Consider the following 225,926-nt stretch of genomic DNA (forward strand, 5'->3'; position numbering starts at 1 on the left):
AGCTCGACCCGCCCGCCCTCGACGACGCGCGGCACAACCTCGAGCAGGCCGCTGCCGAGATGGAGTGGAGCCCGTCCACCTCCTCCGACCGGGCGCAGGTGCTGCTCGGACTCGCGCGGGCCGCGTACCTCTCCGGCGACGTCCCCGCAAGCCGCGACCTCGTCGCCCAGGTGCACAGCGTCGCCAACGGTCACCTACCGCTCGCCGAGGCTGAGGCCTGGGCGCTGCTCGGCAGCACCTACGCGGCCGAGGGCGACGTGCCCGAGGCGAGCTCGTGCTTCCAGCGAGCCGTGCTCACTCTCTCGGCCATCGGTGCCGACCGGTCAGCGGCCCAGCTGTGGTTCGACCTGGCCGACCTCCTCGAGGGCGTCGGTCTGACTGAGGCCGCGTCGGACGCCTACCGCCGCGCGGCGGCGTCGACCGGGCTGCGGGCGCGCGTGGCGTCCTCCACGTACGCCCGCAGCTGAGTCGGCGACTGCTCAGGCGGTCAGCAGCACCAGCCCGTACGGACCTGCTTGACCGGGCCCGCCTCGGCGGGCGCGGCGAAGCCGGCCAGGCTGACGAGTGCGACGGTGGCGACGAAGAGGCGGGTGGCCTTGCGGTTCATGGTGGACTCCAGGGTGAGTGCTGGTGTGGGGTTGGGCAGGCTCCCGAGCGTCTGCTGAAGAAATCTTGTCAAAACTAGTGCCGAGTGTCGCGGTGTTTGGCAAACTTGGGCAAGTACCACTGGCAAATACCCCCTGACAGCCAGTGTGCACCTCCTCGCGACTCCCCCTCGCGAGACACGCACCGGTCCCCACCCGGTTGCCGCCCGGACCCCCCGCTCCCCGCGGGGGGTCCTCGCACGTCAGCGGGGGATCGAGACGCGGACGGTGGTGCCGTGGCCGGGGGCGCTGTCGATCGCCACCTGCCCGCCGTGGGCCTCGACGATGGTGCGCACGACGGTGAGCCCCAGGCCCGTGCCGGGCACGTGGAGCCGGCGCGCATTGGCGCCGCGGAAGAACCGGCCGAAGACCTCGTCGAGGTCGTCGGCCTCGATGCCGACGCCCCCGTCGGCGACGACCAGCTCGAGCCCGCTGTCGCCCTCGTCCCCGACCTCACTGAGCTCGACGGTGACCACGCCGCCGGCCCGGCTGTAGGCGATCGCGTTGTCGAGCAGGTTGTCGACGACCTGGCGCAGCCGCAGCCCGTCGGCGACCACGACCAGCGACGCTGGGTGCCGGCTCTCGAGGCGTACGCCCGCGACCTCCGCGTCGAGGCCCGCCGTGTCGACGGCCTCGGCGAGCAACCGCGCCACGTCGACGCGGTACCGGTCGACGACCGCACCCGACGACATCCGCGTGGCGAGGAGCAGGTCGGCGACCAGGTGGGAGAGCCGCCGCAGGTTGCGGCGCGCCGCGACGACCTGCCGGTGACCCTCGGCGCCCACGCCGACCGAGTCGTCGAGCAGCTCGAGGTGGGCCAGCGCGGCGGCGAGGGGCGTACGGAGCTCGTGCGACACCGTCGCCACGAACTCGTCCGCCGTGCGGCGCTCGGCCTCCGCGGCGGCCTCGGCCGCGTCGAGCCGCTCGACGAAGGCGTGGCGCTCGGTGAGGTCGGCGACCTGGGAGATGAAGTGGATCGGGGCGCCGCACGGGTCGCGCAGGAGCGTTACCGACAGGTCGCCCATGACCACGACGCCGTCGGAGCGTACGAACCGCCGGGTCGTGCGGTAGGAGTCGATCTCGCCGGCCAGCGCGCGGGAGACGAGGCGTCGCTCGTCGGCGCGGTCGTCGGGGTGGGTGAGGTCCTCGACGGCGAGCGTGGCGAGCACGTCGGGGTCGTGGCCGAGCATGTCGCACAGAGCGATGTTGGCGGTAAGGACGTGCCCGGAGGGCGACACGAGCGCCATCCCCACCGGCGAGTGCTCCATGGTCAGTCGCCAGAGGTCGTCGGTGCCCTGAGCGGGAACCAGCTCTGCGACCACCGCTGCTCCCTCGACGACACGTCCCGGACACCGCCACCGTAGGGGCACGCGTGTCGCGCGAGACGGACTATGGGAGAACCGGACCCAAAATGAGGAGATCACCCCGCGCAGGAGCGCGGGGTGATCTCGTCTGTCCAGACCAGTGCCGGATCAGGCGCTGACGAGCACCTGCACCTCGGCCACCGAGCCGGTGGCGGCGACGACGCGGGTGTCGACCGGCTGCGCCTTGGGCGCGAGCGTGCGCAGGGTCCACTCGCCGTCACCGGCGAAGAAGCGGAAGTGCCCGGTCGCCGAGGTCGGGACCTCGGCGGTGAACTCGCCGCTGCGGTCGAGCAGCCGGACGTACGCGTTGGGAACCGGCTCCTCACCGCGCAGGACCTGGCCCTGGATCACGGCCTCCTTGGCGACGTTGACGCCGTCGAGCGACAGGCCGCCTTCCTTGGCTCCGCACATGTCAGGCCTCCCCGGGCTCGTCGCCGAGGGTGATCGGCACGCCGACGAGCGAGCCGTACTCGGTCCACGAGCCGTCGTAGTTCTTGACGTTCTGGTGCCCGAGCAGCTCCTTGAGCACGAACCAGGTGAGCGAGGAGCGCTCGCCGATCCGGCACAGCGCGATGGTGTCCTTGGAGTCGTCGATACCGACCTCGGCGTAGAGCGCCTTGAGCTCGTCGTCGGACTTGAAGGTGCCGTCGTCGTTGCAGTTCTTGCTCCACGGGACGTTGAGCGACGTCGGGACGTGACCGGCGCGCTGCGACTGCTCCTGCGGGAGGTGGGCCGGGGCGAGCAGGCGGCCGGCGTACTCGTCGGGGCTCCGCACGTCGATCAGGTTCTTCACGCCGATGGCGGCAACCGTCTCGTCACGGAACGCACGGATGGAGTGGTCCTGCTCGGTCGCGGTGTAGCTGGTCTTCTCGCGCGTGGGCAGCGCGTCGGTCAGCTCGCGGGAGTCGAGCTCCCACTTCTTGCGGCCGCCGTCGAGGAGCTTGACGTCGGAGTGGCCGTAGAGCTTGAAGTACCAGTAGGCGTAGGCGGCGAACCAGTTGTTGTTGCCGCCGTAGAGCACGACGGTGTCGTCGTTGGACACCCCGCGCTCGGACAGCAGCGCCTCGAACTGCTCCTTGTCGACGAAGTCGCGGCGGACCTGGTCCTGGAGGTCGGTGGTCCAGTCGAGCTTGATGGCGCCACGGATGTGGCCCTTGTCGTAGGCGGTGGTGTCCTCGTCGACCTCGATGAGGACGATGCCGTCGGTGTCGAGGTTGTCCTCGACCCACTGGGCGGTGACGAGCGAGTTCTCGCGGCTCATGGTGGATGTGCTCCTAGTTCTTGGTGGATCTTCGGTGTCAGGGACTGGTTTCGAGGCTCGCTGCGCTCGCACCTCAACCAGCGGAAAGGGTCAGACGGTGGCGATGAAGCGGCGGACGAGCAGGTAGACCTCGCATCCCAGGCAGAAGGCGAAGGCCGCGTTGAGCAGGGCGGCGAGCAGGGCGAAGCCGACCGCGACCTGACCGACGACGGTCGCGCCGGACAGCAGCGCGACCAGGCCGACGAGCGCGAAGGCCAGGCCGACGGCCTGCGCGAAGCGGGGCGGCTCCGGGGCCTCCCACTCGACGGGCGGGCCCAGTCGCGGGCGCACGAGCGTGCGGAACAGCCAGGCGTGGGGCGTGGCCTGCACCCCGCGTACGGCGCCGATCGCGAACAGCACCGCCTGCACGGCGAGCAGCGCCACCCCGTACGGAGCGGGCAGCAGCAGCACGGCCACGAGCACGACCGCCGTGAGGGCGGCTGCGAGCTGGGGGCCGCGCGGGTCGATGGCCCCGTCCGGGCGGACGCCGGACGCGGCGCGGGGGGTGGTGATGGTGGACATGTCTCTCCTGAGGTCGGTCGGCACAGCACGGGGCCGGACGCACCGGGACGTGACCCGGCGCAGGGTCCCAACCGAGGAGCACGCCTCCAGCGGGTCGCTGGAGGGCAGGGGCTCAGGCGAGCGGTGGGACCGCTACGACATTCGACACAGCGCCGAGCGCACGCGGCAGTGGTCGACTGCGCGGCGCTTGGTGAGCATGGTCGAGGACATGACGACGACAGTAGGCCGTCGGCGTCGGACGCTGCTCATCAGTCTCACGATGTGGGCCATGCATCCATATCCTGAGATCAGACCGACGCCAGCGCCGTCAGGACCTGGTCGCGGGTCGGGGCGCCGCTCGCGCGGGTGACCTCGGCGCCGCGGGCGTCCAGGACGATCGTGGTGGGGGTGCGCAGCACGCCGAAGGTGCGCGTCGCGTCGAGGTGGTGCTCGGCGTCGACCTCGACGTGGGCCACCCCCTCGACGAGGCCGGTCACCTCGCCGAGGACCCGGCGGGTCGCACGGCACGGCGCGCAGAAGGCGCTGGAGAACTGCAGGAGCGTGGCGCGCTCGCCCAGCGTGGCGCCGACGGCCGCGACGAGCTCGGCGCCGGGGGGTCTCGTGACGGGCGCTGGGGCGCCCTCCTCGACCAGCGACCGAGGGGCGCCCTCCTCGACCCGCGGTCCGACCTGCCCCCGTACGGCGTGGGTGCCGCGGAAGCGGCCGTCGGTCGCGGCCCGCCACAGGCCGAAGGCCAGGGCGAGCACGACGGCGGCGAGGGCGATCCAGGCTCCGGTGCTCACACCCGGCCAACGACCGCGGTCGGCGGATTTGTTCCGGGTCGCCCGGGACGGAGCGAGGCCCCAGGAGGGATCCTGGGGCCTCGCGTGGTGCTGGCGGAACGGTGACGCAGGGGTCAGCGCTTGAGCTTGACCTTCTTCATGATGTCGCCGGAGCCGACCTTGCCCTTGCCCTTGATGCGCAGCACGAGCTTGTGCTTGCCCTTGCCGAGGGGCTTCTTGAGGGTGGCGGTGCCGGCACCGTCCTTGACCTTGCCCTTGCCGATCTTCTTCAGCTTGAGCTCGCCGTCGGCGCGCTTGCCCCTGACCTCGTAGACCACGACCGTGGCGTCGGTCTTCTTGGCCTTGAGCGGCTTGGCCTTGATGGTGAGACGGATCTTCTTGCCCGCGACCGTCGCCTTGACCTTCGGCTTGTAGCCGACCTTGGCCGTGGTCTTGGTGATCGCCTGGCCCTGGGCGAAGCCGGCGTCGTTGGTGACGCGGCCGGTGACCTTCTTGCCCCGGTAGGACTTGGTGAGCTTGAGCGACGGCCCGGTCGCGACGACCGTGTTGCCGACGAGCCACTCGTAGGTGAACCGCGAGGAGTCCTCGGTGTTCCACGCGCCCTTGTCGAGGCGGACGGTCTTGCCGACCCAGGCGTTGCCCTTCACCTCGGGACGCTCGACGGCCTTGACCTCCTTGCCCAGTGCGGCGGAGATGCCGGTGACGACCTGGCCCGGCTTCACCGTGATGGTGACGGCCTTGTCGGGAGTGGCGTTCTTCCACCACTCGGCGACGTGGTCGACGGCCGAGAAGCGCACCGTGTAGGTGCCGGCCCACAGCGAGCGCTGGTCATAGCTGCCGTCGGCGAGCACCTCGTCGGCAGCGCCGAACCGCTCCTTGCCCGAGCCGTAGAACGTCACGCCCGCGCCGTCGGGGCGACCGCCGGCCTCGCTGGTGACCGCGCCGCTCACGCCACCCGCGACGGGCAGGTTGACGTCGAGCGTGCGCGGGGCCGCGGTGATCGCGGCAGCCGTGGCGTAGCCGTGCTTGTCGCCCGACCACGTCGTACGACGGGCGAAGTCGCCGTCCTCGCGCGGACCCTCGCCCACGACCTGGATCTTGAACTCGGTCTCACCGGGGATCCGGTCGAGCTGCGAGAAGTGGTACGCGCCGGCGCGGTTGCTGAAGGTCGAGGCGATGGGCTTGGCGGCCTTCGGGTCGGCCGGCGTGTCCCAGAGCCTGATCTCGTAGCCGATGCCGACGTTGCCGAGCTCGTCGCGCACGGTGCCGCTCACGTCGACGCCGGTGGGGGCGGCGGCCGGAGCGGCGGCGAGCGCGGCGTCGATCCCGGTCACGGCCTGGCCCGGAGCGACCGTCACGAGGTTGGCGGGCGTGCCGGAGCTCAGCGGCACGTTGTTCCAGCGCTCGCCGACGAACTCGCCGATCGGGTCGGTGAAGGTGACGGTGTTCTCACCCGTGCGGACGCTCTCGATCGTGTACGCGCCGTTGGCGTCGGTGTAGTCACAGGTGTAGTCGGTGACACACGCCTTGGCCCGCTGGATCGGGGCTCCGGCCTCGGTGGTGACGCGACCGGAGATGGACCCGGCGGGCGCGAGGGCCACGGTGCCGATGTCGGCGCCGGCCGCCGTGGGCGTCACGACGTCCGCGGCGGCGTACGTCGCCTTGTCGTTGAACCACTCCCCGGCGAGGGGCTTGCCGGTCGAGGGGTCGTTGCCCGAGACGAAGACCTTGACCGACGCGGCGGACGTGGCGACGCGGAAGTTGCCCGACGTCTCGATCTCGCCATAGGCGACGGCGTAGCCGGTGGAGGTGTCGCGGACCTCGACGGAGCCGTAGCGCACCACGCGCCCGTCGGCGGTGCGGACGGCGCCGACCACGCTCGGGAGGCGGTCGATGGTCCAGGGCGCCAGCGTCTGCGCGGTCCCGGCGACGGTGACGACGTCGGCGGTCGCGAGGTCGGGCTTGTCCCGGTAGTACTCGGGCGTGAGCTCCTCGTAGAAGTCGTCGTCGGAGTTGGTGAACCCGAGCTTGTAGGCGCCGTCGTCGAGCGGGATGTCGAACGTCCCCGCCTGGGTGTCGTAGGAGCCGACCTCGGCGCCCGCGGCCGTGTAGACGGTGATGGTGCCGTCGACGTAGTTGCCGGCAGCGTCGATCGTGCTCCCGCTGACCATCACGGCGGCGTTGGCGGGCGTGGCCGAGACCACGCCCAGTGCTGCCGCGGCGAGCGCGCCCGCTGCCACGACCGAAGTGAGGCGCCTGCGCGCCCCAGACCCAGCTTGCATCCTGGTTCCCCCTAGGTATTCGTCATCTGCATGGAGCCGCGCGAACCCACCGGCGACACGACTGTGTCGCCGACCGGCACGTCCCCCGTGCGGAGCCATGGGACTCCGAACAGGTGCATCATGTCCCGCTCGCGGCCCGCGCAAACCAGCGGGCTCAGCCACCCGCGAAGGGCGGCAGCAGCTCGACGACGGCTCCCGGGCGTACGACGACCGACGCGGGGTCCTGCGAGCGGACCGGCTGGTCGCCGAGCAGCACCGAGCAGACGGCGACCGTACGGGCCATCTGATCGCCCGGGTGGCGCTCGAGGACCCGCTCGACGACCTCGGCGAGGGTCAGCTCGCCGGCCGCGTCGAAGACGTCCTCCGCCGTGCCGGCCGCGGCCCGGGCGCCCGCCCAGTAGCGCACGGTGACCGTCTCACCCTCGTGATCGCGACCAGTGTCGACACCCATGCGGGATATCCTTCCTCATCCCCGGTGGACGAGGAGGCCAGCCCCATGAGCGCACTGCTGCTGCTCACGAGCGCGCTGCAGCCCTCGGCCGAGGTGCTGCCCGGCCTCGCGCTGCTGTCCCACTCGGTCAAGATCGTGCCCGCCCAGGGCAGCGCGCTGCTCGACGCCCCCGACTCCGACCTGGTCCTCGTCGACGGCCGCCAGGACCTCGCCGCCGCGCGCGACCTGTGCCGGCTGATCCGCACCACCGGCACCGACGCCCCGGTGCTGCTGATCGTCACCGAGGGCGGCCTGGCCGTCGTCGCGCACGACTGGGGCATGGACGACGTGGTCCTGCACACCTGCGGGCCCGCCGAGCTCGACGCCCGGATCCGGCTCGCGATCGGACGCGCCGGCGCGGCTTCCCCGGACGACCCCTCCGCGCACGTCATCCACCGCGGGGAGGTGGTGGTCGACGACGCGACCTACACCGCACGCATCGGCGGGCGCCCGCTCGACCTGACCTACAAGGAGTTCGAGCTCCTCAAGTACCTCGCCCAGCACCCCGGCCGGGTCTTCAGCCGCGAGCAGCTGCTGCAGGAGGTCTGGGGCTACGACTACTTCGGCGGCACCCGCACCGTCGACGTCCACGTGCGCCGGCTGCGCGCCAAGCTCGGCACCGAGCACGAGCACCACATCGGCACCGTCCGCAACGTCGGCTACCGCTTCGTGGTGCCCTCGCGCGACAAGGACGCCGAGGCGCCGACCCGTACGACCAGCGACGCCTGAGCCCGCCCACGCCAGGGCTAGGGTCCTCGCCATGAGCGCCACCACCGACCTCGTCGAGCAGGTCGCCGCCGAGGCGACGGTCGCCGACGGAGCCGACCCCCTCGACGAGGCGACCCGGATCGCCCTGGCCGACGGGGCCGCCGAGGTGGTGGCCGAGGACGACGCCTTCGCGCTCCTGCACGACGGGGACCTGTCGCTCGTCGTACGCCCCTCCGCGCGGCGCCGCGGCCTCGGCTCCGCCCTGCTCGGCAGGGTCGAGGAGTCGTACGCCGGGCAGCTGGTCGCCTGGTCGCACGGCAACCACCCGGCGGCCGCGCGCCTCGCCGCCACCCACGGCTGGGAGCGGGTGCGCGACCTGTGGGTGATGCGCCGCCCGGCCGCCCGCGAGCTGCCGCCGCTGGAGCCGCCGGCCGGGGTGACGATCCGCGGCTACCGCGACGGCGACGCCGCCGACGTCGTGGCGATCAACGCCGCCGCGTTCGCCGACCACCCCGAGCAGGGCGCGATGGACCTCGACAACCTCGCCCGCCGGATGGCCGAGCCGTGGTTCGACCCCGCCGGGCTGCTGGTCGCGGAGGACGCCTCGGGGATCCTCGGCTTCCACTGGACCAAGCAGCACGACGCGCGGCTCGGCGAGGTCTACGTCGTGGGGGTCTCCCCCGCCGCGCAGGGGCGCGGCCTCGGGAAGGTGCTCACCCTCGCGGGCCTCCACCACCTCGCCGGGCTCGGCGTGGACGAGGTGCTGCTCTACGTCGAGTCCGACAACGCCCCGGCGGTCGCGGTCTACTCCCGCCTCGGGTTCGAGCACGCCGACGCCGACACGCACGTCCAGTACCGCCGCGGCTGACCGTCCGCCGGCCGGGAGGAGGTCCTCGTCCCGCCCCCCGCGGTAGTTAGGGACGTTCTGGTAGGCGAACCGGCCGGATCCCCTACCAAAACGTCCCTAACTACGCCTGATCCGGGCGGGCGGCCGCCCGCGGTCCTCGCGAAGTCGGCCGTCAGCGCAGGGGGCGTACGTGCAGCCCGACCTCGGGGTCGACCACGACCTCCTGGGCGGCCGGCATCTCGTCGACGGTGAGGGTGGCGTCCACCGGCACGTTGCGCTTGACCAGCGCGAGGGCGATGGGGCCGAGCTCGTGGTGGCGCGCGCTCGAGCCGACGAAGCCGACGTCGCGCCCCTCGTACGACACGGGGGAGCCGGCGGGCGGGAGCCGGTTCTCCGAGCCGTCGAGGTGCAGCAGCACCAGCCGGCGCGGTGGTCGGCCGAGGGTGTGCACCCGGGCGACGGTCTCCTGGCCGCGGTAGCAGCCCTTGTCGAGGTGGACTGCCGAGCCGATCCAGCCGACCTCGTTGGGGATGGTGCGGTGGTCGGTGTCGATCCCGAGCCGCGGCTCGCCGCGTTCGATGCGCAGCGCCTCGAACGCCCAGAGCCCGCAGGCGGGACCGGCCGCCTCGGCGTACGCCTCCAGCCGGTCGCGGGGCACGAGGTCGTAGCGGCCGGCGCCCTCCCCCGGTCGCCACATCACGGCGAGGTCGTCGACGAGCGAGATCTCGACGCGGGTCATGAACTTCATCCGCTCCAGCCACTCGACCAGCGCGGCACCGGCGCCGGGTTCGGTGTGCGCGGTGAAGGCCTCCCCGTCGTCGACACCGGCGAACGCGTGCTCGACGTGGCCCTGCGGGCTCAGCACCAGCGCCTGCGTCCACGTGCCGGGGGCGAGACCCTCGAAGAACTGGGTGGTGAGGCTGTGCAGCCACGACAGCCGGTCGGGACCGGCGATCCGCAGCACGTCGCGGTGCGACAGGTCGACGAATCCGTCGCCGCCGGCGAGGCTGCGCTGCTCGGTGTTGAACGAGCCGTAGTGGGCGGCCACCGGGGCGTCGATGCCGTCGCCGGCGACGGCCCCGGGAAGGGTGAGGAGGGGGCTGGCCATGCCTCGAGTCTAGGTCGGTTGCCCGCGCCTGCCGGTTTCCCGGATACCCGGGGATCGCGACGACGAGGCGGCGCAGTCGGCGCACGTGCCGAAGACCGCCAGGTGGCCCACGTCGACGGAGAACCCGTCCTCGCCCAGCGCCGCGACGAGGGGCGCGACGAGGTCGGGGTCGTAGGAGCGTACGGAGTGGCAGCGGCGGCACACGACGTGGACGTGCTCGTGCTCGAGGGTGGAGTGGTACGTCGGCGCGCGGTCGCTGAGGTGGGTGTGGCGCACCAGCCCGAGCTCCTCGAGGACCTCGAGCGTGCGGTAGACCGTCGAGGCGTTGACCGAGCTCGCCTGCGCGCGCACGTGGACGAGGACCTCGTCGGGCGTGGCGTGGCGCAGCTCCTCGACGGCGCGCAGGATCAGCTCGCGCTGCGGGGTCAGCCGCAGGCCCTTCTCGCGCAGCCGGCTCGCCAGGTCGTCGCTCATCGGCCCTCCGGGTCAGGCGCGCTTGAGCCGCGCCCAGGTGTGGGGCTGGAGCTCCTGGCCGACGGCGGCCATGTCGTAGGCGTAGAGCAGGTCGCCCTCGACGTTGCCGTACATCCGGGAGCCGGCCGTGACCTCCTTGGCGGTCTCGGTGAAGGAGACGCCGGCGGTGTGCATCTCGAGCTTGCCGCCCTCGGCCGCGCCGTACCAGACCTCCGAGAAGCCGATGTTGTGGGCGAGCAGCAGCTCGACCTTGCCGGGCTCGGGGCAGCGCAGGAACCCGGTCTCCATCGCGGCGTCGCGGACGAACTCGCCGTCCTCGTCCTCGATCCAGGCGCGCGACATGTAGTGGAAGAACGGCCGCCCGTCGTGGGTGAAGATCAGCTCCTGGCCGAAGTGGAACTTCTCGATCGTCGGGTAGTCACCGTGGCCGTTGCCGCGCCAGGTGCCGAGCAGCCACGCGACGGGGCCGCAGTTGGGGTGCAGGTTGTCGGGCAGCTCGAAGGGCATGGGCCCACTCTAGTGTTGGGGCATGGCTCGCCCACTGGTCCTCAAGGTCACCTGCGGCGCCGAGGACGCCGAGCGCTGCAACCAGGGCTTCACGGTCGCCGCCGCTGCCGCCGCCTCCGGCGCCGACGTCTCCCTCTGGCTGACCGGTGAGGCCGCGTGGTTCGGCGTCCCGGGGCGCGCGGAGGAGTTCGCGCTCGACCTCGCCACGCCGCTCGAGGCGCTGATGGCCGCGGTCCTCACCAGCGGGACGATCACCGTGTGCTCGCAGTGCGCGGCCCGTCGCGGGATCGTCGCGGACGACCTGCGCGAGGGCGTAAGGATCGCGGGCGCGGCCGTGTTCGCCGAGCAGGTCCTCGGTGAGGGCGTCCAGGCGCTCGTGTACTGATCCGGGTTTGGCGGGGCCTGTCACGGGGCACGGTGGAGCCATGGGGGGCACGCTGACGATCGACTGGGACAACCTCGACTCGCTGCTGGGCGCGATGGTCGAGGTGGGTCTGCAGTCGAAGGAGATCGACACCTACTTCCAGGAGCACGTCGTCAACACGGTGGGGCTCGACTACCCCTCGTGCGCGCTCAAGCCGATCGGCGACGTGCTGCCCGAGCTGGGCACGGCGTTCAAGGACGCCCGGCGCTACTACCAGCGCCGCTGGGTGGAGGTCATCCACGCCCTGGCCACCAGCGCCAACGACCTGAACCGGGTCGACCGCGAGATCGACCTCGATCTGCGTGCGTACGCCAGCGGGCTGGACGCGATGCCCGACACCACGATCTCGGTCAAGCTCTTCGAGCCGAGCGCCCTGACCCTCGACGACCCGGCCGAGGGCGAGCCGCAGCTCAAGCACAACCAGGCGTGGGAGACGACCTCCGACGGGTACGACGCGACGCGCGACGCCATCAACGCGGGCATCGACTTCATCAACGGTCTCGGCGCGCCCGGCGTCGACCTCCCGCGTCTGCCGGAGAAGTCGCTCGAGGACTACATCGTCTACCCGCTCGCCGGGAACTACCGCCTCCTCGGGACCAACGCGGACTCCTGCCTGAACGCCGCCACGGCGTTCCGCGACTGGTCGCTCAACTTCGGCCGGCTGGCACTCAAGACGCAGTACTGCCTGACCGGTTCGACCGCCGACTCCTTCACCGCGCACGTCGGGCTGTACGGCGTGGTGATGCGTGCCGTGGGCGAGGCGGTCGGCCAGGGCGCCTCGGTGTTCCAGGCGATCAGCATGACGTCGGAGAAGATCGCCGTCGCAGTGGAGAACGCGCTGGTCAAGATGGCCACCAAGCTGTCCAAGCTGGCCGCCAAGCTGAGCAGCAAGCTCAGCCCGATCGGGTGGTTGGTGTTCGCCAAGGAGGTCGTGGAGAAGGGCTTCGGCGCGGTCTCCGACATCTACGACGACATCATGGACTGCAAGCAGATCATCGAGGCCTGCTTCGACCTGGTCGACACGATCGAGGCGTGGGCCCGGGCGATGCGCGACTCCCTCGCCGTCATGGAGAAGGTCCGCGACATGGTGCGGCAGCTCCCCACGACCGACCCCGACGGCGGGCTCGGCGGCATGCCGCCTGTCGACCTCCCCGACGTGGAGAAGAACCTCGGCGAGATCACCGTGGAGATCACCGACTCGAGCGAGCAGGACTCCGCCCTCGACGACAAGCTCGAGGACCTCGAGGGACAGGCCGAGGAGCACACGGACGACGAGGACGAGGAGGAGGACGACGATGGACCGGTCATCATGGCCCCTGGACCCATCGGGGAGCCACCCTACGGAGGCGACCCGAGCACGACCCCGATGATGGCGTGACCCCTTCCCCTCTCGATCCCTGGAGGCCCCTGGTGCCCCGACAGCTGCTCGCCCTCCTGACGACCGCCGTCCTGCTCTCCGGGTGCGGCGCCGAGGACGACGACCCGGCACGGCCCTCCCCCGAGTCCGCGTCCGAGTCCGCGTCCGAATCCCCCTGCCTGGTCACGGCCGAGCAGCTCACCGAGATCACCGGCGTGGAGCAGACGCTGTCGGAGACGGGTGCCCCACCGCTCGACCCGGACGACGACCCCGTGGAGGAGGTCTCCTGCGGCACCACGCTCGACGAGCGCGAGGTGAAGATCAGCTGGCAGGTCGGTGGTGCTGACCTCACCGTCGGAGGCCCGATCACCCATGACGAGCTGCGCATCTACGTCGAGCAGGGCGACGCGGAGGTCACGGAGGCCGAGGTCGGGGCAGCCGAGCCCGCCTGGGTCGGCACACGGAGCGAGCTGGGCTTCTCCTGGGCGACCGCGGCGGCCGTCGCGGGCGACTCGCGCCTGGTCGTCGAGGTGGTGGGCGACGACGAGACCACCGACGTCAGCCAGGCTCGCGCGGAGGTCGTGGCGGTCACCGAAGCCCTCGTCGAGGCCGTGGGAGACCGAGCGTGACCCCGCTGGAGTTCTTCGACGCCTCCGCCCCGGCGGTGGACCCGCCGAGCACGACCGAGGTGCTCACCGAGCTCGGCTCGCGCACCGCGGAGCAGGAGCTCCTCGCGGCGCTCGACCACCTCGACGACCTCGTCACGGCCGCGTCCGAGCGCGACCGCGCCGACCCGGTCCCCGAGGAGCTCGTGGCCGTCCTGCACGAGCTGACCGGCGCCGACTGCGCGCCCCTCACGTGGCGCTCGCTCAACCGCAGGGTCCGCGACGGGCTCACCACCTGGCAGGCGTTCTGGGCCGAACCGGGTGCCGAGCCGGACGGCGTACGTCTCGCGCACGAGGTGCTGCGTCGATCCGGCACCGCCCTGGGGTCCGCGCTGGACACCCGCGCCCGCTGAGACCGGCGCGCCCGGAGGTCACCCGGCGTTCACCTTCCGGTGCCAGACTTGGGTCATGAACGACCCGGCCACCCTCACCAGCGCTGTCTCGCCGTCGGTCGACGAGGGCCCGGTGTCCGAGCCGTTCGGCCATCCGAGCGACACCTTCGACGTCGAGCCGCCGTACACGCCTGACGCCGCGGCGATCGAGGCGGTGCAGAAGTTCGAGGACCGGTTCATCGACCGGGAGATCTCCTGGGTGCGCTTCAACCAGCGCGTCCTCGAGCTCGCCGAGGACCCCGCGCTGCCGCTGCTCGAGCGGGTCCGCTTCCTGGCCATCTTCGCCAGCAACCTCGACGAGTTCTTCATGGTGCGGGTGGCGGGCCTCAAGCGCCGGATCGCGGCGGGAGTCGCCGTACGCGCGGCCAGCGGCCTGATGCCGCGCGAGCAGCTCGAGCAGCTGTGGGCCGCCAGCCGCGACCTGATGGAGCGCCACGCGCGGGCGCTGGTCGACCTGCTGCCCGAGCTCGGCGACCACGGCATCCAGATCGTGCGGTGGGAGGGCCTCGACCGCGAGGAGCAGAAGGTCTGCAAGAAGCTCTTCAAGGAGCGGATCTTCCCCGTCCTCACGCCGCTGGCCGTCGACCCGGCGCACCCGTTCCCCTACATCTCCGGGCTCTCGCTCAACCTCGCCGTCGTCGTGCGCCACCCCAAGACCGGCACCGAGCACTTCGCGCGGGTCAAGGTGCCGCCGACCTTCGGTCGCTTCGTCGGCCTGGGCAACCAGCGCTTCGTCCCCATCGAGGACGTCATCGGCGAGCACCTCAAGAAGCTCTTCCCCGGCATGGACGTCCTCGGCGCGCACACCTTCCGGGTCACCCGCAACGAGGACCTCGAGGTCGAGGAGGACGACGCCGAGAACCTCCTCAAGGCGCTCGAGAAGGAGCTGCTGCGGCGCCGCTTCGGCCCGCCCGTACGCCTCGAGGTCGAGCAGTCGATGGACCCCAAGGTCCTCGAGCTGCTGGTCTCCGAGCTGGGCGTGGGCCGCGACGAGGTGGTCTCGCTGCCCGGCCCGCTCGACCTCACCGGCCTGCACTCGATCGCCGACCTGCCGCGCGACGACCTCAAGTACGCCGCGTTCCTGCCGACCACGCACCCGAGCCTCGCCGAGGTCGAGTCGTCGTCGCCCGTCGACGTCTTCGACTCGGTCGCGCGCCACGACGTGCTGCTGCACCACCCGTACGACTCGTTCGCCACGTCGGTGCAGCGCTTCCTCGAGCAGGCGGCCGCCGACCCGCACGTGCTCGCGATCAAGCAGACCCTCTACCGCACGTCCGGCGACAGCCCGATCATCGAGGCGCTCATCGACGCCGCCGAGGCCGGCAAGCAGGTCCTGGTCGTGGTGGAGATCAAGGCGCGCTTCGACGAGCAGGCCAACATCCGCTGGGCCCGCAAGCTCGAGCAGGCCGGCTGCCACGTCGTCTACGGCCTGGTCGGGCTCAAGACCCACTGCAAGCTCTCGATGGTGGTGCGCGACGAGCCCGAGGGCATCCGCCGCTACGTCCACCTCGGCACCGGCAACTACAACCCCAAGACCGCCCGGGTCTACGAGGACCTCGGCCTGCTGACGTCCAACCCGGAGATCGGCGAGGACGTCGCGCTGCTCTTCAACAACCTCTCCGGCATCAGCCGCAACCGCACGTACGACCACCTGCTCGTCGCCCCGCACAGCGTGCGCGACGGGCTGGTCGCGCAGATCCACCAGGAGATCGCCCACCACCAGGCCGGCCGGCCGGCGGGGATCCGGATCAAGGCCAACTCGGTGGTCGACGAGGCGGTCATCGACGCGCTCTACCTCGCCTCGCAGGAAGGGGTGCGGGTCGAGCTGCTGATCCGCGGCATCTGCGCCCTGCGCCCCGGCGTGCCCGGCCTGTCCGAGACGGTGCGGGTGCGCTCGATCCTGGGCCGCTTCCTCGAGCACAGCCGGATCTTCTGGTTCGACAACGGCGGCGAGCCCGCGGCGTGGATCGGCTCGGCCGACATGATGCACCGCAACCTCGACCGCCGCGTCGAGGTGCTCGTACGTCTCGGCGACCCGCAGGTCGTGGCGCAGGTGGCGGCGCTGCTCGACCTCGCGCTCGACCCCGCCACCACCGCGTGGGAGCTCGACTCGGCCGCCGACTGGCACCTGCACCACGGCGAGCGGCACCTGCACGACGAGCTCATCGCCCGTCAGCGCACGCGCCGGCGCTGAGCCGCGCGTCACGCCCCGCGCGCGACACGCTGGGCGACGTACGCGACAACTTGCGCCGTCGGGCGGCTTGCCCCCACCATGAACCACGGTTCATCCGCCCCCCGTTCGGAGTTCACCGTGCGTTTGAAGTTCCGCCCCGTCGACAGCTCGTTCTACGACCTCTTCAGCGAGGCAGCCAACCACCTCGTCGTCGGCTCCCAGCTGCTGAGCGAGATGCTGTCCACCGGCAGCTCCAAGGCAGAGATCGCCCAGCGCATGCGCGAGGCCGAGCACGCCGCCGACGAGACCACCCACTCGATCATCCGGCGGGTGAACAGCACGTTCGTCACGCCGTTCGACCGCGAGGACATCTACCACCTCGCCTCGGCGCTCGACGACGTCATGGACATGATGGACGAGGCCGTCGACCTCGTCCTGCTCTACGAGGTCACCACGCTGCCCGCCGAGACCACCCACCAGGTGGAGGTGCTGCAGCGCTGCGCCGAGCTCACCGCCGCGGCCATGCCGTCGCTGGAGTCCATGGGCAAGCTCGACGAGTACTGGATCGAGATCAACCGTCTCGAGAACACCGGTGACAAGTCCTACCGGCGGATCCTGGCCAACTTGTTCAGCGGTGACTACGAGGCCCTCGAGGTCCTGAAGCTCAAGGACATCGTCGAGTCCCTCGAGGGGGCGATCGATGCCTTCGAGAAGGTCGCCAACATCGTGGAGCAGATCGCCGTCAAGGAGTCGTAAGACTGATGGAGATCGGCATCGTCATTGCCGTCGTCGTCGTTGCCCTGGTGTTCGACTACACCAACGGCTTCCACGACGCGGCCAACGCAATCGCCACGTCCGTCTCGACGGGCGCGCTCAAGCCGCGCGTCGCACTCGCGATGGCGGCGATCATGAACTTCGTCGGCGCGTTCCTCGGGCAGAAGGTCGCCCAGACCGTGTCCGAGACGATCGACCCCGGGACCGGCACCCATGCGCTCGTGATCGTGATGGCCGGCCTCCTCGGGGCCATCACGTGGAACATGATCACCTGGTACTACGGCCTGCCCTCGTCGTCCTCGCACGCCCTCATCGGCGGGCTGGTCGGCGCCGCGGTCGCCGCCGGCGCCACCGCCAACTGGGACGTCGTGCTGGAGAAGGTCGTCATCCCGATGTTCGTCTCCCCGATCGTCGCCTTCTCGCTCGGCTTCGGGCTGATGGTCGTCATCATGTGGGTCTTCCGCAACGCCAACCCGGGCCGCGCCAACCGCGGCTTCAAGATCGCGCAGACGATCTCCGCCGCCGCGATGGCGCTCGGCCACGGCCTGCAGGACGCCCAGAAGACGATGGGCGTGATCTTCCTGGCGCTGCTCGCGGGCGGCTACGTCACCGCCTCGGACCCGCTCCCGCTGTGGGTGATCATCGCCGCCGCGGCCGCCATCTCGGCCGGCACCTACTCCGGCGGCTGGCGCATCATGCGTACGCTCGGCCGACGGATCATCCACCTCGACCCGCCGCGCGGCTTCGCCGCCGAGGCCGTCGCCGCGTCCGTGCTCTACACCACGGCGTACGGCTTCAGCGCGCCGATCTCGACCACCCACACCATCACCTCCGCGGTCATGGGCGTGGGCGCCACCAAGCGGCTCTCCGCCGTGCGCTGGGGCGTCGCGAAGTCGATCCTCACCGCGTGGGTGCTGACCTTCCCGGCCGCGGCCCTCGCCGCCGCGATCTGCTACTGGATCGCGCACATCTTCCTGCCCTGACCGTCGCGGCTCGGCCCGGGCTCCTCCCGCCGCCCGTCCTATCGCTCGGTAGTTAGGGACGTTCTGGTAGGTGGACCCGGCGTCCGGCCTACCGAAACGTCCCTAACTACCGCGCGCACCGGGAAGACGCCCAAAGGTCGGCGGTCACGCCGCCGGCCGGTACCCGAGCAGTCGGGTCCGCTGTGCCGCTGTGAGCTGCCGCCGCTGCTCCACCGTGAAGGTGGGGGTCCACCACGACGGCGGTTCCGTCCGCCACCGCCGTTGCCCCGGCGCTCGCCGCCCCGCGCGGGCGTACGCCTCATCCAGCCGCGCCACGAACGGGCCACGGTCCCCCAGGTCACCCGCCATCATGGTCACGCCCTCGAGACCGAGCGCGCGGTAGGCAGCCTCCTTGGCGACGTCCTCGTGCCGGACCGTCCCCGTCAGGTGGAGCGCGCCGTCGTACATGCCGTAGACGCCGGCTTCTGGATCGACGAGATCGGGAGTGCCGACGAAGCGACCGTCCAGGGTGAACACCGGACGATTGGCGAGGGGTCGGGGATGTCCGGCGCGACACCAGGTCAGGCGCATGAGGGGCTCGGTGGGCGACCAGCTGTTCTCCTCGAGGTGCGGGAGGAGCGCGCGCACCCTCGGCACGCCTTGGCGAACCCAGAGCGTCGAGTCGACGAACTCGGCGAGCTCTGCGATGGACACCAGGTCGTGCAGCGCCGCGAGCTCGAAGGCGACCGCGGCCGCTTCGTCGCTGGGCGCCTTCCTCATCTCGTGGGCGACGCTCCACAGCGGGGACGTCACCCGGATGCCGCGGACGCGTCGGATCGTGCCGGGCGGGAGGATCTCCTGGCTCACGCTGAGCCCGGCCCGGGGGCGCACCGCATGGCGGTCGCCGACCGCGATCGACACGGGGAGGGGCTGCAGGTCACGCCCCGTACCCTCGAACCACGAAGCGCCCTGCCAGCGCAGTGCAGCCCATCCCGTCACCGCGCCGTACGCCGGCAGGCATGCGGCGGCCTCGACGATGCGCTGCTCCGGGCTGGCCGGCACGTCGGCGGGTACCCACAGGCCCCGCGCCGTACGCCGGAACGCGCCCGACCGCGTCTGCCATGCCGTCGGCCCGTCCGCGTCGCCGCGCCGCGACGGCCACACCAATCCGGCAGGCACCCCCTCACGCGGGCCGAGACCTCGCAGGGGCCCTGCTCCCGGGACGTACTCCTCGTTCATCACCGCACGATCGCGGAGCGAGAGCATGTCGTCCTGCGGTCATCCACAGGACGTCGTGAAGCCCTTCGTCAGGCGCCTCCTGTGGACGGAAATTGGCTGTCGGCTAAGCGCCTCCGTACGGGCGTAGTTAGGGACGTTCTGGTAGGTCGAACCCCCACTTCACCTACCGGAACGTCCCTAACTACCCAGCTTCCCCAGGGCGAGCCAGGGCGAGAGGCTCACCCGAAGCGGCCGGAGATGTACGCCTCGGTCGACTCGTTGTCGGGGTTGGCGAACATCTTCTGCGTCGAGTTGAACTCCACGAGGTGGCCGGGCTGCCCGGCGGCCTTGAGGTTGAAGAAGCCGGTCTCGTCGGAGACGCGGGCGGCCTGCTGCATGTTGTGGGTGACGATGACGATCGTGTAGTCGGACTTCAGCTCGTGGATGAGGTCCTCGATCGCCGAGGTCGAGATCGGGTCGAGCGCCGAGCACGGCTCGTCCATCAGCAGCACCTGCGGCTCGACCGCGATCGCGCGGGCGATGCAGAGGCGCTGCTGCTGGCCGCCGGAGAGGCCCATGCCGGGCTTGCCGAGGCGGTCCTTGACCTCGTTCCAGAGGTTCGCGCCCTTGAGCGAGCGCTCGACGATGTCGTCGGCCTCGGACTTCTTCATCTTCTTGGCGTTCAGGCGGTTGCCGGCGAGGACGTTCTCGTAGATCGACATCGTCGGGAACGGGTTGGGTCGCTGGAAGACCATGCCGATCTGGCGGCGGACCTCGACCGGGTCGACCTGGTCGCCGTAGAGGTCCTGCCCCTCGACCACGACCTTGCCCTCCACGCGAGCCCCGGGGATGACCTCGTGCATCCGGTTCAGCGAGCGCAGGAAGGTCGACTTGCCGCAGCCCGAGGGACCGATGAAGGCGGTCACCGAGCGGGCGCGGATGGTCATGCTGACGTCCTCGACGGCCTTGAAGTCGCCGTAGTAGATGTCGAGGTTGGACACGTCGATGCTCTTGGCCATAACAGATTCTCTCGTCTTTCAGCGGTCTCGGGTCAGCGGCCGGTCTTGGGCGCGAAGTAGCGGCTGATGAAGCGCGCCAGGATGTTGAGCGCCATCACGATGGCGATCAGGACCAGGGCGGCGCCCCACGCGCGCTCCTGCCCGAACTCCGGCGGGATGCCCGGCTGCATGTAGGAGTAGTAGATGTAGACCGGCAGGGTCGCCATGCGCTCGGCGAAGGCGTTGAAGTTCACCGAGTCGGTGTCGCCGGCGATGATCAGCAGGGGCGCGGTCTCGCCAGCCACCCGGGCGACGGCGAGCGTCACGCCGGTGACGATGCCGGCCATCGCGGTGGGCAGCACCACCTTGGTGATGGTGCGCCACTTCGGCACGCCCAGTGCGTACGACGCCTCGCGCAGCTCGTCGGGCACGAGCTTGAGCATCTCCTCGGTCGAGCGCACCACGATCGGGATCATCAGCACCGACAGCGCCACCGCGCCGCCGATGCCCATCCGGACGCCCGGCCCGAAGAACAGCACGAACAGCGCGTACGCGAAGAGCCCCGCGACGATCGAGGGGATGCCGGTCATGACGTCGACGAGGAAGGTGACGACGCGTGCGATGCGGCTGCCGGCGCCGTACTCGATGAGGTAGACGCCGGCCATCACGCCGATCGGCACCGAGATGAGCGCGGCGCACGCGGTGACGATGACCGTGCCGATGATGGCGTGGTAGATGCCGCCACCCTCGCCGACGACGTTGCGCATGGAGTAGGTGAAGAACTCGGCCGACAGCACGGGCACGCCGTTGCTGATCACCTGCCACATGAGGGTGCCGAGCGGGATCATCGCGAGCCCGAAGCCGGCCCACACGAGCGCGGCGGCGAGCCGGTCCTGCGCCTTGCGCGAGCCCTCGACCGCGGACGACCAGGTCGGCAGGGCCACCACGAAGATCACCACGGCGATCAGCACCATGGGCGCCAGGCCCCAGCCGAGCAGCAACCCGGGGAGTGCGGCGGCCGCGACGGCGACGACGGCCACGAGGAGCGGCGCCCACGAGGGCAGCTGCGGTCGGGTGAGCGGGATGCTCGCGGGGGCGGCCGCGACCCGGTCCTGGGTGGATGTCATGTCAGCGCCCCTCCTTGATCTGGCCGCGGGCCGCGATGAGGCGACCGAGGAAGTTGACGACGAAGGTGATGAGGAACAGCACCAGGCCGCTGAAGATGAGCACGTTGACCTTGATCCCCGACGCCTCCGGGAAGCCGAGCGCGATGTTGGCGGCGATCGTCGAGGGGTTGACCGAGGAGATCAGGTTGAAGGTGACGACGCCGGTGGCCGAGAGCACCATGGCCACGGCCATCGTCTCGCCCAGCGCGCGACCGAGGCCGAGCATGACCGCCGAGATCATCCCGGAGCGGCCGTAGGGAAAGACCGTCATCCGGATCATCTCCCAGCGCGTCGCGCCGAGCGCGAGCGCGGCCTCCTGGTGGAGGGTCGGCGTCTGGGAGAAGATCTCGCGGCAGATCGCCGTGATGATCGGCAGCGCCATCACGGCGAGGACCACGCTCGCGGTCAGGATCGTACGCCCGGAGCCGGACGCGGGGCCCTCGAAGAACGGCAGGAAGCCCAGGTTGTCCTCGAGCCACCCGTACGACGTGCCGAGGCGCGGACCGAGGAACTCGATGCCCCACAGGCCGTAGACGACCGACGGCACCGCGGCCAGCAGGTCGATGAGGTAGCCGATCGGCTTGGCCAGCCGGCGGGGCGCGTAGTGGGAGATCACCAGCGCCAGCCCGATCGACAGCGGCGCCGCCATCAGGATCGCCAGGAAGGCCGCGAGCAGCGTGCCGAAGACCAGCGGCCAGACGTAGAGGACGATGTTGTCCTTGCCGCCGAGGGCTCCCGGCTCGGCCTGGAGGGCCGGCATCCCCTCGAGGGTGAGGAAGACGGCCACGCCCGCCAGGGCGACGAGGATCAGCACCGCCGCTGCGGTCGCGAGTGCCTTGAAGACGGCGTCGCCACGTCGGCTCGTCGTCGGACGCTCGAGCTGTACGGCTGTCACGCAGGTGTTCCTTCCGGTGTGGGGCCACGATCGGCCCCGGGTGTCACGCAAGGGGATCCCGTCGACGGACGTCGACGGGATCCCCCGGCAGTCAGTGCTGGTCTATCACTCCGCCGAGATGGCGTCGACGATCGCGATGGCCTCCTCCGCGAGGCTCGGGGCGAGCGGGGCGGAGCCGGCCTGCTCGGCCGCCACCTGCTGGCCCTCGTCGCTGACGATGTAGCTCAGGTAGCCCTTGACCAGGTCGGCGGTCTCCTGGTCCTCGTAGGTCTGGCAGGCGATCAGGTAGGACGTCAGGACGATCGGGTAGACGCCGGCTTCGTCGGTCTCGTAGTCGAGGTCGAACGCCATGTCGACGTCGGGACGGCCCTCGACCCGCGGGGAGACCTCGAGGATCTTGGCCGCGGCCTCGGGGGTGGGCGCCACGAACTCGTCGCCGACCTGGACCGAGGCGACGCCGAGGTCGCCGGCCTGGCTGGCGTCGGCGTAGCCGATCGTGTTGGTGCCGTTGGTCACCGCCGCCACGACGCCCGAGGTGCCGTTGCCGCCCTCACCGGCGTCGATCGGCCACTCGCCGACCTCGCCGTGCGGCCAGGCGTCGGGCACGACGGTGCCGAGGAAGTTGGTGAAGTTCTCCGTGGTGCCCGACTCGTCGGAGCGGTGCACGGCGGTGATCGACTCGTCGGGGAGCTCGACGCCCTCGTTGAGCTCGGCGATGGCCGGGTCGCTCCAGTTGGTGATCTCGTCGTTGAAGATCTGGGCGATGACCTCGGGGCTCAGGTTGAGCTCGTCGACGCCCTCGACGTTGTAGATGACGGCGATGGGCGAGACGTAGTTGGGGATCTCGATCGGGTCGCCGCCGCACTGCTCGGCCGCGGCGGAGAGCTCGCCCTCGTCGTCGGTGAGGTAGGAGTCGGAGCCCGCGAAGGGGAAGCCGCCGGCGGTGAACTGCTCGCGGCCGCCGCCGGAGCCGATCGGGTCGTAGTTGACCGTCACGTCGGGGTTGGCCTCCTGGAAGCCGGCGCGCCAGGCGTTCTGCGCGGCCTCCTGCGAGGAGGCGCCGCCGCCGGAGAGGGTGCCGGACAGGCCGCTGGACTCGCCGTCGCCCGAGGCGGCCGAGCCGGTCTCGTTGGCCGCACCACAGGCGGAGAGCGTCACGGCGAGGGCGAGGGCAGCGGCGCCCGGGACGATGGCCGCGCGGAAGGAAGTGCGATTCACTTCAGGTGCTCCTGAGGATGTCTGGATGGACGTCTGATGAATGCTGACGACGATGAAGGTAGGCACGTCAGGAGAACGAGCACGGCGCCGTCGGTGAACGGGCGGTGAACTCGGCCGGACCGGTTGGCATCACCCGTCCGGGCGTGAGACGACGATCACATGAACTCGGCCGGGCGCCCTTGACGCGTGGGCCCGGCGAGCCCTACAAGCCCGGCGGGTCAGGGCTGGAGCACCTCGGAGGCGAGGACGCGACCCTTGCGGTGGTGGACCACCAGCATGCCGGCGGGCTCCAGCTTGACCTCGGGCACGCCGATCGCGTCGAGGACCGTCGGCAGAACGGGCCTGTGGGTGCAGAGCACGGCCCCCTCCCCGGCCTCGAGCAGCGCGTCGACGAGGTCGACCACGCCCTCGGTCGTCGCCCCCTCCTCGCTGAGCTCGTCGTAGAGCTTCATCGGCCAGCCGGTCACGTCGACGTAGGGCGTCACCGTCTGCACGCACCGGGTGCTGGACGAGGAGTGCACGGCCGTCACGTCGAAGGCGGCCAGCAGCGGCACCAACCGCTGGGCCTGCGCCTCGCCGAGCTGCACGAGCGGACGCAGGCGGTCGTCCTTCCGCCACCCGCCCCGCGAGCGCGCCTTGCCGTGGCGCAGCACCACCAGCGCTCGCGACCGCCGCCGTACGGGTCGCGCCTCGGCCAGCGTGTCGCGGTCGTAGTCGTAGGTGAGCCGGCGCGCCGCGTCCTTCCACGGCACCCACTCGACGGCGTCGATCTCGGCGTTGGGGCGGTAGCCCGAGACGTCGTCGCTGCCGACGACGCGGGCGGTCCAGTAGTCGACGGCCTTCCAGCGGCCGTTGGACTGCCGGTAGCGCTGGGTGTCCAGCGCAGGTCCCAGGCGTACGTCGAGACCGGTCTCCTCGGCCACCTCGCGCACCGCCGCGGTGACGGTGTGCTCGCCCGGGTCGAGCTTGCCCTTGGGGAAGGACCAGTCGTCGTACTTGGGCCGGTGCACGAGCAGCACCTCGCCGCCCTTGCGGGTCACCACGGCACCGGCAGCGCGCACGTCGCGGGGCTCCATGGAAGTAGTGTCACACCCACCCCGACCGGCGAGGAGCCCCGTGCCAGATCGTGTCGTCCCCCGCGTGGACACCCGTGCTCTGCCGGCGCTCGCGGCCGTCCTGCTGCTGCTCGCCGGTGGTGCCGTCGGCGTCCGGTTGCTCCAGTCCGGGACGCCGCTCGAGGAGGCCGTGTCCCTGGTCCCCGCCGACACCACGCGCCTGTCGTGGACCGACTGGTCGGGTGTACGCCGCGAGCTCGGGGCCGACATGGGGCCTGCGTCGTCGGCCGAGGAGGTGGAGGCCTTCATGGACGCCGCCTTCGAGGCCGACCTCTCGCCGATGTCAGCGCTCGGCACCTCCGCCGCAGAGATGCACGAGAAGATGGGCTTCTCCCCCGCGACCGTGTCGTGGGAGCTGTTCGCCCAGTCGGGCGCGGGAGCGGTCGAGGTGCTCGGGGTGGGCGACGAGGTCGACCTCGACGTGGTGGCGGACCGGCTGGCCGACCTCGGCTGGTCCGAGCCCGAGGACGCCGACGGCGTGTGGGTCGGCGGCCCGGACGTGCTGGCAGGCGTCGGCTCGATGCTGACCCCCGAGCTCCAGCACGTCGCGCTGCTCGCCGACGAGGGACTCGTCCTGACCTCCGACCAGGCGCCCTACCTCGAGCAGGTCCTGGAGGACCTGGGTCAAGGACCCGAGGAGCTCGCGGACCTCGCCGCCTCCCTGGAGGAGCCGCTCGCGGCGGCCGTGTACGACGGGGCGTACGCCTGCGAGCACCTCGCGATGGCGCAGGCCGACGCCGACGCGCAGGCCGAGGGCGACCAGCTCGTCGACGCAGCCGGCGAGGTGCACCCGCTCACCGGCTACGCCCTGGGCAGGCTCCCGGGCGACGACCTGCGTGCCGTGCTCCAGGTCGAGGACGCCGACGACGCCGTGACGGACGCCGAGACCCGTGCCCGGCTCGCCGCCGGCCCGGCGCCCGGGCAGGGCGGGGACTTCACCGACCGGTTCACCGTCGACCAAGCGGGGGCGGCGGGTCGTGAGGTGGTGCTGGACCTGCGTGCGGCCGAGGGGGCGTACGTGCTCTCCGAGCTGACCAGCGGGCCAGTGCTGTTCGCGACCTGCTGAGCGATCGCGCCGGGCGCGACGATCAGTCCTGGGGCTTGCGCGGGGTGACGCCGAGGAGACGGTCGATCTCCTCCTGGGACAGGTGGTCCTCGGACTCGCTGGCCGCGATGATCAGCGTCGTGGTGAGCTCGACCTCGCCGAGGAGGTCGCCGTCCTCGAGGGTCACGTCGAACTGGTCGTGCACGTCGCCCTCCTCACGTCCTGGATCATCCGATGCTAGGTGCTCAGGCCAAGTCTGACCGACCTCCCCGGTCGGGCGAAATGACCCGAACGAGTCAAGTGTGCCCCGGAAACGAGTCCGGCCCTACCCCACATGGGGTAGGGCCGGAGCCGCGATCAGGTCTGGACCAGGTCCAGCGTCAGCCGATCAGAGCGGACGGACGTTCTCCGCCTGCGGGCCCTTGGGGCCCTGCGTGACGTCGAACTCGACCTTCTGGTTCTCGTCCAGCGACTTGTAGCCGTTGGTCTGGATGGCCGAGTAGTGCACGAAGACGTCGTCGCCGCCGTCCTCCTGCGCGATGAAGCCGAAACCCTTCTCGGCGTTGAACCACTTAACGGTGCCCTGAGCCATGATGCTCGTTACTCCTCTGTTGGGGCGTGAGCCGCCACCTCGGCGACCCGCTCCAGATGCGGTGACACGCCGCTTGAGACTCACGAGCTGGCAGGGCCCGAAGAACAAACGCCGTTGGATCACAAACTCCGCGGGCGTCTACCTGCTGGAACTTGCACCTGTTGCACGACAAACCCTACCAACAAATCGCGCGTCGTCACCGGTCGAGATCCACACGTCGGTGAACTCTGGACGAACGCCCGCGTCCGGCCTCGTGGGCACCCCCTCAGGCGTGGAGCGCGCGCAGCACCCGGTGGAAGGCGGCCTTGCCCTCGAGACCGATGCCGGGGCGGTCGTCGAGCCGTACGCGGCCACCCTCGACGACGGCGTCGTCGGCGAACCCGCCGGCGGGCTGGAACTCGCCGGGGTAGGACTCGTTGCCGCCGAGCCGGAGGGCCGCGGCGATGTGCAGGGAGAACTGGTGGCCGCCGTGCGGGATGCAGCGGCGCGAGGACCAGCCGTGCTGGGCCAGCATGTCCTGGATGCGGCAGTACTCCACCAGGCCGTAGCTCAGCGCGGGGTCGACCTGGATCCAGTCGCGGTCGGGTCGCAGGCCGCCGTGGCGCACGAGGTTGCGGGCGTCCTGCAGGGAGAAGAGGTTCTCCCCCGTGGCGATCGGGCCGCGGTAGTGCTCGGCGAGCGTGGCGTTGAGGCGGTAGTCCAGCGGGTCGCCGACCTCCTCGTACCAGAACAGGCCGTAGGGCTCGATCGCGCGCCCGTAGGCCAATGCGGTGTCGAGGTCGAAGCGTCCGTTGACGTCCACCGCGAGCCGCGAGCCGTCGCCACCGAGGACCTCGAGCACCGCCTCGATGCGGCGCAGGTCCTCGTCGAGCGCGGCGCCGCCGATCTTCATCTTCACCACCTCGTAGCCCGCGTCGAGGAAGCCGCGCATCTCGTCCTGGAGGTCGGCGAGGGTCTTGCCGGGGGCGTAGTAGCCGCCGGCGGCGTAGACGAAGACGGACTCGTCAGAGCCGCCGTCGCCGTAGTGGTCGGCGATCCAGCGGTGCAGCGGGACGCCGGCGAGCTTCGCGGCGAGGTCGTGCAGTGCCATGTCGACGACGCCGACCGCGACGGACCGCTCGCCGTGACCGCCGGGCTTCTCGTTGCGCATCATCACGTCCCACGCGGCAGCCGGCGACAGCCCGCCGTCGGCGTCGAGGAGGCTGTCCGGGTCGGCCTCCAGCAGCCGCGGCAGGACCCGGCGACGCAGGATCTCGCCGGCCGAGTAGCGGCCGTTGGAGCTGAACCCGTAGCCGACCACCGGCTCCCCGTCGACGACCACATCGCTGACCAGCGCCAGCACCGAGCAGTCCATGGTCGAGAAGTCGATGAAGGCGTTGCTCATCGACGAGCTGATCGCGATGGCGTCCTCGTGGGCGGAGACGATCCTCATCCTGCACTCCCGGTTCTTATAAGATGCGAGATCTGGACCGTACAGCCGGCTGCAGCCCCGCGCCAAACCGACTTATAAGATCCGGCCATGGCCGAGCCCGTGTTCACCAGCAAGGCGGACGTGGCGTACGCCTTGATCCGTCAGCGGATCCTCGACGGGACCCTGGCCGCAGGGTCCCCGCTCGCGCAGTACGAGCTCGCCGCCGACCTGGGCATCAGCATCACGCCGCTGCGCGAGGCCGTACGCCGGCTCAGCGGGGAGGGCTGGGTCCTGCTCGACACCCACCGCAACGCCCGCGTCGCCGGGCTCGACCTCGCCGGTGCGCGCCAGCTGCTGGAGGCCCGGCGCGCGCTCGAGCCCGCCGCCGTGGCGCTCGCAGCCGAGCGGCGTACGGACGACGACGTCGCGCAGATGCAGGCCGCGCTCGGACGGCTGCGGCCCGTCACCCGCCGGTGGGGCGAGGCGGCCCTCGCCGCGCACCGCGAGGTCCACCGCACGCTCTACGGCGCCTCGCACAACGAGGTGATGGTGCGGATGCTCGACGACCTGTGGGACAAGTCCGACCGCTACCGCCGGGTCGGGCTGCAGCTCCCGCCGGGCGGCGAGGAGCGCACCCGCGACTTCGAGGAGCACCACGAGCTGGTCCGGCTCGTCGTCGACCGCGAGGCCGACGCGGCGGCCGCGCTGATGGCCTCGCACGTCGACCACAGCCTGGCGGCGGCCGTGCTCGCCGCCGAGGAGGCCGAGGGAGAGTCGGAGGCGGTCGCCGTCCCGTGAGGCAGGTCCACACGGGGTCGTCCGCGTCGTGCGTGACCCCGACCGGAGCGGGCCATCACTGGCCTATCCCAAACAGGTCAAAGACCTGCAGGCTCGGTGAGTCGGCCGCCGAACGGCGTAACGTCGGTCCATGCCGCCACCGCGCGCGTCAGGCGCGCCCGCCGACCAGGCGTCGAGGCGCCGCCACCCGCGCCGCCTCGCAGCAGCCGTGCTCGTGGTCATCGCCGCGTTGCTCCCCGCCCTGCCTGCCGCGGCCGACTACGCCTCCCAGCCGGCGCGGGCGACCTGGGTCCCCAACGCTGCGGTGTACGCCGTCGCCGTCCGGGGCGACCACGTCTACCTCGGGGGCGCGTTCACCTCCCTGCGCGATGCGCGTACCGGCGAGACGGTCGGGCGTACGAGACTGGCGCGGATCAGCCTGGCGACCGGCGAGCTCGACCGCTCGTGGTCGGCCACCGCCAACGGCACCGTGCGCGCCATGGCGGTGTCGACCGATGGAGCTCGCCTGTTCGTCGGCGGTGAGTTCTCGTCGGTGAACTCGCAGGCGCGCGGCCGGATCGCCGCCCTCACCACCTCGACGGGCGGCCTCGTGACGGCGTGGGCCGCGTCCGCCAACAACACGGTCCGAGCGATGGTGGTGCACAACGGGTCGCTCTACGTGGCGGGCTTCTTCACCGCGATCAACGGCGTGACGCGCCCACGGGCCGCAGCGGTCTCGGAGGCGTCCGGGGCGGTGACGTCGTTCAACCCGCGGGCCGACAGCCCGGTGTGGGCGCTCACACCCTCGCCGGACGGCGCCTCGATGCTCCTCGGCGGCCGCTTCACCCGCATCGGCGACGCGCCACGCACCTATCTGGCCTCAGTCGATGCTGCCAGTGGCGCCGTGACGGGGTGGGCACCACCGCCGGCCTGCACCAGCACGACCCAGCCGTGCTTCGTGCTCGACCTGGCGGTGCGAGGAGGGCGTGTGTTCGCCGCCATCGCCGGTCCCGGCGGTCGGGTCACCGCCTTCGACGCAGCGAGCGGCGCCATCCGCTGGCACGCGCGGGGGGACGGCGACGTCCAGGCGGTGGCCGTCGACGACCGCCTGGTATACGCCGGGGGGCACTACGGCCCCACGTTCGGCGGTGCGACGCGCTACAACCTGGCCGCCGTCGACCAGGTCACCGGGGTGCTGGATCCCCAGTTCGCCCCGTCGGTGTCGACGCTCTACCCCGGCGTGTGGGACCTCGTGACCACCCCGTCGCACCTCGTGGCGGGCGGCGGCTTCACGAACATCGGAGGCACGGGCCAGTCACGCATCGCGCTCCTCCCGGTGATCGCCGTGGAGACGGCCGTCACCCGGGGCGCCACGTGGCGCTGGACGACGGAGCCGCAGACGGCCGGGTGGCAGGCTCCGAACCTCGACGACTCGGGGTGGCAGAGCGGTCCTGCCCAGATCGGGTACGGCGACGGAGACGAGGCGACCGTGGTGCCGCGGGCCTTCACCGTGTACGCGCGGCGCTCGTTCGACGTGACCTCCGCCAGCTCGGTCACCCGTGCCACGCTCCACCTGCTGCGTGACGACGGCGCAGTGGTCTACCTCAACGGCACCGAGGTCCTCCGGTCCAACATGCCGACCGGCGCGATCGGTCCATCCACACCGGGGAGCTACACGGTTGCCGGCACGGCGGAGTCGACGTACTACACCTTCGCGCTCCCGGCGTCGCTTCTGGACGAGGGGACGAACGTCCTCGCCGTCGAGGTGCACCAGGAGTCCACCGGGAGCAGCGACGTGTCGTTCGACGCCCAGCTCGACCTGACCCGCTGACGGCACCGGCGGTCAGCCGCATCCGTGCAGGTGCTGTCTTCTCGCGTAGGGGTGCGCCGACCGCCGTGTCGCCGGCGAGCACGCAGGTGATGCCGGACCCCCGCCCCGAGTCCGCTCCTTCGACCTCGCGCAGCGGTACCGTGCTCACGCCCACCTACGCCAAGGCGATCGCAACGGAGAGTGGCGTGACTGATCAGCGACACCCGGACAGGCCGGCCGTCGACGGCACCCCCACGACAGGGTCCGGCGCGACGGCGTCGCCGCTCGACCAGACCGTCAAGCGGCTCGAGAGCTGGCAGCTGCTGCGCAGCGCAGTTCCGCTCATCGCCGCCGGACTCGGCGTCGCTGGTCTCTACGCCTACTTCGCCACCGCGAGCGACCTCCCCGAGTTCTGGATCGGAGTCCCACTCGGCCTCGTCGGCAGTTCACTCGCCGCCGTCGGCTACCGCGGCCGACTGCGCGAGATCCGCAGCCCGGTCCCATCCACCGGCCGTCACTACCCCTGGCTGTTCCTCGGCTGGGTCTGCGTCATCGCCGGGCTGCTCGTGCCGCCCTACGCGCTTGCCTGATGACCGCCCGTCTAGACTCCTGACCGCCCGGGCCTCTAGCTCAATTGGCAGAGCGTCGGACTTTTAATCCGCTGGTTCAGGGTTCGAGTCCCTGGAGGCCTACCGCATGCCGACCCCCGACACTGGAGGCCCCGTGGCGACCATCGTCCCCTTCGGCGAGCACGTCCCCGACCTCGCGCCGACGAGCTGGCTGGCGCCCACGGCGACCGTCATCGGAGACGCGGTCGTCGAGGACGGCGTGAGCATCTGGTTCGGGGCTGTCGTGCGCGCCGACGGCGCCCGGATCACCGTCGGGGCGGGCAGCAACGTCCAGGACAACTGCGTCTTCCACGCCGACCCCGGCTTCCCGCTCACCCTCGTCGGAGACGTCGCGGTGGGGCACGGCGCGGTCCTGCACGGCTGCACGATCGAGCCGGGAGTGCTGGTGGGCATGGGCGCCGTCGTGATGAACGGCGCGCACATCGGCTCCGGGTCGATCATCGCCGCGGGAGCGGTCGTGCTGGAGGGCACGCGGGTCCCGGAGCGGTCCCTCGTCGCGGGCGTGCCGGCCAAGGTGCGCCGCGAGACCACCGACGAGGAGGTCGCGGGCATCGCCCGCAACGTCGCGGGCTACCGCGAGCGGGCGCAGGCGTACGCCTCGCAGGGCTGAGGCCCGCGCCTGCTCATCAGAGCTCCGCGACGTCCAGGAGCACCTTGCCGACGGCGCCGGCCTCTACCGCCGCGTGGGCGTCCGCCGCCCGCTCGAGCGGGTAGTGGTGGAGCGGGAGCCCGTGCTCCTCGCCGACGCCGTACGCCCCGTCCGCGACCGCCGCCGTGACGTCCTCGGCCGCTGCGCGCAGCGCCTCCTCCCCCACGGTGTAGAGCAGGATCCACTGGAAGCGCGCGTTGGTCGCGAACGTCTCGCGCACCCCGAGGGTGACCTCGTCGCCGCCGTTGTTGGCGTAGATCGCGATCGTGCCCCGCGGCCGGACCAGCGCGACGTCGTGGCGCAGGTTCTGCGCGGGTGCCACCTCGACGACGATGTCCACCCCGTCGGGCGCGAGCCCGCGTACGGCCTCGAGGAGGCCGTCCGACCGCCGGTCCACGACGTGGTGGGCGCCGGCGGCGGTCGCGAGGGCGGCCTTCTCCTCGCTGCTCACGGTGGCGATGACCGTCGCGCCCGCCCACCGGGCGAGCTGGACGGCCGCGTTGCCGACCGCGCCCGCGCCGCCGGCGACGAGCACGGTCCGGCCGGCGAGCGCGCCGGGCGCCAGCCGGTCCGGTCCGTCCTCGGAGGTGGTCAGCGCGCGGTGCGCGGTCACCGCCGGGACGCCGAGCGACGCGCCCAGGTCGAACGACGCGCCGTCGGGCAACCGGGTCAGGTGGGCGACGGGCAGGACGACCTGCTCCTGCGCCGTGCCACCGGGGCGGGTGTGCTGGGCCAGCATCGTCCAGACGCGGTCGTCGACCGCGAGCTCGGTGACCCCTGGCCCGACGGCGTCGACCACGCCTGACCCGTCCTGACCGGGCACGATCTCGGGGAAGGCGAGCCTGCCCATGCCGCCGGCACGGAACTTCCAGTCGGTCGGGTTGACGCCGGCGCGCACGATCCGCACCCGCACCTCGCCGGGCCCCGGCTCGGCGGGCTCCCGGTCGACCAGGTGGAGCACGGAGGCGTCGCCGCTCTCGGTGTAGACCACAGCTCGCATGTCGTCATCCTCTCGTGGCCTCCTGGCCACCTCGGGGACGTCGATTGTCCATGTTTGGCCACAGCGGCGAAAATGTCCCCCTCGCCCCTGCCCCTGCACGACCGGAGTCCGATGCCCACGCCCACCCCCCTTGTCACCGACGCGCCGGCAGGGCGACTGACCGGCCCGGGTGACACGCCGACCCGCCACCCGTACGCCTTCCTGGTGGGCAACGCCGTCCTCATCGGCATGGTCACCTTCGTGGCCAGCGCGGTGCTCGACCGGCCCGTGGCCGACCCCGAGGGCAGCTTCCTCGGTCCGTCGTGGGTGCGGCTGCCGGTGCTCTGCGCCGCCGCCATCGTCATCGACCTGCTGCCGCGCGCGCTGTGGCTCGGCCGCCTGCACCCGCGCCGTACGGCCGACGCGGTGCGCGAGCGCCTGCGCAGCCACTGGACCCGCGCCCGGCTCCAGCTGGTCGTCATCGGCATCTCGGGCTTCTACGTCGTCTACGTCTCCTACCGCAACCTCAAGTCCCTCCTGCCCCTGCTGCGCGAGGAGAAGTACGACGCCGAGCTGCGGATGCTCGACCGGCTGCTCCTGCTCGGCAACGACCCGGCGACCCTCCTGCAAGACCTGCTCGGCACCGAGCTCACCGCGCACGTGCTGTCGGCGGTCTACCTCACCTACATCCCGCTCGTCGCGATCCTCGTGACCGTGTGGCTCGTGTGGTCCAACAACATCGGCTACGGGTGGTGGTTCGTCACCGCGCAGGGCATCGCCTGGACGCTCGGCACCGTCTCCTACTACCTGCTGCCCACGCTCGGCCCGGGGATCATGTACCCGTGGCTGACCAGCGACCTGACGCCCACCGGCACGTCCGCCCTGATGGACTCGCTGGTCTACTCACGCCAGGGCTTCCTGTGGGGTGAGGGCGACTACCAGGGCGTCGCCGGCTTCGCGAGCCTGCACACCGCCATCGCGCTGCTCTGGGCCCTGATGGCGCAGCACACCGTCCGCAGCCCGCTGGTGCGGCGCATCTTCTGGGTCAACTTCGCGCTCACCGTCATCGCCACCCTCTACTTCGGGTGGCACCACATCTCCGACGACGTGGCCGGCGCCGCGATCGCGTGGGTGGCGTTCTGGCTGGGCGGCCGGGTGACGGGGCACCGGCTGGTGTCCCGCCGGCGTCACCGCTCGGCCGGCACGCCCCGTACGCCGGAGTCGGTGAGCTCGGCCTCGCGCTCGGCGGCGGCCTCGAGCTCCTGACGGCGGGTCTCCTCCATCATCGAGCGCGCCGCGTCGTAGATGCCGGGGTCCGACACCAGGTCGGCGGCACCGCGGCGCAGCCGGGCGAGCGCGGCGCGGGCGAAGATCTGCTGCTCGGTCGTGGTGCGCTCGGACCGGTCGTTGCTGACGAACGTGATGGCCCAGCGCATCAGCGCGGAGACCTGGTTCTTGAAGCCGGTGAGGTAGACGAGGTGGACGGCGAGCCACATCAGCCACGCCACGATGCCGGTGAGCCGGAGCTTCCCGACCATCGCGACCGCGCGGAACCGGCTGATGATCGCCATCGAGCCCTTGTCGAAGTACTTGAAGGGCGGCTGCGGCGCCTTGCCCCGGAGCCGGTTGTCGATCTCCTTGGCGGCGTACTTGGCGCCCTGGATGGCGACCTGCGCGACACCGGGGAGGTTGTCGAGGGCGATCATGTCGCCGACGACGAAGACCTCCGGGTGGCCGGGGAGCGTGAGGTCGGGGTTGACCGCGATGCGGCCGGCGCGGTCGAGCGGGGCGCCCGTCTGCTCCGAGAGGGTCTTGCCCAGCGGGTTGGCCTGGACGCCGGCGGCCCAGATCTTGGCGACCGAGTTGATCCGCTCGACGCGTCCGTCCTTGAACTTCACCTCGAGGCCGCGCTCGTCGACCTCCGTGACCATGCCGCCGAGCATCACCTCGACGCCGAGCTTCTCGAGCTCGACCTTGGCCTTCTCGCCGAGCTTGTGGCCGAAGGGCGGCAGCACCTGCGGAGCGGCGTCGACGAGGACGACGCGTGCGTGGCGGGTGTTGATGGCGCGGAAGTCCTTGCGCAGCGTGTGGTGGGCCAGCTCGGCGATCTGGCCGGCCATCTCGACGCCGGTGGGGCCGGCGCCCACCACGACGAAGGTGAGCAGGTGGTCGACGTCGTCGCCGCGGGTCGCGCCCAGCTCGGCCAGCTCGAAGGCGCCGAAGATGCGGCCGCGCAGCTCGAGGGCGTCGTCGATGCTCTTCATGCCCGGGGCGAACTCGGCGAAGTGGTCGTTGCCGAAGTAGGACTGGCTCGCGCCCGCGGCCACGATGAGGGAGTCGTACGACGTCACGGTGTCGCGGCCGAGCACCTGCGAGGTCACGGTCCTGGCCGTCAGGTCGATCTCGGTGACCTCGCCGAGGAGGACCTGGGCGTTGTCCTGGCCGCTGAGCACCTCACGGGTCGGCGGGGCGATCTCGCCCTCGGACAGGATGCCGGTCGCGACCTGGTAGAGCAGCGGCTGGAAGAGGTGGTGGGTGGTCTTCGCGACGACGGTCACGTCGACGTCGGCGCGACGCAGCGCCTTGGTGCCGAACAGGCCGCCGAACCCGGACCCGATCACGACGACCTTGTGACGGGCTGCCTGCGTCGACGTCATGGATGCTCCTGGGGGTCGGGGGTGTCATCGGTGCGTCGTGCTCCGCTCCCGGCCATTGTCCTCGGCGGTCGGGCGGGGCGCGAAACGCCGAGGGCGTCTGCTTGCTCACACCACTACCCACACTTCCGAGAAACTATGGTGATTGTCGAGGTTTGAACCATCTCCACCCGGGCAATCATCGCCCCACTGGACTGTCCACCCCCCTCGAAAAGAGTCCCAGTGCCGCTGAGCTCCGAGTTGACGCTGGCGTCGTCGCCGCGCGCCGCGGCCGACGCGCGCCGCTGGGTCAGCGACATCTGCCGCCGGCTCGAGCGCACGGACCTCGTCGAGTGCGCCGAGCTCGGCGTCTCCGAGCTCGTGGCCAACGCGATCCTCCACGCCACGGCTCCCTACAAGGTCCGGGTCCGCGGGACCGCCTCCCACCCGCGCATCGAGGTCGTCGACGGCTCGACCCGCCCGCCCGAGCCGCCGAGCCGGCTGGAGACCGACGAGCTCGACCTGCTGCTGACCTTCGGTCGCGGCCTGTCGATCGTCGCCCAGTGCGCCCTGGCGCTGGGCGCCACGATCGAGTCCGACGGCAAGATCGTGTGGTTCGAGCCGGCGCCCGAGATGAGCGACGCCGACTCGGCCGAGTGGGTCATCGACCGCCTCGACCAACCCACGGCCGCACCTCCGCGGTCCTCCGGCGTGGAGACGACGGTCGAGGTCCACCTCGCCGGGATCGACGTCCCCCTCTACACCTCGCTCGCCCGTCAGTACAGCGAGCTGCGCCGTGAGCTGCGGCTGCTGTCACTCTCGCACCAGTCCGACTACCCCCTCGCCGGCGACCTCACCTCGATGTTCGCCACGTTCGAGAGCCAGTTCCCCGAGTCCTTCCACGAGCAGGTCGGCGACGCCGCGACGCGCGGGCTGCCGCGCGTCGACGTGACGTTCCCGATGGCGCGCGAGGCCGGCCCGATCTTCGTGACCATGACCGAGATGTTCGACGTCGCCGACGCGTTCTGCCGCGCCGAGCGGCTGCTGTCGCTCGCCCGTACGCCTCGCCAGCGCGCGCTGCACAACTGGATGCTCGGCGAGCTGGTCCACCAGCTCGACGGCGCCCGGTCCCAGCCCTGGAAGGGCAGTCCGCGCTCCACGACGTCGTCGACGAGCCAGGTGGGCTAGTCCGGTCGACCCGAGTCCGTCGCCTCCGGAGCTAGCCCCAGCCCAGCTCGTGCAGGCGCCGGTCGTCGAGACCGAAGTGGTGCGCCACCTCGTGCACGACGGTGATCCGCACCTCGTCCTCGAGCTCCTCGACGGTGTCAGCCATGTCGAGCAGCGGACCGCGGAACAGCAGGATCCGGTCCGGCAGCATGCCCGCGTGGTTGGCCGGGCGCTCGGTGAGCGCGAGCCCGTCGTACAGGCCGAGCAGGTCGGGGTCGTCGGCCGGCGCCTCGGGCTCGACCAGCACGACGACGTTGTCCACGAGCCTGGCCAGCTCGTCGGGCAGGCCGTCGAGGGCGCGCCCCACCATCGCGTCGAACTCGGCGGGGTCCAGGTCGATGGGCATGCGGCCAGCCTAGGAGCGAGGCCGAAGGCGGCCCACAGGTGCGAAATGACGAACAGGGCGAGCCCGGAGGCTCACCCTGTTGTCATCATGCTGCTGCGACCCCGACGGGACTCGAACCCGCGGCCTCCGCCGTGACAGGGCGGCGCGCTAACCAACTGCGCTACGGGGCCAGGTTGAACTGGTGAAGCGGGTGGAACTCTAACCCATGGTCTCCGGTGTCTCCCAATCGGCGTCGACACCGGGCCGGATCGCACCCCCAACCGGATTCGAACCGGCGCTACCGCCGTGAAAGGGCGGGGTCCTGGGCCGCTAGACGATGGGGGCCAGCTCGTCGCGGGCGGACCCGCGCCGAGCAGCGCCAAGCATAGGGCCAGCACGCGCCTGCCTCCCAACCCCGCGCTCCTGCGGACCACGGACCACCGTTGCGCGAGCGACAAATCCGCAAGACGCCAGCGAGTTGCCACCCTCTTTGACTACTGTTGCCCCTGTGAGCAGCGAAGGGCGTCACCTGCGCTTCCTCGTCGTCGACGACAACGAGGACATCCGCGATGTCTTCTGCCGTCTCATCGAGCGGGCCGGCCACGACGCCGCCACCGCCGTGGACGGGCAGGAGGCGGTCGAGACGCTGCAGGGCGAGACCTTCGACGTGATGCTCCTCGACCTGACGATGCCGCGCATGACGGGCGTCGACGTGGTCCGCTGGTTGCGTGCGCGCCCCGACGTCGCGCCGGACCTGCGGATCGTGGTCATCAGCGCATGGGCCGGCGAGCACCGGGCGGTCCTCCAAGAACTCGGCATCACGACGGTCATGCAGAAGCCGCTGCGCATCCAGCAGCTGACCGACCTGATCGCCGAGACACTTCGCGACATGGAGTCCTGAGCCCGGTTCCCTGAATGCTCCACCCGGGTGCAGATCTCCGCGAGGTGCCACCTGTACGCCTACCTGGCGTCCAGACAACTCACCCCTGGAGAAGCCCAATGATGAATCGCATCCGCACCGCCATCGAGCGCAAGCGCACCGTCAGCCAGATGCCGTACGCCTGGCGTCCGGCGCCGCCGCGCCGCTGACGCGACCGGCAGACCTCGAGACGTGACCACGTCGTCGTGAGTCCCATGGACGGCGTCGAGTCGGCCGGCGGCCAGCTCGGCGCCGTCCTCGCGGCGCCCCGCGACGGCGGCGCGGTCGCGCTCGCGCCGGGCGGTCCGTGGCTGGCCACCAGCCTCGAGCAGGCGCGCCAGGTCCTGACCGACCCGGCCGCCTTCGACTTCCCCGGCAACGTCAACCGCACCGGTGACCTGTCGGGCAGCCGGGGCGACACCCGCTCGGGCCACACCGTGTTCGCCCCCGTCTCGCCCGAGGACGTCGCTCGTGGCGTGGAGGTGTTCGACACCGAGTGGGCCGCGGCCCTGCGCGACCATGTCCCCGGCGGAGGCGACGAGCCGTACGACGCCATGGTGCTGCTGCGGCGGCCCGTGGCGCGCTCGACCACGGCCGCCGTCCTCGCCGGCCTCGACGACGCGCGCCGCGACGTCGTGGCCGATCGCGTGCTCGCGTGGATCGACGCCCTCGGGCCGGTGATCGCGGCCCCCCGGAGGCCACGCCGCTGGAGCGGCATCCGCCGAGCCGAGGAGCGCACGCGCGGCGCGCTCGAGGACACCCTCGACGAGGCACGCGCCGGCCTGCCGGGCGAGCGACGCACGACCCAGGAGGTGGCCACCATCCTCGCCGCCGGGATCCAGGTGCCGATCGCGGCCGGCGCCTTCCTCCTGGCCTGGCTGGCGCAGCACCCGAGCGCGGGGACGGACCCAGCCCACGTCGTGTGGGAGACCCTGCGTCTCACGCCGCCCACCTGGCTCACGGCGCGGGTCACCACCCGGGAGGTCGACCTCGGCGGCACGCGGATCCCGGAGGGCCGGGTGGTCTTCGTCAGCCCCCTGCTCCTCGGTCGGCTCGACACGCTCGTGCCCGGTGGTTCAGGCACGCTCGCCCACTTCGACCCGGACCGCTGGCGCGACCAGGCACGTCGTCCGGGCGCCTGGCTGCCGTTCGGCGCAGGGCCGCACGCCTGTCCGGGGCGTAATCTCGGCCTGGCGGTGCTGGGCAGCCTCGCCCGTTGGGGCGGGGCCCACGAATTGACGTTGAGCGAGGACGTTCGAGTCGACCAGAGTCGGGGCATATCTCCGGCACCGTGCCGGTTCACCGCCACCGCCCGATCGGAGACATCGCCGTGATCGACCACCACGCGCTGCAGGACACGTCGGGCACCGGTCCCACGTCGCCCGAGGCGGCGGGGCTGGCCGTGGCGGTGCTCGCCGGCGAGACCGGCATCGACGAGGCGGTCGACCTCGTCGCCCGGCACCTGCTGACCTACGACCGGGTCGAGGTGGTCACCTCGGTGCTCACGCGGTTCCGCCCCGAGGACACGCGGGGCTGGATCGGACTGGGCGGTCGGGCCTGGATCCGGGAGTGGGCCGCGCCGGGGGCGGGGGTGAGCGTCGCGCCGCCGCCCGGCGCCGGCCCGGAGGCAGCGCTCACGATGCCGTGGCTGTCCAAGATCGCGCGCACGGGCCAGCTCGTCGCCATCGTGGATCGGGACCACCTGCCCGACGAGGCCGAGCAGGACCGGCGCGAGCTGGCTGGGAACGAGATCGGGAGTCTCGTCGCCTCGGCGTACACCTCGGGCGGCGACATGTACGGCAGCCTGTCCGCCGTCAGCAGCCGCACCGGGGCCTGGCCGGACACGCTCGTGCAGGACTTCAAGCTCCTCAACGCCGCTATCGTCTCGCGCCTGACCCTCGAGCAGTCCCGCCGCTCCCTCGCGGAGGCGATCGAGGCAGGCACCGAGGCGCAGGAGGCCTACCAGCACTTCTTCGGCTCGGTCGGCCACGAGCTGCGCACACCGCTGTCGGCGATCCTGGGCTACACCGAGGTGCTGCTCGACGAGGCGAGCCAGTGCCAGGAGACCCCGGTCGCCAAGGCGGTCCTGCGCGACGCCCCGGTGATGATGCGGGCCTGCGAGCGGGTGCTCGACGTGGTCGACAGCCTCCTCGGGGCCGGGCGGACGCTCTCCAGCGACGACGAGCGCCAGGACGTCCTCGTCGCCGACGCCGTCGCCGACGTCGTGCACTGGCACCGCACGCCCGCCCAGACCGCCGCGGTGGAGATGTTCATCGACGTGGACCCCGTGGCGACCGTGCGCGCGCACCCCTCGGGCGTACGCCAGGTGCTGACCGCCCTGCTCGGCAACGCCATCGCCCACCACCATCCGGACGGTGGCACCGTCGACCTGACGACGCGACGCCTGCTCGGCGAGAGCGGCCAGGAGATGGTGCGGATCATCGTGCGCGACAACGGCCCCGGACTGACCCAGGAGCAGCTGGAGCACGCCTTCGAGCCCTTCGTCCGATACGCCGGGCCCTCGGTCCCGGGCAGTGGCCTCGGCCTGTCGATGGCGCGCACGATCGCCGAGCGCGACGGCGGCGCGGTCCGGGGCGAGTCCACGCCGGGGGTGGGATCGTCGTTCTGGGTCGAGCTGCCGGTGCGCGACCTGTCCTGAGCCGATTCCACCCCTGCCCCGGCCTCATGTATCCTCGACCCCGCTTGGGCAGGTAGCTCAGTTGGTACGAGCGATCGCCTGAAAAGTGATAGGTCGGCGGTTCGACCCCGCCCCTGCCCACAAGCACAGAAGGGCCCCGATCACGTCCCGATCGGGGCCCTTCTGCATGCCTCGGTGACCGCGTCCGCGCCGGTGGGGCACCATGTCCGACGTGCTCCCCCGCCTCGAGGTCGTACGCCGGCTGCGACCCATCGACCTCGTGGCACCGGGCGACCGGAGGGCCGATGCTGCTGCGGGCGGCATCGTGCCGCTGCCCGCACTCGCGCCGTACGTCGCCGCGACGGCCGAGGTGCGCGAGCGATCCTGGCTCGCGCTGCACCTGGCGGGGCACCGCATCGGTGCGGAGGTGCGGGACGGGTCCGTCTCCATGACCCTCACGCGTGGACACGGCACCCGCGAGCTGCGGAGCCGTCGCTTCCACCGGGCCGCCGACCCGACCGAGCTGGGCATCTCGCTCACCGGGACCCATGTGACCGCCTGGACCCGCGAGGCCGGCCGGTGGGTCGCCCGGGCCCGGCACGACCTGCGCGAGGTGGTCGACACCCGCGACGAGGAGGCTCTGGCCGGGCTCAGGGTCGAGCTGCCCGCCTGGGGCGGGGTCGCCGGCCCCTTCGGCCAGCTGGGGCTGCGCGACGTCCGGTTCGTCACCCGCGAGGACGGCACGCCGCTGCGCACCGACGGTCTGGTGTGGCTCACCGCCACCTCGGCCGGGCCGGGATTCTTCGACACCGCCCACACGAGCGTGTGGCGCCTCGACCCCGCCAGCCTGGACGTCGCGCACTCGGCCGACCTGTTCTTCAGACGACCCGACCGGGCGGGCGTCTTCGGCGACCATGCCACCCACCTCGTCCACACCGGCGACGGATGGCTCGTGGCGACCAGCACCTGGGGCGACTTCGAGCAGCCGACGACGCGCGCCGGTCGTCGTACGCCGGCGGGGTTGCGGGTCACCCTCGCCGAGACCGACACCGACGTGCTGCGCGGCACCCACGTCCTCGACACGCGCGAGCTGCCGCTGCCCACCGACGGTCTCGACTCGATCGCCACCTGGGACCCCCACCTCGTGCGGCGCGACGGGGAGTGGCTGGTCGGCTTCGTCAGCGCCCGGCGGTTCTTCGACTTCCACCCGGCGCTGGCCGGCGGGACGATGCTGGCAGACCTGCGCCTGCTGGGGGCGGCGACCGACCGTACGGCCACCGAGGGCACGACGCTGGTCGACGTCGACGGGCGCCTCGTCGTGCTGGCCAGCGACGGTCGCGACTCCCGGCGCGGGCAGCGGGCGCGCTTCCCGGCGTACGACCGGACGATGACCGACATCGGCACGCTCGACGCGCCCTACCCCACCAACCTCCCGTGGCCCACGCTCGCGCGCCTCGACGACGGGTGGCTCATGGTCACCTTCGACGGCCGGCCGGCGGGCGGCAAGCTGCTCGGATACGGCACCCACGGCGACCTGGTGGTGATGCGGTCGGTGTGAGCGCGCGGGTCTACGCTGGGAGTGACGGCGGTCACCACCCCTCGACCGCACCGACCAGGTCCGCACACCCCGCGGCCGCGCCCACCAGAAAAGGACCACAGCATGTCTGGAGCAACCAGCTCAGGAGTCGACGTCTTCGAGCTCGGCAGCGAGCACGAGCAGGTCGTGTTCTGCAACGACCGCGCGACCGGCCTCAGGGCCATCATCGCGATCCACTCCACGGCACTCGGCCCGGCCCTCGGTGGCACGCGGTTCTACCCCTACGCCAGCACCGACGACGCGATCGTCGACGTGCTCAACCTCTCGCGCGGCATGTCCTACAAGAACGCCCTCGCCGGCCTCGACCTGGGCGGCGGCAAGGCCGTCATCATCGGCGACCCCGCCACGCTCAAGACCGAGGCGCTGCTGCGGGCCTACGGCCGCTTCGTGCAGTCGCTCGACGGCCGCTACTTCACCGCCTGCGACGTGGGCACGTTCTCGGAGGACATGGACCACGTCGCCCGCGAGTGCGACTTCGTCACCGGCCGCACCGTCGCCCACGGCGGCGCCGGCGACAGCTCGGTGCTGACCGCGTTCGGCACCTTCCAGGGCATGCGCGCCGCCGCCGAGCAGGTCTGGGGCGAGCCGACGCTGGCCGGCCGCACCGTCGGCGTCGCCGGCGTGGGCAAGGTGGGTCGCCACCTCGTACGCCACCTCATCGAGGACGGTGCCACGGTGGTCGTCACCGACGTGCACGCCCCTTCGGTCGAGGCGATCCGCGCCGAGTACCCGCAGGTGCAGGCCGTCGGCTCCACCGACGAGCTGGTCGCGACCGAGCTCGACGTCTACGCCCCGTGCGCCCTGGGCGGCGCGCTCACCGACGAGGTCGTCGAGACGCTGTCGGCCCGCATCGTCTGCGGCGCGGCCAACAACCAGCTCGCCCACCCGGGCATCGAGAAGAAGCTCGACGAGCGCGGCATCCTCTACGCGCCGGACTACTGCGTGAACTCCGGCGGCGTCATCCAGGTCGCCGACGAGCTCGAGGGCTTCTCCTTCGAGCGCGCCGAGCAGCGCGCCACCGGCATCTTCGACACCACCCGCAAGGTCTTCGAGCTCGCCAAGACCGACGGCGTCACCACCGCCGAGGCCGCTGACCGCCTGGCCGAGCGCCGGATGCGCGAGGTCGGCCGCCTGCGCGGCATCCACCTCGGCTGACGCCACTACACGTGACCGGGCACTTCGTGCCCGTCCCCAACGCCGACCGGGCACTTCCTGCCCGTCCGTGCGGTCGGACGGTCGAGAAGTGCCCGGTCACGTCGTCAGACAGGCATGAGTAGCCCGGTCACGTCGTGTGACGGGCAGGAACTGCCCGGTCACCTGAGGGCGCGCTGATACGCCGCACCGCCCGGTCACCCGGGCGGCATGATCAGGTGCGTCCAGTCAGTCTGCGCGACGACGGGGGTCGGCATAGTCCGACCACTCGTCCTCGACAGGATCGACCTCACTCGTGGAGTGAGAGTCCTCTCCGTGCAGCTCCTTCGCCAGCGCGCCGAAGTCCGTCTCGTGAGTACGGTACTTCAGGTCGCGGGCAACCTTCGTCTGCTTCGCCTTCGCTCGGCCGCGCCCCATAGGGTCGACCCCCTCGCACACTTGGCCGGGGCTGTCGGAGAGCTGCCCGACGCACCCGGTCTGATCGGTTACATATCGTGGGGGCAACGCTACCTGAGGGGTGGGTGTTCCCGCACACCAAGACCCGGCTTTTCCGTGGTCGTTGTGCGGCAGACCTCACCAGCCGGGGTGCTGGCCCTCCAGCAGGACCCGCCCGCCGTCGACGTCGTCGGTCCGCACCTCGCCCGCGACCCACGCCCGTACGCCGTGACCGGCCAGGAGGGAGATGGCGGCGTCGACGGACTCGGGCGCGGTCAGCGAGACCATGCCGACCCCGCAGTTGAGGGTGGCCTCGAGGTCGGCCTGGGCGACGTCACCGACCCGGCGCACGACGTCGAACACCGGCTGCGGGGTCCAGGTCGAGCGGTCGATGCGCACCGACAGCTCCTCGGGGATGACGCGCTCGAGGTTGGCGGCGAGCCCACCGCCGGTGATGTGCGACATCGCGTGGGTCTCGGTGCGGTCAGCGAGGTCGAGGCAGGCCTTGGCATAGATCCGGGTCGGCTCGAGGAGCTCCTCGCCGAGCGTGCGGCCGAGCTCGTCCACCTGGCGCTCGACGCTCCAGCCGGCCTGCTGGAGCAGGACGTGGCGCACGAGGGAGTAGCCGTTGGAGTGCAGGCCGCTGGCCTCCATCGCGATGACGACGTCCCCGGGCCGTACGCGGCCGGGACCCAGCAGCCTGCTGGCCTCGACGACGCCGGTCGTGGCGCCGGCGACGTCGTAGTCGTCGGGGTCGAGCAGGCCGGGGTGCTCGGCGGTCTCGCCGCCGATGAGCGCGCAGCCGGCGACCACGCACGCCTCGGCGATGCCCTTGACGATCGCGGCGATGCGCTCGGGGACCACGCGGCCGCACGCGATGTAGTCGGTCATGAAGAGCGGCTCGGCGCCGCACACGACGAGGTCGTCGACGACCATGCCGACGAGGTCGAAGCCGATCGTGTCGTGGACGTCCATCAGCTGGGCGATCGCGACCTTGGTGCCGACGCCGTCGGTCGAGGTGGCCAGCAGCGGCCGCTCGTAGCGGGTGAGCGCCGAGGCGTCGAAGAGCCCGGCGAAGCCGCCGAGCCCGCCGATCATCTCGGGGCGGCGGGCCTTCTCGACCCACCCCTTCATCAGGTCGATCGCCCGGTCGGCCGCCTCGATCGAGACCCCGGCGGCGGCGTAGGCGCCTTCGGTGCGGGCACTGTGGTCGGTCACGGGGCTCCTCGTGGGCTGCGTACGGGGCGGGTCAGGGGTTGTTGAGGACCGGCAGCGCCCGGCCCATCGTCGGCGACTGCAGCGTCGCCTCGAGCAGGTGCTTGCCGAGCAGGCTCTCGTCGGGCAGCTCCACGGGGTACTCGCCGGTGAAGCAGGCCTGGCACAGCCGCTCAGCCGGCTGCCCGGTGGCCTCGACCATGCCCTCGAGGGAGATGTAGCCGAGGCTGTCGGCGCCGACGCTGGAGGCGATCTCATCGACGTCGAGGCCGTTGGCGATCAGCTCGGCGCGGGTGGCGAAGTCGATGCCGTAGAAGCACGGCCACTTCACCGGCGGGCTCGAGATGCGTACGTGCACCTCGAGCGCGCCCGCCTCGCGGAGCATCCGGACCTGGGCACGCTGGGTGTTCCCGCGCACGATCGAGTCGTCGACCACCACGATGCGCTTGCCGCGGATCATGTGCTCGAGCGCGTTGAGCTTGAGGCGGATGCCGAGCTGGCGCAGCGTCTGGCTGGGCTGGATGAAGGTGCGCCCGACGTAGGCGTTCTTGACGAACCCCTGCCCGAACGGGATGCCGGACTCGGCGGCGTAGCCGGAGGCCGCGGGCGTGCCGGACTCCGGCACGGGCATGACGAGGTCGGCGTCGACGGGGAACTCGCGGGCCAGGCGGCGGCCCATCTCGACGCGCGCCTCGTGGACGTTGCGGCCGCTGATGGTGGCGTCGGGGCGGGCGAGGTAGACGTACTCGAAGACGCAGCCCTTGCGGTCGGGCTCGGCGAAGGTGTGGGAGCGAAGGCCGTTCTCGTCGATGACGATCATCTCGCCGGGCTCGACCTCGCGGACCCTGCTGGCGCCGATCGTGGCCAGGGCGGCGTCCTCGCTGGCGACGACCCAGCCGCGGTCGAGGCGGCCGAGCACCAGCGGACGGATGCCCTGCGGGTCGCGCGCGGCGTAGAGGGTGTGCTCGTTCATCCAGACGAAGCAGAAGGCCCCCCGCAGCAGCGGCAGGACCTCCAGGGCACGCTGCTCGAGGGTCGTGTCGGGGTGGTGCGCGAGGAGCGCCGTGACGAGGCTGGTGTCGTTGGTCGCGCCCTCGACGCCCTTGATCTCGAGCTCGCCGGCCGGACCGGGGAGCTCGCCGACCATCTCGCGCAGCTCGTGGGTGTTGATCAGGTTGCCGTTGTGGCCGAGCGCGATCGACCCGTCGCCGGTCGGGCGGAAGGTCGGCTGCGCGTTCTGCCAGGTCGAGGCGCCGGTCGTGGAGTAGCGCGAGTGACCGATCGCGAGGTGGCCCTTGAGCGACTCGAGCGTCGACTCGTCGAAGACCTGCGAGACCAGGCCCATGTCCTTGTAGACCAGGATCTGGCGACCGTTGCTGACCGCGATGCCGGCCGACTCCTGGCCGCGGTGCTGCAGCGCGTAGAGGCCGAAGTAGGTCAGCTTGGCGACGTCCTCGCCGGGGGCCCAGACGCCGAAGACGCCACAGGCGTCCTGCGGGCCCTGGTCCTGGGGGTCGAGTGCCGTGGTCAGGCGGCCGTCGCCGCCCGTCCGCCTGCTCGTCTGGTAGGGCACGACCCGCAGTCTACGGCCGCGCGGCGCGATCGCAGCACCCGCGCCCGCACGCCGATATCTGAGGACGAGATGAACGGCTCAGCACCCGAACGATGACGACCACGTCCTCAGTTGTCCGTCAGGTCCCCGGCAGCAGCGCCCGCACGCGGTGCAGCGCGAGCCGGGCGGCCGTACGCCCCGAGGCCGGGAGCGGCAGCACGTCGAGCAGCGGGTTGCCCCGGGCCCACGCGGGGTCGGACGGCAGCGCGCCCTCGGGGCCGGCGTACATCGGGGTGAGCGCGCGGCGCACGGCCTCCTCCACGCCGAGGAGCGGTCCGCCGGCGCGCGGCGCCCACGTGTGCTCGGGCCGGCAGACCATGTCGTGGTGCAGCGACTCGATCAGCGCGGTGACGGTGTGGAAGGGCGCGGTGGTCGCCAGCGCCGTGCCCAGGCCGACCAGCCCGGCCGGCGCGACCGGCGCCGGGACGCGGACCCGGGAGAGCCCTGCCTGGTCGCCGACCACCCGCATCAGGTCGGGGTAGGCGAGCACGTCGGGGCTGCCGACGTCGACCGCGCCCCGCGGACCGTCGTCGGTGAGGGCGTCGTCGACCGCGCGCAGGACGTCGGAGACCGCCACCGGCTGGACGCTGCTGTCCATCCAGGTGGGCACGGGCTGCACGAGGAACAGCGTCGCGACCTGCCGGATGATCTCGAAGGACGTCGACCCCGCACCGATCACCACCCCGGCGCGCAGCGCGACGGCATCGTCGGCGCAGGCGAGGAGGATCCGCTCCACCTCGAGCCGTGAGGAGATGTGGGCGGACAGGTCTGCCTCGGGCACGTCGGGCACCAGTCCCGAGAGGTAGACGACGCGGCGGACCCCCGCCGCGGCCACGACGTCGGCCACGGTCTGCGCGCCGAGGCGGTCACGGTCGGAGAAGTCGCTGCGGTCGAGCGAGTGCACCAGGTAGACGACGGCGTCGACGCCGGTGACCGCCTCGAGGACGGCGGCGGGGTCGGTGACGTCGCACCGGATCGCGCGGACGCGGTCGTCCCAGCCGAATCGGTCCGGGCGCGGCGCGGACGACGATGCCGCCACCACGTCGTGCCCGTGCTCGAGCAGGTGGGGCACCAGGCGCGAGCCGACGTAGCCGGTGGCGCCGAGGACGAGGACCCTCATGCGGGGGTCTCGCCGAGGTGGCGGAGCAGGTTGCGGGAGAACACCGAGCCCATGTGCTTGACGACGCCGGCCATCACCAGCTCGACCGCGGGCCGGGCCAGGCCGGGCAGCGGCAGCCTGGTGCTGATCTCCAGGTCGATGCTCACCTCGGTGCCGCCGTCGGGGTGGTCGGCCAGCTCGTACGTGCCCTCGACGGCCGTCGTCTCGTGCGTGCGCGCCGGGTCGTGGCTGAACGTGATCCGCTCTTCCGGCTCGAACGCCATGACCTCGGTGAAGTGCGGCGCGACGGAGAGGTGCAGCACCGGGATGGTGCCCATCCGCCACGTCCACCGGTCGCCGTCGACGTCGATCGAGGTGACGTACGGAGTGATCTCGGCGATCAGGTCCGCGTCGGTCAGGGCCGCCCAGACCTCGCTGCGCGGCGAGGTCAGCACCGCCGAGGAGCGGTCGCGGGCACGGAAGGTCGCCATGGGAGCCACGCTACCGACGGCGCCCACACGCGCGGACCACCCGCGGAGCGGTGTGTGAGACATGTGCGATCGGCCAAGAACCTGCGTCACTCACCGCTCGCGTGAGGCCGCCGGGCCGGAGGTGTGTGAGGCATGTTCCGTCGGGCCAGAACGTGCCTCACTCACCGCCCGGCGGTGGTCAGCCGCGCGGCAGCTCGCCGAGGTTGCGCAGCAGCAGCGCCTCGGCCTTGACGACCTTCTCGAACTCGGCGAGGTGCAGGCCCTCGTTGGCGCCGTGGGCGCGGGTGTCGGGGTCCTCCACACCGGTGACGAGCACGCTGGCCCGGGGGAACGCCTCGAGGAACTCGGCGATGAACGGGATCGACCCGCCGACGCCCATGTCGACCGGGGCGGTGCCGTCCCAGGCCTCGGCGAAGGCAGCACGCGCGGCGTCGTACGCCGGGCCGCTGGCGTCGATCTGGGTGGCCTCGCCCGTGTCGACGACGGTCGTGGTCAGCGTCGCGCCCCACGGGGTGTGCTTCTCGAGGTGGGCCTGGAGGCACTGCACGGCGTTGGCCGTGGTGTCCCCGGGAGCGATGCGCATGCTGATGCGGCAGCGAGCGGCGGGCACGAGCGTGTTGGAGGCGCCCTCCACCTTGGGCGCGTCGAGGCCGGTGATGCTGATCGACGGCTTGGTCCACAGGCGCTCGACGACGGAGCCGGAGCCGATCCACTGGATGCCCTCCGCCGCACCGGACTCGGCACGCAGGCGGGCCTCGGGGTACTCGACGTCGGCAGCCGGGCCGGCGTGCAGGCCCTCGACGGCGACGTTGCCCTCGTCGTCGTTGAGGCTGGCGATGACGCGGCTCAGGGTCATGATCGAGTCGGGGACGAGGCCGCCCCACATGCCGCTGTGCACGGCGTGGGTGAGGGTACGGATCTCGACGTCCATCCGGACCAGGCCGCGCAGGCTGGTGGTGAGGGCCGGCTCGCCGATGTCCCAGTTGCCGGAGTCGGCGATGACGATGACGTCGGCCTCGAGGCGGTCCTTGTAGGTCTCGAGCAGCTCGACGAGGGTGTCCGAGCCGACCTCCTCCTCGCCCTCGATGAACATCACCAGGTTGACCGGGAGGTCGTCGCCGAAGATCCGGACCGCACCCAGGTGCGCGGCGATGCCGGCCTTGTCGTCGGCCGCGCCGCGGCCGTAGAGGCGGTCTCCGCGCTCGGTCGGCTCCCACGGAGGGGAGTCCCAGTCGGCGTGGTCGTTCTCGGGCTGCACGTCGTGGTGGGCGTACAGCAGGACGGTGGGGGCACCCGCGGGCCCGGCCTTCTTCGCGATCACGGCCGGCGGGGCGCCGTCGTACGCGCGGACGATCTCGCAGTCGAAGCCCTCGGCGGCGAACAGGTCGCGCGTGGCCTCGGCGCTGCGCTCGACCTCGCCGGCGCGAGCCGGGTCGGCGGAGACGGACTCGATGCGGACGAGGTCCTCGAGGTCGCGGCGGATGCCGGGCATGACCTCGGCGAGGCGAGCGGAGATGTCGACAGTCATGTCGGTCACCCTAGGACCCGCCCCGACGCTCCTCGCCCGGGGCCCAGTCGCCGCTGCGCCGCTCCAGCATCAGCTGCCGCTCGACGTCGGCGAAGCCGAGCCGGCGATAGACCCCGATCGCCTCGCCGTCGGTGTCGGCCACGATCACGAGCGTACGGACACCCAGCCGGTCGAGGGCGTGCTGACCGGCCGCGTGCACGACGGCTGCGGCCAGGCCCTTGCGGCGGTGGTCGGGGTGGGTCTCGACGCTCTGGAAGCGGGCGACGCCCTCCTCGGTGACGAAGACGCCCGCAGTGGAGACCACCTCGCCGTCGACGAAGGCACCGAACCGCCGGCCGCGCCCGGCGTCGACGAGCCGGCGCTCCTGCGCGTTCTTGCGCCGCGCGAACGTCATGAACACCTCCTCGGCGGTCCGACCGTCGACGTGGCGGCTGAGCCGGGCGCGCGACTCCCAGTCCTCGTCGGACTCGAGCGCGCGGACCTCCGCCTCGACCTCGCGGGCGGCCTCGAGCCGCTCGGCGGTCAGCACGCTCGCGACGTCGACCGTCATGCCCGCGGCCTCGAAGGCGGCCCGCGCCTCGTCGGACAGATCAGCGGTGTCGATGCCGATGCTGACGTGGTCGGCCGTCGGGAACTCGGTGTGGAACGCGCCCACGACCTCCTTCTCACCGCCGGGCACGGGCGGCTGCGCGAGCAGCAGGAAGTTGCCCCAGAAGTAGGTCGGGTTCTCCGGTGACCGCACGACGAGGTGGGTGCCGCGGTCCTCCACGAGGCTGCCCGAGGCGGTCAGCAGCGCGAGGTCGGTCCGGAAGCCGAGGGAGCTGACGTTCATGGGGCGGAGAGTAACGGCAGGTACGGCGACAGGTCCGTGCGCTCCCCGCTCGCGACCACGGCGCCGGAGTCGAGTGCCTCGGCCCAGGTCGTGTGCCCGGTGGCGAGCCCCAGCCACGTGTCGGCGTCGGTCTCGACGACCGCCGGCGGGGTGCCGCGGGTGTGGCGCACGCCCGGCACGGCCTGCACCGCGGCGTACGGAGGCACCCGGACCTCGACCGAGCGACCGGGTGCGCGCGTCTCGAGGACCGCGAGGTAGTGCTTGACCAACGCTTTGGTGTCGGTCGCGGCGAGCGCCGTCTCGAGCTGCGCGGGGGTGAGGACCTTCAGTCGTGCGGGCACAGCCTGAGGCTAGACCCGCACCATGAAGGCAGTTCGCGCCAGGTCAGGGGCCGCTGAGCGTAGAGGAACGGGCCCGACCGGCGAACTGCCTTCATGGTGCTCAGGCGATCTCGTCGAGGATGCCGATGATGGTCGCCCATGCGTCGCTCGTCGGGTCGATGACCCCGAAGTGGCCGCCGGTGACGGGCACCAGGGTGGCCTCCGCGCCGGCGGCGGTCGCGGCCTCGACGTAGCGGGCGGACTGCTCGAAGGGGACGATGTCGTCGTCACCGGCGTGGACCGCCCACAACGGCACGTCGAGCGGGATCTGTCGTTGCGGGTCGGCCAGGTCGTACGACTCGTCGTCGGGGCCGGCGCCCATGAGCGCCTGCACGGCGCCGCCGCCGAGGCCCTGCTCGAAGGCGCTCGTCAGGTCGAGCACACCGGCCTGCGAGATCACGTGGGTGACCTCGATGCCGGCCGGCCACTCCGTGCGACCGCGCGCGGCGGCCCAGGCGGCGAGGTGCCCGCCTGCGGAGTGCCCCAGGGTGATGACAGGGCCGGTGTGGGTGCTCGTCATCACGGCCAGACCGCGGTCGATGTCGTCGAAGGTCTCGGGGAAGCCGCCCCCGTTGCCGACGCGGCGGTACTCCAGGTTGACGGTGGTCCAGCCGCGCGCGGTGAGGTCCTCGGCGAGCGGGGTGCCGAGCGAGGCGTCGTACTGCGCCTTCCAGAAGCCGCCGTGGATGATTGCCACGAGCCCGCGGCTCTCCCCCTCGGGGTCGCGCACCTCGACCCACTGGCTGGGGTCGTCGCCGTAGTGGATGCGGTCAGGAGGTGGTGCGCCCGGGTTTCCGGTAGGGCTGGACACGATGGACTCCTCGGAGCAGGCGCTCAGCAGCGCAGACGGGACGATCCCGAGTACGGGCAGCGCGAGGAGCGTACGACGGCGCATGCCGGATGTTCGGAGCCGCTCGTCGGATCGCTGGGTGACGATCGCCGGTGTGGGTCGTCGACATCGGATCGTGGAGTCCGTGTTCCGGACAGTGGCTCGCCGACTCCACGCTCTCGTTGCGATCCCCGGGCAACCGGTGATCGCAACGACGGGGCTCGACCCCGGCCCTCAAGAGCCGAGGACGGCGGGCATCGTCGCCCGCCAGGCGGCCTTGGCCTCCGCGACCGGGAGGTCGAAGACGCCCTCGACGGAGATCACGTCGCCGCCGGTGTGCCCGAGGGCGGTGATCGGCACGCCGTGGCGCCCGGCGAGCGCGAGCAGCGCATCGGCCTGCTCGTCGGTCGTCGTCACGAGCGCGCGGGCGGTGGACTCGGAGAAGAGCGCGACGAAGGGGTCGCCGCCAGCGACGGAGCCCAGCGACACCGAGACGCCGATGTCGCGGGCGAAGGTCGACTCGGTGAGGGCCTGAGCCAGGCCGCCGTCGGAGAGATCGTGGGCGCTGGTGAGGAGGCCGTCGCGGGCCGCGTCGTGCAGCAGGGCCGCGAGGGCCTGCTCGGCCGCGAGGTCCAGGCGCGGCGGCAGGCCGCCGAGGTGGCCGTGCACGACGTGGGCCCACTCCGAGCCGGAGAGCTCCTCGTGGGTCTCACCCAGGAGGAGGACCCGCTCCCCCTCTGCGGCGAATCCGGTGGGCGTACGCCGGGTGACGTCGTCGATCACGCCGAGGACGGCGACCACCGGGGTCGGCAGGATCGCCGTCTCGCCGGTCTGGTTGTAGAGGCTGACGTTGCCGCCGGTGACCGGGATCCCGAGCTCGAGGCAGGCGTCCTTGAGGCCGCGGCACGCCTCGGCGAACTGCCACATCACGTCGGGGTCCTCGGGCGAGCCGAAGTTGAGGCAGTCCGAGACGGCCAGCGGCCGGGCGCCGCCGGTCGCGACGTTGCGGTAGGACTCCGCCAGCGCGAGCCGCGCGCCGGCGTAGGGGTCGAGCTTGGCGAAGCGACCGTTGCAGTCGGTGGAGACCGATACGCCGAGGTTGGTCTCGGCGTCGACGCGCACCATGCCGGAGTCCGACGGCTGCGCGAGCACGGTGTTGCCCTGGACGTAGCGGTCGTACTGGTCGGTGATCCACGACTTGTCGCACAGGTTGGGCGAGGCGACGAGACGCAGCAGCGTCTCGCGCAGCTCCTCGCCGGTCGAGGGCCGGGCGAGCGCCTCGGCGCGGTCGGCCTGGAGGTCGTCCTGCCAGTCGGGCCGGGCGTACGGGCGGTGGTAGACCGGACCGTCGTGGGCCACCGACCGCGGGGGGACGTCGACGACGCGCTCGCCGTGCCAGTCGATCTCGAGGCGACCGGTGTCGGTCACCTCGCCGATGACGACGGCCTCGACGTCCCACCTGGCGCAGATCGCCATGAACGCCTCGACGTCGCCGGGCTCGACGACGGCCATCATCCGCTCCTGCGACTCGCTCATGAGGATCTCCTCGGGAGCGAGCGTGGAGTCGCGCAGCGGCACGCGGTCGAGCTCGACGTGCATGCCGCCGTCACCGGCCGAGGCCAGCTCGGAGGTGGCACACGAGAGCCCGGCGCCGCCGAGGTCCTGGATGCCGGCCACGACACCGGCGGCGAACAGCTCGAGCGTGCACTCGATGAGCAGCTTCTCCATGAAGGGGTCGCCGACCTGGACGCTGGGCCGCTTGGCCGGGCCCGTCTCGTCGAAGGTCTCGGAGGCGAGGACGGAGACGCCGCCGATGCCGTCGCCGCCCGTGCGCGCGCCGTAGAGGACCACCTGGTTGCCGGCGCCGGACGCCTTGGCGAGGTGCAGGTCCTCGTGCCGGAGGACGCCGACGCACAGCGCGTTGACCAGCGGGTTGCCGGCGTACGTCTCGTCGAAGACGGCCTCACCGCCGATGTTGGGCAGGCCGAGGCAGTTGCCGTAGCCGCCGACGCCGGCCACGATCCCGGGCAGCACCCGGGCGGTGTCGGGTGCGTCGAGCGGGCCGAAGCGCAGCGGGTCCATCACCGCGACCGGGCGCGCGCCCATCGCGAGGATGTCGCGCACGATGCCGCCGACGCCGGTGGCCGCGCCCTGGTAGGGCTCGACGAACGACGGGTGGTTGTGGCTCTCGACCTTGAAGGTCACCGCGTAGCCCTGGCCGATGTCGAGGACCCCGGCGTTCTCGCCGATCCCGGCGAGCATCTTGCCGACGGGCGTCTCCTGCGGGATCTCCCCGAACTGCTTGAGGTGCACCTTGGTGGACTTGTACGAGCAGTGCTCGCTCCACATCACGCTGTACATCGCCAGCTCCGAGCTCGTCGGGCGACGGCCGAGGATCTCGCGGATCCGGGCGTACTCGTCGGCCTTGAGGCCGAGGTCGGCCCATGGCTGCTCGCGCTCGGCGTCGGCGGCCGCGAGGGCCACCGTGTCGAGCGTGCCGGTCGCGCCGGACGTCGTCAGGCCGGGGGCGGTGCGGGCGGGGGACTGCGGGGCGCTCGTCTCGGGCACGACCCCAATCTACCGGCGGCGGCCCCCCTGGTCCGCGTCGGGCGCCGGCTCGTGGACGACCTCGACGAGCGAGCGCCGCCCGGCCTCCTCCACGCCCTCCTCCGGGTCCTCCTCCGGGTCCTCCTCCGCGCGCTCGCGCCGCGACTCCCTCGCCCGCCCGTTCTCGCGCGCGGCCTCACGCTCGGCCCTGCGCGCGGCCCGCTCGGCTCGCTTCTCCTCGAGAGCGGCGCGCTTGGCCTCCTTGACGACCTCCTTGTCGCGGGCGACCCGCGCGGCGGCCTCGTCGGCCGTGCTGCGCTCGAGGCGGGGTACGCCGGTCCGCGCGGCAGCGCTGCGTCCACCCGCCGCGCCTCGCGCCATCGTGCCTGCCCGCGCCGCCATGGCCCCGGCGCCCATGCCCCCGATGGGCGGGGCGGCCTGGCCCGACGAGCGCCTGGCCGCCGCGCCGCGCAGGGCCGCCGCCGCGCCCGCCCCGGCCGCGAGCGGGCCCGGGCCGCCCGACGAGATCCCGGTCAGGTCGGGTGTCGACACCGAGACGGGGGCGATCGGCGGCAGCGCGCCCACCCCTGCCTGGGCGGCGCCCCGTACGGAGGTCGACGCGCCCGGCACGGAGCCGACGCCGGACACCTCGCGGGCCGGGCCGAGGACCCCGGGGAACCGCCCGCTGGTCAGGGTCATCAGCTCGATGCGCACGGTGACGAGCTCGGCGCGCGCCGCGCGGAGCCGGGCGGCCTCCCCGTCGAGGGAGACGGTGAGGCGGCGACGGATCTCCTCGGTCTCGGCCTGTCCACGCACGACCTTGCCCCGGTCATCGTCCTCCGAGGGCCTGAAGACGAGGTGGCGCGCCTCGCCGACCGTCTCGTGCGGCACCATCGCCACGGTCGTCCAGGCACGGTCGAGCTCCTTCTGCGACGAGGTGAGGATCGTGCTGACCGCCCGCAGCGACCCGGCGACCTGCTCGGCGAGAGCGGTGAAGCGGTCGAGGTTGGCCAGCACCTCGCGGCGGTGCTCGGCGAAGCTCTCCGCGGCTGCGGCGTCCCAACCCTCGGTGGCGCGACGGGCCGCCTCGACGAGCTCGTCGCCGCGACGCGCCACGAGGACGGCGAGCTCGCTCCAGCGCTCCGCCGCGGCCTCCAGCGGACGCACGTCGGCGCGGAGCTGCCACGGGTTGGCGGGCACGGTCAGCGCCCCCCGCAGCCCGGGACCGAGCCGAACGGCCCCCCGTCCAGCGAGCGGGAGGTCCGGTCGAGCTCCGCGGCGACGGCGTCGTCGGCGCGTACGGCGTCCTGGGCGGCGTCGACGAGGCCGGCGATGCCCATGGCGAGGGCGTCGACCAGCGACGACACGACCTCGTCCGCGTCGGCGAGCGCGTCGGCGTACGAGGCGGACAGGTTGACGGTGCCGGGGTTGTCGCCGAGCGCCACGCACGCCCCGGCCAGCTCGTCGAGCGCGAGGCCCCAGTCGTGGCGCATCGCCTCCAGGACGTGCTCGGACGAGGCCGCCAGCTCGACCAGCCTGGCCGGCTCGACCTGCATCAGGGATCGCTTCGCGTGTCCGCCCACCTGAGCCGGATACCCGCACGGGCGCGCCCCAAACACCCCGGTGCGCACCCTGTGGGCACAGACGACGAACGCGAGGGTTTCGGCCGGCGGGCTTCGGGGAAGTCAGCCTTCGACGCCCCGTCTCTCGGACCACCAGGAGCCCGCGATGAACGCTGTGATGACTGTCGACCTGTCCGAGCTGGACGCATGGGCCGCCCAGGTCCAGCGTGCCAGCGACGACCTCAGCGGCATCGCCCGCAACGGCGGCCACGGCCTCGTCCAGACCGACTTCGGCCCCATCCTCGAGACGATGATGGGCGCCTACCACTCGCTGCTCCCCACGGTGCACCAGTCGCTCGAGGACAACGGCACCGGCCTGCGCGACCACGCGGAGGCGCTGCGCGCCACCGCCCGCGACTTCACCCTCACCGAGGACGGCATCGTCCGTCGCCACCAGGCCACGGGGGTCGACGCGCGCGACGGCTCGACGGGCTTCTGGGACGTCGCGGACACCACGATCCGGCGTGCCACCCCCACGGAGACCAACCTGCCGCAGGTCAGCCTCGGCTTCCCCTACGACACCGTGTGCGACCTCGTGCGGATGCTCACCGGCTTCGACATCCGCGCCGAGCTCGCGGAGCGGATCGGCGGCGACGTGGTCACCGCCTCCACGCAGGGCTCGTGCTTCGGTGCCCTCGGCACCTCGATGAAGGGCGTGGCGGCCAACCTGCAGGGCGGCAGCCAGACCATCACCCGCACGTGGCAGGGCTCGACCGCCGACGCCGCCATCGGCCAGATCGGCACCTGGGTCGGCTCGCTCGACAGGCAGGCCGGCCAGCTCGTCCAGATGGGCCGGAACATCGTCCAGATCTGCCGCGACGCCTGGCAGACCGCCCTGTCGGTCGTCCAGTGCGTGAAGGCGGCGGTGCAGACCGTGTCGGCGGCGCTCGCCACGATGAGCATCCCCGGCGTCGGCTGGGCCCGGGTCGTGCAGGCGGTCTACCAAGCCTTCCAGGCGGTGATGAAGGCCTACAAGGCCCTCATGAAGCTCATCGACATCCTCCAGCAGGTCAGGTCCTTCATCGAGACCGTGAAGAACTTCTTCGACGGTGACAAGCCTCCGGTCTCCACGCCGACCGCCCCGGTCTCGACCGGCACGCCCAGCAGCGTGACGCGCGACCCGTCGACGATCACCTCTCCGACGGTCGGCCAGCGCCCCGCTCCGGTCGCACCGGTGGCCCCGTCCCCCGCATAGCCTGCTGCCATGAGCGACCCCCGCAGCCAGGCCGAGATCCTGGCCGCCATCAGCGCAGCGCGCGAGGACCTGACCGCCAGCCTCGCCGACCTCCGGGCGACCGTCGACCAGATGAACGCCCGCCCCCTCCTCACCGACGAGGAGAGGGAGGCCCTCGAGGAGCAGGCCGAGGCGGGTGAGCTCGGCGAGGACATGAAGGCGCTCGTCGGCAAGATCAAGGGCGGCGAGGACACGTGGGAGGCCGTCTTCTCCGGCGAGTCCCCGAACGGCAGCCTGCTCCAGGGACACCTGACGACGATGCTCGAGGAGCACCAGGAGGACCTCGCGCTCGCCTTCGAGGAGCTCATCGAGGCCGAGGAGGCCCAGGGCAACTTCCTCCTCGACGAGGTGCCGACCGCTGGCGACCTTGGTGGCGGTGGAACTACAGGTCTGTAGTTCGACCGAACCCCTGTGACGGGTGTGACTGGTGTGGTTCCCTGATGCCCCGTCTGCTGCTCGTCCCGCTTGGAGCCACCGTGCGCCTCGTCCTCGCTGCCCTCTCGCTCGTCCTCGTCGTGCCGTCGTTCGCCTCGGCGCCGGCCGCCGCCGCCGACGACGCACCGGGCGCGAGCAGCGCCCGCACGCTCGCCTCCCAACGGCAGATCGCGCTGGCCACTCCCGGCGACTTCACCGGCTACGGCTTCGACCAGTGCCTGGCCCCGACCCAGGCGGCGATGGACGCCTGGTGGAAGAAGTCCCCGTTTTCGGCCGTCGGCATCTACATCTCCGGCGACTCACGCGCGTGCCGCTCGCAGCCCAACCTCAGCCCCACCTGGGTCGCCGCCCAGGTAGCCCGCGGCTGGCGGCTGCTGCCGATCGCCCTCGGCCCGCAGGCCTCCTGCCAGCCGCGCTTCCCGCGCTACCAGGACGACTTCAGGATCAGCCCCAAGCCCGCCGGCGACTACGCCGTGGCCGCGGCCCAGGGCGCGGCCGAGGCCGAGAAGAACGCGGCGGACGCGACGGCGTACGGCATCGGGCCGGGCAGCACGATCTGGTACGACCTGGAGGGCTTCGACCTCGGCGACACGCACTGCCGCGAGTCGGCCCTGAGGTTCACCAGCAGCTGGGTGACGCGGATCAGGGAGCTGGGCTACGTGGCCGGCTTCTACTCCAGCGCGAGCTCGGGCATCAAGATGCTCGACGACGCGCGCCGGCTGCGCCCCGGCCAGTTCGCCCTCCCCGACCGCATCTGGATCGCCCGCTGGGACGGCGTCGCCAACACCTCGACGACCTACATCCCCGAGGACGGCTGGCGCCCGGGCGGCCGGATGAAGCAGTACCGCGGCGGCCACAACGAGACGTGGGGCGGCGTCACGATCAACATCGACAGCAACTTCATCGACCTCGGCGCGGGCTCGGTGCCGCGTCCCGAGGGCCGGTGCCCAGGCACCCGGCTCGGCTTCTGGAAGTACCCCGCGCTCTCCCCCGGCGCCGCGAAGCCGACCCGCGTCAGGGTCCTGCAGTGCCTGCTCACCGAGCAGGGCACCTACAGCGGCCCGGTCGACGGGACGTACGACGCCGCGACGATCGCGGCGGCGCGGGCCTGGCAGGCGGCGCGGAGGTTCACGCCGACCGACTCGTTCGAGAAGCGGCACTGGGTCGCGCTGCTCGCCGCCGGCGCGCGTACGACCGTCAAGCGCGGGTCCGTCGACGAGTCGGTGCACCGGCTGCAGCGGGCGCTCAACGCCGCCGGCGCCGGACGCTTCCGGGCGACGGGTGTCTTCGACGCGAAGACCGAGAAGGCGCTGCGCGCCTACCAGTCGCGACTGCGGATCGCGGCGTCCGGGGTGGCCACGCGACAGACCTGGAACAAGCTGCAGCGCGGCCTCTGAGTCCCTGCGCGGGCCGTCAGACCGGCGGGCCGACGAGCAGCGCGACGCCGGTCAGGCCGAGCACGGCCACCACGCCGACGGCCGCGCCCTGCGCGGGACGGCGCACCAGCCAGGCGGTGAGCCCCTCGAGCAGCCCCGTCGGGGCCTCGGTGCGCAGCCGCCAGGTGTCACCGAGCAGGCCGGACCGCTCGGCCCAGCGCTCGAACGGAACGGTCGCGAACGGCGGGATCGCCGCCCCGAGACCGAGGGCGAGGCGACTGACCGGCCACCGCTGGTCGACCCAGAGCAGACCGGTGGCGAGGCAGTAGGCGATGAAGACGACGCCGTGGACCATGCCGAAGACCTGCACGCCGAGCTCTGTCGTACGGGTGACGTACTTGAGGAACATGCCGGTCAGCAGCAGCGCCCAGGTGATCGCCTCGGCGACCGCCGCCCAGCGGTAGACCGTGCGGGGGCTCGTGCGGGGACTCATGCGAAGGCGTGCTCGGCGAGCGAGGTGAAGAAGCCGAGGCCGTCGGTGCCCGGACCGGTGAGGTCCTCGACCGCGTGCTCGGGGTGGGGCATCAGGCCGACGACGTTGCCGCGCTCGTTGGAGATGCCGGCGATGTCGCGCAGCGAGCCGTTGGGGTTGCCGTCGAGGTAGCGGGCGACGACGCGGCCCTCCCCCTCGAGCAGGTCGAGGGTCGCCTCGTCGGCGACGAACCCGCCCTCGCCGTTCTTGAGCACGATCGTGACCTCGGCGCCGGCGGCGTAGGCCGACGTCCACGGGGTGTCCACCCGCTCGATCCGCAGCCGCTGGTCGCGACAGACGAACTTGCGGTGGTCGTTGCGGATGAGCGCGCCGGGCAGCAGGTGCGACTCGCACAGGATCTGGAAGCCGTTGCAGATGCCGAGCACCGGCATCCCCTTGCCAGCGGCCTCGATCACCGAGGTCATGACCGGCGCGAACCGCGAGATGGCGCCGCAGCGGAGGTAGTCGCCGTAGGAGAACCCGCCCGGCAGCACGACCGCGTCGACGCCGCGGAGGTCGTCGTCGCCGTGCCAGAGCGGGACCGCCTCGTTGCCGCCGATGGAGACGGCACGACGGGCGTCGACGTCGTCGAGCGAGCCGGGGAAGGTGACGACCCCGACCTTCATCGGCCGGCCTCGTGCGCGACCTCGGCCACGGAGCGGTCCTCGACGTGGACCTCGAAGTCCTCGATCACGGGGTTGGACAGCAGTGTCTCCGCCACCTTCTCGATCTCGGCGAGGACCTCGTCGGTGATCTCGCCGTCGACCTGCAGCTCGAACCGCTTGCCCTGGCGGACGTCGGTGACGAGGTCGAAGCCGAGGCGGGGCAGTGCGCCGAGCACCGCCTTGCCCTGGGGGTCGAGGATCTCGGGCTTGGGCATGACGTCGACGACGACTCGGGCCACGGGGTGCTCCTGGGGACAGGGTGGGTCGGGCGCCCCCGAGTCTAGTGAGGAGCTCGGAGCACCCCCGCGTCGGGCGTGCATGCGTGGACAGCACGCCGGGTACCGTGCCGGGATGATCCGCGTCGGCATCTCGGGCTGGCGCTACGTCCCGTGGCGCGGCACCTTCTACCCCGCCGGCCTCCAGCAGCGCCGCGAGCTGGAGTACGTCGCGCAGCGGTTGACCTCGGTCGAGGTCAACGGGTCCTTCTACTCCCTGCAACGGCCGTCGAGCTGGCAGGCCTGGGCCGGGCAGGTCCCCGACGACTTCCTCTTCGCCGTGAAGGGCCCGCGGTTCGTGACGCACATGAAGAAGCTGGTCGACGTCGAGACCCCGCTGGCGAACTTCTTCGCCAGCGGCCCGCTCTCGCTCGGCGAGAAGCTCGGGCCGCTGCTGTGGCAGCTGCCGCCCAACCTCGGCTTCCACCCCGACCGGCTCGCCGCGTTCTTCGACCTCCTCCCACGACGTACGACACACGCGGCCGCCCTTGCCGAGCACCACGAGCCGGAGCGCCTGAAGGAGCCGGGGGTGACCGTCGCGTCCGTCGACCTGCCGCTGCGGCACGTTCTCGAGGTGCGGCACGCCTCGTTCCGTACGCCGGAGTTCTGCGAGCTGCTCCGCGCCCACGACATCGGGATGGTCGTCGCCGACTCCGCAGGGACGTGGCCGATGTTCGACGAGGTGACCAGCGACCTCGCGTACGTCCGGCTGCACGGCGACACCGAGCTCTACGCCAGCGGCTACGGCGACGCGGCGCTCGACCGGTGGGCGGAGAAGATCCGGGCGTGGGCCGCCGACGGCCTCGACGTCCTCGTCTACTTCGACAACGACGCCAAGGTGCACGCGCCCTTCGACGCGATGGCCCTCCAGGAGCGGCTGGGCATCGTGCCGAGGGGCACGTGAGCCCCGGCGTGCGTCAGCGGGTGACGCGGAACCTCCGCACCGACGGGGTCGGGTCGACGACACCCGCGAGCACGGCCCGCACCCGCACCGTGTGCTTGCCGGGCTTCAGCTTCTTCGTGGCGACCTTGTAGGGCGACGAGCAGGACTTCCACCGGCCCTTGTCGACCTTGCACTGGAAGGTCGCGCCGGCGTTCGGCGAGGAGAAGGTGAACTTCGCCTTCGCCGGCTTGGCGACCCGCTTCTTGCCCTTGACCGCGCTGGTCTCCGGCACGACGGGGGCCGGCGGCGGCGGGGTGACGACGGCGGGCAGCTGGACGCTCTCGCAGCCGCTGACGACGTCGGCCGCGTCGGCGACGACGGTGTCCGTGCCGTCGCCGCAGGAGATGGTGTCGACCTCGCCGTCGCGGGCGTTGACGACGTCGTTGCCGGCGCCGGCGTGCAGCGCGTCGGACCCGGCGCCGCCGGTGAGCGTGTCGTCACCGGCCCCACCGGAGAGCGCGTCCGCAAACGCTCCGCCGACGACGACCTGCGGGCCGGAGAAGGCGCGCACGGCCTGGGTCCCTGGGAAGGTGGCGCCGTCCCAGGTGCTGGGGAGCACCCGCGGGACTGTCGCCTCGACGTGCTCCAGCCCGCTGATGGGCACGGCCTGGCTGATCGGCGTGCCGGGCACGCTCAGCGTCAGGGCCGATGCGGTCACGGCGAAGGCGAGCGAGTCGTACGGGGGTGCGAGGGTGTCGAGGTCGAAGTCGATCTCCCAGGTGTCGTGCCCCTCCCCGCCGTCGACGCCGCCCGTCGGTGCCGTCTGGACGATGCGGTCGTCACCCGGCCCGCCGGACGCGAAATCGGTGACGTCGGTGATGACGTCGTCGCCGAACCCGCCGACCGCCGTCCGGGCGCCGTCGATGCGGTCGTCACCACCAGCGGTGTTGACGGTGTCGCCGCTGCCCCCGGTGACGCGGTCCGACAAGGGCGAACCGCTGTAGGTGTCGGCGAAGGAGTCGTCGAGATAGGCGTCGACGACCTCCAGGAGGGGGAAGTCCGCAGCCGTGACCAGGGCCGTCGAGACGGTGTCGGCCCCGTCCCCGGGCCCCACGTAGAGCGAGTCGACGGTGGCGCAGTCCTCTCCCGCCGTGACGCCGCTCGCATAGAGGACCCCGCCCGCACAGGACACGACGATGTCGTCGGCCGCGGCGTCGCCGGACACGGTGCCGCCGGCGAAGACGGTGACCACGGCCGACGCGGGAGCCGCGTGGCCGAGGACGAGCGCGGTGACCGCGGCAAGGGCGAGGGCTGGCTGCTTCAGCGGGAGCGTCATGGCCCGCATCGTGTCGACCGCGCGCACCACCGTCATCGGTGGAAGCACGCATGTCCAGACCACCGGTGGCAGCCCGTACGTCACTCCCGCCGGCGCGCCGCCACGATCACGAGGGCGACGCCGAACCCGGCCAGCACGGGGCCGATGGTGGCCCAGATGGTCTAACCGGTCATCGGGCTGCCCTCGAGGTAGCCGAGGCCCTGGAACGTCCAGATGCCGCCCGTGATCACCATCAGCACGCCGAGGGCGATGCCGAGCGCGCGCATCAGCCGAGCTCGCGCTTGAGGATCTTGCCGGTGGCGGTCATCGGGAGCGCGTCGACGAACTGGACGATGCGGGGGTACTTGTAGCCAGCCATCTGCTCCTTGGCCCACGCGACGAGCTCGTCCTCGGTCACGGTGGCGCCGTCCTTGCGGATCACCACCGCCTTGACCTCCTCGCCGTGGCTCTCGTCGGGAACGCCGATGACGGCGGCGAGCGAGACGTCGGGGTGGGTGAGCAGGACCTCCTCGACCTCGCGCGGGTACACGTTGTAGCCGCCGCGGATGATCATGTCCTTGGACCGGTCGACGATGTAGTACCACCCGTCGGCGTCCTTGCGGGCCAGGTCGCCGGAGCGGAACCAGCCGTCGACGATCGCCTCGGCGGTGGCGTCGGGACGCCCGTAGTAGCCCTTCATGATGTTGGGGCCCTTGATGGCGATCTCGCCGACCACGTCCTCGCCGTCGGCGAGGTCCTCGCGCACGCCGGGCTCGGGGTTGATCAGCTTCATCTCCACCCCGGGGATCGGCTTGCCGATGGAGCCGACGCGCACGGGCTCGCCCCACACGGAGAAGCTCGCCACCGGGGAGGTCTCGGAGAGGCCGTAGCCCTCGAGGATGGTCACGCCGAAGCGGCGCTCGAACTCCTTGTGCACCTCCACCGGCAGCGCGGAGCCGCCGGCGACAGCGACCCGCACGGTCTCGGCGACCTTCTTCACGTCGACCCCCGAGTCGTCGAGCGCGCCGAGCAGCCCCCAGTACATCGTCGGGACGCCGGCGAAGAACGTGACTCCCTCGGCCTCCATGAGCTGCAGCGCGGGGCCGGCCTCGAAGCGCGGCAGCATGACCACGGTGCCGCCGAAGGCGAAGCCGGCGTTCATGATCACCGTCTGGCCGAAGGAGTGGAACAGCGGCAACACGCACAGCAGCGTGTCGGGGTTGTCGGCGTCGGCGCCGAACAGCTCCTCGCTGACCATCGCGTTGGAGATCATGTTGCGGTGCATCAGCTCCGCGCCCTTGGGCTGCCCGGTGGTGCCCGAGGTGTAGAGGATGACCGCGGTGTCGTCGTCGCCGACCTCGCGCGACTCGAAGCTCGGCGCCTGGCCGGCCATCGCCCGGCCCAGCGTCTCGGTGCCCGGGATGGGCGACTCGGCGGCCGGGTCGGCGGTGATCACGAAGAAGTGCTCGCACCGCTCGGCCTGCTCGAAGCCGGCGTGGCCCTCGGCGCCGATCGGGAGCTCCGGCGTGCCCTGGAAGCAGAAGTAGGCCTTCGCGTCCGAGTCGTCGAGGTGGTAGGCGACCTCGCGGCCCTTGAGCAGCACGTTGAGCGGGACGACCGTCGCGCCGGCCTTGAGGATGCCGTAGTAGACGATCGGGAAGTACGGGAGGTTGGGGCAGCTCAGCGCCACCTTGTCGCCCGGCTCGATGCCCCGCGAGACCAGCAGGTTGGCGACCTGGTTGGCCGCGGCGTCGACCTGGGCGTACGTCAGGCGGGTGGCGCCGAGCACCACAGCCGTACGGTCGGGGTGGGCCGCGGCGGAGCGCTCGAGCAGCGAGGAGAGGTTCGACATGACGCCAACCTACTCACGGGTCGTGACGCCCGTCACCCGCCGTCTCGCCGGCCACCCGCCCCGCCCTCGCGACCGGCGAGGATCCGCCCGGCCTTGCGCAGGTCGGCCGCGATCGCCGGTGAGGCCAGGAGCCCCGCGACGAGCGCGGGCACGGCCCAGGCGCCACGTCCCTCGACCACGGCGTCGGCGCGCACGCGGCAACCGCCCGTGACATCGGTGAAGTGAAGGGTGAGCGTGGCGCTGAACCCGCGCCAGCGGCCGCGCTCGGTCCACACCCGGAACGGGACCAGCTCGGTGGTCTCCATGTGCGGGCGGACCCCCACCGACGTGTTGTCGCACCAGGTCTGCCCGACGTGCGGCTCCTCGTCGGCGGGGACCTCGACCGAGCGCAGGGACGACTGCCACTCGGGCCGGTTGCGCGGGTCGCACAGGTAGCGGAAGGCCGCCTCGGCCGAGACCGGCAGCTCGACGGTGACGGAGATCGCCCGGGCGCTCAGAACGACTCCCCGGTCAGCAGCTCGTACGCCTCGACGTAGCGCGCGCGGGTGCGCTCGACGACGGCGTCGGGCAGCGGCGGCGGGGCGTCGCCGGAGGTGCGGTCCCAGCCGGACTCGTGCGTGAGCCAGTCGCGCACGATCTGCTTGTCGTACGACGCCTGGGCCCGGCCGGGCTGCCAGTCGGCGGCCGGCCAGAAGCGGCTGGAGTCGGGGGTCAGGACCTCGTCGGCGAGGACAGTCGTGCCGTCGGGCCGGCGGCCGAACTCGAGCTTGGTGTCGGCCAGGAGGATGCCCCGCTCGCGGGCGAGGTCGTGGGCCTTGTCGTAGACCTCCATGGTCAGCATCCGTAGCTCGGCGGCCGCGTCGTCGCCGACGGTCTCGACGACGGCCTCGTAGGAGACGTTCTCGTCGTGGTCGCCGAGGTCGGCCTTCGTGGCGGGGGTGAAGATCGGCTCGGGCAGGCGGCTGCCGTCCTGGAGACCGGCGGGCAGCGCGATGCCGCACACCTCCCCCGTACGCCGGTAGTCGAGCAGCCCCGATCCCGTGAGGTAGCCGCGCGCCACGCACTCGACGGGGAACATCTCGAGGCGCTCGCAGATCACCGCGCGCCCAGCGACGGCGGCGGGGACGTCGGTCGACACGACGTGGTTGCCGACGAGCCCGGCGAGCTGGTCGAACCACCACAGCGACATCCGGGTGAGGATCTCGCCCTTGCCCGGGATCGGGGTGTCGAGGACGAAGTCGTAGGCCGAGATGCGGTCGCTGGCGACCATCAGCAGCCGGCCCTCGTGCTCACCGGAGTCGATGAGGTAGAGGTCGCGGACCTTCCCGGAGTGGATGTGGGTCGTGCCCTCGATCGCAGGGGCGGTGGGGATGTTGAGATCGGCCACGCGCCGAGCCTAGCGGCGTGGGGACCACCAGCGGCGCCGGCGCTCGCCGTCCGGTGCGGCGAGGCCGGCGATCGCGTCACGCAGGCCGTCGCGCACCGGCACCGCGAGGTCCGGCGTGGTGAAGGTGTCACCGGGGTCGAGGTCGAGGCCCTCGACCGTGTCCGCGAACAGCCCGAGGGGGCGGCGTACGGCGTCGTGGGCGGGCGCGAGGTGCTCGTCGAGGAAGCGCGAACCCGGCCGTGTCGCCCGTCGGACCGCCGCCAGCTCGCGCGAGCGCTGGTCGAGCAGGTCCCACGGGGAGGGCTCGCCGGCGGCGAGGGCGGTGGCGACCTCGACCATCGCGACCGCGGCGGCGTCGATCGCCTCCTCCTGCCACTCCGCCCCGGCGAGGGCCTCGGTGACGCAGCGGTCGAAGCGCGCGTCGAAGACGCTCTGGAAGCTCTGGGCGACGGGATCCACCCACCCATCCAAGCAAGACCCCACCCGACCAGGCGCACACGACCTGTCCTCTGCCGTCGACTGGTTTCGGGAACGTCCCGCGGGGTAGATCCGGACAGACAGTTCTTCAGGGGGTATCGGCACCGTGTTGCGCATCTCGTTCCCGACGCTCGGCAGCGCCGCCGCACTCTGCGGTGGGCAGGCCGACCACGTCGCCACCATCAAGACCTACGTCAGCGACGTCTGCGACCGCCCGTCGGCGTTCCGCGGCGTCCTCAACCTCTTCGAGGGGTCCTACAACTCCGGCGTCAACGCCGCGCTGACCGGACTCCAGAACTCCGTCCAGATCGGCGACAAGATGCGCGTCGAGCTCCGCGCGACGCGCGACGACTTCATCGAGGCCGACCTCGCCTCCTACAAGCGGATGCGCGACGCGCTCGGCGACCTCGCGGCGATCGCGCCCTACCAGCTCCCGACCGGTGGCGACGACTACCACCACGGTGGCACCCCTCCGCCGGTGACGCCCGGGGAGCACGAGGAGGACCAGGACGGCCTCGGCTGGGGGGACTACGGCGACGCCGCACGGGACCTGGGCCTGCGCGACACCCAGCGCGAGACCGACCAGCCCGACTGGGCCAAGAGCCACAAGGACCGCTACTCCGACTGGTGGGACCGCCAGACCGACAAGGCCGGCGACGAGCGGCGAGTCGACGAGAACGCCCGCGACCGCCAGCGCGACGACGCCCGCGCCGCCGGTGAGCGGGCGCGCGACGAGGCGAAAGCCGACGGCGCGAGCCGGGCCGAGGCCCGCGACGCCGGCAAGGAGGAGCGGCGCGACACCAACCGCGATCACCGCGACTTCAACGCCGGGCGCGATCTCGGCGGACGCACCGGCGCCCACGCCAACGACCTCTGGAACGAGGGCAACGACCTCCACCAGAACGTCAACGACCTCGGCGACCACGCCGGCAACATCGCGGAGAACCACGAGCAGGCCGAGGACCTCGACGAGTTCCGCGACCGCGACGAGGACAAGGATCTCCAGGACTGGGGTGCACGATGACCGTCAGCGAGCGCTACGACGCCAGCCAGGCCGTCAGCGGCGGCCGCCCCGACGGCGGCATGGGCGACTACATCGACAGCCTGCGCGACGACTGCGGCCTGATCATCGGCGCGATCCTGTGGGCGGTGAAGAAGTTCGCCCACCGCGACCTCCTCGCCGAGCTCCTCGAGCCGATCGCCGGCGACTTCAACGCGATCTCCTCGATGCAGAAGGGCTGGCTCCAGGTCGCCAGCGCCAGCGGCGCGGTCGGCGACAACTACGCCTCGCTGCGCTCCCAGCTCGGCCCGGTGCTCGACGGACAGTCCGCCGACGCCATCGACGCGATCCTCGACCGCATCGCCGAGGCCCACCAGGGCCAGGAGGACGCGGCCGAGCTCATCTCCGAGCAGCTCGGCAACATGCTCGAGGTCGCCCAGGCGACCGCGGAGTGCGTGTGCGCGGCGCTCGAGTTCATCGACTCCTGCATCCAGGAGATCCTCGCCGACGCCGCCGTGCCGTTCGCCGGGTGGGTCAAGGCCGGCGTCTCGGCACCGGGCAAGGTCCGCAGGGTCGTCCAGCTGATCACCCAGGGCAAGGACGCCATCGAGAACCTGCTGCGCTTCGCCAAGGTCGCGATCACGGCGATGAAGTACCTCAACGCGCTCTTCGACACCGCCAACCTGGTGCTCAACGCGATCGAGCTCGGCGGCGACGCCGGCAACTCGACGAACGTCGACGACACCGCCGACGCCGGCTTCTAGAGTGGGGACCACCATGGACCGCAACGACCCGCAGCTGCGCGCCGCCGTACGCCGCTCCAACGAGGCCAAGAAGGCGGCCGTCGCCGACATCCGCGCCCTGACGGCGTCGATCAAGCGCAGCCACGCCCAGTTCAAGGCCGAGGCCGCGGGCCGGCGTACCGAGCGCGAGGAAGCCAACCGCCGTGGCGACAACGGCCCCGACGTGCAGCGCGTGCAGCAGCGCGTCGACCGCGGCGAGACCACGTGGGACGCCGTGCGCAACGGCTCCGACGACCACCCGAGCAGCATCCGGGTGCGCCAGATGATCACCGCGAACCTCGACCAGCTCGGCGAGGTGATGGCCCGCGATCCCGAGATGGCCGAGCAGCAGCGCGACCTCGACCTGCGCAACGCCGAGCTCGAGCGGCTGCGGGACCCCGACGGTCGATGAGCCCGAACCGCCGCTCCGACCGGCTCGTCATCTGGGTGTGCTCGCTGGCCGTGCTGGCCGGGGCCGGTGTGCTCCTCGGGTTCACGGTGCGCGACGTCGTGCGTCACGTGAGCGCTGACGACCAGCCCGCGACCATCACCGCGATCGGTGGCACGGGGTCGAGGGTCAGCACCAACGACCGCCGACGCTCGCGCAGCATCAGTTTCCGCCTCGAGGACGGCTCCGAGCATGCGGACGCGGCGGAGGGCCGGTGGTTCTGGTGGCCCGACGAGGGCGACACCATCCACGTGCACCAGGTCGCTCCAGGCGACTGGGAGATCAGCGAGGAGTTCTCCTGGCTGCGCACGCTGGGCTTCGCCGCCCTGTTCCTGCTGCCGTGGGTCGTCGCACTCCTCAAGGTGTGGGAGTGGGGCCAGAAGCGCCGGCACCCCGAGCGGTGGGCGGCCAAGGAGCGTGAGTCGCGCGACCGGGTCAGGCAGCGGCTCGACCGGAAGCGGCAGTCGCGCGGGACGTGATGCACCTGCGGTGACCCGTCAGCGGTGCAACCACCAGCCCATCCGGCGCGTGACCCACGGCAGGAAGACGTAGGTCATCAGGGGCGTCATGATCGTGGTCACCAGCACCACCCGCGGGACGATCGCCCAGTCCGCGATGCTGCGCGAGGCGACGAGGTTGGCCGTGAGGCTCAGCGGCAGGAACACCATGTAGATGACGATCATCTGCTTCCACCGCGGCGGGGCGGCGGGTGCGGCGCTGAGCAGCTCGACCGACGCCGGCTCGTCGAACCACCCCTCGATGCCGGTGCGCCGCTCGCGGCGCGACTCCACGACGTCGCCGGCAGCGGCCTCCAGCCACCAGGCGCGCTGGGGTGAGGCCTCCCAGGCTGCGAGGGACTCGGCGTCGGCGAAGCGGTAGAGCATGTGCCAGTCGGCCGAGTCGGTGCTGGGACGCACCCAGCCCGAGCCGAGGAAGCCGTCGAACTTCTCCGCCATCGACGTGCCCGCCTGCATCCACGCCAGCATCTGCGCAGTGTGGGACGGGTCGACGTGGCGGGTGACGGACACGGTGACGGGGGCGGACATACCGCCCAGTGTCGGGCTCGCGGGCCCGCGCGGTGAAGCCGGCGGCGACGAGATCCCGGCCACGTACGGACGGCATCCGGTCCCCGCCCCTCAGCCGGTGACCTCGAAGCGCGAGGCACCCGTGACGGCGGCATCGCGCGCGGCCACGCCGCTCACCCGCGCCGACGGAGGTCCCTGGCGACACCACTCCACCAGGGCGTCGACCGCGTCGTCCTCGCCCTCGGCGTGGAGGAGCACCGTGCCGTCGACCTCGTTGCGCACCCAGCCGGTCACCCCGAGCTGCTGCGCGCGCTGCTGGGCGTACCAGCGGAACGCGACGCCCTGCACCCGACCGCTGACCCGCGCCTGGACCGCCTTCATGGGTCGATCATGCCCCGGGTGCAAGGCTGTGCGGGTGAGCCAGCAGGAACGTGCCGACGCAGCGCCCCGCGCAGACGACGCGTACGAGCCCGATCCCCGCCGCTGGCGGGTGCTCGCGGTCTCGCTGGTGGTCGGCTTCATGTCGCTGCTCGACGTCACGATCGTCAACGTCGCCGTGCCCTCGATCCGCGCCGGGCTCGACACGAGCGCCGCGACGATCCAGTGGGTCGTCTCCGGCTACGCGCTGGCCTTCGGGATGACGCTCGTCGCCGGAGGCCGGCTCGGCGACGCGCACGGCCGGCGCCGGATGATGACGATCGGCCTCGTCGGCTTCGTGGTGTCGAGCGCCGCGGTCGGGCTGGCCCCGAACGCCGCCTCGATCGTCGTGGCCCGACTGGCGCAGGGCGCCAGCGCGGGCCTGCTGACGCCGCAGAACTCGGGTCTCATCCAGCAGCTCTTCCGCGGCGAGGAGCGCGGACGGGCCTTCGGGATGTTCGGCTTCACCGTCGCGGTCGCCTCCGCCGCGGGTCCCCTGATCGGCGGGGCGCTGATCGCGCTGCTCGGGGAGGAGGACGGCTGGCGCTCGCTGTTCCTCATCAACGTGCCGATCGGGCTCGTCGCGCTGGTGCTGATCCGCCGGCTCGTGCCTGACAACGACGTGGGCGCCGAGGCTGAGAAGGACCCCCGGGTCGACGTCGTCGGCGCGCTGCTGCTCGGGCTCGCGGTGCTCTCGGTGCTCTACCCGCTGATCAGCCTCGAGGGCGGGGCCGGCCTCCCTTTGGTGGTCCTCGTCGCGTTCCCGGCGCTGGCGTGGGCGTTCGTGCGGTGGGAGCGCCGGACCGTACGCGACGACCGGCCGCCGCTGCTCGACGTGTCGCTCCTGCGCGGGCTGCCCGGCTATGCCAACGGATTGGCCGTCGGCACCCTCTACTTCACCGGGTTCACCGGAATCTTCCTCGTGCTGTCGGTGCACCTGCAGGAGGGCGAGGGCTTCTCACCGCTGGGGGCGGCGCTGCTGATGACGCCCTTCGCGGTGGGGGCCGCGACGACGTCGCCGCTGGCGGGCAAGCTGGTCGGGCGGATCGGGCGCCGGGTCACCCTGGTCGCGCTCGGCGTGATGATGACCGGCACCGCCCTCGCCGCCCTGCTCGTGACCCAGCCGACCGACCGGCTGTGGTGGACCCTCGCGCCGGCGATGCTGCTCGCGGGGATCGGCGGCGGCGGGGTCATCTCCCCCAACTTCACCCTCACTCTCGCTGAGGTCCCGCCCCAGATGGGCGGCGCGGCCGGCGGCGCGCTCCAGACCGGCCAGCGCATCGGCTCCGCGCTGGGCGCGGCGCTGCTGATGACCGTCTACCAGGCGGTCAGCTCGGTGACCTCCGCACCCGTCGCGGCGCGGACGGCCCTCCTCACGGCGCTGGTCGTGCTGGCTGCGGCCTTCGCCGCCGCCGTACGGTCCTGGCGGCGCGGGGACTGAGGCTCGGGGGTCCTACCTCGCCGTCGGAACCACCGGTGAACCGGTGGTTGCTGAACTTCCAGCCCGTTGCAACGGGCGAGAAGCGCGCAGAAAGGACTGGAAGTCGGCCGGCCGTCAGAGGATGGCGCCCGGGGTGTACGTCGCCGCGTCGGGGAAGCGGGCGGCGAGCGCCTCGACGCGGGCGACGACCGCACGGGTCTGGGCCACCGCGGCGCCGGTGAACTCGATCGGGTCGGCGACGAGCGCGTCGATCTGGTCCCGCGTGAGCCCGAGGCGAGGATCGGCGGCCAGCTTGGCGAACACGTCGTTGTCCGCCTGGCCGGCGCGCATCGCCAGCGCCGTGCCGACGGCGGCCTCCTTGATCGCCTCGTGCGCCGCCTCGCGGCCGACCCCGTTGCGTACGGCTGCCATCAGCACCTTGGTCGTGGTGAGGAACGGCAGGTAGCGGTCGAGCTCGCGCTGGATGACCGCCGGGAAGGCACCGAACTCGTCGAGCACGGTGAGGAAGGTCTGGAAGAGGCCGTCGGTGGCGAAGAAGGCGTCCGGTAGCGCGACCCGGCGGACCACGGAGCAGGAGACGTCGCCCTCGTTCCACTGGTCGCCGGCGAGCTCGCTGACCATCGACAGGTGCCCGCGCAGGATCACCGCGAGGCCGTTGACCCGCTCGCAGGAGCGGGTGTTCATCTTGTGCGGCATCGCCGAGGAGCCGACCTGCCCCTCCTTGAAGCCCTCGGTCACCAGCTCGTGCCCGGCCATCAGGCGTACGGTCGTGGCGAGGTTGGACGGGCCGCTGACCAGCTGCACCAGCGCGGCGACGACGTCGAAGTCGAGCGAGCGGGGATAGACCTGGCCGACGCTGGTCAGCACCTCCTCGAAGCCGAGGTGGGTGGCGACCCGCTCCTCCAGATCGTCGAGGCGCGACGCGTCGCCGTCGAGCAGGTCGAGCATGTCCTGGGCGGTGCCCATCGGGCCCTTGATCCCGCGCAGGGGATAGCGCGCGAGCAGCTCCTCGATCCGCTGGACGGCGATGAGCATCTCGTCGGCGATCGTCGCGAAGCGCTTGCCGAGCGTGGTGGCCTGGGCAGCCACGTTGTGGGAACGGCCGGCCATCACGGTGGCCTCGTGCTCGGCAGCGAGGCGACCGAGGCGTACGAGCGCGGCGACGGCACGGTCGCGCACGACCTCGAGCGAACGGCGCACCTGCAGCTGCTCGACGTTCTCGGTGAGGTCGCGCGAGGTCATGCCCTTGTGGATGTGCTCGTGCCCGGCCAGCGCGGAGAACTCCTCGATGCGCGCCTTGACGTCGTGGCGGGTGACCCGCTCGCGCGCGGCTATCGAGTCAAGGTCGACGCGGTCGATCACCGACTCGTACGCCTCGACGACACCGTCGGGCACGTCGATGCCGAGGTCGCGTTGGGCCTTCAGCACCGCGACCCACAGCCGGCGCTCGAGGACGATCTTGTGCTCGGGCGACCAGATCTCGGCGAGGTCGGCGCCGGCGTAGCGGGTGGCCAGGACGTTGGGGACGCTCACGGCTCAGATCATCCCATCCGCCGAGGTCCTCACCCGGCCTCGGGTAGTCCAGTGAGAATCGGTCGTGATTCGGGTGGTCGGACAGCAGTTCGTCACTGGACTACCCCGCACCGACAGCAGTTCGCCACTGGACTACGCAGCGAGGGGTGGAGGGGCGGGGGCGTACTGCTCAGCCACGGGACGCGGCACCCTCGACCACGCCAAGCGGCTCGGCGGCGATGTCGCGGCGCCACTGCGCGCCGGGGAAGCTGATGGAGGAGATGCCCTCGTACGCCTTGGCGCGGGCGTCGGCCACGTCGGTGCCGGTCGCGCGGACGGCGAGGACCCGACCGCCGGCGGTGACCAGCCCCGCGTCGGTTCGGGCGGTGCCGGCGTGGATGACGTCGACGTCGTCCTCGACCGCGAGCGTCTCGGTCCCGATGATCACGTCGCCCGACGACGAGGACCCCGGATAGCCGGCGCTCGCCATCACCACCGACACCGACGCACCGTCGGCGAAGCTCGGCGCCGGGACGCTCGCCAGGTCGCCGTCGGCGGCGGCGCGCAGCAGCGTGCCCAGCGGCGAGGTGAGCAGGGCGAGCACCGGCTGGATGTCGGGGTCGCCGAAGCGACAGTTGAACTCGATGACCTTCGGACCGGCATCGGTCAGCGCGAGCCCGACGTAGAGGCACCCGACGAACGGCGCGCCCCGCCGCTGCATCTCGGCCAGCGTCGGCGCGACGACCTCGGTCATCACGGTGTCGACCACCCCCTCGGGCAGCCACGTCAGGGGGGCGTACGACCCCATCCCGCCGGTGTTGGGCCCGCGGCCGCCGTCGAGGATGCGCTTGAAGTCCTGCGCCGGCAGCAGCGGCCGGCCGGTCCTCCCGTCGCAGACCACGAACAGCGAGAACTCGGGACCGTCGAGGAACTCCTCGACGACGACCCGGTCGCACCCGGCCGCGTGCGTCAGCGCCTCGTCGCGGTCGGCCGTCACGACCACGCCCTTGCCGGCCGCGAGGGCGTCGTCCTTGACGACGTACGGCGCACCGAAGGCGTCGAGCGCCGCCGCCACCTCCTCGGGGGTCGTGCAGGTCCGGGACCCGGCGGTCGGCACCCCGGCCGCCGCCATCACGTCCTTGGAGAAGGCCTTCGAGCCCTCGAGGCGGGCCGCGGCGAGCGACGGGCCGAAGCAGGCTATGCCCGCACCGCGCACGGCGTCCGCCACGCCGGCGACCAGCGGGGCCTCGGGGCCGACGACCACCAGGTCCGCCCCGATCGACGTCGCGAGCTCGGCGACCGCCGCGCCGTCCATCGGGTCGACGGGGTGCAGGGTGGCGACCTCGCCGATGCCCGGGTTGCCCGGCGCGGCGTGCACCTCGCTCACCGCCGGGTCCCGCGAGAGGGCGAGGGCCAGGGCGTGCTCGCGGCCGCCGGTGCCGATGACGAGGGTCCTCACCCGGGCACCACCAGGGTCTGCTCGCGACCGGGACCCACGCCGACACCCCAGATCCTCGCGCCCGACATCTCCTCGAGCGCCCGGACGTAGGCCTGGGCGTTGGCGGGCAGCTCGTCGAAGGACCGGCAGCCGGAGATGTCGCTGTTCCAGCCGTCGAAGAACTCGTAGACCGGCGTGGCGTGGTGGAACTCGGTCTGCGTCATCGGCATCTCGTCGACCCGCTGGCCGTCGACCTCGTAGGCCACGCACACCGGGATCCGGTCCCACGCGCCGAGGATGTCGAGCTTGGTCAGGAAGAGCTCGGTGAGGCCGTTGACCCGGCTCGCGTAGCGCGCGACGACCGCGTCGTACCAGCCGCAGCGACGCGTACGGCCGGTCGAGACGCCGATCTCGCCGCCGAGCTGCTGCAGCTGGATGCCGTCCTCGTCGAACAGCTCGGTGGGGAACGGGCCGGCGCCGACGCGGGTCGTGTAGGCCTTGATCACACCGATCACCCGGTCGATGCGGGTCGGCCCGACGCCGGCGCCCACGCACACGCCGCCCGCGACCGGGTTGGACGAGGTGACGAACGGGTAGGTGCCGTGGTCGACGTCGAGCATGGTGGCCTGCGCGCCCTCGAAGAGCACGGTCTCGCCGGCGTCGAGCGCGGTGTTGAGCAGCAGCGAGGTGTCGCACACCATCGGCCGCAGCCGCTCGGTGTAGGACAGCAGCTCCTCGACGACCGCGTCGACCTCGATCGCACGCCGGTTGTAGACCTTGCTGAGGAGGTGGTTGCGCACGTCGAGCGCAGCCTCGACCTTCTGCGTGAGGATCTTCTCGTCGAAGAGGTCGGCGATGCGGACGCCGACGCGGTTGATCTTGTCGGCGTACGCCGGGCCGATGCCGCGTCCGGTGGTGCCGATCTGGTTCTTGCCGAGGAAGCGCTCGGTGACCTTGTCGATCGTCGCGTGATAGCTGGCGATGACGTGCGCGTTGGCACTGACCTTGAGGTCGGCCACCTCCACCCCGCGCGCGACGAGGCCGTCGAGCTCGCGGAAGAGCGCCTCCGGCGAGACCACGACGCCGTTGGCGATGACCGAGGTGGCGCCCGGCGTGAGGATGCCGCTGGGCAGCAGGTGCGTGGCGTACTTCTCGCCGTTGACCACGATGGTGTGGCCGGCGTTGTGGCCGCCGCTCGTGCGCACGACGTAGTCGATGGTGTCGGTGGTGGCCAGCAGGTCGGTGGCCTTGCCCTTGCCCTCGTCGCCCCACTGGGCGCCGAGCACGACGATCGCGGGCATCTCAGCCCTCCTAGTCACGTCAGCAGAAATGGTCGGTGCAGAAATGCGAAGGGCCCCGGCACAAGGCACCGGGGCTCTTGCGGCGCCACGCTACCGCACCCGGCGCCCACGACCCGGTGCGCGCGTCCCCAGGGGTGGACGCGGCCGTGACCGCGTCGGCTAGCGTTCGGCCCGTGCGCTCCCTGCTCGTCATCACCAACGCCGAGGCCGGCACCTCCGACGAGGAGCGGCTGGCCGAGGCGCTCGCCGTCCTCCGCGAGCAGGCCTCGGTCGAGGTCGAGAAGACCTCCAACCCCGGCGAGCTCGACGGCGTCCTGCACCGCGCGGGCGGCCGTACGGTCGTGGTGGCAGGCGGCGACGGCAGCCTGCACGCGGTCGTCACCGCACTGCACAAGCGCCAGGAGCTGGCCGACACGACGCTGGGCCTCCTGCCGATGGGCACCGGCAACGACTTCGCCCGCGGCAACGACATCCCGCTCGAGGTCGCGGACGCTGCCCGCCTGGTCCTCGAGGGCGAGGCCCGCGGTGTCGACCTGCTCGTCGACGAGGTCGGCAACGTCGTGGTCAACAACGTGCACGTCGGCGTCGGTGCGCAGGCCAGCCGCAAGGGCGCGAAGTGGAAGGCCCGCCTGGGATCGGTCGGGGTGGGCAAGGTCAACCTGGGCAAGCTCGGCTATCCGATCGGCGCCGCGCTGTCGGCCTTCCACCCGCCGAGCTGGCGCCTGCGTGTCGAGGTCGACGGCCGCGTCGTCAACGACGTGGACCGCCCGGTCCTCATGGTCGCCATCGGCAACGGTGGCAACGTCGGCGGCGGCACCGAGCTCAACCCCGACGCCGACACCGAGGACGGTCTGCTCGACGTGATGATCAGCCGCGCCGTGCGCCCGATGGCCAAGCTGGGCTACGTCGCCCGGCTGCGCAAGGGCGAGCACGAGGACCGCGACGACGTCGTCACGCTGCGCGGCACGTCGGTGAAGGTCAGCGGCGACGAGTTCTGGCTCTCCGCCGACGGGGAGATCTCCGGCCCCGAGCGCAGCCGCAGCTGGCGCCTCGAGCGCGCGGCGTACTCGATGATCCTGCCCTGACGCCGCACAGCCGGCCTCACAGCCAGCCGCGACGCACCGCCTCGGCCCCTGCCTGGAAGCGCGTGTCGACGCCGAGCTCGGTCATCAGCGCGGCGACCCGGCGCCGTACGGTGCGCAGGCCGATGCCCAGCTTGCGGGCGATGACCTCGTCCGTCGCGCCCGCCATCAGCTGCTCGAGGAGGAACTGGCGCCCGTCCGGGTCGGCGTCCCCGGACTCCAGCTCGGGCACCGGGGCCGCGCGCGACCACAGCGACTCGAACCACAGCGTCAGCGCCGCGACGATCGAGCGCTGCCGCACGTGGACCCGCGGCTGGTCGGCGAAGCCGATCGGCTCGGGCAGCACCGCGTGGGTCTCGCCGAGGATGAACATGCGCGTGGGGAGCTCGGAGATCACCCGCACCTGCTCGCCCGCCCGGGCACGGGCGCGCAGCGCGTCGGGCGCCTCGGTGAGCGCGCGCACGGGGTAGATCGCCCGCGATCGGCGCCCGGTCGCGATCGCCTCGGCCAGGACCTCGCCGACGAGCGACTCGCGGGGCACCGCCCACGCGTCGGGCCGCAGCCACAGCATGTCGCCGCGGCTGGTGCGGAGCATGAGGCGCAGCAGGTCGAGCGGGTTCCCGCCGGAGCTCAGCTCGCCGTCGAGGGGACGCACCTCGCTGACGTCGGCGCGATCGGGGCGCGTCGTGGCGGCGACGAGATGGGGCACGGCGCCGGCGAGCCCGGCCAGGACGCTCGCCGACGACGCGGCCGTCCGGGCCTGGCGCAGGACGAGCTGGGAGACCGCCTCCGCCAGCGGCGGCACCACGATCCGGTCCTCGCTGACGTGCACCAACCCGCGCTCGAGGAGCGGGGCGATGTCGCGCAGCAGCTGCTCGGGGCGGGCGTGCACGAGCTGCGCCACCCCCGCCACCGTGTGGCCGGACACCGGCGCGAGCTGGAAGTAGAGTCGCTCGGCCCTGCGATCGAGGCCGAGGGCCGACAGCGCGGACGACGGGTCACCGGACATGCTGGCAGTTTAGTGCCACCGGCACTCGCGACCCGCGTGGCAGCGAACGGCCATCGGATACTGGGGCGCCAGTGCCGCCGCGGGGGTGTGCGGCCGGGCCGCTCCACTGGAGCAACAGGCGTCGGAGCCGCCACGGGGGACGGCTCCGGCGCCGGTCATCGTGGCCGGTCGTGCCACCGATAGCCTTGCGCGCATGGCACGAGGTGGACGACAGGGACAGGGCGATCCGGTCGACTGGGTGACGCGGGCGGCGGACGACGCCGTACGCCACGCGGGCGAGGGCAACCTCGTGACGGTGGCCTCCGGCGCCTCCCCGAGCGGACCGATCCACCTCGGCAACCTGCGCGAGTTCATCACGCCCCACTTCGTCGCCGAGGAGCTCCGCCGGCGCGGGGTGCCGGTGCGCCACCTGCACTCGTGGGACGACTTCGACCGCTTCCGCAAGGTCCCGGCCGGCGTGCCGGCCGAGTGGGCCGACCACATCGGCCGCCCGCTGAGCGCCGTGCCCGACCCCTGGGAGTGCCACCCCAGCTGGGCCGAGCACTTCAAGGCGCCGCTGCAGGAGGCCCTGCGCGAGCTCGGCGTGGAGATGGAGGAGATCTCCCAGACCGAGATGTACACGTCCGGCGCCTACCGCGACCAGGTGCTGCTCGCGGTCTCGCGCCGCGACGAGATCGAGGCCGTGCTCGCCAAGCACCGCACCAAGAAGGTCACCGCGGGCGAGGACGCCTCGGCCCAGGAGGCCGCCGACCTCGCCGACTCGGTCGCCAACGAGGACGACGAGGAGGGCGACCCGGGCGCCGCGACGTCCAGCGACGCGATCGCGCGCTTCCCCTACCGGCCCTACTGCCGCGAGTGCGGTCGCGACACCGTCGCCACCACGGCGTACGACGAGGCCACCACCACGCTGTCCTACACCTGCTCCTCCTGCGGCCACGAGGGCACCACCGACCTGTCGAGCGACACCGACGGCAAGCTCGTGTGGAAGGTCGACTGGCCGATGCGCTGGGCCTACGAGTCGGTCAACTTCGAGCCCGCCGGCCGCGACCACATGACGCCGGGCTCGTCCTACACCGTCGGCACCGAGATCGTGTCGTCGATCTTCGACTGGCGGGCCCCGGCGCGGGTGATCTACGCGTTCGTCGGGTTCGCGGGCGTGCAGAAGATGTCCTCCTCGGCCGGCGGCGTCCCCACCGCGACCGACGCGCTGCGGATCCTCGAGTCGCCGATGCTGCGCTGGCTCTACGTCCGGCGCGCGCCGACGCAGGCCTTCGACATCGACTTCGGCCCGGCTGTGGTGCGGCTCTACGACGAGTGGGACGCGCTGGGCCGCAAGGCCGCCGACCCGGCGAAGTCCGACGTCGCCACGCTGGCCTGGCACCGCGCGTCGGAGACCGCGGCGGCCGGCCGACTTCCGACGCCGGCCGTGCCCGTCCCGTTCCGCACGCTCTCCTCGGTCGCCGACGTGACCGCCGGGTCCGCCGAGCTGATCTCGCGCGTCGTCGAGTCCTCGGGCTTCGCGCACGACTCCGTCGCCGACCTCGAGCCGCGGTTGTCCAAGGCCATGCAGTGGACGGCCGAGCACGTGCCCGCCGCCGAGCGCACCACCGTGCGCGAGGAGCCGGACGCCGAGCGCCTCGGCTCACTGGGCGAGGACGAGGAGCTCTGGCTGCGGATCTTCCTCGACCGCCTGCCCGACGACCTCGACCTCGACGCCGCCACCAGCCTCGTCTACGGGGTGCCCAAGGTCGCCCGCGGCCTCGGCCTCGACGACCCGCCGACCGACCAGGTCAAGGCGGACCAGAAGGACTTCTTCCGGCTGCTCTACCACCTGCTCGTCTCCGCCGAGCGCGGCCCGCGACTGCCCACCCTCGTGGTGGCACTCGGCCCGGAGAAGGTGCGGCGCCTCCTGACGCCGACCGCCGGCGGATCGTGAGCACGGCGGTCGTGTGCGGCGCGCTGCTCGCGACCGTCCTCCTGGGCTGATCGTCCAGGAGCCAGTCAGCGGCGGAACGCCACCGGCTCCCCGGCGTACGCCTCGAGGTCGGCCCGGACGCCGTCGCTGATCCTCCATGCCGTCTGGGCGTGGTGGTCCCACAGCACGTTGACGCACTCCCAGACCGCGGCCGGGCCGCCGCCCTCCTCCACCCGGAGCTCGGCGGCGACGGTGAACGACGACCGGCCGACCCGGGACACCCACAGCGAGGCGAGGAACGGCTGGTAGGGCACGAAGCGCATCTCCGCGTGGTACTCGATGGTCTGCGAGGCGACGAGCTCGGACACGCCGGCGTCCGTCCCGTGCAGCAGCCCCGTCGCCCCCTCCGGAAGCCCCGGCAGCCGCGCGAACCGCAGGAACTCGTACCGCGCCTCGTCGAGCACGCGTACGGCCTCGACGTTGTCGACGTGCCCGGCGAGGTTGATGTCGCGGTAGCGCGCCTGGATCTCGGTCGTGAAGGTCTGGCCCATGGGCGAAGTGTGTCGGACGCCCGCCTAGGGTTGGACCATGACCTCCGGACCTTTCGGCGGCGACCTGATGGCCGGTCCCCCGCCCACCCACCTGCCCGCCGACCCCGCCGACGCCGAGCTCGCCGGCGGTGAGGCCCCCGCCGCGGTCGTACGCCGTCACCCGGAGTCGCCGGCCGCGTGGGCCGCGCTCGCGCTGCAGGCTCAGGAGGCCGGCGCGGACGACGTGACCGTCTACGCCTACGCCCGCGTCGGCTACCACCGCTCGCTCGACCAGCTGCGCCGCAACGGGTGGAAGGGCCACGGACCGGTGCCGTGGGACCACGAGCCCAACCGCGGCTTCCTGCGCTCGCTCGCCCTCCTCGCCCTCGCCGCCCGCGCGATCGGGGAGACCGCGGAGTGGGAGCGGTGCTCGACCTTCCTGCGGGACTCGAGCCCGGCCGCGGCCGACGAGCTGCTCTGAGGGCCTGACCGCTCGTCGCGTCAGATCGACCACTGGTCGCGTCGACGCGTCCCGGCGTTGCCGACCCCGGCTGCGTGAGTAGTGTCGCGCGAATGAGTCTCGGAGACAGCCCTCAGTCGCGCCCTGAAGACCCGGGCGTACCCCCGACGCACAAGGGCAAGATGGCACTCGCGGCCGTCCTGCTCGTGATCCCGGTCGTGGCCCTCATGTGGGTGCCGCACTACGCCAAGGTCGAGCCGGAGCTCCTCGGGTTCCCGTTCTTCTTCTGGTACCAGTTCCTCTGGGTGTTCATCTGCGCCGCCCTGACCTGGACGGCCTACAAGCTCACCCTCTCGGCTCGCGGTCTCACCACCCACAAGGTGGGTGAGGACCGATGAGCCCGCAGGTCGCGGTGCTGGCCGCGGAGGACACCAGCGGCATCAACGGGGTCGCACTGTCGGTGCTGATCGCGCTCTTCGCGCTCGTCACCGTCGCGGGCTTCATGGCGACCCGCTTCAAGCAGGCCGACTCGCTGGAGTCGCTCGAGGAGTGGGGCCTGGGCGGGCGCAAGTTCGGCACCTGGATCACGTGGTTCCTGCTCGGCGGCGACCTCTACACGGCGTACACGTTCGTCGCGGTGCCCGCGGCGATGTTCGCCCTCGGCTCGGTGGCCGGATTCTTCGCCGTGCCCTACACGATCGTGCTCTACCCGATCATCTTCATCTTCATGGCGCGGCTGTGGTCGGTCAGCCACCGCCACGGCTACGTCACGACCGCCGACTTCGTGCGCGGCCGCTACGACGACCGCGGGCTGTCGCTCGCGGTCGCGGTCACCGGCTTCGTGGCCACCATGCCCTACATCGCCCTCCAGCTCGTCGGCATCCAGGCGGTGCTCGAGGTGGCCGGGCTCGGCGGCGGCGACAACATCGTCGCCAAGGACGCGCCGCTGTTCATCGCGTTCGCGCTGCTCGCGGCCTACACCTACTCCAGCGGCCTGCGGGCCCCGGCGGTGATCGCGTTCGTCAAGGACATCCTCATCTACCTCGTGATCATCGTCGCGATCGTCTACCTGCCCGGCCAGGTCGGCGGCTGGGAAGCGATCTTCGGCGCGGCCGAGGACAAGATGGCGGCGACCAACGAGGCCACCGGCAAGCCGAACGGTGCGTTCATCCCCGGCACGGGCCAGGGGTGGGCGTACGCCACCCTCGCGCTCGGCTCGGCGCTCGCACTGTTCATGTACCCCCACTCGATCACCGCCTCGCTGTCGTCGAGCTCGCGCAACACGATCCGCCGCAACGCCGCGATCCTGCCGGCCTACTCCTTCGTGCTCGGCCTGCTGGCCCTGCTCGGCTGGGTCGCCATCGCCGCGGGCACCCAGCCGATCGGCCTCGACGGCGAGCCCAACGCGCAGCTGGTGATCCCCCAGCTCTTCGAGGACATGTTCCCGGCGTGGTTCGCCGGGGTGGCGTTCGCCGCGATCGCGATCGGCGCGCTCGTGCCGGCCGCGATCATGTCGATCGCCGCGGCCAACACGTTCAGCCGCAACATCTACAAGGAGTGGCTCAAGAAGGACGCCACACCGGCCCAGGAGGCGAAGGTCTCCAAGCTGATGTCGCTGCTCGTGAAGGCCTTCGCGCTGATCTTCGTGCTGACGCTCGACAAGCAGAACGCGATCAACTTCCAGCTCCTCGGCGGGATCTGGATGCTCCAGACGTTCCCCGTGATCGTGTTCAGCCTGTTCACGCGCTGGTTCCACCGCCACGGCCTGCTCGTGGGCTGGGCGGTCGGCATGGTCTACGGCACCGTCGGGGCGTACAACGTGAAGAACCCCGTCACCGGCAAGGCGTTCGGCGGCTCGCTCGACAACATCCCGGGCATCGGGGAGATGGGCTACATCGCGCTGACCGCGTTCGTCATCAACGTGGTCATCGCCGCGGCGCTCACGGTCGCCCTCAACGCACTGAAGGTCTCCAACGGGCGCGACGAGACGATCCCGTTCGACTACTTCGCCGACGCCGACGACCCGCGCGTGCAGAAGGACCTCGCCGACCACGCGCACCACGGCGACCCGTACGGCGACCCGGACGACATCCCGGGCAACGCGCCGGCGCGCTAGCTAGCCGGCGTACGGCCACGGACGACGCACGAGCGGTGGCCCACCCACATTCCGCGCAAGGCGGAGGTGGATGGGCCACCGCTCGTGTGGTGCGGTGCGGTGACGCGCGGGCGGGCGGCGGTCAGCGACCGAGCGACGTCCCGGCGGAGCGCAGGTTCTGGCAGGCCTCGACGATGCGGGCGGCCATGCCGGCCTCGGCGGCCTTGCCCCATGCGCGGGGGTCGTACTGCTTCTTGTTGCCGACCTCGCCGTCGATCTTCAGCACACCGTCGTAGTGGGTGAACATGTGCGCCGCGACGGGGCGGCTGAAGGCGTACTGGGTGTCGGTGTCGACGTTCATCTTGACCACGCCGAAGTCGACGGCGTCGCTGATCTCCTGCGCGGTCGAGCCCGACCCCCCGTGGAAGACGAGGTCGAACGGGCGCGCGTCGGAGCCCAGGCCCAGCGCGGCGGCGGCGGCCTCCTGCGCGGTCTTGAGGATCTCGGGGCGCAGCTTGACGTTGCCCGGCTTGTAGACGCCGTGCACGTTGCCGAAGGTCAGCGCGGTCATGTAGCGACCGTTCTCGCCGGCGCCGAGCGCCTTCACCGTGGCGACGGCGTCCTCGGGCGTGGTGTAGAGCTGGTCGTTGATCTCGTTGGCGACACCGTCCTCCTCGCCGCCGACGACACCGACCTCGATCTCGAGGATGATGTTGGCCGCGGCGCACTTGGCGAGCAGCTCCTCGGCGATCTGGAGGTTCTCGTCGAGCGGTACGGCCGAGCCGTCCCACATGTGCGACTGGAACAGCGGCGCCTCGCCGCGCGCCACGCGCTCGGCGGAGATGTCGAGCAGCGGGCGGACGAAGCCGTCGAGCTTGTCCTTGGGGCAGTGGTCGGTGTGCAGCGCGATGTTGACGGGGTAGTTCTTCGCGACCTCGGCGGCGTACGCGGCGAAGGCGACGGATCCGGTGACCATGTCCTTCACGGACGGGCCGGAGAGGTACTCCGCACCGCCGGTGGACACCTGGATGATGCCGTCGGAGCCGGCGTCGGCGAAGCCCTGGAGCGCGGCGTTGAGCGTCTGGGAGGACGACACGTTGATGGCGGGATAGGCGAAGGACTTCGACTTCGCCGCGTCGAGCATCTGCGCGTACACCTCGGGGGTGGCGATGGGCATCGGGAGATCTCCTCTGAAGCGGTCAGGCAGGCGCTGCCAACCCTAGTGGCTACCGGCGAGTCACCCCTCCGGGCCGTCCACCGGGTCGGACGCGGGCTCGGAGTCGGGGTGCACGGATCCACCCACGAGGGGCTGGCGATCACCCCGCGGCAGGCCTACCTTGACGTCGAGGCCGTCGCCAGGAGGCCGGCACCGCCAGACCTCGGGGGCCGGGTCCGGGGTGCACGAGGGGACATCCCGGGCCCGTGGGCGACCCTGGGCGCTACCCGCGCCAGGCGTCGTCGGCGGTCAGGTCGGCATGCGCGCGCACCCAGCTGTGCATCGCGATCGCCGCGGCCGAGCTGGCGTTGATCGAGCGCGTCGAGCCGAACTGCGCGATCGAGAAGGTGCCGTCGCAGACCTCGCGGGCCGCCTCGGAGAGGCCGGGCCCCTCCTGGCCGAACAGGAAGCACACCCGCCGGGGCAGCTCCATCGTCTCAAGGTGCAGCGACCCGGGCAGGTTGTCGATGCCGAGGAGCCGCACCGGCCCTCCCCCGTCCGGACCGAGGGAGCGGAGGTACGCCGCCAGGCTCGCCGCGTCGGGGTGGTGGCGCACGTGCTGGTAGCGGTCGGTCACCATCGCGCCGCGGCGGTTCCAGCGTCGGTTGCCGACGATGTGCACCTCGGCGGCCAGGAACGCGTTGGCCGTGCGCACGATGGTGCCGATGTTGAAGTCGTGCTGCCAGTTCTCGATCGCGACGTGGAAGTCGTGGCGCCGGGTGTCGAGGTCGGCGACGATCGCCTCCATCGTCCAGTAGCGGTAGCGGTCGACGACGTTGCGGCGGTCGCCCTCGCGGAGCAGGTCGGCGTCCCACTGCGGGCCCTCGGGCCACGGGCCCTGCCACGGGCCGACCCCCACCTCGGGTGGGCCGTGGGGCATGGGGTCGTACGGAGCCCGCTGCTGCTCCTCGCCCACGCCCGCGCTCACTCGATCGGCGGGGCGGGCCGGCGGCGCACCGACCGGACCCGCAGGAGCACCCACCACGCCGCGGCCGACACGACCGTGACGATGACGGCCTTCTGGAAGGTGCCGGCGTAGGTCTCGACGACGTGCCACTGCTCGCCGAGGTGGTAGCCGGCCAGCACGAAGATCGTGTTCCAGATGGCGCTGCCGGCCAGCGTCAGGCCCAGGAACTGCAGCATCGGCATCCGCTCGATCCCCGCCGGCACCGAGATCAGGCTGCGGAAGATCGGCACCATCCGGCCGAAGAAGACGGCCTTGCGCCCGTGCTTGGCGAACCACTCCTCGGTGCGCTCGAGGTCGGAGGTCTTGGTGAGCGGCAGCCGGTCCCAGATCCAGTACATGCGGTCCCGGCCGAACAGCACCCCGAGCTGGTAGAGCGCGAACGCCCCCACCACCGAGCCGATGGTCGTCCACACCAGCGCCTCGACCAGCGAGAAGGAGCCCTGGCTCGCGGTGAACCCGGCGAGCGGCAGGATGACCTCGCTCGGGAGCGGCGGGAACAGGTTCTCCAGGGCGATGACCAGCGCCGCCCCGACCGGCCCGAGCCGCTCCATGAGGTCGACCGCCCACCCGGCGACGCCGTCGAGCTCGGCATCGGGCTGGGCGGTGAGGAGGTGGAGAAGCACGCAGAGACCCTAGATCACCGGCGGCAGAGGTCAGCCATCTGCGCGTACGGCGTCCAGGTCGGCGCGGGTGAGCACCGACCGGACCTCCAGGCCCACGTCGGCCAACGGGTCCTCCCCGGCCGGGGACCGGTCGATCGCGCACACGACGACCTCGACCGTCGCGCCGGCCGCCCGCAGCTCGCGCGTGGCGTCGCGCACGGCACCGCCGGTGGTGATGACGTCCTCGATGATCGTGATCCGCCGGCCGGCGACGTCGGGCCCCTCAGCGAGCTTGCAGGTGCCGTACTCCTTGGCCTTCTTGCGCACGAACAGGGCGGGCAGACCCGTCTTCGCCGAGACCATCGTGGCGATCGGGATGCCGCCGAGCTCGAGGCCGCCGAGCAGCTCGGTGCCCTCGGGCAGCAGGTCGAGCATCCGGGTCGCGACCCGGTCCAGCAGCTCGGGCCGGGCCTCGAAGAGGTACTTGTCGAAGTAGGTGTCGGCGACCTGCCCGGACCGCAGGGTGAACTCCCCGGTCAGGCGGCAGGCCGCGTCGATGTCGCGTGCGAGCGTCTCGTCAACCACGCCTTGCAGCCTAGGGGGTGGCGGGCCGGCGCGGCGGAGGGCCGATCCCGCCGGACGGTGACCGCACTAACCTCGAGGGCATGTCCGCGACCGCCCCTCCCCTCGCCCGCCGCCTCGCCCACGTCCCGCCGACCGTCTTCAGCGAGATGTCGGCGCTCGCGCTGCGCACCGGTGCGATCAACCTCGGCCAGGGCTTCCCGGACGTCGACGGTCCGGCATCGGTGGTCGCGGCGGCCGAGGCCGCGCTCGAGTCGGGTGCCAACCAGTACGCCCCGGGCATCGGGGTGCCCGCCCTGCGCGCGGCGATCGCGCGCCACCAGCAGCGCAACTACGGCCTGGAGGTCGACCCCGACCGGGAGGTCGTGGTGACTACCGGGTGCACCGAGGCGGTCGCGGCCGCGCTGCTCGGGCTGGTCGACCCGGGCGACGAGGTGGTCGTCCTGGAGCCCTACTACGACTCCTACGTCGCCATGCTCGAGATGTGCGGTGCGCAGCGCCGCCCGGTCACGCTGCGGGCGCCTGCCTTCCGGCCCGACCCCGACGAGCTCCGTGCAGCCATCACCGACCGGACGAAGCTGGTGCTGCTGAACACGCCGCACAACCCGACGGGGACGGTGCTGACGGGCGAAGAGCTGCAGCTGATCGCGGACCTCGCCGTCGAGCACGACGTCCTGGTCGTGACCGACGAGGTCTACGAGCACCTCGTCTTCGACGGCCGCGCGCACGTGCCGATCGCGACGCTGCCGGGCATGTGGGAGCGCACCCTCACCCTGTCGAGCGCCGGGAAGTCGTACTCCTTCACCGGCTGGAAGGTCGGCTGGGCCACCGGACCCGCGCCGCTGGTGCAGGCGGTCCTCGCGGCCAAGCAGTGGCTGACCTTCACCTCCGGCTCACCACTCCAGCCCGCCGTCGCGCACGCCCTCGACCACGAGCCCGACTGGCCGCGCGCGCTCGCCCGCGACCTGCAGGGTCGCCGCGACCTGCTGTGCGACGGCCTCGCCGCGGCGGGGCTCACGCCGCGCGTGCCGGAGGGCACCTACTTCGTGACGACCGACGTGTCCCACCTCGGCTGGGCCGACGGCCGCGAGCTGTGCCTCGCCCTGCCCGAGCGGGCCGGGGTCGTCGCGATCCCGACGCAAGGCTTCTACGACGACGTCGACGCCGGCCGGCACCTGGTGCGCTGGGCGTTCTGCAAGCAGCCCGAGGTGATCAGCGAGGGACTGCGACGCCTGGCCGAGGCCGACCTCCACCGCTGAGCGCGGACCAGCACGGCGTCCGATTCAGCGGCCCGGGTAGTCCTTCGGCGGGTAGTCCGAACCGCTCGAGCCGCCGTCGGCCGGCGGCTGCTGGCCGTACGGGTTGTCGCTGCGGCCGTAGGGGTTGTCCTGGCCGTAGGGGTTGTCGCTGCGGCCGTAGGGGTCCTGCTGGGCACCGTAGGGGTTCGATCCCGGGTAGCCCTGGCCGTACGGCGTGGGCGTCCCGACAGCCGCGGAGGTGCCCCTGAACCACTCGCTCGCACCGCCGACGAACAGCAGCACGATCGTGGCCACGGCGCCGACGAGCGACACCACGGAGATCCCGCTCCCGATGCCGATGAGGGACAGGAGCGCGACGACGCCGCTGGAGATGACGAGCAGGATGCGCGCGACGTTGGAGCGGCGCAGCACGAAGACCGCCAGCACGAGGGCGACCAACGCCCACACGAGGAGCACCAGGATCACGGCGACCAGGACGCCGACGATCGACTCCGGGTCGATCTGCACGTCGGTGCCGACCGCGCCGGACTCCATCTCCCGCTCGATCTGGTCCACCAGGTCGCCGCGCGCGACCACGAGGCCGAGGGCGCCCAGGCCGAGGAACAACGCGGTGATGCCGGAGAGGACGATCGTGATCCAGGCCGCGGCGGTCACGGTGCCGGGGCGGCGGTCGCCGGCCGGCTGGCCGTACTGCTGGCCGTACTGCTGGCCGTACGGCTGCTGACCGGGGGGCGGCTGGCCGTAGGGGTTCCCCTGCGGAGGGGGACCGTAGGGGTCCTGGCCGTACGGCGTGTGCGTCGGGCCGGGGTCGCTGGGCTCGCTCATGGGGCTATCTCACCACGCCCGGCCAACGGCGACCCACCGCGCCGGTGGGCGGCGGTCAGCGCGCGTCGAAGGAGAACCAGCGGCGCACCTCGACGCGTCGCAGGCACACCAGCGTGGCGACCGCGGCGGCCGCCGGGACGAGCACCAGCGGGGCGTTGAGCACGAGCGCGAAGCACGCGACGGCGCTGAAGGCCGCGTTGACCATCAGGCCGCGGCGCGCCCACGCACGGCGGGCCATCGCGAACCCGGCGAGCGTCAGCGCGACCACGCACCACACGATGAAGGCGCCGGCCACGGCGAACACGGTCGTCCGCAGGTCCTGCAGCGTGAGGCCGTCGGCGACGAGCTCCGGCTGCTGCTGCTCCATGATGCTCATCAGGAACTCGGGCGAGAGCCCGGCGATCGCGAGCCACAGCACCGAGAGGCCGAGCAGCCCGCCGGCCGTGACGACCGTGATGACGAAGGCCGCCACCATCGCGCCGGGACGCGCAGGGACGGGCGCGTGCTGCGGCCAGCTGCCCGTCGGGGCGGCGTACGGCTGGGGCTGGGGCTGGGGCTGGGGCTGGGACGGAGCGGAGGGCTGGGGGTAGGGCTGGCCGTACGGCGACTCGGCCGGGCGCGGGCCGGGCTGCTGGGCGGACGGCGGCTCGCCGAAGGGACGGGTGGCCGGCGGCGGGGGGCCGGGCGCGTCGGGGGTCCCGCCGGCGGGGGGCTCGGGCGGCTGGGGCGGGCGGCCCCACGGGTCGGGACGGTCGGTCGACCTGCCGAGGTCCTTCTCCTTGGTCCCGGACGGCTCGGGCGGGGTCCAGCGCCCAGTAGCGAACCACTCGCGCCCGGGCTGCATCCACAGCATCGCGGCGCCCGCGGCGACGAACGAGCCGGCGAGGCCGCCGGCGGGCAGGCCGGTGAGGAAGACCAGCACGGCGAAGACCGTCAGCCCGAGCCGCGCGGAGCGGTCGGGCTTGCGGACGTACCAGCCGAGGATCGCGGTGGCGCAGGCGCAGACGGCGGCGACCATGCAGGCGATCCGCAACAGGTCGGTCGTGCTGGACACCGTCAGGTCGAGGGAGGAGAAGGGCGACTCGGCCAGCACCTCCCGGATCGCCTCCTGGGTCTCGAGCGAGCCGAGGGAGGTGACGCGCTCCCACACGGTCAGCAGCACCACCACCGACGAGAAGATGACGATGCCCGAGGCCAGGGTGACCTGGGGCGGACGCTGCGTGGTGGGCTGGCTCACCCGGCCATTGTCCCAAGGGGGCCACAACCTCGAACCTGCCGCCCCGGTAGTCAGGGACGTTCCGGTAGGTCCGAGGGCCGGATCGCCTACCAGTTCGTCCCGAACTACCGACTGGTGGCTGGGGGTCATCTCAGGGTCGTCCTCAGGGGGCTGAGGGGCCCTGTCCCCGATGCGCGGGACACCGTGCCGCGGTGAGGCTGGGACCATGATCAGCGTCGAGCACCTCACCAGGCAGTACGGCCGGTTCACGGCCGTCGACAACGTGTCCTTCACGGCCGCCACCGGTCGCGTCACGGGCTTCCTCGGCCCCAACGGCGCCGGCAAGTCCACCACCATGCGCATCATGGTCGGCCTGACCCGGCCGACCTCGGGCCGCGTCACGATCACCGGCCGCGACTACCGCGAGATGGTCAACCCCGGTCTCGAGGTCGGGGTGCTGCTGGACGCGTCCGCGCAGCACGCGGGACGCACCGGCCGCGAGATCCTGGCGGTCGCGGCGCAGACGATGGGCCTGCCCCGGTCCCGCGTCGCCGAGACCCTCGCCCGCGTCGGCCTCACCGAGGACGAGGCGGGGCGCCGGGTGCGCAACTACTCCCTCGGCATGCGCCAGCGCCTCGGCATCGCGACCGCCCTGATCGGCGACCCCCAGGTGCTGGTCCTCGACGAGCCCGCCAACGGCCTCGACCCCGCCGGCATCCGCTGGATGCGCGACCTGTTGCGTGGCTTCGCCGACGACGGCGGCACCGTCCTGCTCTCCTCGCACCTGTTGCACGAGATCGAGGTCATCGCCGACGACATCGTGGTCATCGGCCAGGGCCGCATCGTGGCGCAGGGCAGCAAGGCCGAACTCCTCGCCGCGGCGGGCACCCTCGTCCGCACCGCCGACCCCTCCCAGCAGGACCGGCTGGCCCGTGCCCTGCACGAGTCGGCGGTCGTCACCACCCCGATCGACGGCGGCCTGCGGGCCGACGCCGATCCCGAGCTCGTCGGCGAGACCGCGCACCGCGCCGGTGTCGCCCTGCGCGAGCTGCGCGCCGCCGACGGCGCCGGGCTGGAGGAGATGTTCCTCGAGCTCACCGCCCAGACCTCCCGCGAAGGAGCAGCAGCATGACCACCACGTTCCCGCCCGCCGCCCCGACCCGTACGAGCGACGGCCCGCCGCCGGCGACCCGCGCCGTACGCCCCATCCCGACGACCCGACTGGTGGGGGTCGAGCTGCGCAAGATGTTCGACACGCGCGCGGGCTTCTGGCTGATGGCCAGCGTCGGCATCGTCTCGGTGCTCGCCAGCGCCGCGGTGATCATCTGGGCCCCGGACACCGCGATCACGCAGGAGACCTTCTCGACCGCGATCGGCATGCCGCTGTCGGTGGTGCTGCCGATCATCGCGATCCTGTCCGTGACCGGCGAGTACAGCCAGCGCACCGGCCTGACGACCTACACGCTCGTGCCGTGGCGCGGCCGGGTGATGACCGCCAAGGTCGTGGCGACCCTGCTCGTCGGCGTCGCGGCGATGTTCGTCGCGCTCGTGGTCGGCGCGCTCGGCAACGTCGTCGGCACCGCGGTGACCGGCCTCGACGCGACCTGGGACATCACGCTCGCCCAGTTCGGCAACATCGTGCTGGCCAACGTGCTCGGGATGCTGATGGGTCTGATGCTCGGCGTGCTGTTCCGCAGCTCGGCCGGCGCGATCGTGGGCTACTTCGTCTACTCGTTCGTCCTGCCGGTGGCGTTCGGGACGCTGGCGGCGTTCCAGGAGTGGTTCCGCGACCTGCAGCCGTGGGTCGACGTGAACTTCGCGGTCACCCGGCTCTTCGACCAGACGATGACCGCGGAGTACTGGCAGCAGCTCGGCGTCTCGACCCTGGTGTGGCTCTGGATCCCGCTGGCCGTCGGCCTGCGCGTGATCCTGCGTGCCGAGGTGAAGTAGGTCCTTCCCTCGTGCCCACCAGCGGCTGCCGGTCGGGGGACCGGCGGCCGCTGGTGTCCTTCCCGGAGGTGGGGCTCTGACAGGCGCCTCTGACAGGGTGGCGGCATGCACCCCGACGCCTGGCTGGTCGTCATCGACCCGCAGCGGATCTTCGCCTCGCCGGACAGCGCGTGGGGCTCGCCGATGTTCCCGGACATCGTGCAGCCCGTACGCCGCCTCGCCGCCGTCGCCGGTGAGCGCACCGTGGTCACCCGCTGGGTCCCGGCGCGCGACCCGCAGGGCAGCTGGGCGGCGTACCTCGCGGCGTGGCCGTTCGCCGACGTCACGGCCGACGACCCGCTGCTCGCGCTCGTGCCCGAGGCGCGGGACCTGGGCACGACGACGGTCTCGCTGCCCACCTTCGGCAAGTGGGGGCCGGAGCTGGCGGCGGTGACCGGGCCGACCCCCCGCCTGGTGCTCACCGGGGTGAGCACCGACTGCTGCGTCATCTCGACCGCGCTCGCCGCCGCCGACGCGGGCGCGACGATCACGGTCGTCACCGACGCGTGCGCGGGCTCGACGCCGCAGAACCACCGCGCCGCGATGGACGTGATGGCCCTCTACCCGCCCCAGATCACCCTCGCCACGAGCGACGAGGTCCTCGCGGAGGACGCCCGGTGAGCCGGGTGATCCACACCGGCCAGGCGCTGGTCGACGTCGTCGTCGAGGTGCCGGACCTCCCCGACCGCGGCCAGAACGTGATGGCCTCGTCCGCGACCGACTACGCCGGGGGCGCGGTGACCGTGCTGCTGGCGGCCGCCCGGTTCGGCGCCGACTGCGTGCACGCCGGCGCGCACGGCACCGGCCCCCACGGCGACCTCGTCCGCGAGGCCCTGGGCCGCGACGGCATCACGGTCTCCGCTCCCCCGGTCGACGACCTCGACACCGGGATCTGCGTGGTCATGCTCGAGCCGAGCGCCGAGCGGACGTTCGTGACCACGCTCGGTGCCGAGCGCCGGATCTCCGTCGACTCGCTGGGCACGTCCGGGCCGCGGCCCGGCGACCTGGTCTGCGTCACCGGCTTCTCCCTCGCCCTCGACAGCACCCGCGACCCGCTCCTGGCGTGGCTGCCGGCGCTGCCACCCGAGGTGGTCGTCGTGCTCGACCCCGGCGCCGCGTTCGCCGGGCTGCCCGAGGACGTACGCCTCGCGATGCTCGAGGTCACCGACGTCTGGTCGAGCAACGCCGAGGAGGCCGAGGAGCTCCTGCGCGCCCTCGGGCACGAGCCGCCCAGCGACCTCGCCGCCCTCACCACCGCCGTCGCGCCCCTGCTCCGCGGTGACGCCGTCGCGATCGTGCGCGACGGCCCCGAGGGCTGCGCGGTGCACGTGGCGGGCGAGACGTCGTACGTCCCCGGCTTCCCGCAGGCGCCGGTCGACACCAACGGCGCCGGCGACACCCACACGGGCGCGCTGCTGGCAGAGGTCGCGGCAGGCACCGCGTGGGTCGAGGCCTGCCGGCGCGCCAACGCGGCGGCGGCCATCAAGGTCACCCGGCGCGGTCCGGAGTCGGCCCCCACCGCGGCGGAGGTCGACGCGTTCCTCGCCGGGGACGACCGGGCGCGAGCCTAGGAGCGCCCGCGCGACTCGCGCAGCCGCCGGCCCCGCTCGACGTCCTCGCGCTCCTTCTTCGCCGCCTTCTCCGACTTGCGGGTGTCGCGCGGCGGCAGCTGGAGCTCCTCCTCGGCGGCGATCCCGGCCTGGAGCTGGCGCCCGCGCTCGATCTCGGCGTCGAGCTCTGCGCCGAAGAGCAGCGCGAGGTTCGTGATCCACAGCCAGAGCAGGAAGGCGATCACGCCCGCCAGCGAGCCGTACGTCTTGTCGTAGCTGGAGAAGTTCGCGACGTAGAAGCCGAACGCCGCCGACGCGAGCACCCACACCACGATCGCGACGAGGGCGCCGATGCTGATCCAGCGGAACTTCGGCTGCTTGACGTTGGGCGTGGCGTAGTAGAGGAGCGCGACGATGACCACGACGACGCCGAGCAGGACCGGCCACTTCGCGATGCCCCAGACCGTCACGGCCACGGTCTCGAGGCCGATCGCCCGGCCGACCGCCTCGGCGGCGGGACCGGTCAGGACGAGGCCGAGCGCGACGGCCGCGGCGAGCAGCACCGTGACGAGGGTGACGAGCAGCATCACCGGCCGCAGCTTCCATATCGGCCGGCCCTCGTCGATCTCGTAGATGCGGTTCATCCCGCGACCGAAGGCGTTGACGTAGCCCGAGGCCGACCACAGCGCCACGGCGAGGCCGATGACGAGAGCGAGACCGGCGCTCTCGTTGGACGCGAGCGCGACCAGCGTCGGCTCGAGGGTGTCGGCCGCGGACGTGGCGCCCACGTCACGCAGGATGTCGAGCAGCGTGTCGACCGTCTGCCGGCGGTCGCCGACCAGCCCGACGAGCGAGAGCAGGGCGATCGCGCCCGGGAAGAGCGCGAGGACCGAGTAGTAGGTGAGCGCCGCGGCGAGGTCGGTGCACTGGTCGTCGCCGAACTCGCGCACGGTCTTGCGCAGGGCGTACCCCCACGTCGGCTTCACCAGGTCGTCGGGCGAGTCGGGCTTGTGCGCGGCGTCGGCCGGCGGGGCGGTCCGCTCCCGCTCGGCGCTCGTGGACTCCGCGGCGGTGCCCACGGCTGCGGCGTCGTCCCGCGAGTCGTCCCGCGAGTCGGCCCTCGAGTCGGCGGTCGGGTCTGCTCGATGCGTCATGCGCGTCCAGTGCCCGGGGCCCGACCCCTCCATGCGCGTCCGTGCGCACTCGTCCACGGGGGCCGTCTCGCTACGGTGGCCGCGTGACTGCAGACGTCCTCCTCGTCGGAGCCGGCGACCTCGGCGCCGCGGTGGGCCTGCGCCTCGCCGACCTCGGCCACGACGTGCTCGCCCTGCGCCGCGACGCCGCGCGGGTGCCGGCGCCGCTCGTCGGCAGGTCGGTGGACCTCACGGCTGCGGCCCCGGACCTGTCGGACGTACGCCCGCGCCTCGTCGTCGTCGCGCTAACTGCACGACCGCGGACCGAGGAGGCCTACCGGGCGACGTACGTCGACGGGATGGTGCGAGCGCTCGACGCCCTCGTCGAGCCGCCGGAGCGGGCGGTAATGGTCTCCTCGACCGCGGTCCACGGCAGCCGCGAGCAGCCCGAGCCGGAGGACGAGACCGCCCCCACCGCGCCGACCGACGGGCCGGGCCGGATGCTCGTCGCGGCGGAGGAAGCCTTCCACGAGCGGGTGCCGCACGGCATCGTGCTCCGCCTCTCCGGCCTGTACGGCGGCAGCAGCACGCGGATGGTCGACCAGGTCCGCGAGGGGCGGGTCACCGATCCGCACCGCTGGACCAACCGGATCCACCGCACCGACGCGGCCGCCGCCGTCGTGCACCTGCTCACCATGGCCGCGCTGCCCGAGCGGCTCTACCTCGGCACCGACGACGAGCCGGCGCAGATGGGGGACGTGGCGGCGTACCTCGCGTCCCGACTCGATGCCCCGCCTCCCCCGCCCGCCGACCCCACGCAGGGGCACGGCAAGCGGCTCTCCAACGCTCGGCTGCGCGCGACGGGCTGGACCCCCGCCTACCCGTCCTACCGGGAGGGCTACGCCGCGGTCCGGTGACGTGACAGCGCGTGGCTACATCGTCACCGGCATGCCACCGGTGACGGCGAGGACCTCGCCGGTGACGTAGCTCGCCTCGGCCGAGGCGAGGAAGACCTACGCCGGCGCCACCTCCGCCGGCTGGCCGGCGCGCCCCAGCGGCGTGTGCTCGCCGAACCCGTCGACCTTCTCCGGCGGCATGGTCGCGGGGATGAGCGGCGTCCAGATCGGCCCCGGCGCGACCGCGTTGACGCGGACCCCCTTCTCGGCGACCGACCCGGCGAGGCCCCGCGTGAAGTTCACGATGGCCGCCTTGGTGGAGGCGTAGTCGAGCAGCTCCGGCGACGGCGAGCTCGACTGCACCGACGAGGTGTTGATGATCGACGAGCCCGGGCGCATGTGCGGCAGCGCCATGCGGCTCAGCCAGAACATCGCGTAGACGTTGGTCCTCATCACCCGGTCGAGCTGCTCGGTGGTGATGTCGGGCAGCCCGCCGGGCTGCGCCATCTGGTAGGCCGCGTTGTTGACGAGGACGTCGATGCGACCGAGCTCCTCGACCGCCCGGTCGACCAGCGCCTGGCACGCCTCCTCCCGCACGAGGTCGGTCGGCACGAGCACCGCGCGGCGCCCCGCCTCCTCGACGAGCCGCCCGGTCTCGCGGGCGTCGTCGTCCTCGCCCTCGAGGTAGGCGATCACCACGTCGGCCCCCTCGCGGGCGAAGGCCAGCGCGACCGCCCGGCCGATGCCGGAGTCGCCGCCCGTGATCACCGCGACCTGGTCGAGGAGCCGGTCGTGGCCCACGTACGACTCCTCGCCGTGGTCCGGGCTGTCGCCCATCTCCCGGGTCACGGAGTCCTCGTCACCGGGCTTCGGCAGCTGCTCGCCCTCGGTGTCGGGCTGCTGGTGCAAGTCGGTGGGGTCCTGGGGCGTCTGGTCGGCGTGTCGATCGCTCATGACCCCGAGTACCCGACCCGGCCGTGTCGATACGGCGCGGCCGCTGCCACCGACGTCGCCCGCGCCCGGCACAATCACCGCGTGCAGATCTCCCGGGCCGACTTCGCCGACCCACGGCTGGCGGCGTTCCTCCAGGCGCACCTCGACGACATGGAGCCCACCGCGCCGCCCGAGAGCCGGCACGCGCTCGACCTCGCCGCGCTGCAGGGCCACGGCGTACGGCTCTGGGTGGGCACCGAGGGCGGCGACCTCGTCGGCACCGCCGCCCTGGCGGCACTGGAGGGGAGGCACGAGGAGCTCAAGAGCATGCGTACGGCCCCGCAGGTCCGCGGGCGCGGGGTCGCGACGCGGATGCTGGACCACGTCCTCGCCGACGCTCGCTCCCGCGGGGTGGAGCGCGTGTCGCTGGAGACGGGCAGCATGGCCTTCTTCGAGCCGGCCCGGAGGTTCTACGCCCGGGCCGGGTTCGTCGTGTGCCCGCCGTTCGGGGCGTACGCCGACGACCCGCTGTCGACCTTCATGACGCTGGACCTCAGGCGGGGTTGACGACGTCCTCGGCGAGCGCGCCGGTCCAGGCCGGGAACCGCACCGTCACGGTGGTGCCGCGACCGCGCTCGGAGTCGAGGTCCACGGTGGCGGCGTGCCGGCTGGCGATCCGGGAGACGATGGCGAGCCCGAGGCCGGTGCCCGGGCGCGAGAGCGCCGCCGGGTTGGTGGAGCGGAAGAACTCGCGGAAGAGTCCCGCGCGGTCGGACTCCGAGATCCCGATCCCGGTGTCGGTGACGGTGGCCACGACCGTGTCGCCCTCGGTGTCGAGGTGGACGGTGACCTTGCCGCCGGGGTCGGTGTACTTGACGGCGTTGGACGCGAGGTTCACGAAGAGCCGGTAGAGCTCCTCGGGGTCGCCGGGCACCAGCATCGGGCGGTCCGGCAGCTCGACGTCGCAGGTGACCTCCCCGGCCCGAGCGGTCGCCTGGCACTCGTCGTGGATGTCGTGGACGATCCGTCGCAGGTCGACCGCCATCGGGTCGAACTCGCGGTTGGGGTCGGAGACCTGCGCCATGGTCAGCATGTCGTCGATCACGGCGCGCATCCGCATCGCTCCGCGGGTCGCTGCGGCGACGGTGCGCTGCGCGTCCTCGTCGAGATCGTGGGTGCCGAGCAGCTCGAGGTTGGCGCTCATCGAGAAGAGCGGGTTGCGGAGCTCGTGGCCGAGGGTGTTGACCACCTCGACGCGATAGCTGTCGAGCCGGCGCAGCCGGTCGACGACCGCCCGCTCGAGCTCGAGCTGGCGCGCGTTGGCGACCGCGCGACCGAGGTCGCGACCGATGTCGAGGGCGGCGTCGATCTCGACGTCGGTCCAGCGGCGGGAGTCCGAGACGCGGGTCAGCACGAGGAACCCCAGGCACTCCGGGCCCACCCCCAGCGGCACGAAGAGCACAGAGCCGATGCCGATGCGGTCGAGGAACCGCAGCAGCCGCTCGGCGTCCTCGGGCGGCAGCCCGGGCTGGTCGGGTCGACTGCGGGAGAACGGGGCGACGTACTGGTCGGCCCAGTAGCGGTGCGCGAGGCGGACGACGTCGTCGTCGATCTCCGCGAACGGGGGCACGACGTAGTCGTCGCCCATCACGAAGGACGTGGTCCGCGCCGGGCCGCCGTCGACATCGAAGGCCGTGAGCCACATCCCGACGGCGTCGAAGCACGTGACGACAGCCGATCGGCACGCCTCCAGGACCAGGTCCAGCGTCGGCTCGCCCAGCGCCCGGCGGACGATCTGGCGCGCCTCGGCCGCCATCCGGACCTTCTCGCTCAGCTCGTCGCGCTCGAGGGCGAGGAGCACGAGGGTGCGGGCGACGTCGGCGTACTGGGTGAGGACGGCCATCTTCTCCGCCGACGGCAGCCTGCCGTCGCGCGGGCTGTCAACCGACAGCAGGCCGCGCAGGCGACCCTGGTCGTCGTGCAGCGGCGCGGCGAGCAGGTCGAGGGGGTGCCAGGCGTCGTCGCCCTCGAGCGGGGTGACGTCGGGGATGTGGCTGTAGGCCAGGGCCTCGGCGCTGGCGCGGTGGTGGGGGACGAATCGCCACACGCCCCACTCGTCCGCGCCGGCCAGCTCGTCCTCGATCGACGCGGACGGCACCCGGGTGCCGACGAAGCCGTCCTCGACGCCGGCTGCGGCGACGACCTCGAAGTGACCGTCTCGTCGCAGCGTGAGGGACGACTGCTCGAACCCGGCGAGGGTGGCCAAACCCTCGACGAGCACCTGCAGGTGCCGGCGGGTCTGCTCGTCGGCCCACGGCTGGGCAGGCTCGCGGAACGGGCCTCGTGACTGGCCTCGCGAGTCGTCCTGCATCCGCACCCCCTGCCGTCGTCGCGGCGGTTGGGTCGACCTTATGCCCAGGCGCCGAAGGGCGCAGGGAAACCCTGACACCGTCTCACCCCACGGGGGTCACCAGGACGCCGCGCTCGAGGAAGGAGTCGACGTTGTCGAGGACCAAGCGGCCCATCGCCTCGCGCGTCTCGGTGGTCGCGCTGCCGACGTGCGGGAGCAGGACCACGTCGTCACGACCGAGCAGCGCGGCCGGGACGTGGGGCTCGTCGGCGAAGACGTCGAGCCCCGCCCCGGCGATGCGCCCCTCCTCCAGCGCGGCGACGAGCGCGTCCTCGTCGACGACCGACCCGCGGGCGACGTTGACGAGGTGACCCTCGGGCCCGAGCGCCTCCAGCACGGCCGTGCCGACGAGGCCGTCGGTCCCGGCGCCGCCCGGCACCAGCACCACCAGCACGTCGCTCGCGGCAGCCAGCCCGACCGGGCTCGAGTGGTAGGTCCACGCGACGTCCTTCGGGCTGCGCGAGTGGTAGTGCACGACCGCCCCGAAGGCCTCGAGCCGCTCCGCCGCCGCGGTGCCGATCCGCCCCAGCCCGAGGACGCCGACGGCTGCCCCGCGCACGTCCCGGGTGAGCGGCGGCTGCTGACCCCTCGCCCACGCACCGCTGCGTACGAACCGGTCGGCGGCGGTGAACCCGCGCAGCACGTCGACCACGAGGAACGCCGCCAGGTCGGCCACCGCGTCCGTCAGGACGTCGGGCGTGTTGGACACGACGATGCCGCGCCGGCGCGCCTCCTCGACGTCGACGTTGTCGTAGCCGACGCCGAAGTTCACGATCGCGCGCAGGTCGGGCAGGGCGTCCATCTCGTCCGCGCCCGCCGGTGCGCCTCCGCCCACCACGGCGACCTCGACCCCCGCCGGGTCGACGAGGTCCGCGAGCACGGGCGCGGCGTAGCGCTCCGCGAGCCACTGGCGCACGAACGGCATCAGCCCTCCGAGCTGGACGACACGGACCGGGTGCTGCGCTGGGCTGCTCACCGGGCCATCCTCGCCGGGCGAGCGCCGACGTCAACCCGGCGTCAGGGAGGATGTGGCGCAGGAGCCGACCGCTGCCCCCGAACGATGGAGGACCACTCGTGACCGACCTGCTCGCACGGCTGCGCACGGCCGTCGGCGACACCCACGTCCTGACCGAGCCCGCCGACGTCGCCCCCTACGTCGTCGACTGGACCGGCACCCACGAGGGCCGCGCCCTCGCGGTGGTACGCCCCGGGTCCACGGCGGAGGTCGCCGAGGTGGTGCGCGCGTGCGCCGAGACCCGTACGCCGATCGTCCCGCAGGGCGGCAACACCGGTCTCGTCGGCGGCGGGGTCCCCGACCCCTCCGGCACCGCGGTCGTCCTCTCGCTCGGCCGGATGCGGAGCGTGCGCGAGGTCGACCCGGTCGCCGGCACGATCACCGTCGACGCCGGCGTCGTCCTCGCCGACGTGCAGGCCGCGGCCGAGCAGGCCGGACGGCTGTTCCCGATGTCGCTGGGGTCCGAGGGCAGCTGCACCATCGGCGGCAACCTCGCCACCAACGCCGGCGGCACCGCTGTGCTGCGCTACGGCATGACCCGCGAGCTGGTGCTCGGCCTCGAGGTGGTGCTGCCCGACGGCCGCGTCTGGGACGGGCTGCGGGGGCTCCGCAAGGACAACACCGGCTACGACCTGACCCAGCTCTTCGTCGGCTCCGAGGGCACGCTAGGCGTGATCACCGGCGCGATCCTGCGCCTGTTCCCCGCGACGCCCCGGCACGCGACCGCCTGGGTCGCGGTGCCGTCGGTCGCGGCGGCGGTCTCGCTGCTGGGCATCGCGCAGCAGCACGGGGGCGTGCACCTCTCGACCTTCGAGATCGCCAACCGGCAGGCGCTCGACCTCGTCCTCGCCCACCTGCCGGGAGCGGTCGACCCGCTGTCGGAGCCGAGCGACTGGTACGTCCTGGTCGAGCTCGCTGGCTCTCCCTCCGACGACGGCCTCGACCCGACGCTCGAGGAGCTGCTCGGCGAGGCGGTCGAGGACGGCACGGCGACCGACGCGGCGATCGCGGGGAGCCCGGCGCAGCGGTCCGCCCTTTGGGCGCTGCGCGAGGGCATCTCGGAGGTGCAGAAGGTCGAGGGCGCGACCCTCAAGCACGACGTCACGCTGCCGATCGCCGACCTCGCGGCCTGGACCGACGCGATGGGCCCACGCCTGCAGGAGATCCTGCCGGGCGTGCGTCCGGTGACCTACGGCCACGTCGGCGACGGCAACCTCCACTACAACCTCAACGCGCCCGTGGGCCGCGACGACGACCTCCGGGCCGCGGCTCGCGAGCTCACCGCGGCGATCTACGACGCGGTCGCGGCCACCCAGGGCTCCATCAGCGCCGAGCACGGCCTCGGTCGTACGAAGGCCGTGGCCGCCGCGTCCTACAAGTCGGACGTCGAGGTCGACCTGATGCGCGCGGTCAAGCAGGCCCTCGACCCGGCCGGCCTGATGAACCCCGGGGCCGTCGTACCCGTCGCGGAGGTGGGCGCATGAAGGCGCAGACCGTCGGCCGCGTGGTGCTCGGCGGCTTCATGGTCACCGCCGGCGTGCTGCACCTGACCACCCAGCGCGAGGAGTTCCGGGCCCAGGTGCCCGAGTGGTTCCCCGTCGACGAGGACCTCACCGTGCTCGGGTCCGGTGTCGTCGAGATCGCGCTCGGCAGCGCGTTCGTCGCCCTGCCGCGGCACCGGCGCACCGTCGGCGCGCTGCTCGCGGCGTTCTTCGTCGCGATCTTCCCGGGCAACATCGCCCAGTACGTCGAGGGCACCGACGCGTTCGGCCTCGACACCGACCGCGCCCGCCTCGTGCGGCTGTTCTTCCAGCCCGTGCTCGTGCTGTGGGCGCTGTGGGCGGGGGGCTGGCTCGGCCGCCGTCGCACGGCCGCCGACGAGCAGCAGGCGCGCGAGGAGGTCGAGACCGGGGAGTAGTCGCGCGATCCGGGTTTGGGGTCGTCCGGGCGGGGCACGAAGGGGTCCGAGAAGAAAGCAGGGGGACCCCATGACCACCACCCGCACCACGATGACCGGCGTCGCCGGCCTGTGCGCCATCGCGCTCGCGGTCAGCACCGCGCCGGCGCCCGTCGCGACGGCGACGGCATCCGAGAAGCCCCGGACCGTCGAGTTGCTGAGCGCCGCCCCGACCACCCGCGGCGCGGAGGCGGCCGACGGAGCCCGCACCCGCCCCGTGCGCCTCGACACGGCAGCACTGCGCGACGTACGCGCCGGCGACCGCGTCAGCCTCACGCTGTTCGACGACACGACGGTGACCGTCGCCGTCGACGGTCGCACGTCCGTCGCCGGCGCCACGTCGTGGACCGGCGCGCTCGTCGGCACGATGGGCACCTTCAGCGCCGCCGAGGTCGACGGCGTGGCCCACCTGAGCGTCACGTCTGCCACCGACGGCGTCTTCGAGGTCAGCACCACCCGCGGCGGCGGCTACGAGGTCGCCGAGGTGCCGCCGCGCACGGAGTCCGTCGACGACGTCGTGCCCGCCGGCCGCGCCGAGCGCTCCGGCGCCGGCCCGCAGGCGGAATCCCGGACCGCCCCGGCACCCGCCGACGCCCCGGTCGAGGCACCCGTCGCAGCGGACGCCGCGTCGGTGATCGACCTGGCCATCGTCTACACCGCGTCGCTCCCGTCGTCGGTGGGCGAGGACGCCATGCGGGCGCAGTTCGCCCTCGGCGTGGCGCAGGTCAACCAGGCGCTGGCGGCCTCGGGCATCGGGACCCAGGTCCGGCTGGTCGGGACGCGCCAGGTCGCGGCGCCCGGGTCGGGCGACATCTTCGCCGACTACAGGTCCCTGAGGACTCCTGGCGACGGAGCCTTCGACGAGGCACAGGCACTGCGCGAGGAGACCCACGCCGACCTCGTCAGCCTCTGGCTCGGCGGTCCAGCCCCCTCGACCGGGGCCTGCGGCCTGGGCGGGCTCGGGGGCCTCCAGCCGCAGTACGACCCCGAGATCGCGGCGTTCACCGCTGTCTGGGCCGACCAGTGCGCGACCGGCACCCTCACCTTCGCCCACGAGGTCGGGCACAACCTGAGCGCCCAGCACGACGAGGGCGCGTCGTCACCGCCGTCGGACGGCAAGGCGTACGCCCGCGGCTACGTCGACGCCGCCGGCGGCTTCCGGACCGTCATGGCCTACCTGACCACCTGCCCCGACTGCGTGCGCGTCGGCCACTACTCCAACCCCGGCGTCAGCTTCAACGGCCGGGTCACCGGCACGCCCGCGACCCTGAACGCCCTCGCGATCAGCGAGCAGGCGCCCGCCGTCGCCAACTACCGCCAGTCGCAGATCTACCCGGGCGCGGTCTCCATCGGCGGCGAGGCGCGTTCGGGGCGGACGGCCACGGCCACCACCACGCCGTGGGCCCCGGTGGTGCAGCTCGGCTACCAGTGGTTCCTCGACGGCGTCGCCGTCCCCAATGCCACCGCACCGTTCTACCGGCTGTCGCGATCGGACATCGGGCGCACGCTGAGCCTCCAGGTCACCGGGTCCGCGCCCTTCTACCAGGCCGTGGCGGCCTCCTCGGCCCCGGTCGTCGTCGGCAAGGCGCTCTTCCGGACGTCGCGTCCCAAGCTGCGCGGCACGCCGCGGGCCGGACGCGTGCTGTCGGTGAAGGTCAAGGGCTGGAAGCCCAAGCCGTCGAAGAAGAGCGTCAAGGTCCGCTACCAGTGGCTCAAGAACGGGAAGAAGATCAAGGGGGCCAAGAAGGCCACCTACCGCCTGCGCGCCAAGGACCGCGGCAAGAAGATCTCGGTCCGGGTCACCACGAAGAAGAAGGGCTACGAGAAGGCGACGCGGACCTCGAAGAAGGTCAAGGTCCGCCGCTGACCGTCGCTCGCCGGGCGGGTCACAAGGTCGGCAGCCAGTCGACCCGCCCGGCGAGCACGGCGTACCCCACGAAGGCGCCCACGTCGAGCAGCGTGTGCGCCACCACGAACGGCATCACGCGCCCCCACCGGCGGAAGAGCCAGCCGAAGAGCAGGCCCATCACGAGGTTGCCGACGAAGCCACCGAGGCCCTGATAGAGGTGGTAGCTCCCGCGCAGCAGCGCCGCCAGGCCGATCGCCGCCGTGTCGCCGAAGCCGATCTGCCGCAGCCGCACCTGCACGAAGCCGAGCACGAGGAACTCCTCCAGCACGGCGTTCTCCGCGGCCGCCAGGACCAGCACCGGCACCTGCCACCACTCCCCCGGCAGCGACTGCGCCACGACGGTGAGGTTGGTCCCCAGCGCGAAGGTCGCGAGGTAGAACACCACCCCGACCGACCCGACGCCCGCCGCGAGCCACGCGCCGCGGCCCCAGTCACCCCAGGTGCTCCACCCGCCGTCGCGGGCCCACACCTCGCGCAACCGGGTCCCTGAGCGGACCAGGAGGTACGCCGCCAGAACGACCGGCACGAGCGCGAAGGCGATCCGCAGCAGCTGGTAGGTCAGGTCGAGCCACGGCCGGTCGGGGGCGAGCGAGTTGTTGAGGTTGGCGGCCTGCGCGGACAGCGGCCCCGGCGCCGTCAGCGCGGAGACGATGCTGACGACCGAGTAGACCGCCGACCGGCCGAGCGATACGAGCAGCACGAGCGCCAGCTCGGTCCACAGCAGCGCCTTCGCCAGGTCCGGGACACCGCCTGGCACCGGCGTGTCCCGCAGCCTCCACCACGGGCGTACGTCGTCGGTCGTCGTCGTCACGCGCCCAGCATCCCCGACTGCTGGTCGAGGAGGGCGCAGACCGCTGGTCGAGCACCGGTCAGCTGAGCACGAGCCCACCCTCACCCGCGTCGACGGTGACGGTGCCGCCGTCGGTCACCTCGCCGGCGATCAGCCTGCGAGCGAGCGGGTCGCCGATGGCCGACTGGATGAGCCGCCGCAGCGGTCGCGCGCCGTACGCCGGGTCGTAGCCGGTCTCGGCGAGCCAGGCGCGTGCCGCGTCGGTCACCGAGATCGTGATCCGCCGGACCGCGAGCCGCTTCTCCAGCAGCGCGAGCTGCAGGTCGACGATGTGGGCGAGGTCGTCCTTGGACAGCGCGTCGAACATCACGACCTCGTCGAGCCGGTTGAGGAACTCGGGCTTGAAGTGCGAGCGCACGACGTTCATCACCGACATCTTCTTGGTGTCCGGCATGAGGTTCGGATCGACCAGGAAGTTGGAGCCGAGGTTGGAGGTGAGGATCAGCAGCGTGTTGCGGAAGTCGACCGTGCGGCCCTGGCCGTCGGTGAGCCGGCCGTCGTCGAGCACCTGCAGCAGGATGTCGAAGACCTCCGGGTGCGCCTTCTCGACCTCGTCGAGCAGCACCACGCTGTAGGGCCGACGGCGCACGGCCTCGGTCAGCTGGCCGCCCTCGTCGTAGCCCACGTAGCCGGGAGGGGCGCCGACGAGCCGCGAGACCGAGTGCTTCTCGCTGTACTCGCTCATGTCGATGCGCACGATCGCCCGCTCGTCGTCGAAGAGGAAGTCGGCCAGCGCCTTGGCGAGCTCGGTCTTGCCCGTGCCGGTGGGTCCGAGGAAGAGGAACGAGCCGGTCGGCCGGTTGGGGTCGGAGATGCCCGCGCGCGAGCGGCGTACGGCGTCGCTGACTGCGGTGACGGCCTCGCGCTGGCCGATGAGGCGCTGGCCGATGACCGACTCCATCTCCAGCAGCTTGGCCGTCTCGCCCTGCAGCATCTTGCCGGTGGGGATCCCGGTCCACGCCTCGACGACGTCGGCGATCTGCTCGGCGCCGACCTCCTCGCCGACCAGCGGCTCGATGTCGGCGGCCTCGGCCTTCTCGACCTCGGCGATCTGCTTCTCCAGCGCCGGGATCTGGCCGTACTGGATCTCCGAGGCACCGGCGAGGTCGCCCTCGCGCAGCTTCTTCTCGGCCTCGATCTTGAGCTGGTCGAGCTGGCGGCGCAGCTCGCCCTCACCCTGCAGCTGGTCCTTCTCCCGCTCCCAGCGCGTCTCGAGGCCGCGCAGCTCCTCCTCCTTGTCGGCGAGGTCCTTGCGCAGCACCTCGAGCCGCTCGGCGGAGGCGGGGTCGGTCTCCTTGGCGAGCGCGAACTCCTCCATCTTGAGCCGTTCGACCTGGCGGCGCAGCACGTCGATCTCCTCCGGCGAGGACTCGTGCTCCATGCGCAGCCGCGACGACGCCTCGTCGATCAGGTCGATGGCCTTGTCGGGCAGCTGGCGGCCGGTGATGTAGCGGTCGGACAGCGTGGCGGCGGCGACGAGCGCGGCGTCGGTGATGCGTACACCGTGGTGCGCCTCGTACTTCTCCTGGATGCCGCGCAGGATCTGGATCGTGTCCTCGACGCTCGGCTCGCCGACGAAGACCTGCTGGAAGCGGCGCTCGAGCGCAGGGTCCTTCTCGATCCGCTCGCGGTACTCGTCGAGCGTGGTGGCACCGATCATGTGCAGCTCGCCGCGCGCGAGCATCGGCTTGAGCATGTTGCCGGCGTCCATCGCGGAGTCGCCGCCAGCACCCGCGCCGACGACCGTGTGGAGCTCGTCGATGAAGGTGATGACCTGGCCGCCGGCGTCCTTGATCTCCTCGAGAACGGCCTTGAGCCGCTCCTCGAACTCGCCGCGGTACTTCGCGCCCGCGACCATCGCCGCGAGGTCGAGCGACAGCACGCGGCGGCCCTTGAGCGAGTCGGGGACGTCGCCGGCGACGACGCGCTGGGCGAGGCCCTCGACGACGGCGGTCTTGCCGACGCCGGGCTCGCCGATGAGGACGGGGTTGTTCTTGGTGCGGCGCGACAGGACCTGGATGACGCGGCGGATCTCGGCGTCACGGCCGATGACGGGGTCGAGCCGGCCGTCCTCGGCCGCCTTGGTCAGGTCGACGGAGAACTTCTCCAGCGACTCGTACGACGCCTCCGCCGCCTCGCTGGTGACCCGCCGGTTGCCGCGGACGGCGGTGATCGCCTCGCGCAGGCCGTCGGCGCTGAGGCCGGCGTCGGTGAGCACCTTCTGGGCGGGCGACTCGACGGTCGCGGTCGCGACGAACAGGTGGTCGGTGGCGACGTAGTCGTCCTTCATCGACGAGGCGAGGTCGAGGGAGGAGGCGAGGACGCGGGTCAGCGACGCCGACGCGCTGGGCTGCTGCACGGTGGAGCCCGTGGCGCGGGGCAGCTGCTGCTGCACGCGCTCGGCCTGGGCCAGGAGCGTGGCCGGATCGACGCCGGCCTTCTGCACCAGGCTGCGGCTGGTGCCGTCGTCCTGCTTGAGCAGGGCGACGAGCAGGTGGATGGGCTCGGTGTGGGTGTTGCCGCCGGTCGTGGCGGCCAGCTGGGCAGCCTCGACGACCTCGCGGCTGCGGGTGGTGAACTTCTCGGCACCGAACGCGCTCAACTCGACTCCTCCGTGGGTTCGCTGGGACCACTGTGGTCCGTACTGGGTGAACGCGCCAGAAGTTGAGTCGATTCCCCTCAAGTTCGGGATCTTTCCACGCTCGGGAATTCCCGGACCGGGCCTTGACCGGTCGGTCAATCAAGGCGCACCCTGAGGGTGAGTGATCCGCCTTGGTAGCGACGGGTCCGAGCGCAGAGAGCGAGGAACCACTCATGGAGAGGTGGACGCGATGGCAGCTCTGGGCGGCGGCCGTGGCCGGCGCCGCCGCAGCGCTGTCGCCGCTCGTCATCGAGATGGACGACACCGCGACCTGGACGATGGTGATCCTGGGGATCGTCACGGCCGTGGTCGCGCTGGGCGCGATGGCGGCGGCCGAGGAGAAGATGACGGGGTACGCCCTGGTGCTCCTCGGCGCGCTGTTCGTCGGGTCCCCATGGGCGATGGACGTCGCCAGCACCGACAACGACATCGCCGTGACGGCCTGGATCGTCGGTGCCGTCGCAGTGATCGCCGGGTTGCTGACCGTGCCCCAGGTCGAGGAGAGGATGCATCAACGCGCGATCCCGCACTAGAAAGTGCCGGCGGTCGACGACGGGCAGGTTGCGGAGGGCGGCCTGCCCGTGCCTCGCACACCTCCTGACCACGACACCCCGAGGAGCAGCCATGGCCGACGACCGTCGCACACGCATCCTCGACGCGGCCGAGGAGCTCTTCGCCGAGGACGGCTTCGACGCGACGCCCACGGCCCGCGTGGCCGAGGCGGCCCGGGTGCCCAAGGGCCTGGTCTTCTACTACTTCCCGCGCAAGATCGACCTCCTGCTGACCCTGCTGCAGGAGCGGCTGCCCGTGCCGACCACGGACGCGGTGACCGACGTCGTACGCCGTGGCGACCCCGCCGGCTCCCTGATGGCCCTGCACCACCGCCTCGGCCTCGACAGTCACGACTCGCTCGTGCTGCGGACCATCGTCTTCCGCGAGAGCGGCACCCACGAGCAGGTCCGCGACCACCTGCACCGGCTGCGCCGCACGCTCGTGGAGCTGACGGAGTCAGCGCTGGACCAGGCGGTCGGGTGGACCCTGACCAAGACCCTGCGCCGCCAGGCCGCGGAGACCTTCGTGTCGGTCATGCTCGACCATGCCAACGCGCGCCGCGCCGGCGGCGCGACACCCGACGTGCAGGGTGCGGCAGCCGTCGTGGCACTGGCCGTGGGGGCGGCCGGTCCCGGCTAGGCGTCGCGGCCGGCTCAGGCGAACGGGTCGGGCAGCGCGCCCGGCAGCCCGGCGAGCAGCTCGCGCGCCCGCGCGGCCTCCTTGTGCTCGACGAGCACCTCGTACTTCGTGGCCACGACCTGCGTGATCGAGGAGAAGTCGCGCTGGCCGCGGGTGAACGCATAGCCGATGAGCGCCCAGACGAGGCCGAAGGTCGCGCCGATGAAAGCCGTGCCGAGGAGCACCTGCCACAGGTTCTCCTCGGTGAACAGGGCGAAGACCAAGCCGATGAAGATGCCGAGCCACAGGCCGGAGAGGATGCCGCCGACCGCGATCTTCGACCACGTCAGCCGACCGGTCACGCGCTCGATGCGCTTGAGGTCGGTGCCGACGATCATCAGCTGCTCGACGGGGAACTCGGCGTCGGCGAGGAAGTCCACGCTCTTCTGCGCCTGGGCGTAGTCGTCGTAGACCGCGAGCGACTGCGGGAACTGGAGCTTGAGCGGCGAGGCGGGGTTCAGGCCCGGGGTCGACATGCCCTCACGATACGACCGAGGACGACACGACCCACGCCAGCGCCGCGGCGGCGTCCGGGACGGTCTGCACGCCGTCGACCTCGGCGCGGCGGCGTACGACCACGACCGGCACGCCGAGCTGGCCGGCGGCCGCCATCTTGGGCCACGTGCGGGAGCCGCCGGAGTCCCTGGTGACCAGCACGTCGACGGCGTGCTCGGCGAGCAGCTCGAGCTCGCCGGCGAGGTCGTACGGTCCGCGGTCGAGCATCACCAGCCACGGAGCGGGCACCTCGGTCTCGGGCAGGTCGACGACGCGCACCACCGCCCGGTGGCCGGCCAGCGGCGCGGTGTAGTGGCCGAGCGGCTGGCGCCCGACCGTCAGCAGCGGGCGTCGGCCGAGCGACGCGGCCAGCGCGGCGGCCGCGGCGTGGTCGTCGACCCAGTGCCACCCTTTCGCTCCGGGCGCACCGCCCCAGCCGGGACGGGCCAGCCGCAGCAGCGGCACACCCGACGCGGCGCAGGCCGCGGCCGCGTTGGCCGACATCCCCTCGGAGAAGGGGTGCGTAGCATCCACGACGGCGGTCGCTCCGTGCTCGGCGAGCCACGCGCGCAGCCCCTCCACGCCACCGAAGCCACCCGTGCGCACCTCGCCCACCGGCAGCCGCGGGCGCTCGACCCGACCGGCGAGCGAGGCCACGAACTCCACCCCCGCCTCGTCCAGGAGCGTCGCCAGCTCGCGCGCCTCGCCGGTCCCGGCGAGCAGCAGTACGGTCACGCAACCAGCCTAGGGAGCGGGACCCCGGGGAAATCTTTACCCTTCAACTGTTTGATTCCGCGAACAGCGCGGCATGCTGGATGCTATGGGCAAGCTGATCTTCGACAACCGGTTCATCGCCGTGCTGTTCATCGCGCTGCTCTTCGTCAACGCCTTCGCCATCCAGGCCGGCTGGTACGGAGCCTGACCCAGGCCTCCACCGCGGCCGTCCAACGCCCGCGTGCGACGATCCCCGGGTGGCATCCCCCGAGCTGACGTCTGACTGCTCCCGCTGCTTCGGCCTGTGCTGCGTGCTGCTCCCCTTCTCGGCCGCGTCCGGCTTCGGCGTCGACAAGCCCAGCGGCACCCCGTGCCTCCACCTCCTCACCGACGACCGGTGCGGCATCCACGACACCCTGCGCCAGGACGGCTGGCCCGGTTGCACGGTCTTCGAGTGCTTCGGCGCCGGCCAGCAGGTCTCGCAGGTCACCTACGGCGGGGTCTCCTGGCGCGAGCAGGACAACCTCGGCGAGATGGCCGCGGTCCTGTCGGTGATGCGCCAGCTCCACGAGATGCTCGTCCACCTGGGCGAGGCCGAGCGCCGCTCCCCCGACCCGGCCACCGGCCCGGTCCGCAAGGAGATCGAGATCCTCACGACCGCCGAGCCCGAGCCGCTGCTCCACGTCGACGTCGACGACCTGCACGAGCGCGTCGGGGACCTGCTCGCCGCAGCCAGCGACCGCGTACGCCGTCGGTGGCCGGCAGCCGCGGACCGCACCCGCGCCGACCTCGCCGGCCGGCACCTCCTGGGCGACCTGCGCGGCTGGACCTTCCGCGGCGCCGTGCTGATCGCCGCCGACCTCCGCGGTGCCGACCTCGACGACGTCGACCTGCTCGGCGCCGACCTCCGCGACGCCGACGTACGCGGCTGCGACCTCTCCTCCGCGCTGTTCCTCACCCAGCCCCAGGTCAACGCCGCCCGCGGCGACGCGACGACCACCCTTCCCTCGCGGCTGTCGCGTCCCGGTCACTGGTGACCTGAGTGCCCGTACGGGCGCCAACCGCTCGCCCGATCCTCGAGACTCGGCGCATGGACACCTCGTGGCAGCGCCCCGGTCTGCGGGCCGCGCTCCTCTACGCCATCGCTGCCGGCCTGCTCGGCACCGTCGTCTCCGCCGTCAGCCGCTTGGAGCTGACCCGCCGCTCGCTGCCGCAGCAGCGGCTCCCGGACGGTCCCGTGATCGTGGTCGCCAACCACACCAGCTTCGCCGACGGCATCCTGCTCGCCCTCGTGGGCCGGCGCCTGGGCCGGTCGCTGCGACTGATGGCGACCGGTGGCGTCTTCCGCTCCGGCCTCGTCGGACCGTTCGTCCGGCGGCTCGGCTTCATCCCCGTGCAGCGCGGCACCTCCGCCGCCGCGGCGTCACTCGACGCCGCGGCCACGGCACTGGAGGCGGGCGAGGCCGTCGGGCTGTTCCCCGAGGGCCGCATCACCCGCGACGCGCGACACTGGCCCGAACGCGCGAAGACCGGCGCCGTACGCCTCGCGCTGCGCACCGGCGCCCCGGTCGTGCCGGTCGCCCTCGTCGGCGCCCAGCACGTCGTCGGCACCCGGGGCATCGCCGCCCGGCTCCTGCGTAACACGCTGCTGCGCCCGCGGGTGGTCGTGGCCGTGGGCGAGCCGATCGACGTACGCCGCCTCGCGGGCGTCGCCGGGGACGGGGCGGCCGACGTGGCGGTCGACGACGCGACCGTGCGGCGGGTGGCGGACGAGGTGATGGCCGCGCTGGTCGCGCAGGTGGCCGAGCTGCGCGGGGAGCCGGCGCCGCACCCGACCGGCGTGCCGGAGGATGCGCTTCCGGCCTGAGCGCTGCCGCGACCCGCCTCACCCCCTGCGATCCGGTGAGTGAAGCTCTCACCCACGCGGGAGGGGCTCAGGAGTAGCGGTGGCTCTTCTGCGGGTGGCCGCTCTCCCGGGTGCAGGTGCGACCGCTCATGTTGCGGTGCCCGCACAGGCCGTCGGCGGCGGTGGCGTCCGCGGCGCGCTCGGCGACTCGCTTCGACGCGGCAGGGGCCACCGGGGCCTTGGGGCGCGTGGGCGTCGACGCGGCCCGCTTCTGCGCCTCGGCGTAGCGCGCCTCGCGCATGGCCCGCAGGTTGTCCATCTTGCTCATCGCTCACTCACGCGGTGAACCTACGTGGCCCCACCGACAGGCGTCCGGGTGGGGTGATCCCAGGGCCCCGTCCTCGGTAGTCCAGTGGCCACCTGCTGTCCAGGTAGTCCAGTGGCCAGATGTCGCCCCGAGCGCCCTGGGTCAGCAGCTCGCCACTGGACTACCCCCGCGCCCCAGCATCTGGCCACTGGACTACTACGGGGGCCGTACGGGGGCGCCGGGGTCGCCGGGACCGGAGGCCGGGGGTCAGCGCGGCCGGCGCCAGACGACGACGGACTGGCCCGGCCCCCGGTGGAGGACGGGCAGCTTGTTGGCCGGCTGGTTCACCGCCGCGCGGGCGGCCAGCCCGTGGCGTACGGCCTCGAGCTCGGCGAGCAGCTCCTCGTTGCGGGCGCGCAGGGCGTCGACCTGGAGCTCGAGCTCCATGATGCGCCGTACGCCCTCGATGCCGATGCCGGCCCGGGTGAGGTCGGCGATCTCGCGCAGCCGCTCGAGGTCGCGGTGGGAGTAGCGACGGCCGCCACCCCCGGTGCGACCCGGCTGGATGAGGCCCATCCGTTCGTAGGCGCGCAGCGTCTGGGGGTGCAGGCCGGTCAGCTCCGCGGCCACGGAGATGACGTAGACAGCGGCGTCCGGGGACGGGGCGCCGAAGCCGCCGCTCATGCGAAGAGCCCCTCCCGCAGCGGCCGGCCGGCGGTCGCCGCGCGGTAGGCCTCGAGGGCCTCGCGCGCGGTCGGGTCGAGCGAGGCCGGCACCTGGACCTCGACGGTCGCGAGCAGGTCGCCCTTCGAGCCGTCGCGGCGGGTCGCGCCCTTGCCACGCACCCGGAAGGTGCGTCCGTTGGGGGTGCCTGGGGGCAGCTTGAGCGTCACCGGGGCGCCGCCCAGGGTCGGGATCTTCACCTCGGCGCCGAGCGCGGCCTCGTCGAAGGACACCGGCACCTCGATGGTGAGGTTGTCGTCCTTGCGCCCGAAGATGCGGTGCGGCGTGACCTTGACCTTGACGAACAGGTCACCGGCCGGGCCACCGTTCTCGCCGGGGGCGCCCTTGCCCTTCAGCCGGATCCGCGCACCGTCCTTGACCCCGGCCGGGATGCGGGCCTGGATCGAGCGCGCCGACGTGCCGCGACCCGAGCCGTGGCAGGTCGGGCACGCCTCGTCGTACACCAGCTGGCGACCCCCGCAGGCCGGGCAGGTCTCGTTGATCGAGAACGCACCGCCGGTGCCGGCCACGACGAATCCCGCGCCCTCGCACTCCGGGCAGATGTGCGGCCGGGTGCCGGGCTTGCCGCCCGTGCCGTGGCAGGTCGCGCACGCCGTGTCGGAGGTCAGCCGCAGCGACACTGTGACGCCGTCGAGGGCGTCGGTGAAGCCGATGGTCGCAGTGCTCTCGACGTCGGCGCCGCGGCGCGGGCGCGGCTGCTGCGTACGGGTGCGCTGGCCACCGCCGAAGAGGTCGCCGAACATGTCGCCGAACCCTCCGGCGGCGCCGCCGCGGTCGCGCAGCAGGTCGTCGAGGTTGAACCCGCCGCCGAAGCCGCCCGGACCGCCCGTGCCCCCGCCCATGCCCGGGCCGAAGCCGCCGCGCGCCTGCAGCGAGCGGAACTCGTCGTACTTGGCGCGCTTGGCCTCGTCGCCGACCACGTCGTACGCCTCGGCGACGGCCTTGAACTTCTCGTGCTTGACCTCGTCGCCGGGGTTGGAGTCGGGGTGGTTCTCCCGGGCCAGCTTGCGGTAGGCCTTCTTGACGTCGGCGGCAGAGGCGTCCTTCGCAACGCCGAGGACCTGGTAGAAGTCCTTGGTCGCCCAGTCGTTGCGGAAGCCTTCGTTGTCAGCCATGGGTGAACCTCCTCTCCGTCGGCTCGGTCATCAGGTGGGTGGGTGTCAGGACTCGACGGGGTCGACCACGAGGACCTGGGCGGCTCGCACCACCCGGTCACCGATCTTGTAGCCGGCCTTGGCGATGTGCTTGCACGTCACGACGGTGACCTCCGGGTCGGTGCCCAGGTGGCTGAGCGCCTCGTGGAGGTTGGGGTCGAACTCGTCGCCGACCTGGCCGAACTTCGTCAGGCCCAGGTTCGCCACGACGCCCTCGAGCTGGTCGGCCACGGCCTTGAAGCCGCCCTCGACCTCCTCGTGCTCGCGGGCCCGGTCGATGGTGTCGAGCACCTCGATGATCGGGGCGAGCACGCGGTAGGTCGCGTTCTCGGCGATCAGCTGGCGGTCGCGGTCGACGCGCTTGCGGTAGTTGGCGTACTCGGCCTGCAGGCGCTGCAGGTCGGCGGTGCGCTCCGCGAGCTGGACGTCCGTCGACGGGGCGACACCCTCGGTCTCGATGACGTCCTGGGGCTCGAGCGGTCCGCCCTCCTCCAGCCAGTTGTCCACGCCACTGATCTCCTCGGCGTGGGGGTCGACGTGGTGCTCGGCCTGCGGGTCGGGGTGGCCGGCCGAGGCCGAGGCGCCCTCCTGGGGCACCTCGACCTCGGTCTCGTCAGCCATCTCGCCGGCCGCGTCACCGAAGGATCCGCTGCCGGGCTCGGTCACTTGGACTCACCCTCCGCGGTGTCGCCCTCGGTGGGCTCGTCGACGATCTCGGCGTCGACCACGTCGTCGTCGGACTCGCCGGTCGCCCCGGTGGCACCGCCCGCGGCGGCCTGGTCGGCCTCCGCCGCGGCGTACATCGCGGCACCCATCTTCTGGCTGGACTCACCGAGCTTGGTGATGCCCGCGGTGATCTCCTCGGACGAGGCGTCCTCCTTGGCGAGGGTCGCCTTGAGGGCGTCGACGTCGGCCTGGACCTCGGTCTTCACGTCGTCGGGGAGCTTCTCGGCGTTGTCGGCGAGGAACTTCTCCGTGGTGTAGACGAGCTGGTCGCCCTGGTTGCGGGCCTCCACGGCCTCGCGACGCTTGGCGTCCTCCTCGGCGTACTGCTCGGCCTCCTTGACCATGCGGTCGATCTCGTCCTTGCTGAGCGCCGAGCCACCCGAGATGGTCATCGACTGCTCGCGCCCGGACGCCTGGTCCTTGGCGGAGACGTGCACGATGCCGTTGGCGTCGATGTCGAAGGTGACCTCGATCTTCGGCACCCCGCGCGGGGCCGGCGGGAGGCCGGTCAGCTCGAAGTTGCCGAGGGGCTGGTTCTGGCTCCACATCTGGCGCTCGCCCTGGGCGACCTTGATCTCCACCGACGGCTGGTTGTCGTCGGCGGTGGTGAAGATCTCCGAGCGCTTGGTCGGGATCGTGGTGTTGCGCTCGATCAGCGTGGTCATCACGCCGCCCTTGGTCTCGATGCCGAGGGACAGCGGGGTGACGTCGAGGAGCAGCACGTCCTTGACCTCGCCCTTGAGGACGCCGGCCTGGAGCGCGGCGCCGACGGCGACGACCTCGTCGGGGTTGACGCCCTTGTTGGGCTCCTTGCCGCCGAGCAGCTCCTTGACGACCTCGGTCACGGCCGGCATGCGGGTCGAGCCGCCGACGAGGACCACGTGGTCGATGTTGGCGACGGCGACGCCGCCGTCCTTGAGCACCGACTGGAACGGCGCCTTGGTGCGCTCGAGCAGGTCGGCGGTGAGCTTCTGGAACTCGCTGCGGGTCAGCTTCTCCTCGAAGTGGAGCGGGCCGCCCTCGCCGTGGGTGATGTAGGGCAGGTGGATCGTGGTCTCGGAGCTCGAGGACAGCTCGATCTTCGCCTTCTCGGCAGCCTCCTGGAGGCGCTGCTTGGCGATCTTGTCGGCGCCGAGGTCGACACCGTTGTTGTCCTTGAACTTCTTGACCATCCACTCCACGACGCGGTTGTCCCAGTCGTCGCCACCGAGGTGGTTGTCACCGGAGGTCGCCTTGACCTCGACGACGCCCTCGCCGATCTCGAGCAGGGACACGTCGAAGGTGCCGCCACCGAGGTCGAAGACCAGGATCGTCTGGTCCTCGCCCTTGTCGAGGCCGTACGCCAGGGCGGCCGCGGTGGGCTCGTTGACGATGCGGCTGACGTTGAGGCCCGCGATCTCGCCGGCCTCCTTGGTGGCCTGGCGCTGGGCGTCGGAGAAGTAGGCCGGGACGGTGATGACCGCATCGGTCACCGTCTCGCCGAGGTAGGCCTCGGCGTCGCGCTTGAGCTTCTGCAGCACGAAGGCGCTGATCTGCTGGGGGGTGAAGGTCTTGTCGTCGATCTCGACCTTCCAGTCCTCGCCCATGTGGCGCTTGACGGACCGGATGGTGCGGTCGACGTTGGTGACCGCCTGACGCTTGGCGACCTCGCCGACGAGGACCTCGCCGGACTTGGTGAACGCGACGACGGACGGAGTGGTCCGGGCGCCCTCGGCGTTCGCGATGACGGTGGGCTCGCCACCCTCAAGAACGGACACGACGGAGTTCGTCGTGCCCAGGTCGATGCCGACCGCTCGAGCCATGGTGTGTTCCTCCTGCGTGTGGATGACGTGAGTCTGATGCCATCCTGCCGCGCTTCAACGGAGGAGGCAAAACAGTTGAGTCGATCTGACTCAAGTCTGTTCATGAGGTGTAACGCAGGTGGGCGACGGATGTTCCCGGATCCGCCCGGGTCTTCCGTGTGACGTGGCTCGCGCCGCAGCAGGACTTGGAGGGGGATCCTTGCTCCTGGAGGGGGTTGCAACGGCCTCCAGGAGTCGGATTCCCCGCTCGAGCGGGGAATCCGACCGCCCTGAGGACGGACGTCAGCGGGTCCAGACGTACGGCGTGGTGGTGGTGACCGCGCGGAGCCCGGAGCGCTCGAGGATCGGACGGGACATGTCGGTGCAGTCGGAGTGGATCAGGCGGATGCCGCGGGCCACGGCGGAGCGCGCGCGGGCCGCGACCAGCGCGCGGTAGATGCCGCGGCCGCGGAACTCCGGCAGCGTCGAGCCGCCCCAGATCCCGGCGAAGTCGGTGCCCTCGACGGGGGTGAGGCGCCCGCCGCACACGACCCGGTCCCCGACCTCGGCGATCCAGAACTCCGAGCCGCCCTCCTCGAGCTCGCGCAGCGCCGACCCGACCGACGGCCCCCGCCCGCCGCCGAAGACCGACTCCTGGGCCTCCAGCATCCGGGTCAGGTCGGACACCGCCGCGGGGCCGGGCTCGATCCGGCGTACGACGACCGGGCCATGCGGCGTGTCGGCGAGAGGCACGTCGACCGCGAGCAGCGACGCCTCGCCGACCATGACGGTCTCGTCGGGCTCGGCGACGAGACCGTGCGCGACGAGCCGCTCGGCCAGGTCGGCCGGCTCGTCGTGCCCGCGCGACTTCCACTCGAACGACTCCACCGCCGTCTCGTCGCGGAAGTGCGCGACCGTACGCTCGATCGCCTCGTCGAGGGACGCCCCTGCGAGGCCGCCGAGGTCGCGGTAGGACACGAAGCCCCCGTGGTCGAAGACGCCCCACCACAGCGGCCCGTCGCGCTGCACGTCGTGGGCGCGGGCCATCTCGGCTTCGGTACGCAGCTGCTCGTCGTAGGCCGCGAGGAGGGCGGCGTCAGGTGCCTCGGAGGTCATGGACGCACACACTAGGTGCCGAGATCAGGGGAATCTCAGGGGTTTTCGGCCACGCGGAGCGCACCGCAGGCGGCACACTTCTCTCGTGCTCCACCGGGGGATCCTGCGCCGCGTCACCGGCGCCTCAGTCGTCGTGCTGCTGCTCGCTGCCTTCGTGGCCTTCTACGTCGCCGACCGCGCAGGCGCCGGCGCGGCTCGCTGCCAGCAGCACCGCGTCGATGCGCGCGAACGCGCCGCGACCGTCACCGGGGACGGCGAGCGCGTGCTCGTCGTCGGCGACTCGTGGTCGGTCGGCCTCGGCCAGGACGACCTGCGCCGGTCGTGGGCGGCCGAGCTGTCCGGCGAGGTCCACGTCCGCGGGTTCTCCGGGTCGGGCTTCAGCGCCGGCGCGAGCCACTGCGGCCGCGTGTCGTTCCACGACCGTGCCGCGACGGCTCTCGGCGTACGTCCCGCGCTCGTCGTCGTCCAGGGCGGGCTCAACGACTTCGACCAGCCCACCCGCGCCGTCGACCAGGGCTTCCGGGACCTGATGGCCGACCTCGCCGGACACCGCGTCGTGGTCGTCGGCCCGGCGGACGCGCCGCTGCGCAGCTGGGCGGTGCCGCGGGTGGATGACCGGCTCGAGGTGCTCTCCGAGCGGTACGGCGTGCCGTACGTCCGCACCAGCGACCTCGACCTCGACTACCTCGACGACCGCCTGCACCTCACCGAGGACGGGCACCGCGAGTTCGGGGAGGCGGTCGCCGAGCGGATCGCGGACGTCGAGCCGGCCCGACCGGCGGTCCTCAGGCGCTGACCGGCGCCGCCGAGGCCTCCTCGGCGTCGGGGTGGCGGCACATCGCAGCCCCAGCCACCCCGTACGCGCAATCTGCCGCCACCCCCACCGACACGCGCCGCAGCGTGGCGGCACATCACCGGGACTACTCGGCCAGCCAGGCGGTCCAGCTGTCGAAGGAGTAGGGGCGACCGAGGAAGTCGGCGACGAGGTCGGCGGCGTCCTTGCGCCCACCCATGGCGAGCACCTTGTCGCGGTAGGCCGTGGCGACCTCGGGGGCGAACAGGTCGTCGCGGTCGAAGGCCGAGAACAGGTCCTTGGCGATGACCAGCGACCACATGTAGGTGTAGTAGCCCGAGGAGTAGCCGTCGAGGTGGCCGAAGGCGCAGTGCATGTGCGCGCCCTCGAGCGGCGGGAACACCGAGTAGCGGCTCTGGAGCTCGTCGCCGAAGGCGGTGAGGTCGTCGTGCTGCCGGGCGTGGAACCAGTAGGACCGGGCGGCGTAGGACATCTGCTGCATGGCGTAGAGGCCCTTGCCGAACTGCTCGGCCCGGTGCATGGCGGCGACCAGCTCGCGCGGGATCGTCTCGCCCTCGGAGTTGCGGGCGAAGGTGGCGAGGACGTCGGCGTCCCACGCCCACTCCTCCAGCATCTGGCTCGGCGCCTCCACGAAGTCCCACTCGGTCGCGACGCCGGAGAAGCGCACCCACGGGGTCTGCCCGCCCAGCACGTGGTGGACCAGGTGGCCGAACTCGTGGAACAGGGTGACGACCTCGTCGTGCTCCATCAGGCCCCGGGCGAAGTTGCAGACCAGAACCCCCTCGGGGAGCTGCTCGCCGGCGACGCCCCGGACCAGGTCGAACTGCGCGGCGTGCTTGAACTTGCCGTCGCGCGGGTGCAGGTCGAGGTGGATGCGGCCGATGCGGACGCCGTCGAGGCGTACGTCGTAGCTGGCCACCTCGTCGTGCCAGGTGCCGGCGTCCTCGCGGGGCACGGGGATCCACTCGAGGCCGAAGAGGCGCCCGGTCACCTCGAGCAACCCCTCCCGGACCTGCTCGAACGGGAAGTAGGTGCGCACGACCTGGCCGTCGACGTCGTACTGCTCGCGGCGCACGAGCTCGGAGTAGTAGCGGGAGTCGTAGGTCGCGACGGAGTCGGCGGACGGGTCGTCCACGCGCTTGCGCTCGAGCAGGACGGCGAGCTCCTCGCCCGCCCGCTCCCGGGCGGCCTCGCCGACGCGGTCGATGAAGTCGGCGACCGCCTGGCCGCTGCCGATCATCTTGACCTCGGTGTCGTAGTCGGGCCACGAGTCGTGGCCGAGCAGGGCGGCGGTCTCGCGGCGCACCGCGAGCAGGTCCTGCAGGACCTGGTCGTTGGCCGGCCAGGCGACGGTGTTCTGGGCGAGCGCCAGCTCGTGGCGGGCCTGCGCATCGGCACTGAAGGTGATGAACGGGACGAGGTCGGGGTAGTCGGTGGTGATGGTGACGAGCCCGTCGGCGTCGGGCGCGTGGGCCTCGCGGTAGTCGTCGGGCAGCCCGGCCAGCCGCTCGGGAGCGACCCGGATCGAGCGGACGTCGTCACGGATGTTGCGGCCGAAGTCCTGGGAGAGCTTGACGCCCTGCTCGCTGAGCTCGCGGAGCCGGTCGCGGGTGGCCTCGTCGCGGTCGACGCCGGCGCGCCGGAAGTCGCGCAATGTGTGGTCGAGCACCCGCCGGCCGTCGTCGTCGAGCCCGTCGGGGGTGAGGGCGGCGAACACGGCGTACAGGTCGCGGTCCAGGCCGAGCTCGGTGACGTACTTGTGGACCCGCTGGCTGAGCTCGTCGGCGCGGTCGCGCACGCCGGCGTCGGGGTGGACCTCGGCCCACAGCGAGACGGCCTCGGCATTGGCGAGCGCGGTCTCGGCCTTGTTCCACGCGAGCAGCACGACGGGGGCGTCGGACGAGCCCGCCTTGACCAGCCCCACCTGGCGCTCGGCCTCGGCGAGCTGGTCCTCGCAGCGCTGCGTCACCCAGGCGAGCCAGTCGCCGGGGCCGGGGAGGTCGAGGGGGGCGGGAGTAGTCGCGGTGTCGTCGCTGTCGGGCACGTGGCGGAGCCTACGGGCGAGCCCCGACAACCTCCACCGACGTCGCCCGTCGGGAGGCGTACTGGAATAGGACGACCCCGCGATGCGTAGGGACAGGCATGACTGTTCCGACCCTCGCACTCCACGACGGCACGTCCATCCCCCAGCTCGGCTTCGGCGTCTTCCAGGTCCCGCCGCCGGAGGCCGCCGCGACCGTGACCGCGGCCCTCGAGGCGGGCTACCGCCACATCGACACCGCCCAGATGTACGGCAACGAGGCGGGTGTCGGCGAGGCGATCAGGGCTTCGGGCCTCGACCGTGACGACCTCTACGTCACCACCAAGCTCAACAACGGCTTCCACCGACCCGACGACGCGCGCCGCGAGATCGACGCCTCGCTGCAGCGCCTCGGCCTCGACCAGGTCGACCTGTTCCTCATCCACTGGCCGCTGCCGACCCGCTACGACGGCGACTTCGTGCAGACCTGGCGCGCGCTCATCGAGGCGCAGGAGGCTGGGAAGACCCGGAGCATCGGCGTCTCGAACTTCCAGCCCGCCCACCTCGACAGGATCGTCGAGGAGACCGGCGTCGTCCCGGTCGTCAACCAGGTCGAGGTCCACCCGTTCTTCACCAACGAGGAGGTCCGCGCCGCCAACCGGCGCCACGGCGTGCTCACCGAGGCGTGGTCACCGATCGCCAAGGGCAAGGTCGTCGACGACCCGACCATCGGCGAGATCGCCTCGCGCGTGGGTCGTACGCCCGCGCAGGTCACGCTCCGCTGGCACGTGCAGCGCGGCGACATCGTGTTCCCGAAGTCGATGAACCCCGAGCGCATGCGGCAGAACCTCGAGATCTTCGACTTCGAGCTCGACGCGGCCCAGGTGTCCGCCCTCGCCGGGCTCGACCAGGGCGAGGCCGGGCGTACGGGCCCCAACCCCGACACGTTCGACTGGATCCCCTGACCGGACCTGACGCTGGTCGAGGAAGGCGCCCTGGCGCCTGTCACGAGACCTTTGGTCTCGTGACAGTCGCTGCGCGACCTCCTCAACCAGCGGCGCGGGCGGATGACAGGATGGGCCGGTGAGCTCGGGGACCGCGCAGGAGTTCCGCTTCCGCGACATCTGGCTCGTGGCCTACGGACCCTCGATCGTCTCGGCGGTCGGGCACGGCGCGATCATGCCGGTGCTCGCCCTGCGGGCACGCGACCTCGGCGCCGACGTCAGCACCGCCGCCGCGATCGTCGCGCTCACCGGCGTCGGCATGCTGCTGGCGAGCCTGCCCGCGGGCGCGCTGGTCGCCCGGATCGGCGAGCGGCGCGCGCTGGTGGCGACGGGCTTCGTCGACGCTGCCGCGATGGCGTTCGCCGCGCTCACCGACACCGTCCTCGGGTTGGCGTTCGGCGTGCTGCTGAGCGGCGTGTGCTGGACGCTGTTCCTCATCGCCCGGCAGGGCTTCATGATCGACGTCGTCCCGGCCACCCACCGGGCGCGGGCTATGTCGCTGCTCGGCGGGTCCTACCGCGTCGGCGTGCTCGTCGGCCCCCTCATCGGCGCCGGGCTCATCGCACTGACCGACCTCACGAGCGTCTTCTGGCTCGGCGCGGCGATGTCGGTCCTCGCCTCGCTCCTGGCCGCCACCATGCCCGACCTCGGCCACGAGAAGCGGGCGGCGGCACGGGCGAGCGGCCACCTGGGGGTCTGGACGGTCATCGCCTCGCATCGCCGGCTGCTGGCGACGCTCGGCACCGCGGTGGTCATCCTCGGCATGAGCCGCTCGTTGCGGCTGAGCCTGCTCCCGCTGTGGGCCGACCACATCGGCCTGTCGGCCTCCACCACGTCACTGATCTTCGCGGGCGCCGCCGCCCTCGACGTGGCGTTCATGTGGCCGGGCGGCTGGCTGATGGACACCCGCGGCCGGATGGTCGTCGCCGTCCCGGTGGTGCTGTCGATGGCCGTGGCGTGCCTGCTGCTGCCGCTCGCGACCAGCGCGTGGTCGGTCGCGCTGGTCATGGCGCTCATCGCCTGCGGCAACGGCCTCGGATCGGGCATCGTGATGACGCTCGGAGCGGACGCGGCCCCCGAGGAGGGACGACCGCAGTTCCTCGGCGCCTGGCGCCTGTGCGGCGACATCGGCAACACCGGCGGCCCACTGCTGGTCAGCGCGATCGCCGCGACCGCACCACTGGCCACGGCGTGCCTGATCGTCGGCGGGCTCGGTCTCGCCGGCGCCGGCTGGGTCGGGTTCTGGACGCGCCGGGTGGACCGGGCGCGGCTCGCGCTCAGCCGACCGTCACCGTGATCTCGTTGGAGATCATCTCCGAGTCGGTGTCGACCACGCGGAACTTGTTGGGCCCGATGCGGCCGGTGTTGATGTACGTGGCGAACGTGCCGCCGCTGACCGACATGGTCACCGGGAAGTCCGACCAGGCACCGTTCTCGAAGCGCTGCACCTGCAGGACCGCGCCCTCGCCGCCCTGATAGGTCCCGGTCAGGTCGATCTGCTGCATCGGGCTGACCGACTGCTGCGTCGCGGAGAGCGAGATGGCCGTCGCGGGGGCCTCCGACGTCGTCTCCGTGCCGGGCTCCGGCTGCACCGGCTCCTCCGGGGCCGCCTCGGTGGCGGTGTCGGTCGGCTTCGGCAGCCGGAAGGTCGCCTCGGCGGTGGTGTCGCCGCCGTCCGAGGACGTCTCGCCGATCCCGGTGGCCCTGACTCCCGCGAGGACGCCGAGACCACCCAGCAGGCCGATCGCCACGGCGACGCCGACCAGCGCGACGAGGCCGGTCAGCACGGGACGGTTCTCGGTGTCCATGTCGGGGAGGGACCTTTCGGCGGCGAGCAGGGCGCAGCCATTGTCCAAGACGGGCGCGCGGGGGCCAAGTCACCCGACCGGCGGCGGTGCGTCCCACCCCGCGTCAGACAGGATGGGCGCATGCAGTCACCGTTGCGACACGGCAGGGCAGCCATCGGCACCACGATTGCCGGAGGTGCGCTCGCCGCGCTGTCCCAGGCGCCCGAGCGCGCCTCCCGACTCCTGCGCCACCGCTACCCGACGGTGGCGGTGACCGGCATGACCGGTGTCGGCAAGACCCGCCTCGCCGACCGGCTGTCCCGCCGCGCGAGCGCCGAGGCCGCCGCCGAGGCGCCCGAGGTGGGCTCGGCGGTGATGGAGCGGCGTACGCGTCGCAACGCCCGGCTCCGCGGCTACCGCTTCCGCGTCGTCCCCGGCGAGAACGCCGCCACGCGCCTCGGCGCGCTCGACGAGGTCTTCCACGACGAGCCGGTCGACGGCGTGCTGCACGTGGTGGCCAACGGCTACGCCACCCCACGTCGTACGGGCGGCACCAGCGGCGCCGGGGTCGCCTCCCGCGAGGAACAGCTCGCCGCCGAGCTCGAGGACTGGGCGATCACCGCCCACCGCATCGCGAGCATGGCCGTACGCCGCGACCGCCCGACGTGGCTGGTCGTCGCTGTGACCAAGGCCGACCTCTTCGCCGACGACATCGACGCGGCCGTTCGCTACTACTCCCCCGGCAGCGGCTCGCCGTTCGGCGACAAGCTCGACGAGCTCCGCGCGCTCGCCGGCGGCGCCCGGCTCTCGATCGACGTGCTCCCGGTGTGCGCGCAGGGCGGAGGCAGGAAGGCCGCCGACGGCCGGCTGTCCGACAGGGCCTGCACCGACCTGCTCAACAAGCTCGAGCTGCGGATGGCGCAGCTCAGCGGCCACGTCTGAGCACCGTCCCCCCGCGCCCCGTCGGCCCCCGGCGGTAGTTAGGGACGTTCTGGTAGGCCTGCGGGGGTCCCGACCTACCAGAACGTCCCTAACTAGCCCATCCCCGCGCGGGCCGGGCGCAGTGTCCACAGGCCCGCCGCCGGCGGTTTCGGCCCTCCTGCCGCGGGCATGAGGTCGCCATGAGGCCGATCACGATCAACCAGCGGGCGCTGCGGGCCGCCCGGGACGAGCTCGACGCCGCACGCGAGGAGCTGCGGGCCGCGCTCGGCGAGGTCGACCACCCCGCCGACGACTTCCCGTGGCGCGACCTGCTGGTCGAGGGCGTGCGCGGCCTCGTCGACGACGCCGAGCTGGTCGCCCGCCGGTGCCGCGCCGTGGCAGGCGCCGTCGACGACTCGGTCCTCGACTTCGACGAGCTCGACCTCATGGTCGGCCGTGCTGCCGCGGCGGTCGCCCGGTTGGACGGGGTGGCACGGTGACCCGGGTCGCGATCGACCACGTCGAGGCACGGGAGGACGGGCTGCGGTTCGGTGACCCGATCGGCTGTCGCTACCACTGGGTCGAGCCGGGCGAGGTCGACGCCTACGGCGACTCCGTACGCCGCCTCGCCGCCAGGGTCGAGCTCGCGGTCGACGCGTTCGAGCGGACCTCCACCCTGTCCGAGGAGGTCTTCGCCGGGGAGGCCGCCGACACGCTGCGCGAGCGGGCCGCCCGCCGCCACGAGGAGTCGGCGACCGTCTGCGACGACCTGCGCGGTCTCGGTCGCGCGATCAACGACTGGTCCGACGTCCTGCGCCGCCACCGCGACGGCCTCGAGCAGCTCCACGCCTTCGCGACGAGCACGGACCTCGACGTCCGCGACCACCGCATCTGGCCGCCCGTGGAGACACTGCCCCGCGACGCCACCGCGCGGCAGGCCGACGCGTGGCAGGCGGACTGGCGGGCCTACCGTGCCTGCTTCGAGGCGCGGGTCGAGCTGCGCGACGCCCGCCGCGACGGCAGCCGCGCGCTGCTCGCGGCGCTCGCCGACCACGCCGGCGTGCAGCCCGACGAGGACCGGCAGAAGCACGTCGCCGCCACCGCCGACCAGGTGAGGTTCGGCGACCTGCGACGCGAGGCGGCCGAGGAGGCGATGGAGGCCGTCGAGGCCGGCGCCGCCGCGGAGGCCGCGCGCAGCACCGTCGCGGCGCTCGAGCGCCGCGAGCAGGGCGCGCTCGACAGCCTCGAGGAGCTCGTCCTGGCCGAGGCCCCCCACGAGGAGATCGCGGCACAGTCCGCCAAGGTGCAGGCGCTGCTCCGCGAGCTCACCGAGGCCCGGGTCGAGGCGCGCGAGGCCGAGTCGGTCGCGGACCGCGAGCAGGCCCAGGCCGACCGCGCCGCCCGCAGCCTCGAGGCAGGCGCCATCAGGAGCCGGCTGGGCTGACCTCGACCACCTCGTGCCGCGGGATCGTGCTCGCGCGGCGCGCGGAGCAGGTCAGCTGGTGGGCGTCCTCGCCGGGCACCCGGCGCACGACGACGTCGCACGCGCCGAGCCCGCTCACCTCGCACCGCACCGTGGTCAGGTCGCCGTCCGTGCGTACGCGTCGGACCAGCACGTCGTCGAGGCCCGTCAGCCCGTGCTGGCGGCGCAGCGCGATGTCGGCGGCCTGCGCGGCCATCGGCAGGTCGGAGCGACCGCGGAAGTGCTCGAGCAGCAGCTCCCCCGCCGCCGTCGCGTCGGCGACCGCGCGTGCGGACTCGGGGCCGAGGCCGCCGTGGTAGAGCCCGCGCGGCAGCACGACGAGGTTGCCGGCGAACCGGTCGCCGCCGACATGGGAGCTCTCCCACGTCGCGTCGGCGTGGGACCCGTCGGCGAGCGCCAGCGCCACTGGGCGCCCGAGCTCGGCGCAGCAGGCGTCGTGCCGCCCGTGGGTGCACACGGCGAGCAGCGGGTCGGTCGAGGGCTCGAGTCCCATGCTGCGCCCGGCACCGAGGCCGGCGAGGTCGAGCGAGCGCACGTCCTCGACGTCGTCGAGCAGTGTCGTCTCCAGCCACGACGCGGGACCTGCGGCGCGGGCGGCGACCACACGTACGGGTCCCGCGCCGGCGTGACGTCCGGGGCGCCGGACCAGCAGCACCCGCACCCGGTGCCGGCGCGCCTGCTCCCGCAGGTGCTCGCCGAGCCCGTCGGGCAGGCGGGCGTCGCGCAGCGCGTCGACACCCCACGGCCCGGCGTGCTCGACGAGGAGGAAGCTGCGGACCGTCGAGGCCGTGCCGGCGAGCTCGTCGCCGCGCTCACGACTCGCGACCGCGCAGCGGAACCCGGTCACCGCACGACCTCGAGCAGCCCCTCCCGGACGAGGCGCCGACACAGGACCAGCGCGCTCTCCAGGTCGAACGCGGCGTCGAGCAGGGCGAGGTCGGCAGGTGTCAGCTCGAGGTGGTCCGCCACGTGCTCGAGCGCCGGGCGGACCCTCGCCGGGACCCGGAGGGCGCGGTCGCCGATCAGCACGCGGACGGTGTCCCCGTCGTCGACCAGCTCGCACGGGTGGCCGCGACGGCGTCGGAGCCGGGTGTCGGGCGCGATGCCGGTCGCCAGCGCGTCCCGGTCGAGCAGGGCCCCGGCCAGGCGCGGTGGCCGTCCGGCGAGGAACGCTTGCGCCTGCGCGGTCGCGAGGACCGCGGGGTCGAGGCGGCGTACGGCGTCGGCGACCCCGACCAGGTGCTCGCCCAGACCCTCGGCGAGCCGGAGGGGGTCGGCGAGGTAGCCGGCGGGGAGGTGCTCGTCGGGCACCTCCGCGAGCAACCGGCCGACCTCGCGGGTCAGCAGGCTGCGCCAGGTGAGCTGGTTGACCCCGATCGTCAGGTGCAGCGAGACCGACTCCTGTGCGCGAGCCGCGTGGGGAGTGCCGGTCGGGAGGTAGGCGACGACGCCGGGCTCGAGGAGCAGGTCGCCGGGGCCGCCCTCGCCGTGGACCTCCCACATCTTGGTGCCGTGGGTCTGCAGGACGAAGACGTCGTGCGAGTCGGAGTGGACCGCGAAGCCCTGGGCGCCGGGCGGCGTCAGGTAGGCGTTGGCCTGGCAGGGGTGGCCGAGCTCGAGCTCGAGCTCGGCGACCAGGTGGCCGACGGGCGACCAGTAGCGCTGCAGGCCCTGGAGCACGATCGTGGCCCCCTCGTCGTGGAGCCGCAGGAGCTTGACCGGGTCGACCAGCCCGGTGAGCGGCTTGCCGGCGAGGCTGCCGCCACGGGTGAACGAGGACTCCGGCAGCACCGCGCCGTCGCGGGCGACGCGCACCGCGGGCGTACGGATCGCGGTCTCGGTCAGCAGGTGGTCGACGTGCGCCAGCGACAGGACCTCCGCGCCGAGGGCGGGGTCGGTGCGGTGCACGTGGACCGACGACGCCCAGACCTTGTCGACGAAGGCCTGGGCGTCACCGGTGAGCCGGTCGAGAGCGCTCAGAGCGCGGTCCCGTCGGTGCCGTCGGCGTCCGTGGAGTCGCCGTCGGTGGCGTCGGTCGAGTCACCGTCGGTGCCGTCCGCGTCCGCGCCGTCCGCGCCGTCCGCGTCGGTGCCGTCGGCGTCCGTGGAGTCGCCGTCGGTGGCGTCGGTCGAGTCACCGTCGCTGCCGTCCGCGTCCGCCCCGTCGGCCGGGGGCCCGCCGCCACGCCGGTCGGGTCGACGCCCTCGGTCGTCATCTCGTCGTCGCCGAGCGGGTTGCCGGGAGTCGTCATGGTTCCTCCTCGCTGTGCCGCGACGGACGGTCCGCCCCGGGAAGTGGTGTCGAGTCTGGTGTCGCCGGCACCACGCTCCCACACCCCTGGGGACGGGGACAGGGTCGCCTCGGTCCCGGTCGGGCATCGTCCTCTCAGCGCGCGGGGCGCACCTCGTAGCGGGTGGTCGCCTTGACCTTGTCGTCGCCGCAGGACTGGCGGCGGGCCGGGCCTGGCACGGCGACGACCTCGTCGTCCATGTCGCCCCCCGTGAGGACGTACAGCTCGCGCACCTGCTCGACGCCCGGGCGACCGGCTCGCCCGCGGGTCACCTCGACCGGCACCTCGCCGCGCGCCACGGCCGCGCAGGCGGCGAGGGCGTTGGTCGTGCCGAGGCGGCCCAGCGTCAGCCCGCTGGGCAGCGCGAGCAGCGTGCCGGAGAACCGGTGACCACCGAGGTGGGTCGTCTCCCAGGTCGCATCGGGCCACTCCTCCGCGATCAACCGCGCGACCGGACGACCGATCTCGGCGCAGCACCGGTCGCGCTTGCCGTTGGTGCACACCAGCCAGAGCGGGCCGTCGTACGCCGACAGGGCCCCGGGGTCGGTGAGGTCGAGGTCGAGGAGGTCCTCGGGCCGGTCCAGCACGGTGCCGCGCACGACGTACCCGTCCGGGGTCGCGGTGGCGCGGAAGACCCGGGTGCCGGGTCCGGCGCTGCCGTCGCAGCGGCGCAGCAGGAGCACCTTGAGGTCGAGGGAGGCGAGGTGCGCGCGGACGACGTCGGGCAGCCGGTTGTCGGCGACGGCGTCGCGTCCCCACGGCCCCGGGCACTCGACGAGCAGGAGCTCGGGGTCGGTGGGCGCCGTGCCGGCGATCGGCTCGTCGTCGGTGAGGCTGGCGAGGGAGCAGCGGAAGCCGGGAGCGGGGTCGGTCACCCTGGAAGTCTGACGGACGAGCAGCTGCGGCTCAGAGCAGCCCGCGCCGGCGCGCCACGGCGACGGCCTCGGTGCGCGAGGCGGCGTCGAGCTTGGCGAGGACGTTGGAGACGTGGACCGAGACGGTCTTCGTGCTGATGAACAGCTGCTTGCCGATCTCACCGTTGGTGCGGCCCTCGGCGACCAGGGCGAGGACCTCGGACTCGCGCGGGGTCAGCACGACCTCGTCACCGGCCGAGGGCGGCGACGGCGCGGACCCCTGCGCGGTGAGCTCGGCGAGCATCGGTCGGGCGCCGATCGCGTGCGCCGCCTCGCGGGCCAGGTCGGCCACCTTGCGCGCAACAGCTGCGGCGTCACCGGTGGCGCGCAGGACGCCGGCGAGGCGTACGCGGACCTGGGCGAGCTCGGGGACGCTGCCGTAGGCGACGGCCGTCTCCTCGGCGGCACGCCAGGCGTCGACGAGCTCGTCGGCACGGGGCGGCTCGACCTGCGCGAGCCACCGCCAGCGGAGGTGCTCGGCCGTGCGTCGTGCCACCCACATGCGGTACTCCGGGCCGTGGCTCCCGTCGTAGGGGGCGTAGAAGTCGATCACCCGGGCGCCGTCGGCCATCATCCGGTCGACGCCTGCGGCGGCCGCGGCCCGCTCGTCCGACGACTGGCGGGGCGCCGCCGCGGCGAAGGCGCCGACCACGAGCGTGGACAGCCGGAGCCGCGCCTGGAACCACTCGTGCCAGAGGGGCACGACGCTGGCGACCACGTCGTCGTAGACCTTCCTCGCACCGGCGGCGTCGCCCGCGGCGGTGGCGCGCATCAGCTCGGCGCTGCCGGACACGATGGCGGTCAGGCCGTCGGTGCCCCAGTAGTCGCGCAGCCGCTCCAGTGCCCGGCTGTGGGTGTCGCCGCGGATGCCGATCGTGATGAGCATCTGCTGGGCGAAGAAGAGCCACTCGAACACCATGGGCGGGTTCTGCCCGGTCACGTCGAGGAGCTCCCAGGCCTCGTCGAGCCGCCCCTGGTGGGTGAGCGCGACCGCGAGCAGCAGGCGGGCCTCGGCCGCGTAGGGCGACCAGGTCATGCCACCGACCTCGCTGCGCGCGAGCACCTCGCCATAGACCTCGATGGCCGCGTCGAGGTCGCCGTCGTCCTGGTGCAGGCGGCCGAGGAGGTAGAGGGCGCGCAGCTCGGGCTCGATCAGGCCGGCCCGGCGCGCCCGGTCGGCGGCCGCCCGCCAGCCGGCCGCTGGGCTGGTGCCCGCGGACGGGTCGAGCCCGGCGATCGTGGCGTGCAGCTCGACCGCCAGGCTGGTGAGGTCGTGGCGCTCGGCGAGCTCCAGCGCCTGCAGCGCGATGCTCCGCGCCTCGTCGGCGTGCCAGCCGCTCAGGCTCCGCGCCTGGACGAGCAGGGCGCGGGCGAGCAGCTTGGGTGGTGCGTCGCGCAGCAGCTCCACAGCCTCGGCGGCGGTCTCCGTCGGCGACTCGGTGGTGTCGGTGAGCATCAGCGCCGAGGCGAGGGCGGTCAGGAGCTGCCCGCGGTCGGTCCGGGGGGCGTCGGCCGGCAGCGTCGCCAGGCGGGCCCGCAGCACCTTGACCGCCTTGGGCACGCGGCCAGAGGCCACCAGCGCGTCCGCGCACCGGCGGGCGAGCGCGTGCGAGTCGATGTCGGCGACCGGCGTGCGCGTGGTGTCGAGGAGCTCGAGCGCGTCGAGGAAGTGGGTGGCCGCCTCGGACGGTCCGCCGACAGCGAGCGCCTCCTCACCGGCTTCGATCGAGGCACGGATCGCGACGGGTCGGTCGTCGGCGCGGCGGGCGTGCTGGGCGAGCTCGGCAGCGGTGCCGACCGCACGTCCCTCCGCCAGCGCCGCGACGAAGTCGGCGTGCAGCCGCATCCGCTCGCCCGGGAGCAGGTCGTCGTAGACCGCCTCCCCCAGCAACGCGTGGCGGAAGGCGTACGTCCCGCCGCGGGAGGCGACGAGGACGTGCGCGTCGACGGCGGTGCGCAGGGCGGCCTCGAGCTCGGCGGCACCGAGGTGGGACACCGCCGCGAGCAGGGCGTGGCTCACCTGCCGGCCGGCGACCGAGACGATCCGCACGACCTGCCGGGTGGTCTCGTCGAGGCGGTCGAGGTGCACGAGGAGGACGTCGGCGAGCTCACCCGGGACCTGACCCGACCAGGCCGCACCGACGAGCTCCTCGACGAAGAACGGGTTGCCCTCGGCCCGGTCGACGATCGAGACGTACTCCGCCTCGGACATCGTCGTCGGGTGCAGCGCGCGGACGAGGCGGCGCACGGCGTCGTCGGTCAACGGCTCGAGCTGGAGGCGGTCGACGCCCCGCAGGCGCATCCACTCCGCGACCTGGCGGCGCAGCGGATGGCGCCGGTGGAGGTCGTCGACGCGGTAGGACACGACGAGCGAGACCCCCGGCACCGGGCGGGAGAACAGGAAGCTCAGCATGTCGCGGGTCGACTCGTCGGCCCAGTGGGCGTCCTCGACCACAAGGAGCAGCGGCGCCTGCTCGGCGACGGCGGAGAGGAGGTCGCCGAACGCGTCGTAGACGTTGCCCCGGTCGAGGGCCTGGTCGCCGGAGGTGGTCTCGCTGCTGAGGATGCGACGCCCGGGCTGCAGCCGCGCGAGCGTGGGGTGCTGCTCGAGCACGCGGGCCGCGACGTCGGGGTGGTCGGCCACCACCCGACCGAGGACCTCGGAGAAGGGGAGGTAGGGCAGCGAGGAGTCAGCGAGGTCGAGGCAGTGGCCCACGACGACCTGCCAGCCGGCCCCGAGCGCGGCGTCGCACAGCGCCGTCAGCACCCGGGTCTTGCCGACGCCGGCGTCGCCGGCGAGGAGCATCGCGCGCGCGGTCGGCTCGCCGTCGCGGTCACCCCCGGACGTGCGAATGCCGAGCTGGGCGGTCAGCTGCTCCAGCTCGGCATCGCGTCCGATGAGATCGGTGGTCCGCAGGGCCGGCACGGACGACATTGTGTCCTGCCGGTCCGACATGTGCGGGCCGATCGCGGTGCGGGTCACTTCCGGGTGTCGCCGGCGCGGACACGGGTCCAGCGGCGGGTGCCGTAGTCCTTCCGGATCCTGTCCTGTCGGTAGGCGATCTCGGCACCCAGGAAGCTGTCGGTGGTGAACATGTGCTTCTCCTCTTCTCCACGGTCCTCCGTGGACCGTGGGTAGAGAGTCCGTCCATGAGGTAGGCCGGGACATCGGGCGCGTGCCCTATCTGCCGGTGCCCGGCTACCTCAGATCGGCGGGTGGGCGGCGTACGGCTGGCGTCTGAGGTAGGTCGGGGGCGGTTGGTCCGCCGGGACCGTCCCCTTGGCGGGGGTAGTCCAGTGAGCTCCTGCTGCCGGCGGCGGGTAGTCCAGTGGCGAGATGTCGTACGTAAGCCTCCGCGGCAGCATTTCGACACTGGACTACCCCAGCCGGGTCGGCGGCGGCGGCGGGCGGTCCACCGGGGGACGGCGGCCCGGCGGGGTCCTGACGACCCTTTGCCGGTGGACTACGCCCGGGCGCCGACGACCGGACGGCCGGCCTGCCACACCCCGGCGACCAGGGGGACGCCGGGGCGGTAGGCCAGGTGGACGTACGACGGCGCGTCGAGGAGGACGAGGTCGGCGGCCTTGCCGGGCGCGAGGACGCCGATGTCGTCGCGGTCGAGGGCGGCGGCACCGGTCGCGGTGGCGGCGTGCAGCGCCTCGGCGGGGCTCATCCGCATCTCGCGCACCGCCAGGGCGATGCACAGCGCCATCGATGAGGTGAAGCACGAGCCGGGGTTGCAGTCGCTGGCCAGCGCTATCCGTACGCCCGCGTCGAGCAGGCCACGCGCGTCGGGGTAGGGCTGCCGGGTGGAGAACTCCACCCCGGGCAGCAGGGTCGCGACGGTGCCGCTGGAGGCGAGCGCGTCCACGTCGGCGTCGGTGAGGTAGGTGCAGTGGTCGACCGCGACGAGGCCGAGCTCGCAGGCCAGCCGCACGCCCCCGCCGTACGTCAGCTGGTTGGCGTGGAGCCGTCCGCGCAGGCCGCTGTCGGTGCCCGCCTGCAGGATGGTGCGCGCCTGGTCGACGTCGAAGGCGCCGTCCTCGCAGAACACGTCGATCCACCGGGCGTGCGGCGCTGCCGCCGCGAGCATGGGGCCGGTGACCAGGGCGACGTAGTCCTCGGGGGTCGTGCCGTCGGGGACGACGTGGGCGCCGAGGAACGTGGTCTCGTCGGTGAACTGAGCGGCCACCGCGAGACTGCGTGCCTCGTCGTGGACCGACAACCCGTAGCCGCTCTTGATCTCGACGGAGGTGGTGCCCTGGGCCCGCATCTCGGAGACGAGCCGGGCGACGTGGGAGGTGAGCTGCTCGTCGGTGGCGGCCCGCGTGGCGGCGACCGTGGTGCGGATGCCGCCGGCGGTGTAGGGCCGGCCGGTCATCCGCGCCTCGAACTCGGTCGACCGGTCGCCGGCGAAGACGAGGTGGCTGTGGGAGTCGACGAATCCCGGGACGACCGCACGCCCGCCAGCGTCGACCTGGACGTCGGCGGCGGGGGCGTCGGCGGCGGGGCCGACCCAGGCAATCCGGCGGCCCTCGACCACGACGGCCGCGTCGGCGACCAGCCCGAGGAGTCCGCCCCGCTCGGCGCGAGCGGGGTCGTTGGTCACCAGCTCGCCGATGCCCGTGATGACAGTGGTGCTCACACGTCCTCCCAGATGCGGCTCAGCACGTCGTCCAGCTCGCGCCCGATCGCGGTGCGGTCGTCGTCCTCGACGACCCACCTGCCGTCGGCCATGACGCGGCGTACGTCCTCGGCGGCGGCGGCGAACACGACGGTGTTCTCGTCGCGCCCGGTCCCGGCCGTGCGCGCGGACGCCGGGTCGAGGACGACCAGGTCGGCACGCTGCCCAACGGCGATCGCTCCGGCGTCGTCCCAGCCGAGCGAGGCGTGCCCGTCGGTCGTGGCGGCGGTGAGCAGCTCGGTCGCCGACCAGTGCCCGCGCTGCCGGGTGGCGAGCCGCTCGTCGAGCTCGACGGCGCGCATCTCCTCGTAGGGGTCGATGACCGCGTGGCTGTCGGAGCCCAGCGTGAGCCGCGCGCCGGCGTCGTGGAGCGCGCGCGACGGGCCGATGCCGTCGCCCAGGTCGCGCTCGGTCGTCGGGCAGAACGAGGCGTACGCGCCGGCGCCGCCGATGAGGGCGACGTCGTCGTCGGTCAGGTGCGTGGCGTGCACGAGCGTCGTCGAGCCGCGCAGCAGGCCGTGGTCGGCGACGAGCCGCGCAGGCGTGACGCCGTACGCCTCGAGGCAGGCGGCGTTCTCGGCGACCTGCTCCGAGAGGTGCGCGTGGAACGGGCGGTCGCCGACCCACGGCGCCACGGCGCCAAGGTCGTCGGCGGGCACGGCCCTCACGGAGTGCACCGCGGCTCCGACCTGCGCGTGGGGCGCGACGCGGAGACCGTCCACCCGCTCGATCCACTTCTCGACCGACCCGTCGCTGTAGCGCACCTGCGCGCCCTCGGGCGCCGCGCCGAAGCCGGAGGAGAGGTAGAGCGTGTCGAGCAGCGTGATCCGGATCCCGGCCTGCCGGGCGGCCTCGAGGAGCACCTCGCCCATCTCGTTGGCGTCCGCGTATGGCGTCCCGTCGGGCTGGTGGTGGAGGTAGTGGAACTCGCCGACGCAGGTGATCCCGGCCGCGGCCATCTCACGGTAGGTCGCCCGCGCGAGGGCCAGGTAGGTGTCGGGGTCGAGCCGCGCGGCGACCGCGTACATCTGGTCGCGCCACGTCCAGAAGGTGCCGCGCCCGCGCTGGGTGCGGCCGCGCAGCGCACGGTGGAAGGCGTGGCTGTGGGTGTTGGCGAGGCCCGGCACGACCAGGCCCCGGACCGGGATCGCGCGCGGCGGGTCGCTGTCGGGGGTCACCGAGGTGAACCGACCGTCCTCGACCTCGACGAGCACGTCGTCGGCGAACCAGTCGCCCAGCCAGGCCCGTTCGAGGAGGTAGGCGGTCATGCGCCCGCCAGCTCGGCCAGCACGTCGGCGAGGGCGTCGACACCGGCCAGGCAGTCGGCAGTCTCGGCGTGCTCGTCGGGCGAGTGGGAGACGCCGGTCGGGTTGCGGACGAAGACCATCGCGGTCGGGATGCCTGCGTCGGACAGGATGCCGGCGTCGTGGCCCGCCTGGGTCGGGATGACGGGCCAGTCGCCGAGCGCGGCCAGCCGCGCTGCCAGGTCGGGGTCGAAGGCGACCGACCCGGAGACGGACTCCGCGGTGACGGTGAGCGCGGTGCCGTCGCGACCCGCGCGGTCGTCGGCCTGCCGCTCGATCGCCGCGACCAGCTCGGCGAGGGCGTCGTCGGACGAGGCGCGGGCGTCGAGCCAGGCGGTGACGAGGGAGGGGACGGCGTTGGTGCCGTTGGGCTCGACCGCGATCCGCCCGAAGGTGGCCCGCTGCCCGGACAGCCGGGCCTGCTTGTTGGCGGCGAGGGCGGTCATCGCGTAGGTCAGCATCGGGTCGCGCCGGTCCTCCATGCGCGTGGTGCCCGCGTGGTTGGCCTCACCGGCGAAGTCGAAGCGCCAGCGCCCGTGCGGCCAGATCTCGCTGGCCAGCCCGACGGCGACCTCACGGTCGACGAGGTCGCGCCCCTGCTCGACGTGCAGCTCGACGAAGGTGCCGACCCGGTCGAGGGACAGCAGCCCGGCCGACGGGTCGAGCCCGGCCGCCTCGACGGCGTCGGCGAGGAAGACCCCGTCGCGGTCGCGCAGCTCGCGGGCGGCGTCCCAGGTCGTCGCGCCGGTGGCCAGCCGGGAGCCGAGGCACGCGCGACCGAACCGAGAGCCCTCCTCCTCGACGAAGACGCCGATCCCGAGCGGCCGCACCGGCTCGAAGCCACGCTCGCGCAGCCGGTCGACCGCGGCCAGCGCCGACACCACGCCCAACGGCCCGTCGTACGCCCCGCCGTCGAGGACGGAGTCGAGGTGGGAGCCGGTCAGCACACCCGAGCCGCCCGAGGTGCCCGCGGGCTCCCACCAGGCGACCTGGTTGCCGATGCCGTCCGTCTCGACCGCCAGCCCGCGTGCGGCGCACTCCTCCATGAACCAGTGCCGCAGCTCGGTCTCGGCCGACGTCCACGGCTGGCGGTGGTAGCCGCCCGACGTCGCCGACCGGCCGACCGGTGCGAGGTCGCGCCACATCTGCTCGAAGTCGTGGGTCGCGGCCATGCGACCAGTCCACCGGGACCGGCCGGCGGGGTCAACGAGCGCACAGGGCGAGTCGTCTCGGATCCGAGACCGCCATGATGGGGCCATGGAGTTCCGCGAGGTCGTCCGCCGCCGCCGCATGGTGCGCCGCTACGCCGACACCCCGGTGGACCCGGCCGTCGTAGACCGGATGCTCGAGCACGCCCAGCGCGCCCCCAACGCCGGCTTCACGCAGGGGTGGGCGTTCCTGGTGCTCGACACTGCTGCCGACGTCGCGCTGTTCTGGGAGTCCACCGGAGCCGCCCCCGGCGCCCGCAACGCCTGGGTCGACGGGATGCGCACGGCACCGGTGGTGATCGTCCCGCTGGCGAGCAGGGACGCCTACCTCGACCGCTACGCGCAGCCGGACAAGGGCTGGACCGACCGCAGCGAGGACCGCTGGCCCGTCCCCTACTGGTTCGTCGACGCCGGCATGGCGTCCCTGCTCATCCTCCAGACGTCCGTCGACGAGGGCCTCGGGGCCTGCTTCTTCGGCATCCCGGGCGAGCACGTCGAGACCTTCCGGCAGGCGTTCGGCGTCCCCGACACCCACGCGCCGGTCGGTGCGATCACCGTCGGCCACCGCGTCGCCGACACGGGTGCGCCGGGGTCACCGTCGCGGCGCGAGCGGCGTACGGACGTCGTGCACCGCGGGCGCTGGTGAGCGCAGCGGCTCGAGCGCGGCACGCACCTGGTGGAGCGGCGGTCAGGCCGTCGGCCCTCGCCGACGCAGCTTTCGGCGACCGCCCGACGGGGTCGTCGTAGGCCACCCCTTTTGGTGGCGGCACATCGCACGCAACCAGCGTCCCAAGTCGCAATCTGCCGCCACCCCGGAAGCGCGGACACTGTGGTGCCAGCCTGGGGTGCCGGGGCGGGGTACGCCCGACCCTCAGCGCATCGGACGAGGGGCGTGGGACGCGGCGATGACGCTGTCGTCGCTCGGCATCAGGAACCACAGCACCGGGTAGACCAGGAACTGGCTGCCCGGCAGCACCATCAGGAGCACGAGGAAGAACAGCCGCGAGACCCATGGCCCGAGGCCGAAGCGGCGCCCGATGCCGGCGCAGACACCGCCCAGGATGCCCCGGTCCGAGGAGCGTACGAAGCCCTGCCGGGCGAGGGCGGCGCGGACGTTGTCCATGGGTGGTCCTCCGTGTCGGGTCCGATCGTCAGGTGCGGTCGGTGCTGCCTCCAGCGTGCCTCGCCCCCGGTCTCCGCGCCATGGGGATCTCCCCCGGTCCCACCCCGAGGTGTGGCCCGGCCTCCGGGCCCGACCTAGGCTGGGAGCACGGAGGTGATCGTGATGCCGGAGCACGAGCGCGACGAACGCACCGGGCGCTCCGCCGCGGCCGCCCGGATCGCCCAACAGGCCAGCTGGGTCGACCTGCAGGTGCGCCAGGCGATGGAGCGCGGTGATTTCGACGACCTGCCCGGACAGGGCAAGCCGATCGAGGACCTCGGCGCCGAGCACGACCCCGACTGGTGGGTGAAGAAGCTCGTCGAGCGGGAGAACATCGCCCTCCTGCCGCCCGCCATCGCGCTGCGCAAGGAGGACGCCGAGCTCGACGACCGGCTCGACGCGATCACCGTCGAGCGCGAGGTGCGCCGCGAGCTCGAGGACTTCAACAAGCGCGTCGTGGAGACCCGGCGCCAGCTGCAGGGCGGTCCGCCGGTGATCACGCCGACGCGCGACGTGGACGCCGAGGTCGAGGCCTGGACGCGCCGGCGTACGACCCGGATCGAGGCGCAGCGCGCGGCTCGCGCCGCTGCCGAGCCGGCACCACGCACCCGGTCCGGGTGGTGGCGCAGGCGTGCGCGCTGAGCGTACGGGCCGGTGGTGGCGCGAGACATGCGTCATATCCACCCCCGCCTGCGCGGCGGTAGTTTGCGCACCATGACGAGACCCGCCAAGGACTTCTTCGCGCCCCTCGCCGTCGGTGCTCCTGCTCCGCCGCGTGAGATCCCGGCCCGCCCCAGCCGCGCCATCCACTTCTTCGATCCGGGCAACGAGAAGATGGCGGCCAAGGTCCCCGACATGGTCGGCACCGTCGACGTCCTGCTCGGGAACCTCGAGGACGCCGTCAAGGCGGAGAACAAGGAGAAGTCGCGCCAGGGCCTGGTCGACATCGGGAAGGCGACCGACTTCGGGCCCACCCAGTTCTGGACGCGGATCAACTCGCTCGACAGCCCGTGGGTCCTCGACGACCTCACCACGCTCGTCCCCGCCATCGGCGACAAGCTCGACGTGATCATGGTGCCGAAGGTCCAAGGCGCCGAGGACATCCACTACGTCGACCGCCTGCTCGCCCAGCTCGAGGCCAAGGCCGGCCTCACCCGGCCGATCCTCGTTCACGCGATCCTCGAGACCGCCCGCGGCGTGGCCAACATCGAGGAGATCTGCGCGGCCAGCCCGCGCATGCAGGGCCTCTCGCTCGGCCCGGCCGACCTCGCCGCCGACCGCCGCATGAAGACCACCCGCGTGGGCGGCGGCCACCCCGGCTACCTCGTCCGCCAGGACCCGCAGCGCGACGACCTCGGCGTGCCGCAGTACGACGCCCAGCGCACGACGTACCAGCAGGACCTGTGGCACTACACGATCGCCCGCATGGTCGACGCGTGCGCGATGCACGGGATCTACCCCTACTACGGGCCGTTCGGCGACATCAAGGACACGGTCGCGTGCGAGGACCAGTTCCGCAACGCGTTCCTCCTCGGCTGCGTCGGGGCGTGGAGCCTGCACCCGGTTCAGATCAAGATCGCCAACAAGGTCTTCTCCCCCAGCGTCGAGGACGTCGCGCACGCCCGGCGGGTCATCGCCGCCATGGGCGACGGCACCGGCGCGGTGATGATCGACGGCAAGATGGAGGACGACGCCTCGGTCAAGCAGTGCCAGGTGATGGTCGCCCTCGCCGACGAGCTCGCCGCGATCGATCCGGAGCTCAAGGAGCAGTACGACGCGATCGAGGTGTCCGATGTCTGAGTTCACCCCCCTCCGCTCCGTCCTCTACATGCCCAGCTCCAACGAGCGGGCGCTGGAGAAGGCGAAGTCCATCGCCTGCGACGGCCTGATCCTCGACCTCGAGGACGCCGTCGCCCCCGACGCCAAGCCCGCCGCTCGCGAGGCGGCGGCCGCCGCGGCCGCCGGCGGCGAGTACGGCCGGCGTACGGTCACCATCCGCGTCAACGGCATCGGCACCGAGTGGCACGACGCCGACATCGTCGCCGCGAGCCAGGCCGGGCCGGCCGCGATCGTGGTGCCCAAGGTCGACAGCGCCGAGCAGGTCGGGCAGCTCGTGACCGCGATGGAGAAGGCCGGCGCCCCCGACCACACGATGCTGTGGGCGATGGTCGAGACGCCCGTCGCGATCCTGTCCGCGCTCGAGATCGCCCGCGCCTCGCAGCGCCTCGGCGCCTTCGTCATCGGCACGAACGACCTCGTCAAGGAGCTGTACGCCGAGCACGTCCCCGGCCGCGCCCCGATCCTGCCCAGCCTGCACACCGCCCTCCTCGCCGGCCGCGCCGCCGGCATCGCGGTGATCGACGGCGTCTACAACGACGTCAAGGACACCGAGGGCTTCCTCGCCGAGTGCGAGCAGGGACGCCAGATGGGCTTCGACGGCAAGACCCTCATCCACCCCGGCCAGGTCGAGGGCGCCAACGCGGCCTTCGCCCCGAGCGAGCAGGCCGTCGAGGACGCGCGCGGCCTCGTCGCGGCCTGGGAGGAGGGCAAGGGCGCCGGAGTCGTGACCCACAACGGCAAGATGGTGGAGAACCTGCACGTCGAGTCGGCGCGCCGGACCCTCCAGATCCACGAGGCGATCCTGGCGCTGGGCAGCGACTGACCGCTGCCGTCCCACCCCCTTGGACAGAGGATGGACAAATCTTCACCCGCAGGGGGGATCCCGGCTTTCCAAAGCCCCCCGCGGGCGGCAGAGTGAGGCGACCGCAGCCCACCGTGGGCCGGCCGCATCACCTAGGAGGCACACCCCATGATTGTCCTCGGACTGATCCTGCTCATCCTCGGGCTCCTGCTGCCCCAGAGCATCCTGACCACCATCGGCATCATCCTGATCGTCGTCGGCCTGGTCCTCAACTTCGTCCCGATCGGGGGCTCCAGCCGTCGGGTCTGGTAGCACTGAGTGCCTGCATCGGGCCCCGGACACCGCTGGTGTCCGGGGCCCGACTGCGTGACGGGAGCGGGTCAGGCGCTCTCGCTCCCGCGGCGGAATCGGTCGTTGAGCCAGGTGCTGGCCGTCCCCATCCACCCGGCCAGGTCGTGGACCAGCCGGCCGAGGGTGTCCTGGGTCCGCTCGAAGGCCAGCGCATAGCTCGCGGCAGCCTCCTGCGCGGCGTCGCTCACCGAGGCGCTGTCGTCGTCGGCGCGGCGCGGGTAGTCGCCGCCGAGGATCGCGGTGTAGGCGCCGGAGTCAGTCCAGCGCCGCAGCTCGGTGGCGCGCACCACGGCGAAGGGGTGGCTCTGCTGCTGGAGCAGCGAGAGCTTGATGAGCGACTCGCGCACGTCGCCGCCCTCGTCGTACTCCGCCCCCTGCGAGAGGAACGAGGTGACGTCGAGCTCCTCGAGGGTCCCGCCGCTGGCGAGCTTCATGTGCGTGCGCAGCGCCGCCGTCGGGTCCTGGCTGGCCAGCAGTCCGGCGCGGTCGGCCGACAGCTCGGCCTTGCGCGACCACTCCAACAGTCCGACGGTGACCATCCGGATGCCGATGGCGCCGCCGGGGATCGCGTTGAGCAGGCCCCCGAGCCCGAGCAGGCGCATCAAGAGCGTGCGATAGATGGCGTGGCCGCTGATGGCGTGGCCGAGCTCGTGACCGATGACGAAGCGCAGCTCGTCGTCGTCGAGGTGGTGCACGAGGCCCGACGACAGCACGATGACCGGCCGGTCCATCCCGATCGTCATCGCACCGAGCGTGGGGTCGGCCTGGACGTACATCTCCGGCAGGTCGGTGGCGTCGAGGCTCTGCCCGACCTCGGCAAGCAGCCGGTGCAGCCGTGCGAACTGCCGCTCGTCGACGCGTACGGCCGACCCGAGCAGCGTGAGGCGCCACGCCCGCTCCCGGAAGACCCCCGACATGGTCTTCAGCAGCACGTCGAAGCCCTTGAGCTTGCGCAGCGCGACCAGCGCGCCCTTGTCGGCGGGGTGCTCCCACGCCCGCGAGCTGATGTCCGTCAGCACGACGCGCGAGCGCGCCGGCCTCTTCTCCCCCGATGCCATGGGGGGATCCTGACGCATGCGACCACCGGCTGTCGCCGGTTCGGGCCCACGACGGCGAATTCGGGTGCCGATCAGTCGCCCCGCGACCATCATTCTCGGCATGGCCGGCCCGCAGCGCACCCACCACGTCGCCCTCGTCCGCGACGACGCCGTCCTGCTGGCCGCTGACGGGTCGCTGCCGCGCTTCGTGCAGGACCTCGAGGACGACGACGGGCCCGACCCCACGGCGTACGCCACCACCCTGGCCGGGCCCGGGGTGCACCTGGCGCCGGTCGTGACGCTGCCTCCGGAGGACTCCGACGACCGGCCCGACCGGCTGCACGTCCTCGCCCTGCGTGGCGCTGCACCCGCGGGTGCCGTGTGGCGACGGGCCGACGACCTGCCCGAGCCGTGGCGCTCGCCGGTCCGGCTGGCTCTCGAGCAGTACGCCGGCGTGGCCCCTCCGCGACGTCCGGACTGGTTCCGCCCGGGCTGGCACGACCGCGTCGAGGCGTGGGTGGACCGGCAGCTGTCCGCGACCGGTCGCCGGCGCACCGGTCCGCTCCGTACGCACCGGGTCTGGAGCATCTCGGCGGTCCTCGAGGTCCCGACGGACCGCGGGGCGCTGTGGTTCAAGGCGTGCTGCGACCACTTCGTCGCCGAGGCGGCCATCGTGCACCGCCTCGCCCGGCGCATCGGCGAGCTCGTGCCCGGGCTGGTCGCGACCGACGACGAGGCCGGCTGGCTGCTCATGGAGCCTCTGCGTGGCGCGGCCGACAGCGACCGGGCCGAGGGCGCGGTCGACGCGGCCGCACCTGCGTGGGCGCGGGCCCAGGTGGCGGCACTCGACTGGCTCGACGAGCTGCGCGCTGCGGGCTGCCCCGAGCGGGGACTGGAGGCGACGCTCGAGGGGTGGCGCGCCGTCCTGGCCACCAGTCCCGAGCTGGCCCGGCTCACCGACGCCGAGCGGCAGGAGCTGCCGGCCGCCACCGCGCGCGCCGAGGCGCTGGTGCGCGAGCTGTCGGCCTGCGGGATCCCCGACACCCTCTCCCACGGCGACCTGCACCCCGGCAACGTCGCCTACGACGGGAGCGAGGTGCGGATCTTCGACTGGACGGACGGCTGCGTGAGCCACCCGTTCCTCGACGGCAGCCACCTGGCGCGCGTGCTCGACTGGTACGGCACCGGCGAGGGCGAGGCGGAACGGGTGCTGCAGGCGTACGCCGGTCCGTGGCGCGACGCGTTCCCGGACGCCGACGTCGACCGCGCGCTCGAGCTCGCGCCGCTGGCCGACCTGGTCTTCCAGAGCGTCACCTTCGCCCAGATCGCGGCGGCGGCCGAGGACGGCGTCGGCGACTTCGAGGGGGTCGTGCTGCGGTTCACGCGCGAGGTGATCGCACGGGTGCGGTGACCGCTCGCGCGTGTCGGACGACCACAACCTGACCTTGGGCCACGTGGTCACACGTGGCTCCGGCCGCAACGCCTGCTTCTGGTCGTCCGGCGCGCCGGAAGCCCCGATCGGGGGCCAGATGCGCCCCACGTGCGGCGGCGAGCTGGCCGTCAGCCCTCGCGCATCGGCACCCGTACGCCGCGCTCCTCCGCGACCTCGATCGCGCGCTCGTAGCCCGCGTCGACGTGGCGGATCACGCCCATGCCCGGGTCGTTGGTCAGCACCCGCTCGATCTTCTCCGCGGCGAGCTCGGTGCCGTCGGCGACCGTCACCTGGCCGGCGTGGAGCGAGCGGCCGATGCCGACGCCGCCGCCGTGGTGGAACGACACCCACGTCGCGCCCGACGCCGTGTTGACCAGGGCGTTGAGGATGGCCCAGTCGGCGATGGCGTCGGAGCCGTCGAGCATGGCCTCGGTCTCCCGGTAGGGCGAGGCGACCGATCCGCAGTCGAGGTGGTCGCGCCCGATCACGATCGGCGCCGACAGCTCGCCACTGGCGACCATCTCGTTGAACCGGGCGCCCGCCTTCGCGCGGTCGCCGTAGCCCAGCCAGCAGATGCGCGCCGGCAGGCCCTGGAACTGCACGCGCTCGGCCGCCATGTCGAGCCACGTGTGGAGGCGGGCGTACTCCGGCTTCTCGTCGGCCGGGAAGAGCTCCTTGATCGCCCGGTCGGTCGCGGCGATGTCGGCGGGGTCGCCGGACAGCGCGGCCCAGCGGAAGGGGCCCTTGCCCTCGCAGAAGAGCGGGCGGATGTAGGCGGGGACGAAGCCGGGGAACTCGAACGCGCGGTCGTAGCCGCCCTTTCGGGCCTCGTCACGGATGGAGTTGCCGTAGTCGAAGACCTCGGCGCCGGCGTCCTGGAGCTCGACCATCGCGCGGACGTGGGTCGCCATCGACTCCTGGGCGCGCTTGGTGAAGCCGCGGGGGTCCTGCGTGCGCTCGCGGTCCCAGTCCTCGAACGCCGTGTCGGCAGGCAGGTAGTAGAGCGGGTCGTGCGCCGACGTCTGGTCGGTGACGATGTCGACGAGGGGACCGTCACCGGCGTCGACCCGCGCGAGGTGGCGCTCGAGCAGCTCGGGCAGCACCACGGCGGCGTTGCCCAGCAGGCCGATCGAGAGGCCCCGTCGCTCGTCGCGCGCCTGCAGCGCCAGCTCGACCGCGTGGTCGAGGTCGCGGGCCTGGACGTCGAGGTAGCGGGTCTCGAGGCGACGGTCGATGCGGTGCTGGTCGCACTCGACGCAGATCGCGACGCCGTCGTTCATGGTGACCGCCAGCGGCTGCGCGCCGCCCATCCCGCCGAGCCCGGCGGTGACCGTGATCGTGCCGGCCAGCGTCCCGCCGAACTTCTTGTCCGCGACCGCGGCGAAGGTCTCGAAGGTGCCCTGGAGGATGCCCTGGGTGCCGATGTAGATCCACGAGCCGGCGGTCATCTGGCCGTACATCGTCAGGCCGAGGTCCTCGAGCCGGCGGAACTCCTCCCAGTCGGCCCAGTCGCCGACGAGGTTGGAGTTGGCGATCAGCACCCGCGGCGCCCACTGGTGGGTGCGCATGATGCCGACCGGCTTGCCGGACTGCACGAGCAGCGTCTCGTCGTCCTCGAGGTCGCGCAGGGAGCGGACGATGGCGTCGTACGCCTCCCAGCTGCGCGCCGCCTTGCCGGTGCCGCCGTAGACGACGAGGTCGGCGGGGTTCTCGGCGTTGTCGGGGTCGAGGTTGTTCATCAGCATCCGCAGCGGCGCCTCGGTCTGCCACGACTTCGCGGTCAGCGCGGTGCCGGTGGCGGCGTGGATGGGCAGGCGGGGGTTGGTCTCGGCGTTCACTTCAGTTCTCCGATCACGGACTCGGCGGCGGCGAGGACCGCGCCGGACTGGACGAGGCCGACGGCGGCCTCGATCTCGGGCGAGAGATGGCGGTCGGGGCCGGGGCCTGCGACGCCGTTGCTGCGGAGCAGGTCGACGACCGCACCGGTGGCGGGCGACGGCGTGAGCGGCGCCCGCAGGTCGAGGGCGCGGGCCGCGGTGAGGACCTCCACGGCCACGACGCGGGACAGGCCGTCGACGGAGCGGCGCAGCTTGCGAGCGGCGCTCCACCCCATCGACACGTGGTCCTCCTGCATGGCGCTGGAGGGGATCGAGTCCACGGACGCCGGGACGGCGAGACGCTTGAGCTCGGACACGATCGCGGCCTGGGTGTACTGGGCGATCATGTGTCCACTGTCGACACCGGGGTCGTCGGCCAGGAACGGGGGCAGCCCGTGGTTGCGGGCCTTGTCGAGGAACCGGTCGGTGCGCCGCTCGCTGATCGAGGCCACGTCGGCAGCGACGATCGCGAGGAAGTCGAGGACGTAGGCGACCGGCGCCCCGTGGAAGTTGCCGTTGGACTCGACGCTGTCGCCCATCACGACCGGGTTGTCGACCGCACTGGCCAGTTCGCGGCCCGCGACGGTCGCGGCGTGCTCGACGGTGTCGCGGGCGGCGCCGTGCACCTGCGGCGAGCAGCGCAGGGAGTAGGCGTCCTGCACGCGGTTGCAGTCGCCGGTGCGGTGCGAGGCCACGATCGCCGAGCCGGCCATGAGGGCGGTCAGGTTCGCCGCCGACAGCGCCTGGCCGGGGTGCGGCCGGATGGCCTGCAGCTCGGGGGCGAAGACCCGGTCGGTGCCGAGCTGGCCCTCGACGCTCATCGCGGCCGCGACGTCGGCGGTGCGCAGCAGCATCCGCAGGTCGGCGATCGCCATGACGAGCATGCCGAGCATCCCGTCGGTGCCGTTGATCAGGGCGAGGCCCTCCTTGGCACCGAGCTCGACCGGGGCGAGGCCGGCCGCGGCGAGCGCCTCTGATGCGGGGAGGAGCCGGCCGGAGGCGTCGCGTACGTCGCCCTCACCCATCAGCGCGAGCGCGCAGTGCGACAGCGGCGCGAGGTCACCGGAGCAGCCGAGCGAGCCGTACTCGTGCACCACGGGCGTGATGCCGTGGGAGAGCAGGTCGGCCATCAGCTGCGCGGTCTCGCGGCGGATGCCGGTGCGTCCGGTCGCCAGGGTCGAGAGTCGCAGCAGCATGAGCGCGCGGACCACCTCGCGCTCGACCTCGGGCCCCGAGCCGGCGGCGTGCGAGCGTACGAGAGAGCGCTGGAGCTGGGCACGCATCTCGGTCGGGATGTGCCGTGTGGCGAGTGCACCGAAGCCGGTGCTGACGCCGTAGGTCGGGGTCTCGCCCGCGGCCAGCGCCTCGACGACGCCGCGCGCCCGGTCGATGGCCGTCAACGCCTCGGGCGTCAGCTCGACCGGTGCGCCGCCGCGGGCGACCCGGACGACGTCGTCGAACGAGACGGGGCCGACGCCCACGCCGACCTCGGTGCGGATGGACTGGATGCTCTGCATGACTTCATGAAACTCCCGCGGCCCGACGTCCCACCAGACGCTCCCGCCTCCTTCGGTCTGGAATACGAGACTTCCCCCGTTCGGGTGAAGACGCTGGACAGCACCGACAGTGGTGCCAGACTGGGCACTCCCCTGTCGTAGGAGACCCACGTGACCACGCTCATCATCGTCATCGTCATCGCCGCCGTCGTGCTCGGCGGTGCCGCGTTCTTCGCCCAGCGCAAGAAGCGCGAGTCCGAGATCGCGCAGGCAGAGGCCGTCCGCGCCCAGGCCGCCAGCCAGGCACAGAGCACCCTGCCCGAGGCGCAGGACCGGGCCGCCGAGGCCGAGGCCCGCGCCGCGGAGGCCCGCGCGGCCGCCGAGCGCGCCGAGGCCGAGGCCCGGGCCGCGGAGGTGGAGGCCTCGCACGCCGAGGCCGAGCACGAGGCGCAGGTGCGTGACGCCGACCGCCTCGACCCGCGCGTGGACCACAAGGCCGACGACTACGAGCCCCAGGTCGCCGGCACCGCCGACCAGCAGCCCACCCCGCCCTCGGAGGTCAACACCGAGCCGGAGCCGGCTGCCGCAGCGCCCGCGCAGACCGACACACCCACCGACACCCCCACCGGGACCGACGCGCCGACAGCCACGCGTGCGACCGACCAGAGCCCGCAGCTGCCCCGTCGCACGCCGGGCGCCCAGGAGATGCCGGGCAGGCCGATCGAGCGCACGGACGACGGCGGCGGGTGGTTCAGCAAGGACTCCGACAAGTCCTGACGGGTCCACACCGGTGAGCCAGGTCCCGGCGGCGACCCGCACGCTGCGGGTGCTCCGGTTCCTCGCGACACAGGCCGACCCGGTCCCGCTCGACCGGATCGTGCGGGCGTGCGAGCTGCCGCGCAGCACGGCCTACCACCTGCTCAACACGATGATCGACGAGGGCTTCGTCGTGCACCTGCCCGACGAGCACCGCTACGGCCTCGGCGTCGCCGCCTTCGAGGTGGGCAGCGGCTTCACGCGCCAGGAGCCGCTCGCCCGCCTCGCCCGCAGGCCCCTCGCCGAGCTCGTCGACCGTACGGGGCACGGCGCGCACCTGGCGGTGCTGCACGGGCGCGACGTGCTCTACGTGGTCGAGGAACGCGCCCCGGGGCGACCGCCGCTGGTCACCGACGTCGGCGTACGCCTGCCGGCCCACCTCACCGCGTCGGGGCGCGCCATCCTGGCCGCGCTGCCGGCGAGCCAGGTGCGCGCGCTCTATCCCGACCGGTCCGCGTTCGTCGACCGCCACGGCAAGGGGCCCACCTCCCTCAGCGCCCTGCGTACGGTCCTGTCCGCCACGCGGCAGCGCGGCCACGCCACCGAGGAGGGCGAGGTGACGCCCGGGCTGCGCAGCGTCGCCGCGGCGGTGCTCGACCACAACGGGCACCCGGTGGCCGGCGTCGCGGTGACGTTCCCGGGCGAGGTCGGGACCGCCGACGCGCGCGTGGTGGCGGAGGTGAAGGCCACCGCCGAGCGGCTGACGCGCCGGGTCAGCGGCGGCGCACGAGTCGTGCGTTGACGATGATGCGGGTGCGGTAGACGCCGGTCAGGTCGTTGCGGTCCCCGCAGGTGATGAGCACGAGCCGGGGCTTGCCGCGGTCGCTGAAGAGACCGGCGACGGCCTGGCGCGACATCCCCGTCACCTTGCGGACGCGGGTCACCTCGAAGCGGTTCTCACCCACGACGACGATGTTGCCCGGGCGCAGCCTGCCGAGGTTGTCGAAGACGCCGGGGCCCTTGGACCAGGTGTGGCCGGCGAGCACGGCGCTTCCCTGCTGGCCGGGGAGGACGCCGTGCTTCCAGCGGTAGACGTCACGGACGCTGCGGCCGATCGCGAGGTGTCCCGCCTTCGTCACCCCGACGGGGATGATCCCCGCGTTGACGCCGATCGCCGGGATCGAGAGGCGTCCGAGCGCGGCCTCGCGCTCGACGGTCGTCACCGGGCCGGCACCGGCCGGCGCGGACCCCAGACCGACGGCCACGACGAGAGCGGCCAGGACGGCCACGACCAACCTGCGCATCCGACACCCCTCGATCCGCACTCCAGCACGGGCCCCACGCCCGTGCTCGGAGGCTACGCCGGTGCGCGCGCTCCGGCACGGTTCTTCGACGAACGTGGGAGAAGCCTTGACGCGCCCTTGGGCCGCGTGACCCGCCACGGGTGGTCGTCGTTCCCGCGCGCTGATGCGCCGCGTGGGCCAGCCGTGGCAGCGGCTCGGACGCGAGCTCACCTACTGCGCGAAGGCACCGGGGAAGAAGCGAGTGCTGATCAACGTCGAGCTGTCGCGCGGCGGGAGGGTGAGCGACGTACGACGGGGCTGAGCCGCGAGGCACGCCGTCGCGCCGTGCGTCACGCGATGACGACGTGGAGAGCGGGGACGGTGAAGTTCTCGGTCGCCACCGCCACGGACCGTGACGTGGCGGTGAGCTCCCGGGTGACGACCACCTGGCCCTCGCCGCCGAACTCCGACCCCAGGGTGCGCCCCCGGAAGGTGACGCCGCGGTGAGGCGGCAGCTTGCCCAGTGCGGACAGGAGGACGGCGACCTTCTGGTCGGAGTCCACGGTCAGCGCCACACGAAGGTGAAGTTCCAGGCCAGCGCGTCGACGGCCTCCGGTGACAGCTCCGGGTGTCGGGCCTGCATCTCGGCGGCCACCCGTCGCCCGGCATCGCCCAGCGAGGTGGAGTCCCAGTCGATGCTGATCGCCAACGACTCCTCGACGAGGCCCTTCACCTCCATGACCAGGAGGACCGGCTCGCGCCCGACCGCCGCGGCGGCGCACGCCTCCTCGTCGGCACGGGGCGAGGCGGCCCGCCCCTTCTGCAGGTAGGTCAGCACGCCGGCGCTCAGCTCATCGTCGGTCATCGCTCCCACAACACTTCCGTCTCTCCGGTCCTCGGATCGACCCTCACGATCCGGGTCACCTCAGGATTGTCCTTCAGCGCGTCGAGCTCGCGGGGCTCCCACACGTTGCCCGGCCGGAGATCCTCCCCGAGCCGTCCGGCCACCTCGGCGCCGCCGACGTTGTCGGTGCGACCCGACCAGAAGAACGCCGAGTCGGGGTCGGTGCGGAGGTGCGCGGGGTTGATCGATCCGTCGGGATGGAATCCCGGCGTGTGCGTCGCGATCGTGAACTGAGGCACGACGCCTCACCGATCCAAGTTACCTGCGGGTAGGATCCATCTCACGCCGCAGAGCCCTGCCGCCGGCACGATCGGCGGACCTAGGCTGCGGGCTTGTACGCCCCGACCGAGGAGCACCCCCACATGCAGATCTTCGCGATCGTCGTCTCGTTCGCCCTGACCGCCGTTGCCATCGCCATGCTGGTGCCGGCCGTACGGCGGATGCTGGGCGTGATCCGGTCCGGCCAGCCGGACGCCGGACGCACCGGCAACCCCGGCGGTCGAGCGGCGACGATGCTCAAGGAGACCTTCCTCCACACCCGGATGCTGCAGTGGCACTGGGTCGGCATCATGCACTGGTTCGTCTACGCGGCGTTCCTCTTCCTCAGCACGGCCGTGCTGGCGGCGTACTTCCAGCTCTTCGAACCGTCCTTCGCGTGGCCGCTCATCGGCCACTGGTACCCGTACGAGTGGTTCAGCGAGCTGATCGGCCTGCTCAGCACCGTCGGCATCGTCTACCTGATCGTCTACCGCCAGAAGCACCACCCGCGCTCCGAGGGGCGCCGCTCGCGCTTCTTCGGCTCGAACTTCTGGCAGGCCTACTTCGTCGAGGCGCTCGCGCTGCTCGAGGGCGCCGCGATCCTCTTCGTGCGGGCCGCCGAGTGGAAGCTCGACGAGGACGCCGGGCGCAGCCACTACCCGATCGCCTCGTGGATCGGCGACGCGTTCTACTCCAACGACACCGCGACGCTCGAGAACACGATCTACGCCATCGCCGCGTTCAAGATCTCGCTGGCGATGATCTGGCTGATGGTGATCGCCCGCAACATCACGATGGGCATCGCGTGGCACCGCTTCACCGCCTGGTTCAACATCTACTTCAAGCGTGAGGACGACGGCTCCACCGCCCTCGGTGCGATGAAGCCGCTGACCTCGGCCGGCAAGCCCGTCACGCTCGACGACCTCGACGACCTCGACGAGGACTCGGTCCTCGGCGCGGGCAAGGTCGAGGACTTCTCGTGGAAGGGCATCCTCGACTTCACCACCTGCACCGAGTGCGGCCGCTGCCAGTCGCAGTGCCCCGCGTGGAACACCGAGAAGCCGCTGTCGCCCAAGCTGCTGATCACCAGCCTGCGCGACCACGCGTACGCCAAGGCGGACGGTGTCGAGGCCCACGCCGAGCGCGAGCTCGTCGGCGTCGGCTCCAAGGGCGAGAGCGCCGGGTCGGGAACGGACGTCCTCGACTACTTCTACAACCCCGCCGACGGCGACTTCGTGATCGACGAGGACGTGCTCTGGAGCTGCACGTCGTGCGGCGCCTGCGTCCAGCAGTGCCCCGTCGACATCGAGCACGTCGACCACATCATGGACATGCGGCGCTACCAGCTGCTCGTCGAGTCCAACTTCCCCGCCGAGCTGAACCAGCTCTTCAAGGGCCTCGAGAACAAGGGCAACCCGTGGAACATGTCGGCCTCGGCCCGCATGGACTGGGCCAAGGGCCTCGACTTCGAGGTGCCCGTCGTCGGCGAGGACCTCGAGTCCCTCGAGTCGGTCGACTGGCTCTTCTGGGTCGGCTGCGCCGGGGCGTACGAGGACCGCGCCAAGAAGACGACGCGCGCGGTCGCCGAGCTGCTCGACATGGCCGGCGTGACCTTCGGCGTGCTCGGCAACGGCGAGACCTGCACGGGTGACCCCGCCCGCCGCGCCGGCAACGAGTTCGTCTTCCAGGGCCTCGCCCAGCAGAACGTGGAGACCTTCCAGGAGTACAAGGTCAAGAAGGTCGTCTCGACCTGCGCCCACTGCTTCAACACGCTCAAGAACGAGTACAAGGACTTCGGCATCGAGCTCGAGGTCGTCCACCACACCCAGCTGCTCAACCGCCTCGTGCGCGAGGGCAGGCTGACGCCCGTCAAGGACGGCGCGGGTGCGGCGAAGCGCTCGATCACCTACCACGACCCGTGCTACCTCGGTCGCCACAACCAGGTGTACGAGCCCCCGCGCGAGCTGCTGCAGGTGCTGCCGGGCGCCGACTTCGTCGAGATGGAGCGCAACTCCGAGAAGTCCTTCTGCTGCGGCGCCGGTGGCGCACGCATGTGGATGGAGGAGAACCTCGGTGAGCGGATCAACATGAACCGCACCAAGGAGGCCGTCGGCACCGGCGCCGACCAGATCGCCGTCGGCTGCCCCTTCTGCCGCGTGATGCTCTCCGACGGTCTCACGATGCAGCAGAGCAAGGGCGAGGCCCGCGAGGAGGTCGAGGTCCTCGACGTCGCGCAGATGCTGCTCGCGTCGGTCAAGGGCGAGCAGGCGACCAAGGCCGCGCCGGGGTCGTCGCCCGCCGCAGCCCCGGCCGCCGCCGCTGCGTCAACTGCCACCGCCACCGCAACCGCCACGGACGTCGCCACCAAGGACGAGCCGGAGGCCGGTGACGTCACCGTCACCGAGGACACGGTCACCGAGACCGCCGACGTCGGCCCGGCCGCGAAGGCCTCCGGAGGCTCGTCGCTGTTCGACACCCCCGCGCCCGAGGAGGCTCCCGCTCCTGCCAAGCCGGCAGAGTCGGGCTCGCTCTTCGACACCCCGGCGCCCGAGGAGGCCTCTGCCCCTGCCAAGCCAGCCGAGTCGGGCTCGCTCTTCGACACCCCGGCTCCGGAGGCGGCGCCGGCGCCCGAGCCGGCTGCTCCGGCTGCTCCGGCCGCGTCTGAGGACAAGCCGGCGGGGTCGACCGACCTCGGCGGCGGCGGCTCGCTCTTCGACCTCGGGACGCCCGAGCCGGAGCCGGCTCCGTCAACCGCGGCCAAGGCGCCCGCCCCCGCAGCAGACGCGCCGGCCCCGGCGCCCGCCACCGACCTCGGCGGTGGGTCGCTGTTCGACATCGCGGCGCCCGAGCCGGCTGCTGCGGCCAAGCCTGCTGCGCCGCCCGCTTCCGAGCCCGTCGCCGAGCCTGTCGCGCAGGCCGAGCCCGAGACCGCGTCCCCCGCGCCGGCCGCCGAAGCACCCTCCGAGGCGCCGGCGTCCACTGGCACGACCTCGACCCCGGCGACCGACGCCGACCTGTCGAGCCTGGGATCGCTGTTCGACCTGGAGGCACCGGCCGAGGAGCCGGCGCCCGTTCCGGACGTGACGCTCGAGCCCGAGCCTGCGACCGAGCCCGCATCGGAGGAAGCTGCGGCGCCGACGCCCGCGCCTGCCGTCGAGCCGGAGCCGCAGGCCGCGGACGAGGCGCCGTCCGCAGGCGGCGCGGCGTCCACGCCGAGCACGGACGTCGACATCAGCGCCATGGGTTCGCTCTTCGACATCGAGGCCCCTGCGGCCACGGCTGCTCCGGCAGCTCCCGCCGCACCGGCAGTCGAGCGGGAGGCCGAGCAGGAGTCCGCCGCCGAGCCGGAGGCCGCACCCGAGCCGGAGGCCGAGGTCGCGGCGGCACCGCCGAGCGGCGCCGACCTGAGCCAGGCCGCGACGTTCGGTGAGCCGTCGGAGACCGAGGACCCCGACACCATCCTCGACGCGGACGACGCGCCCGCCGAGGAAGAGCGGGAGGCGACGAGAGAGCAGGAGGCAGGGGAGAAGACCGCCCCGGCACCGGCCGCCTCCGACGCCCCCGCGCACACCCCGCGTACGGACGCCGACATCGACGGCTCGGGCTCGCTCTTCGACCTCTGACAGGCGACAGCGTCAGACGAACCCGCACCGATCGGTGCGGGTTCGTCTGACCATGGTGACGTCACGGCGACACCAGATGACATCACGTCGGCGTTGACATGACATCACAGTGGTGTCACGATGGTGCACATGGACATCACTCCGTACGTCGACAGCCTCCGCCGGGACTTGGTGGCCGCTGCCGAGGCCGGCAGCGACGAGCTCAAGCAGGCGGCCGAGCGGCTGGCGTACGCACTGGACCCGAGCGCCCGGCTGGCGCTGATGGAGGCGATCTCCCACGCGGCGGCCGAGATCACGGCAGAGCTGCCGGAGGGCAGCGTGGACGTCCGGCTGGTCGGCCGCGAGCTCGACTTCGTCGTCGAGGTGGCGCCGCCCGCGGCGATCCCCGCCGCTCCCCCGCCGCCGGCGCCGCCCGCACCCCCCGAGGACGAGGACGGCGACCTGGCCCGCATCACCCTGCGGATCCCGGAGGCCGTCAAGGCGCGAGCCGAGGAGCGGGCCGCGGCAGCCGGGCAGAGCCTCAACACCTGGCTGGTCGGCGTGGTCCGGGCCGCGACCAGCGAGCACGCGATCACCGTCGACCTCGACCTGAGCAGCGTCCCCTTCGTGGGCTACGACCCGTTCGCGGGCCAGCGCACGCAGGGGAAGGGCAGCCGCCGGATGACCGGCTGGCAGTAGCCACCCACCGAGCACCACCTCACCCATCCACCGCACGCAGCGGACCGGTACCGGCCGGCCCGTCGGACGAGCACACCCCGGACCCGACTGGAGACCATCGTGAACAGCCAGCTCGACCTCAGCTTCGACACCCCCGAGCCGATCGACCTCTATGTCGAGAACGGTCGCGGCCTCGTCGACGTGACGGCCACCGACACCACGGAGACGACCGTCCGGATCACCGGCGACCGCGCCGAGGAGTTCGACGTCCGCGACCTGGGCGACCGGATCGCGATCATCGCCCCGCCACGCTCCGGCGGCTTCCTCGGCCGGGACCCGCGCGCCGAGGTCGTCGTCGAGGTGCCCGTCGCCAGCGGCCTGCAGGTCAAGGTCGGCAGCAGCGACGTCGCCGTCCACGGCCGGACCTCCGACATCCGCGTCGACAGCGGCTCGGGCGACGTCAGCCTCGACGTGGTCGAGGGCGACGCGGTCGTGCAGACCGGGTCCGGCGACGTCGTCGCCGAGCACCTCGTCGGCGAGGCCCACCTCAAGTCCGGCTCCGGCGACGTCGTCGTCCGCCGCGCCGAGTCCGCCCTGGTCGTCACCACGGGCAGCGGCGACGTACGCGTCGAGTCCGCGCGCGACGACCTCGCGGTCAAGACCGGCTCGGGCGACGCCCGGGTGCTGTCACTCGGCAGCGAGGCGGTCTTCACCACCGGATCCGGCGACCTGGTGGTCGACGAGGTCGCGGCCGGTCGCATCACCGCCAAGACCGCCAGCGGCGACGTACGGATCGGGGTGGTGCCCGGCACCCCCGTGTGGACCGACGTCCGCACCGCCAGCGGACGGCTCACCTCGACCCTCGCCGGCACCGGCGAGCCTGCCCCCGACCAGCCCTACCTCGAGGTGCGCGCCACCACCGCCTCCGGCGACGTCACCCTCCACCAGAGCTGACCGACCACTCCACGAGAAGACGAGAGGAGCACCCACCATGTACGACTCGTTCACCGACATCGAGCTGATCGCCCGTCACCGCATCGCCGAGCGCGTGCGCTACTCCCCCCGCGCCCCCCGGCGCCGCTGAGCCGCCCGGGCTCCGGTGGCCGTTGCCCGCAGAGGATCTCAGGACTTCATCGCCACGCCGCGACGCCAGTAGCCCATGAAGGCCACCTGCCGCCGGTCGAAGCCCAGCTCGTTGACCAGGTGCCGGCGCAGGCCGGTGACGACCTTCGACTCGCCGGCGATCCAGGCGTACGTCCCGCCCGCCCCGGCCACGTCGCCGGGCACCTCCTCGCCGGAGGAGGAGTAGTACGGCGTCTCCCACAGGTCCGGGTCCACCTCGTCGGGCGCGACCTCGACGGCGTCGGCCGGCAGGCCGAGGTGGGCCAGGACCGCGTCGTGCAGCGCGACGCCGAGCTCGCGGCCGTCGCGGGGAAGCCACACGACCTCGACGCCCGCCGGTCCGCGTACGGACTGGACGTCACCGGCCACCGGCACCTCCAGGAACGCCGTGCCGACGGCGTCCGCGGGCAGCTGCTCGAGCACCGTGCAGATCGCCGGCACCGCCGTCTCGTCGCCGACGAGCAGCAGGTTGGCGCCCGGGGCCGGGGTGAACTCGATCCCGCCGTAGGGGAACCCGCGCCGCGGGGCGAGCAGCACGATGCGGTCGCCCACCGTGGCCCGCGACGCCCAGGTCGAGCCGGGCCCGACGAGGTCCCCCTCGAGGTGCAGGACCATGTCGACGACGAGGGTGGTGGCGGCGCCGGCGCCCCGTACGTCGCGGATCGTGTACGTCCGCATGTGGCCGCGCTCGGCCGCGGAGCGCTCCATCCACGTCGAGAACCACGTGTCGTCGGCACCCTCGGTCGAGGTGATGCCGCCGGTCTCCGGGTCGGGGAAGACGAGCTTGATGCGCTGGTCCCAGCGCGTGCCGTCGACGCCGTAGTCGGCGAGCTCGGGACTGCCGAGCTCGACCCGGACGAAGGTCGGGGTCAGCCGCTCGACGGACACCACCTCGACCTCGGTGAAGAGCATGGGCAGGACGGCCTTCTTCGAGCTGGCGGTCACGGTCATCGGTTCTCCTGGCTGGTGGCGGTGGCCTGGTCGGCCTGGGGGTCGGGTGCGACGGGGCGCCGCGGGCGGTGGCGCCCGACCGGAACGACGAGGGGGGTGTGCGAGACGGGGTCCTGCACGACCCGGTTGTCGAGGCCGAACACGGTGCGCACGACCTCCTCGGTGACGACCTCGTCCGGGGTGCCCTCGGCGACGATCCGCCCGTCGTGCAGGGCGACGAGGTGGTCGGCGTAGCGGGCCGACAGGTTGAGGTCGTGGAGCACCATCGCGATCGTGGTGCCGCGACGGGTGTTGAGCTCGGCGAGCAGGTCGAGCATCTCGACCTGGTGGGCGACGTCGAGGTAGGTGGTCGGCTCGTCGAGCAGGAGCAGGTCGGCGCCCTGGGCGAGTGCCATCGCGATCCACACGCGCTGGCGCTGGCCGCCCGAGAGCTCGTCGACCGCGCGGTCGGCGAGGTCGTAGGTGTCGGTGAGGACCATCGCCTCCTCCACGGCGGCGCGGTCCTCCGCGGTCCAGCGGGTGAAGACGCCCTGGTGCGGGTGCCGGCCGCGGCCGACGAGGTCCGCGACGACGACGCCCTCGGGGGCGATCGGGTTCTGCGGGAGGAGGCCGAGGACCTTGGCGACCTCCTTGGTCGGCCGGCGGTGGATCTGCTCGCCGTCGAGCAGGACGGTGCCGCCCTGGGGGCGTACGAGTCGCGCCAGTCCCTTGAGCAACGTGGACTTGCCGCACGCGTTGGGGCCGACGACGACGGTGATCGCGCCGTCGGGGATCGCGACGCTGACCTCGCGGACGACCCGGCGCTCGCCGTAGCCGAGGGTCAGGTCCTGGGTGAGCAGCCTGCTCGTGTGGTGGGTCATCCGGTCCTCCCGGTGGCGGCGCCGCGTGCCAGCAGCCAGAGCAGGAACGGTCCGCCGACCGCTCCGGTGACGATCCCGACGGGCAGCACCACGTCGGGGACGAGGTACGCCGCGGTGTGGTCGGCGAGCAGCATCAGCACGGCGCCGACGAGGGCGCCGGCGAGCAGGCTGTGCCGTCCGCCCATCAGGGCGCGGGCGATCGGGCCCGCCATGAAGGCGACGAAGGCGACAGGGCCGGCGGCGGCCACCCCCACCGCGGTGAGCAGCACGCCCACGAGGAGTAGGGCGTCGGTGCGGTGACGTCCGGTGCCCAGGCCTGCCGCGGCGTCGGCGCCGAGCTCGAGGGCCTCGAGCGAGCGGGCCATCACGGCCAGCGTCGGCAGCAGCACGAGCAGGGCGACCGCGAGCAGCCCGATGGTGGACCAGGGGACGTTGTTGAGGCTGCCGACGAGCCACCGCAGCGCGAGCTGGACGTCCCAGGTGTTGGAGCGGGCGAGGAGGTACTGCACGACCGAGACCATGGCCGCGGCCACGCCGACACCCACGAGGACGAGCCGGTAGCCGCCGGTGGTGCCGGCCACCCAGCGCACGACGCCGGAGATGAGCACCGCGCCGATGACGGCGAAGAGCGAGACTGCGCCGTCGCGCAGGCCGAGGGTGAGCAGGGCGAAGATGCCCGCGGCGCTCGCGCCGAGGCTGACGCCAACGATGTCGGGGCTGGCCAGCGGGTTGCGCAGCAGCATCTGGAAGAGCGAGCCGGCAGCGCCGAACGCGAGTCCGACGAGGACGGCGAGCACCGCGCGCGGCAGCTTCGTCTCCATCAGGATGAACGTGGACACCGGGATCTGCTCGCCGAACAGGATCCGGAAGAAGTCGGGGATGGTGAAGGTGTAGTCACCGAGCAGCACGCGGACGGCGAACGCCGCGACCAGGGCCAGCGCCAGCCCGACGAGGACGAGCCGGCGGCGACGGCGCGGGCGTCGCGTGGCCGTACGCAGGTCCGGACGGACCTTCGGCGGCTCGGGCTGCTCGGCACGGGCGGTGGCCACCGGCATCGTGGGGGCGCTCACGTCACAGTCCCATCCGGCCGCGGCGGACCAGGAGCAGGAAGAACGGCACGCCGACGACCGCGGTCATGATCCCGACCTGCACCTCCGAGGGCGGCAGCACGACGCGGCCCACGGTGTCGGCCACCAGCACCAGCACCGCGCCGTAGCCCGCGCTCAGCGGCAGCAGGTGGCGGTGGTCGGAGCCGGTGCGGGTACGGACGAGGTGCGGCACGATCAGGCCGACGAAGGCGATAGGGCCCGCGGCGGCGGTGGCGGTGCCGGCGAGCAGCGCGATCGCGATCCCGACGAAGACCCGGTCGCGGGTGGTGTGGCGCCCCAGACCCGTTGCCATCTCCTCGCCGAGGGCGAGGGCGTTGAGCGTACGGCTGAGCGCGAGGGCGAGGACCGTGCCGACGAGGAAGACGGGGGCGAGAGAGGCGACGAGGTCCCACGGGCGGCCGCCGATGGAGCCCACCTGCCAGCGCCTCATGACGTCGAGCGCCGTCTGGTCGACCAGCTGGACTGCGACGGTCCAGCTGCTGGCTGCCGCAGCGAACGCAGCGCCGGCGACCGTGAGCTTCGCGGGCGTCGCTCCGTCACGACCGATGCCGGCGATGGCGTGCACGGCCAGCGACGCGACCGCGGCGCCGACGAGGCCGAGGACGACGTAGGCGGCCATGCCGCCCGCGCCGAGGTGGGCGATGCCGAGCACGATCGCGAGCGCGGCCCCCGCGTTGACGCCCAGGATGCCCGGATCGGCCAGCGGGTTGCGGGTGAGGCCCTGCATGCAAGCGCCGGCGAGGCCGAGCGCGACCCCGGCGAGCACGCCCATCGCGGTGCGTACGGCCCGGATCTCCACCACGGTCCGGTCGGGCCCGGCCTCGAGGATCGCCGTCGGCGAGATGAGGCGCGAGCCGATGAGGACCGACGCGACGGCGGCCACCACCAGGAGCCCGAGCATCACGGCGTAGGCCGTGGCCGGCCCGGCCGCGGAGGAGCTCCGCAGCCGGTCGGGCTGGATCAGCTCGGTCGTGGTGGTCGCCATGGCGTACGTCGGTCCTCTGGGTCAGTCCCGGCTCAGGGGGTGGAGCCGTCGCCGTCGACCGCCGCAGCGACCTTGGGGATGTAGCGCTCGAGGGCGGTCGGGAGCGACAGCGGCGAGGGGGCCGAGAAGCCGACCGCCTCGGTCACGTCGACCGTGGCGTACCAGCGGTTGTCGGCCACGGCCGGGATCTGCTGGAACAGCGGGTCGTCGGCGAGCTCCTCGACGTTGTCCTCGGAGGTGGCGTAGGTGAGGAAGACGTCGGCGTCGAGCTGCTCGGTGCGCTCGGCGGAGACGTTGAAGAGGAACTGGCCGGGCTCGCTGCGCTCTTCGACCAGCGGGGAGTTCTCCATGCCGAGCTCGACGAGCAGGCGCGGGCGGTTGTCCATCGACGTGTAGACGTAGAACGACGACGGGTCCGCGTTGGGACCGGCGAACGTGAAGGTCTTGCCCTCGAGCTGCGGGTACTCGGCAGCGGTGTCGGCGATGGCCTGCTCGGTCTCGGCCTTGACCTCCTCGGCCAGCGCGGAGCGGCCGAGCGCCTGGCCGACCATCTCCAGCGACTCCTGCCACGTGGTGTTGTAGGGCGCGTTGGGGTAGGCGACGACCGGGATGCCGGCCTCGGTGAGCTTGTCGTACTCCTCCTGCGTGATGCCGGACTGCGTCGCGGTCACCAGGTCCGGCTGGAGCTTGACGATCTCGTCGACCGGCACGCCGTCGGCGGTGCTGAAGCGCTCCGGCTGCTCGGCGCCGTCGATCTCGGCGAGCGCCTCGTCGAACCAGTCCGAGGAGAAGTTCTCGTTGCCGGCGTACTCGATCTTGTCGGCACCGACCGGGACGACGCCCAGCGACAGCGGGTAGTCGCCCTCGGCGTAGCCCAGGGCGAAGACGCGGGTCGGCTCGGACTCGATCGTCGTCTCGCCGAGCGCGTGCTCGATCGTCACCGGGAAGGCGTCGGCGTCGACCGAGGTGGTGGTGGTCGGCTCGGCGCCCGCGTCGGTGGCACTGGTCGACCCGGTGCTGCAGCCGGCGAGGGCGGCGACGAGCAGGGTGGCAGCGGCCGCGGCGGGCGCGGCGAGGTTGAGCTTCATCAGGGAACTCCGTCGGACGTGGTGAGGCAAGGCTAACTAAGGCAAGCCTAACCACACATCGCCCAATTACGTCACACGGGCGTGACCTAATCCGCGGAGTGGACGTCCCACTGGTCGAGCAGCGAGCGCAGCGAGCGGGTCGAGACCCGCCTCAGATCTGCGTGCGGTGGAACCCCTGGAACGACCGGCTCGGCGTGGGTCCGCGCTGGCCCTGGTAGCGCGAGCCGTACTTCTCCGAGCCGTAGGGGTGCTCGCTCGGCGAGGAGAGCCGGAAGAAGCAGAACTGACCGATCTTCATGCCCGGGTAGAGCTTGATCGGCAGGGTCGCGACGTTGGCCAGCTCGAGCGTCACGTGGCCGGAGAACCCGGGGTCGACGAAGCCGGCGGTGGCGTGGGTGAGGAGGCCGAGGCGCCCGAGCGACGACTTGCCCTCGACGCGCGCGGCGATGTCGTCGGGCAGCGACACCACCTCGTACGTCGACCCGAGGACGAACTCCCCGGGGTGCAGGATGAACGGCTCGTCGCCCTCCGGCTCGACCTCACGGGTGAGCTCGGACTGGTCGGCGGCCGGGTCGATGTGGGGGTAGCGATGGTTCTCGAAGACCCGGAAGAACCGGTCGAGACGTACGTCGACGCTGGACGGCTGCATCATCGCGGGATCCCACGGGTCGAGGGCGATCCGGCCGGCGTCGATCTCAGCGGTGATGTCGCGGTCAGAGAGCAGCACGTCGCCGACCCTAGCGCTCGCGCCCTCCGGTCGAGGAGGGACGAAGTCCGGTCACGAGACCCACTTGAGACAATGGTCCGGTGACCTTCCACCGCTACGTCGCCCTGGGCGACTCCTTCACCGAGGGCGTCGGCGACCCCGACCCGGCGCGGCCCAACGGCCTGCGTGGCTGGGCCGACCGTGTCGCCGAGGTGCTCGCCCGGCAGACCGACGACTTCGGCTACGCCAACCTCGCGATCCGCGGGCGCAAGCTCGCTGCCATCGTCGAGGAGCAGGTCGACACCGCGGTCGCGCTCGAGCCCGACCTGGTCACCATCCACGGCGGCGGCAACGACGTGCTGCGACCCCGTGTCGACCTCGACGCCCTCGCCCGGACGTACGACGACGCGATCGCGCGCCTGTCCGCGACGGGTGCGCGGGTCGTGATGTTCACGATCTTCGATCCCGGCGGCGGCGGCATCTACGGTCCCGTGCGCGGACGGATGGCGATCTTCAACGAGTGGGTCCGCGAGATCGCCGACCGCCACGACGCGACCATCGTCGACATGTGGCGCATGCGTGACATCGAGGTCGCCGGCGCGATGGACACCGACCGGATGCACCTCAACAGCTCTGGGCACGCCCACATGGCGCACGCCGTGCTTGAGGCCATCGGCGTCGAGCACGGGCTGGAGCCCGTCACGATCGAGCCGCTCCCCGTCCTCGGGCGTCGCGACACCTGGGCCGCCAACGCCCAGTGGACCCGCGAGTTCCTGGTCCCGTGGGTGCACCGTCGGCTCACCGGACGATCCTCCGGTGACACCGTCACGCCGAAGCGGCCGGGGCTCTCGCGCGTCGGCTGAGCCGGTCCGGTATCGTTCGCCCCGCTGTCCTCGGACGGCATGCGGATGTAGCTCAGTTGGTAGAGCGCGACCTTCCCAAGGTCGATGTCGCGAGTTCGAGTCTCGTCATCCGCTCCAACTACACGTGAGCGGGCACTTCGTGCCCGTCCGCGAGCTCGACCGGGCGATTCGTGCCCGTCCTCGCGCACGAAGTGCCGGCTCGGCGATCCTGACGGGCACGAAGTGCCCGCTCGCGGAGTGGGACACAAGTGAGACTTGCGTCTTCTGTGGCCAGAGAGGACAGTGAGGCGTCCGTCTTTCTCGGATCGAAGGTTCTTCCCCCATGGCACTTCCCCGTCTCGCCGCCAGCCTCCGCCCCCGCCGCCTCCCGCCCCAGCTCGCCCACCAGATCGCCGACGGCGACCGCGGGCGCCCGTTCTGGCGCCACCCCGCGACCATCGCCGCGGCCGCCCTGGCCCTCACCCTCGGCGCCGTCCCGCTGCTGCCCGACGGCGGTCAGCGCGACGAAGGCGCGATCGCACCAGCCGGCGAGTCCACCGGCGCCCCGGGCGCGGTCGGCCGCGGTCGGCTCACCGCCCGGATGCGGGCCGAGATCGACCGTGTGGTCGCGGAGGGCGCCGCCCTCGGCAGCGCGCAGGGGCGTACGGCGCGGGCGCGCGCGGCCGTACGGTGCGCCACCTTCGAGGGCCAGCGCTACTGCCTCGGCTTCGGCTGGACGAACCAGTCCGCCGAGGCCCTCGCCGCCCGGCTCGAGACCCGCCCGCGGCTCGAGCGCGAGCGCACCGGCGACCTCGACGCCGACGGTCTGCTCGCCCGCGCGTCCCGCCGTACGGAGGAGGAGCGCATCGAGGCCGAGACCGCCGAGCTCACGACGGCCGCCCGGTCCGTCGGCAAGGTGTGGCTGCTGCGCCACGAGGTCCAGGGGGTCCCGCTGCCCGAGGGGTTCGCGGAGCGCCACCCGGAGGTCGCCTCCCAGGTCGCCGCGACGGACGTGCAGGCGCGCGGGGGCTTCGGCGGGTCCTACCCCGAGCGCTCCAAGATCCTCACGAGCAAGGTCGCCCAGGCGCAGAACACGACCTACTGGTGCGGCCCGGCCGCGATGCAGGCCATCGGGTGGGGGTCGCAGGAGAAGCGCAAGAACCAGTCCTACTGGGCCCGCCGCCTCGGCACGACCACCGCCGGCACCGCGATCACCGACATGGTCCGCGTGATCAACAACAAGACGCACTACGACGACGCCGACCATGCGGGGCCGTACGTCGTGGTCGACATCAGCGACTTCACCTTCAAGCAGTGGTACCGCCTGATGATGCGGCACGTGCACGACTACCGCGCGCCCGTCGTGCTGCACCCGGTGCTGCTCAAGCAGTACTACCCCTACCTCGACGACGACGCGAGCGGCCACTTCCAGGTCGGTCGCGGCTTCGACCAGAACCCCGGCGGCACCCCGCAGCTCGGCTGGTTCGAGCCCTGGGACCAGTCGCGCTTCGACCCCAGCGAGCCGGCGATCGGCCGGGTCCAGTGGCGCAACGCCTACCGGTCCTACCGCGCCAACCTCGATCACTTCCAGCACAACATCGGGGTCTGAGGTGCGACTCCGTACGCCCGCCGCGCTCGCGCTGCTCGTCGTCCTGACGGCCTGTGGGACCGACGCCCCGGAGCCCGACGAGCCCACGACCGCGCCGACCAGCGCGCCGACACCCGACACCTCGACGAGTGGCGGTCCCACGGGCGGGACGGTCGACGACCCCGTCGTCGCCGAGCCGACCACCGCGATCCTCGACTGGCAGGACGCCGGGGTCGAGCCCGGGACCCGCTACGTCCGGGGACCGGAGTGGGAGGCGGTGCGCGGCCGGTCCGGCACCGAGGTCGAGCTGGGGCGCGGCGACGAGACGGTGACGGTCGCTGCCGGCCCCGGGCGCGCGATCTCCGAGGTGCTGATGAGCGACGCGTGGGCCGTGGTCGTGCGCCAGGACCAGGCCGAGACCGAGCCGAGCACCGTCGTGACCGTCGACCTCGCGAGCGGCGAGCAGGGCGAGGTCGTCTCCCCTGCCGCCGCCAGCGGCGGGTCCTGGGCGCTGACCGACGGCGACCTCTACTACCCGACCTACGGCGACGGCCGGGCGTACTGCCTGGCCACCGCCGCCCTCGCGGACAACAACGGCGAGGACGGCTGGTGCGCACCGGCGCGCTCGGGCTTCTCCGGCCTGACGGCGAGCGAGCACGGCGTCGGGATCATGACCTTCGACGACGCCCGCCCCGTTGCCTGCCGCACCGTCAACCTGCTCGACGCCAGCGGCGTGCCGCAACCGCTCGAGGGCCCTGCCGACTGCACGGCCTGGGACGTGGCCGCCACCGCCGACGGAGCCGTGTGGTCCGAGGTGCCGAAGCCGCGCCGGCGCGAGGAGGCGCTGTTCCGCGCGTCGGCCGACGGGGCGTACCTCGACCTCGGTCCCGGCGTGACCGGCAGTGCCGTGCCCTGCGGCGACTCGGTCTTCTTCGTCCGCGACCCGCAGGGCCCGGACGAGCCCGCGCGGCTGATGCGGTGGACGCCGGACCACACGCTGGAGATCGCGTACGAGTCCGCTTCGGTCGGCAACGCCTTCCTCGGCGAACCCGCCTGCGGGGGTGGCGTGCTGAGCCTCTCGTCCTTCGGCGAGGAGGGTGACGAGACGGTGTGGGCTAGCGTCGGGTGACGTGAGCTTCACCGGATTCCCCGTCGCCGCCCTCGACTTCTACGACGACCTCGAGATGGACAACACCAAGTCCTTCTGGGAGGCCCACAAGCACGTGTGGAAGGAGTCGGTCGAGGCGCCGATGAAGGCACTGATGGCCGAGCTCGAGCCCGAGTTCGGCACGGCGAAGGTGTTCCGCCCCTACCGCGACGTCCGCTTCGCCAAGGACAAGACCCCCTACAAGACCCATCAGGGTGCCTTCGTCGCCGCCGGCCCCCGCACGGGGTGGTACTTCGAGATCTCGCCGCGCGGCACCCGCGTCGGCGCGGGGTTCTACGACGCGGACGGGTCGGACCTCGCCGCGATCCGCGCGTCGATGGCCGAGGAGAGGACCGGCACGGCGCTCGACCGGCTCCTGAGGAAGCTCGAGAAGGACGGCTTCGAGGTCGGCGGGGACCAGCTCAAGACCTCCCCGCGCGGCTACGACGCCGACCACCCGAGGATCCACCTGCTGCGCCGCAAGCAGCTGTTCGTCGGCCGGCCGTACGGCTTCGAGGCCGACGCGATCGACGCCGGACTCGTCGACCGGGTGCGCGCGGACTGGCGGGCGCTGCGCCCACTGGTCACCTGGCTGCGCGACGCGCGCGTCGACTGAGCGCGGCGGGACGTTCCGGCGTACGACGACCGCCGTTCACGCCCGCGACGCCGGGCGGCAGCAGGCTGGCGCCATGGCCAAGAGACTGTTCCTGCTGCACCTCGGACCCGACACGGTGGACGTGGCCGCGATGACCGAGGAGCTCGCCCGGGCCGGGGTCTGCGTGCCCGCGACCGAGGCCGGCACGCACGAGCGCGCCGCCGTCGAGATCCGCCGCTCCCACAAGGCCGCGGGCCTCAGGCGCAAGCACGTCGAGGGCGCGTGGGCGTCGCTGTGCCGCAGCGCCCGCAGGGCGAAGGCGGACTGCTTCGTCAGCATGCCGGACTTCTTCGACGCCGCCCCCGAGCAGGCCGCCCTCGCCCTCGACGGGCTCGCCGGCTTCCGGGTCGTGCTGGTCGTGACCAGCGGCTTCACCACCGAGCCTCCCGTCGCGTGGACGTCGCTCGTCGCGGAGGGGCGTCCGCACGTGCTGCCCTCGCTGCTCTCCGCCGAGCAGCTCGGCGCGCAGGTCGCGCGAATCGCGCTGATCGAGCAGCAGGCCGGACGTGGCCGGCGCCCGGCCAGGATCGCGAGGCGCCGCCGAGTGCCCGGCCGACGGCTCGCTGCCTGACCGCCTCGGTCTCGTGACGGTCGCTGCGCGACCTCCTCGACCAGCGGGGGGCGTCAGTGGGGCTGCCAGGCGTCCTCGTCCGCGGTGAGCTCGGACACCGCGGCCGGCAGGGTTCCGTCGGCGAGGTCCTGGATCGTGACCTGCTCGAAGACCCCGCGCAACGAGCTGCGGGCGGCGATCCACACGTGCTGCAGGACCTTGGTCGACTCGTCGTACTCGACCGCCTCGGGCCGCAGGCCGTAGACGGAGACGAGGGGGCCGTCGACGGCGCGGATCACGTCGGCGACGGTGACGGTCGCCGGCTTGCGGGCGAAGCGCCAGCCACCGGCCTGGCCGCGCTGCGACACCACGATGTCCGCGCGGCGGAGGTCGGCGAGGATGGCCTGGAGGAAGTTGTGCGGAATGCCCTGGGCCTTGCCGAGCTGCTCGGCACTCACCGCGGCCCCGTCGCTGCGGACCGCGATCTCGACGAGGGCGCGCAGGGCGTAGTCGGCTTTGGCGGAGACACGCATGCGGGCAGTGTGCCAGACGCACTCGACACCCTCCCGGCGCTCGGTCGCCAGGGGTCCGGGCAGCGTCGCAACCCGCCCGACGGGGTGCTGTGACTGGCGACATCGGGCGAACGTGTTGCGCGACGGCCCATCGCGAGGCATCATTTTGTTACCGACGAGTAGCCCGTGCGCTCGTCGTGCCGATCCACACCCCGGATCCACACCCGCACGCAACCTGGACAGGTGGAAGCAGTGAGCCACTACAAGACCAACCTCCGCGACATCGAGTTCAACCTCTTCGAGGTGCTCGGCCGGGACGCCGTCCTCGGCACCGGACCGTTCGGCGAGGTCGACGGCGAGAGCGCCCGCGAGATCCTCCGCGAGGTCGAGCGCCTCTCCCGCGAGGACCTGGCCGCCTCCTACGAGGACAGCGACCGCAACCCGCCGGTCTTCGACCCGGCGACCCACTCGGCTCCCGTGCCCGAGTCGTTCAAGGCGAGCTACCAGGCGTGGATGGACTCGGAGTTCTGGCGCCTGCAGGTCTTCGAGGAGATGGGCGGCACCCCGGCCCCGGCGTCGCTGGTCTGGGCGATCGGCGAGATGGTGCTCGGCGCCAACGCCCCGGTGTGGATGTACGCCGCCGGCCCGGCGTTCGCCAACGTCCTCCACCGCAACGGCAACGACCGCGACAAGGCCGTGGCCCAGCACATGGTCGACCGCCAGTGGGGCTGCACGATGGTCCTCACCGAGCCCGACGCCGGCTCCGACGTCGGCGCGGGCCGCGCCAAGGCCACGCCCAACGACGACGGCACGTGGAACATCACCGGCGTCAAGCGCTTCATCACCAGCGCCACCCACGACATGAGCGAGAACATCATGCACCTCGTCCTCGCGCGCCCCGAGGGCGTCGAGGGTGTCGGCGGGCCGGGCACCAAGGGCCTCTCGCTCTTCTGGATGCCTGAGCACCACTTCGACCTCGAGACCGGCGAGCTGACCGGCGAGCGCAACGGCGTCTACGTCACCAACGTCGAGCACAAGATGGGCATCAAGGTCTCCAACACCTGCGAGGTCACCTTCGGCGACCCGCAGGTCGGCGGCGGCGAGCCGGCCAAGGGCTGGCTGCTCGGCGAGGTGCACGACGGCATCGCCCAGATGTTCCAGGTCATCGAGAACGCCCGCATGATGGTCGGCACCAAGGCCATCGCGACGCTGTCGACCGGCTACCTCAACGCCCTCGACTACGCCAAGGAGCGCGTCCAGGGCGCCGACCTCACCCAGGCCGCCGACAAGACCGCGCCGCGCGTCACGATCACCCACCACCCCGACGTACGCCGCTCGCTGATGACGCAGAAGTCGTTCGCCGAGGCGATGCGTGCGCTGGTGCTCTACACGGCCACCTGGCAGGACCAGGTGATAATCGCCGAGCACGAGGGCACGGCCGACTCCGACGAGGCCCGCCTCGCGGCAGCGGTCAACGACCTGCTGCTCCCGATCGTCAAGGGCTACGGCTCCGAGCGCTCGTGGGTGCTGCTCGGCACCGAGTCGCTGCAGACCTTCGGCGGCTCCGGCTTCCTCCAGGAGTACCCGGTCGAGCAGTACGTCCGCGACGCCAAGATCGACACCCTCTACGAGGGCACCACCGCGATCCAGGGCCAGGACTTCTTCTTCCGCAAGATCGTCAAGGACCAGGGCCGCGCCCTGGGCCACCTGGCCAAGGAGATCGAGGGCTTCATCGCCTCCGAGGCCGGCAACGGTCGCCTCAAGAACGAGCGGGCGCTGCTCGCCACCGCGCTCGAGGACGCCAACGCGGTCGTCGGCCACATGATCAACGACCTCATGTCGTCGGCCGAGGAGCTGCGCAACATCTACAAGGTGGGGCTCAACACCACCCGCCTGCTGATGGCGCTCGGCGACGTCGTCTGCGCGTGGCTGCTGCTGCGCCAGGCCGAGGTCGCGCTCGACAAGCTCGCCGGCGAGGTGTCTGACAAGGACAAGGCGTTCTACGAGGGCAAGGTCGCGGCGGCGCAGTTCTTCGCCCAGACCAACCTGCCCCGCCTCAGCGCCGAGCGGGCCATCGCCGAGGCGACGACCCTCGACCTGATGGACCTCGACGAGGCGTCCTTCTGATCGTCTGAGCCCCGCACCTCGCGCTGTAACGCCGGGTTGGTGCAACTACCCACCCAGATGCATCACGGTGGGTAGAGCCACCAACCCGGCGTTACAGCTGTGTGGGGGCGCCCGCGACCCGGCGGGTGATGACGGGTGTCACGGCCAGGACGTGACACCTCGGTCAGGCCTCCAGGCCTGCTCGCCGACAGGCTGGGCGCCATGACCACCCCAGCGATCCGCGCCACCGGGCTGCGCAAGCAGTTCCGCCAGGCCGACGGCACTCCCGTGCTCGCCGTCGACGACGTCGACCTGACCGTCCACCCGGGCGAGATCGTCGCCTTCCTCGGACCCAACGGCGCCGGCAAGACCACGACGGTCGACATGCTGCTCGGCCTCACGGCGCCCGATGCCGGCACGGTCGAGGTCTACGGCACCTCGCCGGGCGAGGCCGTACGACAGGGGCGCGTGTCCGCGGTGATGCAGACCGGTGGCCTGCTCAACGACTTCACCGTCGCGGAGACCGTGCGGGCGATCGCCGCGCTTCACGGCCGGTCCGACCGCGTGGAGGTCGTCATCGAGCGGGCCCACCTGGCCGAGCTGGCTGGGCGCCGGGTGGAGGCGCTCTCGGGCGGCGAGCGGCAGCGGCTGAAGTTCGCGCTGGCGTTGCTGCCCGACCCGGACCTGGTGGTCCTCGACGAGCCGACCACCGGCATGGACGTCGGTGCGCGCCAGGAGTTCTGGCAGGCGATGCGCGCCGACGCCGCCCTCGGTCGCACGATCGTCTTCGCCACCCACTACCTCGCCGAGGCCGACGAGTTCGCCGAGCGGACGGTCCTGATGAACCACGGCCGGATCGTCCACGACGCACCGACGACCGACGTCCGGGCGGCGTACGGCGGACGCACCCTCACCTTCCGCCCGCCGGCCGGGGCGGTCGGCGCCGACGGCATCGACGCCGACTGGCTGGGGCAGGTGCACCGCGCCCTCGAGCCCCTCGGCGTCACCGACGTCGACGTGTCCGCCGCGAGCCTCGAGGCGGCGTTCCTCGCCCTCACCGCAGACGACCAGCCGATCGGAGCCGCACGATGACCACCGCCCTCAGCGCCGGGACCGGCGCCGCGGCCACCCGCACCGATGACGGCGTACGTCCTGCTCCGCGACCGCGGATGGCCACCTACGCGCGCCTCGACCTGCGCCGCCAGCTGCGCGACCGGATCGGCATGTTCTTCGTCGTCGGTCTGCCGACCTTCATGTACCTGGTCTTCGGGATCGGGTCCGCCGACCCCGTGGGCAGCGGCAACGTCGCGATGTACGTGATGATCTCGATGGCCGCCTACGGCGCGGTCACCGCGACCACGAGCGTCGCGGGCAGCGCGGCCACCGAGCAGGTCATGGGCTGGGGCCGCCAGCTCGGCCTGACGCCGATGCGTCCGGTCGCGTTCGTGGCCGCGAAGGCGGCGGTCGCCATGGCCGTCGCCGCCGTCCCGGTGCTCGCCATCTTCGCCATCGGTGCCGCCACCGGCGCCCGGGGCCACTGGTCGGACTGGGTGCTCGCCGGGGCGCTGGTGTGGCTCGGCTCGGTCCACTTCGCGGTCTACGGCCTGGCGGTCTGCCTCGCCTTCCGCGGCCCCAACGCGCCTGGCATCGCGTCGGGGATGATCGTCATCCTGGCGTTCCTCGGCAACGTGTTCACGCCGATGAGCGGCTTCATGCTCGACCTCGGCCGGTTCACTCCCCTCTACGGCTACGTCGCCCTGGCCCGCTTCCCGCTCACCGACGGGTGGCTGCCGGTGGGTGGCCGCGACCCGCTGTGGCTGCCGGTCGCTAACGTGCTCGCGTGGACGGTGATCTTCGGCCTGGTGGCGCTGTGGGGCGTACGCCGGAGCCGGGCGCGCACGTGACCACCTCCTGCGACGCCGAACCGCTGCCCGACAACCCCTGGGAGAAGTGGGGGTGGGCCTTCGCCGCCATCTGGTTGGTCTTCCTCACCTTCCCGATCATCGCCGTCGCGGAGTCCGAGGTGTCGGTGGCGGCCACGGTGGGGGCTTTCCTCTGCATCGCCGGGTTCGCGGTGGCCAACGTGCTGGGCTACTCCTCCCGCCTCGATCCGTGGTGGGCGCTCGGCGCGATGGTCGTCCTCGCGCTGGCCACCGCACCGGTGATCGGGATCGGGATCATCTCGTTCACGCCCTACCTCGCGATCCTTTCGGCGCTCAGGCTGCCGCGGCCGGCCTGGAAGTGGGCGGTGGGCCTCTGGGCGGCGTTCCCGCTGCTGTCGCTGCTCGACATCGACGGCTTCCCGACCTTCTTCTTCCTGATGCTCTGGCCGGTCATGATCGGCGGGGTGATGCTGCGGATCTTCGGCGAGCGCGAGCAGCTCGCCTACGCTGCCCGCGGCGAGCACGCCATCGTCGCCGAGCGCGAGCGGGTCGCGCGCGACGTGCACGACGTGCTCGGGCACTCCCTCACCGCGCTCTCGGTGAAGGCCGAGCTCGCCGCCCGCCTCATCGACCTCGACCCCGCCCGCGCCAAGGCCGAGCTCGAGTCGATCCAGGCCACCGCACGCCAGGCCCTCGCCGAGGTGCGGGCCACCGTCGGCGGGCTGCGCGCCGGCAACCTCGAGGCCGAGCTCGCGGCCGCGCCCCGGGTCCTCGCCGATGCGGGCGTCACGACGCGGGTGGAGGGCAGCGTCGCCGACACAGACCCGCGGCACCGGGCCTTGCTGGCCTGGGTGCTGCGCGAGTCGGTCACCAACGTCGTACGCCACGCGCGGGCGCGCTCGGTGGTGATCGAGCTCGGCCCCCGCGGGATCGCCGTCACCGACGACGGCGCGGGCTGCGACGGCGCCGAGGGCAACGGGCTGCGCGGCATGCGTGAACGGGTCGCCGGCGCCGACGGGACGCTCAGCATCGGACCGGCCGACCCCGGCACGCGGGTCGAGGTGGCGCTGCCGTGATCCGGTTGCTGCTCGCCGACGACCAGGCGCTCGTGCGCGGGGCGCTGGCCGCTCTGCTCGACCTGGAGTCCGACCTCGAGGTCGTCGCCCAGGTCGGCCGGGGAGACGAGGTCGTCGACGCCGCACGCACCTCCGGGGCCGAGGTGTGCCTGCTCGACATCGAGATGCCCGGCCTCAACGGCATCGACGCCGCTGCCGCCGTACGCCGCGAGCTGCCAGGGGTGCGCTCGCTCGTCGTGACGACGTTCGGCCGACCGGGTTACGTACGCCGCGCGATCGAGGCCGGCGCGTCGGGGTTCGTCGTCAAGGACACGCCCGCGCGCCAGCTCGCCGACGCCGTGCGCCGCGTGCACGCCGGGTTGCGGGTCATCGACCCCGAGCTCGCCGCGGAGTCGCTGGTCGACGGTCCGAGCCCGCTCACCGGCCGCGAGAGCGAGCTGTTGACGTACGCCCTGGACGGGTCACCGGTCGCCGCCATCGCGGCTCGGGTGCACCTCTCCGAGGGCACGGTCCGCAACCACCTGTCCGCGGCGATCGGGAAGACCGGCGCGACCACCCGCAGCGAGGCGGCGCGGATCGCCCGGGACCGCGGCTGGCTATAGCTCGCGGCGCTCCTCCACGTGGGTGCTCCTGGAGCGCTGATTGTTCATCACGAGGCCGAGCACCAGCGCGAGCACACCCGCGATGACGAGGATCCAGCCGACGGTGCCCGGGTCGACGACCTCCTGGACCGAGGCAGGGAACTCCTTGATGGCGAAGAGCAGGATCAAGCCGATGACGAGCAGGAGGATGCCGATTCCGATACCCATGACGACTCCTTCGACGAGGTGGCCCGCGGGGCGGGTGCGACCGGCAGGGAGCTGGTCCCTCCCGGCAGCGTAGGGCCGCGCACGGGCGAATCCGAGCACCCTCACCCTCGGGTGTGGCTGGCACCGCCGCCTACCCTTCCCCCATGACCGACCCCACGGCGACCGACGCCGAGAACCTGTCCGTCCTGGTGACCGTGTGGTGGGAGGCCGTCGACTCCTTCGCCGCGGTGCTCGAGCACGTCGGGGACGACGAGTGGTCGACGCCGACCGACCTGCCCGGCTGGGACGTGCACGCCGTCGCCGCCCACACCGCCCACCTCGAGGCCCTGCTGGCCGGACGACCGCACGACGACGTCGAGGTCGTCGACGCCCCGCACGCGCGCGGGATGATGGGGCAGTTCACCGAGCAGGGGGTGATCGCCCGCCGCGACGTCCCCGGCGACGCGCTCATCACCGAGATCCGCGAGTCGACGACCGCGCGGCACACCCAGCTGCTCGCGGATCCGCCGACGGACGCGTCGGCTCCGGCGCCCGGCGTCTTCGGCGCCATCGGCTGGACGACCGGACAGCTGCTGCGCAACCGCCCCCTCGACGTGTGGATGCACGAGCAGGACGTACGCCGCGCGTTGGGGCGGCCCGGCAACCTCGACTCCGCCGCGGCGGTCCACTCGGCCGACCACCTCATGCAGAGCCTCCCGTTCATCGTCGCCAAGCGCGCCGCGGCACCGGCCGGCACGGTCGTACGCCTGGACGTCTCCGGGCACGCGCCCGTCGCCGCGGTCGTCGGCGACGACGGTCGGGGCCGTCTGACCCCCGGCGAGGACGGCGAGCCGACCGTCGCCCTGACGACGGACCGGGAGACCTTCGTGCTGCTGGCGGGCGGCCGACGCGCGGCCCGTCCCGGCGACGTGCGCGTCACCGGTGACGCCGAGCTCGGCGCACGCGTGCTCGCCGCGATGGCGGTGACCCCGTGAGCGGCGCCGCCTGGACGACGGCCGACATCCCCGACCAGACCGGCCGCACGGCGCTCGTGACCGGACCGACCCTCGGCGGGCTCGGGTTCCACACCGCCCTCGAGCTCGCCCGCCGGGGCGCGCGGGTGGTCCTGGCAGGTCGTACGCCCGACAAGCTCGAGGCCGCGGCCGCGGCGATCTCCGACGGGGTCCCGGGCGCCCGGACGGAGCACCTCGTGGTGGACCTGTCCGACCTCGGGTCGGTGCGCCGTGCCGGCGCGGCAGCGGCCGATCTCGGGCCGCTGGACCTGCTGGTCAACAACGCCGGCATCATGGCCCCGCCGCTGCACCGGACCGTCGACGGCCTGGAGTCGCAGATGGCGACCAACCACTTCGGCCCGTTCCTCCTGACGGGTCTGCTGCTCGAGCAGCTCGCGGCGTCGGGCGACGGACGGGTCGTCACCCTCTCCTCGCAGATGCACCGGGTCGCGCGGTCGGCGCCGCTCGGCGACCCGCGGGCGCCCCGGCGCTACAGCCGGTGGGGCGTCTACGGGCAGACCAAGCTCGCCAACCTGCTCTTCACGTTCGAGCTCGACCGCCGGCTGCGCCGCGCCGGCCTGCCGGTCCGCGCCCTCGCGGCCCACCCCGGCTTCGCCGGCACTCACCTCGCGGTCAACGGCCAGCTCGGCACCGCGCAGGGCCGCCGTGCTGCGATCCTGGACGCCGCCGTCAAGCTGGTGGCGCAGTCCGCGGAGGCCGGCGCCTGGCCGACCCTGATGGCCGCGACCGCGGACCTGCCGGGCGGGACGTACGTCGGTCCGCGCGGGCCGGGCGAGGCGTCGGGCCCCCCGCAGGTCGTGGGCACGTCCGCCCTCGCGCGCGACGAGGTGGCCCAGCGTCGGCTGTGGGAGACCAGCGAGTCGACGGTGGGCCTGAGCTGGCCCTAGCGGCTGCGGTCGCGGACCCGGACCAGCCCGGCGAGGGTCCCGATCCACGCGGCACCGTCGCGGTCCAGGGTGATCCGTGACCCGTCGCTGCCGGCGAGCAGGCCGGTCCCGGTGCGTACGCTCCATCGGTTGCGGCCGGTGTCGGCGTCGAGGGCCGTGAGGTACCACGCGCTGACGCCGACCAGGGACGGCCTCTTGGTCCAGGCGTAGAGCAGCCCGTTGGCGTGGCTCGCGACCACGCCCGACGCCGGCGAGACGGCGTCGCTGGTCCAGGCGAGCACGCAGGCGCCGTCGACGAGGTCGACGCGGGCGATGCCCGGCTGGGAGGTGAACCCGAGCAGGGTGCTGCCCGGGGACGAGTAGCCGTCGTTGTTGACCACCGCGACCCCGGTGCCGAGCGGGGCGAGGTCGCTGTCGGTGCTGCCGTCGCCCTCCTCGAAGACCGACTGCCGGCACACCTGCCGGCCGTCGGCGCCGGCCACGAGCAGCACCCCGAGACGGCCGTCGACCTCGTCGGTGATCGCCACGACGCCGCCGTCGAGGAGGACGGGCGCGGACCCGCTGGACCCGGCGTACTCCGTGCGCCAGACCGGCTGGGGCGTGCCGTCCGCCCCGAGCGCCAGGCGATGCAGCGCCTCCTCGGTGACGACGTACGCACCGCCCTCGTCGGTCGTCAGGTCGCGCGCGACCTCCTCGGCGAGGTCGGTGACGCCGACCTGCCCGGTGGCCGGGTCGACGGTGCCGACGAGCCCGGCCCGCGACACCCACCAGATCCGGCCCGACCAGTCGGGCGCGACGCTGACGAGGCAGTCCCGGTGCGGGACGTACGGCTTGAGGTCCCACTCGTCGGCGGTCGCCAGGCCGGGCTCGCCCTCGGTGGCGGTCCGGACCGCGAGCACCCGGCGGTCGCCGCTCGCGACCACGGCGCGGTCGGTCGCGTCGACGTAGCCTGCGTCGCCGTCGCAGGAACCCCCGTCGTCGGTGTCGTCCGGAAGGTCGGGGAGCTCCTGCGTCGCGACCGGCCGGAGGGACTCGGGGTCGACCAGCCGGACGCTGCGCCCGGACCCGCTGGTGCAGAGCGCGACGAGGTGGCCGGTCGAGATCGGCTCGAGCCGGCCGCAGCGCTGCAGTCCGTACCACGCCGTGTCGACCTGCGGCTGGTGGCCGAGCGGGCCGGGACGGGCGGTGGGGGGGCCGGCGACGCGGTGGGGGTTCTGGCGGGCCTCGGCGACCTGGACGGGGTGCGGCGACGCAGGGCGCCCGACGTACGACGGCCCGGACCGCACGCCCGGCGCCGGCGGGATCGGCAGCCAGCCGTCGGGCACCACGACGACCACGGCGGCGACGACGGCGACGGTTGCGGCCGTGCCGGCGGCCGCCCGGCGGCTCACGTACGCGCGGTCCTGCACCCACCAGCGCACCTGCGGGACGCAGAGGAGGGCGGCGGCGAGGAGCACCACGACGGGGCCGAGCGACACCCAGAGCAGGGCGAGTGCGCCGACCAGCCAGACCACCGGGCGACTCTAGGTGAGCCGTCCGTCCGCTCGGCGCAGGCGCATCGGGACGGCCCGGTGCGGTCGGTCACACCCTCCGTACGCGGTCAGTCCATCGCGACGTGCGGGTGCGGTGCCGTGAGCGTCAGCTCGGCGAAGACGCCGTGCCCGCCGCCACCGCGCAGGAAGACGCGCGAGCGCCGGGGGGTGGGCACCCGCGTCGGCGGGGCCTCGTGGATCGGGATCGGCTCGTGGCCGACCTCCGGCTGCCGTGCGACCAACGACCCCGTGAACTGCTCGAGCGACTTGATGCGCCCGGTGAGGTCGATCCCCTGGTTGTCCCGGTCGTGCTTCATGAGCCGACTCCTCCTGATCCCCACAGGCGGTCCCCCACGGACCACCCGACAACGAGGTTAGGAGCGCCTCCGGAGAGGCATCAGGGACTAGGGGAACCCTTCGGGAAGTCTGGAGGAGACGGTCTGGACCAGCCGGCCGGAGGCACCGCTTCCTTGACGGGACGCAGACGTGCGACAGACCGGCGGTCCCCTGCACCGCCGGTCTGCCTGGTGTGTGTCACGCAGCAGGCGGGCGCGCCGTGGACCCCACGTCCACCGCGCCGCGCTGCCGCGGCACCGACGGGCGCGTTCCCTGTGCGCGCACGTCGTGCCCTGGCTCCCCCACGGAGCCGATGCGGATCATCGGGCCGCGCCCGACGTACCGTTCCCCCTGGTGGTGCTCGTGCTCATCTCTTCTCCCCGTGTCGAGTGGTCACGACACCTAGGAGACCGATGGGGCCGTCCTGATACATCCGTCCCTGACGGATGTCGGAAGGACGTACGGGTCAGGCGGCCGCGCGGGCCTCGCTCTCGAGCTTGCGGCCCAGCAGGCGGCGCGTACGACGGTCGCCGGTGGCCATCTTGTAGAGGATCGCGAGCTGCTGCGGCGCGTTCTTCTTGTTCGTCGTGGCGAGCCAGCCGTTGGGCAGCGAGAGCCGGATGACCTTGTGCCAGGCCGAGGCCACCTGCTGCGGCATCGGACGTGCGCAGTAGGTCAGGTCGTACTTCTCGAACAGCGCCTGGACCTTGGGGGCGATCTCCGCGTAGCGGTTCGACGGCAGGTCGGGGAACAGGTGGTGCTCGATCTGGTGCGACAGGTTGCCCGTCATCACGTGCAGGGCCTTCGATCCGGAGATGTTGGCGCTGCCGAGCATCTGGCGGACGTACCACTCGCCCTTGGTCTCGCCCTCGATCGAGCGCTTCTCGAAGGTCTCGACGCCCTCGGGGAAGTGGCCGCAGAGGATGACCGAGTTGGACCACAGGTTGCGGACCACGTTGGCGGTGAAGTTGGCCGCGAGGGTCGGCAGGAACGAGCCGGTCGGGATCGACAGCAGCGGGTGGACGACGTAGTCCTTGGTGGCCTGCTTGCGGATCTTCTTGAGGACCTGCTTGGCGCGGCGGCGGAACTCGGGGTCCTTGGTCTGCTTCTTGGCGACGACCGCGCCGAGCTCGAGGTCGTAGGCGGCGATGCCGTACTCGAAGAAGACCGCGTTGATGAAGCAGAACACCGGCTGGGCGAGCGAGGCGGGCGTCCAGGGCTGGTCCTCGTCGACGCGCATGATGCCGTAGCCGAGGTCGTTGTCCTTGCCGATGACGTTGGTGTAGGTGTGGTGCAGCTCGTTGTGGCTGTGCTTCCACTGCTCGGCGGGCGAGGCCATGTCCCACTCCCAGGTGCTGGAGTGGATCTTGGGGTCGCGCATCCAGTCCCACTGGCCGTGCAGGATGTTGTGGCCGATCTCCATGTTGTCGAGGATCTTGGAGACGCTCAGGCCGAGCGTGCCGAGGATCCACGCCGGCGGGAAGGCGCTGAAGAGCAGCACCGCGCGCGAGCCGAGCTCGATCTTGCGCTGGGTGTCGATGACGCGCCGGATGTACGCCGCGTCGGCGGCGCCGCGGGTGTCGAGCACCTCCTGGCGGATCGCGTCGAGCTCGATGCCGAGCTGCTCGATGTCGGCCTCGGTGAGGTGGGCGATGGGGTTGGTCTGGCCGAGGACGGCCTTCTTCTGGATCGTGGTCATCGGGAGGGTTCCTTCCGGTGCTGCGGAGGTCGGGGAGGCCGCTCGGCGACCGTCACGAGACCTGCGGGGGTGTCGGTCAGTGGTCGATGTGGCAGGGGCCGGCGGCGGCGTTGATGCAGGTCTGCACCTTGATGTCGCCCGTCTCGCCGGGAACGGCGGTGGTGATGGCACCGTTGCGCAGGTCGCGGACGCTGCCCTCGCGCAGCGGGATCACGCAGCCCATGCAGATGCCCATCCGGCACCCGCTCGGCATGAGCATCCCCGCCTCCTCGGCGGCGTCGAGGATCGGCGTCGCGCCGTCGAGGTCGAGGCTGGTGCCGGAGCTGAACGTGACGGTCCCGCCGTCGCCGGGCTCGACCCGCGCGGTCCTGAACTGCTCGGTGGTCAGGCTGATGCCCGCGGCCTCGTGGTGGGCGGCGAGGGCGTCGAGCAGGCCCGCGGGCCCGCAGGCCAGGGTGCGACGCTCGGCGAGGTCGGGCACGAGCGTGGCCAGGTCGTCGACGTCGAGCACGCCGTGCTCGTCGTCGTAGCGGGCGACGAGGCGGATCGCGCCGGCGGCGTCGAGCGCCTCGAGGTCGCGGATGAAGATCGAGTCGGGGTGGCTGGGCGCCACGTGCACGACGACGATGTCGTGGTCGGCGCTGCGCGCCGGGCGCAGGACGCCGTCGTCGGTGCTGGGGAACAGGTTGCGCAGCATGCCGATCACCGGGGTGATGCCGGATCCGGCGGTGACCATCAGGAACTTGCCGCCCGCGGGCGGCAGGACGAACTCGCCTGCGGCCTGCTCGAGGTGGACGAGGGTGCCGGGGCGGGCCTCGTGGACGAGGTGGTTGCTGACGAGCCCGTCGGGCACGGCCTTGACGGTGATCGAGATGCGACCGTCGCGGCGCGGACCGTGGGTGAGCGAGTAGGCACGCCACTGGCGTACGCCGTCCACGTCGATGCCGATGCGGAGGTACTGGCCGGGCACGTGGCCGGCCCAGTCCGCACCCGGGCGGATCACGATCGTGGCGGCGTCGGCGGTCTCCGGGGTGACGGACTCGATGCGACCGCGCAGGTCGGCGCCCGAGCGCAGGGGCGCGAAGAGGTCCATGAAGTCGGCGGGAAGGTAGGGCGTGGTGGCGGCCTCGGCGACGCGGACGAGGTGGTCGCCCAGTCGACGGCTCCGGGCGCTGCCGCGTGCGGGCGGCTCGAGAGTCGTGGTCATGTCATCAAATGTCGCGGATCACGGGCCCATCTTCCTGCCCTGCGCACGTGAATCGCGTCTAGACTCTTGTTCGCTGCGAACAATCATGGCGAGGGGAGACCCCGATGGACGAACGTCCTGTGCGCCCGGGCACACAAATGCAGACGATCGTGGGTCTCGACCCGACCGTGGCCGACGCACTGCGCTCGCGCCTGGCGGAGGTGGCCGACCGCGCGGTGCTCGCCATCATCGACGAGGTGCCGAGCTATGCCGGCGCGCTCACCGGCCGGATGGGCGAGGTGATCCGCAACGCGGTGCAGCTCGCCCTCGGCGGCTTCCTCACCCTCGCCACCCGCCAGGGGGCGGAGGCCCCGCGGGCCCCGGCGATCGAGGGCGCCTACCAGCTCGGCCGCGGCGAGGCGCGCAGCGGCCGTACGGTCGAGGCGCTGCTCGCGGCCTACCGCGTCGGGGCTCGGACGTCGTGGCGCGACATGGCCGACGCCGCCGTCGAGGCGGGCATCGACGCCGGCCAGCTGGCGCGCTTCGCCGAGCTGGTCTTCGCCTACATCGACGAGCTGTCGGCGGCCTCGGTCGCCGGCCACACCGACGAGCTCGAGAGCAGCGGCCGCATCCGGCAGCGCAACCTCGAGCGCCTCGCCCGCGCGCTGCTCGGCGACGCGCCACCCGACGTGGTCACCGCAGCCGCCGAGCGCGCCGAGTGGGAGCCTCCCGGCGCCCTCACCGCGGTCGTGCTGCCGGAGTCGCAGGTCTCGCACGCGCTCACCGCGCTCGACCCGCACACCCTCCAGCCGACCGACGACGTGCCGGGGCTGCCCGAGGGGCACGCCTCGCTGCTGGTGCCGGGCACCGGGTCGGCCACCGCTCGGCGTGCGCTGCTCCGCGCACTGCAGGGCACCGACGCGGTCGTCGGGCCGTCGACCCCGTGGCTCGAGGCAGCCGCCTCGCACCGGCGTACGCTCCGCTGCGCCGCTCTCGGGCTCGAGGGCCTCGTCGACTCCGACGACCACCTCGCCGCGCTCGTCCTCTCCGCCGACCCCGAGGCCCGCGCCGACCTGCGCGCGCGGGTCCTGGCCCCGCTCGCCGACCTGCGGCCCTCGACCGCGGAGAAGCTCACCGACACGCTGCGCAGCTGGCTGCTCCACCACGGCCGCCGCGACGCGGTCGCGGAAGAGCTGTTCGTCCACGCCCAGACGGTGCGCTACCGGGTGGGCCAGCTGCGGGAGGTCTACGGCGACCGGCTCGACGACCCGGCCTTCGTGCTCGAGGCGACGCTCGCGCTGGCGTAGGTGCCCCGTTGGCGGTGCGTGAGACATGTTTCCGTCGCCCAGAACCTGCGCTGCTCACCACCCCACCGGGCCGTCCGCCTGCTGTGGTGCGTGAGGCAGGTTCTGGGGCGTCAGAACCTGCATCACGCACCGCTCGGCACAGGTCAGGGACGGGTGTACGCCGCCTCGCCGGCCACCCACGTCGCGACGACCTGGTCGGCGAAGGACCTCAGGCGCAGCGCGTGCTCGCGGTCGGAGGCGCCGTCGAGAGGATCTGCGTCGAGGAGGACGAGGTCGCCCGGGTGCCCCACCGCGACCGTCCCCCACCCGTCGGTGGAGGCGGCGAGGGCCTCGCGCGCGGTGATCGACTGCTCGGGGTGCCACGGCTCGCGGTCGTCGCCGGAGCGGTGCACGGCGGAAGCGATCGCCAGCCACGGGTCGAGCGGCGAGACCGGGGCGTCGGAGCCGAGCACGACGTCGACGCCGTCGTCGAGCATCCACCGCAGCGGGAAGCAGCGCTCCGCGCGCCCGGGCCACAGCCGCTCGGTCACGTCGCGGTCGTCGAGCAGGTGGGCAGGCTGCACGCTGGCCCGTACGCCGAGGCGCGCCATGCGGCGCACGTCGTCACGGGTGGTGAGCTGCACGTGCTCGATCCCGCCGCGCGCACCGGTGTCCTCGAAGGCGGCGAGCGCCTCGGCCACGGCCCGGTCGCCGATGGCGTGCACCGCCACATCGAGGCCACCGGCTGCCGCCCGACCGAGCAGGGCGCGCAGCTCCTCGGGGGTCTGGTTGGGCTGGCCCTCCTCGGCGCCGGCCACGGCCTTCTCGGCGTACGGCTCGCAGCACCACGCGGTGCGGGTGTTGAGGGAGCCGTCGCTGATGATCTTGAGCGGGCCCATCGTCAGACGAGGGTCGCCGTCGAGCGGGTCGCCCGAGCGCAGGCCGCGCGCGAGCACGTCGTCGAGGCCGTCGGCGTAGCACGCGTGCCGGATCCGCAGCAGGTCGGCGCCGTCGGTCCAGCGCTGGGCCCAGTCGGCGACGCCGCCGCTGAACTCGAGGTCGACGAGGCCCACGACGCCCTGCGCGGCCGCGGCCTCCATCGACCGGCGGTAGGCGTCGGGGCCGGTGCCGTCGGTGCCGAGCACCGTGCTGAGGCGGCCGTAGGCCATGAACCACTCGGCCTCGCTCACCACGCTGTCGCGGGTCGGGAGGGCGAGCATGTGGAGCGCCACGGTGTTGAGCCAGCCGTGGTGACCGTCGCCGGCGATCAGGACGATCGGCTGGTCGGTGTCGATGGCGTCGAGGTCCGAGACGGTCGGGTTGTCGGGCCAGGCGGTCGGCCGGTGCCCCCACCCGATGACTGGCAGGTCGGGCCACTCGGCGAGCCGTTCACGCACCGCAGCGACCGCGTCGGCGCTCGAGCGCGCCGGCGCCAGGTCGAGCCGCGCCGAGGCGAGCGTCCACTGGCCGAGGTGGACGTGCTGGTCCCACAGGCCGGGCGTCAGCCAGCGCCCGCCCGCGTCGTACGTCTCGCTGCCGTCGGCGCCCAGGCCGGTGCCGACCTCGACGACTCGACCGTCGTCGAGGCGTACGTCGACGAGGCCGGGCACGGCCTCGGTCACGGCCACGAGGCGGGCGTTGCGGAGGAGCATGGGCCCACCGTAGGAGGTGACGCTCACCTCTCGACCGCGACCCCACCCACCCACACGGCCAGGGGACGGGCGAGCGCGGTGACGTCGGCGGCCAGGTCACCGTCCACGACCAGCAGGTCGGCGAGGCGGCCCGGCGCGAGCCGACCGGCCGCCACGCCGCAGTCCCCGGCCGCGCCCGAGGTGGCGGTCGCCAGGGCGTCCGGCACCGGCCAGCCACCCTCGACGAGCGCCGCGACCGCCCGCCACAGGTGGCCGTGCGGCTTGGCGGGCATCGCGCCGGCGTCGAGGCCGGAGACGACACGGATCCCGTGCTCGCGCAACCGCACGCTGTTGCGTGCCACGCGAGCGAAGTGGGCGTCGCGGTCGGTGATGCCGAGGCGCTCGAGCATCTCGAGGAGGTGCGGCGGCATCGCCGAGACCGGAGGGAACCGCGACGTGTCCTGGCCGAGCGTGGGGTCCACGGTGACGCCCGCGGCCGCCACCCGGTCGAGCAGACCGGGCGGGGCACCGGCCCCGCCCTCGGCCAGGCAGGTGAAGTGCTCGAGGCCGTCGACCCCGGCGGCGACGGCGACCTCGGCCCCGGCCACGGAGTGCGTGTGGGCGAGCACCCGGAGGCCCGCCGCGTGCGCGCCGCCCACCAGGTGCCGCAGCGCGACGACCTCGAACTGGGCGCCGAGCTGGTCGCTGCCGGGTGTCAGGAAGCCCCCGCTGGCCATCACCTTCACCACGTCCACGCCCCGCTCGACGCGGGCGGACACCGCGCGGTCGAGGGTCGTCCAGTCGTCGGGATCGACCTCGCCGCCGAGGAAGTGGCAGTGCCCGAGAGGAATCGTGACCGGCGGTCCGGCGGCCACCACACGCGGGAGGCCTTCAGCCTCGCGCCCCCGGTGGGCCAGGACGCGGTAGTCCACGTCGCCGAGGTCACGGACGGTCGTGACGCCGGCCGCGACCTGCGTCGCCAGGCTCGCCGTCACCACCTCGTCCACCGCGGTGGGGGTCGCGCCCCCTGCCCACTCCAGGCTGCCCGGCGTCCCCGGGAACGCACCCGACGCGACGAGGTGCACGTGACAGTCGACGAGCCCCGGCAGGAGTGTCCCGGCAGGCAGCTCCCCGGCGGGCTGGGTCACCGGCACCTCGGGCGGCAGGACGTACGCCGCGGACTCGACGCCGACGATGCGCTCGCCCTCGACCACGACCGTCGCGCCACCCGGCAGGAACCGCTCCCCGTCGAAGGCGCGATCGGCCCGGACCGCCCACCGCCTGCCCATCCACCGATGGTGCGCCACGCGACTCCCCACGTGCACTCCGTCGCGCCGCCGGACCAGACCAGCCAGGCGACGGACATAATGGGTCGGGTGGAGTGGCGGGGGCCTGTGGTGCTGGTGGCGCTCCTGGCGATCGGCGCCGGGGGCGGGTACGCCGCGTCCGCACAGAGCCGCGACACGGCCGTCGGCTCGGGTGTGCCCTCGCCCGTGCCGGCGCAGCGGCCCGAGATGCCCGTCGAGGCGCCGCGTCCGCCCGCTCCTGATCCCGACGACCCGGCCCTGCGGCCCGGCCTGGAGATGGCGCCGGCGACGTTGGGCACGGGCAAGTTCGAGATCACCTTCCCCGCTCCCGTCGGCTGGCGCACCAACGCCAACGCCAGCAACGAGTGGAAGTGGAAGAAGCCCGGCACGTCCAACAACAGCTACGTCATGCGGATCGAGCAGATCGACAGCCAGGACATCACCATCGAGGACGCGATCGACATCCGCATCGCCCGTCTGCGTGACGAGCAGCAGGACGTCGACATCGTCGGGCGCGGGGCGGCCTCGCTCGAGTACACCTACCGCAGCAACGAGGGCAACGCCCGGCACAGCTTCATGCGCTGGCTCGACCTGGACCTCAGCGGGCAGGCCGACGTGGAGATCGTCGTGCACGGGCGAGAGCGCGACGTCGAGGGGGCCAAGGACCTCATCGACACTGTGGCCGACGGGATGCGCGGCGCCGGCGGCGGGCCCCTGTGACGCTCCCCGTCGAGCCGCGCGGGGACCGTACGACCGCCCCGCGGCTGGTCGCCGCGCTCGCCCTGCTGCTCGTCCTCGGAGCCGCGCTCGGGTTCGGCGCCTCCTGGGTGCTGGGCGAGAACCCGTCCGGCCAGGGGGCCGCGGCGCCGGTCGCTGCCAGCTCCCCGAGCCTGCCCGTCGACCCGGTCCCCGACCTGCTGCCCGACCCGGACATCCCCGCCCTGGCCCCCGCGATCCCGTTGGAGCGGCAGACGGTCGGAGCCGGCGGCTTCCGGATGTCGGTGCCGGTGCCGGAGGGCTGGACGTTCTCGGAGAACTCGCTCAACGAGTGGCAGTGGCGTCCGCCCGACCAGCCCGACTTCGGCCACGTCCTGCGCGTCGAGCAGGTGCTCAGCAACAGGCGCTCGATCGCCTGGACGCTCGACCGACGCATCGACGAGCTGCGCGAGGACGAGAGCGGCTTCGAGGTCCTCGCCGAGACCGGCGACAGCCTCTACTTCTCCTTCATCACCTCCAACCACCTGCGCCACGGCTTCCTGCGGTGGCTCGACCTCACCGGGTCGGACGACGCCCAGGTCGAGATCGCCGTGACCGGCCGCGAGGTCGACGTGCCCGGCATGCGCGACCTGGTCAGCCGGGTCGCGTCCGGGGTCGAGCTGGGCGAGTCGGCTCAGACGCCGTAGGTCGTCACCGAGTCGAGCACCCGGTTGGCGGTGCCGAGCTCGTCGCTGCGGATCTGGATCCACAGCAGCTGGTTCTGGTTGAGGCGCACGACCCGCTCGACGGTGACCTCGAGGCCCTGGCAGTCGTAGGAGAAGGTCGTCATGTAGTCGTCGCCGTCGCGCTCGTCGAAGATCGGCCCGCGCGAGGGTCCGCACTCCGGGTGGCTGGGCAGGCGCGAGGGGAGCTTCTCGCCCGGCAGGATCCCGACGAACACGCCGGGGGCCGGGTCGTCCTCGGAGTTCCACCCCTCCCGGGTGCCCGAGGCGATCGACGGCTGCTGCGCCCGTCCCCCCGCCGGCGTCCACGGCTCGGGGTCGACCTGGGCCGTCCAGGACTCCGGCACGGTCACGGCGATCGTGCCCGTGGCGTCCTCGACCTCGCGCTCCGAGGTCGAGGCCCGCTCCGCGGCCCAGCCCGCGCCGGTGCCGGCGGCCAGCGTCAGCACGGCCGCGGCCACCCACGGCCACCGGCGCCCGCCGCCTCGTCGACCGGCGGACGAGTCGCCCGCCGTCGATCCGTACGCGCTCCCGGCGGTGCTTCCCGCAGCGGTGGACGCGGCGCGTACCTCCGTGGCCAGGTCGGGGTCGACCGGGATCCACGCCCGCGGCTCCTCGCCCGCGTCGCCACCGAGCGCCTCGACCAGCGCTGCGGTGAAGGCCGCGACGTCCTCGAACCGGTCGTCGCGGTCCTTCGCGAGGCCCCGCAGGACCACAGCGTCCGCGGCAGGGTTGTCGATGCCCATCGACGGGGGCGGAGCCGGGTCCTCCGCGGCGGCGAGGCTCCGGTGGTCGAAGGGCTGGCGCCCCGCGAGGAGGTAGTAGCTCAGCGCCGCGAGCGAGAACTGGTCGGCCCGCGGGTCGAGCGGCTCGCCGAGCGCCTGCTCGGGGGCGACGTACGCCGGGGTGCCGCCGACCATGGTCAGCCGCGACGACATGTCCATCGCCTTGCCCAGGCCCAGGTCGCCCAGCATCGCCACCACGTGCGAGCCGCGGCCGTTCTCGACCGTGCGGAACAGCACGTTCCCGGGCTTCACGTCCCGGTGCAGCACGCCCCGGTCGTGCAGCGCCTCGAGCCCCCGACCGACCTGGGTGATCACGGTCAGCGCCTGCGCCGAGGACAGGCCGGACACCTCGAGCCGGTCGGCGAGCGTGCCCTGGTCGGCGTAGGCCATCACCAGGTACGGGCGCTCGTCCTCGAGCACGCCGGCGTCGTAGACCGCCACGACGTGGGGCGACTCGACCTTGCGCAGGAAGCGCCCCTCCTCGATGAAGCGCTGCCGGACGTGGAGGTCGTCGGTCCAGTTGTCGGCCAGGACCTTGATCGCGACGAGGGAGTCGAGGTGGTCGTCGTGGGCCAGCCAGACGGTCGCGAAGGCTCCCGACCCGATGCGACGACGCACCGGGTACCGACCGAGACGACTGGGAGCGGACACCCGGGCATTATCGTGCAGGCGTGAGCTATTCGGGGGACCCGGGCGACGCGCTGGCGCCGGACGACATCGACGACCTGGCCCGCCGCGCGCGCGACGGCGACCGCGACGCACTGGAGACACTGCTCGCGGCCGTACGTCCGCGGGTGCTCAACATCTGCCGCGGGGTGCTGCCCTACTCCGGCGACGCCGAGGACGCCTGCCAGGAGGCGATGCTCAACGTGGCCACCAAGATCGGCTCGTGGGGTGCCCGCGGCCGGTTCACCACCTGGCTGCACATCGTGTCCGTCAACAGCGCGCGCACGACGTACCGACGCCTCAAGAACCTCGCCACGCCGACCGACTTCGAGGACGGCGCCCACGACCGCCCCGACCCGCGCACCACCAGCGTGATCGCCGGCACCCGGCTCGACCTGCTCGAGGCGATGGACACGATCGAGAAGGACCACCCGCAGTACGTCGAGCCGCTGCTGCTGCGCGACGTCTACGGCCTGCCCTACGACGAGATCGCCACGCTGGTCGACGCCCCGCTGGGCACCGTCAAGGCGCAGATCCACCACGGGCGCAAGCTCGCCAGGCCGCTGCTGCGCGGCGAGCGGTGAGACGCCGCCCGGCGCACCGCGCGACCACGGCGGCGCTCGCGCTCACCACCGTCGTCGCCCTCGCCGGCTGCTCCGCCGAGGACACCGGCCCCGACGGGCTCGAGCCGCCACGGTCCGCCGCACCCGCCGACGGCGGGTCCCCGGGCGACAGCCCCGTCGCCACATCGGCCCCCGTGGTGACCGAGCCGGTCGAGCAGGACCTCGACCTGGCCGTCTCGACGCCGGTCGAGGACAGCGTCTACCCCGAGGTCGGGGACCCGCGCGTCGACGCCCTGCACTACGACCTGGACCTCACGTGGGAGCCCGGGCCCGAGCGCCTGACCGGGCGCGCGGTCCTCACCTTCCGGGCCGCCCGTACGGCGCCGAGGTTCCAGCTCGACCTCGGCGCTCCGCTCACCGTCGCCGGGGCGAGGCTCGACGGTGAGCCCGTCCGCGTCGTCGAGCGCGGCAAGGACCTCGTCGTCCGCGCCCCGATCGAGGAGGACCAGCGCTACGAGCTGGCCCTCGACTACGCAGGCACCCCCGAGCCCGCGCCCGCGCCCACCACCCGCAGCGACTTCTCCACGACGGGCTTCACCGTCACCCGCACCGGCGAGGTGTGGACTATGCAGGAGCCGTACGGCGCCTACACGTGGTACCCCGTCAACGACCAGCCGGCCGACAAGGCTCTCTACGACATCACCGTCCACGCGCCGCCGCGGTGGACCGGCATCGCCAACGGCGAGCTCACCTTGCTCGAGGAGGACGAGGGCGGCACGACGACCTCGTGGCAGCTCGACGAGCCGGCGTCGTCCTACCTGATCACCCTCGCCATCGGCGACTACGCCCACAGCGAGAACTCCACCGCCGGGGGCCTGCGCGTCGACTACTGGACCCCGCGCGGCATGACCCGCCCGCTCGACTCGATCCGGACCGCCGCCGCGACCGTCGACTGGGTCGAGGAGCGGCTCGGCGACTACCCCTTCGACTCGCTCGGCCTCGTCGTCACCGCCTCGCAGAGCGCGATGGAGACCCAGACGATGGTCACCCTCGGCACCAACGACTACGTCCTGTCCCCGCAGGTGGTCGCGCACGAGATCGTCCACCAGTGGTACGGCGACCAGGTCTCGCCGTCCGACTGGCGCGACGTGTGGCTCAACGAGGGCATGACGATGCTGCTGCAGTGGACCTACGAGGACGAGCACGACATCCGCCCGCTGCGCGAGACGCTGCGGAGCGCGCGCGCCGTCGACCAGCGGCTGCGCGACCAGTACGGCCCGCCCGGGGCGTACGACCCGCAGCAGTTCGGCGGCTCCAACATCTACTACACGCCCGCCCTCATGTGGGAGGAGCTGCGCACCGAGCTGGGCGACGAGGAGTTCTGGGGCATCGCCCGCTCGTGGCTCGTCGAGAACGACAACACCTCCGCCTCCCGCGAGCAGCTCTACGACCACTGGGAGGCCGAGACCCGGCGCGAGCTGTCGGCGTTCTTCGACCGCTGGATCACCGGTCGGCGGACGCCTGCGCGGGGCGTGCCCTCCGCGGGCTGACCACCGGCCGAGCTGCTGGTCGAGGACGGACGAAGTCCCGTCACGACACCCGTGACCGCGGCTACCCTCCCGGAATGACCCGCCTCACCGCGCACGACCTGATCGACCTGGTGCTCGACGAGGGCTCGTGGTCCTCGTGGGACACCCCTCCGTCGCGCGCGGGGGTCAGCGACGAGTACGCCGCCGAGCTCGCCGCCGCTGCGGAGAGGTCCGGGGTCGACGAGTCGGTCCTCACCGGCGAGGCACGGCTCCACGGGCGGCGCATCGGCGTGCTGGTGGGCGAGTTCGGCTTCCTCGCCGGCTCGATCGGGCGAGCGGCGGCCGACCGGATCGTCGCCGGCATCGAGCGCGCCACCCGCGAGGGACTGCCGCTGGTCGCGGCCCCGGTCAGCGGCGGTACCCGGATGCAGGAGGGCACTCCCGCGTTCGTGCAGATGGTGCGCATCTCGGCCGCGGTCGCCGCGCACCGTACGGCCGGCCTGCCCTACCTCGTCTACCTCCGCCACCCCACCACCGGCGGCGTGATGGCCTCCTGGGGCTCGCTGGGCCACGTGACGGTCGCCGAGCCCGGCGCGCTCGTCGGCTTCCTCGGCCCCCGGGTCTACGAGGCGCTCTACGACCGCCCGTTCCCCGAGGGCGTGCAGACCTCGGAGAACCTCTACGCCCACGGCATCATCGACGCCGTCCTCCCGCCCGAGGAGATCGCCGAGATCCTCGACCGCGCGCTGACCACGCTGATGGCGGCGCGCGAGGGCGTCGCGCCGGTCGCCGACCCCGGGGAGGAGGACGTGCCCGACGTCGACACCTGGGACTGCGTGACCCGCTCGCGGCGGCCCGACCGTCCGGGCGTACGCCGGCTGCTGCGCTACGCCGCCAGCGAGGTCGTGCCCCTCAACGGCACCGGGCAGGGCGAGCGCGACCCCGGCCTGCTGATCGCGCTCGCGCGGTTCGGCGAGGCGCCGTGCGTCTTCCTGGGCCAGGACCGGCGCGGCCAGACGACCGACCACCCGCTGGGCCCCGAGGCGCTGCGCGAGGCACGGCGCGGGATGCGGCTGGCCTCCGAGCTCGGGCTGCCGCTGATGACCGTCATCGACACCCAGGGCGCCGCGCTGTCGGCCGACGCGGAGAACGGCGGGCTCGCCGGCGAGATCGCCCGGTCACTGGCCGACCTGGTCACGCTGGACGCGCCGACGCTGTGCCTGATGCTCGGCGAGGGCAACGGCGGCGGGGCGCTCGCGCTGCTGCCGGCCGACCGCGTGGTGGCCGCCCAGCACGCGTGGCTCTCGCCGTTGCCGCCGGAGGGCGCGTCGGCGATCGTGCACCGCGACCTCGACCACGCCGCGGAGATGGCGCGTGCCCAGCAGGTGCGCGCGATCGACCTCCACCGCCGCGGGATCGTCGACCGGATCGTGGCCGAGAAGCCCGACGCCGCCGACGAGCCGGAGGAGTTCTGCCGCCGCGTCGGGGCGGTGCTGGAGCACGAGCTCAGCGCCCTGCTCGCCTCCGGTCCGGGGTCGCCGGAGCAGCGGGCGCGGCGCTACGCCTGAGCGTGTGTCGCCGCTCGAGCGGTGCGTGACGCAGGTTCTGACTACTCAAGACCTGTCTCACGCACCGCTGACCACGGGCAAGCCCGCTCGAGCGGTGCGTGACGCAGGTTCTGACTGGTCAGAACCTGCGTGCGTCACCGCTCCTCGCCGGGCGACTCCGGCTCGTCCGAGCGCTCGGCGGCCTCGGCGGCAGCCGCCTCCTGCGCCTCAACCACCTCGGCCTCGGTCACCGCCTCCGGCTCGTCGGGCTGGTCGGCCTCGGCAGCCTGCTCGGGAGCGGCCGGCGCCATGCCGACCCCCGGCACCGCGGTGCCGCTGAGGGTGGCGAGCATCTGGCGGACGTTGGAGAGCTGGGCGTTGATGCTGTCGCGACGCTGCGCGGCCGCGGCGAGCTCGCGCTCGGACTCGGCGCGTACGCGGTCGGCAGAGGCGCGCGCCTCGGCCACCATCGTGGTCGAACGCTCCTCGGCGTCGGCGAGCATCCGCGCGATCCGCTCCTCGGCCTCGGCGCGGCTGCGCTCGAGGGTGGCCTCGGTGTCGCGGTTGCGGGCGGCCATCGCGTCGAGCTCGGCCTGCGCGGCGGCCTGCTGCGCCTGGAACTCGGCGGTCGCCTTCTGCCGGCGCTCCGCGAGCGTGGTCTCGAAGTCGGCCGCGGCCTGGGCGGCCTTCGCGCGCTGGTCCTCGAAGAGCGCCTCGGCCTCGGCGCGGCGTGCTGAGGCGTCGCGCTCGGCGGCGTCACGCTCACCGTCGGCGGCCTTGCGGGCGTCGGCGAGCAGACGGGCACCGTCGGCGTCGGCGTCGCGGCGGGTCTCCTCGGCGTAGCGGTCGGCGTCGGCCCGCACCGCCCCGGCCTCCTGCTCGGCCTCCTTGCGCAGCGTCTCGACCTCGCCGAGCACCCGGTCGCGGATCTCGGCGGCCTCGGTCTCCGCGAGGGAGAGGATCTGCCCGACCCGCTCGCCGAGGTGCTCGTACGTCGGGAGCTCGGGCTGCTGGGCCTCGCGGGAGACGAGGGCCTCGCGGGACGCGGCGGCCTCCGTACGGGCCTGCTCGGCGGCTGCCTCGGCGGCCTCGAGGCGTCGCCGCAGGTCGGCTGCCTCGGCCTGTGCCTGCCCGATCGCCCGCTCGACCTCGCTCGGGTCGTAGCCGCGGCGCACGGTCGTGAACATCTCTTCAGGCATCGGGGTTCTCCTGGTGTGGCGGGGGGTGGGGGGTGTCCTGGACGTACGGGGTGGGGCGCGGGGGCGAGGCGCCGGGGTCGTCGGCGGCCGGCTGGCGCTCGGGCACCGCGAGGGCCTCGATCACGCCGGACAGCTGCCCGAGCTCGGCGGCGATGCGGTCGCGCTGCACCTGCAGGTCGGCGACCTCGGCCCGGGCGCGCTCGAGGGCCCGGCGGGCACTCTCGCGGAGCTGGTCGGCCTCGGCACGGCCCTCGGCGACGAGCGCGACGGACTCCTCGCGCGCGCGGCGGCGTTCCTCGGCCGCCTCGGACCGGCTGCGGGTGACCTCCTCGGCCACCAGGGCCCGCAGGCTGGCAGCGCCCGACTCCGCCTCGGCCCGGCGACGCTCGAGCCGCTCGACCGCGCGCTCGGACTCGTCGGTGGCGTCGGCGACGATGCGGGCCGCCTCGGCCTCGGCGCGGGCGAGGGCCGCCTTGGCCTCGCTCTCCATCTCCCCGGCCGCGAGCCCGGCGGCGCGGGTGATGTCGTCGGCGCGCTGCTGGGCCTCGGCCAGCCGGAGGGCCATCCGCCCGGCGACGGCGTTGATCACGCCCTGCAGGCGGCGGCGTACGAGCCGGGTGTGGGCGGCGACGTCGGCGTGACCGGCCTTGCGGATCGCGTCGGCCTCCGTCGCCGCACCGGCCAGCACGGAGCGTACGGTCTGCGTCGCCCACGCGGTCTGCTCCGCGGCCTGCGCGAGCTTCTCCTCGCTCTCCGCACGGGCCGCCGCGAGGGTCTCCTCGGCAGCGCGTCGCATCCGGTCGACCTCGGCGCCGGTGCTGCGGCGCAGCTCCTCGATCTGCAGCCCGGTCTCGTCGCGCATCCGGGCGGCCTCGGTCGAGGCGCTGGCGCGCAGCGACTCGGCCTCCGCGGTGGCCGTGTCGAGGTGGCGCTGACCGCCGGCACGGCCCTCCTCGACGAGGCGGGCGGCCGTCTCCTGCGCCGCGGAGACGGTAGCCTCGGCCTCGGCGCGGGCCGCCTCGAGGAGCGCGGAGGTCTCGGCCGCCGTGGTGTCGCGCAGCTGCTGCGACTCGGCCCGGAGCGCGACGGCCTCCTCCTGCGCGCTGGCCCGGAGCCGGTCGCCCTCGACGCGCGCGGCCTCGACCTGCTCGTCGCGGGCCGCGGAGGCCGACGACATCAGCAGGGCTGCCTGCTCGTTGGCGTCGACGACGATCGTCGCCGCCTCCTCCGACGCCCCGGCCAGCACCTCCTCGGCCTGGCGGCGGGCCCGACCGGCGTCGGCGCGGTCCGCCTCCGCCTCGGCCTTGAGGGAGCGCAGCTCCTCGCGCAGCACGGCGACCTCTGCGGTCAGCCTGTCGGCCTCCTGCCGGGCCTCGCCCACCAGCTGGTCGGCCACCTGCTGCGCGCGAGCCAGGAGGGCCGAGGTGGTGGGCTCGCCCGAGGCTGCCGCGGCGGCGTCGTGAGCCATCCGCCCGCTCCTTCCACACGATCCGAGGCCCTCATTGTCGCAGCGCGCGACGGTGCCCGACAGGGGGGACGAACCATCGGTTGCGCCCACAGCGAAAGACCTTGCCGCGGCAGTATCCCACCCGGTGGGGTGGGGCCATGAAGCTGCTCGTGCTCGGTGGCACCCGGTTCCTCTCGCGCGAGGTCGCCGCCCGCGCAGTCGCGCGCGGGTGGGACGTCACCTGCGCCTGTCGCGGCACGTCCGGCCCCGTGCCGGAGGGCGCCACGCACCTGCCGTGGGACCGCTCCGACGATCCGCCGGCCGAGGTGGCCGACGGGGGCTGGGACGCGGTCGTCGACGTCGCGCGGCTGCCGTCGCAGGTGCGTCGCGCGGTTGCCGCGACAGCCTCGGCGCACTGGGTCTTCGTCTCCACCGTCAGCGTGTACGCCGACAACGGCTCGTCGGCGATGGAGCCGCTCCTCGACCCGATCGACGACGACGTCGACCTCGCCGTCGACCCCGAGGCCTACGGCGGCATGAAGGTCGCGTGCGAGCGGGCGGTGCAGGAGACGGCGGAGTCGTGGATGGTCGCTCGCCCCGGCCTGATCGTCGGGCCGGGCGACCCGACGGGCCGGTTCGCGTACTGGCCGCAGCGCCTCGCCCGCGGCGGGGAGGTCCTGGCACCGGGCAGCCCCGACGACGTGGTACAGGTGATCGACGTGCGCGACCTCGCCGACTGGCTGCTCGACCTCGCGGCGTCCCGCACGACCGGGACGTACGACGCGGTCGGCAGGCCCGTGGCGCTCGGGGAGCTCCTCGCCCACACCGCCGCCGGCGTCGGGGCGGACTACCCCCGCCTCACCTGGGTCGACCAGGACTTCCTCGAGGCCCAGGGCGTCGCCCACTGGGCCGGCGAGGGATCACTGCCGCTGTGGCTGCCGCGCCCGGCGTACGACGGCATGCTCGCCCACGACCCGGGCCCGGCCGTGGCCGCCGGCCTGCGGCTGCGGCCGCTCGCCGAGACCGCTCCCGCCTGCCTCGACTCCCCTGTCACCGCCCTCACGCCCGAGCGTGAGGCCGAGGTGCTGGCGGCTTGGCACGCCCGCTGAGATCCGCCGACCGGGCACTTCGTGCCCGTCCCGGACGCCGACCGGGCACTTCGTGCCCGTGTCGAGGAACGAAGTGCCCGGTCGGTGAGCCTGACGGGCACTAAGTGCCCGCTCACGTGTGGTTCAGAAGAGGAGCGCGGTGCCCGGGTCCTGGAGGATCCCGGCGACGTCGGCGAGGAAGCGCGAGCCCTTCTCGCCGTCGATGTGCCGGTGGTCGAACGACAGCGCCAGCGTCGTCACGTCGCGCACGACGATCTCCCCCGTGGCCTCGTCCACCCAGGGCCGCTTGTTGATCGCGCCGAAGCACAGGATCGCGGACTCGCCCGGGTTGATGATCGGGGTACCGGCGTCGACGCCGAAGACGCCGACGTTGGTGATCGTGAAGGTGCCGCCCGACATCTCGGCCGGCTGCGTCTTCCCGTCGCGCGCGGTGGCGGTGAGCTCGCCGAGGGCCCCGGCCAGCTCGACCATCGACATGGCGTCGGCGTCCTTGACGTTGGGCACGACCAGGCCGCGCGGCGTGGCGGCCGCGATGCCGAGGTTGACGTAGCCCTTGTAGACGACCTCCTGCGCGGCCTCGTCCCAGTAGGAGTTGATCTCCGGGGTGCGCTTCATCGCCATCAGCACCGCGCGGGCGAGCACGAGCAGCGGGTTGATCCGTACGCCGGCCAGCTCGCGGCGCGCCTTGAGCCGCTCGACGAGCTGCATGGTCGCGGTGACGTCGACGGTGATCCACTCGGTCACGTGCGGGCTGGTGAAGGCGGACTGGCTCATCGCCGTCGCCATCATCTTGCGCACGCCCTTGATCGGCTCGCGGGTCTCGCGGGCACCGGCCATCGGTGCGACACCGGCACGGCCGTCGCTCGAGCCGGCGAGGTCGGCGTACTGCTGGGGCATGGACCGCCCGCCCGAGCCGTTGGCAGCGCCCTGCACGTCGTCGCGGGTGATCGAGCCCGACGGGCCGGAGCCGGTCAGGGCGGTCAGGTCGACGCCGAGGTCCTTGGCGAGCTTGCGGACCGGGGGCTTGGCCAGGGCACGTACGGCGCCGGGCTCCTGCGCGGTCGGGGGCACGAGCGCCTCGGCCGGGGCAGCCGCCGGCGCGGGGCGCTGGTCGACCGCGGGCACCGGTGCCTCGTCGGCCGGCATGACCTCGTCGGACTGCGCGCCGCCGGGCGAGAACGCGCCCTGCACCTGCATCTGGGTCTGGCCACCGGCGACCGTGCTCGGCGACGCCGAGCCGCGACGGGCGCGACGCATCGGCCCGCGCTCGGCCTTGATCCGGCCGACGAGGGACGCGCCCTCCATCGAGCCGGAGGCAGCCGGGTTGGACAGGTCGATGTCGGCCGCGTCCACCTGGGCGGAGACCTCGGCGGCGCCTGCCTTCTGCCCTGCCTTCTGGGCCATGCCCAGGTAGGGGTCGGACTCGGTCTGCTCCGCGGCCGGGGCGGCCGACGGGGTGGGCGCGTCGCCCTCGGCACCGATCGAGATGATCGGGGTGCCGACGGGGATGGTCTCGCCCTCGGCGACCAGCAGCGCGAGGACAGTGCCCTCGAACGGCGACGGCAGCTCGACGAGCGACTTGGCGGTCTCGATCTCCACGATCACGTCGTTGATCTCGACGGTGTCGCCGACCTTGACCTTCCAGGCCACGATCTCGGCCTCGGTCAGGCCCTCGCCGACGTCGGGGAGGAGGAACTCAGACATCAGGATCCTTTCGGAACCGGGTCTCGAGACGGTCGCTGCGCGACCTCCTCGACCAGCGGTTGGGGTCAGTAGGCGAAGGTGCGGTCGACGGCGTCGAGCACCCGGTCGAGGTCGGGGAGGTACTCCTCCTCGATCCGCGACGGCGGGTAGGGCGTGTCGAAGGCACCGACGCGCAGCACCGGGGCCTCGAGGGAGTAGAAGCACTGCTCGGTGACCCGCGCGGCGAGCTCGGCACCCATGCCGAGGTTGACGTGCGCCTCGTGCGTGACCACGCAGCGACCCGTGCGGCGTACGGACTCGTAGACCGGGGCCATGTCGAGCGGCGAGAGGGTGCGCAGGTCGATGACCTCGAGGCTGCGGCCCTCGGACTCGGCTGCCTCGGCGCACTTGAGCGCGGTCTTGACCGTCGGGCCGTAGGCCAGCACGGTCGCGTCGGAGCCGGCGCGCACCACGCGCGAGGAGAACAGCGGGTCGGGCGTCGCCGACTCGTCGAGCTCGGCCTTGTCGGCGTGGTACTGGCGCTTGGGCTCGAGGAAGATGACCGGGTCGTCGTGGGCGATCGCCTGCTGGATCATCCAGTAGCCGTCGACCGGGTTGGAGCAGGCCACCACCTTGAGGCCGGGGGTGTGCGCGAACTGCGCCTCCGGGCTCTCCGAGTGGTGCTCGACCGCGCCGATGCCGCCACCGAAGGGGATGCGGATGACGATCGGCATCTTCACCTTGCCCTGCGAGCGGTAGGTGTACTTGGCGACCTGGCACACGATCTGGTCGTACGCCGGGTAGACGAAGCCGTCGAACTGGATCTCGACCACGGGGCGGTAGCCGCGCAGCGCCATGCCGACCGCGGTGCCGACGATGCCGGACTCCGCGAGCGGGCTGTCGATGACGCGGTCCTCGCCGAAGTCCTTCTGCAGGCCGTCGGTGATGCGGAAGACGCCGCCGAGCTTGCCGACGTCCTCGCCCATGAGCAGGACCTTGTCGTCGGCCTCCATGGCCTTGCGCAGGCCCATGTTGAGGCCCTTGGCGAGAGTGATCTTCTGCGTGCTCATGCGTGGCTCCCCTCGAAGGACGCGAGGTAGGCGGCGAACTCGTCGCGCTGCTGGGCGATCTCGTCGGTCATCTCGGTGAAGACGTAGCCGAACTGGTCGAGCGGCTTGGGGTCGGGCAGCGCCTTGCACCCCTCGCGGAGGTGGTGGCCCAGCTCCTTGGCCTCGGCGTCGAGGTCGTCGAAGAACTCCTGGTCGACCAGGCCGTTGCGGCGCAGGTAGACCTTGAGCCGCTCGATCGGGTCCTTGAGCTTCCAGTGCTCGAGCTCGTCGTTGAGGCGGTAGCGCGTGGGGTCGTCGGTCGTGGTGTGCGCGCCCATCCGGTAGGTGTAGGCCTCGACGAAGGACGGGCCGTTGCCCTCGCGGGCGCGCTGGAGCGCGGCCTTGGTCACGGCGTACGTCGCCAGCACGTCGTTGCCGTCGACGCGGATGCCCGGGAAGCCGAAGCCCAGGGCCCGCTGGTAGAGCGGGATACGGGTCTGGCGCTCGATCGGCTCGGAGATGGCCCACTGGTTGTTCTGGCAGAAGAACACGACGGGGGCGTTGTAGGAGGCGGCGAAGATGAACGCCTCGTTCACGTCGCCCTGCGAGGACGCGCCGTCGCCGAAGTGGGCGATGACGGCCGCGTCTCGCTCGGGGTCGCCGGTGCCGACGACGCCGTCGCGCTGCATGCCCATCGCGTAGCCGGTGGCGTGCAGGGTCTGGGCGCCGATGACGATCGTGTAGAGCCCGAAGTTGTTCTCGTTGGGGTCCCAGCCGCCCTGGTCGACGCCGCGGAACAGGCCGAGCAGCCGGAGCGGGTCGACGCCCTTGCAGTAGGCGACGCCGTGCTCGCGGTAGGTCGGGAAGACGTAGTCCTGCGGGCGCAGCGCGCGCCCGGCGCCGATCTGCGCGGCCTCCTGCCCGAGGAGCTGGGCCCAGATGCCGAGCTCGCCGTGGCGCTGGAGCGCGGTCGCCTCGACGTCGATACGCCGGGTCAGGACCATGTCGCGGTAGAGGCCGCGGAGCTCGTCGGCGGAGAAGTCGTGGTCGAACTCGGGGTGGTGGACGCGCTCACCCTCGGGCGTCAGCAGCTGGACGAGGTCGGGGCCACCGTCGGTCTGGGACGGTCCGAAGACATCCGCCAGGTCGGGGCCGAAGCTCACGGGATCGGACAACGCACTCTCCTCACAATCAGGCAGCGGCAGTCACGGGATCGCCGGACGCCGACGGCTTGCACGCGTGGTCGTCGGCGTGTGTGACCCCGACCACAGGATGGGGGTCAAGGTATCTGTCGGAGCCCGACAGCACCAATCAGGCGTACGCCCGGCTCCGCAACGCCGTGCGGCCGGGATTGTCAGGCCCTCACCGAAGTGGATGAGCCGACGCCGACGGGCTCGTGGGTGACCCGTCGACGCCGGCTCGCCTCCATTGGGGGGTGGAGGCTCGGGCAGCTTCTGCTACCCGGCGATGAAGGTGGCTGTCATGCGCCCGTGCCTCGCAGGCCGGTGTCGGGCAGGACCTCGGGGGCCGCGCACAACGCCGGGATGCGGAGCTTGTCGAGCCTGGTGGAGCCGACCTTCAACGTGACCTTGGCCCGCGGCTTGCCCTTCGTGACGAACTTCTTCTTCGCGAGGGACTTGACCGTGATCCGGTGGACCTTCTTGCCGACCCGCAGCTTGTAGACCACGGTGTCGCCGGACCGGTTGGCCAGCTTGGCCCGGACCGTTCCCTGGCAGGTCGCCTTCACCGAGCCGACCGCCTTGCCGAAGGCCTGCTCGGGCAGGACCTCGGCCGCCGGGGTGCAGACCAGCACGGCAGCGGTCGCCGTCGGGTCCGTACCGACCGGCAGGTCGATCGTCGCGGTGTTGGTCCAGCCCTGGCAGGCACCGGGGGCGCCGCCGGCGAGGGTCAGGTCGTAGGTGTAGCTCTTGACCAGGCCCGCGGCCCACGTGAGCGCCGGGTCGAGGACGACCCGCTGACCGGCGACCGTCTTGTCGTCGACCACCTGGACCGTCTTGTTGGTCTCCGAGCGGACGCCGAAGGTGATCGGGCCCGTGGTCTCGGTGACCGACGTCGAGCTCGCCTCGCCCGGCGGGTCCCACGTCGCCGTCACGCTGAGCGTCCCGGAGCCCGCGGGCTTCGAGGCGAACGTGCAGGCGATCGGCAGGGTGGCCGAGCTGTCGTCCCCGATCACGACGTCCGAGCCGCCGGTGACGGTGCAGACCGCACCACCTCCGAGGTCCGTCGCCGCCGTGACGTCGGCGGTGATGTCACCGTCGGCGTACGTGTTGGGGTTGGTGATCTCCACCGAGCCCTGCAGCCTCCACCCGGAGTCGGTCGCGTCACCGGCGCGGGCCGTCACCGTGTAGGTGAAGGTCGCGTTGCCGGAGGCGTCGGCCGTGCGCTGCGTGGCGTCGGCGACCTTGCCGATCGACCAGGCGTAGTCACGCGCCAGGTCGGCCGTCGCGGTCGGCGCCAGCTCGAGCGGTGCCTCGGTGCAGACCGTGACGGTGGTGCTGTCGCTGGGGTTCTCCCCGGCGAGCTCGAGCCATGCGGTGTTGGTGAGGTCGACGCACTGGCCTGGCACGCCCTCGTGGGTGAGGGTGTACTCGTACGTCTCGACCAGGTCCTCGGCCCACTCCAGCTCACCGTCGAGCAGGACCGGGTTCTCCGGGTCGGTCTGGTCGTCCCAGACCTCGATGGTCCGGTCGACCTCCTCACCCACGGTCAGGGTCACGTCGCCGGAGCCGGACGCGGTGTCGTTCTCCGCGGCACCGGCCGGGTCCCAGGAGACGTCGGCGGTGACCGTGCCCGAGGTGGCGGGCTCGCCCGAGAACTCGCACGCGAAGCCGACCACCAGGTCGTCACCGTGCGCGACCACCGGCTCGGCGGGCAGCGTGGCCGTGCAGACCGCGCCACCACCGACGTCGGTGCTGACGTCGAGGTCGGTGATCTCGATGTCGCCCTCCGCGTAGGTGTTCGGGTTGGTCACCGTGACGTCGCCCGTGAGCGTCCAGCCGGCCGGCTGCCGGTCACCGGCGCGGACCGTCACCACGTAGGTGAAGTCGGCCTCGCCCGTCTCCGCGTCGACCTCGACGCGGGTCCGGTCGACCTCCTTCTCGATGGTCCACGGGTAGGTGATGCCGTAGCTGCCGGCACCCTCCACCGCGACCTCGAGCGGGGCCTCCTCGCAGACGCGGACCGTACGGTCGGCGCTGAGGTCCTCACCGGTCAGGGCGAGCACCGCCGTGTTCGTGTACGTCTCGCAGGCGCCGGCGGGAGCGCCGAGGTCGCGGGAGTAGGTGAACACGTCGGGCCCGTCGGCCGCGTCGACGTCGAACTCCTTGGCCGGCACCCCGTCGTTGGGGATGTCGTCCACCAGGGTCGTCGTCGAGTCGGTGATCCCGGGCCGCGGCGCGAACTCCACGTCGACGGTCTCGGTGACGACCTCGTCCCCGAAGCTCACCTGGGCGGTGTTGGTGCCGGACGTCTTGCCCGACCCCTCGCACTCGTAGGCCAGCTCGACGCTGCCGCCGGCCGCGATCTCCACGCCCGTGGCGTCGTCGACCACCTCACAGGTCCATCCCTCGACGTCGGCCAGGTCGGCCACGTCGACGACCAGCACCTCGTCGGAAGGGTTGCTGACCGTGATGGCACCCGACCAGGAGGCCGTGCCGTCCCAGACGACGTCGCCCGGGGTGGCGGTCACGGTGTAGTTGAACCGCGCCTGGCCGTCGGGTCCGACCTCGACGAACGTCTTGTCGACGTCCTTGGTGAGGCTCCACAGCTGCTTGCGGCCGAAGTCGGCCTGGACCGTCTTGGCCACGCCCGGCGAGCAGAGCGTCACGGTGTGGCTGTCGGACTGCTTCGTCTGGTCGATGGTCACGACGTTCTCGTAGGGCACGCACTCGCCGGTCGCACCGTCGAGCTCCACCGAGTAGGTGAGGCTCTGGGTGTGGTCGTCCATCGCGTGGACGGTCTCCCAGTCGAAGGTCGCCTGCGGCAGGTCCGCGGTGACGTCCTCGCCCTCGAGCAGGTCGGTGAGCGTGACCGTCGCGTTCGTGGGCTCGGGGTCGCCGGTCACCTCGACGTCGACGGTGGCGCTGTCGCTCGTCCTCGGGTAGGCGTACGGGTCGTCGCTCCAGTCGATCGTGACGGTGTTCTCGCCGACGTAGTCACCCTGCTCGACGCCCGGGCAGTCGTAGGTGACCGGGTGGTCGACCGCGTTCGCCGGGACGGCCACCGAGGCGCCGCCGTCGATGGTGCACTGCAGCACCTTCGTGTCGACCACGACCGTGTCGGTGACGTCGACCGTCACCGGCCAGTCGTTGGGGTTGTCGATGAGGATCGTGCCGGTGAGCGCCCACTCGGAGTCGCTCACGCCGTCGGCGGTGACGTCGATGGTGAAGTCGACGGTCTTCCTCAGGTCGCCGTTCTCGTCCTCGCCGACCCAGACCGTGCCCGGGCCCGACTTGGCGATGTCCCAGAGGAGCTCGCGCTGGTAGCCCAGGTTGGCGTCCTTGGTGACGTCGAGGTTGCGTCCGACGCAGACGGTGACGGTCTCGCTGTCACTGGTGTCGTCGGCCGACTCACGCGCGGTGTTGGTGTAGTCCTCGCACTCACCGGGGACGCCGTCGATGCTGCGCGAGTAGGTGTCGACGACGACCGTGTGGGCCGCCGGGTCCTCCGAGGCCCGTACGGTGCTCCAGTCGAAGGTGCCGAGGTCCTCCGCGGCGCCACCGTGGAAGGTGTCGGTGACCGTGGTGGTCTCGTCGGTCCGCTGGTCGATCGCGAAGGCCTTCGCGTCCGAGCGGGTGTAGGTCTCCGCCGGGTCGGAGCTCGGGTACGTCGCCTCCGCCCACGTCACCGTGGCGGTGGTGCCGCCCGGCAGGGCAGCCGTGGGGCAGGTGTAGGTCAACGGGTTGGCGCCGCTCGCCAGGTCCACCTGCAGCCCGGGTGCGCCCGACTGGTCCTCGGCGTCGATGGAGCAGGCCGCGCCGCCGGTGATCTCGGCCGAGAGCGTCCCCACCATCGGCAGCGGGTTCGGGTTGGTGACCGTGACGGTCCCGCCGAAGTCCGACCGCGTCGGGTCGAGCGCCTCGAGGCGCACCTCGTAGTCGAAGCTCGCGGGCGTGCCCTCGGGCACGTTCACCGTCTTCGGCGCGGCCACCGACTTGGTGACCAACCAGTTGTAGTCGACGTCGTAGGTCGGGGCGTTGACGATCGTCGGCGCCGCGAAGTACCTGCGGTCGGTGACGGTCAGCGGGGTGTTGACGCTGCCGACGCCGTCCTCACCGACGGTCACCGTCCACGTACGGGCCGACTCCGGCTGCGGCAGCTCGTAGCCGTCCGGCGCCGCCGTCTCCACGACGACGTACTCGCCCGGAACCGCCGGCTCGATGATGATCGCGCCGTCCGCGGTGCCGTCGGGGTCACCCGCGCCGCCCTCGGTGATGACGAGGGGGCTCTCGGTGGCGCCGGGGATCGGGTTGGGCGAGATGGAGAACGTGGCACCGGGGACCGGGTTGCCGAACTGGTCGACCTTGTAGATCTCCATGGCGCCGCACGTGTCGCCGACGTCGATGCTGACCGCGTCGACGTAGTCCTTGAGCGCCGACTCGTTGGCGTTGCCGGTGAAGGTGCGGATGTTCATCGTGCCGAAGTTGCCGCCCAGGCAGGTGATGTCACCGCCGCCGAGCTCGAGGAGCGCGGTGAAGTTGAAGGCGCCCTCGCCGAAGAGGCCACCCTCGCCGGTGGTGCCGGTGAAGGGGACCTGGGCGATGTCGACCGGGCACCATCCGGCACCGGGCGAGTAGCCGCTGACCTCGAGGCAGCTCGCGTTCCAGTCGGGGCCGGTCTCGAGGCGCCAGAAGTAGGCGTTGGTGAGCTTGAAGCCCTTGTTGCCGTCCTGCTCGAAGCGGACCATGACGTCGCCGACCGAACGCACCGGCAGGTACGTGCTCCCGCCCGCGTTCTCCTGTCGGTTGAACTCGACGTCGAAGTTCGTCACGCCGCTCGTGGTGTAGCGACGGAAGCCGATGAAGCCCCAGATGTCCTCGTCCACGATCGCGTCGTGCACGTAGACGTCGGAGATGTCGTCCTGGTTGGGGGCGAGGCCGGTCCCGATCTCCCACGTGGACGGGTGCTCGAACTCCTTGCTGCCCTTGAACGTGCTCGTGTCGACGTTGCCCACCGGGTCGGAGGCCCTCTCCCCGGTCGTGGCCCAGTCGAGTCCGCCCTCGTTGACCGGCGTGTCGCCGTCGATCTCGAACCCTGCCACCACCGCGGCGCTCGCGGCCGTGGTCGTCGCCTGGACGGCGAACACCGGGACGAGCAGGAGGAGGGCGAGCAGTCGCCCGAGCCCGCTCCGGTGCCGCTCCGCGGCGTGTGCCCCTCGTGCCCGGCCCTGCCGCGCGTTCCTGGTCTTCGTGCGTACGCGATGCATGTTGCTCGCCCCCTGTGCGAGTAGTCCCCACTGTCAAAGTCCGATCGGTGACCGACGCCGCCCAGCGCTGTCGACCGTGGCTCCGCGCGCCCCCAAGACGCACGGCTTGCTGTGCCTGCGATCAGAAGACTGGCGCGACGCAGGGGGCGCCGCACCGGACCCGATGGAGGTCGCGGACTACCTGACGACGGGCTTGACCGAAACTTGGCCCATCAGCCCGGATAAGGGGTGAACGGACCAGACCACGTACCCAAGGTGGGATAGGTCGTGGGGTGGGACCGCTGGGTGGGACCGCTGGCGTCAGCCCCGTCCGTGCGGGGTGAGCCAGCCGGACTCGTCGGGTCCGGCGGGCACGATCTGGGTGGGGTTGATGTCGGTGTGCACGACGTAGTAGTGATGCTTGATCTGCTCGAAGTCGACCTCGTCGGCGAAGCCGGGGGTCTGGAACAGGTCGCGGGCGTAGCCCCAGAGGTTGGGCATCTCGGTGAGCTTGTTGCGGTTGCACTTGAAGTGGCCGTGGTAGACGGCGTCGAAGCGCACCAAGGTCGTGAAGAGACGTACGTCGGCCTCGGTGATCGAGTCGCCCATCAGGAAGCGGCGGTCGGCCAGCCACCCCTCGAGCCAGTCGAGGGCCGCGAACAGGCGCTCGTACGCCTCCTCGTACGCCTCCTGCGAGCCGGCGAAGCCGCAGCGGTAGACGCCGTTGTTGACCTCGGTGAACACCCGCTTCATCACCGCCTCCATCTCCTCGCGGACGTCGGCGGGCCACAGGTCCGGGGCGTCGGGGCGCTGGTGGTCGCGCCACTCGAACGAGAGGTCGTGGGTGATCTGCGGGAAGTCGTTGGTGACGACCTTGCCCGACGCGACCTCGACGATCGCCGGCACCGTGATGCCACGCGGATAGCCGGCCTCCCGGGCGAAGTAGGCCTCCTGGAGCCGCTCGATGCCCAGCACCGGGTCCTTGCCGCCCGGGTCGAGGTCGAAGGTCCAGCTGCGGGCGTCGTGCACGGGCCCGGGCGCTCCCCACGAGATGGCGTCCTCGAGGCCGAGGAGCTTCCTCACGATGATCGAGCGGTGCGCCCACGGGCAGGCGCGGGCCGCGACCAGGCGGTAGCGACCGGGCTCGGCCTGCCACACCTCCACGTCGCGCGGGCTGTCCTTGGAGCCGCTCGGGAACGTGTCGTCGAGCGGGTCCGCCGACCGCTCGCCAGCCAGCACCCGGTCGGGGATGTAGGACATGTCGCGCTCGAAGGGCTCGCCCTTCTTCGTGTAGGTCGCGGTGTCGTTCATTCTTCAACCATAGCGGCCGCCCCGGCGGGGTAGTCCAGTGGCGAGCTGTCGTCCCGGCCGGGTAGTCCAGTGGCGAGACGTCGTTCCGGCGGGCCTTCGGCAGCGTTTGGCCACTGGACTACCCGGGGTCGAACGAGCTATGCGCCCGGGGCGAAGCGGGCGGCCACCTCGACCACGCGGTCGAACGCCTCGGTCTCGCCGATGCTCACCCGCACGCCGTCGCCGGCGAAGGGACGCACCGAGATCCCGACCTCGCCGCACGCGGCGGCGAAGTCGAGGGCACGGTCGCCGAGGGGGAACCAGACGAAGTTGCCCTGCGCGTCGGGGAGCTCCCAGCCCACCTCGCGCAGCCGGCCCACGAGGACGTCGCGGCGGACGACGAGCTCGTCGACCCGCGCGAGCAGCTCGTCCTGCGCGGCCAGCGACGCGATGGCTGCGGCCTGGGCGACGTGGCTGACGCCGAACGGCAGGGACACCGCGCGGAGGGCGGCGGCCAGGGGCGCCGGCGCCACGGCGTACCCGACGCGGAAGCCGGCCAGACCGTAGGCCTTGGAGAAGGTGCGGGTCAGGACGACGTTGTCGTGGCGGCGGTAGGTCGCGATGCCGTCGATGGCGTCGTCCATCCGGACGAACTCGAGGTAGGCCTCGTCGACCACGACGACCACGTGGGTGGGGATCTTCGCGATGAAGGCGTCGAGCTCCGACTGGCTGACCGCAGGCCCGGTGGGGTTGTTGGGCGTGCAGACGATGACGACCTTCGTACGCTCGGTGACGGCCGCGGCCATCGCGTCGAGGTCGTGACGGCCGTCAGAGGTCACTGGCACCTGCACGCTGGCGGCACCGCCGGCCGTGACGGCGATCGGGTAGGCCTCGAAGGAGCGCCAGGCGTAGACGACCTCGTCGCCGGGCTCGCAGAACGCGTTGACCAGCTGGTAGATCAGGCCGACCGAGCCGGTGGCCGCCGCGAGGTCCTCGACGGGGACGCCCATCGCCTCGCCGAGCGCGGCGTACAGGGCGGTGCTGCCCATGTCGGGGTAGCGGTTCATCTGCGCCGCCGCCTCGGTCGCGGCCTCCAGCACGCCGGGAAGGGGCGGGAAGGGGTTCTCGTTGGACGACAGCTTGTAGGACGTCAGCCCGGGTCGGGCGACGGGAGGCTTGCCGGCGACGTACGCAGGGATGGCGAGCACGTTGGGCCGGGGCTGGGGCGTGGTCATGCGGAGACCTTAGTGAGCGCTCTCCTCCGCCAGGGCCGGACCACCGGCAGGAGCAGCAGTCCGAGGACCGAGCCGAGCGCAGCGCCGAGGACGTTGTCGACCAGGTCGGTCACGTCGCAGGCACGGTCGAGGCGGGCGAGCTGCAGCTGGGTGAGCTCGATGCCGAGGCTGTAGGCCGCCAACGCGGCGAGCCCGAGCGGCGCGAGAACCACGCCGGACCACCACCGTCCGACGGCGAGCACGAGGAAGGTCCCGGCCGGCACGAACAGCAGCACGTTGAGGGTGCGCTGGTCGAGCCCGAACACCTCGAAGGCCGCCCCCGAGGGGCCGCCGTAGTCCCACGAGCACGACTCGGCGCGGGTCTCGGCCGGGACGATGCCGACGTCCGGCCGGGTCGGCACGAGCGTGACGAGGGCGATCGCGACCAGCGACCACAGCAGCCCGGCGACCGACACCGCGAAGGCGGTGCCGAGGCGGTCACGCAGGCCCAGCGCGAGCAGGGCGGCCACGACGCCGGCCGCCAGTGCGCCGAGCACCATCACGCCCGCTCCGCCGATCGTGACCATCCGGGGAGGGTACGCGGGTCTCGTGACGGGACTTCGTCCCTCCTCCACCAGCGTGGTGGCTAGTCTCGCCGTATGAGGTTCGTGACGTGGTTGCTGACGTACGCCGCCGGGCTGGCCGTGGCGGCCCAGCTACTGGCCGGGATCTACTTCGACGGTCCCGCCGAAGGGCAGGCCGAGCTGCAGGAGAAGTTCCTGCCGCTGCTCGTCGTGGCCCTGATCCTGGGGCTCGTCTCGACCTTCGTCGAGCCGGTCGTCAAGCTGCTGTCGCTGCCGTTCATCATCCTCACCCTGGGCTTCCTGCTGCTGGTGATCAACGCGCTCATGCTGATGCTCACCGCGTGGCTGGCCGACGGCTTCGACCTCGGCTTCCACGTCGACGGCTTCTGGAACGCGCTCGTCGGGTCGCTGATCATCACCGTCGTGGGCTGGGGCGTCCGGATCGCCCTCCCCTCGCGGGACTGATGCGGGTGCCCGACCTCCCCACCGCTCTCCCCGACGCTCGTGAGCCGGGGCGTTACCGCATCGCGCTGGTCTGCCTCGGCAACATCTGCCGCTCGCCCACCGCGCACGTCGTCCTGGAGAGCCGCCTGGCCGACGCCGGTCTCGACGACCGGGTCGAGGTCGCCTCGTCCGGCACGGGCGGCTGGCACGTCGGCAACCCCATGGACCCGCGCGCAGCGAGCACGCTGGCCGGTGCCGGCTACGACCCGACCCGGCACCGCGCCCGGCAGTACGACGCGAGCTGGGCCGAGGCGTACGACCTCGTCCTGGTGATGGACGAGGCCAACCTCGCCGACGTCGGCGGGCGGAAGCCCCGGATCGGGATGTTCCGCGACCTCGATCCGGTCGATCCCGGGGCCGCGGTCCCGGACCCGTACTACGGTGGGGACGACGGGTTCGAGGAGGTGCTGGCGATGGTCGAGCGCACGAGCGATGCGATCGTGGCGGCCCTCCCCCGCGCTCTCGAGGGTCCGGCCTGATGGCTCGCCAGCCGCTCGTCGCCCGCCGCGCCGAGGAGCTGCTCGGCACCGCGGTCGTCGCGACCTCCCCGGTGGCCGGGGGCGACATCGCGACCGCGACCCGGCTGCGGCTCTCCAGCGGACAGACGGCCCTGATGAAGACGCTGCCGCACGCACCGGAGGGCTTCTTCGAGGCCGAGGTCGCCGGGCTGCGCTGGCTCGCCGAGGTCGACGGCGGGGTGCTCGTCCCCGAGGTCCTCGCCGCCGCGCCCGACTGCGTCGTCCTCGCGTGGGTCGAGCAGGGCCAGAAGACCCCCGTCGAGGCGGCCGTCGCCTTCGGCCAGCAGCTCGCCACCACCCACCGGGCCGGAGCCGACGGGTGGGGCCTGGACCACGACGGGTTCATCGGACGGCTGCCGCTGCCCAACAAGGGCGCCGACTCGTGGCCGGAGTTCTACGCCGTGCGCCGGGTGCTGCCCTACCTCAAGCTCGCGCGCGACCGCGGCGCGATCAGCGACACCGACGCGGCAGCGGTCGAGGCCGTCGTCGGCCGGCTCACCGAGCTGCTCCCCGAGGACACCCCAGCCCGCCTGCACGGCGACCTCTGGAACGGCAACTGCCTCTGGGGCCAGGACCTCGCCATCCACGTCATCGACCCGGCCGCACACGGGGGCCACCGCGAGGTCGACCTGGCGATGCTGCACCTGTTCGGTCTGACCCACCTGCCGCGGGTGGTGGCGGCCTACGACGAGGCGTACCCCCTCGCCGAGGGCTGGGAGGACCGGCTCGGGGTCCACCAGCTCTTCCCGCTGCTGGTGCACGCCTGCATGTTCGGCGGCGGCTACGGCGCGCGAGCCGGGGCGGTCGCGGCGCGCTTCGCCTGACCCCGCCGCACCATGAAGGCAGTTCGCGGCGTGACGGCCGCAGCCCACGCTCAGGAGACGACCGCGAGGCCCGAACTGCCTTCACCATGTTTTCAGGATCGCCTCAGGGGCCGGTGGCATCCTTGGGCGCGTGACTGAGTCCCGGCCCCGCGTGCTCGTCGTCGACGACGACCGGGCCGTGCGCGACTCGCTGCGCCGGTCGCTGGAGTTCAACGGCTACGAGGTCGTCCTGGCCGCCGACGGCGCCGAGGGCCTGGTGGCGGTCGGGTCGCACCAGCCCGACGTCGTGGTGATCGACGTGATGATGCCGCGCCTCGACGGGATCGAGACGACCCGCGCCCTCCGTGCGGCCGGCAACGACGTACCGGTCCTGGTCCTCACCGCCCGCGACGCGGTCGGCGACCGGGTCGAGGGACTGGACGCGGGAGCCGACGACTACCTCACCAAGCCGTTCGCGCTGGAGGAGCTGCTGGCGCGGCTGCGAGCGCTGCTGCGCCGCGTCGTGCCCGACGGCGACGCCGAGAACGAGGTGCTGTCGTTCGCCGACCTCACCATGGACGTCGCGAGCCGCGACGTCTCGCGCGGCGGTCGCGCGATCGAGCTGACCCGCACCGAGTTCACGCTGCTCGAGATGTTCCTGCGACGGCCTCGGCGGGTGCTCGACCGCTCCTTCATCCTCGAGGAGGTCTGGGGATACGACTTCCCCACGAGTGCGAACTCGCTCGAGGTCTATGTCGGCTACCTGCGGCGCAAGACCGAGGCGGAGGGCGAGCCGCGGCTGATCCAGACGGTGCGCGGCGTCGGCTACGTCCTGAAGGAATCATGAAGGTCCCGTCGTGAGGCGGGCGGCCGTCTGGCCCGACGGGCGCTGGCACTACCGCAGGTCGCTGGCGTCGCGGGTCGCCGTCCTCACCACGCTCGTGCTGGGGCTGCTGATCGCGGCGATGGCCCTCACCGCGTTCTTCGTGATGCGCCAGCAGCTGATGAGCTCGCTCGACCAGTCGCTGCTCAACCGCGCGCACCGCGCGACCGCCGACACCACCCTGTCCCGGATCACCGCGAAGGGCGTGCCGTCGTGGGTGCTCGGTGCGGCGGACGTACGGATCATCCTGATCACCGCCGACGGGCGGGGCATGTCGGGCTCGGGCATCCCGACCTTCACCCTCGGCCAGCCTGAGTACGACGTGGTCACCGGGCAGCGCGAGTCGGCCGTGCGGACCCTCGTCACCGAGGAGGGGGAGCGCTTCCGGGTCGCGACCGTCGGCGCCGGCAGCGGCCAGGCGCTGATCCTCGCCCAGCCCCTCGCCCCCAACGACCGGACGCTGGAGAAGCTCGGCGGCGTGCTCTTCGTCTTCGGTGCGCTCGGCCTGCTCGCCGCCCTGCTGGCCGGCTGGCTGGTCGCCAAGAACGGGCTCAGGCCCGTACGCCGCCTCACCTCAGCGGTCGAGCGGATCGCGATGACCGAGGACCTGTCGCCGCTGCGGGTGGAGGGCGACGACGAGGTGGCGCGCCTCGCGACCGCCTTCAACCAGATGCTGCTGGCCCTCGGCGCCTCCCGCGACCGGCAGCGGCGCCTGGTCGCCGACGCGAGCCACGAGCTGCGTACGCCCCTGACCTCCCTGCGGACCAACCTCGACCTGCTCCGGCAGGCCGAGGGCAACACCGCCCTCTCCACCCAGGCGCGCCTCGAGCTGCTCGACGACGTGCGCGGCCAGATCGAGGAGCTCAGCGCGCTGGTCGGCGACCTCGTCGAGCTCGCCCGCGACGAGCCGACCTCCCACGTGGTGGCCCGCGTCGAGCTCGCCGAGGTCGTGGACCGGGCCGTGAAGCGCGTGCGGCGGCGCGCGCACGGGGTGGGCTTCGACGTCGACCTCGAGTCCTGGCCGGTGGTCGGCGACGCCAACAGCCTCGAGCGCGCGGTGACCAACCTCCTCGACAACGCCGCCAAGTGGAGCCCCGCCGACGGCACCGTCACCGTGCGCCTGACCGGCGGCGTGCTCACCGTCGACGACCAGGGCAGCGGCGTGGCCGAGGCCGACCGCCCGCACGTGTTCGAGCGGTTCTACCGAGCCGAGGAGTCACGCGCCATGCCCGGTTCCGGGCTCGGGCTGGCCATCGTGCAGCAGGTCATCGACCGCCACGGCGGGCAGATCCGGGTCTCCGAGGCGCCCGGCGGTGGGGCGCGGTTCTCGATGTGGGTGCCGGGGGTCGGAGCTGCAACGCCGGGTTAGTGCACCTACCCACCCCCGTGCATCAGGGTGGGTACGGCCTGCCGGCCCGGTCACAGCGCCTGGTCGAAGACCCGCAGCAGCCGCTCGGCCTTCCACTGCGTCTCCGCCCACTCCTCGGGGAGGTCGGACTGCACGGTGATGCCGCCGCCGGTGCCGAGGACCCAGGTGCCGCTGCCGTCGGTGACCAGCGAGCGGATGACGACGCCGAGGTCGGCAGGGCCGTCGCCGCTGATCCACCCGAACGCCCCGGCGTACGCGCCGCGCGGCGTCGCCTCGACCTCCTCGATCACCTCCATCGTCCGGCGCTTCGGCGCGCCCGTCATCGACCCTGCGGGGAACAGCGCGCGCAGCGCCGCGACGGTCGAGACGTCGTCGCGGAGCCGGCCGCGGACGGTGGAGACGAGCTGGTGCACCGACTCGTACGACTCGACCTGCATCAGGGCGGGCACCTCCACCGAGCCGACCTCGCAGACCAGTGACAGGTCGTTGCGGAGCAGGTCGACGATCATCAGGTTCTCCGCGCGCGTCTTGGGCTCGCGCGCCAGTCGACCGCGCTGCTCCTCGTCCTCCTCGGGAGTGGCACCGCGGGGCGTGGTGCCCTTGATCGGCTTCGTCTCGAGGTGCCGGTCGGCGGTGACCAAGGCGTACCGCTCCGGCGAGCTCGACAACAGCCAGGCGCGCGCGCCGGGCACGTCGTGCTGGAGGAACCCGCTGTACGGCGCGGGGTTGAGCGCGCGGAGGCGGATGTAGGCCGCGACGGGGTCGAGGTCGGACGTGCGGGTGAGCCGGTGGGTGAGGTTGACCTCGTAGGAGTTGCCGGCGTGGAGGTGCTCCTGGACGCGGCCGAAGGCGGCGGCGTACGTACTGGGAGGGGTGTCCTGACTCCTGGAGGCCGTTGCAACCCCCTCCAGGAGCGAGAATCCCCGCTCGAGCGGGGATTCTGCGGAGGCCCCCGCCCGCCCCTCGGCAACCACCGAAGGGTGCTCGAAGACCCGCACCTCCCCCGGCCGCATCCAGACCGCGTCGGGCAGGAACGGGTCGGGGGTGGCGGGCAGGTCGGTGCGGGCGGCGTACCCGAGGTAGCCGAACCACTGCTCCCCCGCGGCGATCCGCTCCTCGAGCACGGTGAAGACGTCGTCGCCGACGACCTGCGTGGACCCGCCGGCGTGCAGGGTGACCTCGCGCCGGGCAGCCGACCACGACAGGGACGGGTCGTCCTCGTGGAGCCAGCCGATGATCGACCGGCGACCGGACCACTCGCGGGCGCCGCCGCCGTCGAGCCAGAAGCAGCGCGGGCGCAGTGACGCCACGTCGCGGAAGAAGGACACCGGATCCATCTCGCTCACTCGGGGTCCCCGCGGCGTTGTTCGGGGGAGCGGAGCGGAGGAGAAGAACGTCGTGGGGTGCGATCGAGGAAGTTCCTCACGATCGCCTCGCCGTGCTCGGACAGCACCGACTCGGGGTGGAACTGCACGCCCTCCAGCGGCAGGTCGACGTGCCGCACGCCCATCACGACGCCGTCCTCCGACCACGCCGTGGCCACGAGGGCGGCTGGCAGCTCGACGGCGCCCAGCGAGTGGTAGCGCACCGCGGCGAACCCCTGCGGCAGCCCGGCGAGCACGCCGGCCCCGTCGTGGCGGATCGAGGCGACCTCGCCGTGCGCCGGCCGCAGGCGCGAGACGGTCCCGCCGTACGCCGCCACCAGCCCCTGCATCCCCAGGCACACGCCGAGCACGGGCCGCCTCCCGTCACGGAGCACCGCGGTGCCCACGGAGAAGTCCGCCTCGGAGTCGGGGCTCCCCGGCCCCGGGGACAGCACCACGTGCGAGTGCCGCAGCACGTCCTCGGCACCGACCTCGTCGTGCTGCACCACCCGCGGCAGCTCGCCCGTCACGGCGGCGACGAGGTGCACCAGGTTCCACGTGTAGGAGTCGTGGTGGTCCACCACGATCACGTCCGGTCGCACGCAGCGACCCTAGTGCTAGCGGCGCACTGCCCGGCACGCCTCCGCCACCGGCTGGTCACCGGTCTCCCGGCAGCCGTCGAACGCGGTGAGCCTCTCCATCAGCGCGGCCACCTCGTCGCGCCGCGACTTCCGGGCGAAGTCGTTGCGCCGCTCGAACCGGTCCTTGCGGTAGGAGTAGAACTCATAGCCCCAGGTCGTCCGGTTGCGCCGCGGGTCGAGGTCGAAGCGCGCCAGCAGCGCCGTACGGCTCCGCACCGCCGTGAACGACGGGATCCGGTCGAGCTCGGAGCCGGTGAAGGCGGCGTCGGGGTCGTCGCCGGTCAGCGTCTGCTGGGTGTGCTCGAGGAAGGCGTACGACTGGCGCACCAGCGACGGCTGGGTCAGCGTCGGCACCAGCGAGAGGCCGCTGCGGAACGGTGCCGGCGACAGCCCGGCCAGCTCCTCGAAGGTCGGCGCGAGGTCGATGTTGCTGGTGACCTCGCGGCGCTTGCCCGGGACCACGCCCGGGCCGGTGACCAGCAGCGGGACGCGGGAGTCGGTGTCGTACGGCGTCCCCTTGCCGCGGCCGAGGCCGTTCTGTCCGAGGTGGAAGCCGTTGTCGGAGGTGAGCACGACGTAGGTGTGGGGCCCGACGGTGCGCAGGATCCTCGACACCAGGCGGTCGGCCGACTGCGCCATCCGCGCCCGGTCGCGCAGGTCGCGGACCGCGACGGCGGCCGGGAGCGTCCGCACGGTGTTCCAGGCGCGCGCCCGCGAGCCGTCGGCCAGGCGCGGACGGTTGTCCCGGCGCTGGTCGGCGAAGCCCGGCAGGTCGGCGACCGTGAGCTTGCGGCAGGCCACCCGGCCACAGCTGCGCGGGCCCGACCTGTCGCGGAACATCGGGGGGAAGAGCGGGTCGCCGGCGTAGTGCGGCTCGGGGTTCACCCGGTTGTGCGGGGCGTAGAGCGATACCTCGAGGAAGTAGGGCGCGTCGGAGGCCTCGTTGGCCTTCACGAAGTCCATCGCGAGGTCGCCGATGACGGTCCCGGCGTACGCCTCGTCCTTGGCCGCGTCGCTCGCGCTCGCGGGCGGCGCCGGGTGCTGCACCAGCCGCAGGCGCTGGCCGTCGAGCGTGGTGCTGGCGAAGTCCCAGCCGTCGTAGGCGGACCCGAAGACGGTGTTGAAGGTCGTCCATCCCGGCACGACGGGCGGCAGCGCCCGGCCGGGCGACCACTCGTACTCGTTGAGGAACTTGCCGATGAAGCCGGTGTGGTAGCCCGCCTCCTGCAGCCGCACGTTGAACGCCCGCTCGGGGTTGCCGTTGGTGTCGTAGGCCGGCCACCCGCCGAGGCGCGAGGTGCCGCGGTTGGAGGTGTTGGTACGCACCCCGGTCTGGTGGGGGTACTGCCCGGTGAAGAAGCTCGACCGCGACACGCAGCACAGCGAGTCGGTGACGAAGGAGTGCGGATAGCTCGCACCGGCCTTGCGCATGCGCTGTGCCGACCGCATCGTCTGCACGAGGTCCATCGAGAAGTCGTCGAGCATCACCACGACGATGTTGGGCCGCCTGGCGCGCGCGGCCGCGGGGGCGAGCTCGCCCACCGCCGACGCCGTGCTCTCCGTACGCGGCGGCGCGACGCCGTCCGGCCTCCGCTCCCCGCCGGGCGGCCCGGTAACCGCCCCGCATGCCGTCAACGCCAGCAGGCACAGGCCTGCCACGGCTCCCCTGATCTTCCGCACTGCTCCCCCGTCGTGTCCCGCGATGGCTACCTAGGGTGACGCCGCAGGCGGCCCGACGGTTGCCCGCCACGCCGAGACTTCGTCATCCGTCGGATGCCTCGACCTGGATCGAGGGGTGTCCGCAGCCCGCGGTAGTCAGGGACGTTCTGGTCGGGTCTTGGCCCGTTGCGCCTACGAGAACGTCCCTGACTACCCGGGTTCGGGAGGGCGGGGACACCGATCGACGTCCGACCAAGGGACAGGACAGAGGTCAGGACAGCAGGTCGCGGACCGCTGCGTGGAGCAGGTCGTAGCCGTTCTCGGTGAGGATCGACTCGGCGTGGAACTGGATGCCGCGGTAGTGCGGGCCGATGATCGCGTGCACGTCGCCGGTGGCCTCGTCGGCCTCGACCCGTACGCCGGCGGGCAGGGTGGCGCCGTCCGGCACCCGGCCCACGAAGGTGTTGTAGAAGCCGACGCGCTCCGTGCGGCCGTCGAGGCGCACCGGCGACTGCGTGCCCTGGAAGACGACGTCCTTGTAGCCGAGGTCGAGGCCGAGTCGGTGGCACAGCGTCTGGTGGCCCAGGCACACCGCGAGGAACGGCTGACCGGAGGCCAGCAGGTCGTCGACGGCCCGGCGGAACGCGGCGATCTTGGGGTGGTCGCCCTCGCGCGGGTCGCCCGGGCCGGGGCCGACGATGACCAGGTCGGCGCCGTCGAAGGCCCCGGGGGCGTAGTCCTCGTGCCGCACGACCCGCGAGGTCACGCCGAAGACGCCGAGCACGTGGACGAGCATGTTCACGAAGTCGTCCTCGCCGTGGAGGATCACCGCCTGCTTGCCGGCCAGCCCCGGGTCGGCGGGCTCGCCGGCCTGGTCGGTCAGCCAGAACCGGGACAGCCGCTGGTTGCGGGTGCCGAGCGCGAGCAGGACGTCCTCGTCGCGCGTGAGCTCGGCGATGTCGGTCCCGTCGGAGGTGGCCGCCGGGGCCAGGCCGAAGGCGCTCAGGATGCCGCCGGCCTTCGCGCGCGTCTCGGCGACCTCGTACGCCGGGTCGGAGTCGCGGACCAGTGTCGCCCCCGCGGTGACCTTGAGCTCGCCGGCCGGTGAGACGTCGGCGGTGCGGATCAGGATCGGGCTGTCCATGGTCGGGGTGCCGTCGGGCGAGCGCCCGAACAGTGCCAGCGCGGCACCGTAGTAGCCGCGACCCTCGGGCTCGTACTCGGCGATCAGCCGGCACGCGTTCTCGACGGGCGCGCCGGTGACGGTCGCGGCGTACATCGTGTCGCGCAGGATCTCGCGGTGGTCGCGGTCGGAGCGGCCGGCGAGGAGGTACTCGGTGTGGATCAGGTGCGTCATCGGCTTGAGGAACGGCCCGAGCACCTGGCCGCCCTCGTGGCAGATGTCGCACATCATCTTGAGCTCCTCGTCGACGACCATGAAGAGCTCGAAGACCTCCTTCTCGTCGTCGAGGAACTCCAGCAGCCGCTCCTTCAGCCCGTCGCCGTGCCCGGCAACGCGGAAGGTGCCCGATATCGGGTTCATCCGTACGTCGCCCTGCCGCACCGAGACGTGGCGCTCCGGGCTGGCCCCGATGAGGAAGCGCTCGCCGGTGAAGAAGCAGAACGTCCAGTACGCCCCGCGCTCGCGCTCCAGGAGCCGGCGCAGCACGGTGAGCGCGCGGGAGGCGTCCCAGTCGGCGACGACCGCGCGGTAGTGCCGGCCGATGACGAGGTTGGCGCCCTCGCCCTGGCCGATCTCGTCGCGGATGATCGCCTCGACCACCTCGGCGTAGTCCTCGTCGCCGGTCGTGAACCCACCGCGGTCGGCGAACTCCACGGGCACGTCGGGCAGCGCGGCGAGCAGGGCGTCGACCGACACCTCGTGCTCGGCCTCGATGTCGACGACCGTCAGCGGCGTGCCGTCGTCGATGGCGGCGAACCCGCGCTCGTGCACCTGCCGGAACGGCACGGCGACCAGGCGGTCGGCGCTCCGTCCCGTCTCGGGGGCGCCGGTCTCGAGCGGGATGTCGAGCAGCGACGCGACCTCGTGGGGCGTGCCGCCGATCAGGCCGGCCGTCGGGGAGGCCTTGCGCCGGATGACCGCCCACGCGCCGTACCCCTGGATCTGCTCCAGGAGGTCACGGACGGCGGGGATCTCGGTCATGGCCGAAACCCTACGGGCGCCCTCGTGTGCCCTTCCGGCCTGTCCGCCGAGCGGCCGGTGGGCGGAATCGGGTGACACACCGGACCCGGTGACGTCACCCGCCGTCCCCGATCACTCGAGCTGGGTCGCGATCCACCGCTGGAGCTCGGCGATCCCGTCGCGGAGGCTGACCCTGGGCCGCCAGTCGAGCTGCCGGAGGGTGGCCTCGACGTCGCAGGAGGCGTGGCGCACGTCGCCGTCGCGGTACTGGCCGGTCACGTGCGGCGCGGGCGCGGAGTGGTAGGCAGCGATCTCGCGGGCCAGGTCGCCGATGGTGGTGCGAACACCGCTGCCGACGTCGACGATGCGCACGTGGTCGGCCGGCTTGCGCGCGATCGCTGCCACCAGGGCGTCGACGACGTCGTCGATGTAGACGAAGTCGCGGGTGATGTCGCCGTCCTCGTAGAGCGGGATCGACTGTCCCTCGCGGGCCATCCGGGAGAAGAGCGAGACGATCCCGGTGTAGGGGTTGGACAGCGACTGGCGGGGGCCGTAGACGTTCTGCAGGCGCAGGATGGAGAGTCGCGTGTCGCGCGATCCGGTCCATGCGGACAGGATCTGCTCCTGCGCGAGCTTGGTCGCGCCATAGACGTTGATGGGGTTGGGATGCGTCCCGTCGACCGTGTTGGGGACGTGGGCGGCGCCGTCGCCGTGGTCCCAGCTCCCGGCCTCCAGCTGGGCGTGCGTGCGCAGCCCGGGCTGGAAGGTGGAGCCGTCGGCGTTGCGCCACACGCCCTCGCCGTAGACCGCGCGCGAGCTGGTCAGCACGAAGTGGCTCGGCACGTGACCCGCCCGGGTGAAGGAGTCGAGCAGCTGGGTCGTGCCGACGACGTTCACCATGCCGTGGCGAGTGCTCTCGTCCAGGGACTGGGCCGTGCCGGTCTCCGCGGCCAGGTGCACCACGGTGTCAGGGCGCAGGTCGGCGACCACCGCGTCGAGGTCGTCGGCACTGGTGACGTCTCCCACGCGCAGGTCGACCGACCCGGGGAGGTCGGTCGGCGCCAGCGAGCCCGGGTGCACCTGGGGGTGCAGGCTGTCGAGCACCACCCACTCCTCTGCGCGGTCCGCGAGCTCTCGAGCGAGGGTCGTACCGATGAAGCCGGCACCGCCGGTGACGAGGACACGGCCTCCGGCCAGGGATGGGGTTGGCATGGACCCAGCCTAGGATCTGTCCGCCGTGGCCGCGGTGTCGGCACCCACCCACCTCAGCCCCGGCCTGCCTGGGCCGGGGACCGCTGCCGGCTAGGGGTACTTCACCGTGACGCTGACCCAGTCCACCAGCATGCTGGGCCGGCTGCCGCCCGCGACCACGTGCTCGGGCAGCACCGCCTTGTTGGACAGGCGGAGATGGAAGGGGACGGAGTTGCCGGGGACGCGCCGGGCGTCCGGCGTCGACGCCACCTCGTACGTCGTGCCGCCCTGGCCGTCGCGCGCCGAGAAGAGGACGCCCTCGCCGCCGATCGCGAAGTCCGCGGCGTACTCCCAGTAGACGCTCCACGGCTCGGCTCCGGGCGGGAAGGCCTGCGTCACGGGCCAGAGCTCGGGCCCACGTCCGGTGGCGGCACACGCGTTGGCAGCGGTCTCGGGGGTGTCGTCGTAGCAGATGTGGGACCCGACCTGGGCTCCTGCCGGCTTGAGCGGGCCGTAGCTCTCGATCACGTCGATCTCACGGGGGTCGGCGCCATCGGGGTGCTGCACCCAGAACGCGGCGTAGCCGCTTCCGGTGTCGGGCATCACGAGGCTGGCGGTGACCCGCACCTGGGTCCCGACCGGGAGGGTCCACCCCGCGGTGCTGCGGATCTGGGCGAGCGGTCCGACGTCGAGCTGACCCACCCCGTTCTGGGCGGCGGGACCGTGGCCGGGCATCGTGTGCCACTGCTCCGACTGGGCACCGGGGGGCCCGTCGAAGCCGTCGAAGAACACCTGCTCCCACCCCCACGTGGCGTCCGGGTCGGAGTCGGCGGTGTCACCGCGGGCCAGCGAGGCGTGGGCCGCGGACCCCTGGACCGTCACGGCGGCCCACACGACCGAGACCAGCACGACGACGACGCGCGCGAGCAGTGACATCATCCTCCGAGCGGTGTGCAGGTCGAGGTCATCCGACGGTGGTCAGGAGCTGGGTCGCACGGGTCAGCACGACGTAGAGCGTGGCACGGCCCGTGGCCGACTCGTCCTCGATCTCCTGCGGCCGGACCACGACGATGCCGTCGAACTCCAGGCCCTTGGTGTCGAGACCGGTGAGGACGACGATGCGGTCCTCGCCGCTCGGCGTGACGCTGGAGTCCACGGCCGCGCGGGCCCCGGGGGCGTCGTCGGCCACCTCCGGCCACGACGCGAGCCAGGCGTTGACCTCCGAGCGGCGGGCGGCCGGCACGACGATGCCCACGGTGCCCTCGACACGCCCGGCGGTCGTGGTGACCGCCTCGCGCACCGCGGCCTCGAGGTCGTCGACGGGCCCGACCACCTGCGGCTCCTCGCCCGTACGGCGCACCGCGTCCGGCAGGTCGGCGTCGAGGCCGACGCGGCGGGCGTAGTCGGCGGCGAAGGCGTAGATCTCGGCCGAGTTGCGGTAGTTGGTGGACAGGTGGAACTCGTGGACGTCCTTGCCCTCGAGCGCCTCCGCGCGGGCGGCGGCCGCCTCGGGGGCGTCGGGCCACGACGACTGCGCGGGGTCGCCGACGATCGTCCAGCTGGCGGCGCGGCCGCGACGACCGACCATCCGCCACTGCATCGGCGTGAGGTCCTGGGCCTCGTCGATGAGGACGTGGGCGTAGCCGTCGTCCTCGATGCGGTGCGTCGGCGGCGCCCAGGAGCGCCCGCCGGGGGCGTACTCGCGCTCGGAGATGGTGGTGAGCTCCTGGAGGTCCACCCCGCCCTCGAGCAGCCCGGTCTCGTCGAGGTCGCGCTCGTCGTCGGTGCGCTGCGGGACGTCGCCGAGGGCGTAGCGCAGCTCGTCGACCAGCGGGACGTCCTCGATGGAGAGGTCCCCGGCGGCCCACGACTTGAGCAGCAACGCCTGGTCCTCCCGCGACACCACGCCCTCGCCGACCCGGGCGAGGAACTCGGGGTCGCGCAGCCAGCCGAACACGGTCTGCGCGTCGAGCGGCGGCCACCAGGCCGACGCGAACTCGACGAACCCGGCGTGGCCGAGCATGTCGTCGTCGAAGGCCTCGCGGCCGCGCTCCTTGCCGCGCTCGCCGCTCACCTGGCGCCACATCGCGTCGAGGAGGGTCTTCGCCACGCGGGGCAGCTGGCGGTTGCGGCGCCCCTGCGACATCAGCTGGCGACGCAGCCGGCCGAGCAGGCCGGGGTCGAGCACGATGGTCTCGTCGCGCCAGTAGATCCGGAAGCTGGTCGGGGCGCCGGGCGCGTGCTGGCGCGCGGTGCGGCGCAGCAGCTCGGCCATCCGCGTGGCCCCCTTGACGTCGGCGACCGCAGGCTCGTCGTGGCGTGTCGCGCGGAGGCCGCCCACGACCTCACCGAGCGAGCGCAGCGCGACGGCGGTCTCGCCCAGGCTGGGCAGGACGCGCTCGATGTAGCGCATGAAGACGCCGCTCGGTCCGACGACGAGCACGCCGCCACCCTCGTAGCGGCGCCGGTCGGAGTAGAGCAGGAAGGCCGCCCGGTGCAGCGCGACGACGGTCTTGCCGGTGCCGGGTCCGCCGGAGATCGACACGACGCCCTTGCCCGGCGCACGGATCGCCTGGTCCTGCTCGGCCTGGATCGTGGCGACGATCGAGTGCATCGAGCGGTCGCGGGCCCGGGAGAGCTGGGCCATCAGGGCACCCTCGCCGACGATCGGCAGGTCGGTCTCGGCTTCCTGGTCGAGCAGCTCGTCCTCGACGCCGATGACCGTGCGGTGCAGCGAGCGCAGCACGCGACGGCGTACGACGCCCTGCGGGGTCGCGGCCGTGGCCTGGTAGAACACGCCGGCCGCGGGTGCGCGCCAGTCGATGAGCAGCACGTCGCGATCGGCGTTGCGCACGCCGATGCGGCCGATGTAGCGCGGCTGCGCGTCGATCGACGGGTCGAGGTCGAGACGTCCGAAGACGAGTCCCTCGTGCGCCGCGTCGAGCTGGGCGATCCGCTTGGCCGCCTGGAAGACCATCGCGTCGCGTTCGACGAGGCCACCCTCGTGCTCCAGCTTGCCGCGGCTGTGCCCCTCGGCCGCCAGCGCCCGCGCGCTGCGCGTCGATGCCTCCAGCTGGACGTAGACCTCGTCGACGTACGCCTGCTCCGCCGCGATCTCCCGCGCCTCGAGCTCCTCGCTCACTCCTGCTCCTCATCCCCCCGATGAACAACCCGCCCCACCGTCTCGGGGCAGACCGGAAAGCGTACCGGCGCACCCTGCGCGCCGCCGACTCCGCGGCGATGTGTGGACCGGCGCGCGCGGTCACCCCGCCAGGAGCACCGCACCCGCGAGGCACACCACCGCCCCGGCCGTACGGACCCGGTCGACCCGGTCGAGCGTGCGGAGCAGGTCACGGCGCTCGGCGGGCGCCACCGCGGCGAGCCGCCCGTGCATCGGAGCCGCCAGCGCGGCCGTGGTGACCACGGCCAGCGCCCCGCCGACCGTGGCCAGCCACGTGCCCACCGCCTGGGGCTCGACCGCGACCGTCCAGGCCAGCAGCGCCACGAGCGGGACGTAGAGCAGCCCGACCAGCGGGGCGATGCGCCGCGAGTGCCGCGCGTGTGCCTCGTCCCACGCGTCGTCGGTCGTGTCGCCGAGTGCCGGGTAGACGACGAGGTCGACCGTCAGCTGGAAGCCGAGGTGGGCCGCCGCGACCACCAGCAGCCACGGTCCGGGCTCGGTCAGGCTCACCCGAAGGCTTCCGGGCCGAGGTCGTGCTCGCCGGCGGCGATGGCTTCGACGATGCGCCGCGCCACGTCCCCCGGGTCCTTTCCAGCAGGCAGCCGTGGCGCCTGCCCGGACAGCGGCCGCGTGGCCAGCCCGGTCTCGGTGTGCGGCGGGCGCACGTCGAGCACGTCGACGCGACTGCGCCGCAGCTCGGTCCGCAGGGACACGGCAGCTGCGCTCAGCGCGGCCTTGCTCGCCGAGTACGCCGCCATCCGCGGCATCGGCTGCTCGGCGACGACGGCGCTGACCTGGGCCACGAAGCCCTGCGACTCCTCCAGCAGCGGCAGCACCCGTCGCAGCAGGAGCAGCGGACCGACCACGTTGGCGAGGAAGAGCTCCTCCACGACCTCGTCGGGGGTGTCGGCGAGGGAGCCGAAGGCGACGACGCCGGCGGCGTTCACCAGTCCGTCGAGCCCACCGAGGTGCTCACGAGCGGCTCGGGCGACGTCCTCCCCCGCGCGGGCGTCACCCAGGTCGGCGACCACCCGCCCCTCGCCGGGGAGCGCCGCGAGCCGCTCGGCGTCGCGCCCGACCACCAGCACGCGGGCGCCGCGCGCCGAGAGCTCGGTCGTCAGGAGCGACCCCAGCACCCCGGTGGCGCCGACGACCGCGATGCGGGCGCCGTCGAGGGGACGGGGGGTCTGGTGGGCGACGGGCATGGGGGCTCCTCCCGGAAGGGGGTCTCACCCCCTTCTCTCCCGCAACGGCCGTCGCGGATGCAGTCGGGGGCTACTTCCCGCGGGAGAGGAAGGCCGTCATCGCCTCGCGCGCCTCGTCGGAGGCGAACAGCCGCGTGCTGGTCGCAGCCATCTCCTCGCCGAGCGCGTCGATGCGGGCGACGAGGTCGCGGTTGAGGATCCGCTTCGACTCGCGCAGCCCTTGCGGCGCACCCGTGGCCAGGCTGGCGCACGTGGCCGCCACCTCCTCGTCCAGTCGCTCCGCCGGCACCGCCTTCGTGACGAGCCCGTACGCCGCGGCCTCGGCGCCGCTGAACACCTCACCGCCCAAGGTGGTGAGGGCAGCGGCGCGCGGGCTCATCCGGTGGTGGACGGTGAGGCTGATGATCGCCGCGGCGAGGCCGAGCTTGACCTCGGTGAGCGCGAAGGTGGCCTCCTCGGCGCTGATCGCGATGTCGGCCGCGGCGACGATGCCGATGCCGCCGGCGCGTACGGCACCGAGGTTCTTGGTCACGACGGGCTTGTCGAGCGTGGCGATGAGCCGCTGCAGGTCGACGATCCGGCGGGTGCCGGCCTCCATGCCCTCCGTCGAGGCCTCGGTGAGGTCGGCCCCGGAGCAGAAGACCTTGCCCGAGCTCTCGACCAGCACCACGCGTACGGCCTCGTCGGCCGCGGCCCGCTCGAGGTGGCCGAAGAGCTCGGTCACCAGCTGGCGGCTCAGTGCGTTGCGATTGGCGGGGCTGTCGAGGGTGATCGTGGCGACGGCGTCGGCCACGGCGTAGTGGACGAGCTCCGCGGGGGCGTCGTCGGTGGGGGCGGTCATGGCATGCATCCTGCCGCACCGCCCGCGGTAGTCCAGTGGCGTCCTGTCGGGCCCCTTCGGTAGTCCAGTGCCGAGGTGTCGTCCGGAAGCCCGCCGCACAGCAGGTCGCCACTGGACTACCCCGAGCCCGCCGCACAGCAGGTCGCCACTGGACTACCGGGAGGGCCCCACCCCCATCCGCAGCACCCGCCGCTCCGAACCCCACCCATGCAGACCTCCGAGCAGCGGTCCCGGCCCCGCACGCCGCGCCACGCGGCGTACGGCGTCCTCGCCACCCTCGTCGGCCTGGCAGCCGCCCACCTCGTGGCGGCCCTGACGGTCCCGGCCGCCTCGCCGGTGCTGGCCGTCGGCTCGACGGTCATCGACCTGACCCCGACCCCGGTCAAGGAGTGGGCGATCCGGCAGTTCGGCAGCGCCGACAAGATCATCCTCATCGGGTCCGTGACGGTCGTCGTGCTGCTGCTGTCGGCCATCGCCGGCGTCATCACCGCGCGGCGCGAGACGACCGGTCTGCTCGTGCTGGTGGGCCTCGCCGGAACCGCCGGCGTGCTCGCCGTCCTGCGTCCCGGAGCCGGGCCGCTGGACCTCCTTCCTGCCCTGGTCGCCGCCGCTGTCGGCGCCACGTCCCTGTGGTGGCTGCACCGCGTGGACGGCCGGGCTCCCGCGGAGCCGTCGTCGGGGGTCGACGGCCCGACCCGACGCGGGGTCGTGCTGGCCACCGGCGGTCTCGCCGCGGCCGCAGTCGCCATGGGGGCGCTCGGCCGCTGGGTGACGTCGTACCGCCTCGGCGGCACCGACGTCGCACTGCCGGTCGCCACCGACCCCGCGTCGCCGTTCCCCACCGGCCTGGAGGAGACGTACGACGGCATCACGCCGCTGCGCACCCCCACCGGGGAGTTCTACCGCGTGGACACGCGCCTGACGCTGCCCACCGTGGACGTCGACTCGTGGACGCTCACGATCGACGGCGACGTCGAGCAGGAGGTCACGCTGACCTTCGACGACCTCGCCGCGATGGACACCGTCGAGCGCGACATCACCCTCACCTGCGTGTCCAACGAGGTCGGTGGCCCCTACGTCGGCGGTGCGCGCTGGCTCGGCGTGCCGCTCGCCGACGTCCTCGCCCGCGCCGGCATCGACGCGACGAGGGCCGACCAGATCCTCTCCACCGACGTCGACGGCATGACGATCTCGACCCCGCTCGCCGTCGCCCTCGACGGGCGCGACGCGATCATCGCGATCGGGATGAACGGCGGCCCGCTGCCGCGCGCCCACGGTTTCCCGGCGCGGATGGTCGTGCCCGGCCTGTACGGGTTCGTCAGCGCCTGCAAGTGGATCACCCGGATGACCCTCACGACCTACGACGCCGAGCAGGCGTACTGGACCGAGCGCGACTGGGCCACCGACGCCCCGATCAAGATCTCCAGCCGCGTCGACACCCCCAAGCCACTGTCGAGCACCGCGGCCGGCACGGTCGTCATCGGCGGGATCGCCTGGGCCCAGGGCTCGGGCATCGACAAGGTCGAGGTCCGCATCGACGGCGAGGCGTGGCGCCCCGCCCAGCTCGGTCCTCAGGTGAGCGACGACTACTGGCGCCAGTGGTACGTCGAGTGGGACGCCGAGCCCGGCCAGCACTTCATCGCCTGTCGCGCCACCAACAAGGACGGCGACGTGCAGACCGACGTACGGATGACGCCGTTCCCCGAGGGATCGAGCGGCCTGCAGGAGATCGCGGTCACCATCACCTGAGCCGTCTGTCCAAGGCTTGTCCAAAGTTTTTTCCGAAATCACCCATCCGCCCCCGCCGTCGCACCGAACACCTCTCGACAGCGGGCCCCACGGGCCCCACTGGCCCCAACCGAAAGGCACTGCCATGAAGACCAAGATCCGCACCCGCTCCATGGGCCTCGCCGCCCTCGCCCTGACCGCGTCCATGGGTCTGGCCGCCTGCGGCAACGAGGCCGACACCGACAGCGCCGCCGAGCCCACCACCTCCGAGGCCCCCATGGAGTCCGAGGAGGAGACGGAGGACATGGAGTCCGAGGAGCCGATGGCCGCCGACGCCCCGTTCGGTCCCGGCTGCGCCGGTGTCCCCACCAGCGGTGAGGGCTCCGTCGAGGGCATGGCCGACGACCCGGTCGCGACTGCCGCGTCCAACAACCCGCTCCTCAAGACGCTGGTCGCCGCCGTCGGCGAGGCCGGCCTGGGAGACACGCTGAACTCCGCCGAGGCGCTCACCGTGTTCGCCCCGACCGACGACGCCTTCGCCGCCATCCCGAAGAAGGACCTCGACGCGCTCCTCGCCGACAAGGAGGCCCTCACCCAGGTCCTCACCTACCACGTGGTCGGCGAGCGCCTCAGCCCCGAGGACGTCGCGGGCGAGCACGAGACCCTCTCCGGCGAGATGCTGACCGTCGAGGGCGAGGGCGAGGAGTTCACCATCGGTGACGCCAGCGTCGTCTGCGGCAACGTGCAGACCGCCAACGCGACCGTCTACGTCGTCGACCAGGTCCTGATGCCGCAGATGTGATCGTCCCCCAGGACGCACACTGCAAGGATGACTGACGTGGACCACGTGAGGCCCGTACCGGACGGGGCGCCCCAGGGCGTCCCGTCCGGGGGCGATTCCCCCAGGCTCGCCGACCTGCTGCACCGCTCGGCGCTCGGAGACGAGAGCGCCTTCGCGGAGTTCTACGACGCCACCTCGGCGCGGGCGTACGGACTCGCGCTCCGCGTGGTCCGCAACCCGGCGCACGCCGAGGAGGTCACCCAGGAGGCCTACCTCGACGCGTGGCGCTCCAGCACGAGGTTCGACCCCGCCCGGGGGAGCGCCGCGGGCTGGCTGCTCACGATCGTCCACCGCAAGGCCGTCGACCGGGTCCGCTCGGTCGAGGCCGCCTCGTCCCGCGACGAGACGTGGAACCGGGAGAGCATGCCGGTCGACCACGACCAGACGGCCGAGGCGGCGCACGCCTCGCTCGAGGCCGCACGCGTCCGCAGCGCGGTCGCCACCCTGACCGACGTGCAGCGCCAGGCCGTCGAGCTCACCTACTTCGGCGGCTACACCCACACCGAGGTCGCCACCCTGCTCGACGTCCCGTTGGGCACAGCCAAGACACGAATACGCGACGGAATGATCCGCCTGCGAGACCTGATGGGAGTTGCGTCATGAGCGATCTGCACAAGCTCACCGGCGCCTATGCGATGGACGCGCTCGACGAGCTCGAGCGCGCCCGGTTCGAGCAGCACCTCGCCCAGTGCGACGACTGCCGCGCCGAGGTGGCCGAGCTCCGCGAGACGGCCGCGCTGCTCTCCGAGACCGTCGCGGTCCCCCCGCCGACCTCGCTGCGCGAGTCGGTGCTCGCCGGCATCTCCCAGGTCCGTCCCCTCGCCCCCGAGGTGCCCGCCCCCGGCCCGGCGCCGGCCCCCGTACGCTCCGAGCACCCGGACAGGCGGCGTGGCTGGATGCCCTTTCTGGTCGCGGCAGCACTCGCGATCTTCGTCGGTCTCGGCGCGATGATCGTCGCTCCGTGGGCTGATGACGACGAGGTCCCGCGGCTGACGGCCGCCGAGCAGGTGCTCCAGGCCCCCGACGCGGAGGAGGTCTTCCTCGACCTCGGCGAGGCCGGGCGCGCCACCGTCGTCCGGTCGAAGTCGCAGGACAAGGCGGTCATCACGACCGAGGACATGGTCTCGGCCCCGGAGGGCAAGGACTACGAGCTGTGGTTCATGTCGCCCGAGGAGGAGTTCGTCGCGGCCGGTCTGATGCCCGACGCGCCCGACCAGACCGTCGTGCTCGACGGCTCCGCGGCCGAGGCCGTCGCCGTGGGCATCACGGTCGAGCCCGAGGGCGGGTCCGACCAGCCGACCAGCGACCCGATCGCCCTGTTCGACCTGACCGAGGCCACGTGACGTCCCCACCGCAGGAGGCCGGCACCGAGCAGCGCCGGATCGCGGTCGTCGGCTCCGGCGTCGCCGGCCTGACGGCTGCCTGGATCGCCTCGCGCACCGCGCACGTGACGCTCTACGAGGCCGACGACCGGCTGGGCGGCCACGCGGACACCCACCGGGTCGCGACCGCCGACGGCGAGCTCGCCATCGACACCGGCTTCATCGTCCACAACCGGCGGACCTACCCCACCCTGCTGCGGCTCTTCGCCGAGCTGGGCGTGGAGACCCAGCCGTCGGAGATGTCGCTGTCGGTGAGCGACGCCGGCACCGGTGTCGAGTACGCCGGGGCGCTCGGCCCGCGCGGGCTGTTCGCCCAGCGCTCGTCGCTGCGCTCGCGCGAGCACTGGCGGATGCTGCTGGAGATCCCGCGCTTCCACCGCCGCGCCCGCGCCGTCCTCCGTACGCCCGCAGCCGCGGACGACCAGACGCTGCGTGACTTCCTGGCCTCCGGCGGCTTCTCGCCCGGCTTCGTGCGCCACTTCATGGAGCCGCTCGTGGCGGCCGTGTGGTCGTGCGACCCGGCCACCTCCCTCGACTACCCCGCGCGCTACCTCTTCACCTTCCTCGAGCACCACGGCATGCTCGCCGTGTTCGGCTCGCCGCAGTGGCGCACGGTGACCGGCGGGTCCGGGACCTACGTCGCTCGCGTGGCCGCCGGCCTCCACGACGTCCGGCTCGAGACCAAGGTGACGTCGGTGCGCGAGCTCGCCGACGGCGTAGAGGTCACCGACGGCAGCGGTGCCACCACCCGCTTCGACGCCGTCGTCGTCGCCACCCATCCCTCGCACGCGCTGGCCATGCTCGAGTCGCCGACCGACCTCCAGCGCGAGGTCCTCTCGGCCCTGCCCTACAGCAGCAACCCCGCGCTGCTGCACACCGACACCTCGCTCCTGCCGGCCGCCGCCGGCGCCCGCGCGTCGTGGAACTTCTTCCGTCCCGAGGACGAGACCGGCGCGGTCACCGTGACGTACGACCTCACCCGCCTCCAGCGGCTCCCGACCGAGACCCACTACCTCGTCACGCTCGGCGGCGAGGACCTCGTCGACCCGGCGACGGTCATCGACCGGATGGAGTACGAGCACCCGCTCTACACCCCCGGGTCGGTGGCCGCCCAGCGGCGCCTGCCCGAGATCAACGGCGAGCGGGTCGCCTTCGCCGGCGCCTACCACGGGTGGGGCTTCCACGAGGACGGTGCGCGATCCGGTCTCGCGGCCGCCACCCACCTCGGGCTGCGGTGGGCCCGCACCTCCACGGTGCTGCCCACGCCGGGGCGCTTCGAGACGACGATCCGCCACACCCGGCGCACGCCGTTCCGGCGCAGCTTCGAGCACCGCTCGACCTTCTGGCTGGTCGACCTCGACGACCTGCCAGACCACGGCGTCCTCGCCCGCTTCGAGGCCCGTGACCACCTCGGATCCCCCGAGCGCACGCTGCGCGACAACGTCGAGTCGTTCCTCGCCGACAACGGCGTCTCGCTCGGCGACGGCACGCGGCCCGGCACGATCCTGATGGCCGCGCACCCGCGCACCCTGGGTCACTGCTTCAACCCGATCAGCATCTTCTGGTGCTTCGACGACGCGGGCCACCAGGCAGGCGTGGTCGTCGAGGTCCACAACACCTACGGCGACCGCCACGCCTACCTCGTCCACCCCGACGAGCAGGGCCGGGCGCGCACCGACAAGGCGATGTACGTCTCGCCGTTCCACGGGGTCGACGGCTCGTACGACGTGGCCGTCCCGCTGCCGACCGACCGGCTCCACGTGGCGGTCACCCTGCGCGGGCACGACGGCGAGGCCGGTGGCTCGGCCCCGTTCAGCGCGAGCCTCACCGGCACGCGCAGCGACATCCCCGTCCGCAGGACCCTCGGCGCCGCGCTGCGCGGCAGCGCGCTGATCCGGGCGCACGGCATCTGGCTGTGGGCCCGGCGGCTGCCGATCCGCCCCCGACCCACCCACCGACAGGAGGGCGTGCGATGACCGTCGAGAAGGACCGACCCGCCGTGGCCCGCACCCAGGGCATGCCGCCGCTCGAGCCCATCGTCTCCGGCCCGCGCACGGCGGTCTCG

Annotated in this window: 219 protein-coding genes and 5 tRNA genes (2 of these 224 running past the window's edge); 101 read left to right on the forward strand and 123 right to left on the reverse strand. The window is 72.6% G+C overall.

Annotated features, from left to right (window positions below; all coding sequences use genetic code 11):
- Nucleotides 1-467 carry the end of a helix-turn-helix domain-containing protein gene (locus IE200_RS00525; protein ID WP_191277414.1) on the forward strand. Its footprint begins 892 nt before the window's first position, so only the last 467 of its 1,359 coding nucleotides appear in the window; its start codon lies off the left edge, out of view; it ends in the stop codon at nt 465-467.
- Nucleotides 468-847: 380 nt separating this feature from the next.
- Here IE200_RS00525 and IE200_RS00530 read toward each other — a convergent pair whose 3' ends face one another.
- The 7 genes from IE200_RS00530 to IE200_RS00560 form a co-directional block, all read right to left on the reverse strand.
- On the reverse strand, nt 848-1,966 hold the full coding sequence (locus tag IE200_RS00530; RefSeq protein WP_191277415.1) for a sensor histidine kinase: 1,119 nt from the start codon (nt 1,964-1,966) through the stop codon (nt 848-850).
- Between the two features lie 150 nt (nt 1,967-2,116).
- Complete coding sequence (locus IE200_RS00535) at nt 2,117-2,419, reverse strand: DUF1416 domain-containing protein (RefSeq protein ID WP_191277416.1); 303 nt, start codon at nt 2,417-2,419, stop codon at nt 2,117-2,119.
- A 1-nt stretch (nt 2,420) separates the two neighbouring features.
- The gene (locus IE200_RS00540; protein ID WP_191277417.1) at nt 2,421-3,269 is read right to left on the reverse strand and encodes a sulfurtransferase; all 849 of its coding nucleotides are present in this window, start codon (nt 3,267-3,269) and stop codon (nt 2,421-2,423) included.
- A gap of 90 nt (nt 3,270-3,359) precedes the next feature.
- On the reverse strand, nt 3,360-3,830 hold the full coding sequence (locus tag IE200_RS00545) for a DUF4395 domain-containing protein (RefSeq protein WP_191277418.1): 471 nt from the start codon (nt 3,828-3,830) through the stop codon (nt 3,360-3,362).
- Between the two features lie 287 nt (nt 3,831-4,117).
- A complete protein-coding gene (locus IE200_RS00550) occupies nt 4,118-4,612 on the reverse strand; it encodes a TlpA family protein disulfide reductase (protein ID WP_191277419.1) in 495 nt (164 codons plus the stop codon).
- A gap of 113 nt (nt 4,613-4,725) precedes the next feature.
- Nucleotides 4,726-6,852 (reverse strand): carboxypeptidase-like regulatory domain-containing protein, encoded by a 2,127-nt coding sequence (locus IE200_RS20980; protein WP_191277420.1) that lies wholly within the window; start codon nt 6,850-6,852, stop codon nt 4,726-4,728.
- A gap of 196 nt (nt 6,853-7,048) precedes the next feature.
- Complete coding sequence (locus tag IE200_RS00560) at nt 7,049-7,345, reverse strand: MoaD/ThiS family protein (RefSeq protein ID WP_191277421.1); 297 nt, start codon at nt 7,343-7,345, stop codon at nt 7,049-7,051.
- 45 nt (nt 7,346-7,390) lie between these two features.
- On the opposite strand from IE200_RS00560, the gene IE200_RS00565 reads away from it, so the two are divergent.
- Both IE200_RS00565 and mshD read left to right on the forward strand, forming a co-directional pair.
- Nucleotides 7,391-8,113: a winged helix-turn-helix transcriptional regulator gene (locus IE200_RS00565; protein ID WP_191277422.1), complete on the forward strand. Its 723-nt coding sequence runs from the start codon at nt 7,391-7,393 to the stop codon at nt 8,111-8,113.
- Nucleotides 8,114-8,144: 31 nt separating this feature from the next.
- Nucleotides 8,145-8,960 (forward strand): mycothiol synthase, encoded by an 816-nt coding sequence (gene mshD, locus IE200_RS00570; protein WP_191277423.1) that lies wholly within the window; start codon nt 8,145-8,147, stop codon nt 8,958-8,960.
- Nucleotides 8,961-9,111: 151 nt separating this feature from the next.
- Here mshD and ygfZ read toward each other — a convergent pair whose 3' ends face one another.
- Genes ygfZ through IE200_RS00585 form a run of 3 tightly spaced genes read right to left on the reverse strand, consistent with a single transcriptional unit; the run spans nt 9,112 to nt 11,028 of the window.
- Nucleotides 9,112-10,047, reverse strand: a complete 936-nt coding sequence (ygfZ, locus tag IE200_RS00575; protein WP_191277424.1) for a CAF17-like 4Fe-4S cluster assembly/insertion protein YgfZ — start codon at nt 10,045-10,047, stop codon at nt 9,112-9,114.
- A gap of 9 nt (nt 10,048-10,056) precedes the next feature.
- Nucleotides 10,057-10,521: a Fur family transcriptional regulator gene (locus tag IE200_RS00580; protein ID WP_191277425.1), complete on the reverse strand. Its 465-nt coding sequence runs from the start codon at nt 10,519-10,521 to the stop codon at nt 10,057-10,059.
- Nucleotides 10,522-10,533: 12 nt separating this feature from the next.
- The gene (locus tag IE200_RS00585; RefSeq protein ID WP_191277426.1) at nt 10,534-11,028 is read right to left on the reverse strand and encodes an FABP family protein; all 495 of its coding nucleotides are present in this window, start codon (nt 11,026-11,028) and stop codon (nt 10,534-10,536) included.
- A gap of 22 nt (nt 11,029-11,050) precedes the next feature.
- Between IE200_RS00585 and IE200_RS00590 the strand changes: the two genes are divergently transcribed.
- The 7 genes from IE200_RS00590 to IE200_RS00620 all read left to right on the forward strand — a co-directional run bounded on the left by IE200_RS00590 (nt 11,051) and on the right by IE200_RS00620 (nt 17,796).
- The gene (locus tag IE200_RS00590) at nt 11,051-11,413 is read left to right on the forward strand and encodes a DsrE family protein (RefSeq protein WP_191277427.1); all 363 of its coding nucleotides are present in this window, start codon (nt 11,051-11,053) and stop codon (nt 11,411-11,413) included.
- 40 nt (nt 11,414-11,453) lie between these two features.
- Nucleotides 11,454-12,830 (forward strand): hypothetical protein, encoded by a 1,377-nt coding sequence (locus IE200_RS00595; protein WP_191277428.1) that lies wholly within the window; start codon nt 11,454-11,456, stop codon nt 12,828-12,830.
- A gap of 32 nt (nt 12,831-12,862) precedes the next feature.
- A complete protein-coding gene (locus IE200_RS00600; protein ID WP_191277429.1) occupies nt 12,863-13,438 on the forward strand; it encodes a hypothetical protein in 576 nt (191 codons plus the stop codon).
- Complete coding sequence (locus IE200_RS00605) at nt 13,435-13,827, forward strand: hypothetical protein (RefSeq protein WP_191277430.1); 393 nt, start codon at nt 13,435-13,437, stop codon at nt 13,825-13,827. Before IE200_RS00600 ends, IE200_RS00605 begins: the two co-directional genes overlap by 4 nt.
- Before the next feature lie 55 nt (nt 13,828-13,882).
- Complete coding sequence (locus IE200_RS00610; protein WP_191277431.1) at nt 13,883-16,060, forward strand: RNA degradosome polyphosphate kinase; 2,178 nt, start codon at nt 13,883-13,885, stop codon at nt 16,058-16,060.
- Nucleotides 16,061-16,177: 117 nt separating this feature from the next.
- On the forward strand, nt 16,178-16,795 hold the full coding sequence (locus IE200_RS00615; RefSeq protein ID WP_191277432.1) for a DUF47 domain-containing protein: 618 nt from the start codon (nt 16,178-16,180) through the stop codon (nt 16,793-16,795).
- 5 nt (nt 16,796-16,800) lie between these two features.
- Entirely contained in the window at nt 16,801-17,796 is a 996-nt protein-coding gene (locus tag IE200_RS00620) for an inorganic phosphate transporter (protein ID WP_191277433.1), read from the forward strand.
- A 144-nt stretch (nt 17,797-17,940) separates the two neighbouring features.
- On the opposite strand, the gene IE200_RS00625 is transcribed toward IE200_RS00620, so the two are convergent.
- The 6 genes from IE200_RS00625 to IE200_RS00650 all read right to left on the reverse strand — a co-directional run bounded on the left by IE200_RS00625 (nt 17,941) and on the right by IE200_RS00650 (nt 24,346).
- Nucleotides 17,941-19,014 (reverse strand): hypothetical protein, encoded by a 1,074-nt coding sequence (locus IE200_RS00625; protein WP_191277434.1) that lies wholly within the window; start codon nt 19,012-19,014, stop codon nt 17,941-17,943.
- A 218-nt stretch (nt 19,015-19,232) separates the two neighbouring features.
- The gene (gene pstB / locus IE200_RS00630) at nt 19,233-20,012 is read right to left on the reverse strand and encodes a phosphate ABC transporter ATP-binding protein PstB (RefSeq protein ID WP_191277435.1); all 780 of its coding nucleotides are present in this window, start codon (nt 20,010-20,012) and stop codon (nt 19,233-19,235) included.
- Nucleotides 20,013-20,044: 32 nt separating this feature from the next.
- Nucleotides 20,045-21,118 (reverse strand): phosphate ABC transporter permease PstA, encoded by a 1,074-nt coding sequence (gene pstA / locus IE200_RS00635; protein ID WP_191277436.1) that lies wholly within the window; start codon nt 21,116-21,118, stop codon nt 20,045-20,047.
- Between the two features lies 1 nt (nt 21,119).
- Nucleotides 21,120-22,052 (reverse strand): phosphate ABC transporter permease subunit PstC, encoded by a 933-nt coding sequence (gene pstC, locus IE200_RS00640; protein ID WP_191277437.1) that lies wholly within the window; start codon nt 22,050-22,052, stop codon nt 21,120-21,122.
- Nucleotides 22,053-22,157: 105 nt separating this feature from the next.
- Nucleotides 22,158-23,270, reverse strand: coding sequence for a phosphate ABC transporter substrate-binding protein PstS (gene pstS / locus IE200_RS00645; RefSeq protein ID WP_191277438.1), 1,113 nt, complete (start codon nt 23,268-23,270; stop codon nt 22,158-22,160).
- A gap of 218 nt (nt 23,271-23,488) precedes the next feature.
- Nucleotides 23,489-24,346: an NUDIX hydrolase gene (locus tag IE200_RS00650; protein WP_191277439.1), complete on the reverse strand. Its 858-nt coding sequence runs from the start codon at nt 24,344-24,346 to the stop codon at nt 23,489-23,491.
- 64 nt (nt 24,347-24,410) lie between these two features.
- Here IE200_RS00650 and IE200_RS00655 point away from each other — a divergent pair, with 64 nt between their 5' ends.
- The gene (locus IE200_RS00655; RefSeq protein ID WP_191277440.1) at nt 24,411-25,451 is read left to right on the forward strand and encodes a hypothetical protein; all 1,041 of its coding nucleotides are present in this window, start codon (nt 24,411-24,413) and stop codon (nt 25,449-25,451) included.
- Nucleotides 25,452-25,473: 22 nt separating this feature from the next.
- Here the strand turns inward: IE200_RS00655 and IE200_RS00660 are convergent, their stop codons facing one another.
- From IE200_RS00660 to IE200_RS00670, 3 genes are all read right to left on the reverse strand, one after another.
- Nucleotides 25,474-25,635, reverse strand: coding sequence for a hypothetical protein (locus IE200_RS00660; protein ID WP_165356104.1), 162 nt, complete (start codon nt 25,633-25,635; stop codon nt 25,474-25,476).
- Between the two features lie 183 nt (nt 25,636-25,818).
- A complete protein-coding gene (locus IE200_RS00665; protein ID WP_045548871.1) occupies nt 25,819-26,022 on the reverse strand; it encodes a cold-shock protein in 204 nt (67 codons plus the stop codon).
- 265 nt (nt 26,023-26,287) lie between these two features.
- Nucleotides 26,288-27,454: an enolase C-terminal domain-like protein gene (locus tag IE200_RS00670; RefSeq protein WP_191277441.1), complete on the reverse strand. Its 1,167-nt coding sequence runs from the start codon at nt 27,452-27,454 to the stop codon at nt 26,288-26,290.
- An 87-nt stretch (nt 27,455-27,541) separates the two neighbouring features.
- On the opposite strand from IE200_RS00670, the gene IE200_RS00675 reads away from it, so the two are divergent.
- From IE200_RS00675 to IE200_RS00695, 5 genes are all read left to right on the forward strand, one after another.
- Entirely contained in the window at nt 27,542-28,231 is a 690-nt protein-coding gene (locus IE200_RS00675; RefSeq protein WP_191277442.1) for a GntR family transcriptional regulator, read from the forward strand.
- A 130-nt stretch (nt 28,232-28,361) separates the two neighbouring features.
- Complete coding sequence (locus IE200_RS00680) at nt 28,362-30,041, forward strand: PQQ-binding-like beta-propeller repeat protein (protein WP_191277443.1); 1,680 nt, start codon at nt 28,362-28,364, stop codon at nt 30,039-30,041.
- 185 nt (nt 30,042-30,226) lie between these two features.
- On the forward strand, nt 30,227-30,610 hold the full coding sequence (locus tag IE200_RS00685; RefSeq protein WP_191277444.1) for a hypothetical protein: 384 nt from the start codon (nt 30,227-30,229) through the stop codon (nt 30,608-30,610).
- 29 nt (nt 30,611-30,639) lie between these two features.
- A tRNA-Lys gene (locus tag IE200_RS00690) sits at nt 30,640-30,712 on the forward strand.
- Nucleotides 30,713-30,716: 4 nt separating this feature from the next.
- Nucleotides 30,717-31,259: a gamma carbonic anhydrase family protein gene (locus IE200_RS00695; protein ID WP_191277445.1), complete on the forward strand. Its 543-nt coding sequence runs from the start codon at nt 30,717-30,719 to the stop codon at nt 31,257-31,259.
- Nucleotides 31,260-31,275: 16 nt separating this feature from the next.
- Here the strand turns inward: IE200_RS00695 and IE200_RS00700 are convergent, their stop codons facing one another.
- On the reverse strand, nt 31,276-32,298 hold the full coding sequence (locus tag IE200_RS00700) for an NADPH:quinone reductase (RefSeq protein WP_191277446.1): 1,023 nt from the start codon (nt 32,296-32,298) through the stop codon (nt 31,276-31,278).
- Nucleotides 32,299-32,409: 111 nt separating this feature from the next.
- Here IE200_RS00700 and IE200_RS00705 point away from each other — a divergent pair, with 111 nt between their 5' ends.
- Complete coding sequence (locus tag IE200_RS00705) at nt 32,410-33,543, forward strand: phosphatase PAP2 family protein (RefSeq protein ID WP_191277447.1); 1,134 nt, start codon at nt 32,410-32,412, stop codon at nt 33,541-33,543.
- Here IE200_RS00705 and IE200_RS00710 read toward each other — a convergent pair.
- Entirely contained in the window at nt 33,465-34,934 is a 1,470-nt protein-coding gene (locus IE200_RS00710; protein ID WP_191277448.1) for an NAD(P)/FAD-dependent oxidoreductase, read from the reverse strand. The genes IE200_RS00705 and IE200_RS00710 overlap by 79 nt on opposite strands.
- A 219-nt stretch (nt 34,935-35,153) precedes the next feature.
- Between IE200_RS00710 and IE200_RS00715 the strand changes: the two genes are divergently transcribed.
- Entirely contained in the window at nt 35,154-36,098 is a 945-nt protein-coding gene (locus tag IE200_RS00715; RefSeq protein WP_191277449.1) for an ATP-binding protein, read from the forward strand.
- 31 nt (nt 36,099-36,129) lie between these two features.
- Here IE200_RS00715 and IE200_RS00720 read toward each other — a convergent pair whose 3' ends face one another.
- From IE200_RS00720 to IE200_RS00730, 3 genes are all read right to left on the reverse strand, one after another.
- Entirely contained in the window at nt 36,130-36,483 is a 354-nt protein-coding gene (locus IE200_RS00720) for a metallopeptidase family protein (protein WP_191277450.1), read from the reverse strand.
- Between the two features lie 96 nt (nt 36,484-36,579).
- Nucleotides 36,580-36,653: transfer RNA gene (locus IE200_RS00725), tRNA-Asp, on the reverse strand.
- A gap of 81 nt (nt 36,654-36,734) precedes the next feature.
- Nucleotides 36,735-36,807 (reverse strand) — tRNA-Glu (locus tag IE200_RS00730).
- A gap of 163 nt (nt 36,808-36,970) precedes the next feature.
- Between IE200_RS00730 and IE200_RS00735 the strand changes: the two genes are divergently transcribed.
- The 6 genes from IE200_RS00735 (at nt 36,971) to IE200_RS00760 (ending at nt 42,771) form a co-directional block, all read left to right on the forward strand.
- Nucleotides 36,971-37,363, forward strand: coding sequence for a response regulator (locus IE200_RS00735; protein ID WP_191277451.1), 393 nt, complete (start codon nt 36,971-36,973; stop codon nt 37,361-37,363).
- A 233-nt stretch (nt 37,364-37,596) separates the two neighbouring features.
- Nucleotides 37,597-38,715 (forward strand): cytochrome P450, encoded by a 1,119-nt coding sequence (locus IE200_RS00740; RefSeq protein ID WP_229856075.1) that lies wholly within the window; start codon nt 37,597-37,599, stop codon nt 38,713-38,715.
- On the forward strand, nt 38,712-40,040 hold the full coding sequence (locus IE200_RS00745; protein WP_191277453.1) for a sensor histidine kinase: 1,329 nt from the start codon (nt 38,712-38,714) through the stop codon (nt 40,038-40,040). The genes IE200_RS00740 and IE200_RS00745 overlap by 4 nt, the downstream gene beginning before the upstream one ends.
- A gap of 46 nt (nt 40,041-40,086) precedes the next feature.
- Nucleotides 40,087-40,160 (forward strand) — tRNA-Phe (locus IE200_RS00750).
- A 91-nt stretch (nt 40,161-40,251) separates the two neighbouring features.
- The gene (locus IE200_RS00755) at nt 40,252-41,577 is read left to right on the forward strand and encodes a hypothetical protein (RefSeq protein ID WP_229855929.1); all 1,326 of its coding nucleotides are present in this window, start codon (nt 40,252-40,254) and stop codon (nt 41,575-41,577) included.
- A gap of 102 nt (nt 41,578-41,679) precedes the next feature.
- Complete coding sequence (locus IE200_RS00760; protein WP_191277455.1) at nt 41,680-42,771, forward strand: Glu/Leu/Phe/Val family dehydrogenase; 1,092 nt, start codon at nt 41,680-41,682, stop codon at nt 42,769-42,771.
- Nucleotides 42,772-42,996: 225 nt separating this feature from the next.
- Here IE200_RS00760 and IE200_RS00765 read toward each other — a convergent pair whose 3' ends face one another.
- The 12 genes from IE200_RS00765 to IE200_RS00820 all read right to left on the reverse strand — a co-directional run bounded on the left by IE200_RS00765 (nt 42,997) and on the right by IE200_RS00820 (nt 55,292).
- The gene (locus IE200_RS00765; protein WP_191277456.1) at nt 42,997-43,185 is read right to left on the reverse strand and encodes a DUF3073 domain-containing protein; all 189 of its coding nucleotides are present in this window, start codon (nt 43,183-43,185) and stop codon (nt 42,997-42,999) included.
- Between the two features lie 156 nt (nt 43,186-43,341).
- Nucleotides 43,342-44,421 carry a phosphoribosylformylglycinamidine cyclo-ligase gene (gene purM, locus IE200_RS00770; protein WP_191277457.1) on the reverse strand — a complete coding sequence of 360 codons (1,080 nt, stop codon included), beginning with the start codon at nt 44,419-44,421 and terminating at the stop codon, nt 43,342-43,344.
- Nucleotides 44,422-44,452: 31 nt separating this feature from the next.
- A complete protein-coding gene (gene purF / locus IE200_RS00775) occupies nt 44,453-45,991 on the reverse strand; it encodes an amidophosphoribosyltransferase (protein WP_191277458.1) in 1,539 nt (512 codons plus the stop codon).
- A 118-nt stretch (nt 45,992-46,109) separates the two neighbouring features.
- Nucleotides 46,110-47,150 carry an NAD-dependent epimerase/dehydratase family protein gene (locus IE200_RS00780; RefSeq protein WP_191277459.1) on the reverse strand — a complete coding sequence of 347 codons (1,041 nt, stop codon included), beginning with the start codon at nt 47,148-47,150 and terminating at the stop codon, nt 46,110-46,112.
- Nucleotides 47,147-47,620 carry an SRPBCC family protein gene (locus tag IE200_RS00785; RefSeq protein ID WP_191277460.1) on the reverse strand — a complete coding sequence of 158 codons (474 nt, stop codon included), beginning with the start codon at nt 47,618-47,620 and terminating at the stop codon, nt 47,147-47,149. Before IE200_RS00785 ends, IE200_RS00780 begins: the two co-directional genes overlap by 4 nt.
- A 178-nt stretch (nt 47,621-47,798) precedes the next feature.
- Nucleotides 47,799-49,148 (reverse strand): dipeptidase, encoded by a 1,350-nt coding sequence (locus IE200_RS00790; RefSeq protein WP_191277461.1) that lies wholly within the window; start codon nt 49,146-49,148, stop codon nt 47,799-47,801.
- 10 nt (nt 49,149-49,158) lie between these two features.
- Nucleotides 49,159-49,980, reverse strand: coding sequence for a GNAT family N-acetyltransferase (locus tag IE200_RS00795; protein WP_191277462.1), 822 nt, complete (start codon nt 49,978-49,980; stop codon nt 49,159-49,161).
- Nucleotides 49,977-50,321 carry a sterol carrier family protein gene (locus IE200_RS00800; protein WP_191277463.1) on the reverse strand — a complete coding sequence of 115 codons (345 nt, stop codon included), beginning with the start codon at nt 50,319-50,321 and terminating at the stop codon, nt 49,977-49,979. The genes IE200_RS00795 and IE200_RS00800 overlap by 4 nt, the downstream gene beginning before the upstream one ends.
- 100 nt (nt 50,322-50,421) lie before the next feature.
- Nucleotides 50,422-51,255 carry an alpha/beta hydrolase family protein gene (locus IE200_RS00805; RefSeq protein WP_191277464.1) on the reverse strand — a complete coding sequence of 278 codons (834 nt, stop codon included), beginning with the start codon at nt 51,253-51,255 and terminating at the stop codon, nt 50,422-50,424.
- Nucleotides 51,256-51,423: 168 nt separating this feature from the next.
- Entirely contained in the window at nt 51,424-53,709 is a 2,286-nt protein-coding gene (gene purL, locus IE200_RS00810) for a phosphoribosylformylglycinamidine synthase subunit PurL (protein WP_191278104.1), read from the reverse strand.
- 57 nt (nt 53,710-53,766) lie between these two features.
- On the reverse strand, nt 53,767-54,936 hold the full coding sequence (locus tag IE200_RS00815) for a hypothetical protein (protein WP_191277465.1): 1,170 nt from the start codon (nt 54,934-54,936) through the stop codon (nt 53,767-53,769).
- A 2-nt stretch (nt 54,937-54,938) separates the two neighbouring features.
- Nucleotides 54,939-55,292 carry a hypothetical protein gene (locus IE200_RS00820; RefSeq protein WP_191277466.1) on the reverse strand — a complete coding sequence of 118 codons (354 nt, stop codon included), beginning with the start codon at nt 55,290-55,292 and terminating at the stop codon, nt 54,939-54,941.
- A 172-nt stretch (nt 55,293-55,464) separates the two neighbouring features.
- Here IE200_RS00820 and IE200_RS00825 point away from each other — a divergent pair, with 172 nt between their 5' ends.
- The 3 genes from IE200_RS00825 to IE200_RS00835 are packed head-to-tail and all read left to right on the forward strand — an operon-like array spanning nt 55,465 to nt 58,424.
- Nucleotides 55,465-56,553, forward strand: a complete 1,089-nt coding sequence (locus IE200_RS00825; RefSeq protein WP_191277467.1) for a hypothetical protein — start codon at nt 55,465-55,467, stop codon at nt 56,551-56,553.
- Between the two features lie 9 nt (nt 56,554-56,562).
- The gene (locus tag IE200_RS00830; protein ID WP_191277468.1) at nt 56,563-56,988 is read left to right on the forward strand and encodes a hypothetical protein; all 426 of its coding nucleotides are present in this window, start codon (nt 56,563-56,565) and stop codon (nt 56,986-56,988) included.
- Nucleotides 56,989-57,032: 44 nt separating this feature from the next.
- Nucleotides 57,033-58,424, forward strand: coding sequence for a glycoside hydrolase domain-containing protein (locus IE200_RS00835; protein ID WP_191277469.1), 1,392 nt, complete (start codon nt 57,033-57,035; stop codon nt 58,422-58,424).
- 16 nt (nt 58,425-58,440) lie between these two features.
- Here the strand turns inward: IE200_RS00835 and IE200_RS00840 are convergent, their stop codons facing one another.
- Genes IE200_RS00840 through purS form a run of 3 tightly spaced genes read right to left on the reverse strand, consistent with a single transcriptional unit; the run spans nt 58,441 to nt 59,839 of the window.
- A complete protein-coding gene (locus tag IE200_RS00840) occupies nt 58,441-58,896 on the reverse strand; it encodes a DUF3817 domain-containing protein (RefSeq protein WP_191277470.1) in 456 nt (151 codons plus the stop codon).
- Nucleotides 58,893-59,561 carry a phosphoribosylformylglycinamidine synthase subunit PurQ gene (gene purQ, locus IE200_RS00845; protein WP_191277471.1) on the reverse strand — a complete coding sequence of 223 codons (669 nt, stop codon included), beginning with the start codon at nt 59,559-59,561 and terminating at the stop codon, nt 58,893-58,895. Before purQ ends, IE200_RS00840 begins: the two co-directional genes overlap by 4 nt.
- Nucleotides 59,558-59,839 carry a phosphoribosylformylglycinamidine synthase subunit PurS gene (purS, locus tag IE200_RS00850; RefSeq protein ID WP_191277472.1) on the reverse strand — a complete coding sequence of 94 codons (282 nt, stop codon included), beginning with the start codon at nt 59,837-59,839 and terminating at the stop codon, nt 59,558-59,560. Before purS ends, purQ begins: the two co-directional genes overlap by 4 nt.
- 112 nt (nt 59,840-59,951) lie before the next feature.
- Between purS and IE200_RS00855 the strand changes: the two genes are divergently transcribed.
- Nucleotides 59,952-60,779 (forward strand): DUF72 domain-containing protein, encoded by an 828-nt coding sequence (locus IE200_RS00855; protein ID WP_191277473.1) that lies wholly within the window; start codon nt 59,952-59,954, stop codon nt 60,777-60,779.
- Between the two features lie 13 nt (nt 60,780-60,792).
- On the opposite strand, the gene IE200_RS00860 is transcribed toward IE200_RS00855, so the two are convergent.
- From IE200_RS00860 to IE200_RS00880, 5 genes are all read right to left on the reverse strand, one after another.
- Nucleotides 60,793-62,094 (reverse strand): calcium-binding protein, encoded by a 1,302-nt coding sequence (locus tag IE200_RS00860; protein ID WP_191277474.1) that lies wholly within the window; start codon nt 62,092-62,094, stop codon nt 60,793-60,795.
- Between the two features lie 265 nt (nt 62,095-62,359).
- A complete protein-coding gene (locus tag IE200_RS00865) occupies nt 62,360-63,925 on the reverse strand; it encodes a long-chain-fatty-acid--CoA ligase (protein WP_191277475.1) in 1,566 nt (521 codons plus the stop codon).
- Nucleotides 63,926-63,957: 32 nt separating this feature from the next.
- On the reverse strand, nt 63,958-64,530 hold the full coding sequence (locus IE200_RS00870; RefSeq protein WP_191278105.1) for an SRPBCC family protein: 573 nt from the start codon (nt 64,528-64,530) through the stop codon (nt 63,958-63,960).
- Nucleotides 64,419-65,312, reverse strand: coding sequence for a phosphoribosylaminoimidazolesuccinocarboxamide synthase (locus IE200_RS00875; RefSeq protein WP_191277476.1), 894 nt, complete (start codon nt 65,310-65,312; stop codon nt 64,419-64,421). The genes IE200_RS00870 and IE200_RS00875 overlap by 112 nt, the downstream gene beginning before the upstream one ends.
- A 9-nt stretch (nt 65,313-65,321) precedes the next feature.
- Nucleotides 65,322-65,771, reverse strand: a complete 450-nt coding sequence (locus tag IE200_RS00880; protein ID WP_191277477.1) for a hypothetical protein — start codon at nt 65,769-65,771, stop codon at nt 65,322-65,324.
- Nucleotides 65,772-65,895: 124 nt separating this feature from the next.
- Between IE200_RS00880 and IE200_RS00885 the strand changes: the two genes are divergently transcribed.
- The 4 genes from IE200_RS00885 to IE200_RS00900 are packed head-to-tail and all read left to right on the forward strand — an operon-like array spanning nt 65,896 to nt 68,498.
- A complete protein-coding gene (locus IE200_RS00885) occupies nt 65,896-66,813 on the forward strand; it encodes a hypothetical protein (RefSeq protein ID WP_191277478.1) in 918 nt (305 codons plus the stop codon).
- Nucleotides 66,810-67,553 carry a hypothetical protein gene (locus IE200_RS00890; RefSeq protein ID WP_191277479.1) on the forward strand — a complete coding sequence of 248 codons (744 nt, stop codon included), beginning with the start codon at nt 66,810-66,812 and terminating at the stop codon, nt 67,551-67,553. Before IE200_RS00885 ends, IE200_RS00890 begins: the two co-directional genes overlap by 4 nt.
- Before the next feature lie 13 nt (nt 67,554-67,566).
- Complete coding sequence (locus IE200_RS00895; protein WP_191277480.1) at nt 67,567-67,983, forward strand: hypothetical protein; 417 nt, start codon at nt 67,567-67,569, stop codon at nt 67,981-67,983.
- On the forward strand, nt 67,980-68,498 hold the full coding sequence (locus IE200_RS00900; RefSeq protein ID WP_191277481.1) for a hypothetical protein: 519 nt from the start codon (nt 67,980-67,982) through the stop codon (nt 68,496-68,498). The genes IE200_RS00895 and IE200_RS00900 overlap by 4 nt, the downstream gene beginning before the upstream one ends.
- An 18-nt stretch (nt 68,499-68,516) precedes the next feature.
- Here the strand turns inward: IE200_RS00900 and IE200_RS00905 are convergent, their stop codons facing one another.
- Nucleotides 68,517-69,065, reverse strand: a complete 549-nt coding sequence (locus tag IE200_RS00905) for an antibiotic biosynthesis monooxygenase (protein WP_191277482.1) — start codon at nt 69,063-69,065, stop codon at nt 68,517-68,519.
- A 90-nt stretch (nt 69,066-69,155) separates the two neighbouring features.
- Nucleotides 69,156-69,425: an acylphosphatase gene (locus IE200_RS00910; protein ID WP_191277483.1), complete on the reverse strand. Its 270-nt coding sequence runs from the start codon at nt 69,423-69,425 to the stop codon at nt 69,156-69,158.
- Nucleotides 69,426-69,459: 34 nt separating this feature from the next.
- Here IE200_RS00910 and IE200_RS00915 point away from each other — a divergent pair, with 34 nt between their 5' ends.
- Nucleotides 69,460-70,902, forward strand: coding sequence for an MFS transporter (locus IE200_RS00915; RefSeq protein ID WP_229855930.1), 1,443 nt, complete (start codon nt 69,460-69,462; stop codon nt 70,900-70,902).
- A 114-nt stretch (nt 70,903-71,016) separates the two neighbouring features.
- On the opposite strand, the gene purB is transcribed toward IE200_RS00915, so the two are convergent.
- From purB to IE200_RS00930, 3 genes are all read right to left on the reverse strand, one after another.
- Entirely contained in the window at nt 71,017-72,435 is a 1,419-nt protein-coding gene (gene purB / locus IE200_RS00920) for an adenylosuccinate lyase (protein WP_191277485.1), read from the reverse strand.
- A 169-nt stretch (nt 72,436-72,604) separates the two neighbouring features.
- Entirely contained in the window at nt 72,605-73,873 is a 1,269-nt protein-coding gene (gene purD / locus IE200_RS00925; RefSeq protein WP_191277486.1) for a phosphoribosylamine--glycine ligase, read from the reverse strand.
- Nucleotides 73,870-75,153 (reverse strand): adenylosuccinate synthase, encoded by a 1,284-nt coding sequence (locus tag IE200_RS00930; RefSeq protein ID WP_191277487.1) that lies wholly within the window; start codon nt 75,151-75,153, stop codon nt 73,870-73,872. The genes purD and IE200_RS00930 overlap by 4 nt, the downstream gene beginning before the upstream one ends.
- Nucleotides 75,154-75,326: 173 nt before the next feature.
- On the opposite strand from IE200_RS00930, the gene IE200_RS00935 reads away from it, so the two are divergent.
- The gene (locus IE200_RS00935; protein WP_191277488.1) at nt 75,327-76,238 is read left to right on the forward strand and encodes a diacylglycerol/lipid kinase family protein; all 912 of its coding nucleotides are present in this window, start codon (nt 75,327-75,329) and stop codon (nt 76,236-76,238) included.
- Nucleotides 76,239-76,254: 16 nt separating this feature from the next.
- On the opposite strand, the gene IE200_RS00940 is transcribed toward IE200_RS00935, so the two are convergent.
- Nucleotides 76,255-77,244 carry a helix-turn-helix domain-containing protein gene (locus IE200_RS00940; RefSeq protein WP_191277489.1) on the reverse strand — a complete coding sequence of 330 codons (990 nt, stop codon included), beginning with the start codon at nt 77,242-77,244 and terminating at the stop codon, nt 76,255-76,257.
- A gap of 193 nt (nt 77,245-77,437) precedes the next feature.
- Between IE200_RS00940 and lysS the strand changes: the two genes are divergently transcribed.
- Nucleotides 77,438-79,180, forward strand: coding sequence for a lysine--tRNA ligase (gene lysS / locus IE200_RS00945; protein WP_191277490.1), 1,743 nt, complete (start codon nt 77,438-77,440; stop codon nt 79,178-79,180).
- Nucleotides 79,181-79,245: 65 nt separating this feature from the next.
- Here the strand turns inward: lysS and IE200_RS00950 are convergent, their stop codons facing one another.
- Nucleotides 79,246-79,710 (reverse strand): acyl-CoA thioesterase, encoded by a 465-nt coding sequence (locus tag IE200_RS00950; protein WP_191277491.1) that lies wholly within the window; start codon nt 79,708-79,710, stop codon nt 79,246-79,248.
- 37 nt (nt 79,711-79,747) lie between these two features.
- On the opposite strand from IE200_RS00950, the gene IE200_RS00955 reads away from it, so the two are divergent.
- The 3 genes from IE200_RS00955 to mctP all read left to right on the forward strand — a co-directional run bounded on the left by IE200_RS00955 (nt 79,748) and on the right by mctP (nt 82,265).
- A complete protein-coding gene (locus IE200_RS00955; RefSeq protein ID WP_191277492.1) occupies nt 79,748-80,170 on the forward strand; it encodes a DUF3151 domain-containing protein in 423 nt (140 codons plus the stop codon).
- A 161-nt stretch (nt 80,171-80,331) separates the two neighbouring features.
- Nucleotides 80,332-80,547: a DUF3311 domain-containing protein gene (locus IE200_RS00960; RefSeq protein WP_191277493.1), complete on the forward strand. Its 216-nt coding sequence runs from the start codon at nt 80,332-80,334 to the stop codon at nt 80,545-80,547.
- Nucleotides 80,544-82,265, forward strand: coding sequence for a monocarboxylate uptake permease MctP (gene mctP / locus IE200_RS00965; protein WP_191277494.1), 1,722 nt, complete (start codon nt 80,544-80,546; stop codon nt 82,263-82,265). The genes IE200_RS00960 and mctP overlap by 4 nt, the downstream gene beginning before the upstream one ends.
- Nucleotides 82,266-82,386: 121 nt before the next feature.
- Here the strand turns inward: mctP and fbaA are convergent, their stop codons facing one another.
- The 4 genes from fbaA to pyrE form a co-directional block, all read right to left on the reverse strand.
- Nucleotides 82,387-83,421, reverse strand: coding sequence for a class II fructose-bisphosphate aldolase (gene fbaA, locus IE200_RS00970; protein WP_191277495.1), 1,035 nt, complete (start codon nt 83,419-83,421; stop codon nt 82,387-82,389).
- A 262-nt stretch (nt 83,422-83,683) separates the two neighbouring features.
- Nucleotides 83,684-84,340, reverse strand: coding sequence for a TrmH family RNA methyltransferase (locus IE200_RS00975; RefSeq protein WP_191278106.1), 657 nt, complete (start codon nt 84,338-84,340; stop codon nt 83,684-83,686).
- A 44-nt stretch (nt 84,341-84,384) separates the two neighbouring features.
- Nucleotides 84,385-85,050, reverse strand: coding sequence for a DedA family protein (locus IE200_RS00980; RefSeq protein WP_229855931.1), 666 nt, complete (start codon nt 85,048-85,050; stop codon nt 84,385-84,387).
- 30 nt (nt 85,051-85,080) lie between these two features.
- Nucleotides 85,081-85,614, reverse strand: a complete 534-nt coding sequence (gene pyrE / locus IE200_RS00985; RefSeq protein ID WP_191277496.1) for an orotate phosphoribosyltransferase — start codon at nt 85,612-85,614, stop codon at nt 85,081-85,083.
- 80 nt (nt 85,615-85,694) lie between these two features.
- Here pyrE and IE200_RS00990 point away from each other — a divergent pair, with 80 nt between their 5' ends.
- Entirely contained in the window at nt 85,695-86,870 is a 1,176-nt protein-coding gene (locus IE200_RS00990) for a pyridoxal phosphate-dependent aminotransferase (RefSeq protein ID WP_191277497.1), read from the forward strand.
- A 24-nt stretch (nt 86,871-86,894) separates the two neighbouring features.
- Here the strand turns inward: IE200_RS00990 and IE200_RS00995 are convergent, their stop codons facing one another.
- Complete coding sequence (locus tag IE200_RS00995) at nt 86,895-87,695, reverse strand: hypothetical protein (RefSeq protein ID WP_191277498.1); 801 nt, start codon at nt 87,693-87,695, stop codon at nt 86,895-86,897.
- A gap of 55 nt (nt 87,696-87,750) precedes the next feature.
- Nucleotides 87,751-88,932, reverse strand: coding sequence for a hypothetical protein (locus IE200_RS01000; protein ID WP_191277499.1), 1,182 nt, complete (start codon nt 88,930-88,932; stop codon nt 87,751-87,753).
- A 205-nt stretch (nt 88,933-89,137) separates the two neighbouring features.
- Here IE200_RS01000 and IE200_RS01005 point away from each other — a divergent pair, with 205 nt between their 5' ends.
- From IE200_RS01005 to IE200_RS01020, 4 genes are all read left to right on the forward strand, one after another.
- Complete coding sequence (locus IE200_RS01005; protein WP_191277500.1) at nt 89,138-90,043, forward strand: ABC transporter ATP-binding protein; 906 nt, start codon at nt 89,138-89,140, stop codon at nt 90,041-90,043.
- Nucleotides 90,040-90,861 carry an ABC transporter permease subunit gene (locus IE200_RS01010; RefSeq protein ID WP_229855932.1) on the forward strand — a complete coding sequence of 274 codons (822 nt, stop codon included), beginning with the start codon at nt 90,040-90,042 and terminating at the stop codon, nt 90,859-90,861. The genes IE200_RS01005 and IE200_RS01010 overlap by 4 nt, the downstream gene beginning before the upstream one ends.
- A gap of 105 nt (nt 90,862-90,966) precedes the next feature.
- A complete protein-coding gene (locus tag IE200_RS01015; RefSeq protein ID WP_191277501.1) occupies nt 90,967-91,521 on the forward strand; it encodes a cysteine hydrolase family protein in 555 nt (184 codons plus the stop codon).
- Complete coding sequence (locus IE200_RS01020) at nt 91,518-92,471, forward strand: PfkB family carbohydrate kinase (protein WP_191277502.1); 954 nt, start codon at nt 91,518-91,520, stop codon at nt 92,469-92,471. The genes IE200_RS01015 and IE200_RS01020 overlap by 4 nt, the downstream gene beginning before the upstream one ends.
- Here IE200_RS01020 and IE200_RS01025 read toward each other — a convergent pair.
- The gene (locus IE200_RS01025) at nt 92,468-93,604 is read right to left on the reverse strand and encodes a YihY/virulence factor BrkB family protein (protein ID WP_229855933.1); all 1,137 of its coding nucleotides are present in this window, start codon (nt 93,602-93,604) and stop codon (nt 92,468-92,470) included. The two genes, IE200_RS01020 and IE200_RS01025, sit on opposite strands and share 4 nt — an antisense overlap.
- Nucleotides 93,605-93,687: 83 nt before the next feature.
- Here IE200_RS01025 and IE200_RS01030 point away from each other — a divergent pair, with 83 nt between their 5' ends.
- On the forward strand, nt 93,688-94,500 hold the full coding sequence (locus IE200_RS01030; RefSeq protein WP_191277503.1) for an NAD-dependent epimerase/dehydratase family protein: 813 nt from the start codon (nt 93,688-93,690) through the stop codon (nt 94,498-94,500).
- Nucleotides 94,501-94,596: 96 nt separating this feature from the next.
- Here IE200_RS01030 and IE200_RS01035 read toward each other — a convergent pair whose 3' ends face one another.
- A complete protein-coding gene (locus IE200_RS01035; RefSeq protein ID WP_229855934.1) occupies nt 94,597-95,433 on the reverse strand; it encodes an SDR family oxidoreductase in 837 nt (278 codons plus the stop codon).
- Between the two features lie 81 nt (nt 95,434-95,514).
- Here IE200_RS01035 and IE200_RS01040 point away from each other — a divergent pair, with 81 nt between their 5' ends.
- Nucleotides 95,515-95,979, forward strand: coding sequence for a GNAT family N-acetyltransferase (locus IE200_RS01040; RefSeq protein ID WP_229855935.1), 465 nt, complete (start codon nt 95,515-95,517; stop codon nt 95,977-95,979).
- Here the strand turns inward: IE200_RS01040 and IE200_RS01045 are convergent.
- Both IE200_RS01045 and IE200_RS01050 read right to left on the reverse strand, forming a co-directional pair.
- On the reverse strand, nt 95,966-97,783 hold the full coding sequence (locus IE200_RS01045) for a GAF domain-containing sensor histidine kinase (protein WP_191277504.1): 1,818 nt from the start codon (nt 97,781-97,783) through the stop codon (nt 95,966-95,968). The two genes, IE200_RS01040 and IE200_RS01045, sit on opposite strands and share 14 nt — an antisense overlap.
- Before the next feature lie 82 nt (nt 97,784-97,865).
- A complete protein-coding gene (locus tag IE200_RS01050; protein WP_229855936.1) occupies nt 97,866-98,798 on the reverse strand; it encodes a 2-hydroxyacid dehydrogenase in 933 nt (310 codons plus the stop codon).
- 98 nt (nt 98,799-98,896) lie between these two features.
- Here IE200_RS01050 and IE200_RS01055 point away from each other — a divergent pair, with 98 nt between their 5' ends.
- The 3 genes from IE200_RS01055 to IE200_RS01065 all read left to right on the forward strand — a co-directional run bounded on the left by IE200_RS01055 (nt 98,897) and on the right by IE200_RS01065 (nt 102,661).
- Nucleotides 98,897-100,321, forward strand: a complete 1,425-nt coding sequence (locus IE200_RS01055) for an FAD-binding oxidoreductase (RefSeq protein WP_229855937.1) — start codon at nt 98,897-98,899, stop codon at nt 100,319-100,321.
- The gene (locus IE200_RS01060; RefSeq protein WP_191277506.1) at nt 100,318-100,755 is read left to right on the forward strand and encodes a DoxX family protein; all 438 of its coding nucleotides are present in this window, start codon (nt 100,318-100,320) and stop codon (nt 100,753-100,755) included. Before IE200_RS01055 ends, IE200_RS01060 begins: the two co-directional genes overlap by 4 nt.
- A gap of 70 nt (nt 100,756-100,825) precedes the next feature.
- A complete protein-coding gene (locus IE200_RS01065; protein WP_191277507.1) occupies nt 100,826-102,661 on the forward strand; it encodes a M12 family metallo-peptidase in 1,836 nt (611 codons plus the stop codon).
- Nucleotides 102,662-102,680: 19 nt separating this feature from the next.
- On the opposite strand, the gene IE200_RS01070 is transcribed toward IE200_RS01065, so the two are convergent.
- Together IE200_RS01070 and clpB are read right to left on the reverse strand one after the other, a co-directional pair.
- A complete protein-coding gene (locus tag IE200_RS01070) occupies nt 102,681-103,514 on the reverse strand; it encodes a CPBP family intramembrane glutamic endopeptidase (RefSeq protein ID WP_229855938.1) in 834 nt (277 codons plus the stop codon).
- 58 nt (nt 103,515-103,572) lie between these two features.
- Nucleotides 103,573-106,155, reverse strand: coding sequence for an ATP-dependent chaperone ClpB (clpB, locus tag IE200_RS01075; RefSeq protein ID WP_191277508.1), 2,583 nt, complete (start codon nt 106,153-106,155; stop codon nt 103,573-103,575).
- A 212-nt stretch (nt 106,156-106,367) separates the two neighbouring features.
- Here clpB and IE200_RS01080 point away from each other — a divergent pair, with 212 nt between their 5' ends.
- Together IE200_RS01080 and IE200_RS01085 are read left to right on the forward strand one after the other, a co-directional pair.
- Nucleotides 106,368-106,727 (forward strand): SPW repeat domain-containing protein, encoded by a 360-nt coding sequence (locus IE200_RS01080; RefSeq protein ID WP_191277509.1) that lies wholly within the window; start codon nt 106,368-106,370, stop codon nt 106,725-106,727.
- Nucleotides 106,728-106,818: 91 nt separating this feature from the next.
- Nucleotides 106,819-107,385, forward strand: coding sequence for a TetR/AcrR family transcriptional regulator (locus IE200_RS01085; RefSeq protein WP_191277510.1), 567 nt, complete (start codon nt 106,819-106,821; stop codon nt 107,383-107,385).
- Nucleotides 107,386-107,399: 14 nt separating this feature from the next.
- Here IE200_RS01085 and IE200_RS01090 read toward each other — a convergent pair whose 3' ends face one another.
- Both IE200_RS01090 and IE200_RS01095 read right to left on the reverse strand, forming a co-directional pair.
- Nucleotides 107,400-107,900, reverse strand: a complete 501-nt coding sequence (locus tag IE200_RS01090) for a general stress protein (RefSeq protein ID WP_191277511.1) — start codon at nt 107,898-107,900, stop codon at nt 107,400-107,402.
- A 4-nt stretch (nt 107,901-107,904) separates the two neighbouring features.
- Nucleotides 107,905-108,654 carry a cobalt-precorrin-6A reductase gene (locus tag IE200_RS01095; RefSeq protein ID WP_191277512.1) on the reverse strand — a complete coding sequence of 250 codons (750 nt, stop codon included), beginning with the start codon at nt 108,652-108,654 and terminating at the stop codon, nt 107,905-107,907.
- A 236-nt stretch (nt 108,655-108,890) separates the two neighbouring features.
- On the opposite strand from IE200_RS01095, the gene IE200_RS01100 reads away from it, so the two are divergent.
- A complete protein-coding gene (locus tag IE200_RS01100) occupies nt 108,891-109,670 on the forward strand; it encodes a pentapeptide repeat-containing protein (RefSeq protein WP_191277513.1) in 780 nt (259 codons plus the stop codon).
- 53 nt (nt 109,671-109,723) lie between these two features.
- Entirely contained in the window at nt 109,724-110,500 is a 777-nt protein-coding gene (locus IE200_RS01105) for a lysophospholipid acyltransferase family protein (protein ID WP_191277514.1), read from the forward strand.
- A gap of 67 nt (nt 110,501-110,567) precedes the next feature.
- Here the strand turns inward: IE200_RS01105 and IE200_RS01110 are convergent, their stop codons facing one another.
- From IE200_RS01110 to IE200_RS01135, 6 genes are all read right to left on the reverse strand, one after another.
- Complete coding sequence (locus IE200_RS01110; RefSeq protein WP_191277515.1) at nt 110,568-110,807, reverse strand: hypothetical protein; 240 nt, start codon at nt 110,805-110,807, stop codon at nt 110,568-110,570.
- A gap of 246 nt (nt 110,808-111,053) precedes the next feature.
- Nucleotides 111,054-111,470 (reverse strand): heat shock protein transcriptional repressor HspR, encoded by a 417-nt coding sequence (locus tag IE200_RS01115; RefSeq protein ID WP_191277516.1) that lies wholly within the window; start codon nt 111,468-111,470, stop codon nt 111,054-111,056.
- A complete protein-coding gene (dnaJ, locus tag IE200_RS01120) occupies nt 111,467-112,645 on the reverse strand; it encodes a molecular chaperone DnaJ (protein ID WP_191277517.1) in 1,179 nt (392 codons plus the stop codon). Before dnaJ ends, IE200_RS01115 begins: the two co-directional genes overlap by 4 nt.
- 45 nt (nt 112,646-112,690) lie before the next feature.
- Nucleotides 112,691-113,350, reverse strand: a complete 660-nt coding sequence (grpE, locus tag IE200_RS01125; protein WP_229855939.1) for a nucleotide exchange factor GrpE — start codon at nt 113,348-113,350, stop codon at nt 112,691-112,693.
- A complete protein-coding gene (dnaK, locus tag IE200_RS01130; protein WP_191277518.1) occupies nt 113,347-115,212 on the reverse strand; it encodes a molecular chaperone DnaK in 1,866 nt (621 codons plus the stop codon). The genes grpE and dnaK overlap by 4 nt, the downstream gene beginning before the upstream one ends.
- 282 nt (nt 115,213-115,494) lie before the next feature.
- A complete protein-coding gene (locus IE200_RS01135) occupies nt 115,495-116,307 on the reverse strand; it encodes a GNAT family N-acetyltransferase (protein WP_191277519.1) in 813 nt (270 codons plus the stop codon).
- A gap of 85 nt (nt 116,308-116,392) precedes the next feature.
- Here IE200_RS01135 and IE200_RS01140 point away from each other — a divergent pair, with 85 nt between their 5' ends.
- Entirely contained in the window at nt 116,393-117,103 is a 711-nt protein-coding gene (locus IE200_RS01140) for an SGNH/GDSL hydrolase family protein (RefSeq protein WP_191277520.1), read from the forward strand.
- 124 nt (nt 117,104-117,227) lie between these two features.
- Here the strand turns inward: IE200_RS01140 and IE200_RS01145 are convergent, their stop codons facing one another.
- Complete coding sequence (locus tag IE200_RS01145; RefSeq protein WP_191277521.1) at nt 117,228-119,165, reverse strand: M3 family metallopeptidase; 1,938 nt, start codon at nt 119,163-119,165, stop codon at nt 117,228-117,230.
- Between the two features lie 98 nt (nt 119,166-119,263).
- On the opposite strand from IE200_RS01145, the gene IE200_RS01150 reads away from it, so the two are divergent.
- Both IE200_RS01150 and IE200_RS01155 read left to right on the forward strand, forming a co-directional pair.
- Entirely contained in the window at nt 119,264-120,106 is an 843-nt protein-coding gene (locus tag IE200_RS01150; RefSeq protein ID WP_191277522.1) for an aldo/keto reductase, read from the forward strand.
- A 118-nt stretch (nt 120,107-120,224) separates the two neighbouring features.
- Nucleotides 120,225-121,442, forward strand: coding sequence for an MFS transporter (locus IE200_RS01155; protein ID WP_229855940.1), 1,218 nt, complete (start codon nt 120,225-120,227; stop codon nt 121,440-121,442).
- Here IE200_RS01155 and IE200_RS01160 read toward each other — a convergent pair.
- Nucleotides 121,423-121,953: a hypothetical protein gene (locus IE200_RS01160; RefSeq protein WP_191277523.1), complete on the reverse strand. Its 531-nt coding sequence runs from the start codon at nt 121,951-121,953 to the stop codon at nt 121,423-121,425. The genes IE200_RS01155 and IE200_RS01160 overlap by 20 nt on opposite strands.
- 120 nt (nt 121,954-122,073) lie before the next feature.
- Between IE200_RS01160 and IE200_RS01165 the strand changes: the two genes are divergently transcribed.
- The 3 genes from IE200_RS01165 (at nt 122,074) to IE200_RS01175 (ending at nt 124,297) form a co-directional block, all read left to right on the forward strand.
- Nucleotides 122,074-122,874 (forward strand): hypothetical protein, encoded by an 801-nt coding sequence (locus IE200_RS01165; protein ID WP_191277524.1) that lies wholly within the window; start codon nt 122,074-122,076, stop codon nt 122,872-122,874.
- Nucleotides 122,875-123,053: 179 nt separating this feature from the next.
- The gene (locus IE200_RS01170) at nt 123,054-123,353 is read left to right on the forward strand and encodes a hypothetical protein (RefSeq protein WP_191277525.1); all 300 of its coding nucleotides are present in this window, start codon (nt 123,054-123,056) and stop codon (nt 123,351-123,353) included.
- A complete protein-coding gene (locus IE200_RS01175) occupies nt 123,350-124,297 on the forward strand; it encodes a hypothetical protein (RefSeq protein ID WP_191277526.1) in 948 nt (315 codons plus the stop codon). The genes IE200_RS01170 and IE200_RS01175 overlap by 4 nt, the downstream gene beginning before the upstream one ends.
- On the opposite strand, the gene IE200_RS01180 is transcribed toward IE200_RS01175, so the two are convergent.
- The 8 genes from IE200_RS01180 to IE200_RS01215 all read right to left on the reverse strand — a co-directional run bounded on the left by IE200_RS01180 (nt 124,278) and on the right by IE200_RS01215 (nt 134,701).
- Nucleotides 124,278-125,183, reverse strand: a complete 906-nt coding sequence (locus IE200_RS01180) for a sucrase ferredoxin (protein WP_191277527.1) — start codon at nt 125,181-125,183, stop codon at nt 124,278-124,280. The genes IE200_RS01175 and IE200_RS01180 overlap by 20 nt on opposite strands.
- Complete coding sequence (locus tag IE200_RS01185; protein WP_229855941.1) at nt 125,180-126,244, reverse strand: cupin domain-containing protein; 1,065 nt, start codon at nt 126,242-126,244, stop codon at nt 125,180-125,182. The genes IE200_RS01180 and IE200_RS01185 overlap by 4 nt, the downstream gene beginning before the upstream one ends.
- Nucleotides 126,245-126,312: 68 nt before the next feature.
- Entirely contained in the window at nt 126,313-126,714 is a 402-nt protein-coding gene (locus tag IE200_RS01190) for a hypothetical protein (protein ID WP_191277528.1), read from the reverse strand.
- 7 nt (nt 126,715-126,721) lie between these two features.
- Complete coding sequence (locus IE200_RS01195) at nt 126,722-127,501, reverse strand: sucrase ferredoxin (protein WP_191277529.1); 780 nt, start codon at nt 127,499-127,501, stop codon at nt 126,722-126,724.
- Nucleotides 127,502-127,532: 31 nt separating this feature from the next.
- Nucleotides 127,533-130,466: a helix-turn-helix transcriptional regulator gene (locus IE200_RS01200; protein ID WP_191277530.1), complete on the reverse strand. Its 2,934-nt coding sequence runs from the start codon at nt 130,464-130,466 to the stop codon at nt 127,533-127,535.
- Between the two features lie 538 nt (nt 130,467-131,004).
- Nucleotides 131,005-132,186, reverse strand: a complete 1,182-nt coding sequence (gene hutI, locus IE200_RS01205) for an imidazolonepropionase (protein WP_191277531.1) — start codon at nt 132,184-132,186, stop codon at nt 131,005-131,007.
- Nucleotides 132,183-133,493 (reverse strand): formimidoylglutamate deiminase, encoded by a 1,311-nt coding sequence (locus tag IE200_RS01210; RefSeq protein WP_191277532.1) that lies wholly within the window; start codon nt 133,491-133,493, stop codon nt 132,183-132,185. Before IE200_RS01210 ends, hutI begins: the two co-directional genes overlap by 4 nt.
- On the reverse strand, nt 133,490-134,701 hold the full coding sequence (locus IE200_RS01215) for an allantoate amidohydrolase (RefSeq protein WP_229855942.1): 1,212 nt from the start codon (nt 134,699-134,701) through the stop codon (nt 133,490-133,492). The genes IE200_RS01210 and IE200_RS01215 overlap by 4 nt, the downstream gene beginning before the upstream one ends.
- An 85-nt stretch (nt 134,702-134,786) precedes the next feature.
- Between IE200_RS01215 and IE200_RS01220 the strand changes: the two genes are divergently transcribed.
- On the forward strand, nt 134,787-135,383 hold the full coding sequence (locus tag IE200_RS01220; RefSeq protein ID WP_191277533.1) for a nitroreductase family protein: 597 nt from the start codon (nt 134,787-134,789) through the stop codon (nt 135,381-135,383).
- 225 nt (nt 135,384-135,608) lie between these two features.
- Here the strand turns inward: IE200_RS01220 and IE200_RS01225 are convergent, their stop codons facing one another.
- Nucleotides 135,609-135,860, reverse strand: coding sequence for a PspC domain-containing protein (locus IE200_RS01225; protein WP_191277534.1), 252 nt, complete (start codon nt 135,858-135,860; stop codon nt 135,609-135,611).
- Between the two features lie 162 nt (nt 135,861-136,022).
- Here IE200_RS01225 and IE200_RS01230 point away from each other — a divergent pair, with 162 nt between their 5' ends.
- From IE200_RS01230 to IE200_RS01245, 4 genes are all read left to right on the forward strand, one after another.
- The gene (locus IE200_RS01230; protein ID WP_191277535.1) at nt 136,023-136,541 is read left to right on the forward strand and encodes a DnaJ family domain-containing protein; all 519 of its coding nucleotides are present in this window, start codon (nt 136,023-136,025) and stop codon (nt 136,539-136,541) included.
- Nucleotides 136,542-136,613: 72 nt separating this feature from the next.
- On the forward strand, nt 136,614-137,699 hold the full coding sequence (locus IE200_RS01235; RefSeq protein WP_191277536.1) for an HpcH/HpaI aldolase/citrate lyase family protein: 1,086 nt from the start codon (nt 136,614-136,616) through the stop codon (nt 137,697-137,699).
- A complete protein-coding gene (locus IE200_RS01240; RefSeq protein WP_191277537.1) occupies nt 137,692-138,561 on the forward strand; it encodes an HpcH/HpaI aldolase/citrate lyase family protein in 870 nt (289 codons plus the stop codon). The genes IE200_RS01235 and IE200_RS01240 overlap by 8 nt, the downstream gene beginning before the upstream one ends.
- Before the next feature lie 147 nt (nt 138,562-138,708).
- A complete protein-coding gene (locus IE200_RS01245; protein WP_165355940.1) occupies nt 138,709-138,852 on the forward strand; it encodes a hypothetical protein in 144 nt (47 codons plus the stop codon).
- 68 nt (nt 138,853-138,920) lie between these two features.
- Here the strand turns inward: IE200_RS01245 and IE200_RS01250 are convergent, their stop codons facing one another.
- Nucleotides 138,921-139,949 (reverse strand): M48 family metallopeptidase, encoded by a 1,029-nt coding sequence (locus IE200_RS01250; RefSeq protein ID WP_191277538.1) that lies wholly within the window; start codon nt 139,947-139,949, stop codon nt 138,921-138,923.
- Between the two features lie 100 nt (nt 139,950-140,049).
- Between IE200_RS01250 and IE200_RS01255 the strand changes: the two genes are divergently transcribed.
- The gene (locus IE200_RS01255) at nt 140,050-141,339 is read left to right on the forward strand and encodes an aminoglycoside phosphotransferase family protein (protein WP_191277539.1); all 1,290 of its coding nucleotides are present in this window, start codon (nt 140,050-140,052) and stop codon (nt 141,337-141,339) included.
- A gap of 149 nt (nt 141,340-141,488) precedes the next feature.
- Here IE200_RS01255 and hutU read toward each other — a convergent pair whose 3' ends face one another.
- Together hutU and hutH are read right to left on the reverse strand one after the other, a co-directional pair.
- Entirely contained in the window at nt 141,489-143,198 is a 1,710-nt protein-coding gene (hutU, locus tag IE200_RS01260; protein WP_191277540.1) for a urocanate hydratase, read from the reverse strand.
- Nucleotides 143,195-144,754: a histidine ammonia-lyase gene (gene hutH / locus IE200_RS01265; protein ID WP_191277541.1), complete on the reverse strand. Its 1,560-nt coding sequence runs from the start codon at nt 144,752-144,754 to the stop codon at nt 143,195-143,197. The genes hutU and hutH overlap by 4 nt, the downstream gene beginning before the upstream one ends.
- Nucleotides 144,755-144,904: 150 nt before the next feature.
- On the opposite strand from hutH, the gene IE200_RS01270 reads away from it, so the two are divergent.
- A complete protein-coding gene (locus IE200_RS01270) occupies nt 144,905-145,510 on the forward strand; it encodes a hypothetical protein (protein ID WP_191277542.1) in 606 nt (201 codons plus the stop codon).
- Nucleotides 145,511-145,523: 13 nt separating this feature from the next.
- Nucleotides 145,524-146,291 (forward strand): IclR family transcriptional regulator, encoded by a 768-nt coding sequence (locus tag IE200_RS01275; protein WP_191277543.1) that lies wholly within the window; start codon nt 145,524-145,526, stop codon nt 146,289-146,291.
- On the opposite strand, the gene IE200_RS01280 is transcribed toward IE200_RS01275, so the two are convergent.
- Nucleotides 146,263-146,793: a class F sortase gene (locus tag IE200_RS01280; protein WP_191277544.1), complete on the reverse strand. Its 531-nt coding sequence runs from the start codon at nt 146,791-146,793 to the stop codon at nt 146,263-146,265. The genes IE200_RS01275 and IE200_RS01280 overlap by 29 nt on opposite strands.
- A 163-nt stretch (nt 146,794-146,956) precedes the next feature.
- On the opposite strand from IE200_RS01280, the gene IE200_RS01285 reads away from it, so the two are divergent.
- Nucleotides 146,957-147,094 (forward strand): hypothetical protein, encoded by a 138-nt coding sequence (locus IE200_RS01285; RefSeq protein ID WP_191277545.1) that lies wholly within the window; start codon nt 146,957-146,959, stop codon nt 147,092-147,094.
- 28 nt (nt 147,095-147,122) lie between these two features.
- Here the strand turns inward: IE200_RS01285 and IE200_RS01290 are convergent, their stop codons facing one another.
- The 3 genes from IE200_RS01290 to IE200_RS01300 are packed head-to-tail and all read right to left on the reverse strand — an operon-like array spanning nt 147,123 to nt 147,915.
- Nucleotides 147,123-147,335, reverse strand: a complete 213-nt coding sequence (locus IE200_RS01290; RefSeq protein ID WP_191277546.1) for a hypothetical protein — start codon at nt 147,333-147,335, stop codon at nt 147,123-147,125.
- Nucleotides 147,336-147,337: 2 nt separating this feature from the next.
- Nucleotides 147,338-147,637: a hypothetical protein gene (locus IE200_RS01295; protein ID WP_191277547.1), complete on the reverse strand. Its 300-nt coding sequence runs from the start codon at nt 147,635-147,637 to the stop codon at nt 147,338-147,340.
- Complete coding sequence (locus IE200_RS01300) at nt 147,634-147,915, reverse strand: hypothetical protein (RefSeq protein ID WP_191277548.1); 282 nt, start codon at nt 147,913-147,915, stop codon at nt 147,634-147,636. The genes IE200_RS01295 and IE200_RS01300 overlap by 4 nt, the downstream gene beginning before the upstream one ends.
- A gap of 93 nt (nt 147,916-148,008) precedes the next feature.
- On the opposite strand from IE200_RS01300, the gene IE200_RS01305 reads away from it, so the two are divergent.
- From IE200_RS01305 to IE200_RS01315, 3 genes are all read left to right on the forward strand, one after another.
- Nucleotides 148,009-151,557 (forward strand): (Fe-S)-binding protein, encoded by a 3,549-nt coding sequence (locus IE200_RS01305; RefSeq protein WP_308432982.1) that lies wholly within the window; start codon nt 148,009-148,011, stop codon nt 151,555-151,557.
- A gap of 129 nt (nt 151,558-151,686) precedes the next feature.
- A complete protein-coding gene (locus IE200_RS01310; RefSeq protein WP_229855943.1) occupies nt 151,687-152,235 on the forward strand; it encodes a toxin-antitoxin system HicB family antitoxin in 549 nt (182 codons plus the stop codon).
- Between the two features lie 99 nt (nt 152,236-152,334).
- A complete protein-coding gene (locus IE200_RS01315; RefSeq protein WP_191277550.1) occupies nt 152,335-153,168 on the forward strand; it encodes a DUF4097 family beta strand repeat-containing protein in 834 nt (277 codons plus the stop codon).
- Between the two features lie 168 nt (nt 153,169-153,336).
- On the opposite strand, the gene IE200_RS01320 is transcribed toward IE200_RS01315, so the two are convergent.
- The 6 genes from IE200_RS01320 to dcd all read right to left on the reverse strand — a co-directional run bounded on the left by IE200_RS01320 (nt 153,337) and on the right by dcd (nt 159,056).
- The gene (locus tag IE200_RS01320; RefSeq protein WP_229855944.1) at nt 153,337-154,287 is read right to left on the reverse strand and encodes a siderophore-interacting protein; all 951 of its coding nucleotides are present in this window, start codon (nt 154,285-154,287) and stop codon (nt 153,337-153,339) included.
- On the reverse strand, nt 154,284-155,147 hold the full coding sequence (locus IE200_RS01325; RefSeq protein ID WP_191277551.1) for an ABC transporter ATP-binding protein: 864 nt from the start codon (nt 155,145-155,147) through the stop codon (nt 154,284-154,286). Before IE200_RS01325 ends, IE200_RS01320 begins: the two co-directional genes overlap by 4 nt.
- Nucleotides 155,144-156,217 carry a FecCD family ABC transporter permease gene (locus tag IE200_RS01330; RefSeq protein ID WP_229855945.1) on the reverse strand — a complete coding sequence of 358 codons (1,074 nt, stop codon included), beginning with the start codon at nt 156,215-156,217 and terminating at the stop codon, nt 155,144-155,146. Before IE200_RS01330 ends, IE200_RS01325 begins: the two co-directional genes overlap by 4 nt.
- Before the next feature lies 1 nt (nt 156,218).
- On the reverse strand, nt 156,219-157,241 hold the full coding sequence (locus IE200_RS01335; RefSeq protein WP_191277552.1) for a FecCD family ABC transporter permease: 1,023 nt from the start codon (nt 157,239-157,241) through the stop codon (nt 156,219-156,221).
- A gap of 32 nt (nt 157,242-157,273) precedes the next feature.
- A complete protein-coding gene (locus tag IE200_RS01340) occupies nt 157,274-158,329 on the reverse strand; it encodes an iron-siderophore ABC transporter substrate-binding protein (protein WP_191277553.1) in 1,056 nt (351 codons plus the stop codon).
- Between the two features lie 151 nt (nt 158,330-158,480).
- The gene (gene dcd, locus IE200_RS01345; RefSeq protein WP_191277554.1) at nt 158,481-159,056 is read right to left on the reverse strand and encodes a dCTP deaminase; all 576 of its coding nucleotides are present in this window, start codon (nt 159,054-159,056) and stop codon (nt 158,481-158,483) included.
- A gap of 80 nt (nt 159,057-159,136) precedes the next feature.
- On the opposite strand from dcd, the gene IE200_RS01350 reads away from it, so the two are divergent.
- From IE200_RS01350 to IE200_RS01375, 6 genes are all read left to right on the forward strand, one after another.
- The gene (locus IE200_RS01350) at nt 159,137-159,898 is read left to right on the forward strand and encodes an SGNH/GDSL hydrolase family protein (protein WP_191277555.1); all 762 of its coding nucleotides are present in this window, start codon (nt 159,137-159,139) and stop codon (nt 159,896-159,898) included.
- A gap of 41 nt (nt 159,899-159,939) precedes the next feature.
- Nucleotides 159,940-160,015: transfer RNA gene (locus tag IE200_RS01355), tRNA-Gly, on the forward strand.
- A gap of 205 nt (nt 160,016-160,220) precedes the next feature.
- A complete protein-coding gene (locus IE200_RS01360) occupies nt 160,221-161,486 on the forward strand; it encodes a cysteine peptidase family C39 domain-containing protein (RefSeq protein WP_191277556.1) in 1,266 nt (421 codons plus the stop codon).
- 1 nt (nt 161,487) lies between these two features.
- A complete protein-coding gene (locus tag IE200_RS01365; RefSeq protein ID WP_191277557.1) occupies nt 161,488-162,594 on the forward strand; it encodes a hypothetical protein in 1,107 nt (368 codons plus the stop codon).
- Nucleotide 162,595: 1 nt separating this feature from the next.
- Nucleotides 162,596-163,228, forward strand: coding sequence for a DUF2461 domain-containing protein (locus tag IE200_RS01370; protein ID WP_191277558.1), 633 nt, complete (start codon nt 162,596-162,598; stop codon nt 163,226-163,228).
- Between the two features lie 73 nt (nt 163,229-163,301).
- A complete protein-coding gene (locus IE200_RS01375) occupies nt 163,302-163,838 on the forward strand; it encodes a hypothetical protein (RefSeq protein WP_191277559.1) in 537 nt (178 codons plus the stop codon).
- A 53-nt stretch (nt 163,839-163,891) separates the two neighbouring features.
- On the opposite strand, the gene IE200_RS01380 is transcribed toward IE200_RS01375, so the two are convergent.
- Nucleotides 163,892-164,350, reverse strand: coding sequence for an RrF2 family transcriptional regulator (locus IE200_RS01380; protein WP_191277560.1), 459 nt, complete (start codon nt 164,348-164,350; stop codon nt 163,892-163,894).
- A gap of 231 nt (nt 164,351-164,581) precedes the next feature.
- Here IE200_RS01380 and IE200_RS01385 point away from each other — a divergent pair, with 231 nt between their 5' ends.
- The 5 genes from IE200_RS01385 to IE200_RS01405 all read left to right on the forward strand — a co-directional run bounded on the left by IE200_RS01385 (nt 164,582) and on the right by IE200_RS01405 (nt 169,996).
- Complete coding sequence (locus IE200_RS01385) at nt 164,582-166,456, forward strand: acyl-CoA dehydrogenase (protein ID WP_191278120.1); 1,875 nt, start codon at nt 164,582-164,584, stop codon at nt 166,454-166,456.
- 201 nt (nt 166,457-166,657) lie between these two features.
- A complete protein-coding gene (locus tag IE200_RS01390; RefSeq protein WP_191277561.1) occupies nt 166,658-167,527 on the forward strand; it encodes an ABC transporter ATP-binding protein in 870 nt (289 codons plus the stop codon).
- Nucleotides 167,524-168,339 carry an ABC transporter permease gene (locus tag IE200_RS01395; RefSeq protein ID WP_229855946.1) on the forward strand — a complete coding sequence of 272 codons (816 nt, stop codon included), beginning with the start codon at nt 167,524-167,526 and terminating at the stop codon, nt 168,337-168,339. Before IE200_RS01390 ends, IE200_RS01395 begins: the two co-directional genes overlap by 4 nt.
- The gene (locus IE200_RS01400) at nt 168,336-169,394 is read left to right on the forward strand and encodes a sensor histidine kinase (RefSeq protein ID WP_191277562.1); all 1,059 of its coding nucleotides are present in this window, start codon (nt 168,336-168,338) and stop codon (nt 169,392-169,394) included. The genes IE200_RS01395 and IE200_RS01400 overlap by 4 nt, the downstream gene beginning before the upstream one ends.
- Complete coding sequence (locus IE200_RS01405) at nt 169,391-169,996, forward strand: response regulator transcription factor (protein WP_191277563.1); 606 nt, start codon at nt 169,391-169,393, stop codon at nt 169,994-169,996. Before IE200_RS01400 ends, IE200_RS01405 begins: the two co-directional genes overlap by 4 nt.
- On the opposite strand, the gene IE200_RS01410 is transcribed toward IE200_RS01405, so the two are convergent.
- Nucleotides 169,991-170,203, reverse strand: a complete 213-nt coding sequence (locus IE200_RS01410; protein ID WP_191277564.1) for a DUF6458 family protein — start codon at nt 170,201-170,203, stop codon at nt 169,991-169,993. The two genes, IE200_RS01405 and IE200_RS01410, sit on opposite strands and share 6 nt — an antisense overlap.
- A gap of 143 nt (nt 170,204-170,346) precedes the next feature.
- On the opposite strand from IE200_RS01410, the gene IE200_RS01415 reads away from it, so the two are divergent.
- On the forward strand, nt 170,347-171,177 hold the full coding sequence (locus IE200_RS01415; RefSeq protein ID WP_191277565.1) for a maleylpyruvate isomerase family mycothiol-dependent enzyme: 831 nt from the start codon (nt 170,347-170,349) through the stop codon (nt 171,175-171,177).
- Nucleotides 171,174-172,103: an oxidoreductase gene (locus IE200_RS01420; protein WP_191277566.1), complete on the forward strand. Its 930-nt coding sequence runs from the start codon at nt 171,174-171,176 to the stop codon at nt 172,101-172,103. Before IE200_RS01415 ends, IE200_RS01420 begins: the two co-directional genes overlap by 4 nt.
- Here the strand turns inward: IE200_RS01420 and IE200_RS01425 are convergent.
- From IE200_RS01425 to IE200_RS01440, 4 genes are all read right to left on the reverse strand, one after another.
- Nucleotides 172,100-173,617, reverse strand: a complete 1,518-nt coding sequence (locus IE200_RS01425) for a PQQ-binding-like beta-propeller repeat protein (RefSeq protein ID WP_191277567.1) — start codon at nt 173,615-173,617, stop codon at nt 172,100-172,102. The genes IE200_RS01420 and IE200_RS01425 overlap by 4 nt on opposite strands.
- Before the next feature lie 86 nt (nt 173,618-173,703).
- Nucleotides 173,704-173,952: a hypothetical protein gene (locus IE200_RS01430; RefSeq protein ID WP_191277568.1), complete on the reverse strand. Its 249-nt coding sequence runs from the start codon at nt 173,950-173,952 to the stop codon at nt 173,704-173,706.
- A 485-nt stretch (nt 173,953-174,437) separates the two neighbouring features.
- Nucleotides 174,438-175,670 carry a fatty acid desaturase family protein gene (locus IE200_RS01435; RefSeq protein WP_191277569.1) on the reverse strand — a complete coding sequence of 411 codons (1,233 nt, stop codon included), beginning with the start codon at nt 175,668-175,670 and terminating at the stop codon, nt 174,438-174,440.
- 76 nt (nt 175,671-175,746) lie between these two features.
- A complete protein-coding gene (locus IE200_RS01440) occupies nt 175,747-176,877 on the reverse strand; it encodes a ferredoxin reductase (RefSeq protein ID WP_191277570.1) in 1,131 nt (376 codons plus the stop codon).
- A 104-nt stretch (nt 176,878-176,981) separates the two neighbouring features.
- On the opposite strand from IE200_RS01440, the gene IE200_RS01445 reads away from it, so the two are divergent.
- Nucleotides 176,982-178,163: a PucR family transcriptional regulator gene (locus IE200_RS01445; protein WP_229855947.1), complete on the forward strand. Its 1,182-nt coding sequence runs from the start codon at nt 176,982-176,984 to the stop codon at nt 178,161-178,163.
- Between the two features lie 143 nt (nt 178,164-178,306).
- Here the strand turns inward: IE200_RS01445 and IE200_RS01450 are convergent, their stop codons facing one another.
- Both IE200_RS01450 and IE200_RS01455 read right to left on the reverse strand, forming a co-directional pair.
- Complete coding sequence (locus tag IE200_RS01450) at nt 178,307-179,794, reverse strand: amidohydrolase (RefSeq protein WP_191277572.1); 1,488 nt, start codon at nt 179,792-179,794, stop codon at nt 178,307-178,309.
- A gap of 23 nt (nt 179,795-179,817) precedes the next feature.
- Complete coding sequence (locus IE200_RS01455) at nt 179,818-181,062, reverse strand: amidohydrolase family protein (RefSeq protein WP_191277573.1); 1,245 nt, start codon at nt 181,060-181,062, stop codon at nt 179,818-179,820.
- Between the two features lie 87 nt (nt 181,063-181,149).
- Here IE200_RS01455 and IE200_RS01460 point away from each other — a divergent pair, with 87 nt between their 5' ends.
- Nucleotides 181,150-181,800 (forward strand): hypothetical protein, encoded by a 651-nt coding sequence (locus IE200_RS01460; protein ID WP_191277574.1) that lies wholly within the window; start codon nt 181,150-181,152, stop codon nt 181,798-181,800.
- Nucleotides 181,797-182,483 (forward strand): hypothetical protein, encoded by a 687-nt coding sequence (locus tag IE200_RS01465; protein ID WP_191277575.1) that lies wholly within the window; start codon nt 181,797-181,799, stop codon nt 182,481-182,483. Before IE200_RS01460 ends, IE200_RS01465 begins: the two co-directional genes overlap by 4 nt.
- Here the strand turns inward: IE200_RS01465 and IE200_RS01470 are convergent.
- Nucleotides 182,471-183,955: a serine/threonine-protein kinase gene (locus tag IE200_RS01470; RefSeq protein ID WP_191277576.1), complete on the reverse strand. Its 1,485-nt coding sequence runs from the start codon at nt 183,953-183,955 to the stop codon at nt 182,471-182,473. The two genes, IE200_RS01465 and IE200_RS01470, sit on opposite strands and share 13 nt — an antisense overlap.
- 20 nt (nt 183,956-183,975) lie before the next feature.
- On the opposite strand from IE200_RS01470, the gene IE200_RS01475 reads away from it, so the two are divergent.
- The 3 genes from IE200_RS01475 (at nt 183,976) to IE200_RS01485 (ending at nt 187,630) form a co-directional block, all read left to right on the forward strand.
- Entirely contained in the window at nt 183,976-184,554 is a 579-nt protein-coding gene (locus tag IE200_RS01475; protein WP_191277577.1) for an RNA polymerase sigma factor, read from the forward strand.
- The gene (locus tag IE200_RS01480; protein ID WP_191277578.1) at nt 184,551-186,083 is read left to right on the forward strand and encodes a M1 family metallopeptidase; all 1,533 of its coding nucleotides are present in this window, start codon (nt 184,551-184,553) and stop codon (nt 186,081-186,083) included. The genes IE200_RS01475 and IE200_RS01480 overlap by 4 nt, the downstream gene beginning before the upstream one ends.
- A gap of 74 nt (nt 186,084-186,157) precedes the next feature.
- Nucleotides 186,158-187,630 (forward strand): carboxyl transferase domain-containing protein, encoded by a 1,473-nt coding sequence (locus IE200_RS01485; protein ID WP_191277579.1) that lies wholly within the window; start codon nt 186,158-186,160, stop codon nt 187,628-187,630.
- A 134-nt stretch (nt 187,631-187,764) separates the two neighbouring features.
- Here the strand turns inward: IE200_RS01485 and IE200_RS01490 are convergent, their stop codons facing one another.
- Together IE200_RS01490 and IE200_RS01495 are read right to left on the reverse strand one after the other, a co-directional pair.
- A complete protein-coding gene (locus IE200_RS01490) occupies nt 187,765-188,808 on the reverse strand; it encodes a coiled-coil domain-containing protein (protein ID WP_191277580.1) in 1,044 nt (347 codons plus the stop codon).
- Entirely contained in the window at nt 188,801-190,276 is a 1,476-nt protein-coding gene (locus IE200_RS01495) for a coiled-coil domain-containing protein (RefSeq protein WP_191277581.1), read from the reverse strand. The genes IE200_RS01490 and IE200_RS01495 overlap by 8 nt, the downstream gene beginning before the upstream one ends.
- 137 nt (nt 190,277-190,413) lie before the next feature.
- On the opposite strand from IE200_RS01495, the gene IE200_RS01500 reads away from it, so the two are divergent.
- Nucleotides 190,414-191,364: an NAD-dependent epimerase/dehydratase family protein gene (locus tag IE200_RS01500; protein WP_191277582.1), complete on the forward strand. Its 951-nt coding sequence runs from the start codon at nt 190,414-190,416 to the stop codon at nt 191,362-191,364.
- A 123-nt stretch (nt 191,365-191,487) separates the two neighbouring features.
- On the opposite strand, the gene IE200_RS01505 is transcribed toward IE200_RS01500, so the two are convergent.
- The 7 genes from IE200_RS01505 to IE200_RS01535 form a co-directional block, all read right to left on the reverse strand.
- On the reverse strand, nt 191,488-193,068 hold the full coding sequence (locus IE200_RS01505) for a dihydrolipoamide acetyltransferase family protein (RefSeq protein WP_191277583.1): 1,581 nt from the start codon (nt 193,066-193,068) through the stop codon (nt 191,488-191,490).
- A 65-nt stretch (nt 193,069-193,133) separates the two neighbouring features.
- A complete protein-coding gene (locus IE200_RS01510) occupies nt 193,134-194,117 on the reverse strand; it encodes an alpha-ketoacid dehydrogenase subunit beta (protein ID WP_191277584.1) in 984 nt (327 codons plus the stop codon).
- Nucleotides 194,114-195,259 carry a pyruvate dehydrogenase (acetyl-transferring) E1 component subunit alpha gene (gene pdhA, locus IE200_RS01515; RefSeq protein WP_456237846.1) on the reverse strand — a complete coding sequence of 382 codons (1,146 nt, stop codon included), beginning with the start codon at nt 195,257-195,259 and terminating at the stop codon, nt 194,114-194,116. The genes IE200_RS01510 and pdhA overlap by 4 nt, the downstream gene beginning before the upstream one ends.
- 317 nt (nt 195,260-195,576) lie before the next feature.
- The gene (locus IE200_RS01520; RefSeq protein ID WP_191277586.1) at nt 195,577-200,541 is read right to left on the reverse strand and encodes a prealbumin-like fold domain-containing protein; all 4,965 of its coding nucleotides are present in this window, start codon (nt 200,539-200,541) and stop codon (nt 195,577-195,579) included.
- 300 nt (nt 200,542-200,841) lie between these two features.
- Nucleotides 200,842-201,831 (reverse strand): glutathione S-transferase family protein, encoded by a 990-nt coding sequence (locus IE200_RS01525; RefSeq protein ID WP_191277587.1) that lies wholly within the window; start codon nt 201,829-201,831, stop codon nt 200,842-200,844.
- A gap of 137 nt (nt 201,832-201,968) precedes the next feature.
- Entirely contained in the window at nt 201,969-203,045 is a 1,077-nt protein-coding gene (gene hisC / locus IE200_RS01530) for a histidinol-phosphate transaminase (protein ID WP_191277588.1), read from the reverse strand.
- Nucleotides 203,042-203,611, reverse strand: a complete 570-nt coding sequence (locus IE200_RS01535) for a VanZ family protein (RefSeq protein WP_191277589.1) — start codon at nt 203,609-203,611, stop codon at nt 203,042-203,044. The genes hisC and IE200_RS01535 overlap by 4 nt, the downstream gene beginning before the upstream one ends.
- 72 nt (nt 203,612-203,683) lie before the next feature.
- Between IE200_RS01535 and IE200_RS01540 the strand changes: the two genes are divergently transcribed.
- From IE200_RS01540 to IE200_RS01560, 5 genes are all read left to right on the forward strand, one after another.
- Complete coding sequence (locus IE200_RS01540) at nt 203,684-204,073, forward strand: phage holin family protein (RefSeq protein ID WP_191277590.1); 390 nt, start codon at nt 203,684-203,686, stop codon at nt 204,071-204,073.
- Between the two features lie 5 nt (nt 204,074-204,078).
- Nucleotides 204,079-204,591 (forward strand): low molecular weight protein-tyrosine-phosphatase, encoded by a 513-nt coding sequence (locus tag IE200_RS01545; protein WP_229855948.1) that lies wholly within the window; start codon nt 204,079-204,081, stop codon nt 204,589-204,591.
- Entirely contained in the window at nt 204,591-205,454 is an 864-nt protein-coding gene (locus IE200_RS01550) for a fructosamine kinase family protein (RefSeq protein WP_191277592.1), read from the forward strand. The genes IE200_RS01545 and IE200_RS01550 overlap by 1 nt, the downstream gene beginning before the upstream one ends.
- Before the next feature lie 130 nt (nt 205,455-205,584).
- Nucleotides 205,585-206,280, forward strand: coding sequence for a response regulator transcription factor (locus IE200_RS01555; RefSeq protein ID WP_191277593.1), 696 nt, complete (start codon nt 205,585-205,587; stop codon nt 206,278-206,280).
- Between the two features lie 10 nt (nt 206,281-206,290).
- Entirely contained in the window at nt 206,291-207,685 is a 1,395-nt protein-coding gene (locus IE200_RS01560) for a HAMP domain-containing sensor histidine kinase (protein ID WP_229855949.1), read from the forward strand.
- Nucleotides 207,686-207,735: 50 nt separating this feature from the next.
- Here the strand turns inward: IE200_RS01560 and IE200_RS01565 are convergent, their stop codons facing one another.
- The 10 genes from IE200_RS01565 to IE200_RS01610 form a co-directional block, all read right to left on the reverse strand.
- On the reverse strand, nt 207,736-209,022 hold the full coding sequence (locus IE200_RS01565) for an anthranilate synthase component I family protein (RefSeq protein WP_191277594.1): 1,287 nt from the start codon (nt 209,020-209,022) through the stop codon (nt 207,736-207,738).
- 5 nt (nt 209,023-209,027) lie between these two features.
- Nucleotides 209,028-209,651 (reverse strand): anthranilate synthase component II, encoded by a 624-nt coding sequence (locus IE200_RS01570; protein WP_191277595.1) that lies wholly within the window; start codon nt 209,649-209,651, stop codon nt 209,028-209,030.
- Nucleotides 209,652-209,666: 15 nt separating this feature from the next.
- Complete coding sequence (locus IE200_RS01575) at nt 209,667-211,232, reverse strand: sulfatase-like hydrolase/transferase (RefSeq protein WP_191277596.1); 1,566 nt, start codon at nt 211,230-211,232, stop codon at nt 209,667-209,669.
- A gap of 388 nt (nt 211,233-211,620) precedes the next feature.
- Nucleotides 211,621-213,513: an anthranilate synthase family protein gene (locus tag IE200_RS01580; RefSeq protein ID WP_191277597.1), complete on the reverse strand. Its 1,893-nt coding sequence runs from the start codon at nt 213,511-213,513 to the stop codon at nt 211,621-211,623.
- A gap of 111 nt (nt 213,514-213,624) precedes the next feature.
- The gene (locus IE200_RS01585; protein WP_191277598.1) at nt 213,625-214,704 is read right to left on the reverse strand and encodes an NAD-dependent epimerase/dehydratase family protein; all 1,080 of its coding nucleotides are present in this window, start codon (nt 214,702-214,704) and stop codon (nt 213,625-213,627) included.
- Nucleotides 214,705-214,794: 90 nt separating this feature from the next.
- Complete coding sequence (locus tag IE200_RS01590; RefSeq protein ID WP_191277599.1) at nt 214,795-215,622, reverse strand: LamG domain-containing protein; 828 nt, start codon at nt 215,620-215,622, stop codon at nt 214,795-214,797.
- Between the two features lie 25 nt (nt 215,623-215,647).
- Nucleotides 215,648-217,825, reverse strand: coding sequence for a HelD family protein (locus tag IE200_RS01595; protein WP_191277600.1), 2,178 nt, complete (start codon nt 217,823-217,825; stop codon nt 215,648-215,650).
- A gap of 120 nt (nt 217,826-217,945) precedes the next feature.
- The gene (locus IE200_RS01600; RefSeq protein WP_191277601.1) at nt 217,946-218,374 is read right to left on the reverse strand and encodes a hypothetical protein; all 429 of its coding nucleotides are present in this window, start codon (nt 218,372-218,374) and stop codon (nt 217,946-217,948) included.
- Nucleotides 218,371-219,069 carry an SDR family NAD(P)-dependent oxidoreductase gene (locus IE200_RS01605; RefSeq protein WP_191277602.1) on the reverse strand — a complete coding sequence of 233 codons (699 nt, stop codon included), beginning with the start codon at nt 219,067-219,069 and terminating at the stop codon, nt 218,371-218,373. The genes IE200_RS01600 and IE200_RS01605 overlap by 4 nt, the downstream gene beginning before the upstream one ends.
- A 70-nt stretch (nt 219,070-219,139) precedes the next feature.
- A complete protein-coding gene (locus IE200_RS01610; protein WP_191277603.1) occupies nt 219,140-219,910 on the reverse strand; it encodes an enoyl-CoA hydratase-related protein in 771 nt (256 codons plus the stop codon).
- 207 nt (nt 219,911-220,117) lie between these two features.
- Here IE200_RS01610 and IE200_RS01615 point away from each other — a divergent pair, with 207 nt between their 5' ends.
- The 6 genes from IE200_RS01615 to IE200_RS01640 all read left to right on the forward strand — a co-directional run.
- Nucleotides 220,118-221,659, forward strand: coding sequence for a molybdopterin-dependent oxidoreductase (locus IE200_RS01615; RefSeq protein ID WP_191277604.1), 1,542 nt, complete (start codon nt 220,118-220,120; stop codon nt 221,657-221,659).
- A 124-nt stretch (nt 221,660-221,783) separates the two neighbouring features.
- Entirely contained in the window at nt 221,784-222,440 is a 657-nt protein-coding gene (locus IE200_RS01620) for a fasciclin domain-containing protein (RefSeq protein WP_191277605.1), read from the forward strand.
- Nucleotides 222,441-222,467: 27 nt separating this feature from the next.
- Complete coding sequence (sigK, locus tag IE200_RS01625) at nt 222,468-223,082, forward strand: ECF RNA polymerase sigma factor SigK (RefSeq protein ID WP_191277606.1); 615 nt, start codon at nt 222,468-222,470, stop codon at nt 223,080-223,082.
- Nucleotides 223,079-223,822, forward strand: coding sequence for an anti-sigma factor (locus tag IE200_RS01630; RefSeq protein WP_191277607.1), 744 nt, complete (start codon nt 223,079-223,081; stop codon nt 223,820-223,822). Before sigK ends, IE200_RS01630 begins: the two co-directional genes overlap by 4 nt.
- The gene (locus IE200_RS01635; protein ID WP_191277608.1) at nt 223,819-225,837 is read left to right on the forward strand and encodes an FAD-dependent oxidoreductase; all 2,019 of its coding nucleotides are present in this window, start codon (nt 223,819-223,821) and stop codon (nt 225,835-225,837) included. The genes IE200_RS01630 and IE200_RS01635 overlap by 4 nt, the downstream gene beginning before the upstream one ends.
- Nucleotides 225,834-225,926, forward strand: partial view of an SAM-dependent methyltransferase gene (locus IE200_RS01640; protein ID WP_191277609.1) — the start only. It continues 1,257 nt past the right edge of the window; the window shows 93 of its 1,350 coding nt (coding positions 1-93); it begins with the start codon at nt 225,834-225,836; the stop codon falls past the right edge of the window. Before IE200_RS01635 ends, IE200_RS01640 begins: the two co-directional genes overlap by 4 nt.

This window comes from Nocardioides flavus (ex Wang et al. 2016) (genome assembly GCF_014653115.1).
Classification (GTDB): Bacteria; Actinomycetota; Actinomycetes; order Propionibacteriales; family Nocardioidaceae; genus Nocardioides; species Nocardioides flavus.

Excerpts from the sequence above, each read along its gene's own strand:
- IE200_RS00535 (WP_191277416.1), bottom strand. The coding sequence starts at position 2,419 with ATGTGCGGAGCCAAGGAAGGCGGCCTGTCGCTCGACGGCGTCAACGTC.
- IE200_RS00540 (WP_191277417.1), bottom strand. The coding sequence starts at position 3,269 with ATGAGCCGCGAGAACTCGCTCGTCACCGCCCAGTGGGTCGAGGACAAC.
- IE200_RS00545 (WP_191277418.1), bottom strand. The coding sequence starts at position 3,830 with ATGTCCACCATCACCACCCCCCGCGCCGCGTCCGGCGTCCGCCCGGAC.
- IE200_RS00560 (WP_191277421.1), bottom strand. The coding sequence starts at position 7,345 with ATGGGTGTCGACACTGGTCGCGATCACGAGGGTGAGACGGTCACCGTG.
- IE200_RS00565 (WP_191277422.1), top strand. The coding sequence starts at position 7,391 with ATGAGCGCACTGCTGCTGCTCACGAGCGCGCTGCAGCCCTCGGCCGAG.
- mshD (WP_191277423.1), top strand. The coding sequence starts at position 8,145 with ATGAGCGCCACCACCGACCTCGTCGAGCAGGTCGCCGCCGAGGCGACG.
- ygfZ (WP_191277424.1), bottom strand. The coding sequence starts at position 10,047 with ATGGCCAGCCCCCTCCTCACCCTTCCCGGGGCCGTCGCCGGCGACGGC.
- IE200_RS00580 (WP_191277425.1), bottom strand. The coding sequence starts at position 10,521 with ATGAGCGACGACCTGGCGAGCCGGCTGCGCGAGAAGGGCCTGCGGCTG.
- IE200_RS00585 (WP_191277426.1), bottom strand. The coding sequence starts at position 11,028 with ATGCCCTTCGAGCTGCCCGACAACCTGCACCCCAACTGCGGCCCCGTC.
- IE200_RS00590 (WP_191277427.1), top strand. The coding sequence starts at position 11,051 with ATGGCTCGCCCACTGGTCCTCAAGGTCACCTGCGGCGCCGAGGACGCC.
- IE200_RS00595 (WP_191277428.1), top strand. The coding sequence starts at position 11,454 with ATGGGGGGCACGCTGACGATCGACTGGGACAACCTCGACTCGCTGCTG.
- IE200_RS00610 (WP_191277431.1), top strand. The coding sequence starts at position 13,883 with ATGAACGACCCGGCCACCCTCACCAGCGCTGTCTCGCCGTCGGTCGAC.
- IE200_RS00620 (WP_191277433.1), top strand. The coding sequence starts at position 16,801 with ATGGAGATCGGCATCGTCATTGCCGTCGTCGTCGTTGCCCTGGTGTTC.
- IE200_RS00625 (WP_191277434.1), bottom strand. The coding sequence starts at position 19,014 with ATGAACGAGGAGTACGTCCCGGGAGCAGGGCCCCTGCGAGGTCTCGGC.
- pstB (WP_191277435.1), bottom strand. The coding sequence starts at position 20,012 with ATGGCCAAGAGCATCGACGTGTCCAACCTCGACATCTACTACGGCGAC.
- pstA (WP_191277436.1), bottom strand. The coding sequence starts at position 21,118 with ATGACATCCACCCAGGACCGGGTCGCGGCCGCCCCCGCGAGCATCCCG.
- IE200_RS00650 (WP_191277439.1), bottom strand. The coding sequence starts at position 24,346 with ATGGAGCCCCGCGACGTGCGCGCTGCCGGTGCCGTGGTGACCCGCAAG.
- IE200_RS00665 (WP_045548871.1), bottom strand. The coding sequence starts at position 26,022 with ATGGCTCAGGGCACCGTTAAGTGGTTCAACGCCGAGAAGGGTTTCGGC.
- IE200_RS00670 (WP_191277441.1), bottom strand. The coding sequence starts at position 27,454 with ATGAGGATCGTCTCCGCCCACGAGGACGCCATCGCGATCAGCTCGTCG.
- IE200_RS00675 (WP_191277442.1), top strand. The coding sequence starts at position 27,542 with ATGGCCGAGCCCGTGTTCACCAGCAAGGCGGACGTGGCGTACGCCTTG.
- IE200_RS00680 (WP_191277443.1), top strand. The coding sequence starts at position 28,362 with ATGCCGCCACCGCGCGCGTCAGGCGCGCCCGCCGACCAGGCGTCGAGG.
- IE200_RS00695 (WP_191277445.1), top strand. The coding sequence starts at position 30,717 with ATGCCGACCCCCGACACTGGAGGCCCCGTGGCGACCATCGTCCCCTTC.
- IE200_RS00700 (WP_191277446.1), bottom strand. The coding sequence starts at position 32,298 with ATGCGAGCTGTGGTCTACACCGAGAGCGGCGACGCCTCCGTGCTCCAC.
- IE200_RS00705 (WP_191277447.1), top strand. The coding sequence starts at position 32,410 with ATGCCCACGCCCACCCCCCTTGTCACCGACGCGCCGGCAGGGCGACTG.
- IE200_RS00710 (WP_191277448.1), bottom strand. The coding sequence starts at position 34,934 with ATGACGTCGACGCAGGCAGCCCGTCACAAGGTCGTCGTGATCGGGTCC.
- IE200_RS00720 (WP_191277450.1), bottom strand. The coding sequence starts at position 36,483 with ATGCCCATCGACCTGGACCCCGCCGAGTTCGACGCGATGGTGGGGCGC.
- IE200_RS00740 (WP_229856075.1), top strand. The coding sequence starts at position 37,597 with ATGGACGGCGTCGAGTCGGCCGGCGGCCAGCTCGGCGCCGTCCTCGCG.
- IE200_RS00760 (WP_191277455.1), top strand. The coding sequence starts at position 41,680 with ATGTCTGGAGCAACCAGCTCAGGAGTCGACGTCTTCGAGCTCGGCAGC.
- IE200_RS00765 (WP_191277456.1), bottom strand. The coding sequence starts at position 43,185 with ATGGGGCGCGGCCGAGCGAAGGCGAAGCAGACGAAGGTTGCCCGCGAC.
- IE200_RS00780 (WP_191277459.1), bottom strand. The coding sequence starts at position 47,150 with ATGAGGGTCCTCGTCCTCGGCGCCACCGGCTACGTCGGCTCGCGCCTG.
- IE200_RS00785 (WP_191277460.1), bottom strand. The coding sequence starts at position 47,620 with ATGGCGACCTTCCGTGCCCGCGACCGCTCCTCGGCGGTGCTGACCTCG.
- IE200_RS00790 (WP_191277461.1), bottom strand. The coding sequence starts at position 49,148 with ATGACTGTCGACATCTCCGCTCGCCTCGCCGAGGTCATGCCCGGCATC.
- IE200_RS00795 (WP_191277462.1), bottom strand. The coding sequence starts at position 49,980 with ATGAACGTCAGCTCCCTCGGCTTCCGGACCGACCTCGCGCTGCTGACC.
- IE200_RS00805 (WP_191277464.1), bottom strand. The coding sequence starts at position 51,255 with ATGCGCCGTCGTACGCTCCTCGCGCTGCCCGTACTCGGGATCGTCCCG.
- IE200_RS00820 (WP_191277466.1), bottom strand. The coding sequence starts at position 55,292 with ATGCAGGTCGAGCCGGCCAGGCTGGTCGAGCTGGCGGCCTCGTCCGAG.
- IE200_RS00825 (WP_191277467.1), top strand. The coding sequence starts at position 55,465 with ATGAACGCTGTGATGACTGTCGACCTGTCCGAGCTGGACGCATGGGCC.
- IE200_RS00830 (WP_191277468.1), top strand. The coding sequence starts at position 56,563 with ATGAGCGACCCCCGCAGCCAGGCCGAGATCCTGGCCGCCATCAGCGCA.
- IE200_RS00835 (WP_191277469.1), top strand. The coding sequence starts at position 57,033 with ATGCCCCGTCTGCTGCTCGTCCCGCTTGGAGCCACCGTGCGCCTCGTC.
- IE200_RS00840 (WP_191277470.1), bottom strand. The coding sequence starts at position 58,896 with ATGAGTCCCCGCACGAGCCCCCGCACGGTCTACCGCTGGGCGGCGGTC.
- purQ (WP_191277471.1), bottom strand. The coding sequence starts at position 59,561 with ATGAAGGTCGGGGTCGTCACCTTCCCCGGCTCGCTCGACGACGTCGAC.
- IE200_RS00855 (WP_191277473.1), top strand. The coding sequence starts at position 59,952 with ATGATCCGCGTCGGCATCTCGGGCTGGCGCTACGTCCCGTGGCGCGGC.
- IE200_RS00860 (WP_191277474.1), bottom strand. The coding sequence starts at position 62,094 with ATGACGCTCCCGCTGAAGCAGCCAGCCCTCGCCCTTGCCGCGGTCACC.
- IE200_RS00865 (WP_191277475.1), bottom strand. The coding sequence starts at position 63,925 with ATGTCGAACCTCTCCTCGCTGCTCGAGCGCTCCGCCGCGGCCCACCCC.
- IE200_RS00890 (WP_191277479.1), top strand. The coding sequence starts at position 66,810 with ATGACCGTCAGCGAGCGCTACGACGCCAGCCAGGCCGTCAGCGGCGGC.
- IE200_RS00895 (WP_191277480.1), top strand. The coding sequence starts at position 67,567 with ATGGACCGCAACGACCCGCAGCTGCGCGCCGCCGTACGCCGCTCCAAC.
- IE200_RS00900 (WP_191277481.1), top strand. The coding sequence starts at position 67,980 with ATGAGCCCGAACCGCCGCTCCGACCGGCTCGTCATCTGGGTGTGCTCG.
- IE200_RS00905 (WP_191277482.1), bottom strand. The coding sequence starts at position 69,065 with ATGTCCGCCCCCGTCACCGTGTCCGTCACCCGCCACGTCGACCCGTCC.
- IE200_RS00910 (WP_191277483.1), bottom strand. The coding sequence starts at position 69,425 with ATGAAGGCGGTCCAGGCGCGGGTCAGCGGTCGGGTGCAGGGCGTCGCG.
- IE200_RS00930 (WP_191277487.1), bottom strand. The coding sequence starts at position 75,153 with ATGCCCGCGATCGTCGTGCTCGGCGCCCAGTGGGGCGACGAGGGCAAG.
- IE200_RS00940 (WP_191277489.1), bottom strand. The coding sequence starts at position 77,244 with ATGTCCGGTGACCCGTCGTCCGCGCTGTCGGCCCTCGGCCTCGATCGC.
- lysS (WP_191277490.1), top strand. The coding sequence starts at position 77,438 with ATGGCACGAGGTGGACGACAGGGACAGGGCGATCCGGTCGACTGGGTG.
- IE200_RS00950 (WP_191277491.1), bottom strand. The coding sequence starts at position 79,710 with ATGGGCCAGACCTTCACGACCGAGATCCAGGCGCGCTACCGCGACATC.
- IE200_RS00955 (WP_191277492.1), top strand. The coding sequence starts at position 79,748 with ATGACCTCCGGACCTTTCGGCGGCGACCTGATGGCCGGTCCCCCGCCC.
- IE200_RS00960 (WP_191277493.1), top strand. The coding sequence starts at position 80,332 with ATGGCACTCGCGGCCGTCCTGCTCGTGATCCCGGTCGTGGCCCTCATG.
- mctP (WP_191277494.1), top strand. The coding sequence starts at position 80,544 with ATGAGCCCGCAGGTCGCGGTGCTGGCCGCGGAGGACACCAGCGGCATC.
- fbaA (WP_191277495.1), bottom strand. The coding sequence starts at position 83,421 with ATGCCCATCGCCACCCCCGAGGTGTACGCGCAGATGCTCGACGCGGCG.
- IE200_RS00975 (WP_191278106.1), bottom strand. The coding sequence starts at position 84,340 with ATGCCCCACGGCCCACCCGAGGTGGGGGTCGGCCCGTGGCAGGGCCCG.
- IE200_RS00990 (WP_191277497.1), top strand. The coding sequence starts at position 85,695 with ATGTCCGCGACCGCCCCTCCCCTCGCCCGCCGCCTCGCCCACGTCCCG.
- IE200_RS00995 (WP_191277498.1), bottom strand. The coding sequence starts at position 87,695 with ATGAGCGAGCCCAGCGACCCCGGCCCGACGCACACGCCGTACGGCCAG.
- IE200_RS01005 (WP_191277500.1), top strand. The coding sequence starts at position 89,138 with ATGATCAGCGTCGAGCACCTCACCAGGCAGTACGGCCGGTTCACGGCC.
- IE200_RS01010 (WP_229855932.1), top strand. The coding sequence starts at position 90,040 with ATGACCACCACGTTCCCGCCCGCCGCCCCGACCCGTACGAGCGACGGC.
- IE200_RS01015 (WP_191277501.1), top strand. The coding sequence starts at position 90,967 with ATGCACCCCGACGCCTGGCTGGTCGTCATCGACCCGCAGCGGATCTTC.
- IE200_RS01025 (WP_229855933.1), bottom strand. The coding sequence starts at position 93,604 with ATGACGCATCGAGCAGACCCGACCGCCGACTCGAGGGCCGACTCGCGG.
- IE200_RS01035 (WP_229855934.1), bottom strand. The coding sequence starts at position 95,433 with ATGAGCGATCGACACGCCGACCAGACGCCCCAGGACCCCACCGACTTG.
- IE200_RS01045 (WP_191277504.1), bottom strand. The coding sequence starts at position 97,783 with ATGCAGGACGACTCGCGAGGCCAGTCACGAGGCCCGTTCCGCGAGCCT.
- IE200_RS01060 (WP_191277506.1), top strand. The coding sequence starts at position 100,318 with ATGAAGGCGCAGACCGTCGGCCGCGTGGTGCTCGGCGGCTTCATGGTC.
- IE200_RS01065 (WP_191277507.1), top strand. The coding sequence starts at position 100,826 with ATGACCACCACCCGCACCACGATGACCGGCGTCGCCGGCCTGTGCGCC.
- IE200_RS01080 (WP_191277509.1), top strand. The coding sequence starts at position 106,368 with ATGGAGAGGTGGACGCGATGGCAGCTCTGGGCGGCGGCCGTGGCCGGC.
- IE200_RS01085 (WP_191277510.1), top strand. The coding sequence starts at position 106,819 with ATGGCCGACGACCGTCGCACACGCATCCTCGACGCGGCCGAGGAGCTC.
- IE200_RS01090 (WP_191277511.1), bottom strand. The coding sequence starts at position 107,900 with ATGTCGACCCCGGGCCTGAACCCCGCCTCGCCGCTCAAGCTCCAGTTC.
- IE200_RS01105 (WP_191277514.1), top strand. The coding sequence starts at position 109,724 with ATGGACACCTCGTGGCAGCGCCCCGGTCTGCGGGCCGCGCTCCTCTAC.
- IE200_RS01110 (WP_191277515.1), bottom strand. The coding sequence starts at position 110,807 with ATGAGCAAGATGGACAACCTGCGGGCCATGCGCGAGGCGCGCTACGCC.
- IE200_RS01115 (WP_191277516.1), bottom strand. The coding sequence starts at position 111,470 with ATGAGCGGCGGCTTCGGCGCCCCGTCCCCGGACGCCGCTGTCTACGTC.
- dnaJ (WP_191277517.1), bottom strand. The coding sequence starts at position 112,645 with ATGGCTGACAACGAAGGCTTCCGCAACGACTGGGCGACCAAGGACTTC.
- dnaK (WP_191277518.1), bottom strand. The coding sequence starts at position 115,212 with ATGGCTCGAGCGGTCGGCATCGACCTGGGCACGACGAACTCCGTCGTG.
- IE200_RS01135 (WP_191277519.1), bottom strand. The coding sequence starts at position 116,307 with ATGACCTCCGAGGCACCTGACGCCGCCCTCCTCGCGGCCTACGACGAG.
- IE200_RS01150 (WP_191277522.1), top strand. The coding sequence starts at position 119,264 with ATGACTGTTCCGACCCTCGCACTCCACGACGGCACGTCCATCCCCCAG.
- IE200_RS01160 (WP_191277523.1), bottom strand. The coding sequence starts at position 121,953 with ATGGACACCGAGAACCGTCCCGTGCTGACCGGCCTCGTCGCGCTGGTC.
- IE200_RS01165 (WP_191277524.1), top strand. The coding sequence starts at position 122,074 with ATGCAGTCACCGTTGCGACACGGCAGGGCAGCCATCGGCACCACGATT.
- IE200_RS01170 (WP_191277525.1), top strand. The coding sequence starts at position 123,054 with ATGAGGCCGATCACGATCAACCAGCGGGCGCTGCGGGCCGCCCGGGAC.
- IE200_RS01190 (WP_191277528.1), bottom strand. The coding sequence starts at position 126,714 with ATGCCCGACCGGGACCGAGGCGACCCTGTCCCCGTCCCCAGGGGTGTG.
- IE200_RS01210 (WP_191277532.1), bottom strand. The coding sequence starts at position 133,493 with ATGACCGCCTACCTCCTCGAACGGGCCTGGCTGGGCGACTGGTTCGCC.
- IE200_RS01215 (WP_229855942.1), bottom strand. The coding sequence starts at position 134,701 with ATGGCCGCGACCCACGACTTCGAGCAGATGTGGCGCGACCTCGCACCG.
- IE200_RS01220 (WP_191277533.1), top strand. The coding sequence starts at position 134,787 with ATGGAGTTCCGCGAGGTCGTCCGCCGCCGCCGCATGGTGCGCCGCTAC.
- IE200_RS01225 (WP_191277534.1), bottom strand. The coding sequence starts at position 135,860 with ATGGACAACGTCCGCGCCGCCCTCGCCCGGCAGGGCTTCGTACGCTCC.
- IE200_RS01230 (WP_191277535.1), top strand. The coding sequence starts at position 136,023 with ATGCCGGAGCACGAGCGCGACGAACGCACCGGGCGCTCCGCCGCGGCC.
- IE200_RS01235 (WP_191277536.1), top strand. The coding sequence starts at position 136,614 with ATGACGAGACCCGCCAAGGACTTCTTCGCGCCCCTCGCCGTCGGTGCT.
- IE200_RS01240 (WP_191277537.1), top strand. The coding sequence starts at position 137,692 with ATGTCTGAGTTCACCCCCCTCCGCTCCGTCCTCTACATGCCCAGCTCC.
- IE200_RS01245 (WP_165355940.1), top strand. The coding sequence starts at position 138,709 with ATGATTGTCCTCGGACTGATCCTGCTCATCCTCGGGCTCCTGCTGCCC.
- IE200_RS01250 (WP_191277538.1), bottom strand. The coding sequence starts at position 139,949 with ATGGCATCGGGGGAGAAGAGGCCGGCGCGCTCGCGCGTCGTGCTGACG.
- IE200_RS01255 (WP_191277539.1), top strand. The coding sequence starts at position 140,050 with ATGGCCGGCCCGCAGCGCACCCACCACGTCGCCCTCGTCCGCGACGAC.
- hutH (WP_191277541.1), bottom strand. The coding sequence starts at position 144,754 with ATGCAGAGCATCCAGTCCATCCGCACCGAGGTCGGCGTGGGCGTCGGC.
- IE200_RS01280 (WP_191277544.1), bottom strand. The coding sequence starts at position 146,793 with ATGCGCAGGTTGGTCGTGGCCGTCCTGGCCGCTCTCGTCGTGGCCGTC.
- IE200_RS01285 (WP_191277545.1), top strand. The coding sequence starts at position 146,957 with ATGCGCCGCGTGGGCCAGCCGTGGCAGCGGCTCGGACGCGAGCTCACC.
- IE200_RS01295 (WP_191277547.1), bottom strand. The coding sequence starts at position 147,637 with ATGACCGACGATGAGCTGAGCGCCGGCGTGCTGACCTACCTGCAGAAG.
- IE200_RS01310 (WP_229855943.1), top strand. The coding sequence starts at position 151,687 with ATGGACATCACTCCGTACGTCGACAGCCTCCGCCGGGACTTGGTGGCC.
- IE200_RS01320 (WP_229855944.1), bottom strand. The coding sequence starts at position 154,287 with ATGACCGTGACCGCCAGCTCGAAGAAGGCCGTCCTGCCCATGCTCTTC.
- IE200_RS01325 (WP_191277551.1), bottom strand. The coding sequence starts at position 155,147 with ATGACCCACCACACGAGCAGGCTGCTCACCCAGGACCTGACCCTCGGC.
- IE200_RS01335 (WP_191277552.1), bottom strand. The coding sequence starts at position 157,241 with ATGGCGACCACCACGACCGAGCTGATCCAGCCCGACCGGCTGCGGAGC.
- IE200_RS01340 (WP_191277553.1), bottom strand. The coding sequence starts at position 158,329 with ATGAAGCTCAACCTCGCCGCGCCCGCCGCGGCCGCTGCCACCCTGCTC.
- IE200_RS01360 (WP_191277556.1), top strand. The coding sequence starts at position 160,221 with ATGGCACTTCCCCGTCTCGCCGCCAGCCTCCGCCCCCGCCGCCTCCCG.
- IE200_RS01375 (WP_191277559.1), top strand. The coding sequence starts at position 163,302 with ATGGCCAAGAGACTGTTCCTGCTGCACCTCGGACCCGACACGGTGGAC.
- IE200_RS01380 (WP_191277560.1), bottom strand. The coding sequence starts at position 164,350 with ATGCGTGTCTCCGCCAAAGCCGACTACGCCCTGCGCGCCCTCGTCGAG.
- IE200_RS01390 (WP_191277561.1), top strand. The coding sequence starts at position 166,658 with ATGACCACCCCAGCGATCCGCGCCACCGGGCTGCGCAAGCAGTTCCGC.
- IE200_RS01395 (WP_229855946.1), top strand. The coding sequence starts at position 167,524 with ATGACCACCGCCCTCAGCGCCGGGACCGGCGCCGCGGCCACCCGCACC.
- IE200_RS01410 (WP_191277564.1), bottom strand. The coding sequence starts at position 170,203 with ATGGGTATCGGAATCGGCATCCTCCTGCTCGTCATCGGCTTGATCCTG.
- IE200_RS01415 (WP_191277565.1), top strand. The coding sequence starts at position 170,347 with ATGACCGACCCCACGGCGACCGACGCCGAGAACCTGTCCGTCCTGGTG.
- IE200_RS01430 (WP_191277568.1), bottom strand. The coding sequence starts at position 173,952 with ATGAAGCACGACCGGGACAACCAGGGGATCGACCTCACCGGGCGCATC.
- IE200_RS01435 (WP_191277569.1), bottom strand. The coding sequence starts at position 175,670 with ATGACCACGATCCAGAAGAAGGCCGTCCTCGGCCAGACCAACCCCATC.
- IE200_RS01440 (WP_191277570.1), bottom strand. The coding sequence starts at position 176,877 with ATGACCACGACTCTCGAGCCGCCCGCACGCGGCAGCGCCCGGAGCCGT.
- IE200_RS01445 (WP_229855947.1), top strand. The coding sequence starts at position 176,982 with ATGGACGAACGTCCTGTGCGCCCGGGCACACAAATGCAGACGATCGTG.
- IE200_RS01450 (WP_191277572.1), bottom strand. The coding sequence starts at position 179,794 with ATGCTCCTCCGCAACGCCCGCCTCGTGGCCGTGACCGAGGCCGTGCCC.
- IE200_RS01455 (WP_191277573.1), bottom strand. The coding sequence starts at position 181,062 with ATGGGCAGGCGGTGGGCGGTCCGGGCCGATCGCGCCTTCGACGGGGAG.
- IE200_RS01485 (WP_191277579.1), top strand. The coding sequence starts at position 186,158 with ATGACCCGCCTCACCGCGCACGACCTGATCGACCTGGTGCTCGACGAG.
- IE200_RS01490 (WP_191277580.1), bottom strand. The coding sequence starts at position 188,808 with ATGCCTGAAGAGATGTTCACGACCGTGCGCCGCGGCTACGACCCGAGC.
- IE200_RS01495 (WP_191277581.1), bottom strand. The coding sequence starts at position 190,276 with ATGGCTCACGACGCCGCCGCGGCAGCCTCGGGCGAGCCCACCACCTCG.
- IE200_RS01500 (WP_191277582.1), top strand. The coding sequence starts at position 190,414 with ATGAAGCTGCTCGTGCTCGGTGGCACCCGGTTCCTCTCGCGCGAGGTC.
- IE200_RS01505 (WP_191277583.1), bottom strand. The coding sequence starts at position 193,068 with ATGTCTGAGTTCCTCCTCCCCGACGTCGGCGAGGGCCTGACCGAGGCC.
- IE200_RS01510 (WP_191277584.1), bottom strand. The coding sequence starts at position 194,117 with ATGAGCACGCAGAAGATCACTCTCGCCAAGGGCCTCAACATGGGCCTG.
- IE200_RS01520 (WP_191277586.1), bottom strand. The coding sequence starts at position 200,541 with ATGCATCGCGTACGCACGAAGACCAGGAACGCGCGGCAGGGCCGGGCA.
- IE200_RS01525 (WP_191277587.1), bottom strand. The coding sequence starts at position 201,831 with ATGAACGACACCGCGACCTACACGAAGAAGGGCGAGCCCTTCGAGCGC.
- hisC (WP_191277588.1), bottom strand. The coding sequence starts at position 203,045 with ATGACCACGCCCCAGCCCCGGCCCAACGTGCTCGCCATCCCTGCGTAC.
- IE200_RS01535 (WP_191277589.1), bottom strand. The coding sequence starts at position 203,611 with ATGGTCACGATCGGCGGAGCGGGCGTGATGGTGCTCGGCGCACTGGCG.
- IE200_RS01540 (WP_191277590.1), top strand. The coding sequence starts at position 203,684 with ATGAGGTTCGTGACGTGGTTGCTGACGTACGCCGCCGGGCTGGCCGTG.
- IE200_RS01550 (WP_191277592.1), top strand. The coding sequence starts at position 204,591 with ATGGCTCGCCAGCCGCTCGTCGCCCGCCGCGCCGAGGAGCTGCTCGGC.
- IE200_RS01565 (WP_191277594.1), bottom strand. The coding sequence starts at position 209,022 with ATGGATCCGGTGTCCTTCTTCCGCGACGTGGCGTCACTGCGCCCGCGC.
- IE200_RS01580 (WP_191277597.1), bottom strand. The coding sequence starts at position 213,513 with ATGACCGAGATCCCCGCCGTCCGTGACCTCCTGGAGCAGATCCAGGGG.
- IE200_RS01585 (WP_191277598.1), bottom strand. The coding sequence starts at position 214,704 with ATGCCAACCCCATCCCTGGCCGGAGGCCGTGTCCTCGTCACCGGCGGT.
- IE200_RS01590 (WP_191277599.1), bottom strand. The coding sequence starts at position 215,622 with ATGATGTCACTGCTCGCGCGCGTCGTCGTCGTGCTGGTCTCGGTCGTG.
- IE200_RS01605 (WP_191277602.1), bottom strand. The coding sequence starts at position 219,069 with ATGCCCGTCGCCCACCAGACCCCCCGTCCCCTCGACGGCGCCCGCATC.
- IE200_RS01610 (WP_191277603.1), bottom strand. The coding sequence starts at position 219,910 with ATGACCGCCCCCACCGACGACGCCCCCGCGGAGCTCGTCCACTACGCC.
- IE200_RS01615 (WP_191277604.1), top strand. The coding sequence starts at position 220,118 with ATGCAGACCTCCGAGCAGCGGTCCCGGCCCCGCACGCCGCGCCACGCG.
- IE200_RS01620 (WP_191277605.1), top strand. The coding sequence starts at position 221,784 with ATGAAGACCAAGATCCGCACCCGCTCCATGGGCCTCGCCGCCCTCGCC.
- sigK (WP_191277606.1), top strand. The coding sequence starts at position 222,468 with ATGACTGACGTGGACCACGTGAGGCCCGTACCGGACGGGGCGCCCCAG.
- IE200_RS01630 (WP_191277607.1), top strand. The coding sequence starts at position 223,079 with ATGAGCGATCTGCACAAGCTCACCGGCGCCTATGCGATGGACGCGCTC.